Source organism: Mucilaginibacter sp. KACC 22773 (assembly GCF_028736215.1).
Lineage (GTDB): Bacteria > Bacteroidota > Bacteroidia > Sphingobacteriales > Sphingobacteriaceae > Mucilaginibacter.
This window is the reverse complement of the sequence record NZ_CP117883.1, coordinates 2941249-3171934: the sequence shown is the minus strand read 5'-3', so window position 1 is coordinate 3171934 and position 230686 is coordinate 2941249. Positions and strand designations below refer to the sequence as shown.

The 230686-nt window shown below is 42.3% G+C and carries 197 protein-coding genes, 2 tRNA genes, 2 other RNA genes, 1 pseudogene and 1 riboswitch (1 of these 203 cut by a window edge); of the genes and pseudogenes, 129 read left to right on the top strand and 73 right to left on the bottom strand.

Features of this window, described 5'->3' with window-relative positions; all coding sequences use genetic code 11:
- The first annotated feature begins 34 nt into the window (after positions 1–34).
- The 3 genes from PQ469_RS13380 (at position 35) to PQ469_RS13370 (ending at position 4239) form a co-directional block, all read left to right on the top strand.
- Positions 35–514 carry a hypothetical protein gene (locus PQ469_RS13380; RefSeq protein ID WP_274213405.1) on the top strand — a complete coding sequence of 160 codons (480 nt, stop codon included), beginning with the start codon at positions 35–37 and terminating at the stop codon, positions 512–514.
- An 886-nt stretch (positions 515–1400) separates the two neighbouring features.
- Positions 1401–1880 (top strand): hypothetical protein, encoded by a 480-nt coding sequence (locus PQ469_RS13375; protein ID WP_090650348.1) that lies wholly within the window; start codon positions 1401–1403, stop codon positions 1878–1880.
- A gap of 145 nt (positions 1881–2025) precedes the next feature.
- On the top strand, positions 2026–4239 hold the full coding sequence (locus tag PQ469_RS13370) for a bifunctional alpha,alpha-trehalose-phosphate synthase (UDP-forming)/trehalose-phosphatase (RefSeq protein WP_274213404.1): 2214 nt from the start codon (positions 2026–2028) through the stop codon (positions 4237–4239).
- A gap of 341 nt (positions 4240–4580) precedes the next feature.
- Here PQ469_RS13370 and PQ469_RS13365 read toward each other — a convergent pair whose 3' ends face one another.
- Complete coding sequence (locus tag PQ469_RS13365; protein WP_274213403.1) at positions 4581–6365, bottom strand: glycoside hydrolase family 15 protein; 1785 nt, start codon at positions 6363–6365, stop codon at positions 4581–4583.
- A gap of 151 nt (positions 6366–6516) precedes the next feature.
- Here PQ469_RS13365 and PQ469_RS13360 point away from each other — a divergent pair, with 151 nt between their 5' ends.
- From PQ469_RS13360 to PQ469_RS13310, 11 genes are all read left to right on the top strand, one after another.
- Positions 6517–7152 carry a peroxiredoxin gene (locus PQ469_RS13360; RefSeq protein ID WP_274213402.1) on the top strand — a complete coding sequence of 212 codons (636 nt, stop codon included), beginning with the start codon at positions 6517–6519 and terminating at the stop codon, positions 7150–7152.
- 140 nt (positions 7153–7292) lie between these two features.
- The gene (locus PQ469_RS13355; protein ID WP_090650362.1) at positions 7293–7490 is read left to right on the top strand and encodes a cold-shock protein; all 198 of its coding nucleotides are present in this window, start codon (positions 7293–7295) and stop codon (positions 7488–7490) included.
- A 112-nt stretch (positions 7491–7602) separates the two neighbouring features.
- Positions 7603–8835, top strand: coding sequence for an MFS transporter (locus PQ469_RS13350; protein WP_274213401.1), 1233 nt, complete (start codon positions 7603–7605; stop codon positions 8833–8835).
- Positions 8836–8979: 144 nt separating this feature from the next.
- A complete protein-coding gene (gene hemF / locus PQ469_RS13345) occupies positions 8980–9894 on the top strand; it encodes an oxygen-dependent coproporphyrinogen oxidase (protein ID WP_274213400.1) in 915 nt (304 codons plus the stop codon).
- A gap of 11 nt (positions 9895–9905) precedes the next feature.
- Positions 9906–10304 (top strand): hypothetical protein, encoded by a 399-nt coding sequence (locus PQ469_RS13340; protein WP_274213399.1) that lies wholly within the window; start codon positions 9906–9908, stop codon positions 10302–10304.
- Positions 10305–10467: 163 nt separating this feature from the next.
- The gene (gyrA, locus tag PQ469_RS13335; RefSeq protein WP_274213398.1) at positions 10468–13032 is read left to right on the top strand and encodes a DNA gyrase subunit A; all 2565 of its coding nucleotides are present in this window, start codon (positions 10468–10470) and stop codon (positions 13030–13032) included.
- A 47-nt stretch (positions 13033–13079) separates the two neighbouring features.
- Entirely contained in the window at positions 13080–14156 is a 1077-nt protein-coding gene (locus tag PQ469_RS13330) for a tetratricopeptide repeat protein (protein WP_274213397.1), read from the top strand.
- Between the two features lie 6 nt (positions 14157–14162).
- The gene (locus tag PQ469_RS13325; RefSeq protein ID WP_090650375.1) at positions 14163–15410 is read left to right on the top strand and encodes a tetratricopeptide repeat protein; all 1248 of its coding nucleotides are present in this window, start codon (positions 14163–14165) and stop codon (positions 15408–15410) included.
- Between the two features lie 171 nt (positions 15411–15581).
- A complete protein-coding gene (locus tag PQ469_RS13320) occupies positions 15582–16109 on the top strand; it encodes a hypothetical protein (protein ID WP_274213396.1) in 528 nt (175 codons plus the stop codon).
- A 45-nt stretch (positions 16110–16154) separates the two neighbouring features.
- Positions 16155–16652 carry an RNA polymerase sigma factor gene (locus PQ469_RS13315; protein ID WP_090650380.1) on the top strand — a complete coding sequence of 166 codons (498 nt, stop codon included), beginning with the start codon at positions 16155–16157 and terminating at the stop codon, positions 16650–16652.
- Complete coding sequence (locus PQ469_RS13310; protein ID WP_274213395.1) at positions 16639–17229, top strand: hypothetical protein; 591 nt, start codon at positions 16639–16641, stop codon at positions 17227–17229. The genes PQ469_RS13315 and PQ469_RS13310 overlap by 14 nt, the downstream gene beginning before the upstream one ends.
- A gap of 117 nt (positions 17230–17346) precedes the next feature.
- Here PQ469_RS13310 and PQ469_RS13305 read toward each other — a convergent pair whose 3' ends face one another.
- The 6 genes from PQ469_RS13305 to dinB all read right to left on the bottom strand — a co-directional run bounded on the left by PQ469_RS13305 (position 17347) and on the right by dinB (position 23781).
- Positions 17347–18051 carry a LytR/AlgR family response regulator transcription factor gene (locus PQ469_RS13305; protein WP_274213394.1) on the bottom strand — a complete coding sequence of 235 codons (705 nt, stop codon included), beginning with the start codon at positions 18049–18051 and terminating at the stop codon, positions 17347–17349.
- 3 nt (positions 18052–18054) lie between these two features.
- Entirely contained in the window at positions 18055–19080 is a 1026-nt protein-coding gene (locus tag PQ469_RS13300; RefSeq protein WP_274213393.1) for a sensor histidine kinase, read from the bottom strand.
- 111 nt (positions 19081–19191) lie between these two features.
- Complete coding sequence (locus PQ469_RS13295; RefSeq protein ID WP_274213392.1) at positions 19192–20430, bottom strand: acyltransferase family protein; 1239 nt, start codon at positions 20428–20430, stop codon at positions 19192–19194.
- A 155-nt stretch (positions 20431–20585) separates the two neighbouring features.
- Positions 20586–21554 (bottom strand): glycoside hydrolase family 43 protein, encoded by a 969-nt coding sequence (locus PQ469_RS13290; RefSeq protein WP_274213391.1) that lies wholly within the window; start codon positions 21552–21554, stop codon positions 20586–20588.
- An 80-nt stretch (positions 21555–21634) separates the two neighbouring features.
- Positions 21635–22498: an SGNH/GDSL hydrolase family protein gene (locus PQ469_RS13285; RefSeq protein ID WP_274213390.1), complete on the bottom strand. Its 864-nt coding sequence runs from the start codon at positions 22496–22498 to the stop codon at positions 21635–21637.
- Between the two features lie 98 nt (positions 22499–22596).
- A complete protein-coding gene (gene dinB / locus PQ469_RS13280) occupies positions 22597–23781 on the bottom strand; it encodes a DNA polymerase IV (protein WP_274213389.1) in 1185 nt (394 codons plus the stop codon).
- Between the two features lie 72 nt (positions 23782–23853).
- Here dinB and PQ469_RS13275 point away from each other — a divergent pair, with 72 nt between their 5' ends.
- The 8 genes from PQ469_RS13275 to PQ469_RS13240 all read left to right on the top strand — a co-directional run bounded on the left by PQ469_RS13275 (position 23854) and on the right by PQ469_RS13240 (position 29331).
- Positions 23854–24483, top strand: a complete 630-nt coding sequence (locus PQ469_RS13275; RefSeq protein WP_274213388.1) for a 2'-5' RNA ligase family protein — start codon at positions 23854–23856, stop codon at positions 24481–24483.
- Between the two features lie 11 nt (positions 24484–24494).
- A complete protein-coding gene (locus tag PQ469_RS13270) occupies positions 24495–25115 on the top strand; it encodes a 2'-5' RNA ligase family protein (protein WP_090651056.1) in 621 nt (206 codons plus the stop codon).
- Between the two features lie 7 nt (positions 25116–25122).
- Positions 25123–25695, top strand: coding sequence for a 2'-5' RNA ligase family protein (locus tag PQ469_RS13265; protein WP_274213387.1), 573 nt, complete (start codon positions 25123–25125; stop codon positions 25693–25695).
- Positions 25696–25797: 102 nt separating this feature from the next.
- A complete protein-coding gene (locus PQ469_RS13260; protein ID WP_274213386.1) occupies positions 25798–26331 on the top strand; it encodes a hypothetical protein in 534 nt (177 codons plus the stop codon).
- A gap of 235 nt (positions 26332–26566) precedes the next feature.
- Positions 26567–26665, top strand: an RNA gene (gene ffs, locus PQ469_RS13255) — signal recognition particle sRNA small type.
- 217 nt (positions 26666–26882) lie between these two features.
- Positions 26883–27347 carry a hypothetical protein gene (locus PQ469_RS13250; RefSeq protein ID WP_274213385.1) on the top strand — a complete coding sequence of 155 codons (465 nt, stop codon included), beginning with the start codon at positions 26883–26885 and terminating at the stop codon, positions 27345–27347.
- 251 nt (positions 27348–27598) lie between these two features.
- Positions 27599–28264: an adenylate/guanylate cyclase domain-containing protein gene (locus PQ469_RS13245; RefSeq protein WP_274213384.1), complete on the top strand. Its 666-nt coding sequence runs from the start codon at positions 27599–27601 to the stop codon at positions 28262–28264.
- Positions 28265–28371: 107 nt separating this feature from the next.
- Positions 28372–29331: a YpdA family putative bacillithiol disulfide reductase gene (locus PQ469_RS13240; RefSeq protein WP_274213383.1), complete on the top strand. Its 960-nt coding sequence runs from the start codon at positions 28372–28374 to the stop codon at positions 29329–29331.
- A 125-nt stretch (positions 29332–29456) separates the two neighbouring features.
- On the opposite strand, the gene PQ469_RS13235 is transcribed toward PQ469_RS13240, so the two are convergent.
- Complete coding sequence (locus tag PQ469_RS13235; protein ID WP_274213382.1) at positions 29457–30170, bottom strand: ThuA domain-containing protein; 714 nt, start codon at positions 30168–30170, stop codon at positions 29457–29459.
- Between the two features lie 490 nt (positions 30171–30660).
- On the opposite strand from PQ469_RS13235, the gene PQ469_RS13230 reads away from it, so the two are divergent.
- The 8 genes from PQ469_RS13230 (at position 30661) to PQ469_RS13195 (ending at position 36402) form a co-directional block, all read left to right on the top strand.
- Entirely contained in the window at positions 30661–31362 is a 702-nt protein-coding gene (locus PQ469_RS13230; RefSeq protein ID WP_090651049.1) for a DUF3291 domain-containing protein, read from the top strand.
- 3 nt (positions 31363–31365) lie between these two features.
- Positions 31366–31614, top strand: a complete 249-nt coding sequence (locus PQ469_RS13225; protein WP_090651048.1) for a hypothetical protein — start codon at positions 31366–31368, stop codon at positions 31612–31614.
- A gap of 76 nt (positions 31615–31690) precedes the next feature.
- On the top strand, positions 31691–32737 hold the full coding sequence (locus PQ469_RS13220; RefSeq protein WP_274213381.1) for a winged helix DNA-binding domain-containing protein: 1047 nt from the start codon (positions 31691–31693) through the stop codon (positions 32735–32737).
- A 166-nt stretch (positions 32738–32903) separates the two neighbouring features.
- Positions 32904–33461, top strand: a complete 558-nt coding sequence (locus PQ469_RS13215) for a carboxymuconolactone decarboxylase family protein (protein ID WP_274213380.1) — start codon at positions 32904–32906, stop codon at positions 33459–33461.
- A 182-nt stretch (positions 33462–33643) separates the two neighbouring features.
- Positions 33644–34060, top strand: a complete 417-nt coding sequence (locus PQ469_RS13210) for a nuclear transport factor 2 family protein (protein WP_274213379.1) — start codon at positions 33644–33646, stop codon at positions 34058–34060.
- A 9-nt stretch (positions 34061–34069) separates the two neighbouring features.
- On the top strand, positions 34070–34684 hold the full coding sequence (locus tag PQ469_RS13205; protein WP_274213378.1) for a pyridoxamine 5'-phosphate oxidase family protein: 615 nt from the start codon (positions 34070–34072) through the stop codon (positions 34682–34684).
- Positions 34685–35584 carry a helix-turn-helix domain-containing protein gene (locus PQ469_RS13200; RefSeq protein WP_274213377.1) on the top strand — a complete coding sequence of 300 codons (900 nt, stop codon included), beginning with the start codon at positions 34685–34687 and terminating at the stop codon, positions 35582–35584.
- A 47-nt stretch (positions 35585–35631) separates the two neighbouring features.
- Complete coding sequence (locus PQ469_RS13195) at positions 35632–36402, top strand: DNA-formamidopyrimidine glycosylase family protein (RefSeq protein WP_274213376.1); 771 nt, start codon at positions 35632–35634, stop codon at positions 36400–36402.
- A 75-nt stretch (positions 36403–36477) separates the two neighbouring features.
- Here the strand turns inward: PQ469_RS13195 and PQ469_RS13190 are convergent, their stop codons facing one another.
- The 4 genes from PQ469_RS13190 to PQ469_RS13175 all read right to left on the bottom strand — a co-directional run bounded on the left by PQ469_RS13190 (position 36478) and on the right by PQ469_RS13175 (position 40297).
- Positions 36478–36903, bottom strand: coding sequence for a GNAT family N-acetyltransferase (locus PQ469_RS13190; protein WP_274213375.1), 426 nt, complete (start codon positions 36901–36903; stop codon positions 36478–36480).
- Positions 36869–37378 carry a low affinity iron permease family protein gene (locus PQ469_RS13185; RefSeq protein ID WP_274213374.1) on the bottom strand — a complete coding sequence of 170 codons (510 nt, stop codon included), beginning with the start codon at positions 37376–37378 and terminating at the stop codon, positions 36869–36871. The genes PQ469_RS13190 and PQ469_RS13185 overlap by 35 nt, the downstream gene beginning before the upstream one ends.
- A gap of 91 nt (positions 37379–37469) precedes the next feature.
- Positions 37470–38549 (bottom strand): class II fructose-bisphosphate aldolase, encoded by a 1080-nt coding sequence (fbaA, locus tag PQ469_RS13180; RefSeq protein WP_274213373.1) that lies wholly within the window; start codon positions 38547–38549, stop codon positions 37470–37472.
- 224 nt (positions 38550–38773) lie between these two features.
- Positions 38774–40297: a lipase family protein gene (locus PQ469_RS13175; protein ID WP_274213372.1), complete on the bottom strand. Its 1524-nt coding sequence runs from the start codon at positions 40295–40297 to the stop codon at positions 38774–38776.
- A gap of 298 nt (positions 40298–40595) precedes the next feature.
- Here PQ469_RS13175 and accD point away from each other — a divergent pair, with 298 nt between their 5' ends.
- Positions 40596–41441, top strand: a complete 846-nt coding sequence (gene accD, locus PQ469_RS13170; protein ID WP_090651024.1) for an acetyl-CoA carboxylase, carboxyltransferase subunit beta — start codon at positions 40596–40598, stop codon at positions 41439–41441.
- A gap of 67 nt (positions 41442–41508) precedes the next feature.
- Here the strand turns inward: accD and PQ469_RS13165 are convergent, their stop codons facing one another.
- The 4 genes from PQ469_RS13165 to glmM all read right to left on the bottom strand — a co-directional run bounded on the left by PQ469_RS13165 (position 41509) and on the right by glmM (position 46014).
- The gene (locus PQ469_RS13165) at positions 41509–41727 is read right to left on the bottom strand and encodes a hypothetical protein (RefSeq protein WP_274213371.1); all 219 of its coding nucleotides are present in this window, start codon (positions 41725–41727) and stop codon (positions 41509–41511) included.
- Between the two features lie 410 nt (positions 41728–42137).
- The gene (locus tag PQ469_RS13160) at positions 42138–42536 is read right to left on the bottom strand and encodes a hypothetical protein (protein ID WP_274213370.1); all 399 of its coding nucleotides are present in this window, start codon (positions 42534–42536) and stop codon (positions 42138–42140) included.
- A 668-nt stretch (positions 42537–43204) separates the two neighbouring features.
- On the bottom strand, positions 43205–44341 hold the full coding sequence (locus PQ469_RS13155) for a cysteine desulfurase family protein (protein WP_274213369.1): 1137 nt from the start codon (positions 44339–44341) through the stop codon (positions 43205–43207).
- 290 nt (positions 44342–44631) lie between these two features.
- Positions 44632–46014, bottom strand: a complete 1383-nt coding sequence (gene glmM, locus PQ469_RS13150; RefSeq protein WP_274213368.1) for a phosphoglucosamine mutase — start codon at positions 46012–46014, stop codon at positions 44632–44634.
- A gap of 276 nt (positions 46015–46290) precedes the next feature.
- Here glmM and PQ469_RS13145 point away from each other — a divergent pair, with 276 nt between their 5' ends.
- Both PQ469_RS13145 and PQ469_RS13140 read left to right on the top strand, forming a co-directional pair.
- Complete coding sequence (locus PQ469_RS13145) at positions 46291–46854, top strand: phosphatase PAP2 family protein (RefSeq protein ID WP_274213367.1); 564 nt, start codon at positions 46291–46293, stop codon at positions 46852–46854.
- Positions 46854–47570: a ZIP family metal transporter gene (locus tag PQ469_RS13140; protein WP_274213366.1), complete on the top strand. Its 717-nt coding sequence runs from the start codon at positions 46854–46856 to the stop codon at positions 47568–47570. Before PQ469_RS13145 ends, PQ469_RS13140 begins: the two co-directional genes overlap by 1 nt.
- A gap of 92 nt (positions 47571–47662) precedes the next feature.
- On the opposite strand, the gene PQ469_RS13135 is transcribed toward PQ469_RS13140, so the two are convergent.
- The gene (locus tag PQ469_RS13135; RefSeq protein ID WP_274213365.1) at positions 47663–48727 is read right to left on the bottom strand and encodes a M20 family metallo-hydrolase; all 1065 of its coding nucleotides are present in this window, start codon (positions 48725–48727) and stop codon (positions 47663–47665) included.
- Between the two features lie 141 nt (positions 48728–48868).
- Here PQ469_RS13135 and PQ469_RS13130 point away from each other — a divergent pair, with 141 nt between their 5' ends.
- The 4 genes from PQ469_RS13130 to PQ469_RS13115 all read left to right on the top strand — a co-directional run bounded on the left by PQ469_RS13130 (position 48869) and on the right by PQ469_RS13115 (position 53850).
- The gene (locus PQ469_RS13130; RefSeq protein WP_274213364.1) at positions 48869–49537 is read left to right on the top strand and encodes a basic secretory protein-like protein; all 669 of its coding nucleotides are present in this window, start codon (positions 48869–48871) and stop codon (positions 49535–49537) included.
- A gap of 284 nt (positions 49538–49821) precedes the next feature.
- A riboswitch (SAM riboswitch) is annotated at positions 49822–49932 on the top strand.
- 245 nt (positions 49933–50177) lie between these two features.
- Positions 50178–51497 carry an O-acetylhomoserine aminocarboxypropyltransferase/cysteine synthase family protein gene (locus tag PQ469_RS13125; RefSeq protein ID WP_274213363.1) on the top strand — a complete coding sequence of 440 codons (1320 nt, stop codon included), beginning with the start codon at positions 50178–50180 and terminating at the stop codon, positions 51495–51497.
- Positions 51498–51583: 86 nt separating this feature from the next.
- Entirely contained in the window at positions 51584–52639 is a 1056-nt protein-coding gene (locus PQ469_RS13120; protein ID WP_274213362.1) for a homoserine O-acetyltransferase family protein, read from the top strand.
- Positions 52639–53850: a homoserine dehydrogenase gene (locus tag PQ469_RS13115; protein WP_274213361.1), complete on the top strand. Its 1212-nt coding sequence runs from the start codon at positions 52639–52641 to the stop codon at positions 53848–53850. The genes PQ469_RS13120 and PQ469_RS13115 overlap by 1 nt, the downstream gene beginning before the upstream one ends.
- 105 nt (positions 53851–53955) lie before the next feature.
- On the opposite strand, the gene PQ469_RS13110 is transcribed toward PQ469_RS13115, so the two are convergent.
- A complete protein-coding gene (locus PQ469_RS13110; protein WP_274213360.1) occupies positions 53956–54441 on the bottom strand; it encodes a hypothetical protein in 486 nt (161 codons plus the stop codon).
- A gap of 83 nt (positions 54442–54524) precedes the next feature.
- The gene (gene gpmA, locus PQ469_RS13105) at positions 54525–55214 is read right to left on the bottom strand and encodes a 2,3-diphosphoglycerate-dependent phosphoglycerate mutase (protein ID WP_274213359.1); all 690 of its coding nucleotides are present in this window, start codon (positions 55212–55214) and stop codon (positions 54525–54527) included.
- A gap of 104 nt (positions 55215–55318) precedes the next feature.
- Here gpmA and PQ469_RS13100 point away from each other — a divergent pair, with 104 nt between their 5' ends.
- The 3 genes from PQ469_RS13100 to PQ469_RS13090 all read left to right on the top strand — a co-directional run bounded on the left by PQ469_RS13100 (position 55319) and on the right by PQ469_RS13090 (position 56811).
- Positions 55319–55909, top strand: a complete 591-nt coding sequence (locus PQ469_RS13100) for an acetate uptake transporter (protein WP_274213358.1) — start codon at positions 55319–55321, stop codon at positions 55907–55909.
- 23 nt (positions 55910–55932) lie between these two features.
- A complete protein-coding gene (locus tag PQ469_RS13095; RefSeq protein ID WP_090651008.1) occupies positions 55933–56316 on the top strand; it encodes an SRPBCC domain-containing protein in 384 nt (127 codons plus the stop codon).
- Between the two features lie 234 nt (positions 56317–56550).
- The gene (locus PQ469_RS13090; RefSeq protein WP_274213357.1) at positions 56551–56811 is read left to right on the top strand and encodes an SRPBCC domain-containing protein; all 261 of its coding nucleotides are present in this window, start codon (positions 56551–56553) and stop codon (positions 56809–56811) included.
- A gap of 116 nt (positions 56812–56927) precedes the next feature.
- On the opposite strand, the gene PQ469_RS13085 is transcribed toward PQ469_RS13090, so the two are convergent.
- From PQ469_RS13085 to PQ469_RS13075, 3 genes are all read right to left on the bottom strand, one after another.
- Positions 56928–57362, bottom strand: a complete 435-nt coding sequence (locus PQ469_RS13085) for an OsmC family protein (protein ID WP_090650246.1) — start codon at positions 57360–57362, stop codon at positions 56928–56930.
- A 93-nt stretch (positions 57363–57455) separates the two neighbouring features.
- On the bottom strand, positions 57456–57872 hold the full coding sequence (locus PQ469_RS13080) for a DUF3052 family protein (protein WP_090650243.1): 417 nt from the start codon (positions 57870–57872) through the stop codon (positions 57456–57458).
- 4 nt (positions 57873–57876) lie between these two features.
- A complete protein-coding gene (locus PQ469_RS13075) occupies positions 57877–58308 on the bottom strand; it encodes a DinB family protein (RefSeq protein ID WP_274213356.1) in 432 nt (143 codons plus the stop codon).
- Between the two features lie 231 nt (positions 58309–58539).
- On the opposite strand from PQ469_RS13075, the gene PQ469_RS13070 reads away from it, so the two are divergent.
- The 6 genes from PQ469_RS13070 (at position 58540) to PQ469_RS13045 (ending at position 67886) form a co-directional block, all read left to right on the top strand.
- Positions 58540–59787, top strand: coding sequence for a nucleoside recognition domain-containing protein (locus tag PQ469_RS13070; RefSeq protein ID WP_274213355.1), 1248 nt, complete (start codon positions 58540–58542; stop codon positions 59785–59787).
- Between the two features lie 198 nt (positions 59788–59985).
- Entirely contained in the window at positions 59986–64113 is a 4128-nt protein-coding gene (locus PQ469_RS13065; protein ID WP_274213354.1) for a PKD domain-containing protein, read from the top strand.
- A gap of 3 nt (positions 64114–64116) precedes the next feature.
- Positions 64117–65154, top strand: a complete 1038-nt coding sequence (locus tag PQ469_RS13060; protein ID WP_274213353.1) for a PorP/SprF family type IX secretion system membrane protein — start codon at positions 64117–64119, stop codon at positions 65152–65154.
- Positions 65155–65196: 42 nt separating this feature from the next.
- Positions 65197–65643 carry a hypothetical protein gene (locus PQ469_RS13055; protein ID WP_274213352.1) on the top strand — a complete coding sequence of 149 codons (447 nt, stop codon included), beginning with the start codon at positions 65197–65199 and terminating at the stop codon, positions 65641–65643.
- A gap of 198 nt (positions 65644–65841) precedes the next feature.
- The gene (locus tag PQ469_RS13050) at positions 65842–66474 is read left to right on the top strand and encodes an RNA polymerase sigma factor (protein ID WP_274213351.1); all 633 of its coding nucleotides are present in this window, start codon (positions 65842–65844) and stop codon (positions 66472–66474) included.
- On the top strand, positions 66471–67886 hold the full coding sequence (locus PQ469_RS13045) for a hypothetical protein (protein WP_274213350.1): 1416 nt from the start codon (positions 66471–66473) through the stop codon (positions 67884–67886). The genes PQ469_RS13050 and PQ469_RS13045 overlap by 4 nt, the downstream gene beginning before the upstream one ends.
- 97 nt (positions 67887–67983) lie before the next feature.
- On the opposite strand, the gene PQ469_RS13040 is transcribed toward PQ469_RS13045, so the two are convergent.
- Positions 67984–68580 carry a 2OG-Fe(II) oxygenase gene (locus tag PQ469_RS13040; RefSeq protein WP_274213349.1) on the bottom strand — a complete coding sequence of 199 codons (597 nt, stop codon included), beginning with the start codon at positions 68578–68580 and terminating at the stop codon, positions 67984–67986.
- A 78-nt stretch (positions 68581–68658) separates the two neighbouring features.
- The gene (locus PQ469_RS13035; protein ID WP_274213348.1) at positions 68659–69321 is read right to left on the bottom strand and encodes an NAD-dependent epimerase/dehydratase family protein; all 663 of its coding nucleotides are present in this window, start codon (positions 69319–69321) and stop codon (positions 68659–68661) included.
- A gap of 175 nt (positions 69322–69496) precedes the next feature.
- On the opposite strand from PQ469_RS13035, the gene PQ469_RS13030 reads away from it, so the two are divergent.
- The 8 genes from PQ469_RS13030 (at position 69497) to PQ469_RS12995 (ending at position 79025) form a co-directional block, all read left to right on the top strand.
- Positions 69497–70324, top strand: a complete 828-nt coding sequence (locus PQ469_RS13030; protein ID WP_274213347.1) for a glycosyltransferase family 2 protein — start codon at positions 69497–69499, stop codon at positions 70322–70324.
- A 15-nt stretch (positions 70325–70339) separates the two neighbouring features.
- Entirely contained in the window at positions 70340–71752 is a 1413-nt protein-coding gene (locus PQ469_RS13025; protein ID WP_274213346.1) for an oligosaccharide flippase family protein, read from the top strand.
- Positions 71753–71828: 76 nt separating this feature from the next.
- Positions 71829–73493: a hypothetical protein gene (locus PQ469_RS13020; protein WP_274213345.1), complete on the top strand. Its 1665-nt coding sequence runs from the start codon at positions 71829–71831 to the stop codon at positions 73491–73493.
- The gene (locus PQ469_RS13015; RefSeq protein WP_274213344.1) at positions 73483–74451 is read left to right on the top strand and encodes a glycosyltransferase family 2 protein; all 969 of its coding nucleotides are present in this window, start codon (positions 73483–73485) and stop codon (positions 74449–74451) included. Before PQ469_RS13020 ends, PQ469_RS13015 begins: the two co-directional genes overlap by 11 nt.
- A complete protein-coding gene (locus PQ469_RS13010) occupies positions 74448–75518 on the top strand; it encodes a glycosyltransferase family 4 protein (protein ID WP_274213343.1) in 1071 nt (356 codons plus the stop codon). The genes PQ469_RS13015 and PQ469_RS13010 overlap by 4 nt, the downstream gene beginning before the upstream one ends.
- A 1-nt stretch (position 75519) precedes the next feature.
- A complete protein-coding gene (locus tag PQ469_RS13005) occupies positions 75520–76650 on the top strand; it encodes a DUF1972 domain-containing protein (protein ID WP_274213342.1) in 1131 nt (376 codons plus the stop codon).
- Positions 76625–77941, top strand: coding sequence for an O-antigen ligase family protein (locus PQ469_RS13000; RefSeq protein WP_274213341.1), 1317 nt, complete (start codon positions 76625–76627; stop codon positions 77939–77941). Before PQ469_RS13005 ends, PQ469_RS13000 begins: the two co-directional genes overlap by 26 nt.
- Positions 77942–78062: 121 nt before the next feature.
- Complete coding sequence (locus tag PQ469_RS12995) at positions 78063–79025, top strand: hypothetical protein (protein WP_274213340.1); 963 nt, start codon at positions 78063–78065, stop codon at positions 79023–79025.
- Positions 79026–79034: 9 nt separating this feature from the next.
- Here PQ469_RS12995 and PQ469_RS12990 read toward each other — a convergent pair whose 3' ends face one another.
- The 4 genes from PQ469_RS12990 to PQ469_RS12975 all read right to left on the bottom strand — a co-directional run bounded on the left by PQ469_RS12990 (position 79035) and on the right by PQ469_RS12975 (position 83382).
- Positions 79035–79913 (bottom strand): DMT family transporter, encoded by an 879-nt coding sequence (locus PQ469_RS12990; protein ID WP_274213339.1) that lies wholly within the window; start codon positions 79911–79913, stop codon positions 79035–79037.
- 283 nt (positions 79914–80196) lie between these two features.
- Positions 80197–81045, bottom strand: a complete 849-nt coding sequence (locus PQ469_RS12985) for a class I SAM-dependent methyltransferase (RefSeq protein ID WP_274213338.1) — start codon at positions 81043–81045, stop codon at positions 80197–80199.
- Positions 81042–82514, bottom strand: a complete 1473-nt coding sequence (locus tag PQ469_RS12980; RefSeq protein ID WP_274213337.1) for a B12-binding domain-containing radical SAM protein — start codon at positions 82512–82514, stop codon at positions 81042–81044. The genes PQ469_RS12985 and PQ469_RS12980 overlap by 4 nt, the downstream gene beginning before the upstream one ends.
- Before the next feature lie 121 nt (positions 82515–82635).
- A complete protein-coding gene (locus PQ469_RS12975) occupies positions 82636–83382 on the bottom strand; it encodes a class I SAM-dependent methyltransferase (RefSeq protein WP_274213336.1) in 747 nt (248 codons plus the stop codon).
- A gap of 269 nt (positions 83383–83651) precedes the next feature.
- Here PQ469_RS12975 and PQ469_RS12970 point away from each other — a divergent pair, with 269 nt between their 5' ends.
- Genes PQ469_RS12970 through PQ469_RS12960 form a run of 3 tightly spaced genes read left to right on the top strand, consistent with a single transcriptional unit; the run spans position 83652 to position 86674 of the window.
- A complete protein-coding gene (locus PQ469_RS12970; protein ID WP_274213335.1) occupies positions 83652–84389 on the top strand; it encodes a class I SAM-dependent methyltransferase in 738 nt (245 codons plus the stop codon).
- Positions 84390–85559, top strand: a complete 1170-nt coding sequence (locus tag PQ469_RS12965) for an amidohydrolase family protein (protein WP_274213334.1) — start codon at positions 84390–84392, stop codon at positions 85557–85559.
- 2 nt (positions 85560–85561) lie between these two features.
- Entirely contained in the window at positions 85562–86674 is a 1113-nt protein-coding gene (locus PQ469_RS12960) for a glycosyltransferase family 4 protein (RefSeq protein WP_274213333.1), read from the top strand.
- Here PQ469_RS12960 and PQ469_RS12955 read toward each other — a convergent pair.
- From PQ469_RS12955 to PQ469_RS12945, 3 genes are all read right to left on the bottom strand, one after another.
- On the bottom strand, positions 86660–87715 hold the full coding sequence (locus tag PQ469_RS12955; RefSeq protein WP_274213332.1) for a glycosyltransferase: 1056 nt from the start codon (positions 87713–87715) through the stop codon (positions 86660–86662). The genes PQ469_RS12960 and PQ469_RS12955 overlap by 15 nt on opposite strands.
- Positions 87708–89384: an ATP-binding cassette domain-containing protein gene (locus PQ469_RS12950; protein WP_274213331.1), complete on the bottom strand. Its 1677-nt coding sequence runs from the start codon at positions 89382–89384 to the stop codon at positions 87708–87710. Before PQ469_RS12950 ends, PQ469_RS12955 begins: the two co-directional genes overlap by 8 nt.
- Before the next feature lie 150 nt (positions 89385–89534).
- A complete protein-coding gene (locus PQ469_RS12945) occupies positions 89535–90068 on the bottom strand; it encodes an OmpA family protein (protein ID WP_090650465.1) in 534 nt (177 codons plus the stop codon).
- Positions 90069–90388: 320 nt separating this feature from the next.
- On the opposite strand from PQ469_RS12945, the gene PQ469_RS12940 reads away from it, so the two are divergent.
- The gene (locus PQ469_RS12940; protein WP_274213330.1) at positions 90389–91399 is read left to right on the top strand and encodes a fatty acid desaturase; all 1011 of its coding nucleotides are present in this window, start codon (positions 90389–90391) and stop codon (positions 91397–91399) included.
- A 200-nt stretch (positions 91400–91599) separates the two neighbouring features.
- On the opposite strand, the gene PQ469_RS12935 is transcribed toward PQ469_RS12940, so the two are convergent.
- Both PQ469_RS12935 and PQ469_RS12930 read right to left on the bottom strand, forming a co-directional pair.
- The gene (locus tag PQ469_RS12935) at positions 91600–92493 is read right to left on the bottom strand and encodes an SAM hydrolase/SAM-dependent halogenase family protein (RefSeq protein ID WP_274213329.1); all 894 of its coding nucleotides are present in this window, start codon (positions 92491–92493) and stop codon (positions 91600–91602) included.
- Between the two features lie 210 nt (positions 92494–92703).
- Positions 92704–93144 carry an Hsp20/alpha crystallin family protein gene (locus PQ469_RS12930; RefSeq protein ID WP_090650170.1) on the bottom strand — a complete coding sequence of 147 codons (441 nt, stop codon included), beginning with the start codon at positions 93142–93144 and terminating at the stop codon, positions 92704–92706.
- A gap of 135 nt (positions 93145–93279) precedes the next feature.
- Between PQ469_RS12930 and PQ469_RS12925 the strand changes: the two genes are divergently transcribed.
- The 3 genes from PQ469_RS12925 (at position 93280) to PQ469_RS12915 (ending at position 96292) form a co-directional block, all read left to right on the top strand.
- Positions 93280–93726, top strand: coding sequence for an acyl-CoA thioesterase (locus PQ469_RS12925; RefSeq protein ID WP_090650463.1), 447 nt, complete (start codon positions 93280–93282; stop codon positions 93724–93726).
- Between the two features lie 78 nt (positions 93727–93804).
- The gene (locus PQ469_RS12920; protein WP_274213328.1) at positions 93805–95271 is read left to right on the top strand and encodes a rhomboid family intramembrane serine protease; all 1467 of its coding nucleotides are present in this window, start codon (positions 93805–93807) and stop codon (positions 95269–95271) included.
- A gap of 214 nt (positions 95272–95485) precedes the next feature.
- Positions 95486–96292, top strand: coding sequence for a hypothetical protein (locus tag PQ469_RS12915; RefSeq protein WP_274213327.1), 807 nt, complete (start codon positions 95486–95488; stop codon positions 96290–96292).
- Positions 96293–96377: 85 nt separating this feature from the next.
- Here PQ469_RS12915 and PQ469_RS12910 read toward each other — a convergent pair whose 3' ends face one another.
- Both PQ469_RS12910 and folB read right to left on the bottom strand, forming a co-directional pair.
- Positions 96378–97775: an FAD-binding oxidoreductase gene (locus tag PQ469_RS12910; protein ID WP_274213326.1), complete on the bottom strand. Its 1398-nt coding sequence runs from the start codon at positions 97773–97775 to the stop codon at positions 96378–96380.
- A gap of 1 nt (position 97776) precedes the next feature.
- Positions 97777–98136 (bottom strand): dihydroneopterin aldolase, encoded by a 360-nt coding sequence (gene folB / locus PQ469_RS12905; protein ID WP_274213325.1) that lies wholly within the window; start codon positions 98134–98136, stop codon positions 97777–97779.
- Between the two features lie 349 nt (positions 98137–98485).
- Between folB and PQ469_RS12900 the strand changes: the two genes are divergently transcribed.
- From PQ469_RS12900 to PQ469_RS12890, 3 genes are all read left to right on the top strand, one after another.
- Positions 98486–99667: an acyl-CoA dehydrogenase family protein gene (locus PQ469_RS12900; RefSeq protein WP_274213324.1), complete on the top strand. Its 1182-nt coding sequence runs from the start codon at positions 98486–98488 to the stop codon at positions 99665–99667.
- A 133-nt stretch (positions 99668–99800) separates the two neighbouring features.
- The gene (locus tag PQ469_RS12895; RefSeq protein ID WP_274213323.1) at positions 99801–101849 is read left to right on the top strand and encodes a tetratricopeptide repeat-containing sensor histidine kinase; all 2049 of its coding nucleotides are present in this window, start codon (positions 99801–99803) and stop codon (positions 101847–101849) included.
- 135 nt (positions 101850–101984) lie between these two features.
- A complete protein-coding gene (locus PQ469_RS12890) occupies positions 101985–104063 on the top strand; it encodes a tetratricopeptide repeat-containing sensor histidine kinase (protein ID WP_274213322.1) in 2079 nt (692 codons plus the stop codon).
- On the opposite strand, the gene PQ469_RS12885 is transcribed toward PQ469_RS12890, so the two are convergent.
- Positions 104035–105438 carry a GH1 family beta-glucosidase gene (locus PQ469_RS12885; RefSeq protein WP_274213321.1) on the bottom strand — a complete coding sequence of 468 codons (1404 nt, stop codon included), beginning with the start codon at positions 105436–105438 and terminating at the stop codon, positions 104035–104037. The two genes, PQ469_RS12890 and PQ469_RS12885, sit on opposite strands and share 29 nt — an antisense overlap.
- A 432-nt stretch (positions 105439–105870) precedes the next feature.
- Here PQ469_RS12885 and PQ469_RS12880 point away from each other — a divergent pair, with 432 nt between their 5' ends.
- The 8 genes from PQ469_RS12880 to PQ469_RS12845 all read left to right on the top strand — a co-directional run bounded on the left by PQ469_RS12880 (position 105871) and on the right by PQ469_RS12845 (position 112279).
- Positions 105871–106338, top strand: a complete 468-nt coding sequence (locus PQ469_RS12880; protein WP_274213320.1) for a DinB family protein — start codon at positions 105871–105873, stop codon at positions 106336–106338.
- 45 nt (positions 106339–106383) lie between these two features.
- Entirely contained in the window at positions 106384–106785 is a 402-nt protein-coding gene (locus PQ469_RS12875; RefSeq protein ID WP_274213319.1) for a hypothetical protein, read from the top strand.
- Positions 106786–107430 carry an SCO family protein gene (locus tag PQ469_RS12870; RefSeq protein ID WP_090650143.1) on the top strand — a complete coding sequence of 215 codons (645 nt, stop codon included), beginning with the start codon at positions 106786–106788 and terminating at the stop codon, positions 107428–107430. It begins immediately after the preceding gene.
- A complete protein-coding gene (locus PQ469_RS12865; RefSeq protein WP_274213318.1) occupies positions 107427–107843 on the top strand; it encodes a c-type cytochrome in 417 nt (138 codons plus the stop codon). Before PQ469_RS12870 ends, PQ469_RS12865 begins: the two co-directional genes overlap by 4 nt.
- 93 nt (positions 107844–107936) lie before the next feature.
- An RNA gene (gene rnpB / locus PQ469_RS12860) (RNase P RNA component class A) lies at positions 107937–108324 on the top strand.
- A 123-nt stretch (positions 108325–108447) separates the two neighbouring features.
- On the top strand, positions 108448–109827 hold the full coding sequence (locus PQ469_RS12855; protein WP_274213317.1) for a sigma-54-dependent transcriptional regulator: 1380 nt from the start codon (positions 108448–108450) through the stop codon (positions 109825–109827).
- A gap of 95 nt (positions 109828–109922) precedes the next feature.
- Positions 109923–110384, top strand: a complete 462-nt coding sequence (locus PQ469_RS12850; protein ID WP_274213316.1) for a hypothetical protein — start codon at positions 109923–109925, stop codon at positions 110382–110384.
- Positions 110385–110635: 251 nt separating this feature from the next.
- Positions 110636–112279, top strand: coding sequence for a hypothetical protein (locus PQ469_RS12845; protein WP_274213315.1), 1644 nt, complete (start codon positions 110636–110638; stop codon positions 112277–112279).
- On the opposite strand, the gene PQ469_RS12840 is transcribed toward PQ469_RS12845, so the two are convergent.
- A complete protein-coding gene (locus tag PQ469_RS12840) occupies positions 112276–113142 on the bottom strand; it encodes a fructosamine kinase family protein (protein WP_274213314.1) in 867 nt (288 codons plus the stop codon). The genes PQ469_RS12845 and PQ469_RS12840 overlap by 4 nt on opposite strands.
- Positions 113143–113229: 87 nt before the next feature.
- Here PQ469_RS12840 and lepA point away from each other — a divergent pair, with 87 nt between their 5' ends.
- Positions 113230–115017, top strand: a complete 1788-nt coding sequence (gene lepA / locus PQ469_RS12835) for a translation elongation factor 4 (RefSeq protein ID WP_090650127.1) — start codon at positions 113230–113232, stop codon at positions 115015–115017.
- Positions 115018–115119: 102 nt separating this feature from the next.
- The gene (locus PQ469_RS12830; protein WP_090650124.1) at positions 115120–116001 is read left to right on the top strand and encodes a bifunctional 5,10-methylenetetrahydrofolate dehydrogenase/5,10-methenyltetrahydrofolate cyclohydrolase; all 882 of its coding nucleotides are present in this window, start codon (positions 115120–115122) and stop codon (positions 115999–116001) included.
- Positions 116002–116240: 239 nt separating this feature from the next.
- Here the strand turns inward: PQ469_RS12830 and PQ469_RS12825 are convergent, their stop codons facing one another.
- Both PQ469_RS12825 and PQ469_RS12820 read right to left on the bottom strand, forming a co-directional pair.
- Positions 116241–116579, bottom strand: a complete 339-nt coding sequence (locus tag PQ469_RS12825; RefSeq protein ID WP_274213313.1) for a Rieske (2Fe-2S) protein — start codon at positions 116577–116579, stop codon at positions 116241–116243.
- 3 nt (positions 116580–116582) lie between these two features.
- Positions 116583–117347, bottom strand: coding sequence for a hypothetical protein (locus PQ469_RS12820; protein ID WP_274213312.1), 765 nt, complete (start codon positions 117345–117347; stop codon positions 116583–116585).
- A 223-nt stretch (positions 117348–117570) separates the two neighbouring features.
- On the opposite strand from PQ469_RS12820, the gene PQ469_RS12815 reads away from it, so the two are divergent.
- The 3 genes from PQ469_RS12815 (at position 117571) to PQ469_RS12805 (ending at position 120850) form a co-directional block, all read left to right on the top strand.
- Positions 117571–118194 (top strand): 7-carboxy-7-deazaguanine synthase QueE, encoded by a 624-nt coding sequence (locus PQ469_RS12815; RefSeq protein ID WP_274213311.1) that lies wholly within the window; start codon positions 117571–117573, stop codon positions 118192–118194.
- Between the two features lie 40 nt (positions 118195–118234).
- Positions 118235–120136: an OmpA family protein gene (locus tag PQ469_RS12810; RefSeq protein WP_274213310.1), complete on the top strand. Its 1902-nt coding sequence runs from the start codon at positions 118235–118237 to the stop codon at positions 120134–120136.
- A gap of 63 nt (positions 120137–120199) precedes the next feature.
- Positions 120200–120850 (top strand): carbohydrate-binding protein, encoded by a 651-nt coding sequence (locus tag PQ469_RS12805; RefSeq protein ID WP_274213309.1) that lies wholly within the window; start codon positions 120200–120202, stop codon positions 120848–120850.
- A 164-nt stretch (positions 120851–121014) separates the two neighbouring features.
- Here PQ469_RS12805 and PQ469_RS12800 read toward each other — a convergent pair whose 3' ends face one another.
- From PQ469_RS12800 to rlmB, 3 genes are all read right to left on the bottom strand, one after another.
- A complete protein-coding gene (locus PQ469_RS12800; RefSeq protein ID WP_274213308.1) occupies positions 121015–121464 on the bottom strand; it encodes a hypothetical protein in 450 nt (149 codons plus the stop codon).
- 302 nt (positions 121465–121766) lie between these two features.
- Entirely contained in the window at positions 121767–123959 is a 2193-nt protein-coding gene (gene recQ / locus PQ469_RS12795; RefSeq protein ID WP_090650451.1) for a DNA helicase RecQ, read from the bottom strand.
- Between the two features lie 523 nt (positions 123960–124482).
- Positions 124483–125250: a 23S rRNA (guanosine(2251)-2'-O)-methyltransferase RlmB gene (gene rlmB / locus PQ469_RS12790; protein ID WP_090650107.1), complete on the bottom strand. Its 768-nt coding sequence runs from the start codon at positions 125248–125250 to the stop codon at positions 124483–124485.
- A gap of 306 nt (positions 125251–125556) precedes the next feature.
- Between rlmB and dnaB the strand changes: the two genes are divergently transcribed.
- Positions 125557–127119, top strand: coding sequence for a replicative DNA helicase (gene dnaB, locus PQ469_RS12785; protein ID WP_090650103.1), 1563 nt, complete (start codon positions 125557–125559; stop codon positions 127117–127119).
- A 151-nt stretch (positions 127120–127270) separates the two neighbouring features.
- Here dnaB and chrA read toward each other — a convergent pair whose 3' ends face one another.
- Together chrA and PQ469_RS12775 are read right to left on the bottom strand one after the other, a co-directional pair.
- On the bottom strand, positions 127271–128470 hold the full coding sequence (chrA, locus tag PQ469_RS12780; protein ID WP_274213307.1) for a chromate efflux transporter: 1200 nt from the start codon (positions 128468–128470) through the stop codon (positions 127271–127273).
- Between the two features lie 115 nt (positions 128471–128585).
- On the bottom strand, positions 128586–128927 hold the full coding sequence (locus PQ469_RS12775; RefSeq protein WP_274213306.1) for a tetratricopeptide repeat protein: 342 nt from the start codon (positions 128925–128927) through the stop codon (positions 128586–128588).
- A gap of 45 nt (positions 128928–128972) precedes the next feature.
- Here PQ469_RS12775 and PQ469_RS12770 point away from each other — a divergent pair, with 45 nt between their 5' ends.
- From PQ469_RS12770 to PQ469_RS12755, 4 genes are all read left to right on the top strand, one after another.
- Positions 128973–129710 carry an electron transfer flavoprotein subunit beta/FixA family protein gene (locus PQ469_RS12770; protein WP_274213305.1) on the top strand — a complete coding sequence of 246 codons (738 nt, stop codon included), beginning with the start codon at positions 128973–128975 and terminating at the stop codon, positions 129708–129710.
- 36 nt (positions 129711–129746) lie between these two features.
- Positions 129747–130724: an electron transfer flavoprotein subunit alpha/FixB family protein gene (locus tag PQ469_RS12765; RefSeq protein WP_274213304.1), complete on the top strand. Its 978-nt coding sequence runs from the start codon at positions 129747–129749 to the stop codon at positions 130722–130724.
- A 24-nt stretch (positions 130725–130748) separates the two neighbouring features.
- A complete protein-coding gene (locus PQ469_RS12760) occupies positions 130749–131354 on the top strand; it encodes a bifunctional nuclease family protein (RefSeq protein ID WP_090650448.1) in 606 nt (201 codons plus the stop codon).
- 235 nt (positions 131355–131589) lie between these two features.
- On the top strand, positions 131590–132849 hold the full coding sequence (locus PQ469_RS12755; RefSeq protein ID WP_274213303.1) for a nucleoside permease: 1260 nt from the start codon (positions 131590–131592) through the stop codon (positions 132847–132849).
- A 189-nt stretch (positions 132850–133038) separates the two neighbouring features.
- Here PQ469_RS12755 and PQ469_RS12750 read toward each other — a convergent pair.
- Positions 133039–133112, bottom strand: a tRNA-Pro gene (locus PQ469_RS12750).
- A gap of 231 nt (positions 133113–133343) precedes the next feature.
- On the opposite strand from PQ469_RS12750, the gene PQ469_RS12745 reads away from it, so the two are divergent.
- Positions 133344–133865, top strand: coding sequence for a hypothetical protein (locus tag PQ469_RS12745; protein WP_274213302.1), 522 nt, complete (start codon positions 133344–133346; stop codon positions 133863–133865).
- 201 nt (positions 133866–134066) lie between these two features.
- Here the strand turns inward: PQ469_RS12745 and PQ469_RS12740 are convergent.
- The 3 genes from PQ469_RS12740 to PQ469_RS12730 form a co-directional block, all read right to left on the bottom strand.
- A tRNA-Pro gene (locus tag PQ469_RS12740) sits at positions 134067–134140 on the bottom strand.
- A 189-nt stretch (positions 134141–134329) separates the two neighbouring features.
- The gene (locus PQ469_RS12735) at positions 134330–134737 is read right to left on the bottom strand and encodes a DUF4199 domain-containing protein (RefSeq protein ID WP_090650085.1); all 408 of its coding nucleotides are present in this window, start codon (positions 134735–134737) and stop codon (positions 134330–134332) included.
- Between the two features lie 234 nt (positions 134738–134971).
- Complete coding sequence (locus tag PQ469_RS12730; protein WP_274213301.1) at positions 134972–136177, bottom strand: proline dehydrogenase family protein; 1206 nt, start codon at positions 136175–136177, stop codon at positions 134972–134974.
- 58 nt (positions 136178–136235) lie between these two features.
- Here PQ469_RS12730 and PQ469_RS12725 point away from each other — a divergent pair, with 58 nt between their 5' ends.
- From PQ469_RS12725 to PQ469_RS12645, 17 genes are all read left to right on the top strand, one after another.
- On the top strand, positions 136236–136442 hold the full coding sequence (locus PQ469_RS12725; RefSeq protein ID WP_090650080.1) for an RNA-binding S4 domain-containing protein: 207 nt from the start codon (positions 136236–136238) through the stop codon (positions 136440–136442).
- 3 nt (positions 136443–136445) lie between these two features.
- Entirely contained in the window at positions 136446–137504 is a 1059-nt protein-coding gene (aroB, locus tag PQ469_RS12720; protein ID WP_274213300.1) for a 3-dehydroquinate synthase, read from the top strand.
- On the top strand, positions 137505–138428 hold the full coding sequence (locus tag PQ469_RS12715) for a sterol desaturase family protein (protein WP_090650073.1): 924 nt from the start codon (positions 137505–137507) through the stop codon (positions 138426–138428).
- A 73-nt stretch (positions 138429–138501) separates the two neighbouring features.
- Positions 138502–139377, top strand: coding sequence for a PH domain-containing protein (locus PQ469_RS12710; RefSeq protein ID WP_274213299.1), 876 nt, complete (start codon positions 138502–138504; stop codon positions 139375–139377).
- A 240-nt stretch (positions 139378–139617) separates the two neighbouring features.
- On the top strand, positions 139618–140523 hold the full coding sequence (locus tag PQ469_RS12705) for a prephenate dehydratase (protein WP_090650068.1): 906 nt from the start codon (positions 139618–139620) through the stop codon (positions 140521–140523).
- Between the two features lie 108 nt (positions 140524–140631).
- Positions 140632–141759 (top strand): chorismate mutase, encoded by a 1128-nt coding sequence (locus PQ469_RS12700; protein ID WP_090650066.1) that lies wholly within the window; start codon positions 140632–140634, stop codon positions 141757–141759.
- Positions 141760–141856: 97 nt separating this feature from the next.
- Positions 141857–143146 (top strand): 3-phosphoshikimate 1-carboxyvinyltransferase, encoded by a 1290-nt coding sequence (aroA, locus tag PQ469_RS12695; RefSeq protein WP_274213298.1) that lies wholly within the window; start codon positions 141857–141859, stop codon positions 143144–143146.
- A 303-nt stretch (positions 143147–143449) separates the two neighbouring features.
- A complete protein-coding gene (aroC, locus tag PQ469_RS12690; RefSeq protein ID WP_274213297.1) occupies positions 143450–144544 on the top strand; it encodes a chorismate synthase in 1095 nt (364 codons plus the stop codon).
- 86 nt (positions 144545–144630) lie between these two features.
- Positions 144631–145440: an MFS transporter gene (locus tag PQ469_RS12685; protein ID WP_274213296.1), complete on the top strand. Its 810-nt coding sequence runs from the start codon at positions 144631–144633 to the stop codon at positions 145438–145440.
- Positions 145441–145872, top strand: a complete 432-nt coding sequence (locus PQ469_RS12680) for an MFS transporter (RefSeq protein ID WP_274213295.1) — start codon at positions 145441–145443, stop codon at positions 145870–145872.
- Positions 145869–146495: an HAD family hydrolase gene (locus PQ469_RS12675; RefSeq protein ID WP_274213294.1), complete on the top strand. Its 627-nt coding sequence runs from the start codon at positions 145869–145871 to the stop codon at positions 146493–146495. The genes PQ469_RS12680 and PQ469_RS12675 overlap by 4 nt, the downstream gene beginning before the upstream one ends.
- 1224 nt (positions 146496–147719) lie before the next feature.
- The gene (locus PQ469_RS12670; RefSeq protein WP_274213293.1) at positions 147720–148265 is read left to right on the top strand and encodes a TIGR02117 family protein; all 546 of its coding nucleotides are present in this window, start codon (positions 147720–147722) and stop codon (positions 148263–148265) included.
- A gap of 326 nt (positions 148266–148591) precedes the next feature.
- The gene (mnmA, locus tag PQ469_RS12665; protein WP_090650673.1) at positions 148592–149680 is read left to right on the top strand and encodes a tRNA 2-thiouridine(34) synthase MnmA; all 1089 of its coding nucleotides are present in this window, start codon (positions 148592–148594) and stop codon (positions 149678–149680) included.
- 226 nt (positions 149681–149906) lie between these two features.
- Positions 149907–152300: a type I DNA topoisomerase gene (gene topA / locus PQ469_RS12660; protein WP_274213292.1), complete on the top strand. Its 2394-nt coding sequence runs from the start codon at positions 149907–149909 to the stop codon at positions 152298–152300.
- Between the two features lie 108 nt (positions 152301–152408).
- Positions 152409–152813: a hypothetical protein gene (locus PQ469_RS12655; protein WP_274213291.1), complete on the top strand. Its 405-nt coding sequence runs from the start codon at positions 152409–152411 to the stop codon at positions 152811–152813.
- A 298-nt stretch (positions 152814–153111) separates the two neighbouring features.
- On the top strand, positions 153112–158703 hold the full coding sequence (locus PQ469_RS12650) for an alpha-2-macroglobulin family protein (RefSeq protein WP_274213290.1): 5592 nt from the start codon (positions 153112–153114) through the stop codon (positions 158701–158703).
- Positions 158704–159051: 348 nt separating this feature from the next.
- Positions 159052–160149, top strand: a complete 1098-nt coding sequence (locus PQ469_RS12645) for a zinc-binding metallopeptidase family protein (RefSeq protein ID WP_274213289.1) — start codon at positions 159052–159054, stop codon at positions 160147–160149.
- Positions 160150–160512: 363 nt separating this feature from the next.
- Here PQ469_RS12645 and PQ469_RS12640 read toward each other — a convergent pair whose 3' ends face one another.
- The 16 genes from PQ469_RS12640 to PQ469_RS12565 form a co-directional block, all read right to left on the bottom strand.
- Positions 160513–161388, bottom strand: coding sequence for a transglutaminase family protein (locus tag PQ469_RS12640; RefSeq protein ID WP_274213288.1), 876 nt, complete (start codon positions 161386–161388; stop codon positions 160513–160515).
- 55 nt (positions 161389–161443) lie between these two features.
- The gene (locus PQ469_RS12635) at positions 161444–163996 is read right to left on the bottom strand and encodes a circularly permuted type 2 ATP-grasp protein (protein ID WP_274213287.1); all 2553 of its coding nucleotides are present in this window, start codon (positions 163994–163996) and stop codon (positions 161444–161446) included.
- Between the two features lie 23 nt (positions 163997–164019).
- On the bottom strand, positions 164020–167379 hold the full coding sequence (locus PQ469_RS12630; protein WP_274213286.1) for a transglutaminase family protein: 3360 nt from the start codon (positions 167377–167379) through the stop codon (positions 164020–164022).
- 168 nt (positions 167380–167547) lie between these two features.
- Positions 167548–169704 carry a c-type cytochrome domain-containing protein gene (locus PQ469_RS12625; RefSeq protein ID WP_274213285.1) on the bottom strand — a complete coding sequence of 719 codons (2157 nt, stop codon included), beginning with the start codon at positions 169702–169704 and terminating at the stop codon, positions 167548–167550.
- 185 nt (positions 169705–169889) lie between these two features.
- Positions 169890–171347: a DUF1501 domain-containing protein gene (locus tag PQ469_RS12620; RefSeq protein ID WP_274213284.1), complete on the bottom strand. Its 1458-nt coding sequence runs from the start codon at positions 171345–171347 to the stop codon at positions 169890–169892.
- 1 nt (position 171348) lies between these two features.
- The gene (locus tag PQ469_RS12615; protein WP_274213283.1) at positions 171349–173667 is read right to left on the bottom strand and encodes a PSD1 and planctomycete cytochrome C domain-containing protein; all 2319 of its coding nucleotides are present in this window, start codon (positions 173665–173667) and stop codon (positions 171349–171351) included.
- A 183-nt stretch (positions 173668–173850) separates the two neighbouring features.
- The gene (locus PQ469_RS12610; RefSeq protein WP_274213282.1) at positions 173851–174720 is read right to left on the bottom strand and encodes an OmpA/MotB family protein; all 870 of its coding nucleotides are present in this window, start codon (positions 174718–174720) and stop codon (positions 173851–173853) included.
- A 326-nt stretch (positions 174721–175046) separates the two neighbouring features.
- Positions 175047–175970, bottom strand: coding sequence for a helix-turn-helix domain-containing protein (locus PQ469_RS12605; RefSeq protein ID WP_274213281.1), 924 nt, complete (start codon positions 175968–175970; stop codon positions 175047–175049).
- A gap of 16 nt (positions 175971–175986) precedes the next feature.
- Positions 175987–176913 carry an NAD(P)H-binding protein gene (locus PQ469_RS12600; protein ID WP_274213280.1) on the bottom strand — a complete coding sequence of 309 codons (927 nt, stop codon included), beginning with the start codon at positions 176911–176913 and terminating at the stop codon, positions 175987–175989.
- A 6-nt stretch (positions 176914–176919) separates the two neighbouring features.
- The gene (locus tag PQ469_RS12595; protein WP_274213279.1) at positions 176920–177810 is read right to left on the bottom strand and encodes an SDR family oxidoreductase; all 891 of its coding nucleotides are present in this window, start codon (positions 177808–177810) and stop codon (positions 176920–176922) included.
- A gap of 308 nt (positions 177811–178118) precedes the next feature.
- A complete protein-coding gene (locus PQ469_RS12590) occupies positions 178119–178802 on the bottom strand; it encodes a tetratricopeptide repeat protein (RefSeq protein WP_274213278.1) in 684 nt (227 codons plus the stop codon).
- Between the two features lie 276 nt (positions 178803–179078).
- Positions 179079–179672: a dihydrofolate reductase family protein gene (locus tag PQ469_RS12585; RefSeq protein ID WP_274213277.1), complete on the bottom strand. Its 594-nt coding sequence runs from the start codon at positions 179670–179672 to the stop codon at positions 179079–179081.
- A 95-nt stretch (positions 179673–179767) separates the two neighbouring features.
- A complete protein-coding gene (locus PQ469_RS12580; protein WP_274213276.1) occupies positions 179768–180607 on the bottom strand; it encodes a hypothetical protein in 840 nt (279 codons plus the stop codon).
- 5 nt (positions 180608–180612) lie between these two features.
- On the bottom strand, positions 180613–181095 hold the full coding sequence (locus PQ469_RS12575) for a YybH family protein (RefSeq protein WP_274213275.1): 483 nt from the start codon (positions 181093–181095) through the stop codon (positions 180613–180615).
- Between the two features lie 17 nt (positions 181096–181112).
- Positions 181113–181691: a cupin domain-containing protein gene (locus PQ469_RS12570; protein ID WP_274213274.1), complete on the bottom strand. Its 579-nt coding sequence runs from the start codon at positions 181689–181691 to the stop codon at positions 181113–181115.
- Between the two features lie 17 nt (positions 181692–181708).
- Complete coding sequence (locus tag PQ469_RS12565; protein WP_274213273.1) at positions 181709–182983, bottom strand: serine hydrolase domain-containing protein; 1275 nt, start codon at positions 182981–182983, stop codon at positions 181709–181711.
- Between the two features lie 489 nt (positions 182984–183472).
- On the opposite strand from PQ469_RS12565, the gene PQ469_RS12560 reads away from it, so the two are divergent.
- From PQ469_RS12560 to PQ469_RS12530, 7 genes are all read left to right on the top strand, one after another.
- Positions 183473–184618: a methionine aminotransferase gene (locus PQ469_RS12560; RefSeq protein ID WP_274213272.1), complete on the top strand. Its 1146-nt coding sequence runs from the start codon at positions 183473–183475 to the stop codon at positions 184616–184618.
- A gap of 137 nt (positions 184619–184755) precedes the next feature.
- Positions 184756–185541, top strand: coding sequence for an amidohydrolase (locus PQ469_RS12555; RefSeq protein WP_274213271.1), 786 nt, complete (start codon positions 184756–184758; stop codon positions 185539–185541).
- 544 nt (positions 185542–186085) lie between these two features.
- Positions 186086–187360 carry a TolC family protein gene (locus PQ469_RS12550; RefSeq protein ID WP_274213270.1) on the top strand — a complete coding sequence of 425 codons (1275 nt, stop codon included), beginning with the start codon at positions 186086–186088 and terminating at the stop codon, positions 187358–187360.
- Between the two features lie 22 nt (positions 187361–187382).
- Positions 187383–188483: an efflux RND transporter periplasmic adaptor subunit gene (locus tag PQ469_RS12545; RefSeq protein ID WP_274213269.1), complete on the top strand. Its 1101-nt coding sequence runs from the start codon at positions 187383–187385 to the stop codon at positions 188481–188483.
- A 133-nt stretch (positions 188484–188616) separates the two neighbouring features.
- Positions 188617–191757 (top strand): efflux RND transporter permease subunit, encoded by a 3141-nt coding sequence (locus PQ469_RS12540; protein ID WP_274213268.1) that lies wholly within the window; start codon positions 188617–188619, stop codon positions 191755–191757.
- Between the two features lie 99 nt (positions 191758–191856).
- On the top strand, positions 191857–194904 hold the full coding sequence (locus PQ469_RS12535; protein WP_274213267.1) for a GH92 family glycosyl hydrolase: 3048 nt from the start codon (positions 191857–191859) through the stop codon (positions 194902–194904).
- Positions 194905–194983: 79 nt separating this feature from the next.
- Positions 194984–195337: a magnetosome magnetite crystal formation protein family gene (locus tag PQ469_RS12530; protein ID WP_090650609.1), complete on the top strand. Its 354-nt coding sequence runs from the start codon at positions 194984–194986 to the stop codon at positions 195335–195337.
- Between the two features lie 32 nt (positions 195338–195369).
- Here the strand turns inward: PQ469_RS12530 and PQ469_RS12525 are convergent, their stop codons facing one another.
- A complete protein-coding gene (locus PQ469_RS12525) occupies positions 195370–196248 on the bottom strand; it encodes a polyphosphate kinase 2 family protein (RefSeq protein ID WP_090650606.1) in 879 nt (292 codons plus the stop codon).
- Positions 196249–196522: 274 nt separating this feature from the next.
- Between PQ469_RS12525 and PQ469_RS12520 the strand changes: the two genes are divergently transcribed.
- The 4 genes from PQ469_RS12520 to msrB all read left to right on the top strand — a co-directional run bounded on the left by PQ469_RS12520 (position 196523) and on the right by msrB (position 203488).
- Entirely contained in the window at positions 196523–198853 is a 2331-nt protein-coding gene (locus tag PQ469_RS12520; protein ID WP_274213266.1) for a penicillin-binding protein 1A, read from the top strand.
- A gap of 110 nt (positions 198854–198963) precedes the next feature.
- On the top strand, positions 198964–202182 hold the full coding sequence (locus tag PQ469_RS12515) for a tolB protein precursor (protein ID WP_274213265.1): 3219 nt from the start codon (positions 198964–198966) through the stop codon (positions 202180–202182).
- Between the two features lie 113 nt (positions 202183–202295).
- Positions 202296–202883, top strand: a complete 588-nt coding sequence (locus tag PQ469_RS12510; protein WP_274213264.1) for a fasciclin domain-containing protein — start codon at positions 202296–202298, stop codon at positions 202881–202883.
- Between the two features lie 131 nt (positions 202884–203014).
- On the top strand, positions 203015–203488 hold the full coding sequence (gene msrB / locus PQ469_RS12505) for a peptide-methionine (R)-S-oxide reductase MsrB (protein WP_274213263.1): 474 nt from the start codon (positions 203015–203017) through the stop codon (positions 203486–203488).
- Here msrB and PQ469_RS12500 read toward each other — a convergent pair.
- The gene (locus tag PQ469_RS12500) at positions 203478–203834 is read right to left on the bottom strand and encodes a GIY-YIG nuclease family protein (RefSeq protein ID WP_090650595.1); all 357 of its coding nucleotides are present in this window, start codon (positions 203832–203834) and stop codon (positions 203478–203480) included. The genes msrB and PQ469_RS12500 overlap by 11 nt on opposite strands.
- An 86-nt stretch (positions 203835–203920) precedes the next feature.
- Between PQ469_RS12500 and PQ469_RS12495 the strand changes: the two genes are divergently transcribed.
- The 6 genes from PQ469_RS12495 (at position 203921) to PQ469_RS12470 (ending at position 208306) form a co-directional block, all read left to right on the top strand.
- Positions 203921–204697, top strand: a complete 777-nt coding sequence (locus PQ469_RS12495; protein ID WP_090651060.1) for an XRE family transcriptional regulator — start codon at positions 203921–203923, stop codon at positions 204695–204697.
- Between the two features lie 75 nt (positions 204698–204772).
- Complete coding sequence (locus PQ469_RS12490) at positions 204773–205150, top strand: DUF4890 domain-containing protein (protein ID WP_274213262.1); 378 nt, start codon at positions 204773–204775, stop codon at positions 205148–205150.
- Positions 205151–205256: 106 nt separating this feature from the next.
- On the top strand, positions 205257–206387 hold the full coding sequence (locus PQ469_RS12485; protein WP_274213261.1) for an aminotransferase class I/II-fold pyridoxal phosphate-dependent enzyme: 1131 nt from the start codon (positions 205257–205259) through the stop codon (positions 206385–206387).
- Positions 206377–206994: a dethiobiotin synthase gene (gene bioD / locus PQ469_RS12480; RefSeq protein WP_274213260.1), complete on the top strand. Its 618-nt coding sequence runs from the start codon at positions 206377–206379 to the stop codon at positions 206992–206994. The genes PQ469_RS12485 and bioD overlap by 11 nt, the downstream gene beginning before the upstream one ends.
- Before the next feature lie 64 nt (positions 206995–207058).
- Positions 207059–207967, top strand: coding sequence for a 3-hydroxyacyl-CoA dehydrogenase family protein (locus PQ469_RS12475; protein WP_443192806.1), 909 nt, complete (start codon positions 207059–207061; stop codon positions 207965–207967).
- Between the two features lie 48 nt (positions 207968–208015).
- A complete protein-coding gene (locus tag PQ469_RS12470; RefSeq protein ID WP_090650581.1) occupies positions 208016–208306 on the top strand; it encodes a YXWGXW repeat-containing protein in 291 nt (96 codons plus the stop codon).
- A 112-nt stretch (positions 208307–208418) separates the two neighbouring features.
- On the opposite strand, the gene argS is transcribed toward PQ469_RS12470, so the two are convergent.
- The 3 genes and pseudogenes from argS to PQ469_RS12455 form a co-directional block, all read right to left on the bottom strand.
- The gene (gene argS, locus PQ469_RS12465; protein ID WP_274213259.1) at positions 208419–210347 is read right to left on the bottom strand and encodes an arginine--tRNA ligase; all 1929 of its coding nucleotides are present in this window, start codon (positions 210345–210347) and stop codon (positions 208419–208421) included.
- A 66-nt stretch (positions 210348–210413) separates the two neighbouring features.
- Positions 210414–210803: pseudogene (locus PQ469_RS31350) on the bottom strand (type II toxin-antitoxin system VapC family toxin).
- Complete coding sequence (locus PQ469_RS12455) at positions 210788–211021, bottom strand: hypothetical protein (RefSeq protein WP_274213257.1); 234 nt, start codon at positions 211019–211021, stop codon at positions 210788–210790. The pseudogene PQ469_RS31350 and the gene PQ469_RS12455 overlap by 16 nt, the downstream one beginning before the upstream one ends.
- Positions 211022–211134: 113 nt before the next feature.
- Between PQ469_RS12455 and PQ469_RS12450 the strand changes: the two genes are divergently transcribed.
- The 4 genes from PQ469_RS12450 to PQ469_RS12435 all read left to right on the top strand — a co-directional run bounded on the left by PQ469_RS12450 (position 211135) and on the right by PQ469_RS12435 (position 215820).
- Entirely contained in the window at positions 211135–212577 is a 1443-nt protein-coding gene (locus PQ469_RS12450; RefSeq protein ID WP_274213256.1) for an arginine deiminase family protein, read from the top strand.
- Positions 212578–212681: 104 nt separating this feature from the next.
- The gene (gene ctlX, locus PQ469_RS12445; RefSeq protein ID WP_274213255.1) at positions 212682–213608 is read left to right on the top strand and encodes a citrulline utilization hydrolase CtlX; all 927 of its coding nucleotides are present in this window, start codon (positions 212682–212684) and stop codon (positions 213606–213608) included.
- A gap of 232 nt (positions 213609–213840) precedes the next feature.
- On the top strand, positions 213841–215235 hold the full coding sequence (locus PQ469_RS12440; protein ID WP_090650569.1) for an arginine decarboxylase: 1395 nt from the start codon (positions 213841–213843) through the stop codon (positions 215233–215235).
- 222 nt (positions 215236–215457) lie between these two features.
- Entirely contained in the window at positions 215458–215820 is a 363-nt protein-coding gene (locus tag PQ469_RS12435; protein ID WP_274213254.1) for a hypothetical protein, read from the top strand.
- 87 nt (positions 215821–215907) lie between these two features.
- Here the strand turns inward: PQ469_RS12435 and PQ469_RS12430 are convergent, their stop codons facing one another.
- Entirely contained in the window at positions 215908–216453 is a 546-nt protein-coding gene (locus PQ469_RS12430; protein ID WP_274213253.1) for a hypothetical protein, read from the bottom strand.
- Between the two features lie 303 nt (positions 216454–216756).
- Between PQ469_RS12430 and PQ469_RS12425 the strand changes: the two genes are divergently transcribed.
- Positions 216757–218256 carry a malate:quinone oxidoreductase gene (locus PQ469_RS12425; protein ID WP_274213252.1) on the top strand — a complete coding sequence of 500 codons (1500 nt, stop codon included), beginning with the start codon at positions 216757–216759 and terminating at the stop codon, positions 218254–218256.
- On the opposite strand, the gene PQ469_RS12420 is transcribed toward PQ469_RS12425, so the two are convergent.
- The gene (locus PQ469_RS12420) at positions 218253–219248 is read right to left on the bottom strand and encodes an energy transducer TonB (RefSeq protein ID WP_274213251.1); all 996 of its coding nucleotides are present in this window, start codon (positions 219246–219248) and stop codon (positions 218253–218255) included. The two genes, PQ469_RS12425 and PQ469_RS12420, sit on opposite strands and share 4 nt — an antisense overlap.
- A 286-nt stretch (positions 219249–219534) precedes the next feature.
- Positions 219535–222138: a M1 family metallopeptidase gene (locus PQ469_RS12415; protein ID WP_274213250.1), complete on the bottom strand. Its 2604-nt coding sequence runs from the start codon at positions 222136–222138 to the stop codon at positions 219535–219537.
- Between the two features lie 314 nt (positions 222139–222452).
- Here PQ469_RS12415 and PQ469_RS12410 point away from each other — a divergent pair, with 314 nt between their 5' ends.
- The 7 genes from PQ469_RS12410 (at position 222453) to PQ469_RS12380 (ending at position 230410) form a co-directional block, all read left to right on the top strand.
- Positions 222453–223403 carry a glycosyltransferase family 2 protein gene (locus PQ469_RS12410; RefSeq protein ID WP_274213249.1) on the top strand — a complete coding sequence of 317 codons (951 nt, stop codon included), beginning with the start codon at positions 222453–222455 and terminating at the stop codon, positions 223401–223403.
- A 109-nt stretch (positions 223404–223512) separates the two neighbouring features.
- The gene (locus PQ469_RS12405) at positions 223513–224481 is read left to right on the top strand and encodes a glycosyltransferase family 2 protein (RefSeq protein WP_274213248.1); all 969 of its coding nucleotides are present in this window, start codon (positions 223513–223515) and stop codon (positions 224479–224481) included.
- A 6-nt stretch (positions 224482–224487) separates the two neighbouring features.
- A complete protein-coding gene (locus PQ469_RS12400) occupies positions 224488–225258 on the top strand; it encodes a glycerophosphoryl diester phosphodiesterase membrane domain-containing protein (protein ID WP_274213247.1) in 771 nt (256 codons plus the stop codon).
- A 3-nt stretch (positions 225259–225261) separates the two neighbouring features.
- On the top strand, positions 225262–226767 hold the full coding sequence (locus PQ469_RS12395) for a GH3 auxin-responsive promoter family protein (protein ID WP_274213246.1): 1506 nt from the start codon (positions 225262–225264) through the stop codon (positions 226765–226767).
- Positions 226768–227115: 348 nt separating this feature from the next.
- A complete protein-coding gene (locus PQ469_RS12390) occupies positions 227116–228303 on the top strand; it encodes a 1-deoxy-D-xylulose-5-phosphate reductoisomerase (RefSeq protein WP_274213245.1) in 1188 nt (395 codons plus the stop codon).
- Between the two features lie 16 nt (positions 228304–228319).
- Positions 228320–229648 (top strand): RIP metalloprotease RseP, encoded by a 1329-nt coding sequence (rseP, locus tag PQ469_RS12385; protein WP_274213244.1) that lies wholly within the window; start codon positions 228320–228322, stop codon positions 229646–229648.
- A gap of 162 nt (positions 229649–229810) precedes the next feature.
- Complete coding sequence (locus PQ469_RS12380) at positions 229811–230410, top strand: GNAT family N-acetyltransferase (protein WP_274213243.1); 600 nt, start codon at positions 229811–229813, stop codon at positions 230408–230410.
- A gap of 218 nt (positions 230411–230628) precedes the next feature.
- Here PQ469_RS12380 and PQ469_RS12375 read toward each other — a convergent pair whose 3' ends face one another.
- On the bottom strand, positions 230629–230686 hold the 3' end of the coding sequence (locus PQ469_RS12375; protein WP_274209700.1) for a hypothetical protein. It continues 176 nt past the right edge of the window; only the last 58 of its 234 coding nucleotides appear in the window; its start codon lies off the right edge, out of view; its stop codon occupies positions 230629–230631.

Here is a 230686-nt window from a genome sequence, read left to right as displayed (position 1 = left end):
CTATTTTTGTTGTGGATTTAAAATTTAACATAACATGAAAAAGATATTTATTACTACCGCAATAGCCGCTTTATTAAGCGTTAATGTATTCGCTGCCGATGGCGGTAAAAAAGCTGACGGAGGTGCAAACGTATCATACGTAGCACTACATGGTTTTACTGTTGACTTTGCTGATGCAACAGACGTAAACTGGACAGTAACTAAAAATTGCCAAAAAGCATCATTCACTGTTGATGGCGTAAGGAAAACTGCTTTTTACAACCTTAGCGGCGAGTACCTTGGTGTAACTCAACGAGTTGACGTTAAAGCCATCCCTGCTAAAACAATGAAACAAATCAGCAAAGAGTACGCTGGTTACGAAGTTGGCGAAGTAATTGTTTACCAGGCTAACACCGAAGTAAATTCAAACATTGATGCTACTTCATACTTTGTTGATCTTAAAAACGACAAACACGAAGTGCTTGTAAGAATAACCCAACAAGCAAACCTTGAGTTTTTTCAACAAGTAAAGTAATTCTTTAAAAAAATCACAACTATTGCAAGCCATCCTGGTATCCAGGGTGGCTTTTTTGCTTGAATCGATTTAGCAAGGGGGAATCAAATAAATAAAAGCATGCACTTGATGTGTTTCAGTTCAAATAATCATTCGGCTTTTGAACGCTGGCTACGACTCACCCGGTCGAGGCTACGCCCGACCACCCTCTCTCCGGCTGCGCCGCAAAGAGGGTGAAGCTCTTTTTTTATTTTTTTGCCCCTCTATGCGCGAAGCGGAGAGAGGCAGACGGGCGCAGCCTCGTCGGGGTGAGTCGACGCCGATATGCGATATCCGTCATTCCTCCTTCAGAATTTCACGAAATTTTACCACTTATAATGACATCATTGTAAATTATTGATTATCAATATTGTTTTTTTTGTAGAAACGCATAATTGCGTCTCCCGCATGCAAATCACACATGCAAATCGGCCTTGCAATCGCACCTTGCAAGTCCTGAATGTCCTGCGGGAGACGCAATTATGCGTCTCTACAAAAGCCTCATTTGCAGCAATGTCATTTCTGTTTTTTTCAGCCAAAACCTTTTTACAATCTCATTTTTCCCTTCAATATTTCGCAGAATTTTCCATTCGGGCTAAAGGCAGCATTTTGTCCCTGGAAATTTATTGGAGGATTACAGATTTGAAGCCAAAAGTTACCTGTTTAATGCATTTAGATTTAGCTAAACCGATTTATTGGCCTTTCAATTCTTTAAGATATTGTAAAATATACACTAAGTGTATTGCTAAAAATTAAATTTTACACTATAAATCATCTAAAATTATAAAATATTCATAAAAATTAAATTATAATTGCCAAATTTATAATATTATCCTATTTTTGTTATGGATTTAAAATTTAAAACAACATGAAAAAGATATTTTTAACAACCGCAATTGCCGCTTTATTAAGTGTTAATGTATTTGCTGCCGATGGCGGTAAAAAGAATGATGGAGGTACTAACGTATCATACATAGCCTTACATGGTTTCACCGTTGACTTTGCTGATGCAAAAGATGTGAACTGGACTGTAACTAAAAATACCCAGAAAGCAACATTCACTGTTGATGGCGTAAGGAAAACTGCTTTTTATAACCTTAACGGTGAGTACCTTGGTGTAACTCAACGCGTTGACGCTAAAGCCATCCCCGCTAAAACAATGAAACAAATCAGCAAAGATTACGCTGGTTACGACGTTAATGAAGTAATTGTTTACCAGGCTAACACCGATATCAATTCAAACATTGATGCTACTTCATATTTTGTTGATCTTAAGAACGACAAACACGAAGTACTTGTAAGGATAACTCAACAAGCAAACCTTGAGTTTTTTCAACAAGTGAAATAATTCTTCAAAAAATATTTTCATACAAGCCATTCCAATTATCGGGATGGCTTTTTTATTTTATGATAATTGCAATAATTATATTTTATCAAACAACTTGGCTGTTTATGACTTTATAAAGTATTAGTTAATATATTTTATAATTATTATGCCAAAGACCATTATCGTATCTAACCGGCTGCCTGTAAAAATCTCTAAAACCGATAGCGACTATAATTTATCGTCAAGCGAGGGAGGCTTAGCTACCGGCTTAGGTTCAATTTACAAACAAGGTGATAACGTATGGATAGGCTGGCCCGGCGTTGAAATTACAGAACAAGAGGATAAAGATACCGTAACCCAACAGTTAAAAGAGTTAAGCCTGGTACCCGTTTTTCTTGACCAGGAAGAGATCAATCAATATTATGAGGGTTTCTCGAACGAGGTTTTATGGCCCGTTTTTCATTACTACGCATCTACCTATGCCACATACAAACAATCAAACTGGGATTATTATCAGGCAGTTAACAAAAAATTCAGAGATGTAATACTAACTATCGCCGAACCCGGCGATGTTATATGGATACATGACTACCAGTTGCTGTTACTGCCTGCCCTGGTGAGGCAGGAAATACCTGATGTTTCTATCGGATTTTTTCTTCATATTCCATTCCCGTCACATGAGATGTTTAGATTGATTCCCTGGCGATCGGAATTATTGGAAGGAATGCTTGGGGCCGATCTGATCGGCCTGCATACCTTTGATGATGTAAGACATTTTTTGGGTGCTACAACCCGTATTTTGCCCGTAACATCCTCGGCAAATATCATCGCGACCGGCGAAAGATCAATAGTAGTCGAATCGTTTCCCATGGGGATTGACGAGCAAAAATATGCATCGTTACCATTGCAGGACGATGTAAAACACCAGGTAGAACTGATCAAGAATAACTTTAAGGATGGTAAACTGATACTGTCTGTTGACAGGCTTGATTACAGCAAAGGCATATTACAACGGCTTGCGGCATTTGAATTATTGCTGCAATTGTGCCCCGAGTGCATTGAAAATATAGCCCTTTACATGATCGTAGTACCGTCGCGCGATACAGTGCCGCAGTATGCACACCTGCGCGATGAGATTGATAAAAAAGTGGGCAACATCAATTCCATTTACCGTACTATGGATTGGAGTCCTATTCACTATTATTACAGGTCGTTCCCCCTCGAAACGCTCGCAGCCTTATATGCCACTGCCGATGTTTGCCTGGTTACGCCAATGCGCGATGGGATGAATTTGGTAAGTAAAGAATATGTAGCCAGTCGCGTAAATAATGATGGAGTATTGATTATGAGCGAGATGGCTGGCGCATCTAAAGAATTAATAGATGCAATAATTGTAAACCCCAATAATACCGGCGAGGTATGCAGGGCCATATTACAGGCAATTAACATGCCACTTGATGAACAAAAAAAGCGCATGATTCCAATGCGCCAGTTAGTGGCTAAATTTAACATCAGGCATTGGGTTAAAATTTTTATGGACAGGCTTAAGGAGGTAAAACTCATGCAGCGTTCATTGCAAACCAGGCACGTGAGTAACACTACTGAGCAATCCATCATTAACCGCTACAGTAAAACCAAAAAGCGCATAATTTTTTTAGATTATGATGGGACACTGGTTGGATTCAGATCGGACATTGAGCAGGCCAGCCCCGATAAGGAGCTTTATCACATCATTCAAAAACTGACTGAAGATCCTGCCAACCAGGTAGTGCTCATCAGTGGCCGGAAACATGAAAACCTCGACGAGTGGTTTCAGCACACAGATATGTATCTGATAGCCGAGCACGGTTCCTGGTTTAAACAGCCGGGTACTACCTGGCATAAAATAGCCGGCCTATCTGACCAATGGAAGCACGATATATACCCATTATTGGAAACTTATGTAGATCGCACTCCCGGATCATTTATCGAAGAGAAAACATACTCATTGGTATGGCATTATCGCAAAGCCCAGGCAGGTCTGGGCGAGCTAAGGGCAGGGGAGTTGATGAATAACCTCAAGTACCTGGCCAGCGATAAAGGGTTACAGCTATTAGCAGGGGATAAGGTACTGGAAGTGAAGAATATGGATATCAACAAAGGCAAAGCAGCTTTAACCCTGACAGAGGGTAAAGATTATGATTTTGTGATAGCCTTTGGCGACGACTATACCGACGAGGATATTTTTAAAGCCCTGCCAGAAAGTGCCATTACCATTAAGGTGGGCAGTAATCTGTCGGCGGCTAAATTTTACCTGCGCAATCCGCAGGAGGTACGAAAACTGCTCACCAGTTTTACCAAACAATACGTAGGACAAAATTCAGGGATTTTGCAAGATTAATGCAGATGTGCAGATTTCAAATGTGCAGATTTCAGATTTCAAAGCCTGGTAAAACTTCGTTAATGACGAACTTTTACCAGGCATTAATCAAAAAAAAACTGTCAATCCTGCAAAATCCTTAAATCGTGTTAAGGGTGAGAACCTGTCTAAATTTGATTTAGATTATTTATGTATCATATAAAAATCATTGCCGTTGACTTTAGTCAACGGAATAATGACTAAAAGGCGAATGGCTTTAGCCAAATTCCACTGAATATTTTGGCTAAAGCCAGCAACGATACCTTCTTTTACCGTTGACTAAAGTCAACGGCAATAAATAAATCTCGTTTTTAGACAGCTTCTTAAAGGAAGATGGGCCTATCCAACTTAATAGCTATCCTGTAAGCCGCGTTCATTAATCCCACATGGCTGTATGCCTGCGGAAAGTTTCCCCATTGGCTGCCGTCATTTTCATCCACATCCTCGCTGAAAAGCAACAGATGATTAGAGTATTTGAGCAGGTTGCCAAACTCGCGCTGGGCATCATCAATGCGGCCAACACTGGCCAGCGCTTCAACGTACCAGAATGCGCAGATAAGGAAAGTGGTTTTAGGTTTGCCAAAATCATCCTTGTATAAGTACCTGTAAAATAATCCATTAGTTGCCTTTAGCTCATTTTCAAGTGCAATTAAATGATCCTTTGCACGCTGCGATGTTGGATCGAGGTAATTCATCATAATAAGCTGCAAGGTACTGGCATCCAGGTTTGAACTGCCTGCCGAGTTGGTGTATACTTTCCTAATGGGATCATAACAGCTTTCAATATGCGCGGCCGCGCGTTCTTTTAAAGCTATAGCCTTATCAATCAGTTCTTTATTATCTATCGTACGTGCCATTTTTTCGGCAGCTGATGCTCCTGCCCATTGAAACAAATTACTGTAACAGTGAATGTTGGCCATGTTACGGAACTCCCAGATGCCGGCATCTTTCTCGTCAATTGTAAATTCAATCTTATTCAGCAAAAACTCAATCCATCGTACCGAGTCTTTCCTTTCGGAGAAAACAAAGCGATGATCGGTATAAAGCGGTAACATAGAAATCATTACCTGCCCGTAAATGTCGTTCTGTATATGTTCTGATGCCTGGTTGCCAACGCGTACCGGCTGGTTGCCCAGGTAGCCTTCCAAATCGGTTAAAACAATTTCTACCAGATCTTTTTTACCGGTAATGCTATACAGTGGCTGGTAGCGCTCATTTGTTGAAAAAGATATGTCGGTGACGTAACTAAAATATCGCTCCATTTCTTCAAAATGGCCAATGTGGTTAAGTGCGGTTATCACATAGTAGGTATCGCGCAGCCAGCAGTACCTATAATCCCAATTACGGCCACTTCCCGGCGATTCCGGTAAACTGGTAGTGCTGGCTGCAATAATGGCTCCTGTGTCCTCAAACTGGTGTATTTTCAAAGCCAGCCCGGACCGGATTACATATGGTTGAAAATAAGTGGCGATAGAGGAGTGTTTGATCCACGTGCGCCAGTATTGGATAGTTTCGGATAAAAAACGCTCGGCAGTCGTAGTCAGTGGCGCTTCCAATGGTTCGCCATAGGTGAGGGCCAGGTATTTGATTTCGTTAAGCACAAAGGGCTGCCCGTCAAAAACATAGCTGATGGGAATATTGGTGGTTAGCCGGATGTTTTCTTCGCCGCCCAGGTATTGAATGTGATTACTACCGCGGTTTACCCTAAGTTTCACAGCGCCGTATTCAGACACCGGCTCACATTTTACTTTAACCCTCGGCGATCCTTCAATAGCTTCAATTTTCCTGAATAGCATCAAAGGTTTATAATAGCGCTGGTGCTGGTAAAAACGGGGAGCAAAATCGGTTACCCGATACATGCCGCCTGAAGCCGGACTGATTTCGGTTATTAGCACATTGGTATTCTCGAGGTAATACTGATGGGACGTAAATTCTCCTTCAGGTAAAATGGAAAACTCGCCGCCTTTTTTCTTGTCCAGTAAACCACCAAAAATAAAAGTACTGTCAAATCGCGGCCAGCAAAGCCATTCTATATTGGTGTTTTTGTGTATGTGCGCCAAAAAAGCGCAGTTTCCAATTATCCCGGTATCGTAAGTATGTCGTGCCATTAATGTTAGTTTTTAGCCTGGTTCAATTGTTCAACAACATACCTTGTGTAATGTTGGCGTAAAAAGTGGTATAATTTCTGATTAATTTGGATTTGTTAATTAATGTATATTAACTTAGTAGACTTTAATCTACTTAAATTATAATTTAGTCATGAGTTTACGATTAGGCGATAAAGCCCCAAATTTTCAAGCAAAAACCTCGGCAGGAGAAATAGACTTTTACGAATACCTTGGCGATAGCTGGGGAGTATTATTCTCGCACCCAGGCGATTATACACCGGTTTGTACTACCGAACTTGGTAAAACAGCGGCATTAAAAGATGAATTTGCTAAACGCAATGTTAAAGTTTTAGCACTAAGTGTTGATTCGGTTGAATCACATACCGGGTGGATAAACGATATTAATGAGACGCAAGGAGTAGAGGTAAACTTCCCGATTATTGCCGATGAAGACCGTAAAATTTCTGAAGCTTACGATATGATCCACCCCAACGCGTCTGTAAACGCAACGGTGCGCTCGTTGTTTATTATCGGGCCCGATAAAGCCGTAAAGTTAATTATTACTTATCCTGCATCAACCGGGCGTAATTTCCAGGAAATTTTAAGGGTTATTGATTCGTTGCAGTTAACGGCCAATTACGGTGTTGCTACACCAGCCGATTGGAAAGACGGAGAAGACGTTGTTGTGGTACCTGCTACCAAGACAGAAGACATTCCGGCCAAATTTCCAAAGGGTTTTACACTCATAAAACCCTACTTACGCACTACTCCGCAACCAAATAAATAATTTTATTTGGTTTATTAATTATTTTATATATTTGAAAAAGATAGGGTTATCTATTCCGTCTGAACATTAAAACCATTTTATTTTCAGTTTGGCTTTAGTTTTTAATCTCACAACAATTTTTTAATACGATAATTATAATTATGAAAACTGGAAAAGTAAAATGGTTTAACACACAAAAGGGTTACGGCTTTATTGTTACCGAAGATGGTAAAGATCTTTTTGTACACTTTAAGGATGTGCAAGGTGGCGTAAATGCCATTAAAGATAACGATAGCGTTACTTATGAGGTGGAAGAAGGCAGAAAAGGATTACAGGCAGTAAATGTTAAAAAAGCATAAATAACCAAAGTTCTTGATAAAAGACCTCTGCACACACAGGGGTTTTTTTTGTGCTGTTTTTTTGAAATTATATGTATAATTCTGCTACTTTAGCCATCCAATTATTATAATTATGACTGATGTTACCGCCGCTAAGGCCACCAGGAACATGATATTCCTTGTACTTGTTGCTTCCCTGGGTTATTTTGTTGATATCTATGATCTGCTGGTTTTTTCGATAGTACGTATTTCAAGCCTTAAAGATCTGGGATTGAATGAACAGCAAATCACCGATAAAGGTCAATTTATTATCAGCGTGCAAATGTTTGGCTTGTTACTTGGTGGAATCATGTGGGGCATTGTAGGTGATAAACTCGGGCGAATAAAGGTACTTTTTGGTTCTATATTACTTTATTCAATCGCCAATTTTGCCAATGGCCTTGTTCATGATGTAAATACGTATGCTATTGTCCGTTTTATAGCGGGAATTGGCCTTGCCGGTGAATTAGGAGCAGGTATTACACTGGTAAGCGAAACTTTAAGTAAGGAAAACAGGGGATATGGCACCATGATGGTAGCTGTAATAGGTCTTTTTGGCGCAACTGCTGCTTACGCTGTAGCAAAGTTTGGATGGCGTAATGCTTATTTTGTTGGAGGCGGCCTGGGTATTTTACTTTTGCTATTGCGGATAGGCACCTTTGAATCGGGCATGTTTAAAAACGAAAAAAACAGCGGTGCAGCTAAAGGCAACATCCTGATTTTATTGACAAACTGGACGCGGTTTAAAAAGTATCTGTTTTGTATACTTATAGGCGCGCCGTTGTGGTATGTTGTAGGGGTGCTTATTAGTTTTTCGGATAAATTTGGCATTGCTTTAGGTGCTAAAACACTTATTAAACCCGGCGATGGTATTTTTTATAGCTATATAGGCATTGCAGTGGGCGATGTTGTAGCGGGCCTGCTTGCGCAGTTTACAAAATCAAGAAAACTTACCATGGCAACTTTTTTACTGCTGTCGTTAGTGAGTGTTCACTTTTACCTGAGCAGTAAGGGAATTACTCCAGAGAAATTTGCGGTGCTAAGCTTTTTTATGGGATGCACAGTAGGATATTGGGCCACTTTTGTTACGATAGCCTCAGAGCAATTCGGGACAAATATCCGCTCGACAGTTACTACTACCGTACCAAATTTCGTTCGGGGACTGCTAATTCCGATCATAATGGTGTTTAACCTTTTTAAAGTACATTACGGAGATATCACAGCTGGCTATATCATGATGGGGCTACTTACTATTATTTCGTTACTTTCGTTAAGTCAGCTAAAGGAAACTTTTGGTAAGGATTTGGATTATGTAGAGATAAGTTAGGGTTGGTGAATAGTTTATTAAGTTCGATTGGTTGATTAGGTTAGAAACCTTAACTATCGCAACCCGGGTAACTTCTGTTTTTTATATCCGATGCTAACCAATCAACCAATCACTTAATCAACCAAAAAAATTACATTTGCATTAATGATTAGCAAAGAACAAATAGCTGCAGACTACCAACAGATACAGGACGAGATATGTGCGGCGCTTGAACTTACAGATGGCCTTGCCACGTTTGAAGAAGAAAAATGGGAGCGGGAAGGCGGCGGCGGCGGCCGTACGTGTGTTATCCAAAATGGCAATATTTTTGAAAAGGGGGGCGTAAACTTTTCGGCCGTGCATGGCCAGCTACCCGATAGCATGAAAAGAGCTTTACAGGTAGAATCTGATGATTTTTTTGCGACAGGTGTTTCCATCGTAATTCATCCAAATCATCCGATGGTGCCTATCATCCACATGAACATCCGTTACTTTGAAATGCCTTCATCTATGAATGGTAATAACCAACCTATCCGGTGGTTTGGTGGCGGCATCGATCTTACACCACATTATGTGATTGATGATGACGCTAAATTTTTTCATACCAGCTTAAAAGCTGTCTGCGATAATTACTATCATGATTTTTATCACCGGTTTAAACTTTGGGCCGATGATTATTTTTACATCAAACACCGAAACGAAACCAGGGGTATAGGTGGTGTTTTTTATGACAGGCTGACTGCCAATGACGAATTATCGTGGGAGAATATTTTCGATTTTTCGAAAGCGTTAGGTCGTTCTTTTATCCCAACTTATACCGAATTGGTAAACCGTAACCGTAGTAAATCTTTTACCGAACAAGAGCAGTTGTGGCAATACCAGCGCCGCAGCCGCTATGCCGAGTTTAACCTGGTTTATGACGCCGGCACCAAATTTGGCCTGGAAACCAATGGCCGTATCGAATCAATATTAATGAGCCTGCCGCCAACAGCCAAGTGGGTGTATAACTACCAGGCAACGCCGGGCAGCGAGGAAGAAAAAACACTATCTTTATTAAAAAAAGGAATTAACTGGGCTTAATATCATTACCTATGAAAAAGCTTGTACTGCCAATTTTAACAATTTGCTTTTTGTGCTCCTTTGCCGCAATGGATTACCCACTTAAAGGCGTATGGGAATATAGGGGAGGTGTTGTTAACGGCAAAACGGATAGCGCTTCAACCGCTTATACTTTACTGCGCACATATGATAAATTGCATTATAAAGCCGTTTTAAAGGAAAAGGGGGAGAAGGATGTGGTTTACGAAAAAGGAGATTATCAATTGCAGGCCGATACTTGTTTTGAAACACAAACCTACAGCCTGCAATCCTCAGAATTGCTCAATAAAGTAGTGAAATATACTTATACAATTAGTAATGATACACTTAAATTATTCACCGTTTTACCCAACGGTAATAAGATTGAAGATCACTGGGTGAAAATCAAATAAACCAAACCTGCAACGTTAATAAATTAGCTGGTGTGCATAAATTATGCATGCATATTGTTGCCAAAATTGGCACATTAGTCAACTATTTTCTTAACTTCGCAGGTCGTTTAAAAATCAATTTTTAACACGAAAAACAGAGAGAAGGTTCTACAAATAAATAAAAATGGCTGACGATAATTCAAGCAAAGAAGACAGAATAATTTCGATAAATATTGATGAGGAAATGCGATCTGCGTACATTGATTATTCAATGTCGGTGATTGTTTCCAGGGCGCTGCCCGATGTTCGCGACGGACTGAAACCCGTACACAGGCGTGTGTTATTTGGCATGCTTGATTTGGGCTTAAATAATAACAAGCCCTACAAAAAATCGGCCCGTATAGTGGGCGAGGTGATGGGTAAATATCACCCACATGGTGATAAATCTGTTTACGATACCATGGTACGTATGGCCCAGGAGTGGAGCCTGCGTTACTTACTGGTAGAAGGACAAGGTAACTACGGCTCGATAGATGGCGACGAACCTGCAGCAATGCGTTATACCGAGGCCCGCTTACAAAAGCTTGCTGAAGAGATGCTGGCCGACATTAACAAGGATACCATAGATTTTCAATTAAACTTCGACGACTCGTTACAGGAACCAACCGTTTTACCTGCTAAATTCCCTAACCTTTTGGTTAACGGAGCTTCGGGTATAGCGGTGGGTATGGCCACCAATATGGCACCCCATAATTTATCGGAGGTTATTGATGCCACCATGGCATTAATTGATAACCGCCAGATAGAGGTTACCGAGCTAATGAAATACGTAAAAGGCCCCGATTTCCCTACAGGCGGTATCATTTATGGTTTTGAAGGTCCGCGTGAGGCATTAGAGACAGGCCGGGGCAGGATTGTTATCCGCTCGCGTGCCGAGATTGAGACCCACGGAAACGACAGGGAACGCATTATTGTTACCGAAGTACCTTACCAGGTAAACAAAGCGTTGATGATTGAGCGCACCGCCGAACTGGTGAACGATAAAAAACTGGAAGGCATTTCTGCCATCCGCGATGAATCGAGCAGGGAGGGTATCCGCATAGTTTATGAGATAAAACGCGAAGCTAATGCAGCTATCGTACTAAATAACCTATTCAAATACACCGCGTTACAAACATCATTTAGTGTAAACAACATCGCACTGGTTAATGGCCGCCCGATGATGCTGAACCTGAAGGACCTGATTCACCACTTTGTGGAGCACAGGCACGAGGTTGTTATCCGCCGTACCAAATTTGAACTTGCAGAAGCCGAAAAACGCGCCCATATTTTAGAGGGTTTATTGATCGCCTTAGATCATTTAGATGAAGTTATCCGACTGATCCGTGCATCGCAAACGCCTGATGAAGCAAGAGAAGGCTTAATGGCCCAGTTTGGATTAAGTGATATCCAGGCGCGTGCCATATTGGATATGACGCTTCGCCGGTTAACGGGACTTGAGCGTGATAAGATCAAAGATGAATATGCAGCCTTAATGAAACTGATTGAGCACTTGAAATCTATCCTGGCCGATGAAGGTTTAAGGATGCAGATCATTAAAGATGAACTCTTAGAGATCAAAGATAAATATGGCGATGAGCGCCGTACCGAAATGGTGCACTCATCTGCCGAGATGCAGACTGAAGACTTTATTGAGGATGAAGATGTGGTTATTACCATATCGCGCGAAGGTTACATTAAACGTACGCCTTTAACCGAGTATCGCCGCCAGGGCAGGGGTGGTAAAGGTTCTATCGGCAGTAACAGCCGCGATGCTGATTTTATCGAGCATCTGCTTGTTGCATCCAATCACAACTACATGCTGTTCTTTACCGAATCGGGTCAGTGTTACTGGTTACGTGTATTTGAAATCCCCGAAGGAACGCGTACTTCAAAAGGACGTGCTATACAAAATATCATCAATATCCCTAAGGAGGAAAACATTAAAGCATACATCAAGCTGATTAGCCTTAAGGATAAAGAATACCTGGAGAACAACTTTATTATCATGTGTACCAAAAAAGGTACCATTAAGAAAACTTCTTTAGAAGCATACTCACGTCCGCGTGCTAATGGTATCAACGCTATTAACATTAACGAAGGCGACTCACTATTAGAAGCAACCTTGACAACCGGCAGCAGCGAAATTGTTATGGCGCTTAAATCGGGTAGGGCTATCCGCTTCAACGAGTCGACAGTTAGACCAATGGGTCGTACCGCAACAGGTGTTCGTGGTATTACTTTGGATGACGAAACAGATGAGGTTGTTGGTATGATCAGTATCAACGACAGTGAAACAACTGTGTTGGTAGTGTCAGAAAAGGGTTACGGTAAACGGACCGATATTGACGACTACAGGGTAACTAACCGCGGTGGTAAGGGTGTAAAAACTTTAAATATTACCGAAAAAACCGGAAACCTTGTTGCCATAAAAGGTGTTACAGATAAAGAAGATTTGATGATCATCAACAAATCGGGAATTATTATCCGTATAGCCGTAAGTGAACTGCGCACAATGGGCAGGGCTACACAAGGTGTACGTTTGATAACCCTGAAAGGTAACGACGAGATTGCTTCGGTTGCTAAAATTGAGCACGACGAGGATGAAGAGAAAGAAATTGATGAAAATGCAGAAGCAGGTGCAGCCGATGAAAACGAGGCAACCGAAAACAGCGAAGAATCAAAAACTGACGAACCACCAACTGAATAACAAATATGCAGTGCCGTAAAATTGTTTTATCGGTTTTAATACCATTCATGACTACAAATTTTGCCTTTGCTCAGTCCGAAGCGCTGAAAGTTGTAGTTAATAATCTGGCTTTTTACAAGCAAAACAAAGACCTGAAATACCTGCGGGCGGCCAAAAAATCGGCCGACAGCCTGGTGGTTACCAAATCAGATTCAGCAGATTTAGCCAAAAACACCTACCGGGCATTGATTAACGCAAGTATTTTATTTATCGATTCTGCAAATACACTTGGGCAGCCTGCCACGTTATTGGTACAGACATCAGATCTTACAGACAAGCTTTCGGCCAAAAGCAAGATATACAACTATCAGCCCGAAATGGATTATGTAAAGCGGTGCCTGGCTAATACATATATCAGGAAAGGTTTTGAATTTGTAAATAATTCTGACTTCGCTAATGGGCGGCAATCATTTGAAAATGCCAAAAAATATGCGCCCAATTTTAAGCAAATCAATGATTACATCGCATATGCAAATAACAAGATGGGGAATTTGGTAGATGCTGCTAAGTATTACAGTAATTTATTAGCGGTAGATAGCACCCGTACCGAGTATATTGAAACGGCATCAAGTATTTATAAATCATTGGGCGATACAGCAAAAGCGCTTCAAATACTCAAAAAAGGGCGAAAACTTGTACCTAATGACAGGTTTTTATTGCTGGATGAAGCCAATATCTACAACAATTTAAAGGATTATAAATCATTAGAGCCATTAATTGCGCAACTACTTGATATTAATTCAAATAACGCCGATATTGCATTTGTAGCCGCTAACTGCTACGATCATCTGAACAAATACGACCAGGCTGAATCGCTTTATTTACATACTATTGAGTTAAATGGTTCGGCTTATGACCCGGCACTTAACCTGGGGTTATTGTACTTAAAGGAAAGCGCTTTGGCAAAGCAGGAGGGGGAGAGTGACAGGAATATTGGTATGGCTATTCAATGGCTCGAAAAAGCCAACGAAATATCGCCGGGCAATGTGAAAGGTTTACAGGCTTTGCAAATTGTATATGCTAAAACCAATAACAAAGATCAACTTGACAAAATAAACAATAAATTAAAACAGCTAACTAACTAATAAAACATGAAAATCAAACTTTTGATGGCGGGCCTGCTGGGCTTAGTTTCCGCAACAACGTTTGCGCAAAAAGGCGAATTGAACACTGCCAAATCAGAATATGAAAAGTATGAAGGTTTAAGGGGCACACCCTTGGCTAAAGCAAGTTTAACTACTGCACGCACTTCTATCGACAAGGCAGCCGCTAATGAAAAAACAGCGACATTGCCACTTACTTACGCATTAAAAGGTGTAATTTACTCTACCTATGCTAACTTGGATTCAGTAGCAACTACTTCGTTACCGTTGTTTACAACTGCCGAAGAAGCGTTAAAAAAAGCTAAAGAGTTGGATACTAAAGGCGAAAATAAACAACTTATTGACGCTGGTAACTTAAATCTGGCCCAATACCAGCTTACAAAAGGCGTTGCCGAATATGGAAGCGGCAAATATGATCTTGCTTATAAATCATTTGATTATTATCGTACTATATTGCCCGAAGATACCAATGCTATTTATTACACTGGTTTATCGGCGGCAAATTCAAAAAATTATCCTGCAGCCATATCAAACTACACTAAACTTGTAACTACCAAGTTTTCAAAAGTACAAGGTGTATATCTTGATCTGTCGTCTGTTTACCTGTTAAATGCGGATACAGCTAATGCACTAAAAACGGTTAGCGAAGGCGTAGCTAAATATCCTAATAATGCCGAACTACGCAAAAGAGAAATTGAGATAAGCCTGCAAACTGGCAAAGAGAAAGAAGTTTTGGATAAAATACAAAGCGCGTTAACAGCCGATCCTAAAAACAAAACTTTATATTATTATGCTGGTTTAACATATTCACAGACCGCAGAAGCAACTACAAAAGAACAAGCCAAAGCAAAAGACGCTGCTACAAAAGCCAAATTACAGGCAAGCAAAGTTGAAAACTATAATAAAGCGGCAGAAATGTACAAAAAGGCATTAGAGATAGATCCTAACTATTTTGAAGCCAATCTGAATTTAGGTTACGTTATCATTAATCCTGCTATCGATGATTATAATGCTGCCAATAAATTGCCGGCCAACAAACAAAAAGAATACGATGTAGCTATAGCGAAAGCAAAAGCTCAGTTTGAAGCGGCAAAACCATACTTATTAAAAGCTGCAGATTTAAATCCAAAATCTATTGATGCATTAACAAACTTGCGTACTTATTACCTGGGAGTAAAAGACGAAGCAAATGCAGCCAAACTAAAGGCACAGATAGAGGCATTACCAAAGCAATAAAATATATTGAAAAGGAGAGGCTTTCATTGCAAAGCCTTTCTCCTTAGTATATTTATTTAACATAATGTTAATTATGTAATATCGCCTTGATGACCGATAAATAAAGTTCCATTTTATACGTTGAATCGCAGCACTTGATTCTCTTTACTATTTTGTTCAACTTTACAGCGCATGACAGTTACCACCTACGGACTACAGCATATTAAGAAAGAGATTCAGCATTTGCCACATGAGCAGTTATCTGAATTATTGCTTCGCCTGTCGCGTTATAAAAAAGAGAATAAAGAATTATTGGCTTATTTATTGTTTGAAGCCTATGACGAGGCTGCGTTTATAGAAAAAGTCAAAGCCGAGGCGGGGTTTATGTTTAGCCAATTGCCGGCATTAAGTTATAATGCCGCCAAAGGCATGCGCAAAATACTGCGGCTCCTAAACAAGTACACTAAGTTTACAGGATCAAAAACAGCAGAAATAGAGTTTTTGCTAAATTTCTGCAGCAATTACCTGGAGTATGCCGACAGGCGGACCTCCTACAAACCAATCCGCCTGATATTAACCCGGCAGGTTGAAAAGGTAAAAACGCTAATAACTAAACTACATGAAGACCTTCAATACGATTTTGCCGATAACTACAATGCATTAATTGCCGATGCTGAAAAAAAATTAAACTGGTTTAAAAAGAGTGATTACCTGTTGTAACATATGTACACTAAGATAATCTAACGTATATAAATTCTATTAACAGTGGCCAACAAAGAAGCAGCATTCAAGGAAATTTATGCAGCTAATTCTAAAAAGATTTTCCATTTGTGCTATGGTTATACCGGCGACGATGACGCCGCGAACGACTTGCTACAGGAAACTTTTTTAAAAGTATGGCAAAACCTGGATAAATTTCGTAACCAGGCCATGATCTCTACCTGGATCTATCGTATTGCAGTAAACACCTGCTTAACCTACCTGCGATCAGAGAAGCGACAGGCAAAAGACGAACTTACCGAACAAATAGCCGAAACAAAACGAGAGGAATTTTCTGAAAAGAATGAGCAGGTTGCTTTACTGTATAAATGCATATCAAAACTGGAAGAATCGGAAAGAATTATTATAACACTGGTGCTTGATGAAGTGCCGTACCCCGAAATAGCAGATGTTTCGGGCATATCAGAGGGGAATTTGAGGGTGAAAATTTATCGTATTAAACAGAAGCTAACAGAATTATATAACCAGTATGAAAGACTTTGATCATTTGATGTCGGTTTGGCAGGGACAGCCAAAGCAAGATCAGCTTTCAGTGGATGATGTGCTGAAGCAGGTAAAGAAGGGAATTCGCGGCATAACCAACAAGTTGTATTGGACAATTGTGGCCATGGTAGCCGTTACTGTATTCGCGGCCATTGTTGCATTTTTCCTGGCGTTCAAGTCAGGGGTTACAACGGCGGGTATTTTAATAGTATTGCTTACCATGCTGATGTATTTGGCGCTTACCGTAAGGCACTATCACATTTTAAGCAAGCGCGACGCAACCATTAACCCGGCCGAATATTTGGATAGCCTAAAAGAGTATCAAAAAACACGATCGAAAATTACAGGTTGGTTTTATTACATCTACATACTGTTAATCAGCGCCGGGCTGGCACTGTACTTTATTGAGGTGCTGGAAAACTCTTCCCTGGCATTTAAAATTGGCACTTACAGCTCTATCACCATCTGGTTTCTGTTTACCACTTTTTATTTAAAGCCGAGGATGTTTAAAAACGAGGAAGAAAAACTTAACCTGATGATAGATAGACTGGTTCGGTTAAAAGAACAGTTTAATTAAAGATCATTGAACCAGGCTTCGTAACGTGTATTTTTCAAAAAACTGGTCATAATCCCGGCCTGACGCAAAACTTACGAAGTTTTTAAAACTTCATAAGTTTTGCGTTACCACCGATCATTATTTATTCCCCCTATTAATCAACAATTGCATCACCTGTTCCCGCAACTGCCTGCTGATAGGTACATGGTGTGTTCCTACTTCCAGCATATTACCATCAATTGAGGTTACCTTATCGTATGCCACAAAGTACGATTTATGAGTTTGTAAAAACTTACGTTGCGGTAGCCTTTCGCCAAAAGCTTTTAATGTGCTGTGGGTTATGATCTTTTTGTTGACCGTTTGTATCACCACATAGTTCTCCATGCCCTGCACAAACAACACCTCATCAAAAACAACTTTTTCCAACTTGCCTTCGCTCTTTACAAACATATATCCCATTTCAGTACCACTACTCCCCTTTTGATCAAAATAATCTTTGGCCTTAAAGGCAGCTTTCATAAATCGCTCAAACGAGATAGGTTTTAATAGATAATCCAGCACATCAAGGTCAAAACCATCTGTGGCATATTCCTTAAAGGCCGTGGTAAATATTACTTTTGGCGGGTTTTGCAACGACTTAATAAATTCAACCCCTGTTAAATGCGGCATCCGGATGTCTAGAAACAACAGATCTACGGGCTGTTGTTTCAATACTTCGTTCAGTTCCATAGCATCCTCGCACTGGGCTTTTAAATCAAAAAAACTGGTCTTTTCCACATAACCTTGCAAGCCTTTGCGGGCAAAAGGTTCATCATCGGTTATTATACAAGTTATCAAGCTCATAAGTTAAAATTCTATCATCAACTCTGCCGAAAAACGATTTCCTTCACGGCCAACAGCTAACCTGTGTTTATCCGGATACAACAACTGTAAACGGCGGCGTAAATTCTCTAACCCAATACCTGTATAGTTTTCGTTAATCTGTATTTGTGCCGGTACATCGTTAACTGTAGCAAAAATAAAGTCGCCGTCGTTAATATTTGCACTAATGCTGATTTCAAAATTGCCACCCGCATATTTGAAAGCATTTTCGACCAATGGTAGTAGTAGTAATGGGTAAATTGGTTGGTCTGTTAACCTTTCATCAAAACAAACGTTCAGTTTCAATTTACTGCTGGCCCTTATTTGCTGAAAGCGGATGTAGTTTTGCAGGTATTCCAATTCGTGGCTTATAGGTACCTGTTGCTGCTGATCGTAAAGTTGATATCTTAACAAACTGGAAAGCAATTCTGTACTTTGCTTAGCCGCCGGCACATCCTCATCCATCTGAAAATAAATGGTGTTTAAAGCATTAAACAAAAAGTGCGGATGATATTGGGCTTTCAAAAACTTAAGTTCGGTTTCTAACTGATCGTTAGTCAACTTTTCCAACTGTACCTTGTTGGCAATGTAGGCCTTTAACCATGTACTGCTGCGTGCTATCCCATAATAAATAATGGCATATAAGGTTGGTATCATGGTGAGGTCTGCAAGATCGCCCCAGGAAAGGCCATCATCGGTTAATGCCGCCATAGGAGTAAATATCAGGTTTACCAAAGCCAGGTTAGCAAGTACCAGTACAACTAGTTCCCGTACTACCCCCTGGTAGTTAAATTGCCGGGGCCAGCGCATGTCATAAAACCGGAAGAGCCGCTCAAAAAGATATATACCTAAATAACCCACCAACACACTACAGCTCATCTCAAGGATATTTAAACCCCAGTCTCTCTTCCAAAACATTTCGTTATGCTCAGTGTCATGCAGTAGCCTGACGGTAAAATATACCATCAACCCATACAACGCGGGAAAAATATATTTCTTAAAAAAATTCATTTGGAAAGTCAGGAGTTAATACAAATGCCCTATTTCGACGTTCGTTAAGTTATGTATAATTGTTTTAATTATGCAATACACATTGGCCGATAAACATCCAACATCATATTATTATAAAGTCGATTCAATAATCCGATCCTGAATAATCGGTAATTCTTGCTTTTCGTCTTGAATCTTAATTCCTGGTTTTTGACTCTTCTTCTCCAAGGGTTTCATTCCAAATAAAAACCGTGTTAAAGCATAAGGGCGTACCAGTAAATGATAAATAAGCACTGTTACAAAAAAGGTAATACCAACCGTATAAATATATTTAGACAGGATACTTTCATTACGTGTTTGTACAATATAATAAACAACTAAAACTATTACAGTTTGATGCAGGATATAAAACGGGTAAACAGCCTGGTTAAGATAATTTAGCGCCTTGTGTGTACCATTAAGATACTGCTTGCCATAACCAACCAACGCCAATACCCATCCCCAGGCAATAATGGGCCTTAAGGCCGTAAAAGCGTAGCTAAATAGTATATTTTGAAAAGGCCACCGTGCTTCACCGGGTTCAATACCGTTCCAACGCATGCATTCCCATAACATTAGGCTTAAAAAACCGATGGTTAAGGCAAAGCGGCGGTTGCGCTTCAGGCTATCCATCAGTTTGGGTTGTACGATGCATATAAAGCCGGCCAGTACAAAAAACAGCCAGTAAACAAAGTAACAGCCATCATGTACAAGGTCATTGGTTTCGGGCAATTGCCAGCTTAACAGGGTAAACCAAATAACGCCTGGCAGCATTAACATATATACCCATTTCCCTTTAGCCAGCAGTGTAAGTTTCTGTTTGAAGCCATCGCTTTTGGACGATGCCATCCAGGCGAATAATGGCGCAAATATTAAATCATAGATAAGCAGGTAAGCAATAAACCACAAGTGGTGCCAGCTGAAGCTGCCTTTGGGATAAGGTACAAAATTAAATACACTTGTATAAAACTGGCCAAAACTGCCACGATAGCCATTTGCAAGCCGTTCCATATAAATTTGCGGCGGCACTATAATAAACATGCCAACCAGCAACGGAACAAACAGCCTGCGGAAACGTAAGCCGATGAAGTTTAAAGCAGATCGCCGCTGCATCATGTAGTAACTCACGGTACCAGAAATAAAAAAGAGCAGCGGCATGCGAAAAAGATGCAAAAAGTGATTTGATTCCATCATCAGGTTGCTGGTTTGGGCGTTTTTGATATGCCAGCTATCCTCGGCCACGTAAGGCATGGCCGAATGAAAAAATAGTACACCAAGAATTGAGATGATCCTTAACCAATCGAGGTATGTTTGGCGTTGTGTGGTTTCCATAATCGTTTTGTTTTTTTATCAAAAGAAACAAAACCGGCATAATCAATATAAATACTTTGACCAACGGTTAAAAACCTTTGACCAACGGCAACTGAGAGCAAGTTTGAGATGTACGATATCAGATATCAGACGCCTTGCTTATGTTGTTTCGAACGTTACTGCAACACCAAAAAACGAAAACTGCCCGAGTCGACTAACATTTTTATTGGTACTCCCTTGCTAAACTCGGCCCTTATAATCGCGGTTTTACGAGGACCAACACGGGTATTGCTGTTGTGTGTATGAAATACATAGTATAAATTGCCGTTTGCATCCTGCAGAAAATCACCATGGCCGGTACCGTTGGCGCCCGTATTTTTCCGGCTGATGAGCGGGCTATCCTGCATTTTTGTCCACGGCCCATAAGGCGACGTTGATGCTGCGTAGCCCACCGCATAATCTTTACTACGAAAATCATTAGCGGTATAAAACAGGTAGTACAGACCGGCATGTTTTAATACGGTAGGCCCTTCTGACACAGGCCATTTGGATAAGTCGGTGTTCTCCCATGGCAGCTCTGCATGCAGGCATTCTTTTACAGTTGCTAAATCAAGGTCAGAAAGATCGGGTTTTAAACGGGCAACAAAAATACGGTTACCATCTTGCAAACGCACGTAGTACAGGTACAGGTTTCCATCGGTATCCTCGAAAACAAAGGGGTCTATTTGTTTACCACTACCAGAAACCTTTTTTTTGTTCTTTTGCACAAATGGACCAAGCGGACTATCACTCGTGGCAATGGCTATCTGCTCATCAGCTGTGTAAGCCATATAATATTTACCCCGATATTTAAAAATCTGCGGCGCCCAAAATCCCTGTGTTCCAAAACTATCTCCTTTCAGTAATGCATGCCCACCTCTATTCCCTATCGGCCCTATCCAATGATGTAAATCAGTTGAGCGGTATACCAAAAATCCATCTTTGCTACCTGTACCGTATAAATAATAAACGCCTTTTTCCATAAAGATGGTCGGATCGGCCATTAAAACGGTATCGCCAGGCACGGACATCACTGGTAATGCCGATACAGGTATAGCTATGGCGAAGGAAAAAACGCATAATACTACTCTAAAAAAAACTTTCATATTAAAAATCTACAGGTGTAAATATCGAAAATTTCGTCGGTGCAATTCTTGGCATACCTGGCCGTCAAATATTGTTTGTATTACTTATTGGCTGTATTATCTGCACCAAACCATTGTTTAAATACTTTTGTCACCGCCCCTGCAATAACGGCGTTTCCCCAATCCGAAGGATGTAAGCCATCGTAAGTTAACCCGATGGCCTCCTTAGGATAAGGATATTCGTCGGTAACAGCATCAAAAGATATTTTCGTAAATTCCGGGTAAACGTAATTTTCGTAAGCACCAGATGCTGGGTTTTTAAGGCGTTTAAATTTAACCAGGTCCTCTATTGCCAGCCGGCGGTCATGGTAAAGGTCAACCACAGGGATTTGTTCCCAACGGCCAATGGAATCTATAGCATTCACAACCATTTCCAACGACTGACCGTTCTTAGTGCGATAGCTGCCAAAGGCATTATTTCGCTGATTATTAATATACACAAAGTCGACTCTTTGCATCGGAGTTATCAGCAGAATTTTGGCAACAGGATTTAAGCTGCGCAGCTTATTGATAATAATGCGGAACGAGCCATAAACGGTAGTATTGCCATTACCGGCTTTATAATCGCCCATGCTGCCAACAGACCTCCCCTGCCACCAGTCGTTAGTTCCCAAAAAAACAGTGTAAATATCCGCGACCGGGATTCCGAGGCTATCTATGTTTTTTGCGATACCGCCCGATGTCCAGCCATTAAACCCCTTATTAATATAATGCAAACCATTGCACTGCTTCGTTACACGGGTTAGATATCCCATAGTAACCCGGTTACCCGTTTCGTCAAGGTGATCGTTTAGGTAAGTGATTGAATCACCTATGGCCACCCAGGTCAATTCCTTAGATTTGTAAGCGCTCAGGGCCACGAATATGGGTACCAACAATAGCAGTAGTCTTATTTGTTTCATCATGGTGGAAATAATTACAGGTTTACCGGAAGTACAGGCGCTAAATTAACCGGATTTTTTTACAAACTGTCCTTAACTGTATCTTCTCTTTCTTTAGTAACCTACCCTTTCAAAAACGGATTAAAATTCCTCGTGCCAATATCCATTCCTGCAGCGCGGCAAACGGTTTTATCGCCAAATTTAAAGTTGATATTATCCATAGCCTGGTATAAGCGAATACGTTCCTCGTTATCCTCAAACAGGTTAATCTGGTAGCGGCCGCTGGCCAGGTTACTCAACCTTACTCCTATCAACCTGATGGGGCGGTGCTGGTTCCATGCTTTTTTTAGCAGGTTTTTAACTCCTGGCAGCAAAATGTGTTCGGCAGCCGTAAGGGCTATCTTTTGCTGCTGCGTGTGGGTTTCAAAGTTGGCGTACCTGATTTTGATAGCCAGGCATGATGCCAGTTTATTTTCCCGCCGCAGTTTTGACGATAGTTCTTCAGTCATCGAAATAAGGATGGTTTCAATGGTGCGATGATCGTTTACATTGATATCGAAAGTGTGCTCCGTCGATATAGATTTACGGTCGGAATGCGGGATGATTTCGCAACGATCTATTCCATGCGCCCTCTCCCAAAGAAAAATCCCAGCCTTGCCGAAAACGGTTTCCAGAAACCTAAGATTGGTACGTTGCAGGTCGCCAATTTTCTCTATTCCATATTGATAAAGCTTTTGGGCAGTACTTTCGCCAAGGCCGGGAATTCTGCTGATTGATAAAGGTGCCAGGAATTGGAGTTCTTCGCCGTGTTTAATAAACAGCTGGCCGTTAGGCTTAGCCGCATTGGTAGCCATTTTAGCCACCGTTTTGCCCGATGCCATCCCAAATGAAATAGGTAAGCCCGTTTCTTTAATAACCCGTTGCCTAAGGTTTGATGCAACCTGGTAGCAATCATAAAATCTATCCATACCGGTAAGATCGATATAAAACTCATCAACCGACGATTTCTGGAATAGCGGTACCGAGTCCTGGATGATATCCGTAACCTCCCTGGATGCTTCAGAATAGCGGCCATGGGAACCCCGAACTATTGTAGCATGAGGGCAAAGCTTCATGGCCTGTTTCATCGGCATGGCCGAGTGGATTCCAAATTTACGGGCCTCATAACTACAGGAGGCCACTACCCCCCTATCTGCCGAGCCACCAATAAGTACCGGAATACCAATAAGCGCCGGGTTAAACTTACGCTCAACCGAAACAAAAAAGGAATCGAGATCGATGTGTACGATATATCGTTTTTGATCCATGAAACAAATTTGCTAATTAATTTGGTATCTTGCTAATTATATTAGTATTTTTGATTGAGAGAAATTTAAAATATGAGGATGTACGAAGATCACTTAATGCTGCTTTCGCCGCCGGAAATAATCAGAACCGAAATTGCCCGCTATAAAAAGGCATCTGCAAAGCTTATTGGAGATTATCAAAGCATGAACTCGCCTGCTCATATTTCTATCCAGCATAAGGAACGCCAGAAACCGTTCACGACCGATAGAAGCATTGAATTTTTAGAAACAGAATTGACAAGCTTGCCGCCGGTATTGCTGCATATTGATGGTTTTGGAAACTTCCCATACCTGCACGGTAAATTCACCATATATGCCAATATACGGTCGACACCTGCGGTTGACGATTGGTTTAACCAGTTAAAGAAAAAACTAAAAATAAAAAAGGCGCTTACGCCGCATATAACTATCACCAGGAATATACCAGAAAAGGATTTCAACAAGTTATGGCCTCATTTAAGGCATAAAAAGCTGGTAGAGCCTTTCTGGATAAATGCGCTTACCGTAGTTAAGCGCGATACGTTTGATCCATATGCCAAATGGGAGTTTTTTAAAGCCTTTGAATTTAAAAATCAGCAAGGCTTTATTGGTACAGAAAACATTGAAGGCGGCCGGATTGAGATGGTCGGCCAGGATCAAACCAGTTTATTTGAAACAATTTAATCAGCAATTATATGAATTCGCCATTTTTTCACTTCGTATTGTCCTTGCCAGATCATGTTAATACCGAGATTGTTAAATTGAAAAACGAAGCCCGGCGGGTAATCGGCGATTACCCCGGCATGGGGTCGAAGCCTCATATCACTACCAACAATTATCCAAAGCACCCCATCCATGTGCATGACCATGGCTTTTCGATGTTTGAGCGCAGGTTGACGGCTTTACCGGCAGCTGTTTTTGAAATAGATGGCTTTGATTGCTTTAACGAAAATAACGGCTATAACAAAACCATTTACGCAAAGCTGAAGATAAGCGACCATAATACCTACTGGCTTAAATTATTGTGGGATATAGTAGGCAAAGGCAGTGGAACACCGCACATTACCATAGCACGCGGACTTACCCCCGAACAGTTTAATTTACTTTGGCCCTATTTTCAAAGGAAAGAGTTGAAAAAGAGGTTTGTGGTATCAAAATTCACCATTTTAAAAAATCTGGTTAACTCCGGCACGTCTGTTTATCGCGAATTTGAGTTTAAAGGTTCGGCCGATTCATTAAACAGTGTTTACCAGGAATATTTAATGCGGCATGTAAAAAACACAGCTGCTGTTAATAAACAAACCAGTCTTTTTTAACTTGAATATGGCCCTTAAATATTATCTGACAGTATTGTCTCCGCCAGATCGTATTGATCAAAAGATAAATGCTTTTAAAAAAGCGTGTTTTAACCGCATTGGTAATTTCCAGGGGATGAATTCGCGTGCACATATTACTTTAGATGTCATTAGGGATGAGGTTGAACCCGGGGCGCAAAAGCCCAAAGTTATCGGTCCTTTTTATGATATGGTCGATTTTATAATAAGGCGAACGATAGCTGTACACAACATCAGGGTAACAGGATTTAACTTTTTTTCGCACGGTCCGGCTTTCCGTACTATTTATGCGGAAATAGAACTGGATAAAGAAACATCCGACTGGTTTACCGTCATTAAGGATTTGCTGATGATAAAAAAGCTCCATCCACACATTACCATTGCGCGTAAAATACCGATAGAGGCATTTAATACCTTATGGCCGCATTTTGTGAAAATTAATTACAGAGACGAGTTTTTAGCCGATGGTATAACCGTGCTGGAAAAAGAGGCCGACACCAAATTTGACAGCTATAAGATTTATAAAAAAATCCCTTTCGACAGAAAGCTGGCTGTGGCATAAAAACTTGATATTGAATAAAAAACCTAAACCTTAAAATAAAATTCGTTGGCTTTAAACCTATTACCTTTTCAAAAATTATTACTTAACTCTAAAAATTTCACAATGAAAAAAATTTACTTGTCGGCTATTTTAGCTACCGGCATTGCGCTTTCTGCAAGTGCCCAAAAATTAGAAAAACCAGAGATCGATAAGATCAAAGGCGACACCACATGGAAAACATCCGATGAACGAATTTACACACAATTGGGCTTTGCTACGGGCAGACTATTATACGTTTACGCGGAAAAAATAGGAACCAGTTACGTGCTGTGCTTCAGGATAGATAATATGAACGGTCCTCGGGTTTGGTCTATCGGTCCGGCCAACATTACCAATATCAAGTTTACTGATAACAGCGTACTGGATTTAAAACCTGATGTAGGCGGCGACGCCCATGTAACTTACGGCTCGCAGGCCGACCGGATTATTAACCTGGTATATTATAAACTGGAGAAAGATGATATCGAAACGTTGAAAACAAAATCAGTTTCAATTATCCGGATCGCGACTGATGGTGCCGCTAACTTCGATTACGAGATTAAACCCAAAAACGCTGATCTGATTAAGAAAGATCTTGAATTGATATTAACAAAGTAAAAAATAAAGAGGCGGTGATTTTAACCGCCTTTGCTATTTCTACCCATCAAAAAACACTGTAAATTTTAAAAACACGCGGTTCACGAACATTCAAGGCCAACAAAGCGCTGGCGTTTATGGCCGATGTAACCAGGAACGGGCAACAAACAATAATCTATTCCTTTAACTATCAGCGGGTAAGCCTTTTTTAACAATTTATTAACCTGATAAGCATCCTTTTTCTATATTTGCCCCGGGGTAAGTCTTTTACGGCCAGCTCCTCTTGAACTCCCCCAGGGTGGGAACGCAGCAAGGGTAGAGAGTTGAGCGGCGCGATAAAAGTAGCTTACCCTTTTTTATGCCTATATTTTTCCTGCCAAAAGCGGGTTCTTTTTTTATTGTGAACCAAGCGACGGTAATCAAGTTTCCTCCCAGACTACAGCCGTTTGCCCCCCTTATAATTAAAAATCATAACGGAGAGAAGCCAGGTAACAAATACCCCAAAAAATGCGCACAAGGCTTCGTAGCATAAAAAAATTAAATATTATTGCAAGATAATTGTCTGCATAAACATGTACGGAACCTTATTGGCATTACACTCCCTCACCCGCTGGCTGGTATTGATAACCCTCCTGTTCGCTATCTTTCGTTCGTACCATGGCTGGTTATCAGGAAGTCCTTATTTGAAATTCGATAACATTGTAAGGCATACTACAGCCACCATAGCACATCTTCAATTAATACTGGGCGTCTGGCTATACTTCATCAGCCCTATTGTCGCTTATTTCTTACATCACTTCGCCACCGCAGTACATGAACGTGCAATCCGTTTTTTTGGCATGGAACACGTTACCATGATGCTGATAGGGATAACCCTTATTACTCTGGGCTCTGTCAAAAGCAAACGACAAACCAATGACCTGAAAAAATTTAAAACAATGGCGATTTGGTTAACCGTAGCCCTGCTGGTAATACTAAGTTCGGTGCCATGGTCGTTTTCACCGCTCATCAGCCGGCCAAATTTCCGGTCATTCTAAAAAATAGTCAACGGCTAAAGGTACCCATTGGATTCTTGTTTTTTTGGGCGCGCGGCAAGAACGTTAATTTTTTGTTGGTATTTTGAATCGTCCTAATATCAGGCGGCAGTACAAAAAAAGACACGGCTCACCGCCCATATCCCTACTTTTACCGGTAAGCGCCCCGGGTTTACCTTTTTTCCTTTGCTACCATTTAGTCATCCCTCTACATTTGTTTAAAATGGTTTTAGGTGTTAATCGTCTATACTAATATGGAAAATAATTATTTCATGCTGAGCCCGGTGCCTGCTCCCCCAGACAAAGAACAGGAACTTGCCATCCTGTTTCTCGATATCCGGAATTTCACCGGCTTATTGGAAGCCCAGTCTGGTAAAACCGTCATTCAAATTGTACGCCGTTTGTTCACCGCGTTTAATCAAATCATTAAGAAATTCGAAGGCAAGGTGGTAGAGATCGCCGGAGACAGTATGTATGCTGTGTTTGGTTTACAAACCGGGTTAAAAGAATCCGTGAACAATGCCTACCAGGCTGCTAAAGTGATGTTCCAAACGGTTGGCCTGTATAACGAAGCTTATGACGAACCTTATTATGGAGGCCCGCTCGAGATTGGTGTCGGTTTGCACGCTGGTAATGTTTTCGTTGGCCAGTTTGGATTGGATAACGCTCCGCAACTATCAGTAATGGGCCTCCCTGTCAACATTGCATCCAGGCTACAAGCCAAAACTAAAGAGTTGGATAACGATATGATCATTTCAGAGCATGCATATCAATTGTTGGCAGATGACGGGGCTATCGCCCATTATCAAACTGTACAGCTACAAGGGATCAGCCAGGGGCAACAGGTCCGGCTGGCAGGAAGGCCATACAGCAATCGCACCCAACCAAACCTGGACTATTTAATGGCTATTTCTGGTTAACATATAAGTGCAGCGGTTCCTCCTGAACATTTTACTTATTTAATCAAAATTGGCACTTGTGCAGATCGATTCACAATTGTCTCTCAAAAACTGCCTATCTTAGCAGCATGCTCGATATACTCATTATAGGTGGCGGCCCCATAGGTTTGGCTTGCGGACTGGCAGCCCAAAAAGCAGGTTTAAGTTTTGTAATTGTGGAAAAAGGCTGCCTGGTAAACTCGTTATATAATTATCCCTCTACTATGACCTTCTTCTCAACTTCAGAGAAATTGGAGATTGGCGGCGTACCTTTTGTAACCGTTCATAACAAACCCACCCGTAACGATGCACTGGAATATTACCGCAGGGTTGCCCTGTCAAACAACCTTCCGCTCCATTTATTTGAGGAGGTAACCAACGTAAAGGCCGATGATGATGGCTATACTATAACAACCAATAAAACAACTTACCGGGCAAAAAAGGTGATACTATCTACCGGCTTTTATGACATAGCGGTTAATTTAAATATCCCCGGCGAAGATCTGCCCAAAGTAAAACACTATTACCAGGATCCGCATTATTATACCTCGCAAAAAGTGGTGGTGGTTGGTTCCAGCAATTCGGCCATTGATGTTGCTCTGGAAACCTATCGTAAGGGCGCCGATGTCACCCTTGTGGTGCGTGGGCCTGAGATTAGCAGCAGGGTTAAATACTGGGTACGGCCGGATATCATTAACCGGATAAAAGAAGGCAGTATAAAGGCTTATTTCAACTCCAATCTTGAAGCCATCCGCGAGCATCAGGTTGATATCAAAACACCTGATGGATTGATTACCATTCCTAACGATTTTGTAATGGCGATGACAGGCTATAAACCCAATTTCGATTTTCTGAAAAAACTGGGCATTATCCTGTCCGAAGATAAATTTATTCCCCAATACAATCCGGAAACGATGGAAACCAACCTGCCCGGTTTATACCTTGCGGGCGTAGTTTGCGGAGGATTGGATACCCACCTTTGGTTTATTGAAAACTCGCGGGTGCATGCCGATATGATTATGAATGATATAGTTGCAAAAAGGCAATAGATCAATAGCATAAAATTCAACTGATGAACATCTCCGGCCCTATCTGCATCCTGTTTATCAGGCCGGAGATTTGTTCATAGGCTTTTCCTGGATTCCTCCCATAGAGAGCATCCTTCAGATGCCAACTACTTCTTCCCTATTGCATATTGAATCCCGCCCAGCAAATGCTTCAGGTATAACGGATCGGCATATGACTCGTCGGTGTGCCCAAGCTCAGTATAAAAGGCCCTGCCGCCATCAAAGCTGTGATACCAGGCCATAGGATGGTTAACGCCGTTTTCGCCGCCTGTGTAGCTTTTTTCATCTATCTTGATCAATACATGCAGGTCATCGGCAATCCATTTGTAATTATACCATTCGTCCCAGCGTTTCCAGTCTTCGGGCAGGTGTTTGGTGGCAATAAAATCATGGTCGACAATATGTAAAACCGCTTCCTGCTGTTTAGGGTGACTTTTAAAATAAGCGCCAACCAGCTTGCCATACCAGGCCCAATCATATTCGGTATCGGTGGCCGCATGTACCCCAACAAAGCCGCCACCGGCTTTAATATACTGTTCAAAGGCTGTTTGCTGCGCATCGTTCAAAACATCACCCGTAGTACTTAAAAATATTACAGCCGCATATTGCTTTAAGTTGGCGGCAGTAAACTTTTCGGCATTGGTTGTGCTATCTACAGTAAAGCCATTTTCGGCCCCCAGCTTCATAATAGCCGGTACGCCAACCGCTATAGAATTGTGATGAAACCCGGCTGTTTTGCAAAATACCAGCACTTTGGTTTTGGCGGCTGCATTGATGATAGCCAAGCCCGTTAGCAGGCAAATGATGATTAATTTTTTCATAATTGATATTTCAAAAGGTTAGTTTGGAAATGTAATTCCGTTATGCAATTTAGTATTAATGTTTCACGTCGCAAGGTTTAGTTTTGAAAGCTGCAAATCATCGACCACAATTCTCGCGGCAACTTTATCGGGCAAAACGCATCTGAGTTGGGTTAACATAACTTAACACATTTTAGCTATTTTATTTATAAGCATTTGATAGTTAATTGTTTGTAATTTATCATGATTAACACTAATCTGATATATCAGGCAATTTAAGTGCATCCAAATATTTGTACCTGTTGTTGGCCAAAACAAGTTACCGAAGCAACCTGGATTTTTTGGCCAGGATGAGGCAATAAACATAAGGTATCGTTTTAGTTAATATTAAATAACAGCTTATCGCCGCTAATTATTCAGATGCGGTTGCCCTGACACTTTTATGTAAAAATTTTGCTTCCTGAATGTAAATTCCAACTATATCACATTAAATCTTTTATTTAGCGGGTACATGTATGTTAGCTTAACCATAATACGTTACCGCAAGCTGTTTATACCATTCGCATTACTCGCCATGGCTATCCACCGGCTGCCCTTGCTGCTGCAAAAAGGCTGCACATTTTACAAGCTGCTGGGCTCGGGCAAAAACGGAACTTTTGATTTACAACCCGACTGGCAGCAGTGGGGCTTATTAGCCTGCTGGGAAAGCCGTGAAGATTTTGACAGGTTTTATAACCGGTCGTTTGTATCGGGCTGGTGGAAAATATTTGGCCATGAAGGTTATACCGTACTATGCCAGCCCCTGCAAAGCCATGGTAAGTGGAGTGGCAAAGAACCCTTTGGCAATCCCGAAGCCACAAATTATACCGGCCCCGTGGCTGTGCTAACACGGGCCACCATCCGCATAAGCAGGCTTAAGAATTTCTGGAGTCATGTGGATGAGGTGGCTGGTCTAATGACATCGGCCCCTGGTTATGTTACCTCGTTTGGTGTTGGCGAAGCGCCCGTTTATCGGCAGGCAACATTTTCTGTTTGGAAAAGCATTGATGATGTAAAAAACTTTGCCTACAAAAGCCGGGAGCACGCCGAGGTAATAAAACTTACCCGCAGCGAGAACTGGTACAGCGAAGAGTTATTTGCTCGCTTCCGGCTGGTTGCCAGCTTTGGTTCGCTGGACGGTAAAGACCCTTTAAATGATTTATTGAAAAATTAAAATATGAGAATTATTGCAGAACTACCGCACCCCGATTTTAAAGTTACTATCATGAATATGAACCAAAAGTTTATTGTAAAGATAGAACAGGGTACCCTGGAGCAAAGTTTTAAAGTTGCCGAAATGGATTTAACCGATGGCGTTAACAGTGTTTTTGAATTGCTTGATGAGGAGTTTTTAACCAAAGTTGGCGCCCGGTTTATAGAGATGCGTACTGATTTTAAAGATGCATATTACCGCTACAATTTCTAACTATTATAAAATTTCATGCTGACATGCCTTTGTCATTAAGGCCTGATAAATTTGTAATATAACTAAAATACTATCAATGAAAGATAATCCTTTAGCCCGGTTGCGAATGTATAACCAGTACATTAGCAGCCCCGTTTTTAGCAAGCCGGAGGATGTTGTCAAAAACATGGTGGCCATGCAGGCCCAGGATTACGCAGGGGCCAAATGGGCCATTGGGATACGTATGACCTCGGCAAAAGAAAGTATTGTTGAACAAGCTATCACCGATGGCCGCATATTGCGCACCCACCTGCTAAGGCCTACCTGGCACTTTGTTGCGCCCGCCGATATCCGTTGGATGCTGGCGCTTACCGCACCCCGTATACATGCCATTAACGCAGGGATGTATAAAAAATTCGAACTGGATAGTATTGTATTTAATAAAGCCAACGAGGTATTTATACAAGCCATGCAAGGCAATAAACAACTCACCCGGGCAGAATTAACCGACGTGCTAACCAGAAATCATATTCCAACCGACGACTTACGCTTTACCCTTTTACTGATGCATGCCGAACTTGACGGCGTTATTTGCAGTGGTGGCCGCATTGGTAAACAATTTACATACGCGCTGCTTGATGACCGGGTGCCGGCAACCCCATTGCTAACCCACGACGAAGCGCTAACTAAACTGGCAACGGGCTTTTTTAATACGCGGGGGCCAGCTACCGTACACGATTTTGCCAACTGGTCGGGGCTTACTATTGCAGACGCCGGTACCGGTCTTGAACATATAAAAGGGCACCTAATAAGCGAAGTAATTGACGGAAAGACATATTGGATGCCCCATCATACAACAACTGCTCCAACTAAAAACAAAGCTTACTTGTTGCCTGCTTATGATGAATTTGCCATAGCCTATAAAGATCGCGACGCGTTGGTTGCGCCCAAATACAGGGAGCAGGCCAGGTATGTAATTTTCGATCCGGTGATTGTGATAGATAACCAGGTTGTTGGCAACTGGAAGCGGGCAATTAAAACAAACACTGTTGATATTAATTATAACCTGTTTGGCAAACTTAATAAAGTTCAAACAACAAGATTGGCTACTGCTGCCAACATATACAAAAAGTTTATTTTATAACTCATCGGCTAAACCTGGCAAAAGACTTTAGACCTGGGTGTTTTTGAGTTCTTTGAGAACGCGGTTGGGAAAATTGTCCATGTACTAACGAAATTCATCCATGTTACAGCTTTGCTGCTGTGTGCACTTTTGTATTGTCAATAACGACAAACAAAAACATACTACAATGGCACGTTTAAAAGCATTAAATCCTGACGAAGCTACAGGCAAAACAAAAGAATTATTTTCTGCAATACAAAGTAAATTGGGTGTTGTACCCAACATGATGCGCACCATGGGCAATTCATCGGCCTTGTTAGAAGGTTACCTGAACTTTAGCGGGGCACTGGCACATGGCAAGCTTGGAGCAAAAACCGGTGAGCTGCTGGCTATGGCCGTATCCGAAAAAAACAATTGTGATTACTGTTTATCTGCACATACCTATATAGGCGAAAAGCTGGCACATATTGACGCTGCAACTTTAACAGATGCCCGTAACGCGAATAGCCATGATGCCAAAACAGCTGCAGCTTTGCAATTTGCAACCATCTTAACAGCAAAACAAGGACTGGTAAATGATGCCGATGTTGAAGCGGTAAAAGCGGCTGGCTTTACCGACGGCGAGATAGGCGAAATTGTTGGCCATGTGGCACTAAATGTTCTGACCAACTATTTTAATAATACTGCCAAAACCGACATTGATTTCCCCGTGGTAAACGCTTATAATTCTGTTGAAGCCTTGTAAAAAGAATCAAGAGTCAAGAGTCAAGAATCAAGAATTAAGACAGGTATTTTTTCAGCATAATTAAAAAGAATTAAATGCCGGCGATCAATAATTAGGACAGGTGCAGTTTTTTCATCTTGATTCTTGATTCTTGATTCTCGCCTCTCTTTCACTACTTTTATCAAGTTTAAAACAACGTCATCATGGAAAACAAACGCTATCCCCTCCCTCCTTTTAACATGGAAACAGCACAGCAGAAAGTGCAGGCTGCCGAGGATGCCTGGAATACCCGCGACCCTGAAAAGGTGAGCCTTGCCTATACCATTGATACTGAATGGCGCAACCGCACCGATTTTATAAATGGCCGCGAAGAAGTTAAACAGTTTTTAACGCAGAAATGGGAGAAAGAACTGGATTATAAATTAAAGAAAGAACTTTGGGGTTTCCGCGAAAACCGTATGGCTGTAAGGTTTGAGTACGAATGGCACGACCACACCGGCCAGTGGTATCGTAGCTACGGAAACGAGCTTTGGGAGTTTGACGAGAATGGCTACATGCAAAAGCGTTTTGCCAGCATTAACGATATGCCTATTGCCGAAACCGATAGGAAACTATATTAAGAACACATTATGAATTACGCGCAAATTGCTTTTACCGATGCCGTAAAGGAATTCCAGGAACGTTATGGTAGCCGTGCCGGTTATGCACGGCAGCAGGAATTTAAATACACTGATGGTTTTACCGAAGCCGAAGAGGATTTTATAAGCCAGCAGGATAATTTTTACCTATCCACTATTAGCGAAAGTGGTTACCCTTATATACAGTTTCGCGGTGGTCCTAAAGGTTTTTTGAAGGTGTTGGATCATGAAACCCTGGGCTTTATTGATTTTGGAGGCAATAAGCAATACATATCCGCAGGTAATTTGGCTACCCACAATAAGGTAGCTTTATTCCTGTTAGATCAGGCCGCAAAAGCCCGGCTTAAGATTTTTGCAGAAGCAAGTATTTTAGATATCGATAATAACGCCGAATTGTATGATAAGCTAAACCTGCCGGATTATAAATTTAAGCCCGAAAGAATTATCCTGTTAAAGGTGACAGCCTACGATTGGAACTGCCCGCAACATATTACCCCAAGGTATACCCTTGAGGAGATTCAACATGAGTTTGCGGCCCAACACGAATACATCAATAAATTGAGAGCCGAAAACCACGCTCTTAAAGCACAGTTAGCATCAAAATAAATGACCGACAACCAAAATACTTTTACCCTGGTTGATCCGTTAACCGGGAACCTTGCCTTTAAACTTTTTTTATTTGAGGATAACAGCTATTTCGACCATTTACAGCGCAATAATTATTTTTCGGTTATCTGGGTAAAAGAAGGATCGGGCAGGTTAAAATCTGATTTTTCGGAATATAGCTTTGAAAAGGACAACCTGCTTGCGTTTACGCCCTATCAGCCCTTTATGCTTTCTACAGCGCAAGCTATTAACGGCGTAGCTATTCAGTTTCACCCCGATTTTTTTTGTATCCATAAGCATCATAAAGAGGTATCGTGCAGTGGTATTTTGTTTGACAATATTTACCATCCGCCATATATAAAAATCGACGCCACCAGTGCGGCTACTTTTGATATGGTGATAAACCAGGTAAAAGCCGAAATGCAAAATAAGGGGATGGCCCAATTCGATATCCTGGTATCGTATCTGAAAATTTTCTTGATCACGGCCTCCCGTCTAAAATCCGAACAGCAGGTGTTGGACAGGGATCCCGACAAAATAAATAAAGAACCGCTTGTTTTGCAAAGCCTTCAGGATGCCATCGAAATGCATTACAAAACCAAGCACAGCGCGAGCGATTATGCCGATATGCTCAACATTTCGGCAAAAGCGCTGGCCCGCATCACCAAAAGCCATTTTAATAAAACCATCAGTAACCTGATTGCCGAACGCATTATCATCGAGGCCAAACGCGAGTTGTATTTAACCAATAAGCCCGTAAAAGAAATAGCATGGGAACTGGGATATGAAGACGAATATTATTTCAGCCGGTTTTTTAAAACCAATGCCGATGTATCGCCACAAATGTACCGGGATACAGTAGGATTTGGCAGGGCAAGTGACAATCAGCTGGTAAATTAAAAACTAATCCATTTATATTTGGTTTGATTTTTAAAACATCAACTACCATGCCCGAACTACCCGATCTGCAGGCTTTCAGCCACAACCTTGATAAAAAACTTAGTGGTAAAACCGTTAAGAATGTTGTTATAGTTAATGCCAAAAAGCTTAATGTAACCCATCAACAGTTAAAAGAAACCCTTGAAGGCCAAAAGCTGGATAAGGTGTACCGCGAGGGCAAAGAGCTTTATTTAAAATTCGGCAAAGGTGATATACTTGCCCTGCACCTGATGCTGCACGGCAAGTTGTTTTTGTTTGATGGAAAAAACGAAAATAAATATCCCATCATCGAATTACATTTTACCGATGGTACCGGCCTGGTGCTAACTGACTTCCAGGGAATCGCCAATCCAACCTTAAACCCTGAAGAAAAAGAATCGCCGGATGCCATGGCAATTAATGCCGATTTTTTGAAAACACGGTTAGTTAAAACCAAAACCAACATAAAAACTGTTCTATTAGATCAAAAGATCATCCGGGGTATAGGCAATGCCTACGCCGACGAAATATTGTGGCATGCGGGCATCTCCCCTTTTTCGGTAAGCAACAAAATACCCGAAGCCAGGCTTAATGATCTTACTGATTCAATTCATCGTGTTTTAAAAGATGCTGAAAAGGCGATCCTTAAATCAAATCCGGACATCATTAACGGTGAGGTTCGCGATTTTATGCTGATCCATAACTCAAAGAAAACCCACAGTCCAAAAGGCGCAGAAATCAAAGTAAAAGAAGGCTCAAGGAAAACTTATTATACAGATGAGCAGGAGTTATTTGAGTAGCTTGCGGGCTGTATACAGAATCGCGGCCTATGTTGTCTACTTGTATAGTTCAATATTGCTTATGAACAAATTGCATTATTTTTTAACCATTTTATAATGCCTCATCCCAGCTTCTTCAAACTCTGACCCCGACTGCACAAAACCAAACCTGGTATATAGTGATACTGCCTGTACCTGCGCGTGCAGGTAAATGTAATCTGCGTCGGCCGGCAAGGCCTCCAGCGCCGCTTTTACAAGGGTCTGGCCAATACCCAGCCCCCGGAATTTTTGTAGTACAGCAAATCGTTCCAATTTATAGCCTTTTTCGGTTTTCCTAAAGCGGCAGGCACCGGCCGGTTCTCCATTCACTGTTGCCAAAAAATGTGTGGATTCCTCATCAAATTCAGCCTCAAGCTCGGGGGGGCAATCCTGGCCAATAACAAATACTTCATATCTAATGGCCGATGCCTTATCCAGTTCTGTTTGTTCAATTACTTTTTTTACTTCGATTTTTGATGGCATTGATGTAATGTGGGCTTGCTTTAAGGTGCTCTAATTTGCTATTATGGTTTTCAGCGGCCGCGTCAATCGAATGGGTGCAGGTGATGTCATCTTCCAATTCGGCAAGGTCAGATAGCTGTACATAAAACTTATGCAACTGATCAAGCTCCATCTCATTTAAGTCTTCGATATCAACCATCCGGTTACTTGCTCCCTGGTGCGAGGCCAGCAGTTCGTTCAATTTTAAATGTATGGCTTTTGAATCTTTATTTTGTGATTTCTGGATCAAAAAAACCATTAAAAAAGTAACTATTGTTGTACCGGTATTAATAATAAGCTGCCAGGTATTGGAGTACTGAAAAATGGGCCCAGTTACTCCCCATATGATGATGATAGATACCGCGCCTATAAAGGCGGCCGAACTACCGGTAGCATTAGTTGCCCAATTGGCAAACCTTTCAAACAGATTTTTTTTCTTTTTTTTAATCTTAACCATTTTGCAGATGTTGTTTAGTAACCATTTTGACTAAACAACAAAGCGCCGGTACATTTGTTGCACCGGCGCTTTAGTAGTTTTAAAATGATTATTATAATTTGTTGGTGGCATCGATACAATTAAGATCTTCGAAAGCCGCCGCAAGTCTTTTAACAAAATTTTCTTCGCCTTTACGTAACCATACGCGCGGATCATAATATTTTTTGTTTGGAGAATCTTCGCCATCAGGGCTGCCAATTTGCGATTGCAGATATCCTTCTTTTGATTTATAGTAATCTTTAATACCTTCCCAGTATGCCCATTGCATATCGGTATCAATATTCATTTTAACAGCACCATATGAAATAGCCTCGCGGATTTCTTCCTGGCTTGAACCAGAACCGCCGTGGAATACAAAGTTGATAGGTTTTTCTTCGGTTAAGTTGAATTTTTGTTTTACATACTCTTGTGAGTTATGCAAAATAACCGGCTGCAATTTAACGTTGCCTGGTTTGTACACACCATGTACGTTACCAAAAGCAGCTGCCACTGTAAAACGTGGGCTCACTTTTAATAAATGCTCATATGAGTAAGAAACCTCTTCTGGCTGGGTATATAAACGCGAACTGTCAACATCAGAGTTGTCAACGCCGTCTTCTTCGCCACCGGTAACACCTAATTCAATTTCAAGTGTCATGCCCATTTTGGCCATACGCTCCAGGTATTTAGCAGATATCTCGATATTTTCTTCGATAGGTTCTTCAGAAAGATCAAGCATGTGCGATGAAAAAAGTGGCTTGCCTGTTTCGGCAAAAAACTTCTCGCCATAATCTAACAGGCCGTCAATCCATGGTAATAATTTTTTTGCGGCATGGTCGGTATGCAAAATTACGGCAACACCGTAATGTTCGGCCAGCAAGTGAACATGCTTTGCAGCTGATACACCACCTAAAATACAGGCTTGCAGTTTTGAATTATCTAATGATTTGCCGGCGTAAAATTGCGCACCGCCATTTGAAAGCTGAATAATAACCGGGGAATTTACCAGCTTAGCTGTTTCCATAACTGCGTTAATAGTATTGGTACCTATAACGTTTACCGCCGGCAAAGCAAACTGATGCTTTTTAGCTGCTTCAAACAGTTCCTGCACCTGATCGCCGTGCAGAACACCTTTATAATTTTTTAAATCCATGAGCTTTTATTTGGGCCTCGAAGTTATAAAATTTCTTTGTTTTTGATAAGAAATGTTACTATTAATAGTTGAATATTAACATTTTGTTCAGTTAAATAAGCAAAGTATATTAAAACGATAGTTTTAAGGGGATAAAAAGTAACAAAAGGGCAAAATTCAATTAAATCTTATGCTTTTTTTATCATTTTCATAATATTTGGTTAATCTTAAAGGCAGGCGGCTAATCAATTTACATAGTCAGTACCCGCATCCAGGTCGCTAAAATCATGATTATAAGGCATTGGCCCATCATATTGGATGAGCCCGAACACCTGCTGGCTAACCACGCGCTGCAGGCAAATGTCTATAAGAGTAGTTGAATTGGGCTGTATAACTTTTTTCAAAAATTCATCCGCGGCATTTATTTCAAATGGCACATATTTAATAAATCCATTATCCGGCCGCGGATTTACAATGAGGCCCAACTTTTTTGCTCCCGGTAATGCCGGCCGTAATTCTTTCCCATCATATTTAATACCTGCACAACCATTCATCACATCATGATTAACAAAATACGTTACTGTTTGCGGCGATATACTATTTCGCTGTCTGTCGGCAAAAAAGCCCTCGGGCAGATGATTGGGATCTGCATTGTCGCCGGCGGTAAAAATAAGGTCATAATCTGTTACCGGATAATCCTCCGAGTCATGAATCCTGAAAATTACCATCGAAAACCTATCGTGAATAAAATACCTGTCATGCAGGAAAAAGCCCTCAGATACTTTCTCCACCTGCTCCACTGCCTGAACTTCATCTGTTTGGGCAGCAAATGCATCAATAAGCGTATCATAATCATTTATGTTATTAACCTTAATACAATCCAATATCGCTTCAATCAATGCAGCACTTTCTGCGGAATCATCTTTCCCGTCTTCTTTGGGGCTGGCCATAATTCCCATGGTGGTGCCCGAGTGAGCTTTCCATTTAACCACCCTGAAGGCTGTTTTAGGGGCAGTATCAAACTCCACTGTCATCGCCTCTGGTGTATCTTTACCATCGGTATTAACAACCGGCCCTTGCTTTACACTCACATAAGTAGCATTTAAATTAGCCGCGGCCGATCTTACCACCCCATCGGAACCCAGTTCGCCGGTGTACGAATTAAGGTTATCATAAAATGCGCGGTCGATAGACTGTCCTATTATACTAAACGGAAAAATACCATTTTCGCCAATCTCCCCTCCTTTTCCTTTTATCCATTTTTCATTCAAGTCCCATGATTTATCGCTGCCAAGTTCAAGCCAGTTAAGCACGCCTTGTCCCGGCTCCACTTTCTCAAACCACGATTTTAACCGGCTTATTTTACTTTTTCCTAATTGTGCTAAAGCCGAGCCAAAGTTGGCTGGCGCCAGCATAATCAAATGGCTCATAGGGCAAACAGGCGCACCTGGTTTATTATAATAAAAATCAAACCATTCCCTTACCACAGGGCCGCCGGTAGAATGGGTTATACAAACAAAACGGTTATTTGCAAGTATCTCGGCCGATAACTGCTCCCGAACTGCATGTTCAAAAGCCCTGGAAATATCATGCAACTGTACTTCATCATGAAAGCTGACGTATTGCCCAAGGTAAATATCCTTAACTGTTACTGTCGGGGCAATGCTTGAAGCTTCATTCATTAAACGCAGGGGTAATTCGCCGTAGGTGTTAAGGTTGGTAACACTCCAGCCGTGAACAAACACAAGTACAAGGTTATCGGATTTCATAGGGTTAAAATTTAGGTAATTAAAAATATAATGTTACAAATTAAAAACGATAATGTTTAATTTAAACGCCTTATTTTTAACTAAATACAATTTCAAGCCGCGGCAAAAATACATTTTAGTGGTTCAAAGCCCGACAGCGCCCTCCGTCAGCTCTTTATCATTAAACCGTGTTATATACCTGGTTACAAGAGGAAAGTTAACGTGTGGCAATTTTTATAAACTTATTACCAATCCATATTTAAACAGTTTATAATTTTTTTCGTTTCTTTGTAGTCAATTGAAAGAGTTAGACATAGATATGGCGTGGTTTAAACGAGAGTTGAAAGGGATAATTACGACTACTGAGGAAAAGAAGGAAACCCCTGATGGTATCTGGAATAAGTGCCCTAATTGTAAGAAACCTTTACACTATTCTGAGCAGGTTGAAAATCAATATGTTTGCCATTACTGTGGCTTTCACCTGCGTATAGGTTCAAAAGAGTATTTTTCTGTTTTGTTTGATAATAACGAGTTTACAGAATTATTTGCCGATTTAACATCAGGCGATCCGTTGCATTTTGAAGACACCAAAAAATATACCGACAGGTTAACAGAAACCCAGGCAAAAACCGGCTTGAAGGATGCTATCCGTGCAGCTGTTGGCAAAATTGACGGACAAGACATTGTGATTGCCTGTATGGATTTTAATTTTATCGGCGGTTCTATGGGTTCGGTAGTAGGCGAAAAAATTGCCCGCTCGATAGATCACAGCATAGCCAACAAAATCCCTTTCCTGATGATATCCAAATCTGGTGGTGCAAGGATGATGGAAGCCGCATTTTCATTAATGCAAATGGCCAAAACATCGGCTAAGCTGGCTTTATTATCGCAGGCTAAAATACCTTATATATCTTTATTAACCGACCCTACAACAGGCGGCGTTACGGCGTCATATGCTATGCTGGGCGATATAAACATTGCCGAGCCTGGTTCATTGATTGGCTTTGCCGGCCCAAGGGTTATTAAAGAAACTATCAAAAAAGACTTGCCAAAAGGATTCCAGACCGCAGAGTTTGTTCAGGAACACGGTTTCCTTGATTTTATAGTTGACCGCAGAGAGATGAAAGAGAAACTGGCGTCGTTTTTAAAGATGATGAAAAACTGAGTTTCTTTAATTCGATATAAAAACAAAGGCTGCCCGTTTTGGGTGGCCTTTGTTTTTATATCGAAAATCATTTTGTTATACAGCCCGATAGTGCACCGGCCCCCGGTATATCACGATCGGGAAGATCGGCAAAGCTGCCGTCTTCATGCAAAACTTTCAGATTTTTTCTGTTTGGGCCATTCCTTTCAAGCGTATGATTACCCGTCGTCATATCCGCATTAACGTTAGTGCCCCTTATCCACACGTCGTTCCCCTGGTTTTGGTTTAGTTCTCCATACTTTCTCATGATTTTATCCTCCTCTATATTTTAGGTTAAAATATTAATTCTACAAAACATCAATAGATACTTGGTTTATAGCTGTGCATTCAATTGATGGTAAGCCCGGGCATCCTGATTATGTGTGGGATTTTAGGTCGTTGTCATAAACCTTGTATATTATATCAACTCATTATTATTCTTTTTAGTATTCCGAAAAGCATGCGGAGAGGTAATTGCTGTCATGGTTGTGCAGACTGCTTATGACCGTTCTTTTAACAATGTTATTTCTTTTTATAGGGTCACGAAATTTTCAAGTTAGGATGGCAAAGGGGTTATCCGGTTATTGGAAGAAATGATAACAAAGAAGAGGCAGGCCGGTACGGATAGCCCCTTCTTATTTTCAAGCAGTGAGTTCTATAATGATTTAATTATCAAGCTTATATACCTTCGGTACCCGGCTCATGCCCTACCATGCGGCCTGTTGTCCGGCCCTGAGGGCGACTTGCAAAATCTGTTTTAGCAGGTCCCACTGATGGAAACTCCTTTTTATTTGGCGGGGTTACGTCGGTTTGTTCGCTATAAGATGTATCGGCGCTTCTATCAGGCTGGTCAACTTCGGCCTGGGAATGGCTGCCAACGCCTTCTGTTCTTGTTTTACGTTCTTCGGGCGTTTCGTTTGGATACTCGCCGCTTACATCAAACTCTTCGTCCAAATCATCGCCATCATCTTCCAAATCACGGTTCGCGTTATAGGCATCGCCGTTGTTCGCAGAAACCGAACGGGCATTTTGATAATTGCTATCCTGGTTTTCCCAGGTTTCATTATGCATACTCATAGGTTTTAATTTTAGTTACTAATTAGTAAACCCATTAAAATACTATATTGTTTTCTAATTAAGAAAATAACTTTCGGCATCGATGTGCAGATTAACTTCGTTGAGGGCTTCGCCGTGTCAGATGTGCAGATGAAGGATTTGTAGCATTAAAAAAATACTGAAAGAGCATTACGTTATTGAGTATCCATCAGGTAAAACCTGAAAAAAATCGTTATGACATGCGACGGATATAGTTAAACGAATGTTCCAACCTATCGTCATTGCGAGTATCCATCAGGATGATCCTGAAAAAAATGGGGATGACGTGTAACGAAATATAGTTAAATCAATGTCCAAAACTACCGTCATTGCGAGGCAAGAAGCAATCCCAAACTATATGGGACTTACATGTCGGGGATTGCTTCGTGCCTCGCAATGACGGATATTTGATATTGACAATCAGTGACTTATAAACACGTCATTATAACGTACGAAGCAATCCCCAACTATGTGGGAGTTAGCATATAGAGGATTGCTTCGTACCTCGCAATGACGGTAGTTTGATATTGATGGTCAATAACTTACAAACACTTTATTGTAAGCGTAGCGCGGCAATCGCGGACTGTTCAAAGCGGATATACGTAGTTGGCGATTGCTTCGTCCCCCGCAATAACACACTAATCAGCAATTTACGCGCTCACCAAACAAAGTTCCTTTACCTTGGCTACCGTGAAATCAACTTCGTCTTTGGTGTTGTATTTGGAGAAAGAGAATCTTACCGATGGTCTGGATGAGCTTGCACCTATCGAGGTAAGTACATGCGAGCCAATATCGGTGCCCGAGCTGCAGGCGCTGCCACCTGATGCTGATATGCCACTGATATCTAAATTAAATAACAGCATATCGGCCATTTCCATTTCCGGGAAAGCAACGTTGAGTACAGTGTATAAACTTTTTTCAGGATCGGTTTCGCCGTTGAAATTTACGCCGGGAATTTCGCTGGTTAATTTACCCAGCATGTATGATTTTAGGCCCTGTATATGAGCCTCGTGTTGCTCCATTTCGGCATAAGCCAACTCCAAAGCTTTTGCCAGGCCAACAATTCCGTAAATATTTTCGGTACCGCCACGCATGTTGCGCTCCTGCGAGCCGCCATATATTAAAGGCTTTATTTTAATGCGGTGGTTAATGTGTAAAAATCCAACACCTTTAGGCCCATGCAGTTTATGACCGGCGCAAACCAAAAAATGAGTTTTAAGCTTGCTCAGGTCATGCTGGTAGTGTCCCATGGTTTGTACCGTATCGCAATGATAAATGGCGTTATAAGCCTCGCAAAGGTCGCCAATGCGGTTCATATCCGATAAGGTGCCAATCTCGTTGTTAGCGTGCATAATAGATACAAAACTCCTGGCATTGTCTTTTAGTAAAGTTTCCAGGTGATCGTAATCTACATTGCCTTTACTATCAATATTAACAAAACTTAATTTGATGGTACCCGATTTTTCCATAGCCTCCAGCGTATGTAATACGGCATGGTGCTCAATGTGGCTGGTTATGGCATGGGTAATACCATGATCAATTATGCCGCAGCGGATAGCGGTATTATCGGCTTCGGTACCGCTTGATGTAAAAAATATCTCGGCAGGCGAAGTATGCAGCAACCCGGCTATGGTTTTGCGCGATTTTTCGATTAACGTGCGTGCCTCCCTGCCGTGTGAATGGATTGACGATGGGTTCCCATAATGGTTTTCCATCACTTTATACATTTCTTTTAAAACTTCAGGGTCAAGCGGCGTAGTAGCAGCATTATCAAAATAAACACGCATCGTTATAGTAATTATTGATTTATTGAATTACTGAATTATTGAATTAAACAGATCCTTCGATCAACAATTCATTAATCCGATAATGCAACAAATGGGTCAGTTAACTTGTAAAAACTCTTTATTAAATTAAGACTTAATGATTGGAATTAACACACATCGTTATCGTAATCAATGAATTAAACTGATTCTTCAATCAATAATTCAGTAATTCAATAACTCAATTATTAATTCAAACTTAATGATTCGGTTAATGCCTAACTCAATAATTCATTAAATCAATAATCCAAAAATTAATTCAAAATCTCTTTAATATCAGCGATTATCTTATTTGCCAGCCCGTTTGCAACCGTTTCTGAATTGCCCTCGGAGTAAATACGGATAATCGGTTCAGTATTTGAACGACGCAAATGTACCCATTCTTTATCAAATTCTATTTTCAAACCGTCAATTGTTGAGTGCGGTTGCTTCATATATTTTTCTTCAACCTTACTCAAAAGGGCATCAATGTCCATTTCGGGGGTTAAAGTGATCTTATTTTTCGAAATAAAATAACCGGGATATGACCGGCGCAGGTTTGAAACCGATTGGCCGTATTTAGCCAGGTGGGTTAAAAACAAGGCAATACCCACTAAAGCATCGCGGCCATAATGTATTTCGGGATAAATAATGCCGCCATTACCTTCACCGCCAATAACAGCATTAACCGATTTCATTTTGTTAACCACGTTCACCTCTCCTACTGCCGATGCGTGGTATTCGCCGCCGGCAGTTTCGGTAACATCGCGCAACGCGCGGGTTGATGACAGGTTGGATACCGTATTGCCCAAATTATTCTGCAGCACATAATCGGCCACTGCAACCAGCGTATATTCCTCGCCAAACATGTTGCCATCCTCGCAAACAAAGCAAAGGCGGTCAACATCAGGGTCGACAGCTATCCCCAAATGGGCGCGTTTATTTAATACTTCTTTTGACAAAGCTGTCAGGTTTTCCGGCAACGGTTCCGGGTTATGCGGAAAATTGCCGTCGGGCTCGCAATACAATTCGTGAACGGTATTTACACCCAATGCTTTTAGCAAGGCAGGTACAAAAATACCTCCGGTAGAATTTACACAATCAATTACAATATTAAAATCGGCCTTCTTTATAGCTTCCACATCAACCAGTGGCAAAGCCAGTACAAGGTCTATATGTTTTTGAAGCCAGCTATCGTCCATCGTAACTTTACCAAGATCGTTCACATCAGCGTACGTAAAATCGCTGTTTTCGGCAATTTCCAGCACTTCTTTACCATCCGCATCGCTTATAAATTCACCATCGGCATTAAGCAGTTTAAGCGCGTTCCATTGTTTAGGGTTGTGGCTTGCGGTTAAAATAATGCCGCCTGCTGCCTGCTCGCCTGTAACTGCAACTTCAACAGTTGGCGTGGTTGAAAGGCCAAGGTCAATTACATCTATGCCAAGGCCTTGTAAGGTACCTATTACCAGGTTATTAACCATGGCGCCCGATATGCGGGCATCGCGGCCTATCACAATTTTTTTGATTCCCGATTTTTTTACTGCCCAGGAGCCATAAGCCGACGTAAATTTTACAATATCCAGCGGTGTTAAACCATCGCCGGCGGCACCACCAATGGTACCGCGTATCCCCGAAATTGATTTTATAAGTGTCAAAATTGTATTTGTTTTTGTTGGACAAAAGTAAAATATTTAAACGACAGGCTTGTACAATTTATATTTTTCTGCAAACGTTTGCTCAGTAAAAAAGGCCTCAAACAACTTCAAAAAACTATTTTATAACTATTTGCTTCTTTTACCACAGATAACGCCGTTTAGCTTTTATCTGTATATAGCTGGTAAAACATGAGTCTTTTATCTGTAATTAGCCGCCTGCTATAAAACTTGTTTAAAGTATTTGATAACTTTGGGGCTTTACTATAAAATTCATCAATGCCTGATTACATCTTACAACTCGACCGGCATTTATTTTATTTCATCAACCACGACCTGACTAATCCGTTCTTTGATCTGGTTATGCCCTGGTTTCGTAATCCTAAATTCTGGATTCCGCTGTATATTTTCATTATTGTTTTTTCTTTATGGCGATATAAAAAAGTGGGCGCTATAATCATCGTCCTGTTAGCAACAACTGCTGGCTTTGCCGATTTTACGAGCGCTACGCTCATCAAGCACCAGGTACAAAGGCTTCGCCCCTGCCGCGATCCGGTAGTTGGTTTAACCGATATTAACCGCATTCCATGCGGTACGGGTTACAGCTTCCCGTCAACCCATGCAACAGATCATTTTGCCATGGCTATATTTTTATGCCTTGTTTTTGGCAAAAAATGGCGCTGGGTATGGTTTGCTGCAATTTTTTGGGCCGCGCTGGTGTCATTTGCCCAGGTGTATGTGGGAGTGCATTTTCCTGTTGATGTAATTTGCGGGGCTATTTATGGCTCGCTTGTAGGGATGCTGTTTGCCTTTATTTTTAAAAGAATACAACCTGCCTTTTAATGGAGATCTGGAAAGTTTTACTATTGTTTTTAAGCGCCTCATTTGGTGGTTTATCTGTTTTTTTATTCAGGGGCGATAATCATAAAATGCTCAAGCTTGTGTTGTCTTTCAGCGGGGCATACCTGTTTGGCATAACCGTTTTGCATTTAATACCTGATGCTTACCACGGCAATGATAATTATGTGGGCGTATTTATCCTGATCGGGTTTCTTTTCCAGATTGTTTTAGAGCTATTTTCTGACGGCATTGAGCATGGCCACATGCACAAACACCAGCACGACCTGGTGGTTTTTCCGGTAGGTATTATGGTAAGCCTTTGCCTGCACGCTTTTTTAGAGGGCATGCCATTGGCGCAAGGTAACCAGGATCAGTTGGTTTATGGCATAGCATTGCACCATATACCGGCCGCATTTGCTTTAGGCACCGTGCTGCTTACCAACAAGCAAGGCCGTAATAAAACCGTGTTTTTCATTTTGTTATTTGCCGTAATGGCGCCGGCCGGATACTTTTTTAGCAATACATTAAGCACCGGCAACATTGGTAACCTGCAGCATTACTTTAACCGGATAATGGGTATGGTTATTGGTATATTCCTGCACATATCCACCACAATTTTATTTGAATCAAGTGCCGATCATAAATTCAATTTACGAAAAATGGGGGCTGTGCTTTTGGGTGTCGCTATTGCGTTGGCCGGAAGCTCCCTAACCGATTAAGCCCCCTAACCCCCTAAAGGGGGAACCATAGTTGAAAATTCAAATTAGTAATTCAAAAAGTTCCCCCTTCAGGGGGTTAAGGGGCTTAGGGGTTAATTAATGCTCTTTAACATTTTGATATACAATTCAATCCCCTCCTTTATCTCATCTATATATACAAACTCATCAGCGGTGTGTGACCTTGCCGAATCGCCAGGGCCAACTTTGACGGATGGGATATCCAGCAACGACTGATCTGAAGTAGTTGGAGAGCCATAAGTTGTACGGCCCAAAGCTAAACCTGCCTGCACAATAGCATGCTCTTTGGGAATTGATGATGGTTTTAAGCGGATAGATCTTGGCTTTACATCGCAGCTTACATGCTGGCGGATGATTTCCAGAACCTCCTCATTTCGGTAGGCATCGGTAACCCGAACATCAACAGTAAACACACAACTTGCCGGCACCACATTATGCTGCGAACCTGCGTTGATAATAGTAACCGACATTTTGATCGGCCCAAAAACTTCCGATTCTTTAGGGAACTTAAAGCTGCGGAACCACTCAATATCTGTTAGCGCTTTATAGATAGCGTTATCACCTTCTTCGCGGGCTGCATGGCCGGCTCGGCCATGAGCGGTACAATCCAGCACCATTAAACCACGTTCGGCAATGGCCAGCTGCATTAGTGTAGGCTCGCCTACTATTCCGAAATCAAGCTTACCCAGTTCGGGGATAATCAATTCAAGTCCGTTTACGCCAGAGATCTCCTCTTCGGCAGTGGTCGCCAGGCAAAAATTATATTTCAGGTTTTCCCTGTCATGAAAATAAAGAAATACCACTATCAACGATACCAGGCACCCGCCGGCATCATTGCTGCCCAGGCCAAATAGCTTACCATCTTCAATCCTGGCATCATATGGGTCGCGTGTGTAACCAGAGTTAGGTTTCACGGTATCGTGATGTGAGTTGAGCAGTATTGTTGGCTTTGCCGGATCAAAATGCCTGTTCCAGGCCCAGATATTGTTAAGCTTGCGATGGGTGGTTACACCGTGTTGTTGTAAAAACTCGTTAATCAGATCTGCGGTGCGGTCTTCTTCTTTACTGAATGATGGTATAGATATCAGCTGCTGCAATAATGTAACTGCCAACTGGTATAAATTGTTGCTATCGGTCATAGATGTCGGGATAATTCCCATGAATGTTATGCGGGCAAAATTAATAACTTTTTATGTAACGATACTGATAAACGAATGGTATTAATATTCGGGTTTAAATTAAAATTGTAGTTTTGAAATTCAATCTATTTATCCAAAACAATGAAAAAAACATCAATCTTATCTATCCTGTTTTTAATGCTGATGGCAGGCACTTCCTACGCCCAGCAAACCAGTAACTACAACAAAAACGGTTACAAGCTTACCTTTATCAACTATGATAATACGCTTGATACCGCATTGAAAACCAAACTGATAAACACGTTTTATAGAGTATATCCTGAGCTGGCAAATGCCTACAACAAAAAAACACTGAAAGCAGTTACCATGATTATAGATACCAGCTACAAAGGCGTTGCCGAAACTGCAAACGGCATTGTTACCATAAGTTCGCGCTGGATGCACCAACGCCCGGAAGACATTGATGTAGTAACTCACGAAGTAATGCACATTGTACAGGATTATGGCCAAAGCACCGGCCCGGGCTGGTTAACAGAAGGTATTGCCGATTATGCCCGGTTTAAATTTGGCGTTAATAATCCGGCAGCAAACTGGTCGTTACCGGCATACAAGACCACTCAAAATTATGATAACAGTTACCGCGTTACCGCGCGTTTCCTGGCGTGGCTGGAAAAAAGCAAGCCTGGAATTGTGAAAACTTTCGATGGCAAAATGCGCGACCATACTTTTACCGACGATACCTGGAAACAGCAAACCGGCAAAACGCTGGATGAACTTTGGAAAGATTATTCAGCAAACCCAACTGTCTGAAATCAGAATTAACAGAATGAACCTCTGTCTAAACCGGAATTTGTCGAATTATTTGAATTTCCAGAATTTTGAAAATTCAAATAATTCCTTAATTCGACAAACTCCCGTTTAAAAAAACATTTGCATATACAGGTTGTTTAAGCAGGCGAAAGGGTAAGTAACATCTACCCTTTCGCCTTTTAATAAAAATAAAATTTGGTATTTAAATAAATATCCGCTTATCTTTGAAGCATTATTTGGTAGCAATACCATAGTCAATCAATTCTCCGCATAGTTCGGGTATTGATTTATAAAGAAGCGGCGAGAGATCAGGCTCACTGACCCGCTGGCAACCCTTCAATTTTGGAGAAGGTGCCAATTCCTGTCCCGGCAAATAACACCGGGGGATATAAATTTATAGCCATGAAAAGTTTTAATACAATTACTAAAAGCAACATTTTTAATACCCAAAACGGTAACATGCAACATATTAGCCCTTCTATCGGCAATATTTGTATGTGTTGCTGCTGTTGATGTTTAATACGTCCCTTTTTTCAATCCCTGAAAACATACGTGTTGTAAAACTGGTAAACATTTTATCAGCTTGCTAAAATCCATCTAAACAACAAAATTTAATTATAACCTTTCAAAATCTACAACTATGTCAGCCTTAAAATTCGAAACCTTACAATTACACGCCGGCCAGGAAGTTGATCCTACTACAGGCTCACGCGCGGTACCGCTTTACCAAACTACTTCGTACGTATTTAAAAGTGCCGAGCATGGTGCCAACCTGTTTGCACTAAAAGAGTTTGGCAATATTTATACCCGCTTAATGAACCCCACTACCGATGTGTTTGAAAAACGCATTGCCGCTTTAGAAGGTGGTGCTGCGGCTTTGGCCACTGCATCGGGCCAGGCCTCCCAGTTTATCGCTTTAAATAACATATTACAGGTTGGCGATAATTTTGTGAGCTCGCCATTCTTATATGGCGGCACTTACAACCAGTTTAAAGTAGCCTTTAAACGTTTGGGCATTGATGTGCGTTTTGCCAAAGACGATACCGCCGAAAGCCTTGAAGCTTTAATAGATGATAAAACCAAAGCCATTTACCTGGAAACTATAGGTAACCCTGGTTTTACAATTGCCGATTTTGATAAAGTTGGCGCGCTGGCAAAAAAATACGACTTGCCGCTTATTGTAGATAATACTTTTGGAGCAGGCGGCTATTTATTCCGTCCGTTGGAGCATGGCGCAAGCGTAGTAGTACAATCAACCACCAAATGGATTGGCGGCCATGGCACCAGCATTGGCGGTGTTATTGTTGACGGTGGCACTTATAACTGGGGCAACGGCAAGTTTCCGCAGTTTACCGAGCCATCCGAAGGTTACCACGGGTTGGTTTTTGCAGATGTATTTGGCATTGGCGGTCCGTTTGGCAACATTCAGTTTATTATTCGTGCACGTGTAGAAGGATTGCGCGATTTTGGCCCTTCGCAATCGCCGTTTAATTCATGGCTCAACATCCAGGGATTGGAAACACTATCATTGCGGGTGCAACGCCATGTGGATAATACATTGGAACTGGCCAAATGGCTTGATCAGCATCCGCAGGTAGCATCAGTAAACTATCCGGGATTAGCATCATCCCCGTACCACGAATTAGCAAAAAAATACCTGAAAAATGGTTTCGGAGCGGTGTTGTCTTTCGAGATTGATGGCGATAAAGAAGCAGCGGGTAAATTAATTGATAACCTGAAACTGGTAAGCCACCTGGCCAATGTGGGCGATGCTAAAACATTGATCATTCAGCCATCTGCAACAACACATCAGCAGCTATCAGATGAAGAACAGCTTTCGGCAGGCGTTACCCCAACATCGTTAAGGGTAGCGGTTGGTATTGAGCATATTGACGATATAAAAGCAGATTTTGAACAGGCATTTGCCAAAATAAAAGAGGCGCAGGCCGAATTAGCGTAGTGGTGAGTAGTGAGTGGTGAATGGTGAGTGAATAAAAACCTCACCACTCACTACTGCCCATTCACCACTATCAACATGATAGAAGAATGAATACAGAAATATTTAAGTACACACAAACTTTTGAGCTGGAATCGGGCGAACAACTACAGCAACTGGAGATAGGCTTTCATACGTATGGCCGCTTAAACAAGGAGCGGGACAATGTGGTATGGGTATGCCACGCCCTGACAGCTAATGCCGATGTTTTTGATTGGTGGAAAGGTTTTGTGGGCACTGGAAATAAATTCAACCCGGAAGAACATTTTATAGTTTGTGCCAATATTTTGGGTTCGCCATACGGTACAACCAACCCTTTAAGCACGAATCCGGCAACTGGTTTGCCGTATTTTTTAACATTCCCGCAGTTTACTATCAGAGATATAGTAAAAGCACACCAGTTATTAGCCAGCCATTTGGGCATCGGCAATATTCATATCCTCATTGGTGGCTCATTGGGCGGCCAGCAGGCCATTGAGTGGGGTATTATTGAACCAAACCGTATCAAAAACCTTATTTTGATAGCCACCAACGCGCGTCATTCGCCATGGGGCATCGCGTTTAATGAGTCGCAGCGTTTGGCTTTAAGTGCTGACACGACCTTCAACAATAACACTATCGAAGGTGGGCAAAACGGCTTGAAGGCTGCCAGGAGCATAGCCCTGCTCTCTTACCGTACTTATAAAACTTACGGTATAACACAACAGGAGGAGGTTGATAGCAAAACCGATAATTTTAAGGCATCAACCTACCAGGATTACCAGGGCCAAAAGCTGGTGAACCGGTTTAATGCCTATAGCTATTGGTATTTAACCAAGGTGATGGACTCGCACAATGTAGGCCGTAACCGAAATGGTGTTGAGAAAGCACTAAGCCTTATCAAAGCCCGTACCCTGGTTATTGGCATCAAGTCGGACGTGTTATTTACCATCGAGGAGCAGGAATACCTGTTCAGGCACATTCCCAAATCGGCCTTTGCCGAACTGGATTCGTTTTATGGCCACGATGGTTTTTTAATTGAAACAGAAGCATTAACAAATATTATCACATCGTTTTTTAAAACTGATGTAAAAGGAAAAATTATAGAATTGCAACGTACAGCGTAATGAGTAAAAAGTTAAGTATAGGATTATTTGGATTTGGCGTAGTTGGACAGGGGTTATATGATATCATCAAGACAAAAAATTTAAACATCGAAATTGTAAAATTTGCTATCAAGGATCCGCACAAAGAAAGGTCCCTGCCGGCAGATTTATTCACCACAGATAGAGACGAGTTGTTAAACAACCCGGAGATTAATACCATTGTAGAATTGATTAACGATACTGAAGCGGCTTTTGAAATAGTATCAAGAGCATTAAGCAGCGGCAAAAACGTGGTATCGGCCAGTAAAAAAATGATAGCGCTTCATTTGGAAGAGTTGATTGAGCTACAGCATACGCATGGCACGTCATTATTATACGAGGGCGCGGTTTGCGGTAGCATCCCTATTATCCGTAATCTGGAAGAGTATTATGATAATGAATTACTGCACTCTATAAGTGGAATTTTTAACGGATCATCTAATTATATTCTATCCAAGGGCTTTATTGAGGGGCTTGATTATGATAGCGCCTTAAAACAGGCGCAAGACCTTGGTTTTGCTGAGACCGACCCAACCAGCGATGTAGGTGGTTACGATGCCAAATATAAGCTGGTAATTGCTGCGGCACATGCCTATGGCGTTATAGTACAGCCAGATGAAGTTTTTAATTTAGGCATCCAGAACCTTGCTGCCCAGGATTTACAATATGCCCGCGAAAAGAATCTGAAAATTAAACTGGTTCCGGTAGCTAAAGAATTGGACGATAGCAATGTGGCCATGTTTGTATTGCCTAAATTTGTTAACAGTACCGAATTTTTATATAACGTGGAGTACGAGTACAATGGTGTAACAGTGCAGGCCGCTTTTGCCGACCAACAATTCTTTTTTGGAAAAGGCGCTGGCGGCCATCCTACCGGATCGGCCGTGCTATCAGATATAGCTGCATTGCGCTATAGCTATCAGTATGAATACAAAAAAGCCAAGGAAAAAACCGGACTTCAATTTACCAATAATGTAGAGTTTGACATCTATTTAAGGTATGATGACGAACGTTTGGTAGAAGATTTGAAATTTATATCCATAAAAGAGCGCTATTACTCAGGTGATTATAAATTTGTGATTGGAAAAGTTAATTTACAAAACCTGATTGATAACCAATCGCAAATAGCTGAAGGAAAGGCATTTGTTGCATTTGCTGGTCAGCTTACCGGGGTTGGCCTGGCGTCAGTATAAGCGGGCCTCAGCGCGTCAATGTATATTAAATCTACTTTATTGAGTTTACAAATAAGAGAGGCCCGGACGGGCCTCTCTTATTTGTAGGGATTTAGTATCTGTTTATTATTTCGCAAAAAAGATAGCTATGCGCTTACCAAAGGCCACTGCTAAAATACCTACAAATACTTTTGTTATCGATGATATTACCGCGTTTTTATCGTTTTCGCTGGACATGTTGTATATGCGGTACAGCAAATCAGGAACGTTATTAACAATAAGCAGGCCACCGATGATAATAAGTGCTATCTCGTATATCACTTTTCTATCAGCAAACAGTTTTACATTTTCTTGCTTATCTGTTGCGGTAGTAACTGCCCTGGTAATCAACTTCGTACCGGCTATTAAAAAAATAGACAAGGCCAGTATAAAAATAAAGTTTATGATATTTAACCAAAACAGGTTCATTTGCTCAGAAGCATGGTCGGAGCCTGAAAGAGCATTAAACGTTTTTAAAAAGGTGAAAAAACCGGGGACTTTGGATAGGTTGGAAACCAACAGGTAAACACCAAGTATCTTTATGGTTATTTCATAAATATCAGACTTCTTCATTTTTTGTTTTAGCGTATGGTTTATAGTTAATCGGGACGACTAAGATAAACAAATACGCTGCATATCTCCATGAAAATCAAATCTCAATCCAAATAATAATGCCTTATCTGGTTTAACCCGTGGTCCAGTTCATAAACCCATGGTGTAGCTGTGGGGATTTCAAGTTGAGTCACCTGCTCATCGGTAAGGCAATCTATATACTTAATTAATGAACGCAGGCTGTTGCCATGGGCAACTACAATTACCTTTTGGTTGCGGCGCATAGCACTTACAATGGTTTCGTTCCAAAAGGGCAATACCCTATCCATTGTCTCGCTAAGGTTTTCGGTGAGTGGTAGCTCGCGATCTGTTAAATTTTTATAGCGCAAATCGTGACCGGGAAACCTTGGATCATCGCGGGTAACAGCAGGCGGGTGTTCATTGGGGTCGCGCCGCCATTTTTGAACCTGTTCGGCACCGTATTTGGCTATGGCTTCATCTTTGTTCATTCCCTGTAACGCGCCATAAAAACGTTCATTAAGCCGCCATGATTTTTCAACCGGAATCCATAAATGATCCAACTCCTCCAATATAAAATGCATGGTTTTAATTGATCGCTTTAAATACGAGGTAAAACCGACATCAAAGTTATAACCATTTTTTTTAAGGATCTGCCCTGCTTTGTGGGCTTGCTGATAGCCATTTTCAGACAAATCGACATCTTCCCAACCGGTAAAACGGTTTTCGAGATTAAAAATACTTTCACCGTGGCGTATCAATACTATTTTTTGCATAGGTATTTACTTAACGCAAAAGTAAGTGCAGAGTTGTAAATAAAATTGTAAAATAATCATAAATCAATTAGCTTGCGTTATAAACCAACTAATACTAAACCAACATGATCCCTACTACACCTGCCCCTGTAAAGGACGGCATTGCTAATCCGGCGCCGCTTGGGCTTTGCGCCTTCGGTATGACCACCGTTTTGTTAAACATCCATAACGCCGGTTTTTTTGAAATGAACGGCATGATACTGGCTATGGGCATTTTTTACGGCGGCCTGGCACAGGTTATTGCAGGCGTTATTGAGGCAAAAAAGAATAACACATTCGGGCTAACTGCATTTACATCGTACGGATTTTTCTGGCTATCGTTAGTTGGCCTTATTGTAATGCCAAAACTGGGCTGGGCTACAGCAGCATCTGAAGGCGCTATGTGTGCTTATTTATCAGTTTGGGGAGTATTCACCTTGCTTTTGTTTTTTGGCACGTTAAAATTGAACCGCGCATTGCAGTTTGTTTTTGGATCGCTAACCATATTATTCTTTTTATTAGTGGCGGGCGATGCAACAGGTAATCCTGCTATTAAACACCTGGCGGGTTACGAGGGTATTATTTGCGGCGCATCGGCTATATACACTGGTATTGCCAATGTGTTAAATGAGGTTTACGGTCGTGTGGTATTACCAATAGGACCTGTAAACGTTTAAAATAATCTTGCTAAATTGCGCAGGTGAAAGATTTTAAAAAATACTACAGCATACCGGCAACGCCCGACGAAATTTATATGGCCCTTACCAATCCCGTCACTATTGAGTTATGGACAGGTGAAACAGCTCAAATGAGTACCGAACCAGGGTCGGAATTCTCTATGTGGGATGGCAGCATTGTTGGTAAAAACATAGAATTTGAGCCCGGCAAAAAAATTGTACAGCAATGGTATTTTGAAGGTAAATCAGACGATTCAATAGTTACCATAAAACTACACCCCGATAAACAAGGCACATCTGCCGAAGTTAGGCACACCAACATACCCGATGAGGATTTTGATGACATTGCCGATGGCTGGACCCATAGCTACTTTGGCGGATTGATAGACTTTTTTGAAGGCGAGTGACGGCCGGAGGTTAAAACATAAAAAGCGATGGTTATAATCCGTCGCTTTTTATGTTTAATAAAGTACTTACAGGGCTGTATTACAAAAAGCTTAGCCTTTACCAACCGCGTGTTGGTTAATCAAGCAAGCATTACAAGCCCAAAAGTGTGTGTACCGGTACGGGATGACACACCCTGAAACAACCTGGTACGGGGTGGTACGGGGTGAAACACCCTGGTACGGGCTGGTACACCATTGAAAAATGCCGGCAGCAAACACTGTTTTAAACCTCATCGGCTGCCAACCATTTATCATCCCGAGAAAATTGTACCGCAATGGTATTCTGAAGGTAAATCAGATGATTTTGTAGTTACCATAAAACTACACCCCGATAAACAAGGCACATTTGCCGAAATTGAGCACACCAACATTCCCGATGAGGATTTTGACGATATAACCGATGGCTGGACCCATAGCTACTTTGGCGGATTAATAGATTTTTTTGAAGGCGAGTAAGAGCCTGAGGTTAAAACGTAAAAAGCGATGGTTTATAGCCATCGCTTTTTACGTTTTAAATAAGTCCCTTTAATTTCCCCGGAACTTTACCAGAACTTTAATAGATTTTATTGTCGTTATATCTCTACTGCCGGGTGAACAAACACCTTCGATTTAATATCGGCGCCGGCTTTACCAAGCGTAGCAGCTACAGAACAATATTTGTTTAATGATAATTCAACCGCGCGGGCTGCTTTATCTTCATCAATATCGCCATACAAGTGAAATTCAACTTCGATATCCTGCCATAACGAAGGTTCTTTGCCGGCTTCGCGTTCGCCGTTAACCACCATTTTATAGTCCTTTACTTCCTGGCGTTGTTTTTTTAAAATGCTGATAACATCAATTGCCGAGCAACCTGCAAGGCCCATTAACAGCATTTGCATCGGGCGTATCCCAAAATCTTCGCCACCACTTTCGGGGCTGCTATCCATTTTTACTGTGTGACCAATGGAATCCACGGCCTCAAAGCCGAAATCGCCATGCACACGTTTAAGTTCTATTGTGGCCATAGTATTAAATTTATGATGATGCTAAGTTAGGTAATTGTTGGCGTTTGCAAATAATAGCTGATGATTGTTTACGCTGTTATTACCAAAAAAGTTTTAAGCCAATGATTTCCTGTCCTTTACCGGAATAACCAATTTTAAACCCGACCAAATCTCGTCCACGGCACAAACCTTTATATCAACCAGCCCTATTTTAAGTGCGAAATTGCGGATTACGTCTTCAGTAATATCGGTAACCACTTTTGATGCTTTTTTGGGCCACGACACCCAGATCATGCCATCGGGTTTTATTTGCTTCATCAATTGCGGCAAATTAATTAAAAACTCGTCCTGGCTTTTTGTGAAAAAATGGATAAGATCTTTTTTAACACCGGCATCATCCACAAAGTAAACTTCGGCCGGCATGTCGGTAAATAACTGCAAATAATAATCGGGGGCGTTAATCAGCATTACTGTTGCCGAAGCCTTTATGCCCAGCTTTTTTGCCAACGGTGTACCGGAGTATCCTGCCATATAATTAAATAGTTTTTAAATGATGCATTAAATGTTCAACATAATCATTAGCCAGCCATTCAACAGTTTGAAGGTTGGGTTCGCCTTTGCTGTTATCGCAACGGGCGGTCAGCCTGTCGGCCGGGTAATTTTCCCAAACCCTTATTATTTGCCTGTTAAGCAAAATCCAAAGGTCAAGCACTTCTTTAATATCAGCATCCTGGTAATGTTGTACAGCAACATAAATATCCTGCTCATAAACCAGTTTAAAGTTCTCCTCGTAAGTGCAGCGTACAAAGCGCTGCAGGTTTATTTGGGCGCTGTCAATCAGGTGGCCAATGACCTCTTTTTTTGACCATTTACCGGGTGCGGGTTTTAAATCCCAATTATCATCGGGTGATCTGGTTTGCAAAAAATCGGTTATAGCGGTGTTTAAAATGGCCGAAGTAGTGATCATGGTGTTGTTTTTTTTAATACGTGGGGAGAAAATCAAGAGTCAAGAATCAAGACAAAAACTATAAAGGCTAATTTAGGATTAATTTTAATGAAGAAACAGCTTCGATCCTATTCTTAGCAAATTCGCGCTATCTTAATTCTTGACTCTTGATTCTATCTTCCCACTGTCCAAGTTAAGTATTATTTCATATTGAAATACAAAACCATTAACTTCAAAGCCTTAAAGACACGTATGGCCCTTAATTATATCTGGATAGCATTTTTTTTGATCGCTTTTGTTGTAGCACTCATTAAGCTTATTTTTTTTGGCGACGTAGAGGCTTTTAAATTGCTTGTCGACGGTATTTTCAATTCGTCAAAATCATCGGTAATGGATATTGCCTTACCATTGATTGGCGCTATGGCCTTTTGGCTGGGTATATTAAATGTGGGCGAAAAGGCAGGCGCCATAAATTTTCTATCGCGGCTGGTAGGGCCGTTTTTTAGCCGCCTGTTTCCTGATGTACCTAAAAAGCATCCGGCTGTTGGTCAAATGCTCATGAATTTCTCGGCCAATTTACTTGGGCTTGATAATGCGGCCACCCCGCTGGGTTTAAAAGCTATGGGGAGCCTGCAGGAGTTAAATAAAGATAAGGAATCGGCTTCAAACGCACAGATCATGTTCCTGGTGCTGCATACTTCGGGCCTGCAAATGTTGCCGGTTACTATCATAGCGCAACGTGCCATTTTAAATGCCAAAGATCCTGCAGATATATTTTTACCATGCGTTATAGCAACCTACGTAGCAACGGTTGTTGGTTTATTAATTGTAGCTATAAAACAAAAGATAAACCTTTGGGATAAGGTTATCATTGCCTGGCTGGGCGGGGTAACCGCTTTTATTACGATAGTGGTATGGTATTTTACAAAGTACTTAACTAACGAAGAAATAAGTATAGTATCTAAAGTAGTTAGTAACTTTTTATTGTTTTTTATCCCGGTAGTATTTATCGTAGGCGGATTGATAAAAAAAATAAATGTATTTGATGTTTTTGTAGAAGGAGCAAAAAGCGGATTTGAAACATCGGTAAAGATAATCCCTTACCTGGTGGCAATGTTAGTAGGTATTAGCGTGTTTCGTAGTTGCGGTGCGCTGGATTATATGAACGAGGGTTTGCGTTGGGTTTGTATAAAGGCCAACCTTGACACCCGGTTTGTAGATGCAATGCCCGTAGCCTACATGAAACCGCTCAGCGGATCTGGTTCAAAAGCAATGATGATAGATGTAATGAAAACCTTTGGCCCCGATAGTTTTGCAGGCCGCCTGGGTAGTGTATTCAACGGTTCGGCCGATACTACGTTCTATATAGTTGCCTTATATTTTGGTACCGTGGGGATAAAAAAATCACGGTACGCCATACCCGCCGGCTTATTTGCCGATGCAGCCGGTATCATAGCTGCAATATTCATCTCTTATTTATTTTTTGGAAATTTAAAGTAAGCTTAGCACCGTTATCATTCATTATTAAGCAACCTATTTTATTTCTGTTACAGGCAATTACTTTGTTCGTTTTTGGCGAAAAACCTCTGGTTCAAAAATTTTACTTTTTGCAATAAATTCAATTATTATTTGAAAATAATTATTATTTTCGACCAATCTATTGAATTTTAAGCAATTATCTACAGTAAAAGCAAGTGAATGAATAAAATATTTACTACAAATTTATTTTTTTTTGCTTTATTTAATTTAGTTGCTTTTTCGGCCTTAGCGCAAACTATAACTATTGGCAATGTAGATACCGGCCCCTATGCGCCAGGGTCGACAATAAGCGTTCCCATCCAGGTAACGGGTTCATGCATCGATCCTGCTAATACCTACAATCTTTACCTTTCAAATGCCAGCGGTAGTTTCACGTCGCAAAAACTAATTGGCAAGTTCACGGGCAACTATGCTACTTTTGTAAATGGCATAATACCAGCCGGCACCATTCCCGGCACCGGTTATTTGGTTAGAGTAGCCGCTACCAAACCATCGGTTACAAGCACGTCATCAGCTGCCATATCAATTGTTGCCGGCGCAGGCACTGTTGCAGCGTTAAATTCGCAATCGATAGATGCCAATTATCCCGAAGTGTTTGGCACTTGTTCGGGGTCGGGCAATTCTTCTTATAATTTTATAAATACATCAACTACAGGCGCCACAGTTACCGCAAGCTTTTACAACGAGCTTTCGCAGGTGACTGAAGCATCCAATGTTAATTTTACCAATAATGGTAATTTTACAGCCAAAGCTGCTAATTACACAATTAGCGTAAAAGCTGTTTTAGGAGGCATTACAGGTACCTATACTTATACCCTGGTCAATAACCTGGTTAACAACAGCTTCGGGGTTGAGGGTAGCACAACGGCCTGCCTTGGCAGCGGGGCTACCAATTTAACGTACAACATCGACCCGAATGTTATAAAAAGCAACTATCCCGGGTTGCTTTATAATGTTTCCTGGGGCGATGGTACGCCATCGGTATCTTATACCTATTGCCAGATACTTGCTGCCGGCGGCAAAGTTTCTCACCAATATGTTAAGGCATCATGCGGAAACATAGTTAAAGGCCAAAACAATTCATTTGAAGTAAAACTGCAATTAGCAAGCCCGTTTTGCGGCAATGTAGGCACCCCCGTTGCCAGTTACGCAAAAGTTATAGCGCCGCCAATTAACCTGCCGGTTGTGCCGGTGGCCGCCTGTGTAAATACTGCGGTTAAATTTGTAAACAATTCTTTTCCGGGCGACGACCCCAACAGTACGTCGGCAAGTTGTACAAACAGCAAAGCCCGGTATACGTGGCTTGTTGACGGCGTAACCAAACAAGTTAATTACAAACTATCTGATGCTTTCATTTATACTTTTACAACCACCGGTACGCATACAGTAACCTTGCAACTGCAAAACAACACAGGCTCATGCGCCGTTGCCGATGTTACGCAGGATATTTGTATCCAGGAGGCTCCTGTGCCGACCTTTTCGCTGCCTGTTAATTCGGGTTGCATCCCCCTTACGGTTACTCCTGTAAACACATCAAAAATTGACTCAAACTGTAATAATACCAATAAATATGTGTGGACGGTTACCGGTCCAGCACCCGTAGCTTATGCAAACGGCACAAATGCAAACAGCCAAACGCCACAGTTTTTGTTTAATAAAACAGGTGTTTACAATATTAAACTGGCAATCTCGACGGTAAGTTGCGGGCTGATAACCGATGCTAACACACAAACGGTTGTGGTTGATGATGTGCCCACAGCCACATTATCAAAAGATACTGTGTTTTGCGGAACAAATAGTACTCTTAAATTTGATAATAACATTAACAGTGCTACCAAAGTAACATTTTCCGGATCGGCACAAAACACCGGTGCAACCTACAAATGGACGGTAACCGGCGGGGCATTTTCTTTTATTAATAATACTACCGACGTTTCACAATATCCGGTCATAAAATTTAACGATTTTGCCAAGTATACCGTTACCGTAACAAATACCAACGTTTGCGGGGCACCGGCCACCAGCAGCCAGCATTTACAATTTATAGCAGCGCCAACAGTTACCGCCGGCACCTACCCTGCCGTTTGCGCCGGGACACCCATAAGTTTGAATGGTGCGTCAAATAATCCTTCAATAAAAATGCGCTGGGCCGGCGGTACCGGCACCTTTACCGACCGAAATTTGGCGCAGACAGTTTATACACCTTCATCCGCCGAAATAAAGGCGGGCAAGGTTACTCTCCTTTTTCAGGGGATAACAACCCTGGCCGCACCCTGCGATACCATAACCGATCCAACAACCATCGTCATCAATAAAGCCGATTCAATTACAAGTAAAAATACAGTTACGTCCTGTGCAGGAAAATCGCTTGGTTATACTATTACAGCAACGAAACCTGCAACAACGTTTACGTGGGCAGTTGATGCATCAAAAACCAGCGCAACTGCTGGTGGTTACACGGTAAGTGGCAGCGGCAGCTTTATAAACGATGTTTTAACCAACAGCGATTTAAACGGAAATGCGACTGTAACGTATAATATTATATCAACCAGCCAGGGCTGTGTTAGCGGTGTATTTGTACTTACAGTAACTATCCCCCCGGCTATTGCTACCCCATCGTTTACCAAGGATAACAGCACAGCGTGCGGTAATATGCTGGTTAAGTTCACCAATACATCCAAACCAATAAACAGTGTTTTTTTATGGGATTTTGGCGACGGCTCAACAGATACAGGGACCAATCCCCAACACATATTTTTGGCAAAAACAGACGGTCGGGATACTGTTTATCACATCAGTTTAAGCATTGTAAGCAATTGCAATATAGCCCCTCCTTACCTCGATTCGGTAAGAATAAGCCCACAAAAACCAATTGCAAGGCTAATTCCTGATAGAGTTGAAGGTTGCTCGCCTTTTATTGTAACAGGCAAAAACTCATCGCCCGGTAAAAACTTACAGTACACCTACTACCTGTATGACGGGCCGCTGATGCTGGAATCAAAAGTATATACCGATAAAAGCGATTTTAAGTTTGATACGCCATTAAATACCACCCGTACAAAGCAGTACACCATATTTATGGTTGCCCAAAATTACTGTGGCAATACCGATACCACGCTCAAACGTACCATAACGGTATCGGCCCCAACTATTACGCCGGATATGTTTTTTCTGAATAATAAAAACAGCGGGTGTGCACCTTTAAATTTAACGTTTGTAAATAATTCATCAGGCGGCGATACATTTTATTACACCATTTATGATGATAAATACGCCGTAGTAACCAATGTAGCAGCCGGTACCGATAACCTGCCTTATGTATTTACAAAACCAGGCCTGTATTATGTAACCATAACCGCTTCAAGTGCATGTTCGTCGGGCAATGAATCATCCAAATCAACAAACCGGGTTATGGTATATGATATACCCAAAGCCGGCTTTGCAGCATCAGATACCACGGGCTGCCGAAATGTTACCGCGTCGTTTACAAATTCTACCTACGCCGATCCTAACACACAGCCGATAGCCCTATCCTATACCTGGTATTACGGAGATGGGGCTACAGCCACCGGATTTACGCCACCACCACATACCTACAATTATAAAAATTCGCCTTACACCGTTAAACTTGTGGCCCTTAACCCATTAACAGGCTGTACAGACAGTTTGGTAAAAAAAGATTATATAAAAGTTACGTCGCCACCGGGCACTGCTTTTACCGCCAATCCCGATACTGTCACCAGCATACCAAATTACCAGTTTCAGTTTGTTGACCAAACTACCGGAACGCCGGCCAATTGGATGTGGGATTTTGGAGACGGAACTGTAAGCGCCCTTGGTAACCCAATCCATACTTATGCAGATACGGGAAAATATAAGGTAACGCTGGTAACCAGCACTAAAGATTTTTGCGATAGCGCAGTAACACACTATGTACGCATAACTGGTATTCCCGGCGAACTGTATTTGCCTAACGCCTTTATGCCTACCAGCGGTACCACCGAACTAAGAAAGTTTGCGGCCAAAGGATCGGGTATTAGGCAATGGCACCTGCAAATATTTAATGGCTTTGGCCAGTTAATTTGGGAAACCACGAAACTATCGGCCCCTAAAGGCACCCCGGTTGATGGCGATGGCTGGGACGGTACTTTTAAAGGAGTACCCGTAGAGCAGGGCGTTTACGTGTGGCAGGCTTCGGCAACATTTATAAACGGCAGCGAGTGGAAAGGAATGTCGTACAATAATTCATTACCCAAACGAACGGGTGTTGTTCATTTAATAAGATAAATAATGCGCGTTTTGCTTAAAGGATATGTTTTAGGGTTGTTAATGCTGTTGTTTGTTAGCGTGGCCGTTGCCCAGGATCATATGTACTCTCAGTTTTTTAATTCGCCCGTGTATCTTAACCCTGCATTAAACGGGCAATTCCAGGGCGATTTGCGGATGAACCTTATTTATCGCAATCAATTTACATCGGTGCCTGGCGGGTTTAACTATCTTACAGCATCGGTAGATTATAATATTCCGCAATTTGGCGGCGGGGTTGGTTTGATATTTACCCGGGGTAATGAGGGTACTGCCGGGCTTACAAAAAACAATATAGCCGGTATTTACTCCTATAGTGTTGGTTCCGATGATTTTGTATTATCGTTTGGCGTGCAGGCAGGGGTAACTAACCGCTCGGTTGATTATGGCAAACTGGTATTCAGCGACCAGATTGACCCACGTTTAGGGTACATCCCCGGATCGCCAACAAATGCCGAGTCGCCAAGATTCGACAGCCGGTTCTACTTTGATTCAGGCGCGGGTATAAACCTTGCTTTAAGCGATTTTAATATTGGCGGTGCATTGCAGCATATTAACCGGCCCAATGAATCATTTACGGGTACGCCCGCAAAATTACCTATGCGCGGTACGGCACATATAAGCTATAGATGGGATCTTAACAAGGATGAAAATCTTGATGAGGACGAAAAATCTTTTTTTATTCCATCAGTTGTTTTTTATAAACAATCAACGGCACAATCAATAAATATGGGGCTACAGTATAAAAGACATAACCTTAATGCCGGTTTATGGGTGCGTACTGCCGGATCGGGCGGGCCATCTGCAATCACTTTTTCGTTAATATTTGATCTGTTTTTAAACAAAGAGAGCGGAGAAAAATTCAGGTTGGGGGTAAGCCATGATGCGCCAATTTCGGGTCTTAATTATAGCAATACCAGCGGCACAACCGAAGGAAGTATTGGTTATGAAACCACCTTGCCCTCCCGTGTGGATACCTATCATAAATTTGAAGGGGCAAGGCGCTGTTATGATTTTTATTAAGAATTTTATATACCTTTATCAAGTTATATATCCTGAATTACGATGGAGAGAATCTATCACAAAGCAAGACCCGACCAGTCTTATCTTAAAGACAAACGACATAAAAAGAAAACAGCCATGATAGGTGCATGGATGCTGGCGATTTTTGGAATTATTTTTATGATGATAGTTGTAAAGTTTGCCACATCGGGAGGATCATCTGATATGCTTACGTTTACCATGTTCCCAAACAGCGATGATGCATACCAGGCAGCCAAGCAGTACATTGCACCTACCATCAAATCGGGCAATTTAACTTTTGCCGAAGATCACTATCAGTTTGCAAAAAAATCAGATTCGGTGTTTGTCATTAAATCATACGTAACTTCAATTGATAAAAAAGGAGAAAAAGTAAAAACCAATTTTAAGATCACATTAAAATACAACGGAGGCCCCAAGGCAGTACAGGATAACTGGACAATGATTGATGTGAATGAGGTAGCAGAGTAATGCTTCATTATTCAAGGTAATTTGCGATCTGCAAAACACATTAATAATACCTGTTTTACGGTTCTTTTACTTTTAAAAGCGAACTGGATTTATCATAAATAAGCTTTCTGAAAAAAAAGTAAAACCAAAGGCAACCCTTTCAACTATAAATACGTGTTAGTTGCAAACAGGAATTAATTAAACAGGTAGCCCGTATATATGGGAGAAGCAGAACTACAACAATTGATTGCAGGCTGTTTACAGCATAGCCGAAAAGACCAGAAGATGCTTTACAAAGCATTTTATGGCTTTGCTATGAGCATATGCCTGCGATACGCCGGCAATAGGTACGAAGCTGCTGAGATCATGAACCAGGGCTTTTTAAAAGTGTTTACCAACTTACAAAAATATGATACCACCCGCCCCTTTATTGCATGGGTTGGCAGGATTATGATGAACACCTCGGTTGATTATTACAGAAGTAACCTAAAACTCTCGCTAACCGATGACCTTGATGCTGCCGAGGATATAGGGCATAACGAACTCCCCGACCAAAAGTTAAATTACGATGATCTTATCGGCATGGTACAACAACTGCCAAACGCCTACCGGACGGTGTTTAACCTTTTTGCTATTGAGGGATTTTCGCACGAGGAGATAGCGTCGAAACTAAATATAAGTACAGGTACATCAAAATCAAATTTGTTTAAAGCGCGTGAAAAATTGAAAAATATGGTAATCAACTCCGGCAGGCTGCCGGATAGTAATTCCGGCAGCGGGCAACATACCATTGTGGCTATTGGCACTATAAGCATCAGTATGTCGGTATTGATAGAATTAATAATGAAATGAAAGAGAAAAACGAAAATAAGTTGGATCAATTATTCAGGGACGGGTTATCCGGCCCTGGAGACCACTTTGCTTTTCGGGAGGAGGATTGGGAGTCTATGGAGCAGCTGCTGGATAAAAAATCCAATAAAAAAGCAGGCTTCTTCCGTATTATGTATTATGCATCCGGCATTGCAGCTTTATTGCTGCTGGCTTTAGGTTTATATTTTTACAGCAAAAACGATACTACAGATCCAGCTAAATCACGCGTAAAGGTGGTTAATAAAACAGGCAATAGCCAAAAACATTCAGGTTCACCTGGTAGGGATACTGGCAACGACAGCCTCAACAATAAAACTGATGACATTGCGGTAACCGCCCCTGGCGGGCAATCCAATAGCGTTAAATCTGCAAAAAAAAATACGATTAACAATAAAGCAGAAAACATGGCCGTAAACAATTCAGCCAATAACAACCGGGCATCAAAAGTTAAAGTAAGCACGGGAAGTATTCTTAACGATAAAGCTACTAACATGGCTGCCAGCAAAGTGCTGCCTAAAAACAATGTGCAAAAAACGGAAACAATTAGTAAAGCCATACCAGGCAACAATGCAACCCAACTGGCCGATAATAAAACACCAAGTGCAAACAAAGCACCTGATGGCCAAACAACCGGTATTGACACACCTGATAATGGCGGTAAAATAGCCCAGGCAGGCAACCAGGTTAAAAACAACATAGCTGCAAATCAAAATGCAGATACGACAGCGAATAAGAAAGCAGAGCGGGAGGCAAAAAAACAAATGGCTATTGTTAAGGCATCAGCAATAAAAAACAGGCCACAGTTTTCTATCAGCGTGTTGGCCGCATCTGACGCTAATGCGGTAAATTCATTTGGGCATAGCCAAACAGGTACTAATTATGGATTGCAGCTTTCATTACGGATTACAAAAAAGTTAACTATAAGCACGGGTGCAGCATACGCTATTAAGCCTTATTCATCAACACCTACCAGTTATTCGTCTGCGTCTTACAATCCATCAATAACGCCTACCAATATCCAGGCAAATTGTAAGGTGCTTGATGTTCCTTTGAACCTCAGTTACCAATTGTATTCAAAAGGGAGCAACGCTATTGGTGTTGGTACGGGGTTATCATCGTACTTTATGCTTAAAGAAAATTACAGGTTTGATTACTCGGCCGAAAGCGGCTGGAAACCCTATAACCTGGAAATACGAAATAAAAATACACACCTGTTTGGCGTGTTGAACGTTAATGTTAATTACCAGCGAAGAATAAATTCAAAGTTTAGCGCCGTTTTACAACCCTACATGAAACTACCGATTACCGGTATTGGCAATGGCAAGGTCGACCTCAAATCAACCGGCGTTGCCCTTGGTATAAACTGGAACATTGGTTCAGGGTTTAAGCCATGATAGGCCGAAGTTTGAAGTACTAAGTAGAGCACTTTAAGTCGTAAAATGGATTTCGATTTTTTGACTTAGGGCTTAGTACTTTCGACTTCAGACTTATTTAATGATCTACCTTTAACCAGCCAGTAATACTCATTCTTGGTTTTTGAGTACATAAAACCTCGTGAACAAGCTCATTACTTTTAAAGAATACCGTGCGCCCGTTTTCAGGGCTGATGTTTTGTTCACGAGTTAAATGGTGTATACGCAATTCGCCACCATCGGCAGCTAACCACCCGGTATTTAAATACATGATCATTGAATATTTACGACTATCGTTATTCCTGAACTGATCAAGATGTTTTTTGTAGAAAGCGCCCTTTTCATACAACGTATAATGAAATTCATAGCCGGTGATACCGGTATAACAGGTTTTATTAAGATAGGCAACAAAGCTATCCATCAGGTCGAGAAAATCATTTTCGCAAGGGGTGTCATGCTTGCGGTCGAGCCAGTAGATGTGGTCGCCCCTAACTTTAGTGTCATGGTTCACGGCTGTATCGTTACCGGTTCCGGCAGATAACAGCAAGCTCGATTGAACAAGTGCCAGTAGGTTTAGTTTAAGATCGGCAGCAAGCGTGTCACTTAAAAAATGATTGGCTATGCCAACCTTGTCGGCAAGGTAACTATCGATAAGGCAATTGAATGAATCTTCCAATAAAGGTGGATTAGCATGTTATCCGGCAAATGCAGGCATGTTGTTAAAGATACCCTTTTTATCGGCCCGGCAGCAGTATTACCCGGCCAATGCTATGATATCCTTCCCTTCTACAACTTTTTTGGGGTATGGGTGGTTTACTACCTTTATCATGGCGACAGCCAATTCCTCCAAAGTGCAAAAACCAGCCGGGTAAAGCGCACGGCCAACCGGGAACAGCCAGTTGATATACTTGTAAAAGTTATGGGCATTTTTCAAGCCCTGTATCGGTTTTATAAAGCCTGGCCTAAAGGCGTAAACTTGTTTAAAGGGCAGTTTCATCAGGTCGTTTTCTGTTTTGCCTTTTACCGCGGCCCACCCGTTGCCTTTTTCATTACTATCGGTGCCAGCGCCCGATACATAGCAAAAAGTCATTTCAGGATCTTGTTTTGCCAATATTTGAGCCATGTGCATGGTGAGTGTATAAGTAAGCTTATAATATTCATCGGCCTTTTTGCCCACCGAAGTAACACCCAGGCAAAAAAAACACGCATTATAACCGGTAAGCTGATCACTGATTGACGAGAGATCAAAAAAATCGGCATGAATGATCTCTTTTAATTGGGGATGCGATACCCCCGACGGCTTCCGGTTAATCACTAATACCTGCTCAACATCCGGGTTTTGTAAACATTGGTGCATAAGCCCCTCGCCTACCATTCCGGTTGCGCCGGTAACAATGGCTTTTATTCCTGTTTTCATATGGTAAAATGTATTTGCATAAAATTAATGCTTTAAAATGAGGCCGCACGCGCTTTTTGAAATAAGTTTTTGGTGCGCGGGCAACCCTCCCGCCTAAAATAACGATATAGTTAATAGATGCCCTTTGCTTCTTGTATTACTTAAAGCAACAGACACCGATTAACATTAATATAACATGAATCCAATTTCTGTTGTGATCATTACCAAAAACGAGGCCGGTACCCTTGTTAAAAGTATCCCGCTGCTGAAACAGATCAGCGACGACATTATTGTGATTGACAATAACAGTACCGATCAAACCGTAACTATAGCCACGGCATATGGCTGCAAAGTATATCAAAAGGCATGGATTGGCTATGGTGCCAACAAAAATAAAGGCATTCAACTGGCGCGATATAACTGGATACTAAGCGTTGATGGTGATGAGATACCCGACCAGGCCCTGATCAACTCTATAAAGGCAACGGCTCCGGGCGATGATAAAACCGTTTACGATATAGCCTTTAAAACTTATTTTGGCAAAAAGCTCATCCGCTTTGGTAACTGGGGTCGCGATCACCATATCCGCCTGTTCAACAGGCAGCATGTTAAATGGAACGAAACGCCGGTACACGAAACATTGCAACTGCCGCAAAACGTTGTTGTAAAAAAACTGGACGGTAACCTGCACCATTATTCTGTGGAAAACCGGGCCGAGTACGAGAAGAAAACAATTCACTATTCGCAATTAAGCGCCATAAAGTACCTGAAAGCCGGAAAAAAGGCGGGCCTTGTAAAGCAGTATTTGGCGCCGGTATTTCATTTTGTGAAGACCTACTTGTTTTTATTGGGGTTTTTAGATGGCAGAGAAGGCTTCATCATTTCACGGATGGCATTTAAAAATACATGGCTAAAATATCATTACCTTAGTAAAGCTACACAAAGCCTAAAGAATAAGCCGATTTACCAGCATGACGTACCTACCGTGGCATATAAACTTAATACCCATGCGCGTGTTGAATAAACCACAGCATTGTTCATGAAAAAAAAGCTGGTAATTGATCTTTCGGCAAATACATTGCAGCTTGTCATCAACCAGCTGTTTGGGGTGATTATTTTTTATGTATTATCTGTAAATCTTGATAAAAACAGCTTTGGCCAGGTTAATCTGGCCTTAGCGGTACTGCTATCTGCATTCAATATCCTTTCTTTTGGTATCGACCAGGTAATTATTAAAAAAGTAGCGCATGGCGATGATGTTCAAACAGTTTTGTCGCTTTATGCTTTCCATGTGTTGTTTGCCGGAGGGCTATTTTATGGCATCCTGTTATTGGGCCGCACGTTTTTCATACATGACAATGAAGTATACCGCCTGATGCTGCTGTTGGGCCTGGGCAAGCTTATGATCTTCTTTTCCACACCATTAAAGCAGGTTTCTAGCGGCATGGAGCGTTTTAAATTACTGGCATGCATGCTGGTCATATCCAATATGGTAAGGGGCATCAGCCTGCTCATTTTGGCCGTTTTGCACCAGGTAAGCATAGGCACCATAATATGGGTATTTATTGGTGGCGATGTACTTGAATTAACGGCGTCCTTTTATCTTTTCAGGCGCTATGTACGGGTGCCCGTACTTCCCGCCTGGAGAAAATCACCTTACTTTGCCTTACTGCGCCAATCATTGCCACAGGTTGGAGTGGTCTTAATTACTTCGGCCCTGGCCCGGTTCGATTGGTTGTTCATCGGGTTTATGGTATCGGCAGTTAGTTTGGCAGAGTATAGTTTCGCATACAAGATATTTGAGATCTCTACCCTCCCCTTATTAGCTATCGCCCCCTTAATTCTTCCCCGTTTTACCAAATTATTTAAAACTGATAACCATCGCCGGGCCGATCTTAAATTGCTCATCCGGATAGAACTTATAATAGCAGCATTTACTGCTTTAATTTTAAATATGTGTTGGAACCCTGTGGTTGACAACATAACCCGTGGCAGGTATGGCGCGGTTAATACAACAACCATATTTATCCTCTCGCTTTGTTTACCCCTGCTGTATTTTAATAATTTTTTGTGGACGATTTTTTTTGCGCAAAACAGGTTAAAAATGATCTTCAATTCGTTTTTGCTCACTTTTGCCGTAAATGTAGTTGGCGACCTTGTATTAATCCCTTTTTACAAAAACGAAGGGGCTGCCCTCGCGTTTTTATTGGCCTGCCTGGTACAGGGTGTTTTCTACCTCGCCAATGACAAATCGGGGCTTAAGGGCTCTTTTTATACACTCGCCATTTGTACCGCATGCGCCTTTTTTAGCGGATTGGCAGCCAAAGCCCTATTCCCAAACCTATGGCTGGCCGCGATAATGGCGGTTGTATTTTACGGTGTTTCGTTATTGATCACGATGCAATTAAAGCGGGATGACAGAGCTGGCCTAATCGGGCTGTTAAACTGGTAAAATAAGGCATCTTCCTGCTTTACGCAGGCAACCAATACGGTTTTCAGGTCGTAATGACTTTAAATGCCCAAGGATAATGTTGGTTAACAAAGCAGTTTTTTACATTGATAAATTAAAGCAAAAGGTGGATTGGAAGCTACTGGCCTTTTTGCTTTTATTTTTGAACGTAAAAATCGGCATCAAGATCCCGGTTATCATCCTGTTCACACTCCTTCAATTTAATTTCAAATTCGGTTTTAGTTTCAAAAACTCCCGGTTGCCCCTGTTTTATCCATTAGTAATAGCTATAGCGGTTATTAACTGGTTTATAGGCAAAAATTATACGCAACTTAATTATAACATTATGTTATCGGCTGGTATAGGGTTTTGGATATTATGCATCCTTGCCATTCACCAGGTAAAGCTGGCTGTTGAGCAAAACCAACCCGCGGTAATACATCAAACCATTCTGGTTTTTTTTATTATCAATGCATTATTCTCGGCCGGCAACCTGGCTGCCATATTTTTAGAGACCCATGCCATTAACCCTTATACCTACCAGGGTCAGCTGCAAAAGTATTTTTTAAACACCGGCGATTATATAAGGGGTGTAACTTTTGATACCTCCACAACCAACGCCATGCTAAATGCTTTTGGCGTAATCTACTTTTTAACGCGCAAAAACGCCCCCATGCTTTTTGTGTGTATGGCTACCTTATTGTTTACGGGCAGCAATTTTATCAATATTGTTATAGTTCTCGTTTTTTTAATGTTATTTATTTTCAAAACAGATCGTTATCAAAAAAGCCTGATTGTAGTTTGCCTGGTTTTTTTAGGCGTTTTTATGGCGAAAATCTCGCCTCAAAATAATCAATATACAACTAACGCAATTTCGATCCTGCTGCATAAAGATCCAAGCCCGCCCACCCCCCCGGTGTGGGCAAATGTACCTGTGGAAGCGAGACCGGATAGTGTATTAAGCTTTGATGAACACAGGCAAAAACAGGCCATCATTTTCAGGGATAGCGTTTATAAGGCAGCCCATCCCAAAAGAACAGAGATTATAAAGCCACAGGACAAGCCCTACGAAACCGAAGGCGGCCGGATAGCCATTAAGGGGCCCGATATTAATTCGGCGCCTTATCAAAGCAGTACCCAAACCCCTCCCGAGCAAAAACAACTGGTGCAGTTTATTGATGCACACAAGACGGCGTTGCCAGTTGCCGGGCAGGAAATTGTAGTGCCCAGGCTGGATAGGCCCGGCAAGCTGATTGGCTTTTTACAAACAACCAATTTTTTGCGTCACCATATTAATAAAATAATAACCGGCGCTGGTATGGGCAATTTTTCGTCGAAGCTGGCTTTTAGGGCTACCGGCCTGGGATTTGCCGGAGGCTATCCGCATAAATTCACCTACATCGGGCATGATTTTATGGTAAATCATCTCGACTTGTATCTCAATTATTTCAGCAAAAGGGCGGGCTTTCATTCGTTAACCAATAGTCCGTTTTCGGTTTATGACCAGTTATTAGCCGAATATGGCATTATTGGCTTACTCGTATTTGCCGTTTACTACCTTGGCTTTTTTGCCAGGCATTATAAAGCTTTAACTTATGGCCTGCCCCTTTTGCTGTTAATGCTGGCAGCATTTTTTATCGAGTACTGGTTTGAACAGCTTTCGGTTATCGTATTTTTCGAACTGTTGCTGTTGCTAAACATCAAAGAAACCAAATCCCCTAAACTGTTGGCACATGAACTTTAGCATCCCACAAATAACGGTATTGATGCCTGCCTACAACGCCGGTAAATATATTGGCGATGCCATAACATCGGTACTGGAACAAACTTTTGCGGATTTTGAATTACTTATAATAAATGACGGATCGACAGACAATACGATCGACGTTGTCCGTTCATTTGACGACCCGCGCATTGTAGTAATTTACCAGGATAACAAAGGTATTGCCGGTGCGCTTAACAACGGACTGAAGTATGCCCGTGCGCCATATATAGCGCGCTTTGATGCCGATGATATTTGCTACCCCGAACGTCTGCAACTGCAGTATGATTTTATGGTAGCTAATCCAGAGTACAGCGTAATTGGATCGGCTGCTGACTATATTGACATGGAGGGGCACTTTTTGTTTACCCATAAGCCCCCGGCTTTTGATAACGACGAGATTCAGCAGTTAAAATATTCGGTTTGCCCTTTCATTCACTCCTGTGTTTTTTACAAAAAAGATATGGTAATTAGCAAGGGTGGCTATAATGAGCATGCCTATAGCTTTGAAGATCATTTTTTATGGGTTAATATTTTAAAAGATCAAAAGGCCTGCAACCTTGCCCTACCCTTAATTAAAGTAAGGCTAAACCCCGAATCAATCACCATTGATGAAAAATGGAGGCCCCGCAAGTTCAGGGACATCAAATATGCTACGCTTAAAAACCGCGCTATAAGTAAACGGGAAGGCAGTTTACTGGCAGAAATAGGCGAAAAACAATATTCGGCCAAAATAAAACAAGGCTCTTATTATGCGCTTTGCGGTAAAAAACTACTGCTTAATAACTTTCAGCCACAAAAGGCCCGCGTTCATGTGGCCAGGGCTATCAGCATCTCGCCCTTAAGGTTAGATAACTACCTGCTGTATACTGTTAGCTACCTTCCGGAACGAGTAATTATTTGGCTGCATAAATTAGTATCAGGAGGTGCTGCGATATGAAAGTAGCATTCATCACCCGGTCAACCTTGTATACCGTGCCCGGCGGCGATACCGTGCAGGTGGTGCAAACCGCGCGCCATCTTACTTTTATGGGCATTACCACCGATATAAAACTGGCAAACGAGCACATTAATTACAACAATTACGATCTGCTGCATTTTTTTAACCTTAGCCGTCCTGCCGATATTTTATACCATAGCCATAAGGCCGAAAAGCCATTCGTCATATCAACCATACTGTGTAATTACAGCGAGTATGATCAGCAGCATCGTAAAGGTTTGGGCAGAATTTTCAAGTATTTGCCGGCAGATGGTGTGGAATATGTTAAAACCATAGCCCGTTACCTGCTCGGCCGCGATAAACTGGCCAGTTTGGCTTATACCTGGAAGGGACAGCGCAAAAGTATATTGGATATTTTAAGCCGGGCGGCTATGATATTGCCCAACTCCCGCTCGGAGTATCACCGGGTATTAAACAATTACCCGGGCGAAGTAAGGCACATGGTGGTACCGAACGGCACCGATCAGCATTTGTTTAAATACGATGCCTCGGTAACAAAAGATGATAAACTGGTGCTTTGTGTTGCCAGGATAGAAGGCATTAAAAACCAGCTGAACCTGATAAAAGCATTAAATAACACGCCTTACCGTTTGCTGCTTATCGGAACCCATTCTCCCAACCAGGCAGCTTATTACCAGGAATGCCGCAAAACAGCGGCAGATAACATCACCTTCATTGAGCAGATACCGCAATATGAACTGGTAAAGTACTATGCACAGGCCAAAGTACATGTATTACCAAGTTGGTTTGAAACCACCGGCCTTAGTTCGATAGAAGCCGCCTTAATGGGCTGTAGCCTGGTTATCAGCGACAAAGGCGATGTAAGGGAATATTTTGCCGACGATGCATTTTATTGCGATCCGGCAATGCCTAAAAGCATTTTGGCTGCCATTGAAAAAGCCAGCCGGGCCCCCGTTAACGAAAATTTACGCGATAAGATTTTACAAAAATATACCTGGAAACAGGCTGCTACTGAAACTTTAAAAGCATATCAATCTGTATTATAACATGAAACTACGCATAGCCATATTAGGGATTAGGGGTGTACCAAATTACTACGGTGGGTTTGAACATATTTCGGAATATGTATCGGCCGGCCTTGTAAAGCGCGGCCACTCGGTAACGGTTTATAACTCACACAATCATCCATATCAGCAGGATAGCTGGAACGGTGTCGAAATAAGGCATTGTTATGATCCTGAGTACATGGTTGGTACCGCAGGGCAATTTGTTTATGATATGAACTGCCTGTTAGATGCACGCAAACGAAATTTTGATGTGGTAATGCTTATGGGCTATACCAGCAGTTCGGTTTGGGGGCAGCTTTATCCTAAAAGCAGCACCATTATTACCAACATGGACGGCATGGAGTGGAAACGGACTAAATACTCCAAACCAGTACAGCAGTTTTTAAAATATGCCGAAAAGCTGGCAGTTAAACACAGCGACTATTATGTTGCCGATTCAAGAGTGATAAAGTCGTATCTGAAGGATAAGTATAACATCAACAGTAAATACATCCCCTATGGTGCAGATATTTTTACCGATTTTGAGCGCGAGCAATATGATGTAAGCGAAGCGCTAAAGGAGGATTATTTTTTGCTGATGGCACGCATGGAACCCGAAAATAACATAGAAGCCATCCTGGAAGGTTTTAACAGGAGTAATTCGGGCAAAAAGTTTAAAGTTTTGGGCGATACCAGCAATCGTTTTGGCAAGTTCATCACCAATAAATTTGCCAACGACCAACGCATTCAATTTAAAGGCGCCATTTTTGATACGCCCAAGGTACGTTCGTTGCAAAATAACTCTTACCTGTATTTTCATGGGCATAGCGTTGGAGGCACCAATCCATCCTTGTTAGAAGCGATGGCCAGCGAGGCTCTGATAGCGGCGCATAATAACCCCTTTAATAAGTCGGTATTAAATACGGATGCTTTTTATTTTTCAAATGCGACCGAAGTAACCCACCTGGTAGAGAATGTGCAGCGTAAAGCGCCCGAAAAAAATATGGTAATGAATAACCTGCATAAAATTCAGTACCAGTTTAATTGGGAGCGGGTAATTGACCAATACGAGCAGTTTATTATCGAAAGCTATAAACACAAAAACTATGAAGCAATTATTGCTGATAAATGATAATAACGCTAATAAGGTAAGTTATTACCACATCATGTTACTTATGGCAAGCCTGCCGTTTGACAGGTTTTACAGCCATATTATACTCATTAGTTTTATTGTGCATACGTTTATCCATTTGCAAAAGGAAAAGCTAAGGATTATGCTCACATTAAAAACTGTAGTACTGCAATCTGTTTTTTTTGTTACGCTTATTGCCACGGTTTACTCCCTTTACCGTTCCGAAGCGTTTAACGAATGGGTATTGCGCTTACCCATTCTGATTTTGCCGCCAGTATTTTTATTAAACGGCCTCGACTTAAAAAAATATCGGGCTAATTTTTTATTTGCTTTTGCCATTGTGTGTACGGCAACCATCATTTACCTATATATTGATGCCCTTATCACCATTAAATATTATCATCTGCCGCTTAAAACCATTTTTTCGCCGGCATTTACCAATCATAATTTCTCGGAGCCGCTTGATATACATGCCACTTTTTTTTCATTACAGTTGGTGGTAGCATTGGTATACCTGTTAGCGCTATTGTTTAAACCGCTAACATTGCCTGTAAAATTAATTTGCAGTATTTGCAGCTTCATATTGTTATGCGGGCTTATCCAGCTAAGTTCAAAATCAATTCTGGCGATTTTATTTATAATTATTAACCTGGTACTCCCGTATTGCCTGCTTAAGGGTAAAAGCAGGCTGAAGTTTATAACGGCCGGCGCAGCAATATCGGCGTTGGCTTTTGCAACAATTTTAAATGTGTCCTCATTCAAAGAACGCTACTTAACCAGTTTGACAGATGATTTTTCGGCATTTAAACCCGGCGAGAGTACCGACTCGCGCCTGGCCCGCTGGCACGTGGTAGCCCAACTTATTAAGCAGAAGCCTTTAATTGGTCATGGCTCCGGTTCTGAGCAGAAACTGTTACACGATGAATTTTTTAAGGCTAAAATGTACGACTCATTTTTAGCCAACTTGAATTCGCACAACCAATACCTCAGCTTCGTGGTAAAATCGGGCATTTGGGGGCTGCTTGTTTATTTGGTAACGCTGGCATACGGTTTTAAAACCGCTATCCTAAAAAAGGACGTGGTATTTATCAGCTTTATGCTGCTGATTACCATTGTTTCGCTTTCAGAAAATGTGCTGGATGCCGATAAGGGTGTTATGTTTTACAGCTTGTTTTTTGCCTTGCTGTTGTTTTCCGGCGGCGAAGTGAAGCCTGAAGAAATCGTCAAAAATAAAAGCCCGGAATATTTAGATGAAGTGGCAACCAACAGTTTAGCGCTTACGTCATACTAATGTTGTACCGCCTGTGAAATGGCGGATAGTTTTTAATCGAAAGTCCTGAGTTACAAACCCGGCACCTGCGGGATAAGATTCAGAACTCAAGACGCAGAACTTACGACTTAATACTATACATATGCAGATCAGGTCCGTTTTTAATCAACCAAGCATCAATACTGTGTCAGAAATTAAAAAGAACATATTAACTACGCTGGCCTACTTTGATGTGTTTAATTACCCGCTTACGCGCGAAGAGATATGTTTGTTTTTGCAGGTAAAATATGAACGCAAGACTTTTGACGACGTTATGACCTGCCTGATAGAAACCCGGATGGTATACCGTTTTGATAAGTTTTACTGTTTAAAAAACGATCAATACCTGGCGCAGCGCCGTAACAAAGGAAACCAAAAGGCTATTGAAATGATTAATACAGCACGCAAGGTTGGCAGCTTACTTATTAATTTCCCTTACGTGCGGGGTATCGCTATTTCGGGCTCGCTATCTAAAAATTATGCCGACGACCGATCGGATATCGACCTGTTTATAATTACTGCGGCAAACCGCCTTTGGGTAGCGCGTACCCTGATGCATTTTTTTAAGAAGCTAACCTTCCTGGTAAATAAGCAACATTGCTTTTGCATGAACTATTATGTAGATGAACAAGCGCTTGAAATAGCCGAAAAAAATATATATACCGCTACAGAAGTAGTTACCTTGATACCCATCCAGGGCGACACTACTTTTGCTGATTTTTTTGCAGCCAACGTTTGGACGCGCAAATACCTGCCTAATCATATTATGCGGGTATCAACCGCTAAGTCGCTAAAAAATAATTGGTTAAAAGGCCTGGCTGAATTTTTACTTAACAATAAGCTGGGCGATTTACTGGATGATGGCTTTATGAATATAACATCGCGCAGGTGGAGTGAGAAAACCAGGCAAAAGAAGCTTAATGATCATGGCGTATTACTGGCCATAGTTACCGGTAAACATTGTGCCAAACCCGATCCGGGAAATTTTCAGTCGAACCTGATTAGGCGCTTTCAAAATAAAATAATACAATTGCTTGCCGAAAACCAGCATAGTGTAGCCCATTGAAAAGATAGTTTATTCTGAAACCTGCTGTACAGCTTTAATTTTAGATACCACAAGCCCGGTTACCACCAAGATAGTTCCCGCTATAGCGTAAACCGAGATTTGTTCGCCAAGTAAAAGGTAACCAAACCCGTACCCAAATACAGGCGTAAGATAAAGCCACGTACCGGCCGTTACGGCATCCTGGCCAACAAGGTATAGCCACAATTGGTTGGCGATAAATGAGAGTACCACAATTAGCCAAAAAAGGGATAAAAACAGATTGATGTCAATGTGGTGTACATGCTGCTGCCCAAACAATGGGCAAAACGGCAGCAAAATTATGCCACCGACAAATACCTGCCAGATATTGAACGATACATTAGGCAAGCTAATAGTTAATGTAGAGAAGTAAACGCTGCTTGATGCATAGGCAAAAATGTAAATAAGCAGCAATATAATGCCCAGTGGTTTTATACTGGCATTAGGCAGCGCCGCTGCAGAAGCCAGCACCAGGCCGGTAAATGCAATCAGCATCCCAATAATTTCGAACCTGGTAAGTTTCCGTTTAACAATTATTGACGAAAAAAGGGCGATTAGTAAAGGCGCAACCGCTATAAACAACATACTGATACCGGCCGATGCGTATCGCTGGGCGGCAAAAAACGAACCTAAAGTTAAAGTGGTGCATAAAAAGCCGTAAATGACGATGCTTTTCCATTCGCTTTTTAGCGGCCAGAAACGTTCATTCCTGACCAGGCCAAAAAAAGGACCGAATATGAAGCCGGTGGCAATAAACCGGATGCTGGCCAATATTAGTGCATCTGCCGAGCGGATTCCGAATTTTACAGCGACAGACCCGGTTGCCCAAAGAATACTAAACAATAAACCAGGAAGGATTTTTTTTACCATGGGCGTATTATATGGCCGCAAAGGTAGGATAAACACCAATTTAGAGACACGAATTCACACGTATTTTTTCGAATTTCACGAATAACATGGCAGGTTCTCCGGCTATCCGAATGGATATTATAGACAAGAACTCTAAAGTAAATAGTTAATTCTCTGGTTTAGGGCCTAATTGTGCAGGCAGGGGCAACGCATTTAAAGTAGGTTAACATAACTTAACACATTTTAAATACGATAGGATATAACTATTTAATAACCAATGCCTTATATTTTAACAAGGTTAACATTAAACCGATGTAAATTCGTGAAATTCGTGTGTGCTGTTTTTCTCCAGCGAAATAATAAAGTAATCGCCGATATACTTCCAGGGCCAGGCGCTTTTTAGCCGGTCTTCTTTGCTGCTCAGGAATTTATATGCTTTAGGGTGCTTTTCGGCAAAACCCTCTATGTATGATGGTGGCACTATTGTACACAGGCCTTCAATACCTAATACTTTAAATGACTTTTGTAAAGTATTGATAATGAATGATGGATTATAATAAAAACACTTAAAGTAAGCACCTTCAATATGGGCAGATCTTCCTTTGCTGCTAAAAAATCGCCGGAACGCGGTTTTGAACCGTCCTTTAAAAACAAGCAATGTTTCCCACAGGCAAAATGGCGATATGATAACTAACGTTACCTTACCGCCGGGTTTTAAAAGACTATCGAATGATAACAAAACTTTTTCCAGCTCACCGGTACAGTTCAGGCCGCCAAAGTTGGAAAATATATGATCATACGGGCCTCTTTGTTTTAATTGATCCAGTTGGGTAAATGAGCAAATTTCGGTGCTTATACGGTTTTTATAGGGCATTGCTTTTTGCCGAAGCTCGTGTTGCATCCCTGTTGATATATCTGTAGCATGAACATAATGCCCTTGTTGGGCAAAAAAAATGGCATCCTCCCCTGTCCCGCTGTTCAATTCGAGTATACTGCCCTCCGGTTTTAAATATTGAAGTACATGGTCCCTTACCCTTGCCCTTTTGTAATTGATAATGGTATTGCCCGAATAAATTTCGTCAAATACCGCAGATTGCCTGCTAAAGGCATCTGATGCGCTTGCTTCATTATTTACAAAGCTGATTTGGCTCATACGGTGTTTTCCAGTTTTTGAAGTTTAAACCCTTCTATCAAAGTTGCCGGGGCATGGTAAATAAACGACGCGGCCTTCCTGATACGTTTTAAACTGGGTTTAAATGGATTTTTCAGGAGTTTTACCAGGCTGTTTTTGGCCAGGTGGGCATGGTAATTTTGATGCACGTAGCGATGCAGCTGCTTATAATACGCAGCGCTAAACGTGTTGCTAAACATCAGCGCCATCTCGTCGGAGTCTGTCCAGTTTGTTTTTTGGCGCAGGTCGGCTTTTACTTTTTCATAAAATAAAGTCCCTGGCAATGGGTACGATACAGATATCCCGATTTCATGGGGCAACAGGTTATTGATCATATTGATAGTAAGGGCGATATCATCTTTTGTTTCGCCGGGGTAGCCAAACTGAATAAAGAAGGATGGCCTGATGCCATGCTTTTTCATCAGTTTTGTGGCTGTCGCTATCTGTTCAATACTGGTGCCTTTATCCATCGCGTCCAGTATCTTTTGCGAACCGCTCTCGGCGCCTATCCATACATTTTCGCAGCCGGATGCGGCCAGCGCGGCCACATCTTCATCGTCCAGCAACAAATCTGCCCGCGACTGGAGTTTGTACCTGAACTTCAGCCCCTCCTTTTTTACCAGTTGGGCAAACTGTTTTACCCAACCGGGTTTCAATCCAAAAATGTCGTCGCAAAACCAAATATGGTCCATGTTGAACATGGTTTTCAAAAGCTTAAGCTCGGCAATCACATTTTCGGCACTGCGGGAGTTGTAGCGGTTTCCATAAATCGGTTTAGCGCACCAGTTGCATTTGAAAGGGCAGCCACGGGTAGTACCAACGTTCATCGAGAAATATCCCGCATGTTTAAGCCAGCTTTCGCGGTAAGGGGTAATATCAACCAAATCCCAGGCGGGCAGTGGCAAGGTATCCAGATCTTTCAATACCGGCCTTGCAATGGTTTTAAAGGGGATGTTATTTTTGACATAAGCAAGTCCCTGTATTTGTGCAATATCTTCAATACCACTTTTGATGGCGTTGGTAAGTTCCAACAGTGTTTGTTCAGCCTCGCCTATGATTACAAAATCGGCGCCTTCGTTCAAATATTCTTTGTACCGGTCTGTCGAGTCGGAACTGGAGACAATTACGATGCAACCATACTTTTTGGCCAGCTTGCACATTTTAAACGCGGCCTCGCGCATATTGGTGAGGCACATTTTGGTGAGATAGTTGAACCCATCGTCATAAATCACAAAAAAACCGGGTTTATTTTGCGTTATGGCGGGCACAACATCATGCGCCGTATACGAAAACATGTTATCAAAAAAAGATACGTTATAACCATGCATCCGCATATTGGATGCGGCATATAGTGTACCCAGCGGTGCGTACGGCTGCCCTATTGCCCATTGCTTGGGATCGAACCGTAAAAAGTAGGAATGAGTGAACAATATATTATTTAGCTGGTCCATAAAATTAAGATAGACGGGTTAATGGCGACAGGTTAAGCGAGCAAACAAGTTTTACTTTGGTAAGCTGCTTTTGATTTTCATTACCCTTAAAAGTTTGTAATACACTTTGGCTGTTCATTAGTCAGGATTTTATTTTTATCCAGTAAAAAACACTTTTTTTGAATATCTTATTAAAAAACGCAGTAGGATTAAACATTACCTTGTGCTTAAGATGCATTACCTGTTTCAAAGGATGATGAAAATAATACTGCGCCATTTCCGGAAAACCTATTGATGTAAAATAATCCATACTCCTTTCGGCTGCGGTTTCAACTTCACCCGAATGATAAAAATGGGTATCGAGTACATGTACCCGCCCGGTGGAGGTCAGCAAACCAAATGCATTATTCATAACTTCCTTAAGCGATGGAAAGTATTGGATGGATGCGGCAAAAATAATCACGTCAAATTTAATTCCTTCGTTAAACGCAGTGCCGCTGAACGGGGCATGGATAAATTTAAGGTTCCTTTTTTTAAAAACCCTATTGGCCTGCTCAATCTCTATCCTGTTAGGGTCTATCCCGGTTACTTTAGCTTTGGGGATGTTAGCAAGTTTAGCCGAAAGCCAGCCATTGCCGCAACCAACCTCCAGGATATCCAATGGGCCCCGTTGTTTTTTAAGGAAAGCGATTAGCTGTCCGGCAGAATGCTTTCTCATTTTCCATTCTTTATAATACCGGTGGCCGGAATCAACATCCGGCAGGCGCATTACTTGTTTATCGCTATACAGCCTGCCTTCTTTATCGCGCACAGCAACATACATGGCCTCAAATGCATCGTTGGCTATCGGACTCTGGTTTATAGCAATATCGTTTCTTTCAGCGTTCAATTGTTATTGGGCTAAGTTTAAAATATAGTTTGGTACGCGGCGCCTGGCATTGGTGCTTTTAGGGCTATAAAGTAATATCTTATTCATGTAGCATTCGCAGTTAAACAGCAGCGATGGGCTTCACTCCCACCACTGCCAACCCAGATCGATAATTAACCCATTCATCATATATTACGACAGCCAAACCGCCGGGGTTGCCTGTGGCAAAATAAAAAGGGCGGGGCAACCCTAAAGCCCCGGTACCCGTTATTGTTATAAAAACGCGTGCGATGCTGGCAACCGCCAAAAACTATATAAAAAGCAAAATAGCCCCCCCTGTAACCGAAAAAGGCGTTGTAGAGGCTTACGACCTGTGGGCGTCTGACCACGATATGCAGCCGGGCAACTTAATGCTGCACCTTGACGAAAAACTTTTTAAAGGTCTGTTGGAAGGATTGGAGCTGAAAGGCAAATTTATAGCTGATGTAGGCTGTGGTACCGGCAGGCAATGGCCCGCTATATTTAATAAACAGCCGGCGACGCTAACAGGCTTTGATGTATCGGCCGGAATGTTAAAAAAATTAAAAGAAAAATATCCGAAGGCAAGTACCCTTAAAATTGCCGATAATTTATTTTCTGATATCCCGGATGCTTCTTTTGATATGATAGTGTCAACACTCACCGTTGCCCATATTGAAGATATAGACGAAGCCCTGCATGCCTGGTGCCGTTTGCTTAAACCGGGTGGCGAAATCATCATCACCGATTTTCACCCGCATATGCTGGCACTTGGCGGTAAGCGTACCTTTAAACATGGTAATGCATTAATAGCTGTGCGTAACTATTTACATCCTATATTTACCATAAAGCAAGCGCTATCAAACGATGGTTTTAACCTGATAACACAGCAGGAAATAAAAATTGATGAAACCATGAAACAATTTTACGCCGATGCCAACGCCCTGCATGTTTACGAAAAATACGTTGGCTTCCCGGTTATTTATGGCATTTATTTAAAAAGAGCGTAAATGATACTGAGGAATGTAAAACCGGCTGATGGCGGGCGGGCAGTTGATATCAAAATTGAAGGCGAAAAGATTGATCAGGTTAGTTTATCGATGATAAACGCCGATGATCAGCTATCGCTGTATTTTGAAAACTCCATCATTTTACCCGGCCTGATTAACTCGCACGATCATCTTGATTTTGACCTTTTCCCCCAACTGGGCAATCACATTTATAATAACTATATTGAATGGGGAGCACATATTCACAAGGAGTTTAAAGCCGAAATTGCAGCGGTGCTCAATATCCCCCGACAACAGCGTATACTTTGGGGAATCTATAAAAATTTACTGTGCGGCGTTACTACCGTTGTAAATCACGGGCAACAAGTACATGTTGATAATGCCCTGATTAACATATTTGAGGAAACGCATGACCTGCACTCCGCAGCGCTCGAAAAATTTTGGAAGTTTAGGCTCAACAATCCATTAAAACGCAAACTACCGGTAGTTATCCATACGGGTGAAGGGACAGATGAACTGGCCACCCGCGAAATAGATGAACTGATTAGCTGGAATAAATTAGGACGTGCTTTGGTTGGCGTTCACGCTGTAGCTATGAGCAAAGAACAGGCCCCTTATTTTAAGGCCATTGTTTGGTGCCCCGAATCGAACTTTTACCTGTTGAACAAAACGGCAGATATACATAAACTAAAAGCGTTTGCTGATATTCTTTTCGGGTCAGATTCCACCCTTACAGGTAACTGGAATATGTGGGACCACGTTAGTATGGCCCGTAGCATCGGGATGCTTACCGACGAGGAACTATACCAATCGCTCAATAAAACTGCAGCAAAAACATGGGCAATTAATACCGGCGAAATTGCTGCCGGCAGGCAGGCCGACCTGGTTATCGCGAAAGCAAACCATGGCGCTGGCCGTTATGACGCCTTTTTTGCTACACGGCCAACAAACATCCAAATAGTGATCCAGAAAGGGAACATCAGGTTCTTTGACCAGGAACTGTTGCCTGTGCTGGCCGGTGCATTAAAAGGAAAATCGTTCAGTTTGATAAAGGTGGGTGAGTCCTATAAATATGTCGAAGGAAATATCGGGGAGTTGATGGCCTCCATTCAATCGTACTTGCCAGGTGTTGTTTTCCCGGTTACCTTTATACAACATCAAATTATCTGAAATTGATAAAGCTGATCGATCTTGTTTATTATTCCCATCTAAATTATACCCGCCCGCAGCAGGTAACAGAAAACCATGCCCCTGCACTCACTTTTGCTACATACCTTAAGGATAGGCTTGATTTTGCTTTCGTAAAGCATACAACATTTGAACAGGATATTGTAATGAACGGCGTACCCTATTATTTTTTTAAAGGCCACAACAGGTTCTGGTCTCTCACTATAAAAACCCATGTTCTTATCCGGAAATTAAAGCCTGATATTGTGCTGGTACAGGGCCTGGTATTCCCTTTACAGGTGATGTTTTTAAAATTGTTTTGTAGCAACAAGTTCAAACTGGTTATACAGCATCATGGCGAATTACCCTCGGATGGCTTAAAAGGCCGGTTGCAAAAGATAGCCTGCAATATGACAGATGCCTTCCTTTTCACTTCGGCCGGGAATGCGGATGCCTGGAAGAAAAAAAACATTATTAAACATGATGCCCGGATATTTGAATTATTAGAAGCTTCTACCGTTTTTAAACCTATTGATAAAGCCCTGGCAAAACAACATACCGGCATTGCCGGTAAAGCAAACTTCATTTGGGTGGGTCACCTGAATAAAAATAAAGATCCTTTAACCGTTTTAAACGGTTTTCATGATTACCTGCACGTTAATGCCGCTGCAAAGTTGTACATGATTTACCAAACCGATGCACTGTTAAATGATATAAAGCAATTAATAACATCTTCTGCCCTGCTATCAAATTCGGTCACTTTAGTGGGTCAGGTAACTAATACCGACTTGCCTTACTGGTTTAGCGCAGCAGATTATTATATATCGGGCAGTCATAAAGAAGGCAGCGGCTATGCCTTATTAGAAGCTATGGCCTGCGGCTGCATCCCTGTTGTTACCACCATCCCATCGTATAAAAAAATCACCTTAAATGGCCAATATGGATTTTTATATCCACCGGGGAATGCCGGGGCATTAGGCGAAACCCTTAAGGGGCTTGAGGGGGTAGATTTGCAAGAGCTCTCGACATCTGTTTTAAGCCATTTTACCCAAAGGCTAAGCTTTAAAACCATAGCCGACGACCTGGTTGATATTTGTCATCAATTAATGGATAAATAAGCTGGTAATGCGGGCCGCTATTGTTTCGGTGGTGTAAATTAGCACAGGTTCGTGCTTTAATTCTTTATCGTTTAACAGTTTTTTAATAATAAGCGGTAAGTCTTCGACATTATCGGGTACGAGGTGCTGAGATGGCCTTGTATTCATTCCATTAACCAGGCTCAACACCTGGCAGCCCGCGTATAAAGCCTCGCTTAAAACCGTGCTGTAACCTTCATAGCGCGATGTATGCAAAAATATTTTTGAACGTTGCATCATGGCCAATACTTCCGGGTGTGGCAACTCGCCTTTTAGTTCGATGTTATTCTCCAGCCCAAGCCTGCTTATTTGTTTTTTCAAATTATCCATTTCGGGGCCGTTGCCACATATCACCGTTTTTAATCCCGGAAATTCGGTAACCAGGCTTTTGATCACTTTTACAAAAAGATCATATTGCTTAAGCGGAATAAGCGAACCTGCACCCATAATATCGATGTCGCGATGGGCTGCACCGGCGCCAAAAAGCGTTACATCGATACCTGTAGGGATAATATGCGCCGGTTGAATGCCATAATTTAACCTGAACTCCTTTGCCACAAAATCTGATATCGCGATTACCGAACTGCCGTCGGGTTTTATCCTGTTAACATAGTCATTACCGGCTTTCGCATCCTGCCCGAGCAGCCATGCATAATGCGGCAAACCGTATTTTCTTGCAAAGCGATTGCCCATAAAGGAGCACTCCCCCATCCAAAAACTTAATAAACCAATAAGTTTGTAACTGGCATGAAGCTTTTTTAAGTTTTGCCATACCCGTTGCCAGGTTATTAACCTGAATACCTGCCCCCTGCCCCTGCCCGCAATGGCTATAACTTCGACTCCGCACCAGTTATATGTTGAAGCTGTATTAGAGTACTGAAAACTGATAACAACGATATGCATGTTTGGATTATGCTGTTTTAAAGTCCTGACAAAACCCTGCATAGGCGGTACCCAGGTGGTATCGTTAACGGTGGCAGGGAAACCCGGCGTTAATATGACCAATGCTTCAGGCTTACTCATTTATTAAAGGGATTATTTTGTTGCAATGGCTCAGGCTTGCAATGTTGTGTGTTATAAAAAATATGATCTTGCCCTGGGCTGTTAACTGCTTTAGTTGGGTAAGTATAGCCTCCTCTGCCTGTTGGTCCATTTCGCCAAATGGTTCGTCCATGATCAGCACATCAAAATCGTGGTACAAGGCCCTTGCCAGGGCTATGCGTTGCCTTTGTCCGCCGCTCAGGTTTTTGCCATTTTCGCGCACTATTTTATTTATGCCTTCGGGATAGCCGGCCAGCAAGGGGACAAGTCCGCAAAAGGATATGGCCTCCTCCAGTTTCGCGGTATCATATTCCTGATCATCAGTAAGCGTAATGTTTTTAAGGATGGTATCGTGAATAAAATAGTTCTGTTGTTTTACATAAGCTATTTTTTTCCAGTACTGCTGTCTTTTATGGGTATCAGTTTGTTTCCCATCTATATAAATATAACCCGACTGAGGCGTCAAAAAACCAAGCAATAAATTAATGATGGTTGTTTTGCCACTGCCAGAGGCTGCCGATAAGCCAACAAAATCACCAGCGCAAACATCGAAGCTAATGCCCGATACTACTGCTTGGTCTGCGTAACTAAAATAAACATTGTGAAAACGGATAGAACTGATGGGTTCAACAATATTAAGCGTACCGGCTTTTTGCAACGCGTCGGGTTCTTTTACCGCAAGTAAATCATTCAGGGTAAATTCGTAGGTTTTTATTTGCCCCATACTGTTCAGGATTTTAATAATACCGGGAATGATTTTGTAAGCAGCTGTAATAAATACGCCAATGGTAAGCACATCAACCACTGCGCCGTGTACTGCCCATTTGTTAACCAGCACCAGGATAAAAAAACCAAAAATGGCAAAAATCTCTACCAATCTTGCTGGCAGCCCTTGCAGCGTTTGTTGCGTTGCTATATTGTTATTAAGCTGCTGCTGGTAACCGGCGTACCTATCGGCCAGGAAACTACGCTTATCATAAATGTTGCTTTCTATAAAGCCGGCTAACGACTCCTGTAAATACTGGATGCTCTTCTCGCTCGCGGTTTTTGTTTGTTCGCGCACCTGTTTCGATTTTCGTTTGATAAAATAGGCCAGGATAATTATAGGCGGTAACAACACCAGCAGCAATAAAAAAAACAGCAATGGTTGATAGATCAATATGGCACCGATGGTAAATGAAATGAGCAGGCTTTGCGATATAATTTGCTGTACATTGTTGAGGATATAATGGCTAAACTCGATAGGCTGCTGGCTTACACGGCGGATGTGTACAGATGAATCGACATTGACAAATTTGATATACTCGTCTTTAAGGTAATGCAGGATGTTCCTTTTTGATAATCGCGATGCTACCCCGTAAAAAAAATGATGCTGAAACCTGGTAATCAGGTAGCCAAGCCAGTTTTTGCCGCAATACAGCAGCATAAATAAACCAATTGGCAGTATAGATTGTTGTTTAAGCCAGTTAAGCTGTAATAAACGATGTTGAACAGGCGTGCCCGAGGTATAAAGCCCTATGATGATAAGCAATGCCCCTAAAAAGGCAATATCCAGCACGCTGATAAGCAGATCGAGCAGGATAAGCCTGAACAACCTGTTTTTTTCGGTTACGCTAAGCAGCGAAAGAATTCCCTTAAAAACGTGTTTCAAAATGCCGTAATGATAAAGTATTTTAGTACTTCATCATTACGGCACCAGGCGCGTAATGGTTGCCCGTGTGTTAAGTCTTGAGTTCTAAGTCTGAAGTCTGAAATGTCATTTTTAACTTAAGACTTCAGAGTTAGGACTCAAGACTTCGAACTATTGCACAAGCTTAATCTCCACCCTGCGGTTCAAAACACGGCCTTCTTCGGTTGTGTTATCGGCAATGGGTTTGCTTTCGCCATAGCCCTTAACTGTTAAGTTATCTGCACTGATGCCGCTATTTGCCAGGTAGGTTTTAACCGAGTTGGCACGCTGAACAGATAATTCCATATTACGTTCGTCGGTACCTTCGGCAGATGAATTTCCATTTAAAACGAATTTTGCCGATGGATCTTTCTTCATTTCTATAACAGCCTGGTCAAGCGCCTGGTATGACGCGGTTTTTAACACTGCCGAATTAAATTCAAACTGGATATTGGTAAAATTATAATTTGGCTTAGCAGGTGCAGGCGGCGGGGTTGGCGCAGGTGCAGCAGCAGGCGGCGGGGTTGGCTTCGGTGCCGGCGCGTACATTTTCTCGGTTTCAACAGGAGCAGGTTTTTCGGCTAATTTCTTGGCTTTACAAGCAGGAAAAGTGACGGCTACTAAAGCAATAAGCGATAAAAATAAAGGGGCTTTTAAAAACTTCATAGTTGGTTTTGATTTTTCGGTAAACATAAAAAAATATTTGCCACATGGCTTTAATGCCCATACGGCATTATTAAAAAAAGGATTTAAATGACAATTTGTTTGGCATGCGCATGATCATTAACTGCCAGTTAGAACGGGAAATTGCCTGGATAAGTATTATTAAGTTAAGACGCCTTATATATTACCCCAATGTTTATTTCGGATTAATCGCAGTGTTTTTATTAATATTTAAGTAATTCTACGCAGCTAAATACGTACAACTACCGGGAGTAATTTAAAGCTGATTATGTTATTTAGCAATAATCCTAAAACACATCAACATGAAAACTGATACTCCTTTTGAACCAATTGAAACGCCGGATATACATTTTTTGCGCCGGATAGAAGTATTAAAGAAACACCCCGAAGTAAAACAATTAATGGGCTATGATCCGTGGGCCGCAGTGCTTACATTTTTCATCGTGGTAGGGCAAATTAGCTTTGCATGGGGTGTTAGTATATGGTTTCCTTTCTTTGGAACATATTGGTGGCAAATTATCCTGCTATCATACGTGGTGGGCGGCACCATGAACCATTGGTCGGCCATGGCCGTGCACGAAATGGCACACAACCTGATGCTGAAAACGCCTGCACAAAATAAGGCACTGGCCATATTTGCCAATATCCCGGTTTTGGTGCCGGGCGCTATCGCCTTTCGTACACACCATATGAAGCATCACTCCCACCTGGGCATCGAGCATGTTGATAATGATTTCCCGAGCCATTGGGAAGTGAAAATGGTAGGCAAATCGGGGATCCGGAAATTCATCTGGCTGTTTTTTTACATATTCTTCCTGTTTTTGGTGAGGGGATTTGCTACCAAACCAACCAAATGGGAATGGGCCAACATCGTTACGCTGATTATTACCGATGTATTGATATTTGTGTTTTTAGGGAAAATTGCCATTATCTACCTCTTTCTATCCACCTTGTGGGGATTCAGCCTGCATCCCGCAGCCGGGCATTTTATTCATGAGCATTTTATATTTGAAGAAGGACAGGAAACCAATTCGTACTATGGATGGCTCAACTGGGTTTGTTTTAATGTAGGCTACCATAATGAACACCATGATATCATGAACATACCAGGCAGGTTTTTGCCTAAGTATTATAAAATTACCAAAGAGTTTTACCAACACCTGGATTCGACCCACTCCTGGACGCGCATGTTTTATGATTTTATTACCAAGCCCAATTTGGGCGCCGATAAACGTTACGTACGAACAGAACAAGTGAGAAAGCAAGGAATAAAAATGGCCGAAGAAATGAAGCGAAGCCGGGAGATGGCGTAGTGGTCAGTGGTCAGTGGTCAGTGGTCAGTGGTCAGTGGTCAGTGGTCAGTGGTCAGTGGTCAGTGGTCAGTGGTCAGTGGTCAGTGGTCAGTGGTCAGTGGAAATAAACACAAATGGCGCATCTTTCGATACGCCATTTGTGTTTATTTAAAAAAACTACTCGAGAGCCCAACAAACCACTCACAACTGACCACTCACTACTACTTCTTGCTCACTACCACGCTCCAGTCGCTTCCGCTGCCTATTTTATAAATGTCGGCAAAACTGCCCTGGTTTAAGGCAAAAGACAGTTGCATTAAGCTATTCATGTACGCCAAAGGCTTACCTTTTGCTACCTCGCCAAAAGTATCGCTGTATGGAGCATCGCCTTCAAATTTCTTTTCGCCATTTTGGTAAATTACCATATGAAGGGTATCCCCTACTTTAACGCCCATTTGCTTCACCAGGTCATCGCCTATGTTTGTCCACAGGTTGCCATATTGAATATCAAGGATGTCGATAGTGCCTTTCAGCGTTCCGTTTTCTAACAGGGCTTTTTGATACGGAATTTTCACCACTTGCTTAGGCAGTTCGGGCCCTACCTGCTCATAAGTAATAACACCGGCCGCCAGGCGTGCGGCTGTGTAGGCATATACGTCGCGGCCATGAAAGGTGTATGATTTTTCGGACCCCTTACGGCGATTGCGCGCCTCATCAATCTGCCTGATTTCGGCTATTCCCAGCGATTCAGCTATCAACGTTAATGTGCCATTATCCGGCGTAACAATATATTGGCCCGTTTTGGTCTTGAGCACAACAGATTTACGGGCGGTACCTACCCCAGGATCCACTACCGAAACAAATACCGTACCTGCAGGCCAGTAATTTACAGTTTGATAGAGGCGGTATGATGCTTCCCAGATGTTATAAGCAGGAATCTCGTGTGTGAGATCATAAAGTTTTAAATCGGCAGAAACACCGGTGGCAACGCCCTTCATGGCCGATACAGCGCCATCTTTTACGCCAAAATCGGATTGGAAAACTACAATTTTGTTTTGGGCATAGGATAAACCGGTAATTGAAATTAAAAGAATGGTAAGTAGCTTTTTAATCATGTTGAAAATATATTTATTGCATAACGCGGTGACGTGCCTTTTTTTGATGTATGCGTTTGCTGGTACGCAGCGACTGTCACACAGCGTAAAATACAATAAAATATTAAAACTAACACCAATTTAAGCAGCTTTTCAAGCCAAAAAAAAAGGCCGCCCCTTGCGGAAACGGCCTTCAAACCAAACTAACTACTTTATGAAAACAGTCTTTAATTATTTTACAGCTATTTCTCTCGATTGAAATTTAGCTTCTTCTTTTTTGGTAATGGTCAAAGTCAGGATACCATCGGTATAGTCTGCTTCGATTTTTGAATGATCAGCACTTTCGGGCAAGGTAAACGACCTGCTGAATGAGTTGTAGCTGTATTCGCGTTTGCTGAATTTTTTACCTTCTTCAACGTTTTCAGTTTTCTTTTCAGCTGCTACGGTTAATACGTTTTTATCCAAACTGATCTTCAAATCTTCTTTCTTTAAGCCTGGTACAGCCAATTCAACCTGGAATTCATTTTCAGTTTCGCTGATGTTTACGGCAGGTATGCGGGCTACCAGTTTATCGCCAAGGAACGAATCGTTTAAAATTGAATCGAATACATCGTTAAAGAATGGGCCTCTCGCGTTGTTTTTTAATCCGTTGTTAAATTTTACTAAAGTCATGATATGTATATTTATAAGTTTTTGTTTTTGTTAACTTCGTGAAGTATTAATCAACTGTTATACCAACAGGGAAAATCAATATTTTATATGACTATTTGTCATTGATAAAGATTTTTTACCGACAAAATGACACAAATGGCCGAAAAACTCAGCGATTACAAATTTAAAACTGACATACCTATCCGTTTTTCGGATATTGATTCATTAGGACACGTTAACAACGCCATATATTTAACTTACTTTGAAATAGCAAGGACCAACTATTGGAAAGACGCCATAGGTTGGGATTGGAATAATGCCGGCATTATTATAGGCCGCTCAGAGATCAATTATCTAAAACAAATTACTGTTCAGGATAAAATAGCCTGCTACGTGCGCACCATACGCATAGGCAACAGCAGCTTTGACGTGATGCATGTATTGGTAAAAATAACCCCGCAGGGCGAAGAAATTGTAACAACCGGCAAAACAGTTTGCATCAGCTATGATTACGCCGCCAATAAATCAGTTTCAATCCCGCCGGATGAACGCAGGAGTATGATTGCATATGATGAGCCGAGATTGATATTGAATACAAATTGATATGCAGATTATACGGAATTGCCTTGCTTAATTAATAAGACTACATTATAAATCGTTAAACCAAACCTTATTTATCATATGGCTGTAGGATTTACACCAAAGTTTGTAGAGGAATATCCTCTTGACAATTTGTCGACAGCTCAATTCCTGGTAATTGTCCACGAATCGGTTAACGACCTGGGCTGGGAAACCAGTTATGTAAGTCCAACCGGCATTATAGCTTACACAGCTAATGGTGTTTTTGGCTGGAACGCCATCATCCGCATCACTATTGAAAACGACACGGCAACTGTAAAAAGTTCCTCGGCCGGGAGTGAGATGTTTGACTTTGGCCGTAATAAAAAAGCGGTAAAGAGCCTGGTTGAAGCTATAGATGAATTTAAAAGCAAACTTTCTGCCGAAGACATTGAAGAAAAACACCTGCAGTTATCTGCAAACTTTCCGCCGGCCGGCGACGATTATTTAAAACTGCCGCCACAGGGTACTGCTGAACAAATAAATGGGTTCCTCACTATATTTAAACCGCAATCGGGCTATTTTGTAACGCCTGTACTATTTAATTTAAATATCCTGGTGTTTATACTTATGGCCATAAAGGGTGTAGATATGCTATCGCCCACCGTTGCAGATCTATTACAATGGGGGGCCAATTTCAAGCCTTTAACATTAGATGGCCAATGGTGGCGGTTGCTAACCAATGTGTTTTTACACATAGGCATTTTGCATTTACTGCTCAACATGTACGCACTTGTTTACATAGGTCTACTTTTAGAACCGCACTTGGGTAAGCTAAGGTTTATTACCGCTTACTTGTTAACCGGGTTGCTTGCCAGCATTACCAGCCTCTGGTGGCACGAAAATACGGTGAGCGCAGGTGCTTCGGGTGCTATTTTTGGCATGTATGGGGTATTTTTAGCCATGCTTACAACAGATTTGATCGAAAAATCTACCCGCCGTGCCTTACTTACCAGCATAGCTGTGTTTGTTGGCTATAATTTACTTAATGGCCTAAAAAGCGGAGTCGACAACGCCGCCCATATAGGTGGCCTGGTAGGCGGTTTAATAATTGGCTATTGTTTTACCCTGAGCCTCAAAAAGCCCGCCGACATCCGGTTAAAACATTCGTTAATAGCCATATTAACTATAATTACGCTTATAACATGTGGCTGGATATATAAAGCTATGCCTAATGATATTGGAGATTATGATAAAGGGATGGAGATGTTTACCAGCAATGAGACCAGGGCTTTAGAGGTTTACAATATGAAAGGTGCACCACGCCCAAAGGTACTTACAGCAATAAAAAAGGGTATCGGTTATTGGAATGAAGATATTAAAATATTAGAAAGAGTAGATAAACTGAGTGTTCCTGAACCAATAAAAATGCGCGATAAAAAACTAAAGCAATACCTTGATCTGCGGATTAAAAGTTTTGAGATAATGTACAAGGCAGTCGACGAAAACACAGACAAGTATAATGCGGATATGAATTATTACAATCACCAGATTCAGGTTATCATTGATAGCATGAAGGCAGTAGAGTAATTTAGGTTTCCAGCTATCTGCTATATTTCAGAACCATCGTTCTAAATCAAATAACATCGATCATATTTTCACACGATGCACGATGTAATTCCGGAACAATTGTTCCGGAATACAGCCAATTCACATTTATGAAAATAAATTTACTTTCATTTAATTTATTTTTGATAAAATACGTACTTTTAAGGCGCTTTACAACCTTATCAGTACATAAAAAATGAAATATACCGTTAAAAACCTATTGATCTTATCCGTATTTGTGAGCATTGTTTACCAGGCTTGTAAAAAAGAAAACACATCTGCTGACAAAAAAACTGACTCCAAAATAGCCGCACAGATTGCCATAAACCTATATAAATCGCTAAGTGGCAGTAACGGTGGAGCGAACATACAAAACGGACTGAACGCCTATAGTAATATAAATAAAAAGAATAGTAAGCTTGCTGTTAACTCCTTTTATGTTGGCGAATGCGGGCTAATGATGGATACTACTGTTTCTTTCGATTGGAGCAGAGGAGACAGCATAACTACGCTTACTGATAAAATTAAATTCACTTCGTTATGTAAAACCGCCAGCTTACTACGCGGTTATACCTTTGACGACAGCACTACAATTATTGGCAAAACACCAACTTTTGGCTTTACCAGGGTGGCTACCCAGCATTTTGCTGTATATGGTATAGATTTAGCTTATACCCAATTTTCGTTAAATGGTAAATCAAGCTTTAAAACGTCAGATTATCCGCTGAACGGCAGCAAGACGGTTAAATACAATTCCTTTTCAACCAATTACATTCTTAAGGGGGTAAAATTCAACACCGGAACAGATCCCAAGGTAATAAGCCCCAATATATATGAGGGCACAGCCGATTTTAGCGGCGAGCATGTTTACGATGGCGGTTCGCCATCTTACAATACCGATAAATATACAGGAACTGTTGAGTTTTTAGGAAACTGGAAAGTTAAAATAACTTACAATGGCACGGCTTACACAGTTGATTTAAACACAGGGATAGTAATTTAAAAATAATTTGAGAATTTGAAGATTTGAGAATTTGAAAATTAGTTTTTCTTCGGTTTTACCATTTTCAAATCTTCAAATTCTCAAATTAAAAAATCTTCCCCGGATTTAAAATCCCCTTCGGGTCAAATATGCTCTTGATACCGCGCCAAAGGGCAAAATGCACCTCCGAGTACTTTATCGGCATAAAATCCTTTTGCACCAAACCGATGCCATGTTCACCGGACAAGGTGCCGCCCAGCCCAACTGTAAGTTCGAAAATCTCTTTGATGCCGAATTTGAGTTTGCTGTTCCAATCCTCGTCGCTCATGTTGGCCTTAATGATATTTACATGCAGATTCCCATCACCTGCGTGGCCATAACATACTGATTCAAAGCCATATTTGCCGCCAATCTCTTTTATTCCTTTAATCAGTTGTGGCAATTCGGCGCGGGGCACTACGGTATCTTCTTCTTTATAAACCGAGTTTGATTTTACCGACACGGCCATAGTCCGGCGCAACCGCCATAACTCCTCTTTTTGGGCCGATGAATCGGCAAAGAGCACATCTTTGCAATCATACGCTTCTAACACGGCGTTAATTTTTTCGCAGTCGGCAAAAATCACGTCCTGGTTATTTCCATCTACTTCAATCAGCAAAAAGGCCTGGATATCATCTTGTAAATCAAACGCGATATCATCATGCTCTTTCACCCACTCCACTCCTCTCCGCTCCATAAACTCCAATGCTGATGGCACAATACCTGCACGAAATATGGCAGAAACAGCTGCGCAGGCAGCTTCATTAGTCGCAAATGAGGCCAGCATCAAGGCGTCCAATGTTGGCAATGGAATCAGCTTCACAACAATTTTGGTAATAATACCCAGCGTACCTTCCGAACCGATGAATAATTGGGTTAAATTATAACCCGACGCATACTTAAGCGTATTTGCCCCTGTCCAGATAATTTCACCTGATGGTAAAACCACCTGCAGGTTCAATATATATTCGCGAATGGTACCATACTTAACCACCCTTGGTCCACCCGAGCCATGGGACACATTGCCCCCTATAAAGCAACTTCCTTTGCTTGCGGGGTCAACAGGGTAAAGCAGGCCTTTAGCAGCAGCCTGGTTCATAAACTCTTCGGTAATAACCCCTGGCTCAACCGTGGCCTGTAAATTAGCCTCATCAATCTCCAGAACCTTATTAAAGCGTTCCATCGCTATCAGCAAACCGCCTTTAATAGCCAGGGCGCCGCCGCTTAAGCCAGTACCGGCACCACGAGGGGTAACAGGGATCAGGTTGTCATAACAAAGTTTCATTAATGCCGAAACCTCCCCGGGCATTTGCGGGCGAGCAACTACTTCCGGGTAATAAACCAGGTCTTCCGTTTCGTCGTGACTATATTTTTCAAGCTCGTCATGCCGGCTGATAACGTTGCCGGCGCCAACAATAGCTATAATGGCATCTAATATCGATGGTGTTATTTTATTATATTCCATTTTACTGCTTGTTATAGTTAACAGTAACAGCCGAGTGAGTTACCTTACCCAACAACGGTGGGTTTAACTTTTTTATTTCCACACTAATGCTGTCTACGTATGGGTATTTTCTTTTTATTCTGTCTAAGATAGCTTGTGCTACGGTTTCTATCAGTTTGCGCGAATGTTTCATTTCCTCGCAGGCCATATAATAAACCTTTTCGTAATCAACAGTGTGTTTAAGCTCGTCGTCGGCTGGTTCAGTCTGGGGTATAAAATCAACTGTTATATCTACCAGGAAACGGCAGCCTATTTTTTGTTCTTCGGGATAAAATCCATGGTATGCAAAAAATTCTGCACCCTGCAGGGCAATAGTAGTCATGGTTCAAAAGTAGCAGATTTTGTTGGTTTAAAAATTGATTTATTTGTCAAAAACTTGCACAAAACTTGATATAAATTGAAAATTACTAACTAAAAAGTGCAGTTTTTTAGCTCTTTTTTGTGCTTTATTTACCAATTGATTTTAAAACATTTTGTGGCAAAACCGGTATATAGAACGCATATTTTTTTATGCCCGATTTTTTTTCAAAAAATAATTTCGTCAAAAACCATGTTTAAACTATCTAAACATAGTTTTTGATATAAAGTGGCTTGTAGTATCTAAAAACAGCATTTTTGGATTAAATAAGTCCACTTTAAATGCTATATATTTGCCCACCAAGTATAACATTATGGCTAAAACAGATCTGTACGAATCGCCCGATTATTATCAATTAGATGAATTGCTTACCGAAGAACATAAGCTTATCCGCTCGTCGGTACGCGATTGGGTAAAAAAGGAATTAAGCCCGATAATTGAAGATTATGCCCAAAAAGCAGAGTTCCCGATGCAGCTTGTAAAAGGCCTTGCCGAAATTGGCGCATTTGGCCCGACAATTCCGGTTGAGTATGGCGGTGCAGGCCTGGATTATATGGCTTACGGTATCATTATGCAGGAAATTGAGCGTGGCGATTCTGGCATTCGGTCGGCATCATCTGTGCAAGGCTCATTGGTAATGTACCCTATTTATGCCTACGGCTCTGAAGAACAACGTAAAAAATACCTGCCCCGCTTAGCATCCGGCGAAATCATGGGCTGTTTTGGGCTCACCGAGCCCGATCACGGATCAAACCCTGGCGGAATGACAACCAATATAAAAGATGCCGGCGATCATTATATCCTGAATGGCGCCAAAATGTGGATCTCCAACGCTCCATTTGCCGATATTGCTGTTGTTTGGGCCCGCGACGAGAATAAGAAGGTACGAGGATTAATAGTGGAGCGCGGTATGGAGGGCTTTACTACACCTACAACGCACAGCAAATGGTCGTTAAGAGCATCGGCTACCGGCGAATTAGTTTTTGATAATGTTAAAGTACCTAAGGAAAACTTATTGCCCAATGCCATCGGTTTAAAAGGCCCGCTCGGTTGCCTTAACCAGGCACGCTACGGTATTGCCTGGGGTGCACTTGGTGCCGCTATGGATTGTTATGATACCGCTTTAAGATATTCGAAAGAGCGTGTTCAGTTTGGGAAACCAATAGCGGCATTTCAGCTGCAGCAAAAAAAATTGGCCGAGATGATAACCGAGATAACCAAAGCCCAGTTATTGGTTTGGCGTTTAGGTGTGCTCAAAAATGAGAACAGGGCTACTGCTGCCCAAATTTCGATGGCCAAGCGTAACAGTGTAGAAACCGCCATCAATATAGCCCGCGAAGCCCGGCAAATACTGGGTGGCATGGGCATCACCGGCGAGTACCCTATTATGCGGCATATGATGAACCTTGAATCGGTAATTACTTATGAAGGCACACATGACATTCACTTGTTGATAACAGGAATGGATATTACTGGCCTTGATGCATTTAAATAGTACAGGCAGCAATTATTTAAGTTCCGAAATATAGTATTGGCGTTTTCCAAACACTATATTTGTTGCTGCTATACAGTTAATGTGTTCGATTAAACCTATTGTTTTCTGCGGTAAAAGTTATTCGCATAATTTAATGTTATGCATAGCTTTTTTTTGTGCCTTACTTTTTGGAGCTTGTAACTATAACAATAAAGATGACGGTAACTATTCAAAGCAGTTTAACGCCATTTACGACACTATTAATAACTACCATCAGCTAACAAAACGGCAGCTTGTCGGCACGCGATATCTCGATTCCGCTTTTAAAAGGCTTAAAAATCCTTTTGTAAATGATAGGTTCCGCTTTTATAGTTTTCATTTTGTTTACGAAAGAAAAGTTGCCCATAACTCAAAAAAGGCTCTTGCTTATGCTGACAGTATGCTGGCTATGGCCAAACAAAGCGTAACGCGACGCCAATATCAGGTTAATTATGCCGAGGCCAATTTCGCCCTCGGCGATGCTTATTTTGACCTTTCGCAGTTCAGCAACGCTTATAAATGCTTTTATCAGGGATATTATATTGGCAAAAGGCTGATTAGCAATCAAATACTGGCCGAATATACCTACCGGATGGGCATGGTGATGTTTAAACAGGCGCACTACCTGGATGCGGCCAATTTTTTTAAGCTTAGTTATAGCCAAAGCCGGGCTTATAAAGATGATTTCAGGGCATTTTATCAACGACAGGAGCTGCTGGATAATATTGGCGAAAGTTATAAAAACGCGGGAAAAGCAGATAGCGCATCTGTCTACTTCAAAAAAACACTTGAATATATCGATAGCAATAATGCAAGATTTAGCAACCTGGCCGGAATGCTGGAGACTGCCCGTGGGGTAGTTTATGGCAACCAGGGTGATATGGCTTTGATAACAGGCAACTATACACTGGCCGAACAGATGCTTAAAAGCAGCATCGCCATCAATTTTAAAAAGGGTAATGATAACAAAGACGCTCAATTAACTGAAATAAAGCTTGCACGCCTGTACCTTAAATTAAACCGGCAAAAGGATCTTTACCTGCTACTTAAAAATCTGCGCACTCAATTAGACAGCCTTCCTAATGACGATGCAGAAGCCGGTTGGAATTATTTAATGAGTAAATACAGCCAGCAAAATAATGATAACACTGCGGCACTAACTTATTTAAAAAAGTACTCGGCACAAAAGGATTCATTAGTAAAGCTGGCCAATTCACTTAAGCGCACCGATGTAACAACGCAGCAAGCCAATTACGACAAGCAAAGCGAGATAGACAGCCTGAAAAACAACAATAAACGGCAGCTAATATTCATTTACATTGCTGTTTTATTATCTGTTATGGCGGTAATAATTATATTCCTGATTTTCAGAAATATGAAACAGTCAAAAAGGGATATGCTGGCTATCAAGACGTTAAATGAGCAAATAAACTATCAAAAAGAAAACCTGGTGCATACCCTTAATGAACTACACCGCGGAAGCCGGGAAAAAGACCGCATATTAAGAACTGTTGCACATGACCTCAGGAACCCGCTTGGTGGAATAGCGTCGCTTTCGGCGGTCATGGTAACCGAAGATTATACGCCTGATCAGCTGGAAATGCTCAGTCTGATAAAAGATACCTCTTACAATTCGCTCGACCTTATAAACGAGATATTAGAAGCTACTAATTCAGCCACCGCGCCTATTAAGAAGGAATGGGTTGATATTAACGCGCTGACAACCAATAGTGTAGAATTATTGCGCTTTAAAGCTGCCGAAAAACACCAGTCTATAAAACTTCACCTGCCCGAAAATCCGGCGCAGGTATTTATAAGCCGGGAAAAAATTTGGCGTGTTATCAGCAACCTGGTCACCAATGCTATTAAATTCAGCTACGACGGCGACAGTATAACAGTAGGCATAAAAAATCACGAAAGCGGTATCGAGATAACAGTAAACGACAATGGGATAGGCATCCCCGACAAGCTAAAACAACAGGTTTTTAATATGTTTACCGATGCCAAGCGGATTGGCACAGCCGGCGAGAAATCATTCGGTCTGGGCCTGTCCATATGCCAGCAAATTATAGAAAAGCACAATGGCAAAATTTGGTTGCAAAGTAATCCAACCGATGGCACAACTTTTTACGTTTTTCTGCCCTTTGAGGCCCCGGTGGTTTAGTTTTATAACACAATATGCAGACACCAGCCGCTGCGAACGACAAAATTCTCGTTAAAAATGTGCTGCTGAGATATTTTATTTAAGTTTAGGAAGTATTTAAAACGCATAGCCCCAATTCCCTGGTTATTAAAATTAATGTTCAACTATAAAAGCATATTCCGAAACGGGCTTCACATCAACATGCTGACGAGGTTGCTTTTCATTTGCTTCGTTATCATAATTTTTTCCTGCAACCGGGCTGCAAATTCGTTTTTGTCGTCGGCGGCGTTTAACAAGGTACTTGATTCGGTAAGCAATATGAACGATGGCGGCAAAAAAGAAGAAGCCATCCACTACCTGGATTCGGCGTACCGCCATTCAAAAAACCTTAACCTGCTTCAAACTTATAGCTATTACCGGTTTAATTACAACTACTTTTATTCTGTAAAGGGTGATAAAAATACCTCCCTGTTATATGCAGATAGTATGCTCAATCTGTTTAACACACCTGATAAAAAGTCGGGATATACCACCGAGTATGGGCAATCATATTTTTATAAAGGCGATGTTTTATTTGACCAAAACAGGTATAACGAGGCATATGAAAACTTTTATCACGGCAAAATAATTGGTAACAATAATTTAGATGAGTGCGTTTTGAGCGACTACAGCTACCGGATGGGTATGATCATGTATAAACAAGAACACTACCGGCTGGCGGCAGCATACTTTAAAAACAGTGCAAAAGAAAGCGCCGCGTGTGCTGGCAATTTCGGTGCATTTTATCGTACGCAGGAATTGACGGATAACATAGGCTTAAGCTATAGTGCCGTAAACTTAACCGATAGCGCTCTTTTTTTTTATAACAAAGCACTTGACTACATTGACCAGCACCAAATACAATATCGCGACCGAAGAGAAATGCTTGATGTGGCCCGCGGTGTTATTTACGGCAACCTTGCCAATGTGTATATTGGCCTTAAAAAGTATAGCCAGGCTAAAACTTTGCTAAAAAAAAGCATCCGTATTAATTTGCGGAAAGGTAACGACAACCAGGATGCGCAATATGCAGAGTTAAAGCTGGCCGCCGTGTACAACAATCTAAACCAGGCAGATTCGCTGCTAAACATATTAAATGTAATAAAAAAACAGTTTGAATATTTACACCAGCAGGATGCCAGGGCGGATTGGAATTACTTAATGTCGGAATATTTGGTAAAAAAAAGTAAGCCAGACGAAGCGATTAAATATTTTATACAGTATGATGCCTTAAAAGACTCCATCAATCAAAAAAACAAGGCGCTTAAGGAAGCGGACATAGCCGAACAAATAAAGCGCCTTGAAAAGGATAATGAGTTTGACAAACTTAAAAAGAACAATCAGCAACAAAATATTTATCTTAATGTAACCATAGTTTTTGTGGTGATGCTGGTTATGATCATTTCGCTGGTGTTCCTGAATTGGCAGAAATCAAAAAAGAACATTCAAACACTTGGAAGGCTAAACCAACAGATAAACGAACAAAACACCCATCTTGAACACGCTTTGAACGAACTTAAATTAAACAGCCAGGAGAAAGATAGAATTTTACGTACTGTAGCTCATGACCTGCGTAACCCTATTGGCGGTATAGCATCGCTAACTTCCGTAATGGGCGAAGATGATTATACTGATGAGCAAAAAGAAATGCTTAACCTGATCAAAGAAACCTCCTTTAACTCATTAGAACTGATAAATGAGATATTGGAAGCAACAAATTCGGCCAATACCGGATTAAATCTTGAGCAAGTTGAAATTAACGGCCTGCTTACCAACAGTGTTGAACTGCTACGCTTTAAAGCTGCAGAGAAAAGCCAAACCATCAGCCTTGAATTATTACCCAGCCCCCTTGAGCTTATGATAAGCCGCGAAAAAATATGGCGTGTAGTAAGTAATTTAATTAGCAATGCTATAAAATTCAGCCCGGCCGGTGCGCCAATATTTGTTAAGGTTGAAGTTTTTGAACGGGAAGTGCAAATTTCGGTAAAAGATAGTGGCATTGGCATCCCAGACAAACTTAAAAGCCAGGTTTTTAATATGTTTACAGATGCAAAGCGCCCTGGTACCGAGGGTGAAAAATCATTTGGACTGGGCCTTTCAATATGCCGGCAAATCATCGAAAAGCATAATGGGCGTATTTGGTTTCAAAGCGATACCGAACACGGTACTACATTCTACTTCTCGCTTCCAAAGTAAACTCTTCGTGTTTAACGGGCTTTTTTAAAAAACCGGCAAACCATTTACCCGATGCCTTTATAATCCGTTTTTGCGTAGTATGGTCTACGTGGACTAAACCAAACCGCGGGTGATATCCTTCGGCCCATTCAAAATTATCGGTAAGCGTCCAAACAAAATAGCCGTTAACATTACAACCTTCATTTTTTGCTTTTAAAACCTGGCTCAAATAATCCTGCAGGTATTGGAGGCGTTTGGGGTCGTTTACTTCGCCGTCGGTAACCTCATCCGGAAAGGCCGAGCCGTTTTCAGTAATAATGATGTTCTTTATTTGCGGATAAGCGGCAAACTTTTTTATCATATGATAAATAGCCGGGGGATGAATTTCCCAGCGCATTGCTGTTAATTCAACCTTGCGGTTTTCGGCTTTAACAATGCGTGCGTTTACGTAAGGCGTAAAAAAGGAATATTGGACAATCTCGCGCGTATAATTTTGCACTCCGATAAAATCGAAATCAAACTTCATGTTGTCCTCATCGCCCGGTAAAATATATTTTTGTATTCCTTTTAAAGCGGGTAAATCTTTAATCGGGTAGCCCATTCCTAAAAGCGGTTCGATAAAAAGGCGGTTTATCAGGGCATCAACCCGAACAGCTGCTGCTACGTCGCGCGGCTTACTGGTTAAAGGCTCAACCTGCGAACAAGAAAACGTGTTGCCAATTTGCGAATTGGGCACCAGTTTACGCAATATTTTTGCCCCTGCAACTATGCTTAAAACAACATGGTGAATTACCGATGTAAAACTCCTGATACCACTACGTCCCGGAGCATGGATACCAAAAAAATAACCGGCGCCTGTAAAAACCACCGGTTCGTTCATTACCATCCAATGTTTTACCCTGTCGCCAAAGTTTTGCGCACATAAGGTGGTAAATTCACTAAACCAGGTAATAACATCACGATTGGCCCATCCTCCTTTTTGCTCAAGCACTAATGGCAAATCCCAGTGGTAAATAGTTACCCAGGGTTCTACCCCCTGCTCAAGGCAATAATCAATAACGCGGTTGTAATAATCAATGCCTGCCTGGTTAACTACACCCGTACCATTGGGTAACAAACGTGTCCATGATATCGAGAACCGGAAATTAGGAATATTCAATTTTTTAATAAGATCGATGTCCTCCTGGTACCTGTTGTAAAAATCGCAGGCGGTACGGGCATGATCGTCATTTAATATTTTACCTTTTTTCGTTGTAAAATTGTCCCAAACAGATTCGCCCTTGCCATCGGCATCATGAGCACCCTCAATCTGGAATGCAGCAGTAGATACGCCCCAATTAAAATCGGGGCCAAAAAGTTCTCTGTTTAGAGCAGTATGCTGTGGAGTGAATTTCATTAAATGGACTACGAGGGTCCAAAATTGCAATATTATTTACGAAACCGGGGTATAAAGTTTTATTATTAATGGATGAAGGATGATTTCATGCTTTTTAACATCATCCACTCCCTTATACCACTAATGAGCCTTGAAAACACATTGATAAATTTCATAACCTTGTTGTTTAATTATCTAAAGGTACCATGGGGATATAACATAATTGTAACAACTGTATTATCAAATTGTTAAACACGAATTTCACTAACACGAATATCCCGAATTAAGGCCAATTCCACGAACTATAAAGGCATAGTTTATTATTTAACCAACTTTTTATCTGCGTTAACCACCCTAATCAGTGAAATTCAACTCAATTGGAGACATTCGTGTCCATTCAATTCGTGAAATTCGATTCAATTCGAGACATTCGTGTTTATAAATTCGTGTTATATGAAAAGCTATTTTATAAAAATGTTCAAATACGGCCACTTCGCTAACCATGCTTTATTAAAAGCAATTGCAGAAGCAGGCAATCCCAGGGGCCCTATAAAGTTGATGTCGCATTTGCTTGCTGCCGAACGGCGTTGGCTGGATAGGGTAAATGATGTGGAACCTTATCCCAATGCCGAATTATGGCCCAAAGAGTATACCATTGAGCATTGTACCCACCTGGTAAACGAATATAATGAAGAGTGGCTTGGCTTCCTGGAACGAATTACCGAAGACGATTTGAACAGAGTTATCATATACCAAAACGCATTGGGCAGTAATCAAACTTCTGTAAGCGATATTCTTACACATGTAATAAATCATGGCACACATACACGGGCCCAGGCCGGCCAGCAGTTGAAACTTACCAGCACCGAAGCTTTACCCATTACCGACTATGTTTATTATTTAAGGCAACTAAATAGTTAACATTAATAGCTTTATTTACAATATTTGCCAATACAAAACGCAACCATGAAAAAGTATATCGGGATTGTATTAAGCCTTGCCATTTTATCGGGATGTGCCGACAATAAAAAACAGGAAAAATTGCTACTGGATAGCGTTATTGCCGTGCACGACAAGGTAATGGCTAATGACGAGCACCTGATGAAAAACAAAATGTTGCTGGATAGCCTGGTTAAAAACGTAGCTGACATTAACGATTCGGCAAAAGTTTGCCTTAAGCTGGTTGATGACGCAGATGGCGCCATGAGCGATTGGATGCACAAGTTTGACGTGGAAAACAAAGGCAAATCGCACCAGGAAATCATCGACTACCTGCGCGATCAAAAAAAGAAAATCGCGGCTATCGACGTTCAAATCAGCAATGCGATAACCGAATCTGACAAATATCTTACTCCAAATAAAAAATAAATGCGCAAATTAATTTTGGGCGTTATCGTATTATCGGTGTTAAATGCCTGTAACAATAAACAAAGCAAACTGCCTATTTTAGGCAACCGAGAGCCTGTTACTAAAACGGTGGATGGAAAATCGGTTGTGGATACAGCCTACGCCACTATTCCCGATTTTAAATTTGTGAACCAGTATGGCGATACTATAACACAAAAAAGCCTCGATGGTAAAATATATGTGGCCGATTTCTTTTTTACCACCTGCCCTTCTATCTGCCCGGTAATGCACCGCAACATGCTCAATGTTTATAAGGAGTTTAAGGCCGACGATAATTTCCGGATCATATCACACACCATCGACCCTAAATATGATACCGTTCAGGTACTTAAGCGCTATGCCGATAAAATGGGGCTTAGTGGTAACAACTGGTGGCTTTTGCATGGCGATAAAGGCAGCACTTATACCATAGCCAAAAGCTACCTGCAAACAGTACAGGAAAAAAATCCCGCCGGGCAATATATACATGATGGCTTTTTTATATTGATAGACAAACAAAAACGCATCCGCGGAACGTACGAAGGTACCGACCCCAAAGAAGTGGATAAAATGATAGCCGACATCAAAATACTAAAGGCCGAACCAGACCAAGCCGCAGCCAAATGAAATTCAAAGTAACAGGGGGGATTTTATTACTGTTGATAGTCATTTTTTTTTCATGCCAGAACGATGGGCAGCTTGAATTTAACCGCTATTACTCTGGTGGCAGCGTCATTTACCTTACCCGCTGCGCAAACTGCCACGGCACCAAAGGCGAGGGTTTGCAGGCGCTGATACCACCGCTTACGGATTCAGGCTATCTTAAAAAGAATAAAAACGCCTTGGCCTGCTTTCTTAAAAAAGGGCTTAAGGGACAAATTAATATCAATAACAAAACTTTTGATGGAGAAATGCCTGCTGATAGCCTTGCCCCCATCGAAATTGCCAAGGTACTTACTTATGTTACCAACTCATTCGGCAATAAATTAGGCACGATAAGCTTGCAGCAGGTTCAGGGCGATTTGGAGAAATGTAAATAGGTAATTGGCGCTGCACGTTAGCTAAACAATAGATTCCTGGTCAGACTATGAACTATGAACCATCAACTATGAACTAAAACTGCTACCTTTGTACCTGCAAAACGTTCTATCGCTGCTAATTTATTAGTGGAGGAAAGTCCGGGCAACACAGAGCATCCTGCTTCCTAACGGGAAGGCGCCGGCAGCCGGCGACAGCAAAGTGCCACAGAGAAAATACCGCCACGGTGAAAACCGGGGTAAGGGTGAAAACGTGAGGTAAGAGCTCACGGCTTTTCCGGGCGACCGGAGATGACGGTAAACCTCAGGAGTTGAAAAACCAAATAGGTCTTGAAAGTGGGGCTGCTCGCTCCCGCTCGCCAACTTGTTGGCGACGTTAAGATGGGTAGGTTGTTTAAACCTGTCAGCAATGGCAGGGCCAGATTAATGATAGAAGTTGCCTTTAGGGGCAATACAGAACCCGGCTTACAGGTTTGCTGCTGAATTATATAACCCTTTCCTGCAAACAGGAAGGGGTTATTTTTGTTTACAAGCAAAAGTGTTTGTTTTTCTATACAAAACGATATATTAGCGACAGAACAATTACAACCTATTACATATATAAAACATGGCAAAAATTTTAATTATTGATGATGAACGGGCAATACGCAGTACTTTGCGGGAAATTCTGGAGTATGAAGATTACGAGGTTGAGGACGTAGATAACGGTATTGACGGCCTGCAATTAATTGAAAAGAAAGATTTTGACCTGGTACTTTGCGATATAAAAATGAACCGGATGGATGGCATGGAAGTGCTTACCGAAGGTTTGGCGCTGAAACCCGATTTACCGTTCATCATGATAAGCGGTCACGGCACCGTTGAAACTGCCGTTGAAGCCAGCAAAAAAGGCGCCTTTGATTTTATATCGAAACCACCTGATTTAAACCGCCTGCTTATAACTGTACGTAACGCGCTCGACCGTGGAAGTTTGGTTGTAGAAGCCAAAGTATTAAAACGGAAAGTATCCAAGGTTCGCCCTATATTAGGTAATTCCCAGGCCATACTTAAAATAAAAGAAACTATTGATCGTGTTGCCCCAACAGACGCCCGCGTACTGGTTACCGGCGCAAACGGCAGCGGTAAAGAATTAGTGGCCCGCTGGCTGCATGAAAAATCGCACCGCTCAAATGCACCCATCATCGAAGTTAACTGCGCCGCCATCCCATCTGAATTAATTGAGAGCGAATTGTTTGGGCACGAGAAAGGCTCATTTACGTCGGCTATAAAACAACGTATTGGCAAATTTGAATCGGCAAACGGAGGTACACTTTTCCTTGATGAAATAGGCGACATGAGCCAATCGGCACAGGCCAAGGTATTGCGCGCCCTGCAGGAAAGTAAGATTACGCGTGTAGGCGGCGAAAAAGAAATTGATGTTGATGTGCGCGTTGTAGCTGCAACCAACAAAGATTTATTGAAAGAAATTGAAGCCGGCAACTTCCGGATGGACCTTTACCATCGCTTAAGTGTTATATTAATTCACGTACCACCGTTGGCCGACCGGAAAGACGATATTGGCTTGCTTACTCAAAGTTTCCTTGACGAGATTTGCAATGAATACGGTATGCCGGTTAAAAAGATCTCGGACGCTGCAATTGATGCCCTTAAAGCATTACCATGGACAGGAAACATTCGTGAATTGCGAAACATGGTTGAGCGTTTGATTATTTTGAGCGATAAAACCATTACCGACAATGACGTAAGGGCATTTGCCAATCCAACGGCGCCGGCAGCAGCAGTAGCAGATAGCCACGCAGCACCCCAAACTGATTTCGACCAGTTCAATAATTTCCAGGAGTATAAGGACTTTGCCGAGCGGGAATACATTAAATTCAAGTTGGAAAAAAACAATTGGAACGTATCAAAAACTGCCGATGATATTGATATTCAGCGCAGTCACCTGTACAGTAAGATTGAGAAGTTTGGTTTAAAGCGGGGAGAGTAACAAAATAAACAATGTTTTTTGAGCAGCGAACAGTAATGTAAGCTGCTTTTTTTGTTCGGCATTTAATAGTAATATTGTGCAAACCAACCATTATTATGAAGCTTTATTATACCGTATTAATCTGCGCAGTTGTACTATCATCATGTAAGCAAAAAGAGACCAAAGCAGATCCAAAACCAGATCAGCCTTTAATTGGCACCTGGCATTTGATCAACAGCAAAGCCATTACAAAAGGCGATACCGTGACAACTACCCCATCAAAAGATGAAGAAATGGTCAAAATTTTTAATGCAACTAATTTCGCCTTCTTTACTCATGATTTGGCGCACGGCAAAACCGCCAAGCCTGTTTATAGTTCGGGTAGCGGTACTTATACCCTTGCCGGGAACGATTATGCCGAACACCTGGCCTATTGCGATGCCCGGGAGTGGGAAAACAGGGATTTTAAATTTACCGTTCAATTTAAAGGTGATACGCTTATACAAACCGGCATTGAAAAAATAGATAGCCTGAAAATAGACCATGTTATCATTGAAACTTATGTTAAAGTTAAATAACACTTAATTTTAATTGTTTAAATATAAGGCCGAAAGATATTTCGGCCTTATTTATTCCGCTATTGATAAAATATCATTACAGGCGTTTTTAATATTCTGATAAACAATAATTTGTATTTTTAAATACAGGTATAATGCTGAACTATGCAACTTTGAAGATACACAGGTCGTAAACACTTCAATTCCCCTGCCCTCTGATTAATTTAAACTTAAATTTGTAGCTTATCGGCAAAAAAAAATCGGCAAAAACGATGAATATATTATTTCATTACAAGTACCTGATGCTCATTGTTACTGTTACATCGTTTTTTGGCAACTGCCATGCCGAAAAAGATAAAAAAGCGGATACAAGGGACAGCGTGAAGATAAGTAAACTTATACTTAGCGATAACTCTGCAAAGCCAAATGCTATAGCCTTAAAAAACATGTTTGGCATTAACGCCTACGAATGGAATTTTTTACAGGACCCGGCAAACATTAACTTGCACCATACAATTTACGAAGCCAACATGGCTGTCATTAAATCGTTCAGTTCGGTACGGCATTATATGAACTGGAATAAGCTGGAAAATACCAGGGGAAACTACACCTATAACCCTACAAACAACGGTAGCTGGGATTACGATTTGATGTATACACGTTGTAAACAAGATGGGATTTTAGTACTTGCCGATCTTAAAAACTGCCCCAACTGGATGGAAGCCACCTACCCTACCGGGATGCGCGACAACGAAAACGTACCCGCGCCATACGGTTTGGATAAAAGCGATCCGGCGTCATACGCCGACCAGGCACGAACTGCATTCCAATTTGCCGCCAGATATGGATATAACACCGCTATAGATAAGGCTTTGGTAAAAGTTGATAGCCGTCCGCGCTGGAATAATGACGAGGTGAATGTTGTTAAAATCGGGATGGGCCTTATCAAATTTATGGAATGTGATAACGAACGCGATAAATGGTGGAAAGGCCCTGCCACGCAGCAAAGCCCAGAAGAGTATGCAGCCAACATGTCGGCCTTTTATGATGGCAATAAAGGAAAACTCGGCCCCAATGCAGGTGTAAAAACAGCCGATCCGGCTATGCAGGTAGTAATGGGCGGCCTTGCAAGCTGCGATGTTAACTTTGTACAACGAATGATAAACTGGTGCAAAGTTAACCGGGGCTACCGTGCCGATGGCAGCATCAACTTGTGTTTTGATGTAATCAATTACCATTTTTATAACAATAATGGCAACATACTTAAGCATGAACGCGCAACAACCGGCGTTGCACCCGAACTTTCAATGGCGGGGCAAATTGCCGATTCGTTTGTAAAACTATCTAATTCATTAAGCAAACCACCGGAAGTGTGGGTTACCGAGTCGGGGTATGATATTAATCTATACAGTTATCAGAAAGCCGCCTACATCGGCAATAAATCAGCCCTGGATACACAAGGCGATTGGATATTAAGAACATCGCTATTGTACATGAGACACGGGATCAAAAGGGTATTTTATTACCAGTTGCAGGATGATAAACCATTTAGCAGTGTTCAATATGCCACCGCCGGCCTGTCAGAAAACGGTAAACGCCGCCCTGCCGCCGATTTTATATTACAAACCAATACATTAATGGGCAATTACACCTATAAATCGACTATTAATAGCGACCCCTTGGTTGACAAATATGTAAATGGTAAAAAAGCAATGTATGTATTGACTATTCCCGACTCGAAAGGGCGCTCAGGTACTTACATCCTTAATTTGGGGACCTCAAAAGCAAATATTTACAATTTAAAACCAGGCTTAGCTTCGGCGGTAAAAACCCAGGTGGCAACTGTGGCCGGTAAATTAACTGTTAATGTAACCGAAACCCCCGTATTTGTTGAGGGTACTAACCAGGTAAATTAAACAAAGCTGGCTAAACACTCACGTACCTGGCTGGTATAAGCACTTCCGAAAAGGTTAACATGAACAAGTAAGGGATAAAGGTTCCATAGTTTAAGTCGCCGCTGCCAGCCTGTTTGCAATGGATAGCCCGCGTGGTAAGCATCATAAAAAGTTTTGTCGAAACCGCCAAACAACGTGGTCATAGCGATATCAAATTCCCGGTTACTATAACTTACTGCCGGATCAATCAGGTAAGGCTTTTCATGAGCGTCTATCATGTAATTACCGCTCCATAAATCGCCGTGAACAAGCGCCGGAGGTTCTTCGGTAAACAAACCGGGCAGTTTTTGATACAATAATTCAAATAAACGCAAATCATTATTTGTAAGCAGCTGTTTTGTTTGAGCTATCCTTACCATAGGTTTTAAACGCTCATCTATAAAAAAAGCGCTCCAATGCTCATGCCACTGATTGCTTTGCCGAAGTGAGCCCATATAATTGTCGGTATAAAAGCCAAAACTATGAGATGTATGCCTGTGCATTTGGGCAAGTTGCGCACCCAACGCCTCTGATGCCTTTTGCGTGGTATGCCCGGGTGTTATCCATTCCATCAATAAATAGCTCTCCGTATCCGTCTCGCTTTGTAGCAGAACTTCTGGTACGGCTATGGTTTGGGTACTACAGATAGCTTCCAGGCCTTGCGCTTCAAGGTTAAACATGCCGGGAAAATTAAAACGATTGTTAACCTTAAGTACAAAACGCTCCATAGCGGTTTGCAGGCGGTAAACTCGATTAATGCTTCCGCCGCTTAAAGGAGTAATATTAACAATGGATTTACCCAGCTTAATTTCAATGTCTTGTATAAGTCTTTCTGCAATCGGCATTATTTTAGGATACTTAATTTAACGTTGAATCAGTTAATTTATTAGCCTTATGCAATTATCGGTTTAAAAAGTTATTTTTGCGGTTCAATGGAGCATATTCGTAATTTTTGTATCATCGCGCACATCGACCACGGCAAAAGCACACTTGCCGATAGGTTATTAGAATACACTAACACTATAACCCAACGCGAATCGCAGGCACAATTGCTTGACGATATGGATTTGGAACGCGAGCGGGGTATTACCATAAAAAGTCATGCAATCCAGATGGATTATGTACTTGATGGTCAAAAATACACGCTCAACCTGATAGATACCCCCGGCCACGTAGATTTTTCATACGAGGTATCACGTTCCATTGCTGCCTGCGAAGGAGCTTTGCTTATTGTTGATGCGGCGCAGGGCATCCAGGCGCAAACCATATCCAACCTATACCTGGCTTTGGAAAACGACCTGGAAATTATCCCGGTACTTAATAAAATGGATCTTCCCGGCGCTATGCCCGAGGAGGTTAAAGACCAGATTGTTGACCTGATTGGATGTAAGCGCGAAGAAATTCTTGCTGCTTCGGGTAAAACCGGCATGGGCGTTCATGATATTCTGCGGGCTATAGTAGAGCGTGTCCCCGCTCCGGTTGGCGACCCTAAAGCACCACTACAGGCGTTAATCTTCGATTCGGTGTTCAACTCGTTTCGCGGCATTATAGCCTATTTTAAGGTGGTTAACGGCGAGATTAGAAAAGGCGAAAAAGTAAAATTTGTTGCTACAGAAAAACAATACCTGGCTGATGAGGTAGGTACGTTAAAACTTCGCCCGCTTGCTAAAGATGTCATAAAAACCGGCGACGTAGGCTACATTATATCGGGTATTAAAGAGGCGCGAGAGGTAAAAGTTGGTGATACAATTACACATGTTGATAGGCCTTGCGAAGTTGGTATCCAGGGTTTTGAAGAGGTGAAACCAATGGTGTTTGCCGGCATTTACCCGGTTGATACCGAGGATTATGAAGAACTACGTGAATCAATGGCTAAATTACAGCTTAACGATGCATCCCTGGTTTTTGAACCGGAATCGTCGGCTGCTTTGGGCTTTGGTTTCCGTTGCGGTTTCCTGGGTATGCTGCACATGGAGATTATCCAGGAGCGATTAGAGCGCGAGTTTAACATGACGGTAATTACTACCGTACCTAACGTATCGTATATTGCCCATACCACCAAAGGGGAACCCATTATAGTAAACAACCCATCTGATTTGCCCGATCCAAGTAAAATTGATTTTGTTGAAGAGCCGTATATTAAGGCCACAATCATCACCAAATCTGAATTTGTTGGACCGGTAATGTCTCTATGTATCCAAAAACGAGGCAGTATTACCAATCAGTCATATTTAACATCTGACCGCGTGGAGCTTGTTTTTGAGATGCCAATGGGCGAGATTGTATTTGACTTTTATGATAAGCTAAAAACGATATCAAAGGGTTATGCATCTTTTGACTATCACCAGATAGGCTATCGCCAGTCGGATCTTGTACGTTTGGATATTCGTTTAAATGCCGAGCCTGTTGATGCCTTATCATCGTTGATATTCAGGGGTAATTCATATGATTTTGGTAAAAAAATATGCGAAAAACTGAAGGAACTTTTACCCCGCCAGCAATTTGAAATCATAATCCAGGCTTCTATTGGCGCCAAGATCATCGCGCGCGAAACGGTGAAAGCGTTACGTAAAGATGTTACCGCCAAATGTTACGGCGGTGATATTTCGCGTAAACGTAAACTATTGGAAAAACAGAAAAAAGGTAAAAAACGCATGCGCCAGGTTGGTAACGTAGAGATACCTCAATCGGCATTTATGGCGGTTTTGAAATTAGATTAAGCCCCCTATCCCCCTGAAGGGGGAGCTTCCTGGTAAGCAAGGTTGGCTGATAATAATAAAATTATACACTATCGTTCCCCCTTTAGGGGGATAGGGGGCTTTATGCAATTACTCGACGGAAAATACGTATCAGAAAAACTTAAGGTTGAAATTGCCGAAGCGGCAGCTAAAATATTAAATGAAACCGGCAGGCAGCCACATTTGGTTGCAGTATTAGTTGGCCATGATGGCGGAAGCGAAACTTACGTAGCCAGTAAGATCAAAAATTGCGAAAAGGTTGGTTTTAAATCAACCCTGGTGCGTTTTGAAGACGATGTTACCGAAGATGAACTGCTATTGAAAGTAGAAGAACTAAATGCTGATGCCGATATAGACGGCATTATTGTGCAGCTCCCGTTACCAAAACACATCGATCCGGAGAAAGTAACAGAACGTATTGATCACAGGAAAGATGTGGATGGATTTCACCCGGTAAACCTGGGCCGGATGCAGCGCAACCTGCCATCGTTTATCCCTGCTACGCCTTATGGCATTACATTAATGCTGAAAGAATATGGCATTGAAACCGCTGGTAAGCATTGCGTAGTAGTTGGCCGCAGTAACATTGTTGGCTCCCCTATGAGTATATTAATGGCGCGGAATACTACTCCCGGCAATTGTACAGTAACTATTTGCCATAGCCGTACACCGGATATCAAAAAATTTACCTTAGATGCCGATATTTTGATTGTGGCCATTGGCAAAAAGAATTTCATCACTGCCGATATGGTAAAAGATGGCGTTGTAGTTATTGATGTAGGCATGAACCGCGAAACATCGGCACTAACAAAATCGGGCTTTAAACTTTATGGCGATGTTGATTTTGATAATGTGGCGCCCAAAGCATCGTGGATTACTCCCGTACCTGGTGGCGTTGGCTTAATGACCATTATTGGACTACTGAAAAACACTTTAGCTTCGGCCAATAAAGAAGTGTATAATTAGGTTGAGTAAGTTGACTGGGGTGAGTAAGTTAGATTAAGTTAGCAGCAATAATATCAGATAGACATACTGTACCACCCCGTACCAGGGTGTTTCAGCCTGTACCAGGGTGTTTCAGCCCGTACCAGGGTGTATCTGGGTGTTTCATTATCAGGTGGTACACACAGTTTGTTGGTAATACATAGTATCGCGCAAACCGACTCCATTAATTATAAGCAACACAATCCAACTTAATCAACCTATCACTTAAACGCTTGCTTCACCTTATCCCAAAAAGAATTAATACCAACGTAAATATCATCGCCCCTGATGTCGACAGGGTAAGTCTCCAAATAATCATTCTGCCCCTCCCCGCCCTTGCCGGTAGTTAGGTTATAGGTGTAGCGATGATAAGGGCAAACAATTTTTCCTTTAACGCACAAACCCTGGCTTAGGTCGAATCCCGCATGCGGACAGTTAATTGCAGTTGCGTAAATCTTGCCCTCAAAGCCTATCAGGCAAATGCTTCTATTTCCGGCTTTTACTTTTTTGATGAATGGCTCAGGAGTATTTTTTATTTCGGCGATTTTATACCAGGTCATTTACTAAAAATCGATCTTCAAATTCATTACCGAGGGGTTTTTAATTACCTCGTCCATATTAGTTACCAGCGTAATGCTTCGCCTGTCGGCCGAGAGTACAGCTTTAGGGTTATTGAGTTTTTTTATCGGTTTAGCAAAATTCAACACTACTTTGTAGGGCATATCTATCAGCATAGCTTTTGCCATCATAAAAGTTGACTTTGTTTTCTTTAAAAACGCGTTAAACTTTATCTTATCAACTATCCGGTAAAACCGGTGCGGCGTTATCTCGTACGAGTAATAGTCCTGCCCGGCAACCATTTGTTTAGCATCAAGGGTTTTACTATTGTTCTCCCCGGTTGATAAAGCACTGATTTGACTGTTTAGCGCTATTTTTGATACGTTTTGAAGGTAATATTTAAGATCGGCAGCATCTTTGGCTTTATGATTAATAGCAACTTTCATAATGCTTTTCTTCAGGTTCATATGTACGGTAAGGTCGCTGCTTTTTGCCAGTTCAATTTCGGAGGCATTCATTTTTTGCTGGGTACTATCGGGCATAGCACTGTAAAAATTGAGCGTAGTATCCTTAATCAAACTAAACTGAGGTGTTTGTTTCAACGAATCGGATACGAGGTTTACCAACACCGAAACAGCTTTGCTCATGTCAAAACCATACGCAACGTTGCAGCTGCCGTCGCTTTTAAAGTCATAATGCTCTTCAATGTCAACACACGAGCTAAAACATAACAAAGCCAAAAAAATAATTGGAACGTATAGTTTTTTCATGGTAACAATTGTTTTATAGATTAATTATGATTTCATGACGCTAATTTACAATTCAAAACCAATTATTGCAGTGATACAGGTACTTAAATATTGTTTATTTAATAATAACCGCTCACAACGATATGCCGGACATGCCGGATGTACAAAACGGATAAACGTTTTACCCTGCGTTTACCATTCAGCTTCATGCTTTCGGCTTATTTAGGTACTTTTGCAAAATATTATGGCACACCAAATTCCAGACGATGGCACGCTGCTTCCTTTAATGGAAGAGTTTTATACAATACAGGGCGAAGGATACAACACCGGCAAAGCCGCTTATTTTATCCGTCTTGGCGGCTGTGATGTTGGCTGCCATTGGTGCGACGTAAAGGAAAGTTGGGACGCCGAACTGCATCCGCTTACCGCTGCCGATCAGATTGTTGCCAATGCATCCATACATCCTTCAAAGGCTGTTGTGGTAACCGGTGGCGAGCCGCTTATTTACAATCTTGATTATCTGACCACACAATTGCATGACCGGGGTATAAAAACTTTTATTGAAACATCCGGTGCATACCCGCTATCAGGCGATTGGGATTGGATTTGCCTGTCGCCAAAAAAGTTCAAAGCGCCAACGCAACAGGTTGCCGAGCACGCCCACGAATTAAAAGTGATTGTATTTAACAAATCGGATTTTGAATGGGCCGAGTATCACGCCAAAATGGTATCACCCGATTGTAAACTGTATTTACAACCCGAATGGTCAAAATCAAAAGAAATGACCCCGCTTATTGTTGACTATGTGATGAATAATCCTCAATGGGAAATTTCGTTACAAACGCATAAATACCTGAATATCCCGTAATATTTGTAACTTACGATATAAATATATCGTATTGTTACAGATGAGAGTTGTAATCGTCTTCGCCCTGTTTTTGTTCTTTTCTGTTGCTGGATGGTCTCAGCAAAGGCAATATTCCACCAAAAACAGTGAGGCAATAAAGTATTTTGCCCAGGCCGGTCAAAACCTTGATGAGCATTACTACGATGATGCCATTGAGAACCTGCAAAAAGCTATCGCCGAAGATTCGAAGTTTGTTGAGGCCCATGCACAGCTGGCGGATGTATTAAAAATGCGGCACCTTTATAAGCAGGCAATTGATGAATACCTTAAAGTTATCCAGTTAAATCCCGAATTTAATCGCTCCATTTACCTGCGAATTGGCGAAACGGAAATTTTTGAAGCTAAGTACACACAGGCACAACAGCACCTGGAAAAATACCTCACCTATCCTGATTTAACGCCCCAGAATAATGCATTAGCCCAAAAGCTAATAGCCGATACAAAGTTTAGCGTACAGGCTCTACAACATCCTGTACCGTTTAAACCCATTAATATGGGTGCCAATATAAATACCGCCGATGATGAATACCTGCCGGTGGCTACGGCAGATGAAAGCATGCTCATTTTTACCCGTAAAATAAACAAAAACGAAGACTTTTATAAAAGCCTGAAAGTGAACGGCAAATGGGATACCGCCACTTACCTGAGCAACCGCATTAACACCGATCAATACAACGAGGGGGCGCAATCCATATCGCAGGATGGTAAATACCTTTTTTTTACGGGCTGTAATCGCCCCGACGGCCGCGGCCGTTGTGATATTTATATTGCACAAAAACGAGGAGATGATTGGGGCAAACCATTCGACCTGAGTCCGCCCATAAATACCTCGGGCTGGGAATCGCAGCCATCAATAAGCGCAGACGGGCGTACGCTGTATTTTGTAAGCAATAAAAAAGGAGGGTACGGCGGCTACGATATATGGAAATCGTCGCTGACAGACAAAGGCTGGGGCGAGCCCGAAAATATGGGGCCCAATATCAATACCTCCTATGACGAGCAATCGCCGTTTATTCATGCCGATGACAGTACTTTTTATTTTTGTTCAAATGGCTGGCCGGGCTTAGGCAACAAAGATTTATTTGTAAGCAGGCTTGGCAAAGACGGCAAATGGCAAAAGCCTCAAAACCTGGGCTATCCAATTAATACCAATGGCGATGAAAACGGCCTTACACTTACAGCTTACGGAAACTACGCCTTTTTTGCCTCAGATAACCTTAATGGCTTCGGGGGGTACGATATTTATACATTTGAACTACCCGCAAGCTTAAGACCCCATATTGTAACTTATGTAAAAGGCAATGTAAACGATATAAAAACCCATGAGCCGCTGGAAGCCGCCGTTGAGATTATTGACCTGCAAAATAACACGCCAGTTTACCAGGACTACAGTAGTGCCAACGAGGGCGACTTTTTAGCTACTATAACATCGGGCAAAAATTACGGGTTGAATATTTCGAAAAGTGGTTATTTGTTTTACTCAGATAATTTCTCGCTGGTTGGTTACAAAGAGCAGAAACCTTTCCATATTAAAGCGTTATTATCTCCAATAGAGGTTGGCAATAAAGTGATCCTGAAAAATATTTTCTTTGATACAAACAAATTCGACCTGCAGAGCGACTCAAAAGCAGAACTGTTAAAACTGGTTGAATTCTTAAACGTAAACCCAACTGTTCATATCGAAATATCAGGCCATACAGATAACGTTGGCGCGGTTCAATTTAATCAAACACTATCAGAAAACCGGGCGAAATCGGTTTACCAGTATCTTGTTACCAACGGAATACCCGCTGCCCGCCTTGTTTATAAAGGCTATGGCGAAACCCAGCCCATTGCACCAAATACTACCGATGAAAACAAGGCCAAAAACAGGCGTACAGAGTTTATGATTATTGCGAAATAAAACGGTTGTGGTTAAATCTATGTTGATTTTGGTACCTTAGGCCAACCAACTATAGCCTCAAAAATGAAAACGATTCTGTTGTCCTTGTTCGGTATGGCGTTTTTTTGCTATGCCTTTACATTTAAGCAAACTGGTGCCGGCAAACCCTGGCAAAATAAAATACAGGAACTGCCCGGTAGGCTGGAGTGCGAATTTTATAATACCGGTGGCGAGGGTGTAGCCTATCATGACAGCGACAGCACCAATAACGGCAGCGGCAAGCTTAACCCCGCCAACGGAACTTTTTTAAATGAGTTCAGAATGAAAGAAGGTGTTGATATATCGTACACCAAGGCTCATGACCATATTGACGATAACCCGTACAACAAGGTGCCGCGTGACATGAACAAATTTTATGTTGGCTGGACACAACCCGGCGAATGGATCAACTACACCGTTAAGATAACCAAATCAGGAACTTATGCTATAGGCGTTTTATATACATCAAATGGCGATGGTGCTATCTCTATAGATGTTGACGGTAAAGATGCCACCGGCCCCATGAAAATAGCATCAACCCACGATAACCAGGATACTATTGCATGGCGGCAATGGCATCATTGGAGCGCTGCAGACTCTATCGGCTCAATATCTTTAACCAAAGGTGTACATGTGCTAAAACTTCACATTGTTGCAAACGGGAATATGAACCTGGATTATTTAGACTTTAAATAAGTTGAACGTGGATATGATCGTCATGCCGAACGGCCCTGCAACCATGAAATCGTATTTTACTTGTAGTGAGGTTCAATCTTGCCTTTAAATGAGGTTCAATGAATATTTTACCTACTGATTTTTCTGAGGCAAGTATTTCCACAAGTTTTTTGGTCCGCATGCTGTCAAACAAAAAATTCGCTTTGTTTTTGGGATACAATTTTCATGACCATACTATACTGCCAATACCCCTGCTGGCTGCAAAGTGCCGCTGTATTTATTTCATCTGGTCGTGGCATTTCGCTGACTCCATAGCCTATAGGAGATGGCGTTGAATTTGTTGATTGTGACGTTTTGCTGTCGATATAACAAAAGGCAAAGTCAAGCTTTTTACCATCATTGTGGCTTAGGTGAGGAAATAACGGAAACCTATTAATAAACGGAAAACTGGCATCCAAATAATTTATAACCGTACCGGGATATCTTTCATTCATTTGCCTGGCGGCATTAAAAGCGACATCTTTTAGTTGTGGCCGCACATAGTTACGATTAAAAATACATGTCAGGATATTGAGCGGTTGCAGGCTATTGGTGTTTGTCATCGGCAAAGGCACCCGCCCAAATAATTTGGCCAACGGAGGTATAATTAAAAATGTGCATGTAATATAAAGCACAAGGAATGTAGTAGTTTTTATAACAAATATGGCGTATCGATTGACAAATTTCTTTTTAATAATAGCATGCGTTAAAAACGACAACAGGTACACAACCCCGCCTATTTGAGTCAATATCGTCAATATTCCAAAAATCAAAATTATTGCGATCAGTTTTAAAGCCTTTGCCAATTGATTTAAAGTTGAATATTAAAATTAAGATTTTTGGCCAATAAAAAAGGGAAACAATGATTGCTTCCCTTTTTTTACTATATCGTTTTATATTAGTTCCCCATTTCGGATAGAAACTTAATCCTCATCAACTGTACCTCTTCACGGGTGTAATCGTCGTTACCTAATTCGGCAAGGGCATCATCTATCGAGTCGGCCTCGGCGGTGCGGAAGTAATCAAATACCTCTTCCTGCTTATCCTCATCAATCACCTCATCAATGTAATAGTTAAGGTTAAGTTTGGTACCCGAGTTAACTATGGTTTCAACTTCTTTCAATATCTCTTCGTAGGTAAGCCCTTTTGAAGCGGCAATATCATCCAGGTTTAAATGACGATCGATGTTCTGAATAATGAAAACCTTAAGGGCCGATTTGTTGGCGGCACTTTTAATAACCATATCAACAGGGCGGTCAATATCATTATCGTCTACATACTTCTGAATCAGATCGGTAAAAGGTTTACCAAACTTTAAAGCCTTACCGGCACCCACCCCCGAAATTTGTTTCAGTTCTTCGGTATTTACAGGGTAATGCGTACACATTTCTTCCAGTGATGGATCCTGGAAAATAACAAAAGGAGGCAATCCTTTTTGTTTGGCAAGCTTTTTACGCAGGTCTTTCAGCATTTGCAGCAACTGGGTATCCAGGGCGCCACCGCCTTGTTTAGGGCCGTCTGCTTCATCATCGTCATCTGTCCCCTCTATCACATGGTTCATCACAAAACGGATGCTGTGCGGGTTCTCAATAAACGAATTCCCAAGCTTGGTTAACCTAAGCAAACCATACTGGTCGATATCTTTCGATAAATAATTGCTTAGCAACGCCTGGCGCAGCAATGAATTCCACAGGTTTTTACCCTGCTCCTTGCCCGATCCATAGTACTCAAGGGTGTCGTGCTCGTAGTTTTTAATTTGCGCGTTTTCCTCCCCCATCAGGATGCTGATGATGTGATGATCGTCAAACTTCTCGCCAATGTGTTTAATCAAACTCAGGGCTTTATGTAAATGCTCTTCACCGTCAAAGTGTTCTTTATGGCCGCAGCAGTTATCGCACATGTTATTACAGCCGGCCTCGTTAAAGTTCTCGCCAAAGTAATGCAGCAACTGCTTACGGCGGCAAACCGACGATTCGCAATAGTCAATAACTTCCTTCAATATCTGTGTACCAATCTCGCGTTCGGCAACAGGTTTATCCTTCATGAACTTTTGCAGCTTGTCGATATCCTTTTCAGAATAAAAAGCAACGCAAACGCCCTCGCCGCCATCGCGGCCTGCCCTACCCGTTTCCTGGTAATAGCCTTCCATGCTCTTAGGCACATCATGGTGAATTACATATCTCACATCCGGTTTGTCAATACCCATCCCAAAGGCAATGGTAGCCACAATAACGTCAACATCTTCCATCAGGAATTTGTCTTGTGTATCGGCGCGCACCTTAGGATCTAACCCGGCATGGTATGGCAGGGCTTTAACACCGTTCAGGTTAAGGGCTTCGGCAACCTCTTCAACTTTTTTACGACTGAGGCAATAAATAATGCCCGATTTACCCTGGTTTTGTTTTACAAACTTTACAATCTCCTTAATCACGTTACGCTTGGCACGTACTTCGTAAAAAAGGTTCGACCGGTTAAATGATGATTTGTAAATGGTAGCATTGTTCATTTGCAGGTTTTTTTGAATATCCTGCTGAACTTTTGGCGTTGCCGTAGCTGTTAACGCAATAATTGGAATATTATCCCCAATATTACTGATCACCTGCCGTATCTTACGGTATTCGGGGCGAAAATCGTGTCCCCACTCCGAGATACAGTGCGCTTCGTCAACGGCTACAAATGATACCTGGTTAAGGCGTAAAAAATCAATATTTTCTTGTTTGGTTAATGACTCAGGAGCTACATACAATAGCTTGGTTTTACCAGCTAATACATCCTCTTTAACCCGGCCAATATCTGCTTTGGTAAGCGACGAATTTAAAAAATGAGCTATACTATCCGAGCCTCCGAAGGCCCTTAACTGATCTACCTGGTTTTTCATCAGGGCTATCAATGGCGAAATTACAATTGCAGTACCATCGCTCATTAGCGCCGGTAACTGATAACACATGGATTTACCACCACCTGTAGGCATAATAACAAAAGTATCGTTACCCGCCAGGATATTAGTGATTATCGCTTCCTGCTCCCCCTTAAAGTTGTCGAATCCGAAAAAATTCTGAAGGTTATCAAATAGCGACTTCTTAGTTTCTATCATTATCTTAAATAATCTTAAAGTCCGATTTAAAAGTTTAAAGTAACAAAATTTTATGAATAAACGATGGATTTACTTTTTAATTTTAATCAAATATGATTATTAAATGAAAAACAATTTGTCTGCTTAAACTATTTAAACGGTTATCAAATTCACCCGGTAACTATTTAGTTTTATTTCAGTGATAAATAACAGATTATTATCCATTTTTATACCTGCTAAACCGAATTAAAATTCTTTAAACAGTGGCTGGGCAAAAAAACGATTATGCCATTATTGTGAGACGGAAAATAGTTTTTAGCCGATATTCTCCTAAAAAAATATTTATGTTGAGGTCAACTGGCAGTGCATCAAATTAGCAAAACAAAGCTTCCCGATATGGAATATAAGTTATTCGCCCGGCGGTTTGTGGTTGTTACCGGAGCATGGCGAATTGGCCACAAACTATATTTTATAGCCTGTGGCATGACTGATCGGGTTGATCGGTTAAAAATCACGAACAACCATTCACCTAATCAACTACTCACTTAATCAACCCGCGCTGCCTTATCGCCTCATATAAAATAACCCCGGTTGATACCGATACATTTAACGATTCAATCTCGCCAAACATCGGGATTTTAGCCAGGTGGTCGGCTATGCGGATGATCTCGTTGCGGATGCCATCTTCTTCCGATCCCATGATGATGGCTGTCGGGGCGGTATAATCTGGCACGTAAATATCTTCTTTGGTTTTTTCGGTACAACAAACCAGCTGCAGGCCCGATTCCTGCAAAAACCTAACAGTTTGCATAAAATTATCATGGCGACAAACCGGTATCTTATACAGTGCACCGGCCGAGGTTTTTATAGCATCGGGGTTAATCTGAGCCGATCCTTTCGCTGGGATAACTATGGCATGTACACCTGCGCATTCAGCAGTACGTGCTATAGCACCCATGTTGCGTACATCGGTAATAGAATCCAAAACCAATATCAGCGGCACCTCGCCTTTTTCAAAAACATCAGGAATAATGTTCTCTATTTTTTGATAAACAATTGGCGAAATAAAAGCAACAGCGCCCTGGTGGTTCTTGGCGGTGAGCCTGTTGAGCTTTTCAATAGGCACTTGCTGTGCTGTAATATTGTATTCGGTAAGCAGGGCTTTTAGTTCGTGCGATAAGCCGCCGGCCGCACCCCGTTGTATATATAATGCCTCAATCTCTTTGCCCGAAGTGATGGCTTCCATGATAGCCCTGATGCCAAACACCATCTGGTTACTTTCGCGCTGAGGTCTTGAATTAAATGTCATTTTTGATATGGTATATTTTGGCAAAAATAGCTATATTAATTGATTAAGCGGTTATTGAACTCAATTGACATTTTGGTTCACACCATTACAACTAACATTTTCAAACTTTATTAACACCGTTTTAAGTAACTATCAATGAGCTATTTAATATCCAAACTAACATCTTACTAACAATTGTGTGTTAATATCAAAAGCATTCAACACTATAAATTATTAAATTGAGAATGATTGCTTTAAAACCTCAATACACTATGTGGATGGAATAGTAGCATCGGTAAACTATTTTTTGTATATTTTTGTTGCCTTATGAGTTTTGAGAACGAGAATCAGTACAAGCCTAATACAAACGAACGCCGCAGCCGAATTACCAACCCAACTCCGTATACCGGAATGGGCAAGTTACCCCCTCAAGCTACAGACCTGGAGGAGGCGGTTTTAGGTGCGCTGATGCTGGAAAAAGATGCGCTGTCATCTGTTATCGACGTACTAAAATCCGAAGTTTTTTACCGCGACAACCACCAGAAAATATTTGCTGCCATTAAGGAGCTTTTCGAAAAATCGCAACCGATAGATATTCTTACCGTTACCGCCCAGTTACGCAAACAAGGCGACCTGGAAATGATTGGTGGGGCATATTATATTACCGAATTAACCAGCCGTGTGGCATCTGCCGCCAATATCGAGTTCCACTCGCGTATTATTATTCAAAAATATATTCAGCGCGAGCTGATCCGTATCTCTACAGAAACAATTAACAGCGCTTACGAAGATACCAGCGATGTGCTTGATTTACTTGACAAAGCAGAGAAGAATCTTTTTGAGATAGCCCAAAGCAATTTACGCCGTGACGCCCGTAAAATGGACGACCTGGTACAGGAGGCCCTGCGTGATATCGAATCGCTAAAAGATAAGAAAGATGGCTTAACCGGTGTGGCATCCGGGTTTACCGGGCTCGACCGTATGACTTCGGGCTGGCAAAAATCCGATCTGGTAATTATTGCTGCCCGCCCCGCTATGGGTAAAACAGCCTTTGTGTTAAGCTGTGCCCGTAACGCCGCGGTTGATTTTGACAAACCGGTTGTAGTATTCTCGCTCGAGATGTCGTCAGTCCAGTTGGTAAATCGTTTGATTGCAGGAGAGGCCGAAATTGAGCAGGAAAAGATCCGTAAAGGAACGTTAGAAGAATGGGAATGGCAACAGATCCACTCAAAAATCGGCCGCCTGGAAAAAGCTACTTTTATTATTGATGATACCCCCGCGTTAAATATATTTGAGTTCAGGGCCAAATGCCGCCGTCTGAAATCGCAGCACGACATCCAGTTAATCATCATCGATTACCTGCAGCTGATGCATGGTAAATCATCAGACGGCAAAGGCGGTGGTAACCGTGAGCAGGAAATTGGTAGTATCTCGCGCGCCCTTAAATCAGTAGCCAAAGAATTAAACGTACCGGTGATTGCGTTATCGCAGTTAAGCCGTGCCGTGGAAACCAGGCCAGGTAATGCTAAAAGGCCAATGCTATCAGATTTACGTGAGTCGGGCTCTATCGAGCAGGATGCGGATATGGTATTGTTCCTTTATCGCCCCGAATATTATGGCTTAACTGAAGACGAAGACGGTAACCCAACCCAGGGTGTAGGCGAGGTTATTATCGCTAAACACCGTAACGGCGAAACCGGCACCGTAAGGCTTAAATTTGTAGGCAAATATGTAAAATTTGCTAACCTTGAAGAAGGCATGGACAGTTTCCCCCCTATTGCCGGTAACGCATTTAGCGGCCTTGCACCATCACAGGACTTTGAAAAGCAAAGTAACTTTATTATCCGCCCATCGAGGATGGATGATATTGATGATGAGCCGCCGTTTTAGCCCCCCAGCCCCCTAAAGGGGGAGCTTTTTGATTCATAAAACTAAAGCCCGGTTCTTATCGAATTGGGCTTTATTTTTTTAGCGTTGTTCAAATATCGTTGCCGCGAGCTTCCATCTCGTGGTGAACACTGGTTGCAGCTTTCAGCTGCAATTAAACTATCAATCCTAAAATCACCCCAAAAACAATAATCAACGGTGCTTTAATTTTGGTAAATTTCAATAGCACAAAAGTACAAGCCATTAACAAATAAGCCACCCAGTTACCGCCGAAAGGGCGTACCAACAGGATAAACGCTGTTGCCATGAAGCCTACTGCCACTGCGTTTATGCCGCTTAACGAGTTTTTGATACGGGTTATTTTTTTTAAGTCTTCCCAAAAAGGGACGATGAAGAGTATCAGAATTAGCCCAGGGGTGTTTACGCCTATTACCGCAACCAGGCTACCAACTATTTGCCCGCCAACGCCATATCCTTTGTTACCTAAAGTTATCCCTCCCAAAAAGGAAGTAAATGAAAACGTAGGCCCCGGTAACGCCTGTTGCAAGGCATAACCCGAAAGAAACTCCGAACTGCTCAGGTAATGCTTCACCTCAACAAATTCGGTATAAAGCAAGGGTACCATTACCTGCCCCCCACCAAATGTGAGGATGCCGTTACGGTAAAAATTTTCGAACAGGCGGATGGGCAAACTGAAGGGCGACGTTTGGTTGATAACGGCGCCAAGGGCCGCAAAAAACAACAGGATACCAATGAAGTAAGCTACCTTATTAGGGTTTACATTTGAGTAGAGTTTTACCCTCAGTTCGTTTTCCTGTGGCTGTGTTTCCATCGCTGATGACAGGATGCCCCCTAACAAAATCAACAACGGAAAAGCGTAGGCATTTTGTAATATCAGCGTAGCTATTAATGATCCAATAGCCAGCATGGTGCTCACTTTAGTTTTCAAAAACTTGTGGGCAAAACTGAATGTTGCGTAAGCAACAATGCCCACAGCTAACGGCTGTACATAACTTACCACATGATTAAACTTAGCCTGGTTGGCAAACATTTTATAGCTGATGGCGGCCATTCCCATTATAGCGGCCGAGGGCAAAATCCAGATAAAAAAAGTTATCAGCGCTAATTGTAAGCCGCCAACTTTCCAGGCTATACCTACCAGTGTTTGAGTTGATGAAGGGCCGGGCAATACCTGCGATAAGGCGTTCAGTTCCATCAATTCCTCCTCGGTGATATAGTGGCGCTTTTGCACAAATTCGCGCAGCAAAACAGCTATATGAGCCTGTGGCCCGCCAAAAGCCGTAAAGGTGTACATCAAAACATCGCGAAGAAATAATAGATGGCGTTTGGTCATTTTAGTTCATGGTTAATAGATCATGGTTCATGGTAAGTTCTGGGCTAATTTGACAATAGTTATTGTAAATACAATGAAGCTGCCATGAACTATGAACCATCAACTATAAGCAAAATCAATAGTCGTCATCGTCTTCCTCAATACCTTTAGCCTGCCGGTAAACGGCCTGCAATTCCGAAAATGCGTGGTTATCGCGCTTGGCTTTGGTGATTTTCATGCCGTTTTCGTAGGTGGCAACGGCGTCATCTTTGCGGTTCAGGGCCTCATAAAGTTTACCTAAATGGTAATAGGTGCCGGTATAACCGGGGTGGTTATTTACCAGGTCTTCATAATATTCAAGCGACTTATCTACCTGATTAAGACGTAGATATTCGGTAGCGAGCGCATATTTTAAAAACTCGTCGTTAGGTTCATTTTTAATAAATTCCAATAGCTTATCTAATCTGCTCAACTCCATTTTAAACTCTATGTTTTTTAGTTAAATTTGCCAAAACCTATTGTTATGAAGATTTTGGTATGTATAAGTAATGTTCCCGATACCACCACAAAAATAACTTTTACTGATAACAACACCCAATTTAATACCAACGGTGTTCAATTTATATTAAATCCTTACGACGAGATAGCACTTTCACGGGCTATCGAATTAACCGACGGCGGTAAAGGCACAGTAACAGTTATCAATGTTGGCGAAGTAAGCACCGAGGCTACAATTCGCAAAGCGTTGGCTATTGGGGCCACCGATGCGGTACGGATTAACGCGAAGCCACATGATGCGTGGTATGTAGCTTACCAGGTTGCTCAATATGCAAAAACTAACGCTTTCGACCTCATCCTGACGGGTCGCGAGTCTATTGATTATAACGGATCAAAAGTTGCCGGGATGCTGGGCGAGCTTTTAGATATCCCCTCGGTATCTATCATTAAAAAGCTGGATGCAGGAGATAATGAGGCGACAGTGGAGCGGGAGATAGAGGGCGGCAAAGAAATTTTGACCATTCCCTACCCTTTTGTGGCGGGTACTGCCGAGGGTGTTGCCGAACCCCGGATCCCGAACATGCGCGGCATTATGTCGGCACGTACCAAACCTTTAGTTGTGGTTGAACCTGTTGACATAAAAACATTTTCGGAAATCATCAGTTATGAAACACCGGCCCCGCGCGGACAGGTTACCTTGGTAGCCGCAGATGACGTGGCCAAATTGGTTAATCTTTTACATACCGAAGCGCGCGTTATTTAATTTAATTCAAATCGTTTTTTACGAAACTCATTATATATGTCAGTTTTAATATATGCGGAAAATGCCGGCGGCACATTCAAAAAATCAATTTTTGAAGCAGTAAGCTATGCCAAAGCCATTGCCGATCAAAATAACACCACCCTTACAGCCATATCTATAGGCCAAGTAAGTGCTGCGGAGTTAGCCTCGTTGGGCAAATACGGCGCCCAAAAAGTGCTTAACGTATCTGGCGATAAATTGAAGAATTTTGTAAACCAGGCCTACGCTTCTATCATAGCCGAAGCTGCAAAAAAAGAAGGCGCTGATGTTGTAGTACTATCAAACACCTTTTCGGGCCGTGGTTTGGCGCCGCGTTTGGGCGTTAAACTGGAAGCCGGCGTTGCCGATGGCGCTGTGGCCCTTCCTGAGCAAAGTGATGGTAAATTCAGGGTAAAAAAAACAGCTTTTTCGGGTAAGGCTTTCGCGATAGTTGAGTTAAACTCGGCAAATAAGGTTATCGCCCTTATTCCAAATTCCTATAAAGTTGTAGAAACCGGCGGCACCGCGCAAGTGGAAGATTTTGCGGCAGCAACCAAAGAATCGGATTTTAAGGCGATAATTAAAGAGATTGTTCGTGCTACTGATAAAGTTTCGTTGCCTGATGCCGAAATAGTTGTATCTGCCGGACGTGGGTTAAAAGGCCCCGAAAACTGGGGTATGATAGAGGAACTGGCCAATTTGCTTGGCGCAGCTACAGCCTGTTCAAAACCGGTATCTGACGCAGGATGGAGGCCACATAGCGAACATGTTGGACAAACTGGTATAGCTGTCAGTCCAAATTTGTATATTGCGATAGGAATTTCAGGTGCTATTCAGCACCTGGCAGGTATCAGTTCTTCAAAGGTAATAGTGGTTATCAATAAAGACCCGGAAGCGCCGTTTTTTAAAGTGGCAGATTACGGGATAGTTGGCGATGCTTTTGAAGTGGTGCCACAATTAATAGCGGCAGTAAAAGAATATAAAGCTTCAGCGTAAATATTAGGTGCGATGGGTAATAACATGAAAAAAATTAAGCTGGATATTGTAGGCTTGTCATACAGCCAAACACAATCCGGCGCTTATGCTTTAGTTTTAGGCGAGGTAAGTGGGAGGCGCAGGCTGCCTATTATTATAGGTAGTTTTGAGGCACAGGCTATAGCTATCGAAATAGAAAAGATGACACCGAGCCGCCCGCTTACACATGATCTTTTTAAAAGTTTTGCGCAGGCATACCAGATAGAGGTGCAGGAGATTATCATATACAACCTGGTTGATGGTATTTTTTATTCCAAGTTAATTTGCAGCGATGGTAAACGCCCGGTTGAAATTGATGCCCGTACATCAGATGCCATCGCCATAGCAGTCAGATTTGATTGCCCTATTTTTACTTACGAATTTATCTTGTCGACAGCCGGAATAGTAATTGAAGGCAACGACTTTGTTTACCTTGAAAATATCAACGAAACGCAGGAAGAAAAAACGGTTAACACATCAACAGTAGGCAGTGGCTTTGCTTCGTTAAGCGTTGACGAGCTAAAAACAAAATTGCAGGAAGCCCTTGCCGAAGAATCATATGAAAAGGCCGCCAAAATCCGCGACGAACTGAATAAACGAAAAGCGTCCTGATTATGGGTTTGAGAATTTCGATTTCAGGTTTAGTAAATAAACCTGTACCGAAATTCTCAAATTCTATTGTTCACGGCTATCAAATAAAGCCATTTTTGTAAACTCGTTAACAAAGCATAACATTTAGGATCTTTTTGCTAAATTCTACCTCTCTTAGCTTTTTGATTTACGTTTATTTCGCTACTTTCCCATTTTTAATTTAATACTGACTAAAATTATTTAAACCCAGTACCGTATGAATATTAAGTTCCGCTTAATACTGATGAATTTTATGCAATTTTTTGTGTGGGGAGCTTGGTTGCTTACTATCGGCGCGTATTGGTTTCAAAACAAACACTGGTCAGGGGCACAATTCGGAGCTATTTTTTCAACAATGGGCATTTCATCTATCTTTATGCCCGCCATTACAGGTATTATTTCAGACCGGTTTATTAACGCAGAAAAGCTATATGGCATAATGCATATCCTGGGTGCGCTAACGTTATTCAGCTTACCCCTCGTTACCAACCCTTCAGCTTTTTTTTGGGTTATCTTGCTGAATATGATGTTTTATATGCCTACGTTGTCATTATCCATTACTGTATCGTACTCTGCGTTAAAAAGTAACAACATTGACGTTGTCAAAGATTTTCCTCCCATCAGAATATGGGGCACTATAGGTTTTATTGCAGCATTATGGACAGTAAGTTTAACGCATAGCGAAATTTCGGCGAATCAATTTTACATAGCAGGTGCGGTAGCATTGGTATTAGGTTTATATTCTTTCACCCTACCCAAGTGCCCGCCACTATCGGCCAAAACCGAAAAAAAATCATTTGCCAACTCGTTGGGATTAAATGCGTTTGCTTTATTCAAAGACCCCAAGTTTGTTATCTTTTTCACCTTTTCCATGCTGTTAGGTGCTGCGTTACAGCTTACCAACGCTTATGGCGATACCTTTATTCATGATTTCGCCAAAGTACCTGTTTATAAAGATTCGATAGCTGTTAAGTATCCGGCTATTATTATGTCGATATCGCAAATCTCCGAAACATTGTTTATTCTGGCTATCCCCTTCTTTCTGCGCAAATTCGGCATTAAGTATGTAATGCTTTTTAGCATGCTGGCCTGGGTTTTACGGTTTGGTTTATTTGCGTTTGGCGATCCCGCCGGAGGCTTATGGATGATAGTTTTATCATGTATTGTATACGGTATGGCATTTGATTTCTTTAATATATCGGGATCGCTATTTGTCGAAACCCAGGCAGCGCCAGAAATACGCGGAAGTGCGCAGGGCTTATTTATGATGATGGTAAACGGTTTTGGCGCTTTTTTTGGCAGCCGTATAAGTGGCATCGTGATTGATAAATTCTTCACACATGCCGACCAAAGTAAAGACTGGCATGGTATCTGGCTTAGCTTTGCAGGTTATGCTTTAGTGATAGCTATTATTTTCCCATTTGTATTCCGGTACAGGCACAACGCGGCTTTGAAGCATGCTATTGAGCACGCTTAACAAATACGCAGTTGCTGTAAGCTTGTAAACCGATATAATCTTCTTAGCCGGCTTGTAATTTCAGGATTAAAGAGGGCTTGGTGACGGGTAATATCAACTACCCGATAAGCCTGCTGGTGTTGAAATAAAAGAAAAGCCCCTTAAATCATATGATCTAAGGGGCTTTCGACTTGATTGGTATCGCATTTGTCGGGATGGCAGGATTCGAACCTGCGGCCTCCACATCCCAAATGTGGCGCGATACCGGGCTACGCTACATCCCGTTCCCGTTGGGGTTGCAAAGGTAATATTATAATTCAATTAATCAAAACTTCTGAAAAAATCAGTTGTAATGATATGAAAATTGTCAATCGCCCAATCTAAAGATTGAACATACAAGTTAATACCGGGCCCGCTTGCCGTCAATTCAATATCGGTTTATAATAATTAAAAAGCTAACAAACAAAATTGTAATAAGCATGTTACAATAACATCATCTAACCAATACATTTTTTATGAAAAAGATTTGTTTAATATTGTTTGTAACCAGCATGGCATGGTGCATTCAAACTGCCGCGGCTCAAACCCAGGACACCACAAATAATAAAGTGGAAATAAAAAAGAAAGTTAAAAAAGGCGCCCACGGTCGTACTGTAACGAAAATAAAGATGGAGGGCAGCGGCACATCCGGCGCAATAAGCGGCGCCGCCGCCGGCGCTGTAACGGGTCATTTACCTGAGCCGGCAAAACAAACGCCGGCTCCGCCGCCGCCATCCGTGGTTATAGTGCATGATACAGTTAAAACGGAGGTGCCAGCTCCAGTAGTTGCTCCGGATCCAACACCAAAAACAACCGAAGTTACCACAACTACAACAGAAATAAAACCGGTTGTTACAGCCAGTTCAACTACTCATGTTGTTGCACATAAGGCAACTGCTTCAAAAAAGCCTGTACATGTATATCATCGCGTTTACAAAAAAACACCGGTGGCGGCAACAAAAACTACTACTACCACTACGGTGAAAAAAACCGAGTAAAAGTACCATCACTTGCGAGTGACAAAAGCGGGATTGTTGATTACAATAATCCCGCTTTTCAATATATCTTAATAGCAAACAATCCAAGGCGCAAGCCATACCTAATTAAAAAGGCGTTTTTTTGCCTTGCGAGGGATTTTGAAACAAAAAACCCTCTGAATTTTATTCAGAGGGTTTTAATCAGATTTGGTATCGCTTTTGTCGGGATGGCAGGATTCGAACCTGCGGCCTCCACATCCCAAATGTGGCGCGATACCGGGCTACGCTACATCCCGTTCCCGATTGGGTTGGCAAAAGTAGGATTTTTAATCAAGTTGCAAAACTTTTTTTCAATTAAATTTCAGGCAAAATGTTAACTTCTTCATTAGCGCATATTTGACGTTAAATATTCTTTTAATTTGTATCATTCGCAGCTATCGATGATGGTTTATGACCTATAAGTCATCAATACGACCACGCTCCTGTCAGTTCAGTTTGCTCGATTTATTCATCAATGCTGCAGACACCCCTAAACAAATTAAAATACCAATAACCAGCCCGCCGAATAACCTGCCCGAAAAAGCGAAAAGATTGCTTGCCATATCAAAATAGTTAATGTAAACAATGCCTGCCAGGCAGGCAAACAGTCCACCTATAAGCAAAATCCTAAAGCTTTGAAATAAGGCGTCAAAAAAACCAATCTCGCCTTGCTTATCATCCTCACGGTAACGTTTCACCCCAAAATAAACACCGCAAAAGGGTATTAGTAATGATAAATACTCAACCGGGCTTACGTGGTTCCCGGTACTGTTATACCCAAATGACCGCATGATGAACAACCAGGTACCACTAAGGATACCCAGGATTAAACCTGTTACAAATGCATTTTTCATAATTTAGGGTGGCATATGATAATGCCTGATATAAAAATGCAAAATTTTTTATCGTTTTCCTGCAAATCACGTCTTTTTATTAGCGGTAATTCACCATCATATTTGTGAATCACAGGTCAGTCCCCTCCCCTTACAACAATCAAACGCTATCGAACAGCGCTCTCCAAAAATAACGCCATAAAAAAAGCCGCTAAATTTTAGCGGCCCATATTTTTCTGTCTTAATTCTTGACTCTCAGTTCTTGTTTCTTCGCGCCCGTTCTTTAACTATCAAACTCAATTCTCGGCTCATTTGGCCCGCAATGGCGGTGTTTTCCTGTGCGCGACGGAACAGGTATGGCAGCACTGCTTTTATTGGCCCATAGGGCACGTATTTGGCCACATTATATTGCGCATCGGCCAGGTTAAAGCTTAGGTTATCGCTCATGCCCAGCAACTGCGAAAAATAAACGTGCGGGTGTTTATGATCGATACCTTTGTTGTCCAAAAGCTCGGCCAGCAGGCGGCAACTTTCCTCGTTGTGCGTACCGGCTATAAAAGCTATTTCGTTGATATGGCTGGTACAATAATCCAATGCCGAATCATAATCCAGGTCTGTTGATTTTTTATCGGGCTGAATTGGCGAGTTGTAACCCATTTCCAGGGCACGCTTACGCTCTTTTTCCATGTAAGCGCCGCGCACAATTTTTGCTCCTAATATAAAACCTTCGCCTTTTCCAATCTCGTGGTCGTTTAAAATCGATGCCAGTTTATCATGACGGTACATTTGGTAGGTGTTATAAACAATGGGCTGTTTAGTGTTAAACTGCGTCATCATGGTTAAAGCCAGCAGGTCAATAGTTTCCTGTATCCAGCTTTCTTCGGCATCAATCATCACGGGCACGTTACTTTTATATGCTTTATCGCAAATAGCCAATACCCGGCTTTGCACCCTTTGCCATTCGCTTTCTTCATCGGGTGTAAGCGGCAGGCGGGCGTCCAGTTTCTCTAACAAAGCAAAACGGCCAACCCCGGTAATTTTAAATACGGTCAATGGGATTGCTTTATCTTTTGAGGCCCGTACTATGGTGCGGATGATCTCGTCCCTGGTACTATCAAAAACGGCTTCATCGTCCTCGCCTTCTATCGAATAATCTAAAATGGTACCTACCCCCCCACTATATAGGTTTTTGATGGTATTATCACACTCGGCAATAGTTTCGCCGCCGCAAAAGTGTTTAAATATAGTCGCCTTGATAAGGCCTTTGATCGGCAGTCCTATTTTAATAGCAAAGTTGGTCACCGGCGGTCCTATCTTTACCAAAAAATTAACATTTATGATTCTGAATAGCCAGTAAGCCCGACTAAGATCAGCATTAGATGAATGACGAAAAGCTATTTCTGTATTTTCAAAAGAGGGCTTACCGTGTTTGGAAGTATTATTAGTTTCGTTAGAAAGCATCCGCAAAATTATAAAAATGATAACTCATTATTCCATGAATAGTTTATTTTTGCCCACCATGATTGAATTTAAGTTAAACGGCGATTTTATCCCGATGATACAACTCCTAAAAGCAGCAGGGCTGGTACCAACCGGTGGCGAGGCGCAAATAGTTGTAAGTGAGGGCGAAGTAAGCTATAACGGACAGGTTGATTACCGCAAACGCCTTAAAGTAAAACGAGGCGACCTGGTTGAATTCAGAGGAAATAAAATCATGGTTATTTAAATTATGGACACCATTCAGAGCGATAATTACCCCATTTTTTTTGAAAATAGTATTGATGAACTGGCCAATTTTGTAAAACAAGGCCACTATTCGCGTTTTTTTATTTTAACCGACGAAAATACCGCCGAGCATTGCCTGCCCCTTGTAAAAAGCAAAATAGAAGATCAGGACAACTTTGATATCATTGAGATAAACGCAGGCGAAGAGAGTAAGGACATTGACTTTTGCATTGGCATCTGGAAAATGCTGATAGACTTTGGAGCCGACCGTAAAAGCCTGCTTATTAACCTTGGCGGCGGCGTTATCAGCGATCTGGGCGGCTTTGCCGCGTCTACATTTAAACGCGGGATTGATTTTGTACACGTACCTACTACCCTATTGTCGCAGGTAGATGCATCAGTAGGCGGTAAAACCGGGATCGATATCGATAGCATTAAAAATATCATAGGTACCTTTACACAACCCAAAGCTGTATTTATTGAATTGGGCTTTTTAGATACCCTGCCTCCAAAACAAATCCTATCGGGCCTGGCCGAAATGCTGAAACACGGGCTTATCCAGGACGCCGCTTACTGGAACCAGTTAAAAACCAGCGACCTGAGCAAGCCATCAGCCGAACTGGTACACCGGTCTGTAGCCATAAAAAACAAGATCACCATTGAAGACCCGCACGAAAAAGGGATCCGCAAGGCTTTAAACTTTGGGCACACAATCGGCCATGCAATTGAAACTTATTCACTGATCAATGATGAAGATCATTTATCGCATGGCGAGGCCATTGCAATAGGCATGATTTGCGAGGCCTACCTGGCGCATAAAAAAACAGGCCTGCCTGCCGAAGAACTGCAAGAGATAACTGATACACTTAATAACCTTTATCCGCGTTATACCATCCATGAATCAAGCTTCAATACGTTGTTCGAGTATATGAAAAAGGATAAAAAGAACCAGAGCGGTAATATAAATTGCACCCTGCTGACCAACATTGGTCAATGTAATATTGATAATATCTGCACAGAAGCCGAACTTTGTGAGAGTTTATTGTATTATATTAATTTGTAAATGCACCACTTAGATAAAGCGGAAATAAGCGCCATTGTAATACTTTGCCTTTTAGTTATTTTAACCCTTGTAGAAATGGGTTTAAGTTATTGGGAGGACAGGCATTATTACGAAACGCGCGATACTTTTACCAATATTTATCTTACCTCGCTTGCTGTTGTAACAAACCTTATTGTAAAAGGCAGCACATTTATCATCCTGAGCTTTACTTACAGGTATCGGTTATTTCAAATCCATAATGTTTGGTTGTATTGGTTTGTGCTGATTGTAGCACAGGACTTTTTGTACTGGCTATTGCATTACATTGGCCATTATTGCCGCGTTTTTTGGGCCATACACGTAACCCACCATTCGTCAGAACATTTCAACTTCACCACCGGTTTCCGTTCAACGGTGTTTGAGCCGTTGTATAGGGTATTTTTTTATTTGCCGCTGGCGTTATTTGGCTTTAGTGCTTTAGATATTTTATATGCCTACCTGGTTACGCAGTTTTACGGCAACCTGGTACATACACAATATAAAATTCCGCTGCCAAAATGGTACGGGTGGATTTTTGTAACGCCTGCACATCATCGTGTGCACCATGCATCAAACATCCCCTACCTGGATAAAAACATGGGCATGGTATTAATTTTATGGGACAGGATGTTTGGCACCTTCCGCGACGAGGATTTGCCCGAGCCTGTTAAATACGGCATTACCAAACAACCTGATGATATGGGTCCGGTAAATGTTATATTTCACGAATGGAAGGCGTTGATACACGATGTTAAACACGCGCCGGGTTTTAAAAATAAAATGGGGTATTTATTTAACCCGCCGGGCTGGAGTCATGACGGCAGTACGCAAACTGCAAGGGTAATGCAGCAGGAGTATGAAATTCAGCATATTTCGCCCCTCATCGAGCAAAAACAAACCGCTTAATTTTATTGCAAACCGTATAGGTATCGATGCTATATTTGAAGTATAAGCAAACAAGCATTACCCTATATAACCTATGCCTCAATTTATATCCAAACTACAACATAACACTTACGAAAAGGGCGAATTTTCTGACGAGCAGCCAAGAAATTTAGATGAAACCATTCAACTAATAAAAGACTTTCCCTGGGATTTGGAGCGCCCCTTAACTGACATTCAATTAACCGGCCCATCGGTTACTATACAAGACGATGGTATTAACTATTTAAAACTGGGACTTTATTTCGGTGGTAAATTTTGTGTTTATTACCTTGACAAGAATAATCATTTGTATGATTACCACGCTGCTGATATCGAGGCTGTAGAAAAGCTTGTTGCCGATTTTTTCAATCAAACGTTTGATCTCCGCGTTTTTGAAAAGTACTTTTTTAATATTGGCAACCAACCTCACTTTGTCACCAATAAGTTTGAATATCACGTAAAAGTCGGAAAAATAGTGGCACTTTCACTATCCTTATTAGCATATACTGCAGTTTTCTCTTTGCTGTTCTTAAAAATAACGGAGGGGCGTTGGCTCGAGGTTTTTCCAATACTAATGATGGTAATATCAATAGCTGCAATTTCATATTTTGTAGCCACAAATTTAAAGGGGCGTCATCAATACATTCAGATCTCTAAGGGGAACAATAAATTTTCGTATGGTGTTGATGAACAACATATTATTGTTTACGATAAAACTGATATAAGAGTAATTTTATATAACCAAAATAGCCGCAACCGTAGCGGCATACTCGATAAATGTGAAATAGTATTTAACAACGGCGAGATAATTACTCTGTCGGGAGCGCTGCTGTCTGGAGATGTATTTTTTAATAAGTTTGATGAAAAATTAGGCATTCCTGTTATTTACACCCATCGCGGAGTCTTTAAAAACAAGTTGAATCAATTTTGACAATATAAAATTTGGTTCACCTACTTTTTTTATCAAAAAATAAAATTTTCTATTGACAGAATCATTTTTTACCGTACATTTACAACGTAATAAAAAACAAATGAAATTTAACAGTGCATATTTTTATGGTTACTACTTTTACTTTACCAGTAAGAGCCGGGACTAATATGTACTAAACACACATAAAAATTTAAAAAGTCCCGGCACAAAATGCCGGGACTTTTTGCATTAACAGGGGTCATGAAAATAGAAAAACCAAGAGTTGCCATCCAGGGGATCCGCGCCTCCTTCCACGAAGAAGCCGGCCTGCGTTATTTTGGCGAAAACGCTCAGATGATTGAGTGCAACTCTTTTAAACAAACTTTTGAAAGTTTAAAAAAACGCGAGGCCGATTATGTGGTAATGGCTATTGAAAACAGCATTGCCGGCAGCATATTGCCCAACTACACCTTACTGTTAGATTATGGCTTCCCTGTTGTAGGCGAAATTTACCTGCCCATTCAATTACACCTGATGGCTTTGCCAGGTGTAAAGTTTGAGGATGTAAAATACGTAACCTCGCACCCTATTGCCCTGCGCCAATGTGTCGATTTTTTTGACGAGTACCCGCATCTTAAAATTGTGGAGAGCAGCGATACCGCAGCCTGTGCCAAACGCATCCGCGATGAACAATTAACGGATACAGTAGCTATCGCCAATTCATTGGCTGCAACACTGTATGGACTGGATGTTTTAGAACGCCGCATCGAATCAAATAAAAGGAACTTTACCCGCTTTTTAATCCTCACCCATCATGAAAACATGGATAAAAAAACGGCCAATAAAGCGTCGCTTTGTTTCCAGGTAAGCAATAAGGTTGGGGCTTTGGCCAAAGTGCTAAACATTTTTGCCGAAGAAGGTTTAAATATGAGCAAAATTCAATCAATGCCTATACTTGGTAAGCGTAACGAATATAATTTTTATGTAGATGTGGAGTGGGACGAGCAGAAACACTACGATAGCGCTATCCGGCAGATACTGAAATACACACAAAATTTTAACATACTTGGCGAATATGAAAGACACGATGACGAACCATCAGTAGCACCCAAACCCCAAAGAATTGATCGCGGCAGGCGATATATTAACATCCGCCGCAACGTTTAAACAAATAAAATGATCCCAGGATCATCGGACCCAACAGGAAATCAAAAAATTAAAGTATAAAACAACCCCGGTTTAAAAAACAAACAGCCGGAACAAATAACAAACACAATGAAACTAAATTTAAACATACAGCCGCTTCATACCTGGATTAAAACCGGTAAAGAACCATTGGTAATTGCTGGCCCTTGCAGCGCCGAAACTGAAGATCAGCTGGTAGCCACCGCTCATTTATTAGCCCAAACCGGTAAAATTTCTGCCTTACGTGCAGGTATCTGGAAACCACGTACCCGCCCGGGAGAGTTTGAAGGTATTGGCTCAATTGGTTTGGAGTGGTTAAAACGCGCCAAAGCCGAAACCGGCCTGCCAACCGCTATTGAAGTAGCTACCGGTAAACACGTTGAAGAAGCTTTAAAAGCAGGTGTTGATATCCTTTGGGTTGGTGCACGTTCAACAGTAAACCCTTTTACTGTACAGGAAATTGCTGATGCTTTGCGCGGTGTTGATGTACCGGTAATGGTTAAAAACCCGGTAAACCCCGATCTTTCTTTATGGATTGGCGCTTTAGAGCGTATCAACAACGCCGGTATCACTAAACTTGCTGCTATCCACCGCGGTTTTTCATCTTACGAAAAATCTGCTTTCCGTAACGAGCCAATGTGGGATATCGCTATTGCTTTAAAAACTTTAGCCCCTGAATTGCCTATCATTAACGATCCAAGCCACATATCAGGTAACCGCGACCTTATTGGTTACATTTCACAAAAAGCTTTGGATTTGGATATGCAAGGTTTAATGATCGAATCGCACATCGATCCAAGCGTAGCCTGGACAGATGCTAAACAACAGGTTACCCCTGCTGCACTTGCTGATATCATCGATCATTTGGCTTTACGTAAACCAGAAGTACGCAATGCCGAGGTTAACGATAAACTACACGAACTGCGCAACCAGATTGATAAAATTGACGATTTAGTTATCCAGAAAATTGCCGAGCGTATGCTGATTGCCGATAAAATCGGTCAGCATAAAAAAGATAATGGCATTACTATTTTACAGGTTGGCCGTTGGGACGAAATCCTGCAGAAACGCACTAACTACGCTAAAGCATTAAAATTAGGCAGCGAGTTTACCGAAAAATTACTGGAGCTTTTACACGCCGAATCTATCAGCAGGCAAACAGCCATCATGAACGCCAGCGAAGCAGGCCAGGCAGCAGAAAAACTAACACACGCGTAATTTTAAGTCAAAAGTTAAAAGTCAAAAGTCAAAAGTGGTTTAATCTATTGGCTTTTGACTTCAGACTATCGACTTAGAACTTAAGACTAACCAAACGATGCAAAACATCATCCTGAGTAAAAGTAATAAGTATATAAAAGGCACGGTTAACCTCACCGGTTCAAAAAGTGAATGTAACCGCGCCCTCATTATCGAAGCGCTGAGCAACGGTAAGGTTAAGGTAGATAATGTATCCGATTCAGCCGATTCTGTGTTGTTAGCAGGCATCTTGAGGAAGAATCAAGAGGTATTGGCAGATGGTAGCGACCATGGTCCATCGTCCATAGACCATGGGCTACAAACCGTAGACATCGGCCCTGCCGGTACGGCGATGCGTTTTTTAACGGCTTATTATGCCATACAGGATTACGAGGTGATTTTAACCGGCAGCCAGCGCATGAAGGAAAGGCCGATAGGTGTTTTGGTTGATGCCTTGAGGCAATTAGGTGCCCATATAGGTTTTGAAGAGCAAGATGGCTACCCTCCTATTAAATTAAAAGGTGGTTTTGAGCAGCTAAGCCGTCAAATCAGTATCAAAGGTAACATCAGCAGTCAGTACATTACCGCACTTTTGCTAATTGCAGCCCGGTTGCCGCTTGGTTTGGAACTGCATATTGAAGGCGAACTAACGTCGCGCCCGTATGTAGAAATGACATTGGCTATGTTGCAAACAGCCGGTATCCAGCACGCTTGGACTGATAATGTGATTACCATAGTCAACCAGGATTTTGCCACAACATCATTATACATTGAACCAGACTGGAGCGCGGCATCGTACTGGTATGCTATTGCCGCCCTGGCCGATGAAGCAGAAATATTCCTGACCGGTTTAACCGCTTACAGCCTGCAGGGCGACAGCGTGATAACCGAGATAATGGCCAACTTTGGTATCACATCTCAATTTAAAGATGGCGGTGTACATTTACTAAAAGAGGCCAAACCTTTAAGCCGCAAAATCTTCGACATGAAAGAATGCCCGGATTTGGCACAAACAGTAATTGTAGTATGCGCGGCATTAGGTCACGAAGCAACTTTCACCGGGTTAGAAACGCTGAAGATCAAAGAAACCGACAGGGTTTTAGCTTTACAAACCGAACTTGCCAAAATGGGCGTTAAACTCATTGAAAAAGGCCAGGTTTATAAACTGGATTGCAGCGAAAAGTTTATCCCGGAGCGTATGTTCATCAACACCTACCATGATCACCGTATGGCTATGGCTTTTGCACCATTGGCCCTTGTTGTTCCTCAACTGGAATTTGAAAACGGCCCGGTAGTCGACAAATCATATCCTGCATTTTGGGATGATCTGGAGAAGCAAGGGTTTGCAGTGGAAACGGTAGAAGGTTAAAGGCGAAAGGGAAAAAGGCGAATCCGGCGCCAAACTATGTCATTGCGAGGCACGAAGCAATCGCGAACTATGCAAGACAACCATGCAGGTAACGAGATTGCCGCGCTACGCTCGCAATGACATAGTGAAATTTACAACCTTAAAAAAACAACAAAACGCCCGTCATTGCGAGGTACGAAGCAATCCCGAACAATGTGGAACTTAGCATGTAGGGGATTGCTTCGTACCTCGCAATGACGGTTTAATTAGAATTAAATTCTGACATTTGAGTTTTCTCAAATCTCATATCTAACATCTAAAACAATGGCAGGCAATTCATTCGGGCAAGTATTCAGGATAACCACTTTTGGCGAATCACATGGCGAGGCAATTGGGGTAATAATAGATGGCTGCCCGGCACAATTGGTAGTTGATACCGATTATATACAAGGCGAGCTGGATAAACGCAAACCAGGTCAGTCGAAGATTACCACACAACGTAAAGAGGCAGATACGGTACGGATTTTATCCGGCGTATTTGAAGGTAAAACCACGGGCACGCCCATTGCTATGCTGATCCCGAATGAAGATCAGCGATCAAAGGATTATACCCATAATGTTGATGTGTTCCGTCCCTCCCACGCCGATTATACTTACCAAACCAAATATGGCATTCGCGACCACCGTGGCGGTGGCCGTTCCTCGGCCCGTGAAACAGCGGCGCGTGTTGCTGCGGGTGCCCTGGCCAAGCTATTGCTCAAAACCCAGGGCATCGAGATTGCAGCCCATGTAAGCAGTGTTGGCAAAATAGATGCACCAAACGTTGAAATTAAAAACGTTCAGGAATTTATTGATGAGCGCGAGAAAAACATCGTGCGATGTGCCGACCCGGCAACAGCCGAAGAAATGATAGAATTTATTGACAGCGTACGCAAAGACGGTGATACTGTTGGCGGCAAAGTGAGCTGTTACATAAAAAATTGCCCTGTAGGTTTAGGCGACCCTGTATTTGACAAACTACATGCCGATTTAGGTAAAGCCATGCTAAGCATCAACGCCGTACACGGCTTTGAATTTGGATCGGGCTTTGCCGGCAGCGAAATGCGGGGATCTGAGCATAACGATATTTTTGTAAAGTCGCATTTAGGCGATATAACAACTATTACCAATTATTCGGGCGGTATCCAGGGCGGCATCAGCAATGGAATGCCTATCGAATTTAAAGTAGCCTTTAAACCGGTTGCCACCATCATGAAAAACCAGGCCACTATTGATAGCGAAGGTAACGCTGCCGAAATATCGGGCAAAGGCCGCCATGACCCTTGCGTGGTGCCACGCGCGGTACCCATTGTTGAGGCGATGGCCGCATTGGTTTTGGCCGATCATTGGTTGCGTAACCGCAATTCGAGGTTAAGCTAAAAGCCGAAGGCCTAAGGCAGAAAGCTTTTATTCCTTTGGGCCTTGGGCTTTCTGCTTTTAGCCTTAAAAGCTATCTTTGTTTAACCATGCTAACTCCTGTTATCCAATCCTACAAAAACGCTTATTACGGACTATCTAAAAACAGCTGGTACCTGAGCCTGGTAATGCTTATTAACCGGAGCGGTACTATGGTGGTTCCGTTTATGAGCGTTTATACCATCCAAAAACTGCACTTTACGGTAATCCAGTCGGGTTGGGTAATGGCATTTTTTGGCATTGGTGCGTTTGGGGGAGCGTTTTTAGGCGGGAAGCTAACCGATAAAATAGGTTTTTATGATGTGCAGGTTGGGGCCTTGCTTTTAGGTGGCATCCAGTTTATCATTTTAGGCTATCAGCATTCCTTTATCAGTATCAGCATTCTTACGTTTGTACTCAGCATTTGTAATGAATCTTTCAGGCCGGCAAACTCGGCGGCAATTGCGCATTATGCTGATGAGACCACCAGAACACGATCCTATTCGTTAAACCGACTGGCTGTTAACCTTGGTTGGGCGGTTGGAGGTGGTTTAGGCGGATTTTTAGCTTCAATTAATTACCACTTGCTGTTTTGGGTTGACGGCTGCACCAATATTTTGGCTGCAATACTTTTGCTGAAACTGATGCCCCGCTCGCAAATCAGGAAATCAGTGAAGGATGTGTTGAAAGAAGCAAAATCGGCAGCGGCCCATACCGATGGTGTGTTTTTAATATTCATCATTTTAAACACACTTTTCTCTTGCTGCTTCTTTGAGTTTTTTATAACCCAACCGGTGTTTTATACTATACAATGGCACCTCGGCCCGCGTTTTATCGGTTTTTTAATGGCCTTAAACGGAATTTTGATTGTAGCTGTCTAAATGGTACTTGTTCATAAACTTGATGGCAAAAGGCACCCTTTAACTTATATCAGCGCTGGGGTGCTGTTAACGGGCATTACATTTGTTTTTTTGAACATACTCCCGCATAACGCCTGGATAGCCGTTTTGATAGTAGTAATGATAACTTTTGGCGAAATCATCGCCATGCCATTCATGAACTCGTTTTGGGTAAGCCGAACCAACAATAGTAACCGGGGCTCCTATGCCGCTATTTATGGCATGTCGTGGTCGGCTGCACAAATTATTGCTCCTGCAGTTGGTGCCCGGATTATTACGGCAGGTGGCTTTGATAGCTTGTGGTGGGTATTTGCCGGTACCTGTTTATTTGTGTCAACCGGGTATTATATCCTTAAAAAACTCATTAAGAAAAGCGAACCAATTGCGGTAACTCGTGTTGACAATATATTATGAAAAAAGCCATCATTTTAGACCTGGATAACACCATTTACCCGGTTAGTTCAATTTCTGAAAATCTTTTTAGCGTGGTGTTTGAATTTGTAGACAGCCTGGCCGAAGAAATTGGTACCCAAGAAATAGAGAAGGTGAAGGCAGAAATGCAGCGCCGACCTTACCAGCAGGTTGCCGAAAAATTCAACTTTAGCGAGGCGGCGAAAAATAAGGGCCTTGATTTGCTTAAAGACCTTGAGTATGCGCTGCCGATGCAGCCCTACGAGGAGTATAAATACATCAGCGCAACCCCGATAGATAAGTACCTGGTAACAACGGGCTTTACCAAACTGCAATGGAGTAAAATAAGGTTGTTAGGCATCGAGGGAGATTTTAAAGCGATTCATATTGTCGATCCGCAGGTATCGCCCGAAACTAAAAAGGATATCTTCACGATGATTATGAACAACAATAACTATCAGCCGGAAGAGCTGCTGGTCATCGGCGATGATCCTGAGTCTGAAATAAAGGCGGCGGGTTCATTGGGTATCGATACCTTTCTGTTTGACCCGGAAGACAGGCACACAGGTGCTGTTGTAACCCATTCGTCAAAAAGCCTTAAGGATGCGTTAGCTATATTTATGTAAACCGAGGCTGCCGTTTTAAGCCATAAGTACTTGTTGTGTCTTAAATCTGAATTTGTTATTGAAAATGTAACTATGCACCTCTCCCAGAAAATCGGCTCAAAGTTTATTCCATAAAAAAAGGCGCCTCCAAAAAGGCACCTTAATTTTCTCTTCTCTCTGTCGGCACTCACTTAATTAAATAGTTCGCTACGGCAATAAAGCAAATGATCATTAAGATCACGCCCTGAAGTTTTTGTTCTAACGTTAATTGGCTTATCATTTTAAATTAATTAGGGTAAAGCAAATTTATATTGTAAACCGAATGTTACAATAGGTATTTTCATTTTTACGTTTATTTTAATAAATAGTTATAAAACTTTTAGAATCGTCAACTGCACATTTATTCTTTAAAAAAATAGCAATAAATTAGTTTTAACATTGAAATAGTGTTAGCGTAACACTACGTTAAACTGTCATTTTTTTGCTGTAAAAATGTTTTTTTACGCGTTTTTTTGTTCATTTTAAATAAACGCAAATTTTATATTATAAAACGCTGAATCGGGCCAGTGAAACTACATCATATCAAAGTGTTAGTTTTGTTTAAGTATTTGACTTTTTTTCTCAACCGGTTAGATATTTATTTTCATAAACACTTGCAATAAATGTATCATCCCCGTTACATTTATTGCAGATTATAAACCAAAATAAAATGCCAAAGCACATCATGATTGTATACCTTTTAGTGGCCTGCACCATTGCAGGTATATTGCTCAATTCGCGTATTAAGCAATGGCTTAATAAAAAGGGGTAGCCCTTAAATTGGCCCGATGAGTGTCGGCTAATACGCCTACATTAACCTAAAAGTAAAAGCCTGTTGTTTATTCAACGGGCTTTTATGTTGGCGGTATTTGGTCACGTTAAAAATACGTCTCTTATGCCTACATAAATTTACACTTTATATAAAATATATAAAATATATAAAATATATAAAATTCTTATTATCAATATAAATTAACCAATAATTAACAAGAATAAAAGGGTAATTATGAGTATTGCAATAACTATTCGGGTTATTATAGTAACACCAAACCCAACCTCAATCGCCAATTATGATAATTATAAAAAAGATCCTGAAAATATTTTTAGGAACTGTATTGGGCCTTGTAGTATTTGTAGCGCTTTTCCTGCCGGCGGCTTTTTTACTTTCGATATGGACTGTAAAAAGAATCCGGCACTTCGGCCGACGTGGCCATATATATCCTTACCAATGGCGACCACACCGACATTGTAGTTCCCGTAAAAAGTCAGGTTACAGATTGGAGCAAAGAGATGCCGTATCAAAATACAACGGGCCGCGATACCACGGCAAAATACCTGGCAGTTGGCTGGGGCGATAAGGGGTTTTACCTCAACACTCCTACCTGGTCGCAATTAAAGTTTAGTACGGCGTTTAGGGCGGCCTTCGCTTTAAGTACTTCGGCCATTCATGCTACTTACTACCGGGCAATGCCGGAGAATAACAATTGTAAAAAAATCATGATCAGCAATGATCAGTACAAAAGGCTGATAGCTTTTATTAACGACAGTTTTAAACGAGACAGTGCCGGAAATGTCATCAACATAAAAACAAATGCCAACTACGGCACCAGCGACGCGTTTTACGAAGCCAACCGCAAATACAATATGTTTTATACCTGCAATACCTGGGCCAATAACGCCCTTAAAGCCTGCGGCCAAACCGCCTGCATGTGGACGCCTTTTGACAGGGGAATATTTTATCATTACAGGTAGTTCATTGGTTCATTGGTTCATTGATTCATTGGTTCATTGGTTCATTGGTTCATTGGTTCATTGGTTCATTGGTTCATTGGTTCATTGGTTCATTGGTTCATTGGTTCATTGGTTCATTGGAACGCGGGCATGGCAGACAAATAGCTTCTTGGCTGAATACCTCCTATCTATCTGGCAATCCCACCAGAAAAGACCAATGAACTAATGAACAAGTGAACCAAAAAAGTCTTGATACTTGATACTTACTACTTGATACTAAATTATTGCCCTACCCTGACCTAACCCCTATATCAATATAAAACACAAAAGCGTATCTTTGCGCCATTATGAGTAAGCATGGCAGGATCTTAGTGGCAATGAGCGGTGGCGTTGATAGTTCGGTAGCAGCAGTTATGTTGCATGAGCAGGGCTATGAAGTTATTGGGCTCACCATGAAAACCTGGGACTATGCATCATCGGGCGGAAGCTCGAAAGAAACGGGATGCTGCAGCCTTGATAGTATTAACGATGCGCGTGCTTTGGCCGTTGGCTATGGTTTTCCTCATTATATCCTGGATATCCGCAATGAGTTTGGCGATTTCGTTATTGATAACTTTGTTGACGAGTACCTGGCCGGCCGCACCCCTAACCCCTGTGTGTTATGTAATACCCACATTAAATGGGAAGCTTTATTAAAACGCGCCGATAAACTGGATTGCGAATTTATAGCTACAGGACATTATGCCAATATCCGTTTACAGGATAATGGCCGTTACGTAATTTCAAAAGGTAAAGACGAAAATAAAGATCAGTCGTACGTGCTTTGGGGAGTATCTCAAAAAAACCTGGCACGTACCAAATTCCCCTTAGGCAGTTTTTCGAAGCCCGAGATCAGGCAAATGGCTATGGATATGGGGCAGATTGAGCTTGCCGGTAAAAGTGAAAGCTACGAAATTTGCTTTGTGCCCGATAACGACTACAGATCGTTTTTAAGGCATAAAGTTGAAGACTTGGAAGAACGTGTTGCCGGTGGCAACTTTGTGCTTGCAAACGGCACCGTAGTAGGTAAACACCAGGGATATCCCTTTTATACCATCGGTCAGCGTAAAGGATTAGGCATTGCGCTGGGGCAACCTATGTTTGTAACCAGTATTGACCCTAACACCAATACCGTAGTATTAGGCACTGCCGATGAATTGGAACGCAAGCAGGCCTGGGTTAAAAACCTAAACCTGGTTAAATACGCCAGTATACCGGAGCCTATTGAAGCTATTACCAAAATTCGTTATAAAGATGCCGGTACCACCAGCAGCATTGTGCAAATGGGCGAACACATGAAGGTTGATTTTCATCATAATGTATCCGGAATCGCCCCAGGGCAATCGGCCGTTTTTTATGAAGGCAACGACCTTTTGGGTGGCGGATTTTTAATGTAGTTTCAGTTTGAGGGCCAAATAGTGTAAAACTGACGGTATTTAACCGGGTACATAGCGGCGTCAAAACATCAAAAAACAGCCTTTAAAATCGCTCTTGAAACAATACTACATCTTTTCAAAATTGAGGCATTCGTACAATCTTCACAGCTAATATTCCAACGTTTTTAGCAAAACTAATTGGCGTTTCGCTTTCTTTATGTTTTATTTGCAAAAAATAACTGCTTAAATGGCCAAAAATTTACTGATAGTTGAATCTCCGGCGAAAGCCAAAACCATCGAGGGTTACCTTGGGAAAGACTTTATTGTAAAGTCGAGCTACGGGCATATCCGCGATTTGGTAAAGTCTGAAGATGCGATAGATATAGGTAACAACTTCGCTCAAAAATATGAGGTTCCTGCCGATAAAAAACAGGTAGTGAGCGAGTTGAAGAAATTAGCTAAAGAAGCAGAGATGGTTTGGCTGGCATCGGATGAGGACCGCGAGGGAGAAGCCATATCATGGCACTTATTTGATACTTTAGGATTGAAAGATGCTACCACCAAACGCATCGTTTTTCACGAAATAACCAAACCGGCCATTTTAAAGGCAATTGATACGCCACGTAAAATTGACTACAATTTGGTAAATGCACAACAGGCACGCCGTGTATTAGACAGGCTGGTGGGTTTTGAACTCTCGCCTGTTTTATGGAAAAAGGTTAAGCCATCTTTATCTGCGGGTCGTGTACAATCAGTAGCAGTACGATTAATTGTTGACAGGGAACGCGAAGTAAATAAATTTACTGCCGAAGCTGCTTTTAAAATAGTAGCCATATTTGGTAAGGGCAAAGATGCTTTTAAAGCCGAACTGGCCGAACGTTATGCCAAACCAGAAGATGCCGAGAAGTTTTTACAGGATTGTATCGGTGCCGATTTTGACGTACGCTCGCTGGAAACCAAACCGGCCAAACGCTCACCTGCTGCACCGTTTACCACATCTACCCTACAACAGGAAGCCAGCAGGAAACTGGGCTACTCGGTAGCCCGCACCATGCAGGTAGCCCAACGTTTGTACGAGGCTGGATATATTACCTATATGCGTACCGACTCGGTAAACTTATCGGATACCGCGTTAAATGCCGCACAAAGTGAAATTATATCGGCTTATGGCGAAAAATACCATCAGCTAAGAAAATATAAAACCAAAAATGCAAGCGCGCAGGAAGCTCACGAAGCTATCAGGCCAACCTATTTCAACAACCATACTATCAATGGCGAATCGAACGAGAAACGCCTTTATGAACTGATCTGGAAACGTGCCATAGCCTCACAAATGAGTGAAGCGCAATTTGAGAAAACCACCGCAAAAATCAGTATATCAACCCGTAAAGAGGATTTAACAGCCAACGGCGAGGTGATGAAGTTTGATGGTTTCCTGAAAGTTTACCTTGAATCAAGCGACGACGAGGATGAACCGCAACAGGACGGCGAAAACGCGATGCTGCCACCTTTAACCCGTGGCCTGCGTTTGGCGCTACAGGAAATGTCGGCAACAGAACGCTTCTCGCGTCCGCCGGCAAGGTATACTGAGGCCAGCCTGGTGAAAAAGTTAGAGGAGTTGGGTATCGGCCGCCCATCTACCTACGCCCCTACCATATCTACCATCCAAAACCGTGGTTATGTGGTTAAGGAAGAGCGCGAAGGTAAAGTGCGCAATTTCAGGCTAATGGTGCTGAAAGATGGCCAGATTGTTAAAGAACAAAAAACGGAGAATACCGGTGCCGAGCGCGGCAAGTTATTCCCCACTGATATTGGCGCGGTTGTAAACGACTTTTTGGTACAATACTTTAAAGAAATTGTAGATTTTAACTTTACAGCCAGCGTTGAAAAGCAATTTGACGAGATAGCCCAGGGGTTAAAAGACTGGACCGCCATGCTGCACGATTTTTATAACCCGTTCCATAAAGGTGTGCAAAGCACTATTGAAACGGCTGATAAAGCAACCGGTGAACGTGAATTGGGTGTGCATCCTGAAAATGGCAAGAAAATATCTGTACGTATTGGCCGCTACGGCCCCTTTGTGCAGGTTGGCGAAAGTGCTACCGAGGAGAATGAAGAAAAGCCGTTATATGCCAGTTTAAGGACCGGCCAAAGCATTGAAACTATCACTATTGATGAAGCCCTGGAATTATTTAAGCTTCCTAAAGTTGTTGGAGAATATGAAGGTAAGGTAATGAAAGTGGCTATCGGCCGTTTCGGGCCGTACATTAGCCATAACAGCGCGTTCGTATCGTTGCCAAAGGATATCGATCCGCATGATGTTACCGAAGAAAAAGCGATTGAGCTGATTAACGAAAAACGTAAAAAAGATGCCGAGAGACTGATTAAAGCGTTTGAAGAAGACCCGGAAGTAAAAGTATTGAACGGCCGCTGGGGGCCCTATATTGAATTTGGCAAACTTAACGTTAAGATACCCAAGGATAAAGATCCCTTGACCTTAACTTATGAAGAGTGCAAGGCCCTGGCTGATGCCATGCCTAAGGACACCAAAAAAGGCCGCTTTGGTAAAACGGTAGCAGCCGCAAAACCTGCGGCCAAAAAAGCCCCCGCCAAGAAAAAAGCGCCGGCTAAGAAGAAGTAAGTAATTGGTTGATTGAGTTGGATTAAGTTGAATAAGTTAAATAGATTTTTCTCGGCCACAAACCACTTAACTCAATCAACCTAATCAACCGCTTAACTTATCAACAAAATGATCAAGGACCTCCCCGAAAATAACGTTAAAGATATTGCCATAGCGGTAGCGCTGGAGCGCGAAAGTGTGGAGAGCAAAATTTGGTACGTGTACCTCATCAACCTTAAAAATGAGCCTATCGAGAATGTCCTGATCACCTCGAAGGGGTACGGCGAAAAAAATGGCGAGCAGGTAAAAACTTCCGTTTTACGCCACATGATCCCGGTAGTTGACAGTAAAGGATACAAGCTTATCGAACCTATTGACGAGCAAACTTTCGGCCTGAATAATGAGTATTGGCTAAGCTATTACATCGGCGGTAACATTTACGATAAAAAGTTCATTTTCCTGCCTGAGAGCATCGTAGAAATGAATTTCATCAAACTTCCGGTGTTGAATAAGCCCGGGGTTATGATATTGTAGTTGTCATTAGTCATTAGTCATTAGTCATTAGTCATTAGTCATTAGTCATTAGTCATTAGTCATTAGGGCAAGTTGACATTGATGAAGATTGTTTTAACTACTTAACATAATCCAACTCACAACTCACAACTCACAACTCACAACTCACAACTCACAACTCACAACTCACAACTCACAACTCACAACTCACAACTCACAACTCACAACTCACAACTCACAACTCACAACATAAATATTTCTCAATTAATTATTTGTTGTTATAAATTTTATACATTCATGGAATAAATAAACCTATTCCATGGAGAACGGATATACCAGGTTCCGCAAACGTAAAAGCCTAATTACATTCGGTTCGGCACTTGCAGTGCTATTAATCATCGCTTATCTTATTGTTAATGGCCAAAAGAAAAATGTGGTCGACCCTGCCTTTAGCAAGTACATCGAGTCGTACACAACAGGGGTAATTTCCAAAGCAAGCCCCATTACCATTCGCCTTGCCAGCACAGTGCAAATTACCCATCAACAAAACGAAGAGGTTGATAACAACCTGTTTGATTTTTCGCCATCGGTAAAAGGCAAAGCTTACTGGACAGATTCGCGCACCATTGAATTCCGGCCGGATAAAAAACTCGACCCTGATAAAACCTACAATGCCGAATTTAAACTGGGCAAATTGATTGATGTGCCTTCCAGATTTAACAGATTTAAGTTTAACTTCCAGGTAGTTAAGCCCGATTTTAACATTGCTTTTAACGGGCTGCAAACAGCTACCAGTACATCTACTGATGAGATGAAGATGGAAGGATCGGTACAAACGGCCGATACCGAGGACCCTGCCCTTATCGAAAAAGTAATTACTGTAAACTATATGCTACCTGTGAAGATCAGCTGGGAGCATAACATAGCCGCAAAAACCCACACCTTCAAAATAACCGGTTTAAAACGTCAAAAAGGCGAAGTTGCGGCACTAACCATTAATTGGGACGGCAGCAGCATCAACGTTGATAAAAAAGGCGAGCAACATTTTGATGTACCGGCAATTGGCGATTTTAAAGTGCTGAACGTTCGTGCCGTACAGGATAATGACCAGTATGTACTGGTACAATTTTCAGATGCCATTATGGTTGGGCAGGAATTGGCAGGGCTAATCGGCATTAACAATGTAACCGATCCGGCATATGCCATTGAAGGCAGTACCGTAAAAATTTACGCTCCCGAAAGGCTTGAAGGCGATTACAGTGTATTTGTAAATGAAGGGGTAGAAAACATATCGCATAAAAAGATCACCAAAACCTATACAGCAAATGTGTTTTTTGAGAACCGGCTGCCCGGCGTAACTATTCCGGGCAAGGGCGTTATCCTCCCCGATTCGGGCAAGCTGATGATGCCTTTTGAGGCCGTAAACCTTAAAGCAGTTGATGTGTCGGTAATTAAAATATATGAAAGTAATGTTCCGCAATATTTTCAAAACAATGATTTTAACGGCAGCCAGGAATTGCGCCAGGTAGGCAGGCCCATTTTACAAAAAACCATCAGGCTGGATAACGATAAAGGGCTTAACTTGAACAAGAAGAACCGTTTTATGCTCGATCTTGATCAGATGATCCGCACCGAACCGGGAGCAATTTACCGGGTTATCATCGGTTTCAGGCAGGAATATTCCTTATACAATTGCAGTATAGCAGGCGCAGGTAAAAAAAGCGGCACTGATGATGACGAATATGGCGGCGGTGATTACAGCTACAGCGATAATGCAGGCAAGGTAGACGACGAGGATAACGACTTTTGGTCGAGGTACGACAGCTATTATCCCGAAGGTTATGACTGGCAGGAGAAGGATAATGCCTGCACCCCATCCTACTACACCAAAACCCGCTGGGCAACCCGTAACATCATTGCATCAAACATAGGGTTGATTGCGAAACGGGGCAATAATAACAATATGCTTATTGCGGTTACCGATATTATGAATGCCAAACCGATGCAGGGCGTTGAACTGCAACTGCTGGATTACCAAAAGCAGGTATTGCTAAAAACCACCTCGGGCAGTGACGGCCTGGCAAGTTTCGACTTAAAGCGTAAGCCTTATTTGCTGGTGGCCAAAAAAGGAAACCAACGTGGTTATTTAAAACTTGATGATGGTAATACCCTCCCACTTACCCGTTTTAACGTTGGCGGCGACGAAGTACAAAGCGGATTGAAAGGTTTTATTTATGGCGAGCGTGGTGTTTGGCGGCCAGGTGATAGCATATTCATGACCTTTATACTGGAAGATAAGCTAAAAACCCTACCAGCCGACCACCCAGTAGAGTTTGAGCTAAAAGACCCCAACGATAAATTGTATAAACGGATTACAAACACAAAATCTGTTGATGGCTTTTACAGTTTCCATACCGCTACCGAAACCTCGTCGCCTACCGGTAACTGGACAGCTACCGTAAAAGTTGGCGGCGCTACCTTTGAAAAGAAAATAAAGGTTGAAACCATTATGCCTAACCGCTTAAAGTTGGGCCTAACCTTTGGCGGTGCCGAAGAATTAACCAAGGGCAATAATGCCAACGGCAAGTTAACCGCCCGTTGGCTGTTTGGCGGGGCGGCGCAAAATTTAAAGGCCAAGGTTGATGCCTTTTTATCGGCGCAAACAACCACGTTTAAAAATTATAAGGATTATGTTTTTGACGATCCTACGCTGGCTTTTAACATGCAAACGCAAACCGTTTTTGATGGCAAGCTGAGCGCCGAAGGCAATGCCGATGTGGATGCCAATATCAATATTGAAAAACAAGCCCCCGGGCAGCTAAAGGCCAACTTTTTGGTAAAAGTGTTTGAACCTGGAGGCAACTTCAGCGTTCAGCAGGTTAGTTTGCCATACAACGTTTACCCCGGTTATGTCGGTATTAAAACACCCGAAGGCAGTGCCCTATCAGGGATGCTGGTTACCGATAAAGACCAGCAGATTGATATTGCCGATGTAGATGTAAACGGCAACGCCCTTGCCGGTACCCGCAGCGTGCAGCTGGAATTGTATAAAATACAATGGCGCTGGTGGTGGGACGAAACCGGGAATGAAATGACCAACTTTACCCAGGGTAAATACAACAAGCTGATTAAAACCCAAAGTATTCAGTTGACAAATGGCCGTGGCAAATGGACGCTGCGTGTACCCAAAGCCGACTGGGGCCGGTACCTGATTAAGGTAAAAGATGAACAGACAGGCCATAGCACCGGTAAAATTATTTATGTAGACTGGCCAAACTGGTCGGAAAGGTTACAGCAAAGCAACCCTACCGAAGCAGCCATGCTTTCGTTTACATCAGATAAGCAAGCCTATAATGTTGGCGAACAGGCCACATTAACCATCCCTACCGCGGCAGATGGCCGGGCATTGATCAGCTTTGAAAATGGCAGCAAGATTTTAAAAACCACCTGGATTGATACTAAAAAAGGCCAAACCCAATACAACTTTACAGTTGAGCCGGATATGGCGCCCAATGTTTTTGTAAATGTTACCATGCTGCAGCACCATTCGCAAACCGTAAATGATTTGCCTATCCGCATGTACGGGGTGATACCACTTACTGTTAACAACCCGGCTACCATATTAAAGCCCGTGATTACGATGCCCGATAAGATCAGGCCCGAAACCCAATCGGCCATTACAGTATCAGAAGCCACCGGCAAGGAGATGACCTACACCATTGCTATTGTTGATGAAGGCCTGCTGGACATTACCAGTTACAAACTCCCCGATCCGCATAATACATTTTACGCCAAAGAAGCGCTGGGCGTTAAAACCTGGGATTTGTTTGATTATGTAATTGGAGCCTACGGCGGCGGCCTTAACCGGATACTAAGCATAGGCGGTGATGGTAGCCTGGGCAGCAACAGGAACGTATCTGTAAACCGTTTTAAGCCCGTTGTAAAATTCATGGGGCCGTTCCATATCGGAGCGGGAGAAAAGCAAACCACGGGCTTTAAATTGCCGCAATACGTAGGCTCGGTTAAAGCCATGGTTGTTGCCGGGCACGATGGTGCTTATGGTATAGCCGAAAAAGCCGTTGTTGTTAAAAAGCCATTGATGATATTGGCTACACTGCCGCGTGTACTGGGGCCTTCAGAAAAGGTGCAGCTGCCGGTTACTGTCTTTGCCATGGAGCCTAACATTAAAACGGTTACGGTATCGGTACAAAGCAACGCCTTCAGTAACCTGCAAGGTAATAATACCCAAACCCTCACCTTCGCCAAAACCGGCGACCAGATGGTAACTTTCGATTTGAACGTTAAGGATTTTGTAGGGATAGGCAAAGTGAAAGTAATTGCCAAAAGCGGTTCAGAAACAGCGGCTTATGACGTTGAACTAAATGTGCGTAACCCTAACCCACCGGTTACCCGCATATTGGAGAAAGAGCTTGCTGCCAGTGAAGCCTGGAACATAGCTTACCAGGCCGTAGGCATCAGTGGCACCAATAAAAATACGCTGGAGATAGCATCCATCCCACCCCTTAATTTGGGCAAACGTTTGGATTACCTGATTGATTATCCTCATGGCTGCGTGGAGCAAACCACCTCGGCTGCATTTCCGCAATTATATTTAGGCCAGCTGCTCGATCTTTCGCCAAGGCAAAAGGCCGAATCCGAAAGGAATATTAAGGCTACCATAGCAAGGCTAAACGGTTTCCAGGTTCCTGGTGGCGGCTTAAGCTACTGGCCAGATGGCGGTAGTGCTGATGAATGGGGAACCAATTATGCCGGGCACTTTATGCTGGCCGCGCAAGCTAAAGGCTATAGTATGCCTTTGGGCTTTATGGAACAATGGAAAAAATTCCAGAAACAGAAGGCGTTAAGCTGGTCGCCGGATAGCCACAGTTTTTATGGCGACGACCTGAACCAGGCCTACCGCCTGTACCTGCTGGCCCTTGCCCGTTCGCCCGAGCTGGGTGCCATGAACCGCCTGCGCGAGTTTAAGTACATCAGCATCGAAGCCAAATGGCGGCTTGCAGCAGCCTATAAGCTGGCGGGGCAGCCCGAGATAGGTTCACGGATGATTGCAGGCTTGCCAACCGTTATTAAGCCTTATTACACCATGTTTGGCACCTATGGGTCTGACTTAAGGGATGAGGCCATGATACTGGAAACATTAACCTTGCTTGGCCAGCAGACGCGCGCCGCGGCACAGTTACGAACAGTAGCTGCAAAGTTATCGCAGGATGACTGGTATAGTACGCAAACAACCGCCTACTCGCTGATAGCTATTGCGCAATATTGCGGGCAAAACAAATCGTCAGGTAAAATGACATTCAGCTTCCAGGGTGGCGCTGTTAACTCGCAATCGTATATCTGGCAAAGCGTTTTAGCTGCGGGTGGTGGTAAAGTAAGCCTTAAAAACAATGGCGGCAACAAGCTGTATGTAAGGTTAATACAAAAAGGACAACCATCATCGGGGCTTGATGTAAAAACCTTTATCGACCCGAGGATATTGCAGATGCGCGTAGGTTACTTTACGTTATCCGGTAAGCAGATAGACCCATCATCATTAAGGCAGGGTACCGATTTTGTGGCCCAGGTAAACATCAAAAACCCGGGCAAACGCGGCCGGTATGATAATTTGGCGCTAACCCAGATCTTCCCTTCGGGCTGGGAGATATTGAACAGCCGGATGATGAATAACGATGAGGCCTTTAAATCATCAACATCCGATTACCGCGATATTCGTGACGATCGGGTGAATACTTATTTCAGCCTGCCGGAAGGCCGCGAGGTTACCTACTACGTAATGCTGAATGCCGCCTATGCAGGCCACTACTACCTGCCCGCGGTTTATTGCGAGGCGATGTACAACAGCTCGATAAACAGTTTAATTAAAGGGCAGTGGGTTGATGTGACGAAGTAGAACAAAGTCAGCAGGTGTTTTTTTACATGGGTTATTTCGGTGTTATGTTATTTCAGACCGGAATTAACCCATGTTTTAATCCGAAATGGACTGCGGTTGATCGTATTTTCATTAGGAGAAAATATCGGCTTTGATAGTGTTCTGCAAATTCCGATTGAGGATATTCAACACTTGAGATATCCTACCCCAAAGAAATTGCAGGCTCAATATTACTTGATATAACCATTTTCAAAACATATAGGAACAGCTTACGCATACACTCCTCTTATTTTCACTATCTCAAAACCCGCCGCCTTATAATCTGTTAACTCACAAGCTATTCAACAATGAACAGCCTTAATACAGATTATGAAATTGTTTAAATGTACCAACTGCGGTCAGCTATTATATTTTGAAAACAGTATATGCGAATGTTGCAAGAGCCCTTTGGGTTTTATTCCCGGTGATCTGAACCTGGCCACTCTTGTCCAGGACAACAACGCTGTTTATCGTTTGCACAGCAATAAAAAGCCGTTATTAGGCGGCCTGATGAACAATAAAAAGCAATTGTTTAAATATTGCAAAAACCATGAGTTTGATGTTTGCAACTGGCTTATACCGGCTGATAGCCCCAATATATTTTGCCGCGCATGTGAATTAAACCACGTTGTACCTAATTTAGCCGACCCTGATCATTTAAGGCAGTGGCGGTTGATAGAATTTGCCAAGCACAGGCTTATTTATACGCTGTTGCAAATGAAGCTGCCCCTGGTAAGTAAAATTCAGGATGCAGTTAAAGGCCTGAGTTTTGATTTCCTTACAGAGGCGGATGCCGCTCAACAGGTTTTAACCGGGCATGAAGATGGCTTAATTACCCTGAATGTTGATGAAGCGGATGACGATAAGCGTGAACTATCGCGTAAGCAAATGAACGAGCCTTATCGTACTCTATTGGGGCATTTCAGGCACGAAGTGGGACATTACTACTGGGACCGGCTAATTGATAACAGTGCATTTATTGACGAGTACCGCCAATTATTTGGCGATGAACGCCAGGATTATGCCCAGGCCCTTGAACGGAATTATAGCCAGGGCCCCCCCGCCGACTGGAACTTAAATTTCATTAGCACCTACGCAAGCTCGCACCCATGGGAAGATTGGGCCGAAACCTGGGCCCATTACCTGCACATTATGGATACGCTTGAAACCGCCGATGCCTTCGGGATGACGGTATCTCCACGCCTCGCCGATAAAAAAAGCAACCTAAAGGCCATCATCAATGTAAGCCCTTATCAACAGGAAAGTTTTGAAACCCTGCTTAATTTATGGTTACCATTAACCTTCGCCATGAACAGCATGAACCGCAGCATGGGCAACAAGGATTTGTACCCTTTTGTAATACCGCCAAAGGTGGTTGAAAAACTGGCCTTTATACATAAGGTTTGTTATGCATCAAGGGTAAGTTAATGAAGGAATTGGCTTTGAAATACAGTTAGAAACTCTGAAGGACGAATGACTTTCAAAATAAGAAGTTTGTCATCCTGAGTGGTAAAATTTGCGAAATTCTAAAGGTGGAATGACAATCATAATAAACGACTGTCATCCTGAGGTACGAAGGATCTATTCGCGAACTTTTCTATCGGTTATGCACAGCTGATAGATCCTTCGTACCTCAGGATGACAGGAAAAGTGGATATGAGATGGATAGGTATAAAGAATGTGTTGGCGAACTTTTCTATCGGTCATGCATAGCTGATAGATCCTTCGTGCCTCAGGATGACAGGAAAATCGAATTTGTCATAGGTAAGTACGAAGGATCTCATACCTGTACTATTCCACTCTCCGAACATCCACATTTACATACATACGTTGCCCGGCTCCGCTGTAAACCACTCCTTTTAATGGCACTACATCGGCAAAATCACGGCCGATGGCGGTGCGGATGTGGCGGTCGTTAACCAGCAGGTTATTGGTGGCGTCAAACTCCGTCCACCCTATGTCGGGAATGTACAATGCTATCCAGGCGTGTGAGGCATCCGAGCCAAACAGCTTTGGCTTTCCGGGCGGCGGCAGCGTCTCGATGTATCCGCTTACGTACCTGGCCGATAAGCCTATCGAACGTAGGCAGGCCAGCGAGAAATGAGCAAAATCCTGGCAGACGCCTTTTTTATGTAAAAAAACTTCTTCCAGTTTGGTGGTGACATCTGTAAATCCCGGCGTGAAATCAAAATCATTAAATATGCGGGAATTAAGGTCAAGCATGGCTTCCATAATTGGCCTGCCGGGCGTGAATGATTTTAATGCATACTCCCGGATGCCTGGTATAAACACCACATGATCCGATTCGAGATAAAATTGCCTGATGTCACTTTCGGCATCGGTACTTTTCAGCCAGATCACCACGTTTTCCCAGGGCGCTGTATTTTGGGGCGCAGCGCTTATCCATACCGGCTCCGAAATTTTAACCTCGCTTTTTATCTCGACAGTTAACCGTTGATGAAACTCTTCTATCGAAAAATAAATAAATTTATTACTAAAAAAGTCCTCCCTGGTCACTACCAAATGTGGTACGGGATGAATTTGGTAGTTCACCTTTTCCACCTCCTGAAAACTATGGTTAACCGGCACCTGGTATACCAGGTTATGGCATAACGAAGCCGGCAACTGGTATTCATATTTGGTAATATGGGTCACCTGGTATTTCATAAGCTTTGGCTGTTGTGAAAACACCTGTTAAAAAATGGCTTTGTATTAGCGGTTCTCATAATTCGGGTAGCGCGTTGTTATTTTTCACAAAACTGTACTGGCTTTGCGTTGGGCTAAAATAACTTTCAAATATAATGGTTGATGCCTGGCTCAATAAGGTAATCAGGTGGTGTAAAAAGCCATTAAGTTCCTTTTTACCAAAGCCATTCGCATTGGCCGATGGTACCATCTTGTTTACATCGCAAAGCCTGATCATGGTTAATGCCTCCAGCAGCTTTTTGTGCGCCGGGCTAAGGCCGCCTTCTTTATGGTTATCTGGCAAATGGGCCAGGTGCTCATCAATTTTAGCAATCAAAAATGCGACTGATTTTGGATTATCCTCGTTAACCAGCAGCAAATTAAGCACACCCGGCAATTGCAACGTCGATCGGTATAAGTAGCGGTAGGTAACCAGGCTCTCGTTACACATCAGCACCAGTTCCATCAGTTGCTTCTCCACCTCGGGTGTTACGTTGTTGGCCAATGCAGCCTGTAAAATGATGCATGTATTTAACGATGACTCTAAAAACCGGCCTATGTTAAGTAACCGCCAGCTGGATGCCCTGGTCATGTTATCGTTATTAAGGCCGATAAAAGCCATTAGCTTAATGATAAACTGATCGAGGTTATGGTAAATCTTGCGTAAATCGTTGCCATTTTCCTTCATCAGCTCAAACTCTTCGGATATGCTATCCAGAATCCTCCAGGTATCCAGGCTTAAACGATCTCGTACCGCATAGCCATTGGTTAAAAATGACTGCAGGGATTGCGCCAAAGTACCTGCCCTGCTTGTTTCAACAGCCAGCGACAATAATTCTTTTTCGGGTTGCCTTAATTTGGCCTGATCGACCGAGGCAAAGCCCGGTAATGTCCCTGTTACCGCGCTTAATGTTTTAAGCAGTATTACCAGCGTTTGGTTAGTTTCAGGATGAATTTCGTCATCGCGCTCGTTGTAAATCTTAAGCACAATTCGCATTAGCCGCACATTGGTCACTGCTCTGTCAAGGTAACGACCCAGCCAAAATAAGCTCTCACCGGTGCGACTTGGCAAAATATTTTTTACCTGTCGTAATACAGGTTGATTAACCGCGGGCTTAGCCTGGCTTTGGGGCGATGGCCCCAGTACCCAGGTATCCTTACTGATACCACCAGATTGGTTAGAAATAATAAACTCGCCTTTTGTAGGAAAGCTTCTTGATAAACCGCCCGGCATTACATGGTAAACCTCCTTATCCATATCGGCTACAATATAACTCCTGAAAACTGCGTTACAGGCTTCCAGGTTGTTGCCAATTAATGATGGTGTGGTACTGAAGCTTACTACCTCCTGTGCCACATATAAATAAGGCCGGGTGTTTATTTCAGTCCTCAAATCCTCTATCTGTTTTTTGCTCAGTTCGCTGCCGATGTATGGGCGATTCTCGTTACTCCGGTAAATAGACCGGATAATGAGGAAGGGCAGGTTATCCAGCACATATTTTTTTTCTTTCTCGTGCCCGCACCACCAGGTGGCTACCGATGGTAATATCAGTTCTTCGTTTAACAGGTGCTTGCACAGGCGTGGCAAAAAAGCCATAAGCCCCGGGTTCTCTAATATGCGGCCGCCTAATGGGTTAATAATAGTTACCTTTTTTTGCCTTACAGCTTCCATCAACCCAACCACCCCTAAGTGCGAATCGCCTAAAAACTCCAGCGGATCGCAAAATATATCATCAACACGACGTACAATAACATCTACTTTCTCTAACCCTTTTAAGGTTTTTAGCCATACATAGCCGTCGCTCACGGTTAAATCCTGCCCAAAAACAAGGGTAAAGCCTAATGACGATGCCAGGTAGGCGTGCTCAAAATAAGTTTCGTTGGCCGTACCGGGCGATAAAAGCACCACCCGTGGGTTCTCTTTATTTTGTAAAGCGAGCCTGGTAAGCGTATTTTTTAACGTTTGATAATAGGACGAAATTTTACGCACCTGGTTTTCGCGGATCAGATCAGGAAAAACCCTGGTCATGGCTGCCCTGTTTTCAAGCGTGTATCCGGCACCTGACGGCGCGTCGGCACGGTCATGCAGCACCCACATTTTGCCAAGCGGCCCTCGTACCAGGTCGGCAGAGTATTGGATAAGCTGGAATTTGCCGGGGATTTTAATTTTATCAGCCTGCCTTAAAAACCCTTTATGGGTAAATACCAAATCAAAGGGAATAAAACCCTCTTTAATCAGCCTTCGTTCGCCATAAATATCAGATATGATCAGGTTAAGCAATTCGGCACGTTGTATCAGGCCTTTTTCAATATTTTCCCATTCCTGTTGGCTGAAGACCATAGGCACCGGGTCAAGCTTCCAGGGGCGGTTAATACCGTCAGGGTCGCTATACACGTTATAAGTAACCCCATTGTCGCGCAACTCCTGGCTAATTTCCCGGCTCCGCTGCTCCATTTTTTCAAGGCCCAGCTCGTCATAAGCATGGGCAAGCTTTTTCCAATGCTCGCGCACCACGCCTTCGGGTGCGGCAAGCTCATCAAAAAAAGGTTTGGCAGTTTTACCGTTCCGCTCCAGGTAAGTTTCAATCATTTTCCAAATGTCTGATTTTTCTGCTATAAATTCCTGGCATTTTTATATCGCCTCAAATCCATGGTATACGGGTATTCCGGGCTAACTACTTCATTGGTGATGGTATATTGCGGCAGTATATTCATTTTGGTAACAAACCTCCCTCCTGCTGTTTGCTGGGCAACGGCCGGCTCAACCAGGTTAACCGAATGGCCAAAATCAAAAAAGCGGGAAATGATGCGCGATTCGGCTTCATAACTATTTACAGGGAAGGTATCGTAGCTGCGGCCTCCCGGATGCGACACATGGTACTGGCATGCAGCCACTGATTTTTGCGTCCAGGTATCAAATAAATCGAACACCAGCGGCGTATCTGTACCGATGGTTGGATGTAGCGCCGATGGCGGTTGCCATGCCCTGTAGCGTACACCGGCAATATACTCGCCTTGTACACCTGTGCTTTTTAGCGGTATTTTTAAGCCGTTGCATAAAAAGGTATAGCGCGAATCGGTAAGCCCTGATATTTTAACCTGGATACGCTCCAGCGATGAATCCACAAAGCGCGAAGTGCCTGTGCTCGACATTTCTTCGCCTAATACATGCCATGGCTCAATAGCCATCTTAATTTCGATATTGATATCATCTACCTGCAACTCGCCCAGGAAAGGGAAACGGAAGCTAAAGAAAGGCTCAAACCACGAGATATCAAACCCATAACCGGCATCGCGCAGGCTATTTACCACCTCGGTCATATCTTTATAGCAATAGTGTGGCAACAGGAACCGGTCGTGCAGTTCGGTTCCCCATCGCACCAGTTTATGGTTGTATGGGGTTTTCCAGAACCAGGCCAGCAACGTTCTGATGAGCAGGAACTGCACCATGCTCATGCGGTAATGTGGCGGCATATCAAAGCCCCGGAACTCCAGGATCCCTAAACGGCCGCTTGAAGAATCGGGCGAGTAAAGCTTATCGATACAAAACTCCGACCGGTGGGTATTACCCGTGATATCTGTTAAAAAGTGGCGGAAGATCCTGTCAACCAGCCAAAAAGGAACTTCATTTTCGGCGCGATCCGGCACTTGCTGAAACGCTATTTCCAATTCATACAATGTTTCCATCCGGCCTTCGTCAACCCGCGGCGCCTGGCTGGTTGGGCCGATAAACTGGGTAGAGAACAGGTATGACAAGCAAGGGTGATGCTGCCAAAAGGTTATAAAACTGCGCAAAATATCAGGCCGGCGCAATAGCGGGCTATCAGCCGGTGTTTCGCCGCCAAGAGTTACGTGGTTGCCTCCACCCGTCCCGGTATGCCTGCCATCAATGTTGAACTTTTCCGTCGCAAGGCGCGATTCTGCCGCTTTTTTATACAGCACATCGTAATTTTTTGCAAGTTCGCGCCAGCTTGCTGCCGGGTGAATGTTCACCTCGATAACACCGGGATCGGGCGTTATCATCATTTTGGTGATCCGGTTGTCGGATGGAGGATCGTAACCCTCAATCAATACCGGCATCTTTAGCTTTTCAGCTGTACGCTCAACGGCATTAACAAGGTACAAGTAATGCTCAAAATAGCTGGTAGGTGGGAAAAATATAAACAACTTGCCCTGCCTCACTTCAACAACCATCGCCGTTTTAAAAATGGTTTTACTGTTATTGAATTTGGCCCCCGTTTCGGGAATCAAATGATCGCCATCAGGCAAAGCATCCACATCGGCAAAAAGGCTTCTTTCCAGTAACTCTTCCTGCTCTGCCGGGTCAAAATATTGTACCGAATCCAATGGCAGGCGCAAACCCACCGGCGAATTGCCTGGCACCAGGAATAAATTTTGTCGCCTGAACGACCATTTACAGCTTTGCCAGTTGCTTTGCTCCAGGTCCCATTTAATGGGCACTACGTAACCAACAGGCTCATTCAGGCCGGTATTCAGCAACTCAGCCAGTTTTTGCCGCTCCAGCGGAGATTTCAGATCAACCTTCAGCGGATCAACATTTATCGGCGTTTTACTCTCTTCCCACAAAAAGTAAAACGGATCTTCGTAGGTTGGGTTAATATTTTTAGGGTCGATGTGCAATTCTTTAGTAAGCAGCTTCATGAAGCTTTTTGCATCCTTGGGGCCAAGTCCGTAATCTTTCGACAGGTCGGCCATTAACGTATCGTTGTTCCATAAAGGAACATTATCCTTGCGCCAATAGCAGGCCAGTTTCCAGCGCGGCAGCGGTTCTCCGGGGTACCATTTGCCCTGCCCGTACTGCATTAGCGCGCCTTCGCCATACTCATTTTTAAGCTTGTGGAACAGGATATTGGACAGGCGGCGTTTATGCTCGCCATCGGCAGCCGAGTTCCATTCGGGTGCTTCATTATTATCTACCGATACAAAAGTTGGTTCGCCCCCCATGGTAAGGCGTACGTTGTTGGCGGCAAATTCCTCGTCAACCTTATCGCCAAGGGCCATAATATCTTCCCATTGCTCGTCAGAGAATGGTTTGGTTACCCGTGGTTTTTCTTCAATACGGGTAATGGTATTTTCAAAATGAAACTCTGTTTTGATGGGGTCGTTTGTATCGCTGATGATGCCACCACTAATTGGCGCAGCGCTCTGCGGATCAGGCGTACAGGCCAATGGAATATGCCCCTCGCCGGCAAACAAGCCAGATGTCGGGTCGAGTCCTATCCAGCCCGCGCCAGGCAGATAAACCTCCGTCCAGGCATGCAAATCGGTAAAATCCTGTTCGGGGCCCGATGGGCCGTCTAATGATTTAATGTCGGGTTTTAATTGCACGAGGTAACCCGATGCAAAACGCGCCGCCAGGCCAAAATGCCTCAGCAACTGCACAAACAACCAGGCAGTATCCCGGCACGAGCCGGATTTAAGTTCTAACGTTTCTTCGCAGGTTTGCACACCAGGTTCCATCCGGATATTATAGGATATCTCACTATAAAGCAAACGGTTAAGCGTAACCAAAAAATCCTGGGTAATGGTATTTTTTTTGAGCAGTTCGCTCGCTTTCTCAGTCAAATCCATCAGCAAAGGACCACGCTCTGTAATTTCGAGGTATGGGACAAGATTTTTTTTGAGAGTTTCTTCATACTCAAAGGGGTAATGTACCGCATACTCCTCCACAAAAAAGTCAAAGGGGTTTATAACCACCATATCGGCTATCACCTCTACATCAATCACAAATTCGTTTACTTTTTCGGGAAAAACAATCCGGGCCAGGTAATTCCCAAAAGGATCCTGCTGCCAGTTTATAAAATGTTTTTCGGGCAATATTTTTAACGAGTAACCTTTAATCATGGTACGCGAATGCGCCGCAGGCCGTAAACGGATAACTTGTGGCGAAAGCGTGACATGTTTATCGTACTTGTAACTTGTAAAATGGCGAATTGCTACTTTTATTGACATCGGCTATGTTTTATGTTATAAACATAGCCTATTTACAGTAAAATATTCAACAAAACCAGTAATTTTTTATTGATTTTTTAATATTTATAAAACTCACTATCCATAATATCAATAACACTGTTGGCTGCAGTTAACTCGCCGTGGTAAGCTATTTATTTATCGGATGTCCTAATTCAAAAATACCTCATCCATAAAAACCCAGGCTGGTTTTCCTTTTGCCGGATGCCAGGCAGGGACGCTTTTAAGTGGCCTGGTAACCAGTTTTATACAGGAGATGGGCTGGCCGTTTTTTAATTTACACTCCAGGTTCATGATGCTATAAGAGTCATTTTTAAGTGGCGCGGCAGGTGTAACACTCCCTAACAATTTAAGATGGGACTGATCGGTACCGCCCCATACCTCTACCTTCGTCGGTAAAAATATCTGCGGGCCAGTATTGCGCATCACATTCAGGTTAATAGTATGCAAATCAACAGGCTTATTAAACCACATCAGCAATTCCAGCTCTTTTTGGGATGCCAGCCATTTGCCATCGCCAAAGTTACCGCTGCCTAATTCCTTATCTATCATGGTTTTGGCCCCCGAGCCTTTGTATTTACTATCGGGATAGGTTAAAAAACTGATGCTATCAGGAGTATAGGTAGATTTGTAAATGTTAAACTGAACGGTGTCGCTGCCTATCCAACCGGCTTTAAAGGCTCTGGCGCGTATTACCGTATTTTGCGTAAACAATGCGCCTGGTTTATAGGATATAGCACGAATACTATCCGGCGCGCTCCCATCCGTAGTATACCGGATGTCGGTCCCTTTTATCGGGTTGCCAAGCTGTAAAAGGTAACTTTGCTTAAATATTACCGCGGTGTTTTTTAACTGCGGACTGGTAAGTTTTAAAGGCCTGCCATCATCTTTAAAACCGGTTAATAGGGTAATGTGCTTATTTGCTTTTTGCAATGGCAAAAGATCGGCGGTTTTAAGGCCGGTATCCCAGATGGCCAGTTCGGTGAGGCTTTTGATGGCTGCCAGTTGCTTTACATCGGCAGCATTTAATTTCACGCCGGCCAGCGAGAGGCTTTTAAGCAACTTAAGCGAAGCCAGTTCTTTTAGCCCTGCGCCGGTAACATCGCTAAAATTGAGATTAAGCCTGCGCAGGTTTTCAAATTGGGCTATCGTTTTCAAGTCAGCATCCTTCACCGGCATTTTATTCAGGTCGAGTGATACCACCTGTCTTTTAATGGGACTAAGTTCGTCAAGCGCTTTGATGTTGTAGGTGCTTTTGTTGTAAATATTAACGGCCAAAGCGGGCGATTCCTTAGCCAGCGGATAAATTACCCGGTAATTATTGTTGAGTTTTTTAATCTCCTTATCATCAGCTGCCGAAAAATCGTATATCTCCTCCGCGCTTTCGGCGGGTTTTAATAATGTTGCTGCAATCATCCGGAGTGAATCGGTTGCGGGCAGGTCGATAACCTTTTTCTTAAAGTCGGGCTTGTTTTTTACCCAAAGGTAAAGCAGTACTTTTTCTTCGTCGGTTAGTTGGGGTTTACCGGTGGGCGGCATGTGCTTTTTCTCTGATTCGGGCATGTGTACCCGTTGCAGCAGCAGGCTCATAGCCGGATCGCCGGGGACAAAAAGTTTACCATTTTTGCCGCCTTTTAATATTGCCGCCTGGCTGGCTAGTATTAGTCCGCCTTTCATTTTATCGGCATTATGGCAGCTTTGGCATTTGGCTTCAAAAATTGGCCTGATAACATCCTGGTAAACAAAGGCCTTATCAATCGGGACTTTATTTTTTTCTTTATCCATTACCGGCCCTAAAACAAAATCATCACCATGGGTAAGGTTTGCACCAAAATGCCCGGCCACTATTAAACAGAAAACTGTGACCAAAGCCCCTGTTTTGGCCAACGTAGCGGTGTATTTTGATGTGTTGCGAATAAGGTAAACGCCATAGCCCACAAACGCCACACTGACACCAAACCACTTATGCCATAACAAATTGCCCCCTTCATAACCCGGCTCGCGCGATAACAGCAGGCCCATAATTACCGTTAACGACGATAAGAGCGCTCCAAGTACCAGCAAATAATTGGTAAAGTATTGGTAAAACTTCTCGTTAACAAATTCGGCCCTGAACCGAAAAAACTCCAGCACCATGGCCAGCATCAATATTACGATAGGGAAATGCAAAATTAAGGGGTGCAACCGCCCAACCGGCTGTAACCATTGCGGTACAACCAGGCCATCGCCGGCTACCAGTAAAACTAAAATGAAAACATTGAGCGCAAATAATGCCCCGCCTGCGAAAGCCTTGTGGTTGCCCTTCATACCAGCAACAATATTTTATTTATCAAAACCAAATAAGCTAAAACGTTTTAAACACATCGATAAAAAAATATCGGCAGTCAAATCTATCAAAACCGGATAAGCTAAAACGTTTTAAGCATATCGCTAAAAAGGTATCAGCCGTAAAAATCAAAATCCTGTCAATCCTGTAAAACCCTAAAATCGTGTTAAGTGATAATCCCCTTTACCACATTTCCGGCCACATCCGTCAGCCTGTACCTCCGGCCTAAGCTTTTAAACGTAAGCTTTTTATGATCGATGCCTAACTGGTTGAGCATTGTAGCATGAAAATCATGCACATGCACAGGATCTTTAACAATATTATATCCAAAATCGTCCGATTCGCCATAAACCATGCCCGGCTTGATACCACCGCCGGCCATCCACACACTAAAGCAGCGCGGGTGATGATCGCGACCATAGTTTGCCTTCTCCAACTTGCCCTGGCTGTAATTGGTACGGCCAAATTCGCCGCCCCATATTACCAGGGTTTCATCCAGCAGGCCGCGTTGTTTTAAATCGGTAACCAAAGCGGCCGAAGCCTGGTCTACGTCCTTAGCCTGCCCGGCCATTTCCTGTGGCAGGTTACTATGCTGATCCCATCCCTGGTGGTAAAGCTGCACAAAGCGAACGCCGTTTTCTGATAGCTTCCTGGCCAGTAAACAATTGGCAGCATAAGTACCGGGAATCAAACATTCGGGGCCGTACATTTTTACGATGTCGTCCGATTCTTTGGATACATCCATAATTTCGGGCACGGCAGTTTGCATGCGGTAAGCCATTTCGTACTGCTGTATCTTGGTGTTTATCTCCGGATCGCCGAATTGTTTATAGTTGATATCATTTAAAGCGGCCAGGTTATCCAACATTTTGCGGCGTTCGTGCCGGTTTAATCCTTCGGGATCATTCAGGTATAATATCGGGTTTTCTCCACTGCTGAATTGTACCCCCTGGTGAATAGAATCTAAGAAGCCATTACTCCACAATTTGGAGTAAACCCCTTGTCCGTTGCCTTTTCCCTTGGATAACAATACAGTAAAGGCAGGCAGGTTTTTATTCTCGCTGCCAAGGCCATAGCTTACCCACGATCCCATACTTGGGCGGTTACCCTGCTGTGCACCGGTCTGGAAAAAAGTAAGCGCAGGATCGTGGTTGATGGCATCGGTGTTCATCGAGCGGATGATACAGATATCATCTGCGATTTTGCCGATATGAGGGAACAGGTCGCTCACCCATGCCCCCGATTCGCCATATTGTTTAAAATCGTAAAATGACCCTACCAGCGGGAACGAGGCCTGCTTAGCCGTCATCCCGGTAAGTATCTGGTTGCCCCGCACCGAAGCCGGTAGCTCCTGCCCCATCATCTCGCGCAATTTGGGCTTGTAATCAAATGATTCCAGTTGCGAAGGGGCGCCATCCTGGAAAAGATAAATCACTCTTTTTGCCTTAGGTGCAAAGTTGGGTATGCCCGGCACAAAATCAGCTTCGGCATCGGCACCGCTGCCACTAAAAAGATCGGGAATAAGTAATGATCCTAACGCAACACTCCCTATCCCCAGGCTTAACCTGGACAGGAACTTGCGCCGGTTTATATTGAGCCTGCTCTCTAAAAAATCTTTTTCCATATCAGGTTTTTGTTATCGTTTCTTCTACATTGTACATGGCATCAACCACTTTCATCATAGCTGCCAATGTTACTTTATCAAGGTTGGCTGGTATCGGGTATTCGCCAACGCTTAACAGCTTTTGGGCGTCGGCCTTGTTCATCCCCTTCAATTCATCGTTGTAATAGGCTGTAAGTATGGCCAATTCTTTTTCCTGCGGATGGCGGCACATGATCAAGCGGAAAGCTTTGGTTATTTTATCCTGCGGACGACTGTTATCCTGCAATAACCTTGCTGCTAAAACACGGGCGGCCTCCAGCACCGTAGGGTCATTAAGCATCACCAAAGCCTGTAAGGGCGTATTGGTGCGCAAGCGTTTTACCTCGCACTGATCGCGGTTACTGGCATCAAAAATACTCAGCGAGGCCGGCGGCACGGTGCGTTTGATGAGTGTATACATGCCCCTGCGATAAAGGTTGGGGCCGTGTACCTGTTTATAGCTGGCCAACTGCCCGCGGCCGGATGTCGCGTTTTCCCACAAGCCGGGCGGCTGGTACGGATTAACACTTGGGCCGCCAATGGTATGGTTAAGTAACCCGCTGCTGGCCAAAACCAAATCGCGCACAAACTCGGCAGGCAAGCGGCTACGGGGGCCGCGCGCCAGCCATGTATTTTCTGGATCGTCCTTTAACTTTTCGGGGCTAATTACTGCTGATTGCCGGTAGGTGGCCGACATCACAATTTGTTTTACCAGCCGTTTGATATCCCAGCCATGATCCCTGAAATCAACAGCAAGCCAATCCAATAATTCGGGGTGCGATGGCAAATCGCCCTGCATGCCAAAATCGCCCGAGCTTTTTACAATTCCTTTGCCAAAAAACTCCTGCCAAACCTGGTTTACAAATACCCTTGCAGCAAGCGGGTTGTTTTTATTAAACAGCCATTCGACCAAACCGAGGCGATTTTTAGGATAGCTGGCTGCAAATGGTAAAATAGATTTGGGCGTACCCGGCTCAACAACATCTCCATGGGCATCGTAATTACCGCGTTTGAGGATATAGGTTGGCCGTACTTTATCGCTATCAGTCATGATAGATACAATAAGTTTATCCGTATCCTGCTTATTGATAAACTTCATCACCTTTTTAACTTCGTCGTTGCTAATCTGCATTAACGGTCGTTTGGCATAAGTTTCGGGCCCGCCCACAACCGACTCGATACCTACTTCTTTTACATTATTAAAAAACGCAAACATCTGGTAATAATCTTTTTGCGAAAACGGATCATATTTATGATCGTGGCAATGGGCGCACTCTAAGGTAACCCCAAGCAGCGCTTTGCCGAAGGTATTGGTACGATCGGTTACGTAGCTTACCCGGTACTCTTCATCAATTACGCCGCCCTCCTCGGTAATTTTGTGGTTGCGGTTAAAGCCTGTTGCCAGCAATTGCTCGGTAGTGGCGTTAGGCAGCTGGTCGCCGGCTATTTGCCAGGTAATAAATTTATCGTAGGGCAGGTTTTCGTTGAAGGCATGAATCACCCAATCTCGCCAGGGCCACTGGCTGCGGTAATTATCATCCTGGTAACCGTGCGAATCGGCGTAACGGGCTACGTCCAGCCAATGCAAGGTCATTTTTTCGCCGTATTGCGGGCTTGCCATCAACTGGTCAACTGCCTTTTGGTAAGCGTTGGCGCTGTTATCGGCCAAAAAGTTATCCATAATTTGCAATGTTGGCGGTAAGCCCGTCAAATCAAGCGATACGCGTTTTAGCAAACGTTCCTTATCAGCTTCGGGATTAGGATCAAAACCTTTTTGCACCATTTTTTGCAGCACAAAATTATCTATGGGATTTTTTGGCCATGCGGTATTTTGAACCTGCGGAACAGCATACGAACGGGGCGGCACAAAAGCCCAATGTTTTTCATAACGGGCGCCTTGTTTTATCCATTGTTTAATCAGGTCGACTTCAAAAGGCGTTAATTTTTTGAGGTTGGATGACGGCGGGGGCATTTGTTCGGAAGTATCTTTGGTTGAGATACGCCGGTAAACTTCAGACATCATCGGATCGCCTGCTACAAGCGCATGGGCTGTCGGGTTATCTTTCAGCGCTTTAAAAGCACTTTCTGGAATATCAAGCCTTAAATCGGCCTGGCGGTGTGCAGCGTCGGGTCCGTGGCATTTAAAACATTTATCAGATAATATGGGGCGGATGTTAAAGTTGTAGCTGATGGTATCGGGCATTTGCTCCGCATCTGTTTTACCGGCCCGGTTGCAGGCATGTATGATAAACAAAACACAGGTGGCTATTACAAGCCACACTAAATACAATTTCCGGAACATCAGTCTACTAATTGGTTAATTAAGAAATTAAAGTTATTAATTTCAATTGTAATCTGCAATTTGATTTCCGGGTCGTTGGTAACATTTCAACTACAGAAATTAACCAACAATAAAAACGGGCTTAACAAAAATGCTAAGCCCGTTTTTCCTGTTGAATCCTGATTCTTATCTTCTGACTCTTTTTTATTGTTTAACCGGGGTGGTATCCGGTGCTTTACCTATCAAATCCATAAACTGATCAAGTTTTGGTGTGATGATAATTTGGGTACGCCTGTTTTGGCTTTTACCTGCCGGTGTGGCATTATCGGCAATTGGATTATACTCGCCACGGCCGCCTGCAGTTAAGCGTTTGGGGTCGACGTTATAAGTATTTTGCAAGGCCTGTACTACCGATGAAGCCCGAAGCGTACTTAAATCCCAGTTGTTACGGATGTTGGTTTGCTTGATTGGTACATTATCGGTATTACCTTCAATCAGCACATCATAGGTTGAATAATCGGTAATGATCTTAGCAATTTTGGCCAAAGCGGTTCCTGCTTTGTCTGAAATTTCATAGCTACCTGATTTATATAACATATTATCAGACAATGAGATATACACAACACCTTTAAGTACCTGTACATCAACTCCCTGTGCTTCTTCCCTGCTTAATGAGCGGGTGAGGTTATTGGTTAACACCATATTAAGCGAGTCGCTTTTATTTTTGGTAGCTACCAGGTATTGAATGTATTTGTTGGAAGCATTTATCTCATCAACCAGTTTTGAGATGTTTGCACCACCCTGGTTATTGCCGGCCAAACATTTATTTAATGCATCCTTTAACGAGTTATTATTTGACCTTTCGGAAGCCAGCTGTTCTTCAAGGCTGGTAATACGACCGTTTGATACGGCCAGCGCCTGCTCGCTTCTCTGATATTTTACGCTTAGGTCTTGTGTGCTATTTTGCAATTGCGTGTAATTGCCCTCGAGTTCCTTGTATTTTTTGCTGCTAACGCAACTTTGGGTTACCGTTGCTACAATGAGCACCAACGGTAATAGATGGTAAATTTTCATATCTGTAAATGTTTAATAGCCGGTTATAATTATTTATAAGCAGCATTGCATTTACAACAACAGTTTGATTAAAAAGTTTACCATGCCATATTTTCGCGGCAAAACCACCGTTACAACCTCATTATCAGCAATTAAACTAAACAGTAGCCTATGAAAATCAAAACACAGCATTAATATTGGGGGCTTAGCATGTCGGGAATTACTTCGTGCCTTATAATGATGTATATCGCATGGCGGCGAACGCTTTACACATTTGATGTGATTCAGGCGCGGGCATTGACCCGCTGGCTACGTTCGACCCAAAACCAAATTGCTGTTTGTGAATATCAGTTGAAAGAATTGCGGAACTCCAGCGGCGAGAAACTGGTTTTGGTTTTGAACAGCTTGCTAAAAGACTGCAGGTGTTCAAATCCCAGTTCATATGCAATTTCGCTGACGGAAAGATTAGTGGTCGAAAGTTTCTCTTTGGCCAGTTCTATCAGCTTGTTGTGCAAATGCTGCTGGGTATTCTGGCCGGTAAGCGACTTGAGCAGGCCGCTCAGGTAACCGGGTGAGATATTTAAGTTTTCGGCAATATAAGTAACGCTGGGCAGCCCTTTCCGGGCGAGTGCGCCGCTGCTAAAGTAAGCGGTGAGTAAATCTTCCAGTTTGGATAGTATTTCATGGCTGGTTATCTTGCGGGTGATGAACTGCCGCTGGTAAAACCTTTCCGAATAGGTGAGCAATAGTTCCAGTTGGGCAATGATCACGCTTTGGCTAAACCTGTCAATGTTGGCGTGATATTCCTGCTCTATATTTTGTGCAATGGTTGTGAGCATGGTTTCTTCCTTGTCAGATAAGTAAAGCGCCTCGTAAACCGAGTAATTGAAAAATTCGTATTGCCTGATTGTTTTGGCCAGCGGGGTGTTCCATAAAAAATCCGGGTGAATCAGGATCATCCATCCTTCGCGACGGTGCATTACGCTGCCTTTTTCAATCTCCATTCCAAAGACCTGCCCCGGCGACATGAAGAACAGTACACCTTCATCAAAATCGCATGTTTGCTGGCCGTATTTAAACTTGGCATTCTTCATTCTTTTCATCGAGATAGAATAAAAATCATAGATCAAACTGAACGCCCCCTCTGCCAGGGGTTTGTTTAGGTTGCCCATATGCACCAGGCTAATCAGCGGGTGCGCCGGTTTAGGCAAACCTGCCATACGGTGATATTCGGTGATGGTATGAAAATGAAAAAGCCGGTTACTGTTCATAGCTATGCTAAATTCGTTATTTTTTATGATATGCTTCGGCAAACTCTTCAGCAAAATCAGCCAGTTTCACCTTGCCCATTTTGGGCCGGCTCTTGTGAAAGTTTTCAAGCGCTTTACCGCTGTGCATGGCGGCCTGCATTTCAACTAAGGTTTGTGCCAGCTTTTCCGGTACTTTGGCCATCTTTAATCCCCGCAGCATTTCCTTATCAGTAAGCAGCACCCATTTTAGCCACGGCTTGCCTACCGCGCTGCCAATGATCCTGGCCGCTTCGTTACACGTCATTTCATCGCTGCCTACGTAGCGGATGGTTTTCTCTTTGGGCGATAACAGCAACTCCCCGGCAACGGCATCCGCAATATCCTTTGGCGAAACAAAAACTATCCGGTCTTCTCCGCCGTAGTTACCCATCAGCAGGCCGGTTTTACCGGTTAGCAGGGCCCCAAGGCCGGAATAACGCAGCGTTAAAAATTTACCAATGAAGCCTTTGCCTTTGATGAGGTTAATGGACTGATAAAAGTTGGTATAAAAAGCGCCAGGCCGCATAATAGTGATAGAGGCGTCCAGGTCGTCAAATACATGTTCTACGTTTTCGGTTTTAACCAGGTCTGCCACCCAACCGCTCATTAGTACTACCCGTTGGATGCGGGTATCCTTAAGGGCCCGCACATAATTTTGAGCTATCCTATACAGATAACCGCCCAGATCGGGCTCGGTGAAGCTTAAGGGGATCATGGCATAAACAGCGTCTGCGCCTTTGAAAGTATGGGTCAAAAACGGTACGTCGTCTATTGAGCCAATGGCTGGTTCCGCGCCTAAGTTTTCGATAGCTGCCTGTTTTTTAGGGTCGCTGCTTACAACGGTTACCGCGTGCCCCCGGGCAATTAATAGTTCTGTCAGCGGTTTACTAATGTTCCCCAATGAACCGGTTACAATAATCTTCATTGCTTGTTATTTGGTATAAATACCGTTCTCAATATCGGCAAGCAAGGTGTTGTGCATTGGGTGCCAGTTCAAATATTCCCGGGTCCGGCTGCTCGATGTCGGGCAGTCGATAGCGGCCATGTGTGAAAACCATCCAAAATGTTCGGCAGCGGCCTCAGCAGCAATTGATTTTACCGGGAGATTAAGTTGTTTTCCTATAGATTCGGCAATAGACTTAACCGTGATGGCTTCTTCTGCAGAACCATGAAAACGGGCTCCAGGTACAGCGTTCTCCAAAGCCAACCTGTACAAACGGGCCGCATCCAACCGGTGTACGGCGTTCCATTGGTTAAGCCCTTCCCCGATATATGCCGATACGCCTGTTTGCCTTGCTATATTAACCAGTATGGGTATAAAACCATGTTTATCCCCGTCGCCATGCACCGATGGTGACAGGCGGATAACTGCCGCACGAACACCATGCGAAGCTACAACGTCTGCTGCTTGCTCAGAGGCCCGCGGCCATGCGGGATTTAACGGTGGAATAATATCTTCGGTAGCCAGCTTCCCGGGGCTTACCAGCGCCGTACCGGAGGTTACAATAAACGAACGGTTTGAACCGGCTAATACGTCGCCAATGGTTTCAATGGCTTTTTTATCTACCTGGCAAACTTCCGCAAACCGGGTAAAATCGTGAATAAAACCGGCATGGATAACGCCGTCAGCCTGTGCGGCGCCGCTGCGCAGGCTGTCAAGGTCTTCCAGATAACCCCTGTGAACTTCTGCACCGGCATCGGCCAGCTTTTGGGCCGATGCATCTGAACGGGCCAACCCCAGCACCTGGTGGCCGGCACCTATTAATTCCTGCACAATAGCAGTACCAATGAAGCCTGTGGCTCCTGTTACAAATACACGCATAAATAATTCTGTTTTGTTGATACAAAGATGGGCTGCTTTAGCTGGCAGAATTTATCCAAATCTGCGCTTGATTTAGCCAAAACTGTAAAAAAGGATACAAACAGCCTGAATTTGGATTACCTGCCCGGCCGCGTTTTGAGGTGGTCTTTGAATTATTGTGCGATCTGCCCAGGGCCAAAATATGGTAGGATTTTAATTGAATTATCGGGCAGGTGACCTAATCGGTAGGTTGTGTACAAGGGACAGATTGCCAATTAACCTACTATCAATTCATAGCAAGAATAGTAATTCTTGCTATGTTTTTTAATTTAATCGTTCTTGCCAATGATCATTAAAAGTTCGCGTGCCGAACGATGATCATCATCTGCATCGGCAAGCTGTAAAAAAGCGCGCGCCTTAGTAATAGACTTGTCAACTATTTCTCCATCTAAATATATTCTTCCTAAAAAATAGTTTGCCTCATCAATATCATATTGATAATTTCCTGCTTTCGATTTATCTTTCGAAATATTCTTAAATATCTCAAAAGCCAGCTTCACATCTTTTGTTGTTCCAATACCAAAATAGTAGCACAACGCCAAAGGCAGCGAATCTGAATTATAAAGATGCTGTGCAACTTTATAAAGTTCGAACGCTTCTTTATAATCTTGCTTATCCCTATAAAATGTGGCCAAATTATTTGCCGCTATACCGTAGCCATAGTCAATCCCTTTTCGATAAAGTTCAATAGCTAACTCAATGTTTTGTTTACAATGAATCCCTTCAATTAAAAAATCGGCAACACGGATACTTGCCTCAACATTACCATTTTCATAAGCGCTATAGTACCATTTAAAAGCCATTGGTTGACTTTCATTGACAATATTAATACCATTTACAACTAACCCGGTATCATAACGCAACGCAACTTCATATTGAGTGACATTATCGCCGGTATTAGCAAGCGCCAACAGCTGAATCCAATCCTCATAAGTGGTTAATTCGGGTATCATTTCTAATTTAATTAATTTTCAGGGTATTAGATTAGTGATAAACTAATAAACATTGGCACTTGTTTGCGATCCCGCCGGCATTCAAACCCATCATAAGGCTCGCCTATAGTACGATTAAAAATTGCATTGAACTATTAATTGATTCAAATCGGCCTGTTTAACTACCCGATACCCTCGGTAATTTTAAAACGAATAAAAAAACAAGTCTCTTATCAAGACCTCATCTTTGCGAAATCATGCGCACCAAAAAACATCTGAAATACTTCGGCCATCTATTTAAGCTCCGATAATACCTGTTTTAACTTCGCCGGCGCGTTTGTAATTGGCAAAAATAACTCCGCCCGGTGTAACCACACTCTCTGTTAATGTAAATGCCGCCGGGATTGTGCTGTTGTTAAACAACCTTTTTCCTTCGCCAAGCAGCACGGGGTAAATTTTGAGCCAAAGCTCGTCTACCAGATCATGTGCGAGCAATAAATGAACAAGCTCGCTGCTGCCCCAAACTTTAATGTCGGCACCATCAGTATTTTTGAGCTTTTCGATATCCGCCACACTGGTAAGGAAAGTTGTGTTTTGCCAATCCGACTTTTGCATGGTGGCCGACAAGACGTATTTTGTTACCTCATTAATACCTGGCCAATAGCCGGAGTGTTGGGGCCAATAAGATGCAAAAATTTCGAATGTTTTCCGGCCCAGTAAAAGATCGGCAGGCTCCATCTGTTTTTGCATAGCCTTACCAGAAACTTCGTCGCCATAAGGTGCCGACCAGCCACCGTATTTAAAACCACCTGATGGATCTTCCTCAGGGCTGCCGGGTGCCTGCATCACACCGTCTAATGTTATAAATGTTGTAACAATGATTTTTCGCATGAGTATATCGTCAGTGATGATTCACCATTTAAGTCCCGCGTTCTTTACAAATTTAATGCTATTAACGCGAACTGCGGATACAAAAGTGTGCCATTTTACCGTCGAAGAAGTAAACGCACCCCAATAAGATAATACATCACAAAAGTAATGGCGGGAATAGCCACCAGGAAGCCTGCTGTGCCAAAAGGGTCTGGCCAGGAAGAAGGTATTAGTTCCAGCAAAATAGCAATTAAACTGCAGCCCACATACCAACGGGATGCAGGTTTACTGAGTGAGCCCGTTATTTTGAGCGCCACGGCAAAAAGGAGGGTGCCCAGGTATATCAATACAACTTCGGCCACGCTGATTACATAAAATAGACTTTTTACCGCGACGTATAAATCCGGACGTTTCGCGGCAGGGTTTGCAGCAAACAGCCGGAAAGCATCGGTAAGGTAATAACCCCAGAATGCCATATTGATGATAAACAGGGGCACTGCTATGCTTAGCGCTGCAAATGCTAATACCGAATATAGATTTTCGCCCGCTTCCTGTAAACGGGTTTTCAGCAGGGCGGCACCCAACAAAAGTAAAATTCCGCCTGCTATAAGGATGGTGTAGCGGGTTTGCTGTTCAGCAGCGGTGTTAACCCAGCCCTGCAGTGTTGAGGGTGGCGGCCCCATGCCCGCAAAGATGGAAAATAACAGCCATGGTATAAATAGTAACAGCGCGGTAACAGCTTGTTGTTTACCGGATCGATCTTGTTTCCAAAGGCGGTGTACACCAAGATGATATGCGGAGAAGGTCATCAGGCAGGCATTTAAACCCCAAATGGGTAAGTAAAATTTATAACTTACCGAACCTATGCCAAAACCAATAGCCATGGTTACAGGTGGAACAAGCCATAGGTATGCCAGGCTCAGTTTTTGTTTAAATGAAGTAGAATTGTTATACATCTCAATTATTTTATTCCTTTTTCCAGTTTGGCATTTTGCCCGGCGAGAATCTTCCAGGAGCCATCGCGTTTTACCATAACAATCATTCTCCGGAACTCAAACGTTTGGCCGGGAAACCGTTCGTCGCCATCTAATGCTGTGCGCACATGTGATATGGCAAAGTTTGGATATGGGTAGATAATATCTTCGACGGCACGGGTATAGTAATGCGTTCCTTTAAAATAGGTGGTATGCACTTGCTGGTAATGAAATTGAATATCGTCCCGCCCTTTATAATAGGCACCAAACCAGTTTACCCATGTAGCATCAACGGTATAATTATCGGCAAGGCCTTTTGGATCGTGGCGGTTCCAGGCGTCTTCGTAATTTTTAATAAGTTGCCTAATCTGCGGGTTTTCCTTAGTGGTATCTGTTTGCTGGCTGTAGGCTTTAAAACCATACAACCAGCACAGACCAACCACTATGAACTTAAAACTACTAACTTTCATAACTTGGTGACTGGAGTTTAAAACGCTTTTAGTATATCAATTGGCGGCCCAACGCGTTCAAAGCCGTGTTGTTTCCTAAACTCGTCCTGCTCGGCTTCGGGTTTGCCTTTCATTTGCCCTTCGCTTATCGCTATAAAACACTCTTCCATTTTACCTGCCGGCTGAAAAGTAGTGAGCATTCGGCCAACCCCTTCACCTACCTTTGAAAATGCGTGCGGTACACCACGCGGGCCAAACACACTATCGCCGGGCTTAACATGGTGCATTTTATCGCCCACTTTTATTACAAACTCACCTTCCAAAATATACCACCACTCGTCCTGGTTATAATGGAGATGCAGGTTGGGACCTCCTTTTTTAACTCGCGATGATTCATATACATAAAAATCGCCATCGGTATCTTTGGTAGATACTTTGGTGTAAAATGTATCACCATCAAACAGGCTGATTGGCTTTTGGAAGCGGTCGGTCCCGGCATCTGTTTTATAGCCGTTTTTTTCTCTAAGCATCGTAAAGCTTTTGGCGATGGTGGCTATGGGGCTGGCTAAAATGGCGCCCGTTACGGATATCATTTGGAGGAAGGTGTTACGTTTCATGATGGTGGAAGTTTGGTTTATTTAATGAACAAGTCGTCAGTAGCCCAGGTTGGATTTTTGGCGTAAGCCCTCCAGAATATCTGGTCTAAGTCATTGTCAAAATTGACTTTCAAACTTCGCGTATTGGTCAAAATAACAAAGTTAAACCCGTTATCAAGCCGGCCCTGTTCGGTGGCTGTGCCGGGTAAACTTCCCTGGTGGAAGTAGTTATTGCCGGCAATAGCCCAGCCGCAACCATAGGCTGCATTGGCTGCTGAGCCGGTATACATAATATTTAAGGTTGACGGTGTAAGGATATCCGGACGTACCGGAAATTTATCGATGTAAACCAGGAGCCTGGCCAGATCGGCAGCTGTAGCAATCCACCCTCCGTGCGAGTCCATCCGGCTCACATTCATTGCATAAGGATCTTCGCCATACTGGCCATAGTAAGTAACTTCTTTTGGAAGTTTTTGGGCAAATGTGTTACCGCCAATAGTCATATCGGTAATTCCGATAGGTGTTAATACCAATGTTTTCACAGCTTGTTCATACGTCTGTCCGGTTATTTTTTCTATAACTCGTCCTAATATACAGTAACCAAAATTCGAGTAATCGTAGTTTGTGCCTGGTACATGGTCAAGCGGGCGGTTATCTAAAGTCCAGGTGATGAGTTGTGCCGCTGTCATTGCCTGATTACTGAACATCGGGTCGTTCACTTCGTTACCCCAGCCTCCGGATGTATGGTGCAGCAGTTCATCAACAGTAATATCGGTAATATGTGCGCCGTAGGCCTTAGTGCCATAGGTTTTACCTAAAAGCGCCCCATCGCCAAATACTTTGTCGTTCAGCTTTATTTTACCCTGATCAAGCAATTTCATTATAGCAACCGAAGTAAACTGCTTTGAAAGGCTGGCTAACCGGTAACGATCGGTTATTGCCGCTTTGGTACCCTTAGATTTATCGGTTATACCATACGCTTTCAGGTAAACCAATTTTTCTCCTTTGGTGATGGCTACAGATACTGCCGGCACGTTATAAGTAGTCATAAAAGCATTTACTTCATCATCTAAAGCAGATACCGCAATTTTGCTGGCAGTAAGGGTGTCAACCGTCGTTCCTGAACCAGTACCTGTACCTGTACCTGTACCTGTGCCTGTTCCTGTGCCTGTTCCAGTATCTGTTTTAGTAGCCGGGGGCGAATCTTTGCTGCAACCGGTAAAAAGCAGCATGCCGGCAACTGCAACTAATTTGGTAAATTTTAAAGCGTAAATAGCAAAGCGGTAAGTTGCGGACTTATAATTTTTTTTCATAGGTAATAGGTAGTTGTTTAATAACAAAGCCTTATAGGGAATCAAAGAGACAGAAACGGGCTGAAAAATTCTTTCGCGTTTGTTGCAAATCCATTTGATTTTGTTGCATCATGAAACCAAACTGGAAGATGAGCCGTCATTATCGATGTGGCACCCCTTAGCTAAACGCAATTTATTTGCAGTTATACGTAAAAGGGTGACAGCCGCGCCCACCGGAAAATTTTGATCGTGATATTGGGAGATAAGGGTTGTGTTAATGTTTGTAGGTGCGGCGCCTCCGATTTACGCAAAAGAAGCATCCCCAATTATTGCCAAACCGAAGCAAATCAGCTTCAAAGGACCTGAATTATTATAGCTTAAGATACCGCATACTTACTGTTTTACAGCAGCGCTATTATTTTTCTTACAACGGTAAATACTTTCAAAAAACTAAAAATACGTATTAATACGTTTACCGGTTCGTGCTTTTTTACTTACTTTAGCCCTTAGATGATTTCTGTAGTTTCAAAATTACCCCAAACGGGTACTACCATATTTACGGTGATGTCGGCCCTGGCCAATGAGGTTAGTGCTATAAACTTGTCGCAGGGATTTCCGGATTATAACTGCTCGGCCGACCTGATCGAACTGGTTAACAAGGCGATGACTGATGGCCATAACCAATATGCCCCTATGGCCGGCGTAATGAGTTTAAGGGAGCGTATTGCCGAAAAAACCGAGAGGCTTTACGGTGCCGTTTATAATCCCGAAACCGAAATAACCATTACTGCGGGCGGCACGCAGGCTATATTTACAGCCATTAGCGCGGTTATACACCCCAATGACGAGGTTATTATTTTTGAGCCCGCATTTGATTGCTATGCCCCTGCCATAAAGCTGATGGGCGGTGTGGTAAAATCGTTACCGCTTGAGCCGCCAAACTACCGCATTGCCTGGGATATGGTAAAACGGCTTATCAACCACAAAACCAAAATGATTATCCTTAATTCGCCGCATAACCCTACTGCTACTATTTTGCACAAGGAGGATATTGACGAGTTGAGCGCATTGGTTAAAAACCAGGATATTTTAATACTAAGCGATGAGGTTTACGAGCACCTGATATATGATGGCCAAACGCATCACAGTATGGCGCGCTACCCGGATTTACAACAGCGAAGCTTCATAGTGGCATCATTTGGCAAGCCTTTTCATGCTACCGGCTGGAAGGTGGGTTACTGTATGGCGCCGGCCTACCTGATGCATGAATTCAGGAAAATTCACCAGTTTTTGGTTTTCGCGGTTAATACCCCCATACAATATGCTATTGCCGAGCATCTAAAAAATGAAGAAACTTATACGGGTTTGCCGGAGTTTTTTCAGCAGAAACGTGACTACTTTCGCCAGGGGCTGGAACAAACCCGGTTTGAATTGCTGCCCTGCCATGGATCATACTTTCAATCAGTACGTTACAGCAATATAACCGACGAAAAAGATGCCGATTTTGTACTGCGTTTAACTAAGGAATTTGGCGTGGCGGCGATACCGGTTTCGGCCTTTTATAGCAAGGGTATTGACCACCATGTGTTAAGGTTTTGTTTCGCCAAAAGGCAAGAAACTTTGGATAAAGCCGTTGATAGGTTATTGAAAGTTTAATTTTGAGTTAATAGACCATGGTCGATAGTCCATGGTTGAAGCACAGAATTGAACAATCTGGTTAAATAATTAGCTATCATCCATTAACTTTAAAAACTATAGGCCATCGACTATGGTCTATCGACTAAACACCGCTTATGGATAATCTTAAAATTACCGTTTTTCAAGGCTACCTTTTTTGGGAAAATACTGATAAAAATTTACAAAATATCACTTTACGCTTATCTGGCGGAATAAGGGAAAAAACAGACCTTATTATCCTGCCCGAAATGTTTAGCACCGGCTTTACCATGAATGCCGCTGCACTTGCCGAACCAATGGAAGGTAAAACCATGCAATGGATGCACCAAACTGCCAAACAACACGATTGCGTGGTTACAGGCAGTATTATTATCAAAGAAAACGACCATTACTACAACCGCCTCATTTGGATGCGCACCGATGGCACTTATGAGTATTATGATAAACGCCACCTGTTTGCTTTGGGCAAAGAACATAACACCTACACCGCCGGCAACAAAAAAATCATGGTGGAGCTGAACGGCTGGAAAATATGCCCCATGATTTGCTACGATCTGCGTTTCCCGGTATGGCTGCGCAACCTTGCCGATAACCCTTACGATTTATTGATAGTTGTAGCCAACTGGCCCGAACGCCGTGCCCTGCACTGGCGCACTTTATTACCCGCCCGCGCTGTTGAAAACCAGGCTTATGTAATTGGCGTAAACCGGGTAGGCCACGATGGCAACGAGGTTTACCACTCGGGCGATTCAACCTGTATTGATCCCAATGGCAACGTGGTTTATTACAAACGCGATGAGGACGATGTATACACCTTTTCTATCATTGCCGATGAGATAAAGAAAGCCCGCCGTGCCTTACCGTTTTTGAAAGACGCGGATGAATTTGAAATAAACCTTTAGGCGATTGGTCATTGGTCATTGGTCATTGGTCATTGGTCATTGGTCATTGGTCATTGGTCATTGGTCATTGGTCATTGGTCATTGGTCATTGGTCATTGGTCATTGGTGAAAGTTGAATTAAGATTGTTTGGTTTTAAAAATTTGCATTTTCTGTAATATTTTTGTGTATTTGTTGACTATTGCTACACTTTTTTTGTGAAAAACTTCATGTTTTTTGACATCTTTTTTGTGGGGTAGTTGTGCTGTGTCCTGTTTTTTAAATGGGGGGGCGGGTTTCCCTGTGACCCGAACGCCCCGAAAATAATAACCAACTGATAATCAGCGCACATAAAAATACACTCAAAGCTATAGTCAAAATATCCAAACATTTAAAAACCTGATTTATAACAACTTAAGTGTTCGCGTCTTCCAATCCGAACGGATAACCCTGCAAAAGCGAACACCCTGTGGTGATGTTCGCATATATAATTTTCACCCGACAACCCTCTTCATAGAAAATTCATAACCATTATGAATTTTTGCCCCGTTGAATTGAAAGAGGACTATGTGTAAGATAAAAACCCTGCTATTTTTATTAATTGTATTTTTTTGCTGTAATACAAACCGGGCCGCCGCCCAAACCGACACACTCAAAATTAACTTCCAGGATGCCGAAAAACAGTTTTTGGAAAACAACCTGGCCTTACTGGCTCAGAAGTATAATATTGAGGCTTCAAAAGCGCTGATACAGCAAGCCAAACTTTGGGACAACCCCGTACTAAGCACCGACCAAAATATCTGGGATGGCGGCAGCAAAAAATTCTTTTACCACGGCAATAACAGCGGCCAGGTATTTGTGCAGCTAAACCAGGTATTTGCCACTGCGGGCAAACGCGGCAAACAGGTAAAAGTAGCCGAAGATGATGCCAAAGTTCAGGAAGCAGCCTTTGCCGACTTGATGCGCAACCTGCGCTACAATCTTCAGCTGGATTTTAGTCAGCTGGCTACACTGAATGCCCAGGAAAAAGTTTATCAGAATGAGATCAGTTCGGCCCAGAACCTGGTTGCGGCCATCCAGAAATCATTTGATGCCGGTAATACTTCCATGAAAGATCTGATCCGCCTTAAAGCATTGCTTTTTGGTCTGCAGAATGATATGGTAGAAAATCACCGCCAGGTAAATGACCTGCAAACTGAATTAAAAACCTTGCTGCAAACCAATGAAACGGCCTTTGTATACCCGGTAATAAGCGATAAACCTGCTGAAACCGTAACCCTGGATATCCCAAATCTGATTGAGCAGGCTAAAACAAACAGACCCGATTACCTATCAAACCAATACCAGTTAAGCTCGGCCACACATAACCTGGCGTATCAAAAAGCTTTGGCCGTGCCCGATGTTACTATCGGCGCTGCTTATGACCAAAACAGCAGTTATGCCCGCAATTACTATGGCCTGCAAATTGGTTTGCCCCTGCCCTTTTTTAACCGTAACCAGGGCAACATTAAATCGGCCAAATACAATATTCAAAGCCAGGAAGCAACTGTAAAACAAAATGAACTTCAGCTTAAAAACGATGTGGTAGCGGCTGTAAATCAGTATAAATTAAACCAGCAATTATTCTCGACCCAACAACTGGAGTTTAATGAGCAATACGATAAACTGTTTAACAGCATGCTCAAAAGCTTCCAGCAACGGCAAATCAGCCTGATTGAATTTGTCGATTTTTTTGATACCTATAAAGATACCAAGCTTAAAATACTACAACAGCAATACAACCTGCAAAAAGCCATTGCCGACCTGAACTTTGCTACCGGCACTACTATAATTAAATCGTAAAACACCTTATAAAACATATATAATGATGAAAAGAGAAACGCTGTTATCCGGCATCTCCGCTTTACTATTGCTTGCCGCCTGCAAGGGCAAGCCGCAACCCGTAGCCGAAAATAAGCAGGTTTGCGTAAGCGATTCGATGGCAAAAATTATAACCATTGATACTGCTAAAACTACTGCAATAAAAAATGAACTTACCCTGTCGGGCGAGGTTTCAAATGATGAAAATAACGTTGTAAAAGTTTTTCCTTTTTCAAGCGGGCAAATACTGGATGTTAAAGTTTCCCTTGGCGATAAAGTAACCAAAGGTCAAACCCTGGCCATTATGCGTAGCGCCGATGTTGCCGGTAATTATACCGACTTAACCGCCACAAAATCAGACCTGGCTATATCAAAACGCCAGTTAGAGCAGGCCGAGTACCTGTACAAAAATGGTATCTCGAGTGAGCGTGATTACACCGAAGCCAAAGAAAACTATAACAAAGCCGAAGCAGCCAATCATAAAATTCAGCAGCAAATTGCTATTAATGGTGGTGGTAATACCAACCCGGGCGGCACGTTGATTATCAAGGCGCCGGAAAGCGGTTATATCGTCGAAAAAAATGTCACTACCGGCAGCTTTATCCGCCAGGATAACAATGGCAGCATGTTTACCATATCGAACATGAAAGATGTATGGATTTGGGCCAACGTATTTGAATCTGACATCAGTAAGGTTAAAACCGGGTACAGCGCCAAAGTAACTACGCTGGCCTATCCGGGTAAAGTTTTCGAAGGCAAAATTGATGCTATTAGTTCGGTACTTGACCCTGATAATAAAGTATTGAAAATTAAGGTAGTATTACCCAACACCGACATGATGCTAAAACCCGAAATGTTTACCAATGTAGTAATTACCAATAACGATGCTGCAACATCGGTATCAATCCCTGCCAAAGCAGTGATTTTCGATAGCAGCAAAAACTTTGTGGTGGTTTACAACAGCAAATGCGATTTAAAGGTACGCGAGGTAAGCGTTATCAAAACAGTTGACGATATCACCTACATCGCATCGGGCCTAAACGCCGGCGACAAAGTGATCTCCAAAAACGGCCTGCTTTTATACGATGCATTAGCGGGGGATTGATTTTAAGAAGTATCAAGTAGTTAGTATCAAGTATCAAGACCGGAGCCAGCCAGTTAATTGTTACCTAATACCAACCACCTGATACCACCATAAAATCTTGCTACTTGATACTAACTACTTGATACTTTAAAAGATGAATAAATTCATTAAAAATATAATTTACTTCTCACTCAGGCACCGCTACTTTGTGTTTTTTATGACACTGGTTTTGGTTGTGCTCGGTGTGTGGAGCTACATGAATACGCCCATCGAGACGTTTCCTGATGTAACTAATACCCAAATCATCATTATTGCCCAATGGCCGGGCCGTAGCGCCGAGGAAGTTGAAAAAATGATCACCATCCCGATGGAGACCGTTTTAAACTCAGTACAAAAAAAGGCTAACCTGCGTACAACGTCGGCCTTTGGCTTATCGTACGTGCGTATAATTTTTGACGATGATGTGGATGATGCTTTTGCCCGCCAGCAGGTGCTAAGTCGCCTGGGCAATGCCGATTTGCCAGATGGTGTAAAACCAGAAGTTGAACCACCCTACGGCCCTACCGGCGAAATTTATCGTTATACGCTTAAAAGCCGCACCAAATCAATTCACGAGCTTACCGCTATACAGGATTGGGTACTTGATCGCCAGTTTAAATCTGTGCCCGGCGTTGCCGATGTAAATAGCTTTGGCGGCGAGGAAAAAACTTACGAAGTTGCTGTTAACCCTGCCCTGTTGCAAAAGTACGGGCTTACGTCGCTGGATGTTTATACTGCCATAAACCGTAGTAACATCAATGTGGGTGGCGATGTGATTGAAAAAAATGACCAGGCTTATGTAGTGCGCGGTATTGGGGTTATCAATAATATTGATGAAATCCAGAATATCATCATTAAAAATGTAAACAACGTACCTATATTGGCAAAAGATATTGCCGATGTAAAAGAGGCCGGCCTACCCCGTTTAGGCCAGGTGAGCCGAGATAAGCAAAAAGATGTGCTTGAAGGTATTATTGTAATGCGCAAAGGCGAGAATCCCGCCGAGGTTCTGAATCGTATCCGTGACAAAGTAAAAGACCTGAATGAAAACATCCTGCCCAAGGACGTAAAGATTGATACCTTTTACGACCGCACAAACCTGATGGATTTTTGTACCGAAACAGTTATCCATAACCTGTGCGAGGGCATTATCCTGGTAACCGTTATTGTGTTCCTGTTTATGGCCGACTGGCGTACAACCCTTACTGTTGCTATTATCATCCCGCTATCCCTGTTGTTTGCCTTTGTATGTATGCGCATAAAAGGAATGAGCGCCAACCTGCTATCAATGGGTGCTGTAGATTTTGGTATAATTATAGACGGGGCGGTTGTAATGGTTGAGGGGATTTTTGTTGCCCTTGATCATAAGGCTAAAGAAGTAGGCATGCAAAAGTTTAACGGCCTTGCCAAGCTGGGTTTGTTTAAAAATGTAGGTGCCGAAATGGGTAAAGCCATCTTCTTCTCCAAGTTGATAATCATCACCTGTTTAATCCCGATTTTTGCATTCCAGAAGGTTGAGGGTAAAATGTTCTCGCCTTTGGCCTATACCTTGGGTTTCGCATTACTTGGAGCATTAATATTCACACTAACCCTGGTACCTGCCCTGTCCAGCATCCTGTTACAAAAAAACGTAAAGGAAAAACATAATCCGGTTGTTCTCTTTTTCGAGAATGGCATACGCCGAATGTTCAACTTTACCTATAAAAATCAAAAACTGAGTTTGATAGTTGCGGTTGCCTTTATGGCTGTCACCTTCTTTTCGGCAAAGTTCTTAGGATCGGAATTTTTGCCCGATCTGAACGAGGGCGCATTATGGGTTGAGGCTGAATTACCAATGAGCGTTTCGCTAAATGAAGCCGAAAGCATCAATCAAAAAATGATGCAGATATTAGATAAGTTCCCCGAAGTGAAGCAAACGCTTGCGCAGGTTGGCCGAACCAATGACGGTACCGACCCAAAAGGCTTTTTTGACGTTCAAATCCAGGTCGATCTTAAAAACAAAAAAGAATGGCCCAGCGGTATTACCGAGGATGAACTTATTGCCCAGATGGATAAACAACTGAGCAAAATCCCTGGTGCCGTGTTCAACTATTCGCAGCCTATTCGCGATAACGTAGAAGAAGCAGTTGCTGGCGTTAATGCCGCGTTAGCTGTAAAAATATTTGGCCCCGATTTTCAAACACTTGATAAAAAAGCCGACAGTGTACTGCGAATTTTAAAAACAGTACAGGGCGTTGAAGACCTTGGCGTGCTTCGCAATTTGGGTCAACCAGAGTTCAGGATTGAACTCGACCAACGCAAAATGGCACTTTATGGCGTATCTACCGCAGATGCTAACTCGGTTATCGAAATGGCTATAGGAGGTAAAGCAGCAACTGAGTTATATGAGGGCGAGCGCAGGTTTGATATCAGGATCAGGTATCAGCAACAATACCGCAACACCCAGGATAAAATAGAAAACCTGATGGTGCCTACCCTTAACGGCTCCAAAATTTCAATAAAAGAAATTGCCACCATCAAAACTATTACCGGGCCTGCCTTTATTTACCGGGATAACAACACCCGGTATATTGCCGTAAAATTCTCGGTACGCGGCCGCGATTTGGGTAGTACCATTGCCGAAGCACAAGGCAAAGTACACTCAAAAGTAACATTTGAACACGGCTACACTGATGTTTGGGCAGGTGAGTTTGAAAACCAGATACGTGCATCAAATACATTGGCCCATGTAGTGCCTATTTGCTTGCTGGTGATATTCCTCATCTTGTTTATCACATTTGGAAATGCCAAAGATGCCACATTGGTTATTATGAACGTGCCATTCGCCTTAATTGGCGGGATACTGGCTTTGCATATAACAGGCACAAACTTCAGTATCTCTGCAGGTATCGGATTTATCGCCTTATTTGGTGTTTGTATCCAAAATGGTGTAATCCTGGTATCTGTATTTAAAAAGAACCTGGAAGAACATATGCCACTTGATAAAGCCATTTTAGATGGTGTTATCAGCCGCGTAAGGCCCGTAGTAATGACGGCGTTGATGGCAGCCATAGGGTTAATGCCTGCGGCTGTATCAACGGGTATAGGTTCCGAAACGCAGAAACCCCTGGCTATAGTTGTTATTGGTGGCCTGGTAACTTCAACCATATTAACACTATTGATATTGCCTATCATATATGCTATTGTTCACCGGCTAATCCACCGCCGCGAAAACCGTAAGCTTTTGAAAAAGATAGGCGTTGTACGCAACGCATAATACCCCTTGCTAAACTAACGCCCGGCTAATAAACCGGGCGTTTTTTCGTTTATATGCTTTTAAGTTTTAATTTGCGTTATTATACCACACGTTAAAAATATGCCATCGTCGCGCGCCATTGTAAGCAGTTTTTCTATCGCTGCAATCCTTTTGTTATCCCATATTTCATCGGCACAAAAAAGGAAAGATAAAGATTACGCCCAACTGGTTAACCCCTTTATTGGTACCGGGGGGCATGGGCACACTTACCCCGGCGCGGTAATGCCTTTTGGCATGGTGCAGCTAAGCCCTGATACACGACTGGAAGGCTGGGATGGCTGCTCGGGCTATCATTATACTGATACGGTTGTCTATGGCTTTTCTCACACCCATTTAAGCGGCACAGGCATTCCCGATTATTGCGATGTGCTGTTTATGCCTACCACCGGCGAGCCGCAGTTTAAAAACACCGAATATCGCTCTGGTTTTAAAAAGAAAAATGAGATTGCCACGCCCGGTTATTATAAAACCTTGCTGGATAAATACAATATCGGCGTCGAATTAACAGCTACTACCCGCGTTGGCGTACACCGCTATAGCTACCCCAGTGCCGAAAAGGCCAACATCATCATAGATCTGCAACACCGCGACGAGGTGCTGGATTCGTGGATTGAAGTGGTGAACGATCACGAAATTCGCGGGTACCGCAAATCAAAATCGTGGGCCAATAACCAACAGGTTTATTTTTATGCCAAATTCTCAAAAGCATTTAAAACTTACGGGATAACCAGTAACAACGAGTTACAGGATGGGAAAAACAAAGCGCAGGGCAAAAACATTAAAATGTACCTGCAGTTTAACAATCCCGGCGAGGTGATTTCGAAAGTCGGTATTTCGGCAGTAAGTACCGAAGGCGCCTTGAAAAACCTGGATGCAGAAGTACCCGATTTCGATTTTAAAAAGGTCCAGAAAGCAGCCAAAGCAACCTGGAATACCGAGTTGAATAAAATTCAGGTAGAAGGCGGCGGCCCATCCTCGTCGCAACAATCAGCACTGAGCGACGAAGGTAATGTTAACAGCCCTTATGGTCCCGCCCCTGCCGGAAAAAAGACAAAACCCATTAACTATGCAGGTATAAAACAAACCATATTTTACACCGCTTTATACCACAGCATGCTGGCACCCAACATTTACAGCGACGTTGACGGCCAATACCGTGGTATGGATCAGCAAGTGCATACCGCGCAAGGCTTTAACTACTATACTGTTTTTTCGTTGTGGGACACCTACCGGGCCGAAAACCCTTTGCTTACACTGATCGACAGAAAACGGACGCTCGATTTTATCAAATCATTCCTGGCGATGTATGACCAGGGTGGGTTACTGCCTATATGGCCACTGGCCAGTACCGAAACCTATTGCATGATTGGTAATCACTCCATCCCTGTTATTGTAGATGCTTATGCAAAAGGTATTCGTGATTTTGATGCGGCAAAAGCATTTACCGCTATGAAAGCCGCGGCGAATCGTAACCAGTTTGGGCTGGATATTTATCGTAAAAACGGCGCGGTATTATCCGACCAGGAAGATGCTTCGGTATCAAAAACCCTGGAGTATGCCTATGACGATTGGTGTATAGCCCAAATGGCTAAAATGCTGGATAAACCCCACGACTATGCCGAATACATTCAACGTGCCCAGTATTGGAAAAATGTTTACAACAACCAAAATGGCTTTATGCAGGCCCGCAGCAATGGCGGCTGGCTTAGCCCCTTCGACCCTACCGAGATAAATGGTAATTACACTGAAGGCAATTCCTGGCAATACTCGTTCATGGTACCCCAGGACGTTGAAAACCTAATGGCAAAAATGGGTGGCAAGGAAGCTTTTGAAGCTAAACTGGATGAATTGTTTACCACAGAATCAAAGCTAAAGGGCAGCGATATCCCGGATGTAGCCGGCCTTATTGGCCAATACGCCCACGGAAACGAGCCAAGTCACCACATGGCTTACCTATACAACTTTACCGCATCGCCCGAGAAAACGCAATTTTATATAGACAGGATTCTGCATGAAGAGTACAGCAATAAACCCGATGGGCTTGCAGGAAATGAAGATTGCGGGCAAATGTCGGCCTGGTATGTCATGAGTTCGCTAGGTATTTACAATATTGCCCCCGGGCAGCAGGCTTTCCAGGTTGGGGTGCCACAGTTTGATAAAGCGGTTATTAATTTAGAAAACGGCAAGCAATTTACCATCCTCAACTCCGGGGCAAGCATAGGCAAAGGCAATATTTATTTACAGGGCATGAGCCTCGCCAAGAAAACCTATAACAAATTATACCTCAATTTTGACGATATAGCCAATGGCGGCGAGTTTGAAGTATTTGCCGGCAAACTGGCCAATAAACTTTTTGTACAGGATTTGGAACGCCCAACTTCAAAAATCGCCGATAGCTTGATTGTGGCTAACCCTTACATTATAGCCCCCGCCAAATCATTCAAAGTAGCTATCAGCGTACAAATAAAAAGCTCCGACCCGGATGCCGGGATTTATTACACGTTAGATGGATCAACCCCTACCGTAAACTCAACACTTTACAGTAAGCCAATTGCCATTACCGGGAATACAACCGTTAAGGCGATAGCTATCATGAACGGTAAAAGCAGCTTTGTTGACGAAGCTAACTTTATTAAACTACGAACAGACATCAAACTAACGCTCGTCAATAAATACCTGCCCAACTATGCAGATAAAGGCGACGAATCGCTTATCAACGGCATCCATGGCACAACAAACTGGCATGTGGGCAACTGGCAGGGCTACCAGGGCAAAGATTTGGAAGCCATTATTGATATAGGTGCCATAAAACCTGTAAAACAAGTCAGTATTGGCACATTACAAGATAGCAATGCGTGGATAGTGTTCCCTAAATATATTCAATATTGGGTATCTGACGATGGCAGGAATTATAAGTTGGCAGCCACCGTGAATACCAAGGTAGATATTAAGGATACAAATTCGCAAACCCAGGAGTTTACTGCGCCGCTAAATTTAAACACCCGCTATATTAAAATAATAGCCAAACAATATGGCGCACTGCCTAACTGGCATGAAAGTAAAGGCAACCAATCGTACATTTTTGCGGATGAAATAACCGTGGAATAATTTGTGATTAAACTATCCTTTTGATCAAAATATGGTTAGCTTTAATAATTAATTATCACTCAAAATTACCTTCTTTACTATGAGCAACTATTCGTCAAGCGATGATGGCAAATTAGCCGGCATCATCAGTTATTTTACCATTATAGGGTGGCTTATTGCTTATTTTGCCCTGTATCAAAAAAACAAAACCTATCAGGCAAGCTATCAAATGAGGCAAACGCTGCTATTCCACATCGTGTCTATGATCGTATCGTATGCCGCCGGTGCTATACTTTTTTCGGTAGGTTTTTCGTTTGGTGCAGCAATACTTTGGGTAGTGCGGGTTGCGCTTTTTGTAATCTGGGTGATTGGCCTGCTTGGCGCACTCCAGGGTGAAAGAAAACCAATGCCGCTAATTGGCGAACCTGCACAAAATATATTTTCTGGCATTTAACCAAGTTTGATTAAGCAATTGGAGAGGGTGATTTATTCCTTTTCCAATTGCTTTTTGGATTCATCCAATTTATCCTTCTCTTCTTTTTCAAGCACAGGGTATTTCAGCTTCAATCCTTTTAGAGTATCAAGAATGACAGTAGAAATGGCAATCCGTGTAAACCATTTTTTATCAGCGGGGATTACATACCAGGGGCAATCACCGGTAGCGGTTTCCTTTATTGCCTTTTCATAAGCATCCATATAGTCCCCCCATTTTTCCCGCTCTTGAATATCGGCAGCCGAAAATTTCCAATTCTTTTTGGGGTTATCAATCCGCTTTAAAAAACGCAGCTTTTGCTCCTGCTTAGATACATTCAGGTAAAATTTGATAATAACTGTACCGTTATTCGTAAGGTGCTTTTCAAATGCCCGGATACTTTCGTAACGTTTATCCCAAAACTTCCCATCAACATCTTTTACATCGTTAATCCCAGGCAAATGCTCTTTTAGCAACAAATCGGGATGTACCTTGGTTACTAATACATTTTCATAATGCGACCTATTGTGGATACCTATGCGCCCCCTTTCGGGTAACGACCGGTAATGCCGCCACAGAAAGTCGTGTTCATAATCTTCGGGACTGGGTTGTTTAAAACTATAAACCTGGCAGCCCTGCGGGTTTAAGCCCGATAATGTATGTTCAATAGCGCTATCTTTCCCGGCGGCATCCATCGCCTGGAAAATGATGAGCAGGGCATATTTATTGGCCGCGTAAAGTTCTGTCTGCAAGTCAAATGTTTCATCTATCAGGTCTTTTAATGTCTTTCGGGCCTCGATTTTTTTAAATCCGTCAGAATATGCCGGATCGAAGTCTCCCAGCTTAAATCCCTTACCATTTTCGACTTTAAACTTTTTGACGATATTACTCATGATAAAAATTTTGTTTTACACGTTGTTAACATGAAATTTAGATATTAAAATTGCGTTGATAATAAAAGTTTATTTTTAGCTAATGTACTACGCCACTATTCAAACCTAAATATAAGTTACCGTTTAAGGCAACATCAAATTATATTATGGAAATTTTAGGCCTTTATTAAATAAAATGGCAGTCGGCTGGTATATATTTAGCTTTATATAAACTACACATATTAATATTTGTTTCGGGCTATGATTTAGCGCCATAATTTTACATCTTTACCCAATGTTCAGAGAAATACGAAACCGGTTTCTGCGATTCCTTGTTATCTTCATATACTTCGTTATCATCTTTTTTTGCTCCATCGAGCTCAACTTCCTTTGGCTTTTTGGTTATTCACCTGACATGCAGGATATTAAGACCCCTGTGCTTTCTGTGGGCTCGGAGGTTTTTACTGCCGATGGTAAACTGATAGGCCAATACTATAAAGAGAATCGCTCGCCTGTTGATTTAAAGCATATTTCGCCCAACCTGATAAACGCACTCATCTCAACAGAAGACGTGCGTTTTTACAGTCATGGCGGTGTCGATTTTTATTCGTTTTTTACCAGTATGGTTTCAACGGCTAAAGGCGAGCGGCGGGGCGGCAGTACCATTACACAACAACTTGCCAAAAACCTTTTTGAAACACGTAAGCGCAAATCCCAGGGCTTTATCCGCAAAGTGCCTCTTATAAATACCGTTGTATATAAGTTTAAAGAGTGGCTTACTGCGTTTAAAATTGAACACGTATATAGCAAGCAAAAAATTCTTGAATTATATTTTAATACGGTCCCTTTTGGCAACAATACTTTTGGCATAAAAACAGCCACATTAAAATATTTTAACAAACAACCTGACCAGGTTAGTCCCGGTGAAGCTGCCTTGCTTATAGGTATGCTGAAAGCCACATCCAGCTATAATCCTATCCGCAATCCTGAACGTGCTACCGAACGCAGAAATACGGTTTTAGGCCAGATGCTAAAAAATGGTTCCATTACTAAAGACCAATACACAAGCAGTTCACAATCGCCCATAAAACTCGATTTAAGCTATGTAGAAGAGGATTCACATGGCGACTCCTACCTTCGCCGCGCAGTTGAAAAATGGCTGGATAAATGGTGTAAGGATAATGGGTATGATTTATATGAGGATGGATTGAAAATTTATACAACCATAGACTCGCGGATGCAGCAATATGCCGAAGAGGCTGTTGCCGAAAAAATGAAAATGCTGCAAAAACGTTTTTACAACCTATGGGGCAATAAAAATCCGTGGCGCGATTCGAAGGGTGTAGAAATTAAAGATTTCATTTTAAAAAACGAGCAAAAACTTCCTATATACAAATTGCTGGATAAAAAATTTGGCGGTGACACCGTAAAAATAAGCGAGTACTTTAAAACTAAAAAACGGATGACCGTTTTTACCTGGCACGGTGAGCAGGATACCACATTTTCGACTATCGACTCTATTAAATACTACGCCAAACTGTTAAATACCGGCATGATGACGCTTGAACCATCTACCGGTAAAATAAAGGTTTGGATTGGCGGCATCGACCATCGTTTTTTCAATTACGATCACGTAAACCAATCAAGAAGGCAGGCAGGTTCTACCTTTAAGCCATTTGCCTATTTAACGGCGCTTGATAACGGCTACACGCCCTGCGATAAATTCACAGATCAGCCAGTAACCATAAAATATAAGGACAACGGTAAAGACGAAGTATGGCAGCCTAATAATGCCGATTTTCATTTTTCGTATCAGGAAATGTCGCTACGATGGGCTATGGGTAAATCGGTTAACTCCATTACCGCGCAGCTTACAGAAAAAGTGGGCTGGGATAAAATTGTACAGTACGCGCACAAATGCGGTATCGAAAGCCCATTAAAATCGGTACCCTCGGTATCGTTAGGCTCCAATGATGTTTCGGTTTATGAAATGGTACGGGCTTACAGTACATTCCTTAATAAAGGTCAAAAGATAGATCCGTTGCTGGTAACTAAAATAACAGACCAGCAGGATAATGTAATTGACGAATTTGAGTTGAAACAAGAAAAAGTATTAAGCGAGGAAACCGCGTGGCTGATGCTTTATATGTTCCGTGGTGGTATGGAAGAACCGGGAGGCACCTCGCAAGCCCTTTGGGAATACCCTGGCCTTTGGAAAAAAGACAACCAGATTGGCGGCAAAACCGGCACATCATCTGATTATGTTGACGGATGGTACATGGGTATAACAAAGGACTTGGTTACCGGCGTATGGGTTGGTGCTGACGACAGAAGCGTACACTTTACATCGTCCGAAACCGGCGAAGGATCACACACGGCGCTGCCCATTTTTGGCCGTTTTATGGAGAAGGTTTATGCCGATCCAAAACTGGGCTATACTTACGGGCCTTTTCCAAAACCATGGAGCAAGATCACCAAAAACTACAATTGTCCGTCGCCGCATATTGCCGCTGATACTACAGAGGTAGATAGTACAAGCAACCCTATTGATACCACCAACGTTATACCAACACCGGCTGCCAGCACGCCGGAGAACCCCGAAACAACGCCCGCCAATCAAAAATAGGGCATTTTAAGGGGATTAAAAGTTCATATACAAGTTTTAAATATCAATCGGCAGGCCCTACAGCCTGCCGATTATTCATTAAATTAGCCGTATTCTATTTAGTTTGAATTATGAATAAAACCTACTCATTGTTAAACAACGCTAAAAAGTTCAGCTTTATATTAGTATGCCTTATCTGCTCGCTGCTCATCAGCAACAGTGCCAGGGCGCAATATTTCGGTCAAAATAAAGTACGGTATAAAAACCTCAAGTTTAAAGTTTATAAAACCCCACATTTCGAAATCTACTATTACATCAAAAACGATAGCATGATCAAACGCTTTGCCCAGGAAAGCGAATTGTGGTACACCCTGCATCAACAGGTTTTTAAGGATACATTCAAAACAGCCAACCCAATCATTTTATACGCCAATCACCCCGATTTTCAGCAAACCACCGCAATTGATGGCGAAATTGGTGTAGGAACCGGCGGTATTACCGAAGGTTTAAAAAACCGAGTAGTAATGCCGGTGATGGAAACAAACCAAATGACGCGCCACGTAATAGGGCACGAATTGGTGCACGCATTTCAGTACCATGCACTGTTAGGTGGCAATCAAAATGAGAATTTCGAGAACATCAATAACATTCCACTGTGGATGATAGAAGGTATGGCCGAGTACCTTTCGTTAGGTAAAAAAGATGCCTACACCGCCATGTGGATGCGCGATGCTTATCTGAACCACGATATCCCTACGGTTCGCGATCTGACCGAGAGTAACAAATATTTCCCTTACCGTTACGGAGAGGCCTTTTGGTCGTTTTTAGGATCGACTTATGGAGATACGGTGATAGTACCCTTCTTCAAAAACACAGCCCGCTATGGCCTTGCTTATGGCATCAGGCGCACATTTGGATATGACGATAAAACGTTATCCCGCCTTTGGAAAAACTCAATAGAAAGCACCTACAAGCCATTTTTAAAGGACACTGTACAAAAACCAGTTGGTTTAAAACTGGTAGACAAAGACAACGGCGGCGACCTGGTGGTTGCCCCCGCGGTAAGCCCCGATGGTAAATACCTGGCATTTTTATCTGCTAAAAGTTTGTTCAGTATAGACCTTTACCTGGCCGATGCCCGAACGGGTAAAATTTTACGGAAACTCACAAGCAAGGTATCCAACACGCATATAGATGAGTTTAACTTCATCGAATCGGCCGGCGCATGGTCGCCGGATAGTAAGCGGTTCGCATTCAGTGTGTTCAGCAAGGGTCGTAACCGCATGGAAGTAGTTGATATCAACAACGGACGCGTTCTTGATGATGTATCGATGGAGCAGGCAGAGCAGTTTAGTAACTTATCCTGGTCGCCCGATGGTAAGGACATTGTTTTTACCGGGCTTGTTGAGGGCCAAAGCGATTTGTATTCCTATAATTTCGACACAAAAAAAGTTACTCAGCTTACCAACGATAAATACACCGATTACCAGCCAACCTATTCAAGGGATGGTAAAAAGGTTCTGTTTTCAAGCGACCGCTCCACTTACGATCAATCATTAGAGCAGGCTATCACCTTTAACCTGGCCGAACTTGACCTGGCCACCGGCAAAGTAACCGATATAAAAATATTTAACGGGGCCAACAATTTAAATCCGCAATACTCAGCCGATGGTTCGCAAATCTACTTCCTGTCCAACAGGGATGGTTTCCGCAACATGTACCGCTACACTATCAGCACGGGCCAGGTTGAACAAATGACCGATCTGTTTACCGGCATCTGTGGTATTACCGAATTTTCGCCTGCGTTAAGTATCTCTGCTAATGATGATGTGGTATATTCCTATTACCGGGCGCAAAAATACGCCTTGTACAACGCCAAAGCATCGGCGTTTAAGTCCATTGCATTACAACCGCAGGCAGTAGATTTCAGCGCGGCTATGTTGCCCCCTCCCCGTGCAGTTGGCGTCGACTTGATCAATTCGAACCTGAACAACTTCCTGGCTTACCGGAAAATCCCGGCAGATTCTGTAAAAGAAATCCCCTATCGCCCTAAATTTAAGCTTGATTACCTGGCAGGCAGCGGTGTTGGTATTGGTGTAAGCAGTTTTTACGGTACCAGCCTGTCAAGTGGTATCCAGGGTGTATTCAGCGATATATTGGGTCGTAACCAAATATTCGCTGCAGCATCCGTCAACGGGCAAATTTACGATTCCGGCGCTGCCGTAACATACGTAAACCAAACCGGCAGGTGGAATTTGGGTACAGGAATATCACATATTCCCTACCTTTTTGGTTTACAAACCGAAACTTTCCCAACACAAAATGTAGGCGGCAAAAATGTAAAAGTATTATCGCAGAATACGGATATCATCCGCAATTTTGAAGATGCCGCCAGGGTATTTACCTCCTATCCTATCAATAAAACAAACCGTTTTGAAGTAAGCGCCGGTGCCTCTTATAACTCTTATCGTGTTGACCGGTATAGCGATACCTATAAAATTGATACATTAACCGACGCCAATAACAATACCACGTTAAACTACACCTATCTCAACTCGGATAAAAAGAAAATTGCCAATGCCGAAGAAAGCGCCCTGCTTAATTATAATTTAAAATCATATGCGCTTTTCCAACTGTCGACAGCCCTGGTTGGCGACAACTCCTTTTTTGGGGTGACCGCTCCTTTGAATGGTTTCAGGTACCGATTAGAAGCCGGTTACAATTTTGGCACCTACAAATTCTTCTCACCAACTATCGATCTTCGTAAATACGTACGTGTTGAACCGGTTACCTTTGCAGCCCGTTTTTATGGCTACGGTCGCTTTGGCGATTCAAACGGAATTTATCCTTTATTTATAGGCTACCCATTTTATATCAGGGGCTATGAAGGACAGACCTTTTACAATAACAACAGCAAGGCGTCAAACGGCTTCAATATCGACCAGCTATCGGGTAGCAGGATGGCGGTATTTAACTTTGAAACCCGCCTGCCGTTTACCGGGCCCGAAAAACTGGCCCAAATCAAATCTAAATTCCTGTTTACCGATTTGAACCTGTTTTTTGATGCAGGCCTGGCCTGGAATGCCGGCGAGCATATCTATTTCCAGAAAAACCCTCCGGTTTTAAGCCGGACAGCTGTCGTTGATGAAAATGGTGCACCACAAGTTGATAGCAACGGCAATCCCGTATTTAATACAACATATGGCCGTGTACCCGCTTTAAGCGCCGGCATTTCATTAAGGGTAAACGTTTTTGGGGCTTTTGTGCTGGAACCGTATCTGGCGATTCCTTTTAACCGCACAGATGTAAAGAAACCGGTGTTTGGATTGGGCTTTACACCTGGTTGGTAATACCCGCCTCCTTTTTTAATATATTTAAGCGGCCGTGCGCCGCTTTTTTTATTTAGAACTTAAATTAGCAAAAACAGTTAACTGTTTGATTGTTATACCTGTAACCAACCACTATGAAAAATTTGATAATGCTTGCTGCCTTACTTTTATTAGGTACTATGTTATTTGCGCAAACAAAGGCTGTAAATCCAAAAGCAATTGGCCCTCTAAAAGTTGCAGCGGGCGATAGCATGCGATCCGCTAACGACATTGTTAAAAACTTAGCTATATCCAAAGACCTATCGGTGTTTTACAATTTTATTAAAACCGCAAACCTTGCATTAACTTTCCAAAGCCGTGGACCTATTACCATATTTGTTCCTGTGAATGGTGCCTTTCAGAATTTACCTGCAGGAAGGCTCGATTCGTTAATGAAACCATCACATATTTGGGAACTTACCAGTATTTTAAGTTACCACGCTATAGCCGGTTGGTTTAAAGCAAAAGATATTGAAAAACAGATTAATAAGAGTAAAGGTGCAGCTACATTTACTACCCTGGCGGGCTATAAACTGAAAGCAAAGATTGATGCAAACCGTAATATTGTTTTGATTGATGAAAATGGAGGAGAATGCATTATTAGCCGTTTTGATATTGAGCAAAATAACGGCATGTTACATGTGGTAAACAAGGTACTGCTACCTAAGGCAAAAGTTATATAAATTGTACTATGAGATGACAAACCACCTAAACTGCAATTTCGTATTTTAACTAATTAGTTGTAAGGATAAATCCGATTTTACGACTAACAGGGCAAAATCATAGTTCAAAAAAAAACGAAATGAATAAAGTAATGAGAAAATCAATTTTTGCTATAGCTATAATAAGTATCATAACAGCTTTTGGCTGCCAGAGCAGCAGCGGCCAGGCAAAACGCAAGCTCAGTAAACCAGCGGCGGAGTGGAAAAAAACACTTACGCCCAACCAATACTACATTATGGTTGAAAGCGGAACCGAACCTCCTTTTAAAAACGAATACTGGAACAACCACGAAAAGGGTGTTTATGTAAGCGCTGCCACAGGCGAAATATTATTCAGTTCTGAGGATAAATTTGATAGCGGTACAGGGTGGCCAAGCTTCGTAAAAGCTGTCGACCCTAAAAAAGTTGCTATTGTTAATGATAACAGCTACGGCATGAGCCGCGACGAAGTTATCGAAAAAAGCACTGGGCTACACCTTGGTCACGTTTTTGACGACGGCCCTGCCGACCGCGGCGGCAAACGTTTTTGCATGAATTCAGGTGCTTTAAAATTTATTAAAAAGTAATAGCACGCCTGTTGGCGTTTACCGACGGGCGCAATTGCGGCCTGGTACGTATCCCGCTTTCATATTTTAAGCCAATGGTCAGATCTACCCAATCAGGGTTAACCGGTCTGATCATTTTTTCTTTTTGGGGCCTTGTATAGGTGCTTACTGTTTTAAAGCGTTCCATCGCCTGCTCTTCGGTATTAATCTCTTCAAAATACACTAAACGGTTAAGCTGCTGTGCGCTATCAAAAAATAAGGTTGGCATATCGCTGTAAAACTGCAGCGTTTTTACCAGGTCTGAACATAAGCCTACATGAAGGTTTTTCCTGTTTCTGTCGGTGATGATATATACAAAACGTTTCATTTTTTGATAAAAATTTTGGTGAATGAATAAATATTACTAACTTTATGAGCATAAAATTACTAATAAATTTAGCAAATGCAAATTTTATGTCAATAATTTCACAAAATATTAAGTTCCTTCGCAAAAAGAAGGGAATTACCCAACAGCAGTTCGCTGATGAAGTAGGTATAAAACGCTCATTGGTAGGTGCTTATGAAGAAGAGCGTGCAGAGCCGAAATATGAATTACTAAAACAATTAGCAATCTACTTTGACATTAGCATTGATGATTTTATTAATGAAACCATTAACGAAAAGTGGGCGCCAAAACCAAAAGGTAACCCTGCAAACCTGCGCGTGCTAAGTATTTCTGTTGATAAAGAGGATAACGAAAACATTGAAATGGTGCCCCTTAAGGCCAGCGCCGGTTATTTAAATGGGTACGCCGATCCGGAATATGTAGCCAAGCTCCCTAAGTTTTACTTACCTATGTTTAAGCAGGGAACTTATCGCGCTTTTGAAATAAAAGGAGATTCGATGCTGCCGATAGTATCGGGCGATATAATTATTGCAGAGTACCTTGAAAATTGGGCAGATGTAAAACCTGGCGAAACTTACGTGGTAATATCAAAGGATGATGGCGTTGTATATAAAAGGATAGGTAACAAATTCAAAGACAATAAAAAGCTAAAGCTGATATCTGATAACCCGGTATATGAGCCGTATGAAATAAACGGCGAGGACGTACTGGAAATCTGGAAGGCAAAAGGCTATATATCAACCCAGTTACCACAGCCTACACCCGAGCCAACCATGGAAAGCCTTACCAATATGATGGCCCAGATGCAGCGTTCGATATCCAACTTACAGCAAAGCAACAATTAAGTTACAACAGCTTTCTTAAACCTTTACGTTATATCTTTATCTTAAGATTAAAAACGTAAATAAATTAAAAGAGCTATGAAAAAATTTCTGTTGATGTGCTGTTTCTTGATGGGGATTGCAGCTGTAAGCCATGCACAAGGTGGCGGTATGAGAAAGAGCCCCGAAGACAGGGCTAAAGACCTACAGACACAGTTAAAATTAACTGACGACCAAACCGCCAAAGTTACGGCCATTTATAAAGAACAGGCAGTAAAAATGGATAGCGTACGTACTGCAGCCAATGGCGACAGGGATGCCATGCGCAGTGCCATGATGCCTATGAGAAAAGCAACTAACGATAAAGTGAAAGCTATTTTAACTCCGGATCAAGCCACTGCTTTTGACAAGTTGCAAAAGGACATGATGGATAGGATGAGACAAGGTGGCGGCGGAGGAGGCGGCTCCCAAAACTAATTCAATATAGTACGATAAAAGAAGCGGCGATGAGCCGCTTTTTTTATTTTTGCACGGTAAAGCACAAGCTCGGCGTCAGATATACCCTATTAAAACATTCCATAAATTGACAATAACCAACGATTTCCTGAGAAACAAACTTGATGAGCGAAAGGAAGCCGGTATTTACCGCAGCCTGAAGCCGGAGAACAGTATTGTCGATTTTTGTTCAAACGATTACCTGGGTTTTGCCCGGTCGCCTGTGTTAAAAGAGCATATTAAAGCAGAATTGGATAACAATCCACGAAGCTTAAACGGATCAACCGGCTCAAGGCTGCTTTCAGGAAACTCACAGTATGCCGAAGACCTCGAATTGGAAATTGCCGGGTTTCATGGATTTGAAGCCGGCTTATTATTTAATTCCGGTTACGATGCCAACCTGGGCCTGCTCTCGTGCCTGGCGCAACGTGGTGACACCATTATTCTTGATGAATTAATACATGCCTCTGCCATCGACGGTGCGCGGCTAAGTAACGCCAACCGGTATAACTTCAAACACAATAGCATTGATAGCCTGGAAGCCAAATTAAAGGCATCTAAAGGCAATTGCTATGTGGTTGTAGAAAGTATATACTCCATGGACGGCGATTCGGCCCCAATAAAAGATATCGTTGATATAACAGAAAAGTACGGTGCGCATTTAATTGTTGATGAAGCACATGCAGTTGGCTTGTATAAAAAGGGCTTAACAAACCAACTTGGCCTCCAAAATCGGATATTCGCCACGGTTGTCACTTTCGGTAAGGCACTTGGCAATCACGGGGCGATTGTGCTGGGTAGCAAGGTGCTTAAGGAATACCTCATCAACTTTGCCCGGCCATTTATTTATAGCACGGCCCCCTCCTTTCATCACTTAGCATCGATAAAAATGGCGTATCAGCTATTAAATAATGTTGAAAAGGAAATTATCGACCTAAAAAACAACATTGCATATTTTAAAAAACATACCAACATCAATAGTGATTATCCTTTGTTGCAAAGCGATAGCGCTATCCAATGTATTATTTTAAAAAACAATGACAAAGCCCGCCTGATAGCAAATACCTTACAGTCAGCAGGTTTAGATGTACGACCCATTTTAAGCCCAACGGTAGCCGCCGGGACAGAACGTATAAGAATATGCTTGCATAGTTTTAATACCTTAAATGAATTAGCTTTGCTGTGTAATACAGTAAACAGTTTTATTAATGCCCGCTAAACAACCTATTTTTATTACCGGCATTGGCACCGGTATTGGCAAAACCATAGTATCGGCAATTGTGACCGAAAAATTAAAGGCAGATTATTGGAAACCTATCCAATCCGGCGATTTGGATAATAGTGATACTCAAAAAGTACAAGGCCTGGTTTCCAATCCCGGCACAAAATTTCATCCCGAAGCGTATCGCTTAACACAGCCATTTTCTCCCCATAAATCAGCCGCAATTGATAAGGTTACTATCGAAATGGAAAATATTGTGTTACCTAAAACAGATAACCAGCTGGTGATTGAAGGCGCAGGTGGCCTGATGGTGCCGTTGAATGACAATTTTTTGATGATCGACCTGATTAAACAGCTTAACTCAAAAGTGATCCTGGTATCACAGCATTACCTGGGGAGCATTAACCATACCCTGTTATCCATACACGCGCTTAAAAAATACAACATCGAGGTTATGGGTATAATATTTAATGGCGCCAAGGATATTTATTCAAAAAGCTACATTCTAAATTATTCCAATCTACCAGAATTGGGCACCATACCCACTTTTGAGAATCTAACCAGGAAGGCAATTATAGATGCCGGCGCTCTTATTAGCTTATAATAGGCTGATCGAGTTTTGCAAAACCAATAATTTGAATCAATTTAGTAATTGTATAAACTGATAAATGATGAAAAACATAACCGTTATTGGATCCGGAACTATGGGTAATGGCATAGCCCACACCTTTGCCCAATATGGGTTTGAGGTAGCGCTGGTTGACATCAATGCCGATGCCCTGGCAAAAGCCGTACAAACGATTATCAATAATCTTGACAGGCAGCTAAAAAAAGGCAGTATAGATGAGATTGGTAAAACAAATACCCTAAGCCGGATCAAAACGTATACCGATTTGAAAGAAGGCGCTGCAACCGCCGACCTGGTTATTGAAGCTGCTACCGAAAACCGGGAGATTAAACTCAAGTTATTTAAACAACTAAGCGAAATCTGTTCGGACGACGTTATTCTCGCCTCTAACACATCATCTATATCAATAACCGAAATTGCAGCTGCTACCAAGAATCCGGGCAATGTAATTGGTATGCACTTTATGAACCCGGTACCGGTAATGAAATTGGTAGAGGTAATCAGGGGTTATTCCACATCAGATTCGGTTACACAAACCATTATGCAGCTGGCCCAAAAGCTGGATAAAGACCCTGTTGAAGTAAACGATTACCCCGGTTTTGTTGCCAACCGCATTTTAATGCCAATGATTAACGAAGCTATTTATACACTATACGAAGGTGTGGCCGGAGTGCAGGAAATTGATACCGTTATGAAATTGGGCATGGTCCACCCCATGGGCCCGCTACAGTTGGCCGACTTCATTGGTCTGGATGTTTGCCTGGCTATATTAAAGGTGTTGTACGATGGCTTCGGCAATCAAAAATATGCACCTTGCCCCTTGCTGGTAAACATGGTTACAGCTGGCCACCGCGGCATAAAAACCGGGAGTGGATTTTATAAATATACTGCAAGCAGCAAAGATTTGGTAGTAGCAAGCAAGTTCACCAAATCCTCATTAAACCAATAATCCCGGAAACTGTCAAACATCTGTAAGTAACTACTAAACATTTTACAGATGAAGACAATTGCGAAAACCGGATTAGTATTAGCCTTATCAGCATCACTATTTACATCCTGCGCAGCCGACTATTACGTAGCCGAACGACCGGCCGAACCCGTATATGTACGACCGGCTGCACCCTATCCGGGCGCCTATTGGGTACCTGGCGAATGGGCCTGGCGTGGCGGCAGCTATGTTTATGTAAACGGATACTATGCAAGGCCGCGTGCCAATCGTGTTTATGTACAAGGCTACTGGCACCCTGTTCGCCATGGCTATGCATGGCATAGGGGCCATTGGAGGTAAGCGAAGCCCCCTAACCCCCTAAAGGGGGAACAATAGCTTAAAAGCAAAACGCATAGCCATTTGGCTGACTATGCGTTTTGCTTTTAAACTCCCTATTCAGGAGCCAGGGGCTTTACATTCTCTCCGGTACATCTATTCCTAACAAAGCCATTCCTTTGTTAATTACTTTGGCCGACGAAGCAGATAGTTCCAATCTAAATTGTTTCAGCACTTCGTTTTCTGCCTGGAGTATCGATTTTTCGTGGTAAAACTTGTTGTAAGTCTTTGCCAATTCGTAAACATAGTTTGCAATAATTGCAGGGCTATAGCTATTGGCGGCGTCTGTTATTACCGTTGGGAATTGGGTTAATAGTACAATTAGGTCGCGTTCTACCGTATCTAAGGCTGTTGTTTCAATTGTGCTTTTAACCTGGTATTCTGCGCGGCTTAATACCGACCTGATACGGGCATGTGTGTACTGAATAAAAGGCCCTGTATGGCCCTGAAAATCTACCGATTCATTCGGATCGAACAACAAACGTTTTTTAGGATCAACCTTAAGCAGGAAATATTTTAGGGCCCCCATACCTATGGTGTGATATAATTGTTGTTTGTATTCGTCGCTAAAGCTATCAACCTTGCCCATGGCATCGGTTTGTTCTTTAGCGGTAGCATCCATTTCGGACATAAGGTCATCGGCATCAACTACCGTACCCTCGCGAGATTTCATTTTACCAGATGGCAGATCGACCATACCATACGACAGGTGGAACAGCCCATCAGCACCTGCCTTGCCCAATTTATTGAGGATCAGGAAAAGCACTTTAAAGTGATAATCCTGTTCGTTACCTACCACATAAATGGATTTATCCATGTGGAAGTCGTTATATTTTAATTGGGCCGTACCTAAATCCTGGGTAATGTAAACCGATGTTCCGTCTCCACGTAAAACCAGTTTTTCATCCAGCCCATCGGCAGTCAGGTCTATCCAAACCGAACCATCCTGTTTTTTAAAGAAAACACCTTTTTCCAGTCCCTCATCAATAATATCTTTACCTAACAAATAGGTGTTCGATTCGTAATAATACTTATCAAAATCAACACCCAGTTGCTTATAAGTTTCGGCAAAGCCCGCGTAAACCCAACCATTCATGGTTTTCCATAGGTCGAGAACTTCAGCATCCCCGGCTTCCCATTTCTGGAGCATTTGCTGGGTTTCTATCATCAGCGAGGTAATATTTTTTGCTATCTCTTTAATCTTATCTTCCTCGGCACCAATTTTATCGGTTAACTCAGCAATAAGTTTGGTCTCATTTTCGGGCGTAGCGTATTTTTTTGCTTTTAGTTTATCAATATTAATCAGCAGTGCCTGTATTTTCTCTTTTTGGTTATCATTAAATAGCGTCAGGTCGTTTTCTTCGTACACGCGCTCCAGAATAGGCACTAATTGTTTTCTTAGTTCCTTATCAAACAACACATAATACTTACCAACCAAATGATCGCCTTTCAGGCCGGATGACTCGGGTGTTTCGCCATTGCCAAATATTTGCCACGCCAGCATAGATTTACAAATGTGGATACCACGATCGTTCACCAGGTTCGCCTTCACAACATCGTATCCGGCAGCTGCCAGAATTTGCGCTACCGAAAAGCCTAATAGATTGTTACGGATATGACCGAGGTGCAATGGCTTATTGGTATTTGGCGATGAATATTCCACCATTACCTTTTGCTCGTTAGGCTTAGCCACAGCAAAATCATCGGGCAATACCTGGTTATATAGCTGACCAATCCAATATTCGTCGCTTAAAGAGATATTTAAAAAACCTTTAACTACGTTGAAAGCGGCAACTTCTCTTAACTCATTTTTAAGATATTCGCCAATTTCGGAACCTGTTTGTTCGGGGCCTTTTCTGGAAAATTTGGTAAACGGGAATGTGACTATAGTAACTTGCCCCTCAAATTCTTTACGGGTTTCCTGTAAGCTTATAGCGGCCGGGGCTACATCTGTTTGGTACAAATGTTTAATGGCTTTAACGGCCGCTTCAATAATAAAATCCATGCGGCAAAATTAATTAAATTGGGGATAACGGCTGTAATAAATTTGGAGGAACGGAAAATGCTCTGCCTAAATAACTAATCGAAGCTTTTCAATCCGTTCAAAGTGCTTTTTGTTTAGGGTAGCACAAGGAATATTGTGGCAGATTGCTGTAGCAGCAATAAATAAATCCGCGGTCTCTATTCCTTTGTTAATCTTTCTTAAATCAATATAAATTTCAGAAGCTGTAACTGCTACTTTGGCATCGAAATTTAAAACATCCATTTTCTAAAAAAACAAATTCCAGTATTCTATCTGATCATCAAATGCGCCAGCATATATTTCATATTGCGTGATCGTTGAAACAGCAAATCTTTGACCTGTTTTAGTTAGTTGAAAAAAAGCAGTTTTAGTTTGGTCCTTTTTTCTAAAGTGCTCGATCAAAATGGAGGTGTCCAACAGGATTATTTCGTCCGCCATCTATTCAAGCGTTTTCTTATTTCTTTATACTCTTTATATTGTTCGTCGCCAATTACAGGTCCGCTCAACAATAATTTCTGAAAATCAGTAAACTCATCTTTTTTAGGCTGTTCTCTTATCTTACTCAATTCCTGCTCCAAAATAGCCCGCTTGTCTTCAGGCAATTGCTGCACAACATGCAATAACTCATCAAACCCTATTTCTACTTTCAATTCCATATTCAAATATAATCAATATTTAAACGAATAGTAAGTTGCCCTGTTTCAATTTCATGTCAACATTCCAATTCTCATTTTTTTTCTGATAGATTTGTGTTTGATCATTCCGATTTATGACAGTTAAAAACTCCGATTTTAAAATAGATGTAACCTCCGAAATTGGCACCCTGCGTACCCTGCTCATTCACAGCCCCGATAGTGGCCTCGGCAAAGTTGTACCTTCAAAAGCACAGGATTGGCTATTTGAAGATATTGTGCACCTGGATACCATGCGCCGTAACGAGTATGATTATTATGTGAAACTGCTGCTTTATTTTTTAGATCCGGATAAAATAAAAGGCAAACTGCAACAGATAGAAAGCGATTACCAACGTGAGTTTTTTAAACCCGACCATACCAATTTCCACGCATCAAACAACGTTATTGAGATACAAACCCTGCTGGCCGATATTTTACAACAGCCGGATATCCGTAAAAAACTGGTGGCTTCTGTTTGTGCAATTGAGAGCTGCAATTACCGGTTACAGCAACAGTTGATAGATACAGATCCTATAGAATTGGCAAAAATTTTCATTTCGGGTTCATTGAATGACGACGAAATGATCTTCGCCCCAATTCCAAATCTCATTTTTTCGCGCGATTTGGGTATAGCCATAAACAACCACATGCTGCTGAACAAACCGGCTAAAAAAGCCCGCTTCCGCGAGACTTTGCTAATGCGGTATATATTTTTTAACCACCCGCTGTTTGCATCTTATCAAAATAATATATTAGAGATTCCCGAAACAGCCCAGCATTTTTTGCGCCCCGGCGAGGATAACCAGGAAAAAACCACTTTAGAAGGTGGCGACGTAATGATGGTGAGCCCGCAGCATCTGTTGATTGGTTGCAGCGAGCGTACCTCTATCAGCGGCGCCAACGAAGCTATTAAACTGTTGTTTGATAACGATGTTGTAAAAAAGGTAACCATTGTAAAAATACCGCACAAACGCGACTATATGCACATTGATACGGTATTTACCCAGGTAAAACGTAATACATGGGTGCTGCTGCGCTCATTGGCCATAGCCGAGGCGCCGCCGGAAGAGCAGGAGCCAATGTCGTGGTTTGCCGATAAAAAGTCAAAAGACAAAACCGAGATTGTACAGTTCCGGAAAGACAAGAAACCCAAAGTATTCAATTGCCTTGAAGACCTGTTATCCAGTATCAGCGAAAAAGACCTGCAAAGCGAAGACAAAACCCGGTTCATCTACTCGGGCAACAACGTATTCCCGTTTGATTCGCGCGAGCAATGGACAGATTCATGCAACCTACTGGCCTTAAAAGAAGGCGTAGTTTTAGGGTATGACCGTAACGACAAAACCGTTGAAGCATTTAAACAAAGTGGCTTTGATGTAATAAAGGTGAACGACCTCCTGCAAAAATTTGAATCGGGCGAACTTGATCCGAAAACTTTAACAGATACCTTAATTTTAATGCCATCCGCAGAACTTTCAAGAGCCCGTGGTGGTTTTCATTGTATGAGTATGCCTTTGTTAAGAGATAAAGTAATCTGAACCGGAATTTACAGAATTGAAGAATTTACAAAATGAAAGAGGCAGCAAATTCTGCTAATTCTAAAATTCTGTAAATTCTGATTCTGACTAATGACCATTGACCAATGACTGACAACCAATCAACATCAAACATATTAATGATCCGCCCGGTAAATTTCGGCTTTAATGAGCAAACTGCCGAAAGTAACGCGTTCCAAAACCGAGATGCAGACCAGCAGGCCGTACAGGATAAGGCCCTGGCCGAATTTGATCATTTTGTAAAAACTTTAGAGCACGCAGGTGTTCAGGTAATCGTGGTGAACGACACGCCACAGCCCCATACCCCTGATTCTATTTTTCCGAATAACTGGGTTTCATTTCATGATGACGGTACAATTTTCCTTTACCCCATGCAGGCCGAAAACCGCAGGCTGGAACGGCGGGAGGATATCATAACCAACCTGGAGGACAAGTTCAAGGTAGGCCATATTATCGACCTCAGCCGTTTCGAGGCCGATCACCGTTTTTTGGAGGGCACGGGCAGCATGGTGCTGGATAGGGAAAATAAAATCGCCTACGCCTGCCTTTCGCCACGTACTGATAAACAGGTATTGGATTTATTTTGTGAACAGGCCAGCTACAAAGCCATCAGCTTTGACGCGGCAGACGAGCATGGTAAAGCCATTTATCATACCAATGTATTGATGTGCGTGGGCAGCAAATTCGCGGTTATTTGCGCGGATAGCATCCCTAACCCTCACGAGCGTATAGTTGTTTTAGAATCTCTTAAATCAACTCAAAAAGAGGTTATCACCATCAGCTTTGAGCAGATGAATCGTTTTGCAGGCAATATGCTCGAGGTAAAGAATGATAAAGGCGAAACACTCATTGTGATGTCAAAAAATGCATTTGATGTTTTGAAAAGCGAACAAAAAATGACCTTAGAAAAATATGGTAATTTGGTTTATGCAGATATCAACACTATAGAAACCAATGGTGGTGGAAGTGCGAGGTGTATGATGGCCGAGGTGCATTTGCCGGTTAGTTCATAGGCAATAGATCATGGTTAATAGCAGCTTCAAATTTCATCATGAACGGTAATAACATTTCTTTCATATGTAATAGGTGATGGTTACAGACCGCCTCAAACCTCACCATGAACTATTATCCATGAACAATGAGCCACAATGCACAAACAAATTACATTCAAACCATAAATTTTATCCCAACAAATAGCCAATTATTCCGTTTTAAAATCACATTTTTGCCCCAAATTTTTTAAGGATGCAGAGTTACCAGGAATTTCTTGATTTAAGTGTTGGCTTCCCGCAAGATGGTTTTGAGATCATCGACGACGAACTATACTTTCAGGACCTTAATTTAATGGAGATGATTGAAACGTATGGTACCCCCCTACGCTTTACTTATCTGCCACAGATCTCAAAAAAGATCCAGCAGGCCAAACTGTTGTTTCAGCAGGCTATAATAAAAAATAACTATCGCGGTAGCTATAAATATTGTTATTGTACCAAAAGCTCGCATTTTAAGCACATTGTTGAAGAGGCGCTTAAAAACGAGATTCACCTGGAAACATCATCGGCTTTTGATATGCCAATGATTGATGCCCTGGAGAAAAAAGGTGCTGTTAATAAAGATATTACCGTAATATGCAATGGTTTTAAAACGTTCCAGTACAAAACGTATATTATTGATATGCTGCATGATGGTTTTAAAAACATCATCCCCGTGTTGGACAACAAGGAAGAGTTTAACCTTTACGACGATGAAATTGAGATGGATACCCCATGTAACCTTGGTATCCGTATAGCGGCCGAAGAGCAGCCAGATTCTCAATTCTATACCTCGCGCTTAGGGGTACGTATGGAGGATATCATCGATTTTTACCACAACAAAATTGAAGATAACCCTAACTTCCAGGTAAAACTATTGCACTTCTTCATCAACTCCGGTATTTCAGATACCCCATACTATTGGAACGAGCTGGAGAAATACGTAACGCTTTATTGCAAGTTCAAAAAAATCAACCCGCACCTGGATACCCTTGATATTGGCGGCGGTATGCCGTTTAAGGATTCGCTGGTGTTTGATTTTGATTACGAGTACATGATTAATGAGATTGTGAGCCGTATTAAAGAAATTTGCGCCGAGCACGATACCATGGAGCCTGATATTATTACCGAATTTGGTAAATATACCGTTGCCGAAGCATCGGGCATCTTGTATAAAGTATTGGGCCGTAAACAACAAAATGACCGTGAGCGCTGGTTAATGCTGGATGGTTCATTCATCACCAACCTGCCCGATGTTTGGGCACTTAACCAAAAATACATCCTGTTACCTGTAAACAACTGGGATAGCGAATACGAGCGCGTAAACCTTGGCGGCATTACTTGTGACGGCCAGGACTATTACAACCAGGAAGCGCACATGAACAGTGTGTTTATGCCAAAAACCCGTAAAGTACAATACCTTGGCTTCTTTAACACAGGCGCCTACCAGGAAGTGCTAAGTGGTTACGGCGGTATCCACCACTGTTTATTACCATCACCAAAACACGTCATCATCCGCCGCAACCGCGACGAAACATTCAACTTTGAAGTTTTTGGCGAAGAGCAAAACAGCAAACAGGTATTAAAGATACTGGGCTATACCACTTAAGCAGTTGGCAGTTTTGAGTTTGCAGTTGGCAGAAAAATATTTAGCGATGGGTTTTACTCATCGCTTTTTTTTAATTTATTCGCCTGGCTTACAAGTTGCACTACGTTATTTTATGTAGGCGGCTTCCAAAAAATCCGGAGATATTTTGCTGCCAATAATTTCGTTGAAACCCGGCTATATTATTTTCGCCCCCAAATCACTACCTTGTAGTTACAAAATGCTATGAAGCCAACCAATGAACATGACTGGAAAGCAATTCCATTTCCGTTTGAACATGAAAAAATCATCCTGAACAAGGTACTAACCAATGAAGGGTACAACGCGTTAATATTAGGCCATCGTCCACATGGTATGGACGACAGGTGGTTTGTATATTGCAAAGATTCCTGGCTTTACCTGCACCGAAGCTGGACTGGTTACTGTATCTTCAAAATCAAGTTGGATATGATTGACGGAAATTATAAGCTGACAGAAGCGCATTTAAGTCGAGACCAGGATCAATACAGATCATCCAGTAAGGAATCTGATATTGAAGTAATAAATTTGGTTATCGATTTAGTTATTAAAGACAATTTGCGCTCATAGGTTAAATCTCGCTGAAAAGGGCACCCTCCCTTCCGGCACCCTTACAAAAAAAAATCTCGATACTTGATACTAACTACTTGATACCATTTATCTTCCCGACGCTACTCCCCAATAACAACTATTTCGTATCTTTTTGAGTAGGTCAGGTGTAATGCTGGATACGGCATGTTCCAGTTTGTTTTGGTTGTTGATGAGGTACATGGTGCCGTTTACATTATTGTACACATAGGAACATAACACTTTATCTTCCCCGTCCTCTATTTTTTTAACATCAACACGCACAGCATTGGTTTTGTTGCTTGTATCCGGCTGCAAGGCCGGGTCGGCGGCTTTTACCCAGTTAACCGTGTAATTTATGTCCTGTGGCGATAAGCTTGCTGTATTGGCCTTAAAGCTTTTACTTTCGTGTATTACCTGCAGCAGGCATTTTACACAGGGGTCGCTGGCGGTGGCTATTCCGTATTTCTTTTGCGGATTATTCAGTACACTATCCTTTTTACCATTTACCTGGACGGTACTTTTTGAACTATCTGCCGATACTGCCTGTGGCTTAGCTTTTTGCTGATTACAGGCTGTTATGGATATTGCTGTAAACACTGTTAAAAAAACGACGTTTAGCTTATTGAGTATCATAATTTACTTCATAATGGTGGTGTAATATATACAGCCCATAATACATTTTGTGTTAATTTATTATAAATACAACAACGGTAATTTGTTCAAAAACGTTGCTAACTAAATTTAAACCTTGTTTTTATTGCAATTAATGGACAGACGAAGACAGATTTTCTGTAAAAAATCCTTAAAATTGTCAGATTTAATTCCGAGCTGCTTCAATCAGTTATTCGGGGGTTAAATCAGCATAACAATTTTGCAAAAACCGGGTTATACCGGGTGTAATTAATTTCAAAATACCTTTGCAGGTATCATACTAAGATGGCTAACAGCGATAAAGTTTCGGGAACAACGGTTGATGTGGTTTTAATAGGCGCGGGTATTATGAGCGCTACTTTGGGGGTAATGCTAAAAGAATTGCAACCCGATTTAACTATCGAAATTTTTGAGCGCCTGGATGTCATCGCTTCAGAAAGCTCGGCCCCCATGAATAATGCGGGTACGGGTCACTCCGCTTTCTGCGAACTAAACTACACGCCCGAATTGCCCGACGGTACTGTAGAAATAAAAAAAGCCATCAAAATTGCCGAGCAATTTGAAATAAGTAAAGAATTCTGGACTTATCTTATCGATAAAAAATATATACCATCGGCCGAAAGCTTTATCCGCAAAGTGCCGCATATGAGCTTTGTTTGGGGAACTGATAACGTAAACTACCTGAAAAAACGTCAGCAAGCGCTTATTAAGCACCACTTTTTTAAAGGGATGGAATACTCAGAAGACAAAGCCCAGATTAAAAAATGGATTCCGCTGGTAATGGAAGGCCGCGATGAACACGAGGCAATATCGGCCACGTTTATGGATATTGGTACAGATGTAAACTTTGGTAGCTTAACCAGCAGCTTGCTTGATACCCTGAAACAAAAACCAGGCGTTAACTTAAGCCTTAACCACGATGTTACCGGCCTTAAACGCAACACAAATGGCGGCTGGCTGGTAACAGTAAAAGATAAAACAAGCGGCACAAAAAGAAAGCTGACCAGCAAATTTGTGTTTGTTGGCGCCGGAGGCGGCGCTTTGCCATTATTACAAAAATCGGGCATTAAAGAGAGTAAAGGTTTTGGCGGTTTCCCGGTGAGCGGGCAATGGCTGGTTTGTACTAACCCCGATGTAATTAAACGTCACGAAGCTAAAGTTTATGGTAAAGCATCGGTAGGTTCGCCGCCAATGTCGGTACCGCACCTGGATACCCGGATGATTGATGGTAAACGCGAACTGTTGTTTGGCCCTTACGCAGGTTTCTCAACACGTTTTTTAAAGAAAGGATCTTTACTCGATCTATTTTGTTCAATAAAACCAAATAACATATTACCGCTGCTTGCCGTAGGCCGCGATAACTGGCCGTTAACCAAATATCTTATCAGCCAGGTAATGCAATCGCCTACAGATAGACTTAAAGCCCTGCAAGAGTACTTACCGACTGCTAAAGCCGAAGATTGGGAGCTTGACATTGCCGGCCAGCGCGTTCAGGTGATTAAGAAGGACGCCAAACACACCGGTGTACTGGAATTTGGCACCGAAGTGGTAACATCGGCAGATGGCAGCATTTCGGCCCTGTTAGGCGCATCGCCGGGCGCTTCCACATCTGTTCCTATTATGGTACAGCTGATTGAACGCTGCTTTAAAAACCACATTAAAACAACCGAATGGCAGGAAAAGCTAAAACAAATGATCCCATCATACGGACAATCATTATCAAATGATGAAGCTTTGAGCGTTGCTACCCGTGAGCGTACAAGTAAGGTTTTGGGGCTGGTTTAATCCTGATTGTTTTTAATATTCGCGAGAAAAATAATTGGCACCGAAAATTGCACACGTACAGGAACACCGTATAGATAAGCCGGCTTCCACTTGGGGCTTTCTTGCATAATACGCATAGCTTCCGCGTCGAGGCTTGGCTCAGTTCCCCTTGATATTTTTATATCTGCTAAAGTCCCGTTTTTTTCAACTATAAATGTCACGATAACCCTGCCCTGTATACCATTTTGCCAAGCGTATCTTGGGTATTTTATTTTCCTCCTCAGAAACCTCGTAAATCCATTCAAACCGCCATAAAACTCGGGCAGTATTTTTTTTTCGGTAAAAGTAAATACATTCCCTCCGCTATCGTAACTGGTGCCAGATGTAATAACCCCATTAGTATAGTTACAGATATAATTCAATGTATCATTAAAATGCCCTTTCCATTCACCTTGCTCCAGGCTATCCAATACCGGGCCACTCTCCATAACCGTTTTAAAATCGTCGCTATACTTTACCCATTTTCCGTTACCGTTAACAGCTAAAGCTTTACCTATGGAATCATTACAGTTGATCAGTTTTACTTTGTTTTGATGATGTGATACCGAATAATAAGCCAAGCCATTAGGATAATACACTATTTGCTCTCCTTCTTTTTGCCCGTTTTTATAATTGCTGATCGTTTTTATATTCCCGTTTAAGTAATATTCAATACATGTACCATCAAAATCAGGATACACAAAACGGCTTGCCGACATACTTATTAATTTTATCCGGCCGTTAAGATAAAGGTCTTTCACGGAGTATAATGTTTTTCCGATGCTGTTTGTCGGCGAAATTATCAGTCTTACAAAGTCCGCGCTATCTCTGTTTTTTACCACATAGCCATGATTGTCACGCGTCCATACATCATTAGATAACTTCATATAGGTTTTTACAGTATCCAACTGGGCGTTGGCACCGGTTACAGAAAAAAATGTTGTGAACACATATAAATAGAATATTTTACGCATATATTCGGAACTCAATTTAGGTTGGTAAAGAAACTAAATTGTATCGAGGATATCAATCAATTGCCGTTTACCAGCATAAAGCTAACAGGCATCGTATAAATAAATATCGCAAACGCACCCTGGCATACACAGATGAGATTACACTAAAGACTCTCCGTTGCCATTTTCGGCCAGAATTTTAGCTATCGAATCCGGGCACTCTTTTAAAAGAAAGCGACTTACCGAATCAAGGGGGTGATCGTAAATTTTCTTTTGCCGATTTGTACTGATTTGTCTCCCGAGAAAACTATTGAAACGACACCGCCGGCATATTGCTGTTTACCGCTGTTTCTTTAACCTTAAAATCGGCCGGGTGGCCAAGAATAACGGTTTTAATTAAAAACGGAATTTTAACGCCACCGTTTATTCCCTCGTAATTTCCAAACTCCGTTACCGAACTTGCGGTACCATCAATAACCTGTTTTATTTTAAGGCCCGTTTTTTGGCTGTAATAGTTTTTAATTACAGCGCCGTCTACAACGCGAATGTCAACTTCATAAGCCATGTCGCCGTTTACCACTTTCATTGTTGAATCAAGCGACACCGCGTTTCCCAGCTTTTCGTAATCAAGTTCGGGGAAAGCTTTGCTTTTTTCTTTAAGCACTCTTTTGGCCACATCGTCCAAAGGCATTTCATGGTTTACCTGCTGCACACTTATATTATCATTATTAACCAAAATATGACTTAGTACCAGGTTGTTATATGATGGCACAGTAATTTGCTGAAAATACATTCCGGGTATGCGGTACCTCGAAACCATCTGTACTTCTGAGCCCTGCACACTTGCTGCTGCCGAGACCTGTAGATCTTTAATATTTTTCAGCTTATCAACACCGCCAATGGCATCAAGATAGGTTTTGATTACACTGCCGGCAGTTACACCGGCTGGAACCGGCAACCCGCTAAACGAGTTATTTTCGGCATTTACATCAGGCAGTTTGTGGTCGGGGTCGATAACGGCCAGGGATATTTTCGATGTGGATTTATAAGGAAAAGTCCAGGTACCGCCGCGCTGCCATATTTCGGCAGGTAGTTTTACAATGCCTGTTTTGCCATTTTCTTCTTTAATGCTAATGGTTACAGGTAGCGCCATCTCTTCCAGGTTCTCTATGGTAATCAGCGCGCCTTTCGCCGGGTCGCCGTCCTGGTAGGCAATACCGCTTATGCTTTGGTCAAGCTTCCAGGTGGTAAAAAACCATTCGTTCCAAAACCAACTCAGATCCTCGCCGGCGGCGTTGTCAATGGTGTGGAAAAAATCCCAGGGCGTTGGATGTTTAAATGCCCAGCGTTTGATATAGGTGCGAAACGCGTAATCAAAACGCTGTTCGCCCAAAATCTGCTCGCGTAAAATGGCAAGGCCCAGGGCGGGCTTATCATAAGCCGCGTTGCCCAAAAAGCCTTCTTGTAGTACATCCGGAATGGTCATAATAGGCTCAGCATCGGCGCTAAACAAACCTGATGCCGCTTTTTGCTCGTCTACCGGCTCATAATACTCGCCTTTATTAAAAACGCGTGTATCAACGTTGTTTAAAAAGGTATTAAAACCTTCATCCATCCACGCGTACTTACGCTCGTTTGAGCCTACGATCATCGGGAACCAGTTATGGCCAAACTCGTGGTTGGTAACTTCCCAAAGCCCCCCTGCTTTACTTTCCCATCCGCAAAAAACAATCCCTGGATACTCCATTCCTCCTACCGTACCGGCCACATTGGTTGCTACGGGGTAGGTATACTCAAACCATTTATCCGAATAAAGTTCAATGGCAGCCTTCACATACTCTGTAGACCGGCCCCAGGCATCGTTACCTTTTACCTCGGCAGGATAAACCGATTGCGCCAAAGCTTTTTTACCGCTGGGCAAATTAATCCGCGCTGCATCCCACATAAATGCTTTTGACGCCGACCATGCCACATCACGAGCATTTTTACAGGCAAAGTGCCAGGTAAGCACCGGTTTTTTAGGGTGATCGTTACCGCTCAAAACTTCAGCCTCATCCTTTATCATCACCGTTTTATCACTTGCACGGGCTGCGGCCAGGCGGCTCATGGTAGTTGGTGTGTAAACTTCGGCGGGGTTAAGCAGCTCGCCAGAGCCGGTTACTACTAAATTTGAGGGGGCTGTAATGGTGTAATCAAAGTTACCATATTCCAGGTAAAACTCGCCGGCGCCAAGGTAGGGTAATACATTCCACCCGGTTACATCGTCATACACCTCCATGCGGGGGTACCATTGGGCTATTTCATAAATCCAGCCATTTTTGGTTTGCAGACGGCCCATACGGTCGGTACCATACTTAGGTATCTCAAAACCGTATTCTACTTTAATCTGCAGCTTACCACCCGCGGCCTTCAACGAATCTTTGAGCTTTATTTGCAGGCGTGTATCAGTAACCAGGTAATCGGCTTTGGTAGTTTTACCGTTTTTAATAATGTAAATGGCTTTTATTTCATCGCCTTTGGTATAGCTGCGATTGGTAAAACGCCCCCCGGTAACCGAGCTGGCAGCTTCGGAGCGCGAATCTTCGCGGTAAATATTCTGATCGTCCTGCAGCCATAAAAATGATAAAGCATCGGGGCTGTTGTTGGTATAAGTAATTAGCGCGGTACCGTCAATCCGGTGTTTCGCGGTATCCAACATAATATCAAGCTTGTAATCGGCACGGTTTTGCCAGTATTTTGAGCCGGGCGCTCCACCGGCATTCCTGTATTCGTTACCTTTTTCGGGATAAAATAATGGATTAAAAACTTTATGCTGATCGTATTTCCCCCCCTGTTGATCGTCGGTTTGAGCATAGGCTATTGTGGAAAACACACACAGAAAAACAAAAAGAATTGCTTTACAAAATTTCATGAAGGCTTTATTTATAATGACAGGCAAGTTATGCAAATATTTCCAAGTGCTTTTAACGTAATAGATGCTTTACATATTGTAGGCAGCCCCACCTAAATAGCGTAGCTTTCATGAGCGCACCAAATCACCAACTGCGAATAATCCTCCCCGGTAGGGAGGACTTTAAAAAAGCAGTTAAAGTCTCCCCTACCGGGGGAGATTTAGAGGGGGCTTGGCTGCTTAAAAATCATTATACAAACCATTCCCTATTTTTTATATTTTTGCGGATGATTGCGGGCAAACATAATTTTAGCCACGCATCACATTCCTTATAAATGGATATATCAGTTGTAGTACCGCTTTATGACGAAGTAGAATCATTGCCCGAGCTTACCTCATGGATAAGCCGCGTAATGGCCGAAAATCGCTTTACTTATGAAATCATATTGGTTGATGATGGTAGCAAGGACGGGTCATGGGAGATGATCAGGAAGCTAAGCTTCGATAATCCTTTCATTAAAGGCATCAAATTCAGGCGCAACTATGGCAAATCGGCAGCGCTTAATACCGGCTTTGCCGCTACCAGGGGCGATGTGGTAATAACCATGGATGCCGATTTACAGGATAGCCCGGATGAAATTCCCGAACTTTATCGCCGTATAACCGAAGAAAAATTCGACCTGGTATCGGGATGGAAAGCCAAACGGTATGATCCGCTCAGCAAAACCATACCCACTAAGCTATTTAACTATGCCACCCGTAAAATGAGTGGCATAGATAACCTGCACGATTTTAACTGCGGCCTTAAAGCATACCGCGGCGCTGTGGTGAAAAATATAGAGGTTTATGGCGAAATGCACCGCTATATCCCAGTATTAGCCAAATGGGCCGGTTTTACCAAAATTGGCGAGCAGGTAGTTGAGCACCGTGCCCGCAAATACGGCAAAACCAAATTTGGCATGAGCCGCTTTGTAAACGGCTTTCTTGATTTGCTATCGATATTTTTTGTTGGCAAGTTTGGTAAACGCCCCATGCACTTTTTTGGCACAATGGGTACAATCAGCTTTTTTACAGGATTGGTAATAGCGATATGGATAATGGCCGATAAGCTTTATAACATCTCGCATCATATTAAAGAAAGGCAGCCAACAGACAACCCCTGGTTTTATATAGCCATTGTAGCCATCATTTTAGGCTCGCAGCTATTTTTAACCGGCTTTGTTGCCGAACTGGTTTCCCGTAGCTCAAGCGAACGGAACCATTACCAGGTAGAGGAAGTTATCTGATTTGAAAATTTGAGGATTTGAAAATTTGAAAATTACCCTTTCAAATTGAAATGGTTGAAAAGCCAGCCATTTTCAAATCCTCAAATTTTCAAATCATCAAATTCAAAACATGTTTTTTTCCATCATCATTCCTTTATACAACCGCCCGCAGGAGATCAAAGAATTACTGGAGACCCTGGTGCTGCAAACGTACCGGAATTTTGAGGTTTTGGTGATTGAAGATGGATCCGTTAATCACGCCGAAGCTATTGTAAACGGCTTTGTTGGACAGTTGGATGTTCGCTATTTTAAAAAAGCAAACGAAGGGCAGGGTTTTACACGCAATTTTGGATTTGAACGCGCCAGGGGCGACTACTTTATCATATTCGATTCGGATTGTTTGATCCCTGCAGATTACCTGCAGATTGTAAATAATTCGTTAACCGCAAATTACCTTGATGCCTACGGCGGGCCAGATGGAGCACATACCTCATTTACGCCTACGCAAAAGGCCATCAGCTATAGTATGACCTCCCCTTTTACAACAGGCGGTATCCGCGGTAATAAAAAAGCGATTGGGCAGTTTCATCCACGTAGTTTTAACATGGGTGTATCAAGGCAGGTATGGGAAAAAGCAGGCGGCTTTATTATCACCCGACTGGGCGAGGATATTGAATACAGCATCCGCATCCATTCCCTTGGTTTTAAAATCGGGCTGATACCCGACGCCATCGTTTACCATAAACGCCGCACCAACTTTGTGCAGTTTTTTAAGCAGCTGCACTTTTTTGGCAGGGCGCGCATTAATATTTATAAGTTTTTCCCGGGGGAGTTAAAGGCGGTGCACTTTTTTCCCGCGGCGTTCACACTGTTCCTGCTATTCACGCTCATTTTCAATCTATTGGGATGGCAGATTGCCAAACTGGGTAACTTTATAGTGTTGTTTATCATTTTGTTAATATTTTTTCATGCTTGGTGGAAAAATAAATCAGCAAAAATCGCATTTTTGAGCATTATAGCTGCCTTCACTCAACTAACAGCCTACGGGATAGGATTTATGCAGGATTTTTGGAAGCGGGTAATTTTTAACAGATCATAATAACCTATGTACCACACCTTTTCTGTTGCAGAAACCATTAAAACTGCATGGAATATTTTAAAGAAAAATTTTGTGCCGCTTGTTGTGTATTCGGTTATTTCGCTGTTTATAAATGAGGTGCTTGACTTTTTTAAGACTTTTTTCTTAATTGGCGATTACCTTACCACCACTATTTTCTTCTTCATAGCGTTGATAACGCAGTGCTTTATTGGTTTAAGCTTTTACAAACTCATATTAACCTTAATGGACAAAGAATATTATGAGTTTGAATTTAAAGATATTTTGCCATCGGCTAAAATGACATTTAACTTTGTTATTATCGGCTTTTTAACAGCGTTCTTCGTTGCAATATTATTCTTCTTCTATGTATTGGCCCAACGGTATCTGGGTTTGGAAAGCATATTTCAAACAATAGAATTATTGATTATCCTCTACATAAGCCTGCGCAGTATATTTTGTATCTGCTTTATTGTTGACGATGATTCGGCGCCTATAGAATCGCTCAAACAAAGTTTCGAAATAACCAAGGATAACTTCTTTAAAACGCTTAGCATCTTTATTATTATAATAGGCATACTCTTTATAGCATTGATACCTGTTTTCCTGATCATAAATTTAACCGGACTTGATGAAAAGGGAGGGTTCATATTCAGGTTAGCTTTTTATTGCTGGTTTTTGCTAACATTCCCTTTTATCCAGGTAATTATTATGGTTACCTACCGTAAATTAGTTTACAGCCACCTGGATGTGGACGATGACCTGTCCGAAACCAAATAACCAATGGGCCTTAAATCTGTATTGAGCAAAGTTTTTGCAGTCCTGGTAAACAGGGAGCTTAATCAGCTGCGTAAAAATGCCCTTATTTTGCAGCAAAATACATTTAGCAGTCTTATCCACCAGGCTAAGGATACCACCTTTGGTAAAGCGCATAATTTTTCACAGATCAATAGCTACGAAGATTTTAAACGAAATGTCCCTATCCACGATTATGAAGACCTGCGCCCCTATATAGACAGGGTTGTAAAAGGCGAAGAGAATGTGTTATGGCCGGGCAAGCCAAAGTACCTGGCCAAAACATCGGGCACTACATCGGGTGTAAAATATATCCCGATATCAAAAGAAAGCATGCCCCAGCATATTAAAGCTGCCCGCAATGCCTTGCTTGCCTATATTCATGAAACCGGCAACGCCGATTTTGTTGATGGTAAAATGATATTCCTGCAGGGAAGCCCGGTTTTAGCCGAAAAGAATGGCGTATCAACCGGGAGGCTTTCTGGCATAGTGGCACACCATGTGCCCGCTTACCTTCAAAAAAACAGGCTGCCAAGCTATGAAACCAATTGCATTGAAGATTGGGAGCAAAAGGTTGACGCCATAGTTGACGAAACGTTTAATGAAGATATGCGCCTCATCAGCGGCATACCGCCATGGTGCCAGATGTATTTTGACAGGCTTTCGGCAAAGTCTGGTGGCAAAAAGGTGAAAGATATTTTCCCTAACTTCAAATTGTACGTGCATGGCGGCGTAAACTACGAACCTTACCGCGCCCGGATGGAGGAAAGTATTGGTTTTAAAATTGATTCTATCGAAACTTATCCGGCATCAGAGGGCTTTATCGCTTTCCAGGATTCACAAAAGGAGAACGGACTGCTTTTATTAGTTGACTCGGGCATATTTTACGAGTTTATTCCTTCAGAAGAGTACTTTAACGAGCATCCAACCCGCATCAATATCAAAGATGTGGAACTGGAGAAAAATTATGCGCTCATTATGAATACCAGCGCCGGCTTATGGGGTTATAGCTTAGGGGATACCATTAAATTCATATCTAAAAACCCTTATAAAATCATTGTAACCGGCCGTATTAAACACTATATATCGGCCTTTGGCGAACATGTTATTGGCGAAGAAGTAGAACATGCATTAATGAGCGTAGCAAAGGCCGAGGGTGTTGATGTAATTGAATTTACCGTAGCGCCACAGGTTAACCCGCCGGCCGGGCAACTCCCTTACCACGAGTGGTTTGTTGAGTTTGGAACACCGCCCGCCGATCTTCAGGTCTTTGCCATAAAAGTGGATAAAGCCCTGCAAAAGAAAAATATTTACTATTTTGACCTGATTGAAGGTAACATTTTGCAACCTTTGATCATCCAAGGCCTGAAAAAAGACGCGTTCATAAATTTTATGCGATCGGAAGGAAAACTGGGAGGGCAAAATAAGGTGCCAAGGCTATCAAATGACAGGAAGATAGCAGATGGCTTAAAAGCGTATATTAAGCCCCTCTAAATCTCCCCTAAAGGGGAGACTTGAAAAAGGCAAACAGGCATAACAGAAGCGTATTATAATTATATTCGCAAATCAAAAAAGAGTGTCGTGGTTAATCGTAAAATTTAACGAAACCATGAAAGGGAGATGGCACTAAAAAATAAAGACTGTCATCCTGAGGAACGAAGGATCTATTCACGAACTTTTCTATCGGTCATGCATAGCTGATAGATCCTTCGTTCCTTAGGATGACAGGGAAATTGGATATGTGACGGGTAGTCCGCCGAAGCATAACGTGCAAAGGCCTGTCTGCGCGTGTTTTGACAAGCTTAGGATGACCGGTATTTTTCTTATATAAAGATATTATAATTGAGTAACCAGATAAAAAAAATTGCCATTTTAGGCTCAACAGGCAGCATAGGTACCCAAACACTTGAGGTGATAAAGGGCAACGGTAACCTGTTCAGGGCTTTTTTACTTACAGCGCATTCCAACGCCGGGCTATTAATTAGCCAGGCTATTGAGTTTTTGCCGGCCTACGCCATTATATGCGATACCGGCAAATACCTGCAGGTTAAGGAGGCCCTGGCCCACCTGCCCATCGAGGTACTTGCAGGCCACCAGGCTATTATTGATACCGTTACTCATCCTGATATTGATGTAGTGCTTACAGCGATGGTTGGCTTTGCAGGTTTGGAACCTACTATTGCCGCTATAAAGGCGGGTAAAGATATCGCCCTGGCCAATAAAGAAACTTTAGTTGTTGCCGGCGAAATTGTAACCACTTTGGCCAAACAGCATGGGGTTAATATCCTGCCGGTAGATTCTGAACACTCGGCTATATTCCAGTGCCTCACGGGCGAGGAAAACAACCCTGTAGAAAAACTGATCATTACAGCATCCGGCGGCCCTTTCCGTGGCCGCAGCGTTGATTTTTTGACCGGTGTAAGCCGCGAAGACGCGTTAAAACATCCCAACTGGGTAATGGGCGCCAAAATCACCATTGATTCGGCATCACTCATGAATAAAGGTCTGGAGGTGATAGAAGCAAAATGGCTTTTTAATGTAGATGCAGATCAGATTGATGTGGTGGTTCACCCGCAATCCATCATCCACTCCATGGTGCAATTCAGGGACGGATCAATCAAAGCGCAAATGGGTTTACCGGACATGAAACTGCCTATCCAGTACGCGCTTACCTACCCCAGCCGCATCCAAAACGATTTTAAGCGGTTTGATTTTACAGCCTATCCTAACCTGACTTTTGAAAAACCAGACCTGGAAACTTTTCGTAATCTTGGGTTAGCTTATGCAGCGTTAAAACAAGGTGGTAACATGCCTTGTATTATTAATGCGGCCAACGAGATTGCCGTCGCCGGTTTTTTAACCAACAGCATCGGTTTCCTGGCCATGAGCGATTTGATTGAAGAGTGTATGCAGCAAATCGCCTTCGTATCGCAACCAACCATAACCGATTATTTGAATACCGACAAAGAAACACGCATCTTTGCGCAAAATTTTATACAAAAACTGCCGTTAAAGGCAATAAACTATTAATAGATAAATATAACGAATGAGTATAGTGATCATGGTAGGCCAGCTTGTACTGGGCCTTTCAATTTTAATCATCCTGCACGAACTGGGGCACTTTTTAACGGCCCGGGCTTTCGGGATTAAAGTAGATAAATTTTACCTGTTTTTTGACGCGTGGAATATCAGCCTGTTTAAATTTACGTATAAAGGTGTTGAATATGGCATTGGCTGGTTGCCTTTAGGTGGCTATGTAAAAATTGCCGGTATGATAGATGAATCGATGGATACCGACCAGATGGCCGGTCCGCCGCAACCCTGGGAGTTCCGTTCAAAACCAGCCTGGCAGCGTTTAATTGTAATGCTGGGCGGTGTTACAGTTAACATCATACTGGGCATTCTTATATTTTGGGTCCTGACTATCCGCTTTGGCGAAAGCTATATTCCTAACTCAAGTGCGCAATATGGCATTGTACCAGGCGTGGTAGGCAAAAAAATAGGCTTATTGCCGGGCGATAAAATTACCGCCGTTAATGGTAAAGAAATTGTACGTTTTGACGATTTAACAAGCCCAAAAGTATTGCTCGAAAATACGGTATTTACCGTAGTGCGCGGTGCCCAGACGTTAAGCATTACTGTACCGCATACCATATTAAATGATTTGGCCGATCATGGTATCGAAGAATTTATAAGCCGCGTACCACGTACCAAATTTTCTGTCGATTCCGTTTATGGCAATGCTAAAAAAGCAGGCCTAAAAAAAGGCGATAGCGTAGTGGCAGTAAACGGCCAGCCTGTAGTATTTTTTGACGAGATCCAAAGCCAGCTTGCAGCAAACAAAGGCAAGATGGTTGACCTGAGCGTAAAACGCAACAGCAGCATTTTGCCAATAAAAGCGCAGGTAACCGCCGATGGAACTATTGGTTTCGCACGGCCAAAAAGCGATTTCCCGGAAGTAAAAACCATAAAATACGGTTTCTTTCAATCTTTCCCTATCGGTGCGGCGAGAGCTATCAGCACATTTACTGATAATGCCAAAGGCCTGGGTAAAATATTTAAAGGTGATGTTAAGTTTAACAAAGCCGTAAGCGGCCCTGTTGCTATAGCAAACCTGTTTGGCGGCACTATTGACTGGGTGCATTTTTGGAGCCTGGTGGGCTTTTTATCAATGGTATTAGCGCTGATGAACCTATTGCCTATCCCGGCACTTGACGGTGGTCATGCTGTGTTCCTGATTGTGGAAATGATAAAAGGTAAACCACTGAGCGATAAGTTCCTGGAGCGCGCGCAAATAGTGGGTTTTGTGATACTGGTTACCCTGATGGTATTTGTTTTTGGAAACGATATTGTAAACAAGGTAATGAAAAAATAGGCTGAAAGCTAAAAGCAGAAGGCTTAATGCAAAAGCGCTAAATCAACGGCCCGGAGACAGAATTCTTCAGGCCGTTTTTGATTTGTAGATACCGGGGCCTGTTCAACTATAAATCGATTTTTATCTGTTAGCACAGGGCATAATTTCCGATATTTACCAGCCATGTACACACTTAAATACCAGGAGTTTTCTGAGGCTTTATACCAGGCATTACAGCCTGATCCATTTTATATCAGGTTATTACAATCAATAACCGGCGATAAAGAGAAACGGGAAGCTTTAATAAGCTACCTTGATTATTCGATGTACGAGGCCGAAAAATACGGCCTGCTGTTTATTCCCGGCCAACACAGGTATGGCGCGTCTATATGGAGTAAGCCCTTAAGTGCAGAGACCGAATCGAAAAAAAGCCAGGAAAAGAAGGCCTTTTTGAAAGCCAATTTAGGTGATGTCGTGCTGGATGCCTATGTGCAGATGGTAGATTTTATGTCGGCGCAATTGGAGGGTTTAATTGCACCAGAATCATGGTACCTTTCCATCGTCGGCATCAAACCGGAATTCCAGGGTAAAGGTTTAGGTGTCGGCCTAATCACTGATGTATTGGCAGAAACCGACAAATTGGGTTTGCCCACCTACCTGGAAACTTTTACGCCCAGGAACATATCATTTTATAACAGGCTGGGATATAAAGAAAGCGCATCCTTTTTAGAGCCGGTAACCAATGCCACTTATTGGGTAATGCTGCGGGAACCTCGTGGTTAAAAAGCATGGCAAACTATTTAGAAGAACCAGCCCCCTTTAGGTACCTGAGTTGGACAAAAACCGGCACAAATATTGGATGAGACAACATTAACGCAATCAATTTAGTGTTAACTATGTTTATATACAATTAATTTATTATCAAATACTTATAAAAAATATATCTAAAATATGTTAAGTTATGTTAACCCACTTTAGATGTGTGACCCGTCCTGAAATAACTATACAGATTTGTGAGTTAATCCTGTAAACACTATACAGGTTCTTTTTTTAAAGATA

What these genes read in the sequence shown, in the direction of transcription:
- PQ469_RS12820 (WP_274213312.1), bottom strand. Translation starts at nt 117,347, where the DNA reads ATGAAAAAACTATACGTTCCAATTATTTTTTTGGCTTTGTTATGTTTT.
- PQ469_RS12930 (WP_090650170.1), bottom strand. Translation starts at nt 93,144, where the DNA reads ATGACTTTAGTAAAATTTAACAACGGATTAAAAAACAACGCGAGAGGC.
- PQ469_RS12850 (WP_274213316.1), top strand. Translation starts at nt 109,923, where the DNA reads ATGAAGCTTTATTATACCGTATTAATCTGCGCAGTTGTACTATCATCA.
- PQ469_RS12805 (WP_274213309.1), top strand. Translation starts at nt 120,200, where the DNA reads ATGAAAACGATTCTGTTGTCCTTGTTCGGTATGGCGTTTTTTTGCTAT.
- PQ469_RS13245 (WP_274213384.1), top strand. Translation starts at nt 27,599, where the DNA reads ATGGAAAATAATTATTTCATGCTGAGCCCGGTGCCTGCTCCCCCAGAC.
- PQ469_RS13205 (WP_274213378.1), top strand. Translation starts at nt 34,070, where the DNA reads ATGAATTACGCGCAAATTGCTTTTACCGATGCCGTAAAGGAATTCCAG.
- PQ469_RS13045 (WP_274213350.1), top strand. Translation starts at nt 66,471, where the DNA reads ATGAAAGAGAAAAACGAAAATAAGTTGGATCAATTATTCAGGGACGGG.
- PQ469_RS12910 (WP_274213326.1), bottom strand. Translation starts at nt 97,775, where the DNA reads ATGGAATATAATAAAATAACACCATCGATATTAGATGCCATTATAGCT.
- PQ469_RS12895 (WP_274213323.1), top strand. Translation starts at nt 99,801, where the DNA reads ATGTTATGCATAGCTTTTTTTTGTGCCTTACTTTTTGGAGCTTGTAAC.
- accD (WP_090651024.1), top strand. Translation starts at nt 40,596, where the DNA reads ATGGCGTGGTTTAAACGAGAGTTGAAAGGGATAATTACGACTACTGAG.
- PQ469_RS13060 (WP_274213353.1), top strand. Translation starts at nt 64,117, where the DNA reads ATGCGCGTTTTGCTTAAAGGATATGTTTTAGGGTTGTTAATGCTGTTG.
- PQ469_RS13230 (WP_090651049.1), top strand. Translation starts at nt 30,661, where the DNA reads ATGTATGTTAGCTTAACCATAATACGTTACCGCAAGCTGTTTATACCA.
- PQ469_RS13195 (WP_274213376.1), top strand. Translation starts at nt 35,632, where the DNA reads ATGCCCGAACTACCCGATCTGCAGGCTTTCAGCCACAACCTTGATAAA.
- PQ469_RS12395 (WP_274213246.1), top strand. Translation starts at nt 225,262, where the DNA reads ATGGGCCTTAAATCTGTATTGAGCAAAGTTTTTGCAGTCCTGGTAAAC.
- PQ469_RS12530 (WP_090650609.1), top strand. Translation starts at nt 194,984, where the DNA reads ATGAGCAACTATTCGTCAAGCGATGATGGCAAATTAGCCGGCATCATC.
- argS (WP_274213259.1), bottom strand. Translation starts at nt 210,347, where the DNA reads ATGGATTTTATTATTGAAGCGGCCGTTAAAGCCATTAAACATTTGTAC.
- PQ469_RS12400 (WP_274213247.1), top strand. Translation starts at nt 224,488, where the DNA reads ATGTACCACACCTTTTCTGTTGCAGAAACCATTAAAACTGCATGGAAT.
- PQ469_RS12935 (WP_274213329.1), bottom strand. Translation starts at nt 92,493, where the DNA reads ATGATTAAAAAGCTACTTACCATTCTTTTAATTTCAATTACCGGTTTA.
- PQ469_RS12940 (WP_274213330.1), top strand. Translation starts at nt 90,389, where the DNA reads ATGAAAACTGATACTCCTTTTGAACCAATTGAAACGCCGGATATACAT.
- PQ469_RS12765 (WP_274213304.1), top strand. Translation starts at nt 129,747, where the DNA reads ATGTCAGTTTTAATATATGCGGAAAATGCCGGCGGCACATTCAAAAAA.
- PQ469_RS12515 (WP_274213265.1), top strand. Translation starts at nt 198,964, where the DNA reads ATGAATAAAACCTACTCATTGTTAAACAACGCTAAAAAGTTCAGCTTT.
- PQ469_RS12915 (WP_274213327.1), top strand. Translation starts at nt 95,486, where the DNA reads ATGAAATATACCGTTAAAAACCTATTGATCTTATCCGTATTTGTGAGC.
- PQ469_RS12830 (WP_090650124.1), top strand. Translation starts at nt 115,120, where the DNA reads ATGCAATTACTCGACGGAAAATACGTATCAGAAAAACTTAAGGTTGAA.
- PQ469_RS13360 (WP_274213402.1), top strand. Translation starts at nt 6,517, where the DNA reads ATGAGTTTACGATTAGGCGATAAAGCCCCAAATTTTCAAGCAAAAACC.
- PQ469_RS12510 (WP_274213264.1), top strand. Translation starts at nt 202,296, where the DNA reads ATGAAAAATTTGATAATGCTTGCTGCCTTACTTTTATTAGGTACTATG.
- PQ469_RS12565 (WP_274213273.1), bottom strand. Translation starts at nt 182,983, where the DNA reads ATGAAAAAAAATTATAAGTCCGCAACTTACCGCTTTGCTATTTACGCT.
- PQ469_RS13365 (WP_274213403.1), bottom strand. Translation starts at nt 6,365, where the DNA reads ATGGCACGACATACTTACGATACCGGGATAATTGGAAACTGCGCTTTT.
- PQ469_RS12885 (WP_274213321.1), bottom strand. Translation starts at nt 105,438, where the DNA reads ATGAAATTCACTCCACAGCATACTGCTCTAAACAGAGAACTTTTTGGC.
- PQ469_RS13015 (WP_274213344.1), top strand. Translation starts at nt 73,483, where the DNA reads ATGAACTTTAGCATCCCACAAATAACGGTATTGATGCCTGCCTACAAC.
- PQ469_RS13020 (WP_274213345.1), top strand. Translation starts at nt 71,829, where the DNA reads ATGTTGGTTAACAAAGCAGTTTTTTACATTGATAAATTAAAGCAAAAG.
- PQ469_RS13295 (WP_274213392.1), bottom strand. Translation starts at nt 20,430, where the DNA reads ATGGAAACCACACAACGCCAAACATACCTCGATTGGTTAAGGATCATC.
- PQ469_RS13320 (WP_274213396.1), top strand. Translation starts at nt 15,582, where the DNA reads ATGACAGTTACCACCTACGGACTACAGCATATTAAGAAAGAGATTCAG.
- PQ469_RS13145 (WP_274213367.1), top strand. Translation starts at nt 46,291, where the DNA reads ATGCCTGATTACATCTTACAACTCGACCGGCATTTATTTTATTTCATC.
- bioD (WP_274213260.1), top strand. Translation starts at nt 206,377, where the DNA reads ATGCCCGCTAAACAACCTATTTTTATTACCGGCATTGGCACCGGTATT.
- PQ469_RS12620 (WP_274213284.1), bottom strand. Translation starts at nt 171,347, where the DNA reads ATGGAAAAAGATTTTTTAGAGAGCAGGCTCAATATAAACCGGCGCAAG.
- PQ469_RS13270 (WP_090651056.1), top strand. Translation starts at nt 24,495, where the DNA reads ATGAATTCGCCATTTTTTCACTTCGTATTGTCCTTGCCAGATCATGTT.
- PQ469_RS12535 (WP_274213267.1), top strand. Translation starts at nt 191,857, where the DNA reads ATGCCATCGTCGCGCGCCATTGTAAGCAGTTTTTCTATCGCTGCAATC.
- PQ469_RS12655 (WP_274213291.1), top strand. Translation starts at nt 152,409, where the DNA reads ATGATCAAGGACCTCCCCGAAAATAACGTTAAAGATATTGCCATAGCG.
- PQ469_RS13235 (WP_274213382.1), bottom strand. Translation starts at nt 30,170, where the DNA reads ATGAAAAAATTAATCATCATTTGCCTGCTAACGGGCTTGGCTATCATC.
- PQ469_RS12920 (WP_274213328.1), top strand. Translation starts at nt 93,805, where the DNA reads ATGGCTGTAGGATTTACACCAAAGTTTGTAGAGGAATATCCTCTTGAC.
- mnmA (WP_090650673.1), top strand. Translation starts at nt 148,592, where the DNA reads ATGAGTAAGCATGGCAGGATCTTAGTGGCAATGAGCGGTGGCGTTGAT.
- PQ469_RS12490 (WP_274213262.1), top strand. Translation starts at nt 204,773, where the DNA reads ATGAAAAAATTTCTGTTGATGTGCTGTTTCTTGATGGGGATTGCAGCT.
- PQ469_RS13080 (WP_090650243.1), bottom strand. Translation starts at nt 57,872, where the DNA reads ATGGCAGGATACTCCGGTACACCGTTGGCAAAAAAGCTGGGCATAAAG.
- PQ469_RS12380 (WP_274213243.1), top strand. Translation starts at nt 229,811, where the DNA reads ATGTACACACTTAAATACCAGGAGTTTTCTGAGGCTTTATACCAGGCA.
- gyrA (WP_274213398.1), top strand. Translation starts at nt 10,468, where the DNA reads ATGGCTGACGATAATTCAAGCAAAGAAGACAGAATAATTTCGATAAAT.
- PQ469_RS12425 (WP_274213252.1), top strand. Translation starts at nt 216,757, where the DNA reads ATGGCTAACAGCGATAAAGTTTCGGGAACAACGGTTGATGTGGTTTTA.
- gpmA (WP_274213359.1), bottom strand. Translation starts at nt 55,214, where the DNA reads ATGCAAAAAATAGTATTGATACGCCACGGTGAAAGTATTTTTAATCTC.
- PQ469_RS13140 (WP_274213366.1), top strand. Translation starts at nt 46,854, where the DNA reads ATGGAGATCTGGAAAGTTTTACTATTGTTTTTAAGCGCCTCATTTGGT.
- PQ469_RS13265 (WP_274213387.1), top strand. Translation starts at nt 25,123, where the DNA reads ATGGCCCTTAAATATTATCTGACAGTATTGTCTCCGCCAGATCGTATT.
- PQ469_RS12985 (WP_274213338.1), bottom strand. Translation starts at nt 81,045, where the DNA reads ATGAGCCAAATCAGCTTTGTAAATAATGAAGCAAGCGCATCAGATGCC.
- PQ469_RS13165 (WP_274213371.1), bottom strand. Translation starts at nt 41,727, where the DNA reads ATGAGAAAGTATGGAGAACTAAACCAAAACCAGGGGAACGACGTGTGG.
- PQ469_RS13355 (WP_090650362.1), top strand. Translation starts at nt 7,293, where the DNA reads ATGAAAACTGGAAAAGTAAAATGGTTTAACACACAAAAGGGTTACGGC.
- PQ469_RS12925 (WP_090650463.1), top strand. Translation starts at nt 93,280, where the DNA reads ATGGCCGAAAAACTCAGCGATTACAAATTTAAAACTGACATACCTATC.
- PQ469_RS13285 (WP_274213390.1), bottom strand. Translation starts at nt 22,498, where the DNA reads ATGATGAAACAAATAAGACTACTGCTATTGTTGGTACCCATATTCGTG.
- PQ469_RS12675 (WP_274213294.1), top strand. Translation starts at nt 145,869, where the DNA reads ATGAAAAAAGCCATCATTTTAGACCTGGATAACACCATTTACCCGGTT.
- PQ469_RS12560 (WP_274213272.1), top strand. Translation starts at nt 183,473, where the DNA reads ATGATTTCTGTAGTTTCAAAATTACCCCAAACGGGTACTACCATATTT.
- PQ469_RS12640 (WP_274213288.1), bottom strand. Translation starts at nt 161,388, where the DNA reads ATGAAATACCAGGTGACCCATATTACCAAATATGAATACCAGTTGCCG.
- PQ469_RS13030 (WP_274213347.1), top strand. Translation starts at nt 69,497, where the DNA reads ATGAATCCAATTTCTGTTGTGATCATTACCAAAAACGAGGCCGGTACC.
- PQ469_RS12705 (WP_090650068.1), top strand. Translation starts at nt 139,618, where the DNA reads ATGAAAATAGAAAAACCAAGAGTTGCCATCCAGGGGATCCGCGCCTCC.
- PQ469_RS13075 (WP_274213356.1), bottom strand. Translation starts at nt 58,308, where the DNA reads ATGATCACTACTTCGGCCATTTTAAACACCGCTATAACCGATTTTTTG.
- PQ469_RS13330 (WP_274213397.1), top strand. Translation starts at nt 13,080, where the DNA reads ATGACTACAAATTTTGCCTTTGCTCAGTCCGAAGCGCTGAAAGTTGTA.
- hemF (WP_274213400.1), top strand. Translation starts at nt 8,980, where the DNA reads ATGATTAGCAAAGAACAAATAGCTGCAGACTACCAACAGATACAGGAC.
- PQ469_RS13005 (WP_274213342.1), top strand. Translation starts at nt 75,520, where the DNA reads ATGAAACTACGCATAGCCATATTAGGGATTAGGGGTGTACCAAATTAC.
- dinB (WP_274213389.1), bottom strand. Translation starts at nt 23,781, where the DNA reads ATGGATCAAAAACGATATATCGTACACATCGATCTCGATTCCTTTTTT.
- PQ469_RS13025 (WP_274213346.1), top strand. Translation starts at nt 70,340, where the DNA reads ATGAAAAAAAAGCTGGTAATTGATCTTTCGGCAAATACATTGCAGCTT.
- PQ469_RS13120 (WP_274213362.1), top strand. Translation starts at nt 51,584, where the DNA reads ATGAATACAGAAATATTTAAGTACACACAAACTTTTGAGCTGGAATCG.
- PQ469_RS13250 (WP_274213385.1), top strand. Translation starts at nt 26,883, where the DNA reads ATGTACGGAACCTTATTGGCATTACACTCCCTCACCCGCTGGCTGGTA.
- PQ469_RS13215 (WP_274213380.1), top strand. Translation starts at nt 32,904, where the DNA reads ATGGCACGTTTAAAAGCATTAAATCCTGACGAAGCTACAGGCAAAACA.
- PQ469_RS12500 (WP_090650595.1), bottom strand. Translation starts at nt 203,834, where the DNA reads ATGAAACGTTTTGTATATATCATCACCGACAGAAACAGGAAAAACCTT.
- PQ469_RS13260 (WP_274213386.1), top strand. Translation starts at nt 25,798, where the DNA reads ATGAAAAAAATTTACTTGTCGGCTATTTTAGCTACCGGCATTGCGCTT.
- aroA (WP_274213298.1), top strand. Translation starts at nt 141,857, where the DNA reads ATGCAAAACATCATCCTGAGTAAAAGTAATAAGTATATAAAAGGCACG.
- dnaB (WP_090650103.1), top strand. Translation starts at nt 125,557, where the DNA reads ATGAGTTTTGAGAACGAGAATCAGTACAAGCCTAATACAAACGAACGC.
- PQ469_RS12595 (WP_274213279.1), bottom strand. Translation starts at nt 177,810, where the DNA reads ATGCGTGTATTTGTAACAGGAGCCACAGGCTTCATTGGTACTGCTATT.
- topA (WP_274213292.1), top strand. Translation starts at nt 149,907, where the DNA reads ATGGCCAAAAATTTACTGATAGTTGAATCTCCGGCGAAAGCCAAAACC.
- PQ469_RS13340 (WP_274213399.1), top strand. Translation starts at nt 9,906, where the DNA reads ATGAAAAAGCTTGTACTGCCAATTTTAACAATTTGCTTTTTGTGCTCC.
- PQ469_RS12630 (WP_274213286.1), bottom strand. Translation starts at nt 167,379, where the DNA reads ATGTCAATAAAAGTAGCAATTCGCCATTTTACAAGTTACAAGTACGAT.
- PQ469_RS12590 (WP_274213278.1), bottom strand. Translation starts at nt 178,802, where the DNA reads ATGATACCCGAATTAACCACTTATGAGGATTGGATTCAGCTGTTGGCG.
- PQ469_RS13160 (WP_274213370.1), bottom strand. Translation starts at nt 42,536, where the DNA reads ATGAGTATGCATAATGAAACCTGGGAAAACCAGGATAGCAATTATCAA.
- PQ469_RS12430 (WP_274213253.1), bottom strand. Translation starts at nt 216,453, where the DNA reads ATGATACTCAATAAGCTAAACGTCGTTTTTTTAACAGTGTTTACAGCA.
- PQ469_RS12435 (WP_274213254.1), top strand. Translation starts at nt 215,458, where the DNA reads ATGAAGCCAACCAATGAACATGACTGGAAAGCAATTCCATTTCCGTTT.
- PQ469_RS13125 (WP_274213363.1), top strand. Translation starts at nt 50,178, where the DNA reads ATGTCAGCCTTAAAATTCGAAACCTTACAATTACACGCCGGCCAGGAA.
- PQ469_RS12815 (WP_274213311.1), top strand. Translation starts at nt 117,571, where the DNA reads ATGGCACACCAAATTCCAGACGATGGCACGCTGCTTCCTTTAATGGAA.
- PQ469_RS12605 (WP_274213281.1), bottom strand. Translation starts at nt 175,970, where the DNA reads ATGAACAGTAACCGGCTTTTTCATTTTCATACCATCACCGAATATCAC.
- PQ469_RS13350 (WP_274213401.1), top strand. Translation starts at nt 7,603, where the DNA reads ATGACTGATGTTACCGCCGCTAAGGCCACCAGGAACATGATATTCCTT.
- PQ469_RS12730 (WP_274213301.1), bottom strand. Translation starts at nt 136,177, where the DNA reads ATGCTTTCTAACGAAACTAATAATACTTCCAAACACGGTAAGCCCTCT.
- PQ469_RS13380 (WP_274213405.1), top strand. Translation starts at nt 35, where the DNA reads ATGAAAAAGATATTTATTACTACCGCAATAGCCGCTTTATTAAGCGTT.
- PQ469_RS13050 (WP_274213351.1), top strand. Translation starts at nt 65,842, where the DNA reads ATGGGAGAAGCAGAACTACAACAATTGATTGCAGGCTGTTTACAGCAT.
- PQ469_RS12735 (WP_090650085.1), bottom strand. Translation starts at nt 134,737, where the DNA reads ATGAAAAATGCATTTGTAACAGGTTTAATCCTGGGTATCCTTAGTGGT.
- PQ469_RS13085 (WP_090650246.1), bottom strand. Translation starts at nt 57,362, where the DNA reads ATGGCCACAATAGAACTTAAACGTGTGCATGGCGATTTCGGCTTTGAG.
- PQ469_RS12540 (WP_274213268.1), top strand. Translation starts at nt 188,617, where the DNA reads ATGAATAAATTCATTAAAAATATAATTTACTTCTCACTCAGGCACCGC.
- PQ469_RS12965 (WP_274213334.1), top strand. Translation starts at nt 84,390, where the DNA reads ATGATACTGAGGAATGTAAAACCGGCTGATGGCGGGCGGGCAGTTGAT.
- PQ469_RS12415 (WP_274213250.1), bottom strand. Translation starts at nt 222,138, where the DNA reads ATGAAATTTTGTAAAGCAATTCTTTTTGTTTTTCTGTGTGTGTTTTCC.
- PQ469_RS13130 (WP_274213364.1), top strand. Translation starts at nt 48,869, where the DNA reads ATGAAAAAAACATCAATCTTATCTATCCTGTTTTTAATGCTGATGGCA.
- PQ469_RS12725 (WP_090650080.1), top strand. Translation starts at nt 136,236, where the DNA reads ATGATTGAATTTAAGTTAAACGGCGATTTTATCCCGATGATACAACTC.
- PQ469_RS12600 (WP_274213280.1), bottom strand. Translation starts at nt 176,913, where the DNA reads ATGAAGATTATTGTAACCGGTTCATTGGGGAACATTAGTAAACCGCTG.
- PQ469_RS12715 (WP_090650073.1), top strand. Translation starts at nt 137,505, where the DNA reads ATGCACCACTTAGATAAAGCGGAAATAAGCGCCATTGTAATACTTTGC.
- PQ469_RS12855 (WP_274213317.1), top strand. Translation starts at nt 108,448, where the DNA reads ATGGCAAAAATTTTAATTATTGATGATGAACGGGCAATACGCAGTACT.
- PQ469_RS12970 (WP_274213335.1), top strand. Translation starts at nt 83,652, where the DNA reads ATGCTGGCAACCGCCAAAAACTATATAAAAAGCAAAATAGCCCCCCCT.
- rlmB (WP_090650107.1), bottom strand. Translation starts at nt 125,250, where the DNA reads ATGACATTTAATTCAAGACCTCAGCGCGAAAGTAACCAGATGGTGTTT.
- PQ469_RS12405 (WP_274213248.1), top strand. Translation starts at nt 223,513, where the DNA reads ATGTTTTTTTCCATCATCATTCCTTTATACAACCGCCCGCAGGAGATC.
- PQ469_RS13240 (WP_274213383.1), top strand. Translation starts at nt 28,372, where the DNA reads ATGCTCGATATACTCATTATAGGTGGCGGCCCCATAGGTTTGGCTTGC.
- PQ469_RS12625 (WP_274213285.1), bottom strand. Translation starts at nt 169,704, where the DNA reads ATGAAGGGCAACCACAAGGCTTTCGCAGGCGGGGCATTATTTGCGCTC.
- PQ469_RS12870 (WP_090650143.1), top strand. Translation starts at nt 106,786, where the DNA reads ATGCGCAAATTAATTTTGGGCGTTATCGTATTATCGGTGTTAAATGCC.
- lepA (WP_090650127.1), top strand. Translation starts at nt 113,230, where the DNA reads ATGGAGCATATTCGTAATTTTTGTATCATCGCGCACATCGACCACGGC.
- PQ469_RS13070 (WP_274213355.1), top strand. Translation starts at nt 58,540, where the DNA reads ATGGCCCTTAATTATATCTGGATAGCATTTTTTTTGATCGCTTTTGTT.
- PQ469_RS12455 (WP_274213257.1), bottom strand. Translation starts at nt 211,021, where the DNA reads ATGGAATTGAAAGTAGAAATAGGGTTTGATGAGTTATTGCATGTTGTG.
- PQ469_RS12685 (WP_274213296.1), top strand. Translation starts at nt 144,631, where the DNA reads ATGCTAACTCCTGTTATCCAATCCTACAAAAACGCTTATTACGGACTA.
- PQ469_RS12575 (WP_274213275.1), bottom strand. Translation starts at nt 181,095, where the DNA reads ATGAAAGTTAGTAGTTTTAAGTTCATAGTGGTTGGTCTGTGCTGGTTG.
- PQ469_RS12825 (WP_274213313.1), bottom strand. Translation starts at nt 116,579, where the DNA reads ATGACCTGGTATAAAATCGCCGAAATAAAAAATACTCCTGAGCCATTC.
- PQ469_RS12650 (WP_274213290.1), top strand. Translation starts at nt 153,112, where the DNA reads ATGGAGAACGGATATACCAGGTTCCGCAAACGTAAAAGCCTAATTACA.
- PQ469_RS12635 (WP_274213287.1), bottom strand. Translation starts at nt 163,996, where the DNA reads ATGATTGAAACTTACCTGGAGCGGAACGGTAAAACTGCCAAACCTTTT.
- aroB (WP_274213300.1), top strand. Translation starts at nt 136,446, where the DNA reads ATGGACACCATTCAGAGCGATAATTACCCCATTTTTTTTGAAAATAGT.
- PQ469_RS12945 (WP_090650465.1), bottom strand. Translation starts at nt 90,068, where the DNA reads ATGAAGTTTTTAAAAGCCCCTTTATTTTTATCGCTTATTGCTTTAGTA.
- chrA (WP_274213307.1), bottom strand. Translation starts at nt 128,470, where the DNA reads ATGACCAAACGCCATCTATTATTTCTTCGCGATGTTTTGATGTACACC.
- PQ469_RS13135 (WP_274213365.1), bottom strand. Translation starts at nt 48,727, where the DNA reads ATGACCGATAGCAACAATTTATACCAGTTGGCAGTTACATTATTGCAG.
- PQ469_RS12615 (WP_274213283.1), bottom strand. Translation starts at nt 173,667, where the DNA reads ATGTTCCGGAAATTGTATTTAGTGTGGCTTGTAATAGCCACCTGTGTT.
- rseP (WP_274213244.1), top strand. Translation starts at nt 228,320, where the DNA reads ATGAGTATAGTGATCATGGTAGGCCAGCTTGTACTGGGCCTTTCAATT.
- PQ469_RS13115 (WP_274213361.1), top strand. Translation starts at nt 52,639, where the DNA reads ATGAGTAAAAAGTTAAGTATAGGATTATTTGGATTTGGCGTAGTTGGA.
- PQ469_RS13185 (WP_274213374.1), bottom strand. Translation starts at nt 37,378, where the DNA reads ATGGTTAAGATTAAAAAAAAGAAAAAAAATCTGTTTGAAAGGTTTGCC.
- PQ469_RS13200 (WP_274213377.1), top strand. Translation starts at nt 34,685, where the DNA reads ATGACCGACAACCAAAATACTTTTACCCTGGTTGATCCGTTAACCGGG.
- PQ469_RS12755 (WP_274213303.1), top strand. Translation starts at nt 131,590, where the DNA reads ATGAATATTAAGTTCCGCTTAATACTGATGAATTTTATGCAATTTTTT.
- PQ469_RS12775 (WP_274213306.1), bottom strand. Translation starts at nt 128,927, where the DNA reads ATGGAGTTGAGCAGATTAGATAAGCTATTGGAATTTATTAAAAATGAA.
- PQ469_RS12585 (WP_274213277.1), bottom strand. Translation starts at nt 179,672, where the DNA reads ATGCGAAAAATCATTGTTACAACATTTATAACATTAGACGGTGTGATG.
- PQ469_RS12890 (WP_274213322.1), top strand. Translation starts at nt 101,985, where the DNA reads ATGTTCAACTATAAAAGCATATTCCGAAACGGGCTTCACATCAACATG.
- PQ469_RS12900 (WP_274213324.1), top strand. Translation starts at nt 98,486, where the DNA reads ATGGCTAAAACAGATCTGTACGAATCGCCCGATTATTATCAATTAGAT.
- PQ469_RS12760 (WP_090650448.1), top strand. Translation starts at nt 130,749, where the DNA reads ATGAAAAAAATTAAGCTGGATATTGTAGGCTTGTCATACAGCCAAACA.
- PQ469_RS12865 (WP_274213318.1), top strand. Translation starts at nt 107,427, where the DNA reads ATGAAATTCAAAGTAACAGGGGGGATTTTATTACTGTTGATAGTCATT.
- PQ469_RS13375 (WP_090650348.1), top strand. Translation starts at nt 1,401, where the DNA reads ATGAAAAAGATATTTTTAACAACCGCAATTGCCGCTTTATTAAGTGTT.
- PQ469_RS13220 (WP_274213381.1), top strand. Translation starts at nt 31,691, where the DNA reads ATGAAAGATAATCCTTTAGCCCGGTTGCGAATGTATAACCAGTACATT.
- PQ469_RS13110 (WP_274213360.1), bottom strand. Translation starts at nt 54,441, where the DNA reads ATGAAGAAGTCTGATATTTATGAAATAACCATAAAGATACTTGGTGTT.
- PQ469_RS13065 (WP_274213354.1), top strand. Translation starts at nt 59,986, where the DNA reads ATGAATAAAATATTTACTACAAATTTATTTTTTTTTGCTTTATTTAAT.
- PQ469_RS12990 (WP_274213339.1), bottom strand. Translation starts at nt 79,913, where the DNA reads ATGGTAAAAAAAATCCTTCCTGGTTTATTGTTTAGTATTCTTTGGGCA.
- PQ469_RS12875 (WP_274213319.1), top strand. Translation starts at nt 106,384, where the DNA reads ATGAAAAAGTATATCGGGATTGTATTAAGCCTTGCCATTTTATCGGGA.
- PQ469_RS13175 (WP_274213372.1), bottom strand. Translation starts at nt 40,297, where the DNA reads ATGAAATCCGATAACCTTGTACTTGTGTTTGTTCACGGCTGGAGTGTT.
- PQ469_RS12995 (WP_274213340.1), top strand. Translation starts at nt 78,063, where the DNA reads ATGCAGATCAGGTCCGTTTTTAATCAACCAAGCATCAATACTGTGTCA.
- PQ469_RS13190 (WP_274213375.1), bottom strand. Translation starts at nt 36,903, where the DNA reads ATGCCATCAAAAATCGAAGTAAAAAAAGTAATTGAACAAACAGAACTG.
- PQ469_RS12475 (WP_443192806.1), top strand. Translation starts at nt 207,059, where the DNA reads ATGATGAAAAACATAACCGTTATTGGATCCGGAACTATGGGTAATGGC.
- PQ469_RS12545 (WP_274213269.1), top strand. Translation starts at nt 187,383, where the DNA reads ATGATGAAAAGAGAAACGCTGTTATCCGGCATCTCCGCTTTACTATTG.
- PQ469_RS13100 (WP_274213358.1), top strand. Translation starts at nt 55,319, where the DNA reads ATGATCCCTACTACACCTGCCCCTGTAAAGGACGGCATTGCTAATCCG.
- PQ469_RS13155 (WP_274213369.1), bottom strand. Translation starts at nt 44,341, where the DNA reads ATGCGTGTTTATTTTGATAATGCTGCTACTACGCCGCTTGACCCTGAA.
- PQ469_RS12645 (WP_274213289.1), top strand. Translation starts at nt 159,052, where the DNA reads ATGAAATTGTTTAAATGTACCAACTGCGGTCAGCTATTATATTTTGAA.
- PQ469_RS13275 (WP_274213388.1), top strand. Translation starts at nt 23,854, where the DNA reads ATGAGGATGTACGAAGATCACTTAATGCTGCTTTCGCCGCCGGAAATA.
- PQ469_RS13370 (WP_274213404.1), top strand. Translation starts at nt 2,026, where the DNA reads ATGCCAAAGACCATTATCGTATCTAACCGGCTGCCTGTAAAAATCTCT.
- PQ469_RS12450 (WP_274213256.1), top strand. Translation starts at nt 211,135, where the DNA reads ATGACAGTTAAAAACTCCGATTTTAAAATAGATGTAACCTCCGAAATT.
- PQ469_RS12955 (WP_274213332.1), bottom strand. Translation starts at nt 87,715, where the DNA reads ATGAGTAAGCCTGAAGCATTGGTCATATTAACGCCGGGTTTCCCTGCC.
- PQ469_RS12980 (WP_274213337.1), bottom strand. Translation starts at nt 82,514, where the DNA reads ATGGACCAGCTAAATAATATATTGTTCACTCATTCCTACTTTTTACGG.
- PQ469_RS12440 (WP_090650569.1), top strand. Translation starts at nt 213,841, where the DNA reads ATGCAGAGTTACCAGGAATTTCTTGATTTAAGTGTTGGCTTCCCGCAA.
- PQ469_RS12495 (WP_090651060.1), top strand. Translation starts at nt 203,921, where the DNA reads ATGTCAATAATTTCACAAAATATTAAGTTCCTTCGCAAAAAGAAGGGA.
- PQ469_RS13225 (WP_090651048.1), top strand. Translation starts at nt 31,366, where the DNA reads ATGAGAATTATTGCAGAACTACCGCACCCCGATTTTAAAGTTACTATC.
- PQ469_RS13325 (WP_090650375.1), top strand. Translation starts at nt 14,163, where the DNA reads ATGAAAATCAAACTTTTGATGGCGGGCCTGCTGGGCTTAGTTTCCGCA.
- PQ469_RS13035 (WP_274213348.1), bottom strand. Translation starts at nt 69,321, where the DNA reads ATGAAAACAGGAATAAAAGCCATTGTTACCGGCGCAACCGGAATGGTA.
- PQ469_RS13300 (WP_274213393.1), bottom strand. Translation starts at nt 19,080, where the DNA reads ATGAATTTTTTTAAGAAATATATTTTTCCCGCGTTGTATGGGTTGATG.
- PQ469_RS12810 (WP_274213310.1), top strand. Translation starts at nt 118,235, where the DNA reads ATGAGAGTTGTAATCGTCTTCGCCCTGTTTTTGTTCTTTTCTGTTGCT.
- ctlX (WP_274213255.1), top strand. Translation starts at nt 212,682, where the DNA reads ATGACTGACAACCAATCAACATCAAACATATTAATGATCCGCCCGGTA.
- PQ469_RS12570 (WP_274213274.1), bottom strand. Translation starts at nt 181,691, where the DNA reads ATGAAACGTAACACCTTCCTCCAAATGATATCCGTAACGGGCGCCATT.
- PQ469_RS13310 (WP_274213395.1), top strand. Translation starts at nt 16,639, where the DNA reads ATGAAAGACTTTGATCATTTGATGTCGGTTTGGCAGGGACAGCCAAAG.
- folB (WP_274213325.1), bottom strand. Translation starts at nt 98,136, where the DNA reads ATGACTACTATTGCCCTGCAGGGTGCAGAATTTTTTGCATACCATGGA.
- PQ469_RS12745 (WP_274213302.1), top strand. Translation starts at nt 133,344, where the DNA reads ATGAAAAAGATTTGTTTAATATTGTTTGTAACCAGCATGGCATGGTGC.
- PQ469_RS13010 (WP_274213343.1), top strand. Translation starts at nt 74,448, where the DNA reads ATGAAAGTAGCATTCATCACCCGGTCAACCTTGTATACCGTGCCCGGC.
- PQ469_RS12845 (WP_274213315.1), top strand. Translation starts at nt 110,636, where the DNA reads ATGAATATATTATTTCATTACAAGTACCTGATGCTCATTGTTACTGTT.
- PQ469_RS13305 (WP_274213394.1), bottom strand. Translation starts at nt 18,051, where the DNA reads ATGAGCTTGATAACTTGTATAATAACCGATGATGAACCTTTTGCCCGC.
- PQ469_RS13290 (WP_274213391.1), bottom strand. Translation starts at nt 21,554, where the DNA reads ATGAAAGTTTTTTTTAGAGTAGTATTATGCGTTTTTTCCTTCGCCATA.
- PQ469_RS12420 (WP_274213251.1), bottom strand. Translation starts at nt 219,248, where the DNA reads ATGCGTAAAATATTCTATTTATATGTGTTCACAACATTTTTTTCTGTA.
- PQ469_RS12710 (WP_274213299.1), top strand. Translation starts at nt 138,502, where the DNA reads ATGCCTCAATTTATATCCAAACTACAACATAACACTTACGAAAAGGGC.
- PQ469_RS13055 (WP_274213352.1), top strand. Translation starts at nt 65,197, where the DNA reads ATGGAGAGAATCTATCACAAAGCAAGACCCGACCAGTCTTATCTTAAA.
- PQ469_RS12840 (WP_274213314.1), bottom strand. Translation starts at nt 113,142, where the DNA reads ATGCCGATTGCAGAAAGACTTATACAAGACATTGAAATTAAGCTGGGT.
- PQ469_RS12470 (WP_090650581.1), top strand. Translation starts at nt 208,016, where the DNA reads ATGAAGACAATTGCGAAAACCGGATTAGTATTAGCCTTATCAGCATCA.
- fbaA (WP_274213373.1), bottom strand. Translation starts at nt 38,549, where the DNA reads ATGGATTTAAAAAATTATAAAGGTGTTCTGCACGGCGATCAGGTGCAG.
- PQ469_RS12555 (WP_274213271.1), top strand. Translation starts at nt 184,756, where the DNA reads ATGGATAATCTTAAAATTACCGTTTTTCAAGGCTACCTTTTTTGGGAA.
- PQ469_RS12520 (WP_274213266.1), top strand. Translation starts at nt 196,523, where the DNA reads ATGTTCAGAGAAATACGAAACCGGTTTCTGCGATTCCTTGTTATCTTC.
- PQ469_RS12580 (WP_274213276.1), bottom strand. Translation starts at nt 180,607, where the DNA reads ATGTATAACAATTCTACTTCATTTAAACAAAAACTGAGCCTGGCATAC.
- msrB (WP_274213263.1), top strand. Translation starts at nt 203,015, where the DNA reads ATGAGAAAATCAATTTTTGCTATAGCTATAATAAGTATCATAACAGCT.
- PQ469_RS12610 (WP_274213282.1), bottom strand. Translation starts at nt 174,720, where the DNA reads ATGAAAATTTACCATCTATTACCGTTGGTGCTCATTGTAGCAACGGTA.
- PQ469_RS13000 (WP_274213341.1), top strand. Translation starts at nt 76,625, where the DNA reads ATGAAGCAATTATTGCTGATAAATGATAATAACGCTAATAAGGTAAGT.
- PQ469_RS12880 (WP_274213320.1), top strand. Translation starts at nt 105,871, where the DNA reads ATGAAAAGCTATTTTATAAAAATGTTCAAATACGGCCACTTCGCTAAC.
- PQ469_RS12770 (WP_274213305.1), top strand. Translation starts at nt 128,973, where the DNA reads ATGAAGATTTTGGTATGTATAAGTAATGTTCCCGATACCACCACAAAA.
- PQ469_RS12680 (WP_274213295.1), top strand. Translation starts at nt 145,441, where the DNA reads ATGGTACTTGTTCATAAACTTGATGGCAAAAGGCACCCTTTAACTTAT.
- aroC (WP_274213297.1), top strand. Translation starts at nt 143,450, where the DNA reads ATGGCAGGCAATTCATTCGGGCAAGTATTCAGGATAACCACTTTTGGC.
- PQ469_RS12410 (WP_274213249.1), top strand. Translation starts at nt 222,453, where the DNA reads ATGGATATATCAGTTGTAGTACCGCTTTATGACGAAGTAGAATCATTG.
- PQ469_RS12550 (WP_274213270.1), top strand. Translation starts at nt 186,086, where the DNA reads ATGTGTAAGATAAAAACCCTGCTATTTTTATTAATTGTATTTTTTTGC.
- PQ469_RS12525 (WP_090650606.1), bottom strand. Translation starts at nt 196,248, where the DNA reads ATGAGTAATATCGTCAAAAAGTTTAAAGTCGAAAATGGTAAGGGATTT.
- PQ469_RS12700 (WP_090650066.1), top strand. Translation starts at nt 140,632, where the DNA reads ATGAAACTAAATTTAAACATACAGCCGCTTCATACCTGGATTAAAACC.
- PQ469_RS13210 (WP_274213379.1), top strand. Translation starts at nt 33,644, where the DNA reads ATGGAAAACAAACGCTATCCCCTCCCTCCTTTTAACATGGAAACAGCA.